This window comes from Corynebacterium mustelae (assembly GCF_001020985.1).
Taxonomy (GTDB): domain Bacteria; phylum Actinomycetota; class Actinomycetes; order Mycobacteriales; family Mycobacteriaceae; genus Corynebacterium; species Corynebacterium mustelae.
Map to the genome: position 1 here is coordinate 2,940,259 of NZ_CP011542.1, position 230,686 is coordinate 3,170,944.

The window sequence follows — 230,686 nt, forward strand, 5'->3', positions numbered from 1 at the left end:
CGCTGGGAGCGCGACCGTCATGATGGTTTCGTTAAGAATCATGACGGCCGTTGCAGCAACAAGAACAGCAATTAGTAGTGTAGTTTCCCGGGTCATTTTCTCCATGTGGCGATTATGCCCGCACCCGGCGCGGTTTCCTAACCCGCAAGCCCCAGCGCCTTGGCTAGTTCGATCTGTAATTGTGCCAAGCGGTCCGTTGCCACCGCTCGTTCCGTGGTAACAACCTCAAGGTAGCATTTCAGTTTCGGTTCGGTTCCGGATGGCCGAACCACGATGCGGTCGTTAGCTTGAGTTTTTAACCAAAGCCCGGTGGTTGGTGGCAGCCCGGCAAAGCCCGCTGCTAGGTCTACGCATTCGCACACGGCTGCTCCGGCAAGCTGAGAAGGTGGTTGTGAGCTGAGTCTTTCTAGCGCTTGGGTTATGGCTTCAGGGGTGTCCATTCTGAAGGTGAGTGGGCTGGTTGCGTACACGCCGTAGGTGTCGTCGATCTCGGCAAGGAAGTCAGATAAGCTGCGTGCTTTTCGACGCAACCCCGCCGCGATCAGCGCTATTTTTACGCTCGCGGTGATCCCGTCTTTATCGCGGACTGCTGCCGGGTCGCAGCAATACCCCAGGGCTTCTTCGTAGCCGAAGAGCAGGTTGGGGGTGCGGGCAATCCATTTGAATCCGGTGAGGGTTGCCGCGTATTCAAGACCGTGGCGCTTGGCTATTTCTGACAGTAACCGGGACGAAACTATGGAGCAAGCAAGTGTTTGACCACTGCCTGTGTTTTCTCTAGCGATGCTCTCCCCTAGGATGGCGCCGACCTCATCTCCAGTTAATTGGCGCCATCCCCCCGTTTCTTTAATAGCGACAGAGCAACGATCCGCATCTGGGTCCAACGCCAGAATTAGTTCTGCGTCGTGACTATCGGCGGTTAGGTAGGCAAGCTCCATCGCGCCTTTTTCCTCCGGGTTAGGAAAGTCCACGGTGGGAAAATCGGGGTCGGGGTGGATCTGCTGGGCTACGGGAATGATGGTGGAAAACCCTGCCTTATTAAGGGCCTGGGTAACAACTGCACCCCCGACGCCGTGCATGGCGGTAATCACGATAGGCATGTCCGCATCGGTACCAGTTTGCGGGGGCAGATGACCGATCGTCTGTTGAAGATACTTCGTCACGATGTCATCATCTACCCATGTGATCCCTTCTGCGCTGCGAGGAATCTGGTTGGCGTCAGGTGTCGTGTTGATGCATGTGGTGATGTCGTGATCGGCGGGGCTGATCAACTGCACCCCGGTGGCAGCGTCGTCACTAACGAGTCGGCCGCCGAGATAGACTTTGTAGCCGTTATCCTGAGGCGGGTTATGGGATGCGGTGATCATCACCCCTGCATCGGCATTGAAGTGACGGGTGGCGAATGCGGTGATGGGGGTTGGCAATTGCGGTGGTAATGCAATTACGTCGCAGCCTGCCGCTGCGAGTGTCTCGCAGGTTGCCGCGTGGAATTGGGCACTTCCGTGGCGGGCGTCGCAGCCGACGACGACTTTGGGGGTCGTCACCCGTTGGTTTAAGTATTTTGCTAATCCGGCGCTGGTGCGGGTGACGGTGGCTTGATTCATCCGGCTTTCGCCGGCTTCCACCTTGCCGCGCAGCCCGGCGGTGCCAAACGCCAGGGGTCCGGTGAACCGCCGGGCCAACTCGGCGTGGTCGCCTGCACTGATGAGATCCCGCAGCTCCTGTTGGGTTGCAGGGTCTGGGTCGCCAGCGATCCAGGCTTTGGCGGTAGCGATCAGATCGGACATGACTTAGTCCATTCCGTTAAGGATTGCTGTGGTGGCGGAACAGCCGAGTCGGGTTGCGCCAGCTTCAATCATGGCCAAAGCTGTGGCGGTATCTCGGATTCCGCCGGATGCTTTAACCCCCAGCCTGCCGCCCACTGTTTGCGCCATGAGGGTTACTGCATGGACGCTTGCACCGCCCGCAGGATGGAAACCAGTGGAGGTTTTCACGTAATCAGCACCTGCTGATTCGGCGGCTTTACAGCAGGCGATAATTTCTTCGTCGGTAAGTGCTGCGGATTCGATGATGACTTTCAGGAGTGCGCCGGGAATGGCCTCGCGTACGGTGCGGATATCTGTTTCTACAGCTTGGAAGTTTCCGCTTTTCGCTTCGGCAATATTGATAACCATGTCGACTTCATCGGCCCCGTGGGCCACCGCCAGTGCGGCTTCGTGGGCTTTGACACTGGGGTGGTGACTACCGGATGGGAAACCACACACGGTGGCGACTTTAACCGGCTCGGGCACTGATATGGGCAGATGGGATGGTGAGATGCAGATGGAGTAGGTACCCAGGGCGGCTGCTTCGTCGATAAGCGTGCGGATATCCTCACTGGTGGTTTCAGGTTTCAACACAGTGTGATCGATGTAGCGGGCTAGTTCAGCGGGTGTCATTGAAGGTTCCTTTCGGGTTATAGGATTTTATCGAGAATGATGTCGCGTGGGGCGGTGGGGGCGTCCCCGATAACGATGCCCGGCAGGATGGACTCTAGTGCCCGCTCGAACCGGTCGGGGGTTTCGGTGTGGAGGGTAAGCAGCTTTTGCCCTTTGGTGACTTTCTGGCCCAGGTCGGCGTGAACTTCGATTCCAGCGGTTAATTGCACGGGGTCTTCCTTACGCGCCCTACCTGCACCGAGCCGCCAGCTTCCGACCCCTAGTGCGAGAGCATCGAGTTCGGTGAGATAGCCGTCAGCGTCGGCAAGCACTTCGTGGGTGTGCGGTGCCCGGGCAAGCGGCGCGTCGGGGTCGCCGCCTTGGGCACGAATCATTTTGCGCCAGGAATCCATGGCCCGACCGTCTTTGAGGGCTTCTTCGACATCAGCGTCGGGGATGCCACACATATCGAGCATATTGCGGGCGAGTTCGCAGGTGATGTCGATGAGGTCTTGTGGTCCGCCGCCTGCTAGTACTTCGACGGATTCTTCGACTTCAAGCCCGTTACCGATCTTTCGACCTAGCGGTGTGGACATGTCTGTTAACAGCGCCCGGGTATCTACACCTGCGTCTTTGCCTAGGTCGACCATGGTTTGGGCGAGCTGGCGAGCTGTGTCGATGTCTTTCATGAACGCCCCAGAGCCGACTTTGACATCAAGGACCAAAGATGCGGTGCCTTCGGCGATTTTCTTGCTCATGATCGACGATGCAATCAGCGGTATGCAATCGACGGTGGCGGTGATGTCGCGCAACGCATAGATCTTTTTGTCAGCTGGGGCAAGCCCAGCGCCTGCTGCCGCAACCACGGCACCGGAGTCTTTCAGGATTTCCATCATGCGGTCATTGGACATATCGGCTTTCCAGCCTGGGATTGCCTCTAGTTTGTCGAGGGTTCCGCCGGTGTGCCCTAAGCCGCGTCCGGAAAGTTGCGGAACGGCCACCCCGTAGGAGGAGACTAGTGGGCCCAACGGCAGGGTGACCTTGTCCCCCACCCCACCGGTGGAGTGTTTATCCGTGGTGGGTTTGCCAAGTCCCGTGAAGTTCATTCTTTCGCCGGAATTGATCATTGCGTTGGTCCAGTCGACGATTTCTCGGCGGCCCATGTCGCGGATGAAGATTGCCATGTTTAAGGCAGCCATCTGTTCATCGCCTACTACCCCACGGGTGTAAGCGTCGATTACCCAGTTGATTTGGTCGGTGCTTAGTTCTCCGCCATCGCGTTTGGTGCGGATGACATCAACAACGTCGAATTGCTCAGCCATGACTTTCCCCTTTCTGTGACCTACCCCATAGGGGCACATGTGGAGTTGAGTGCGTCTCTTGCTTTTGATCCTACCCACGATTATCATCACGACCAGAACAATTGTCAATCTCTAATATTTACAAAAGTGCCAATAGGGTGAATAGCGCCCCTGATTGCCAGCGCCCCAGCTACACAGGCACCATTGAAGGTGTAAGCAGTGCACTATTGCTTCGCACGCAGAAAGGACGGCTTTGGTCAATGACAACCGACATGGAACTTTTAAAACTAGCCCGCACCGCCGCATCACACGCCTACGCTCCCTACTCGAAATTTTCCGTAGGTTCCGCAATCCGCATGTCCGACGGAACCATTTACAGCGGTTGCAACGTCGAAAATGCAAGTTACGGACTCACCATTTGCGCCGAGCGCAACGGCATCACCACGATGATCGCCAAAACTGATGCCCCGGAACAGCGGGTCATTGACACCGTCGCCATCGTCAGCCCTAACGCTACCCGTTGCTGGCCTTGCGGCGCGTGCCTACAGGTACTCCGCGAATTCCACTGCCGCAGGGTTATCGTCGAGGACCCTGCCGGACAGCCCACCACGGTGCTTTTCGACGACCTCTTGCCGTACTCGTTCGGACCGGAACACATCGCTTAAGGACAAAACACCATGGATCGTTTTCAAGGCATCATCGGCATCATCGCTATCTTTGCTATCCTCATCATTTTCTCTTCCGCCCGCTCTCAGATTAAATGGCGCACCCTCGGCGTAGGTCTAGCATTACAAATCTGTTTCGCACTACTGGTTTTAAAATGGGACGTTGGTTTCCGCGCCTTAAAATCAGTCTCCGCCGGGTTAGAAAAACTCATTGATTTCACCAACGAGGGAACCTCCTTCGTCTTCGGCCCCCTATTCGGCGAAAAAGTTGGATTCATCTTCGCCCTCAACGTCCTACCCGTCATCATCTTCCTCGGCGCCATTATCGGCGCCTTATACTACCTGCGGGTATTGCAATGGTTCGTGGAGATAGTCGGCACCGCCCTCAATAAAATTATGGGCACCTCCAAAGTGGAATCGGTGTGGGCCTCCACGGTTATCTTCCTCGGCCAGTCCGAAGCCCCACTGGTGATCAAACCGTGGCTGCCTAAACTCACCCGCTCTGAATTGTTCGCCTGCATGTCCGGTGGCTTCGCCTCCGTCGCAGGCTCTACCCTGGTTGGTTACTCCTTACTTGGCGCGCCACTACCTTACCTTTTGGCAGCCTCGATCATGAACGCGCCCGCTTCATTGATGGTTGCCAAAGCCCTCATGCCGGAAACCGAAGAATCCCAGGTCAACGCCAATGTGCGCAATATGCGTGATGAGAAATCAAAAAACATCATTGACGCCATCGGCGCTGGTGCCATCTCCGGCGGACACATCGCCGTCACCGTCGCGTGTCTACTGATTGCCTTCATCGCAACCATCACGATGATTTCTGCGATTCTCGGCGGCATAGGCAGCTGGTTCGGCCAAGACAACTGGTCACTTGAAGGGCTCTTTGGCGTGATTTTCGCGCCACTCGCTTGGGCAATCGGCGTACCGTGGGAAGAAGCTGGTCTGGTCGGAAATTTCATCGGTCAGAAAACCATCATCAATGAATTCGTCGGCTATACCTCTTTCTCCCAGCATGTGGAAACTCTCTCCGACAAATCCATCATGCTCACCTCCTTCGCCCTGGCAGGTTTCGCGAATATCTCCTCCATCGCCATCCAAATCGGATCCTTCGGCGCCCTGGTTCCGGAGCGGCGTTCCGAGGTGGCATCGCTTGGGCTCAAGGCCCTCTTCGCTGGTTTCTGCACCAATATGCTCAACGCCGCAATCGTGGGCGTTATCGCCTTCTAGACATTAAGGGCGTCGAAAAGCAAAAACACTGCTTTTCGACGCCTACCTGTGTGCTGCGAAACCTCAAAATCCGGCCCGCGACACGCCGAGGGGATTGCACAAACGCAGCACACAGCAAGGCGCACAAATGCTTGCGGATTAGGTAACGGGCAACGCATCAAGATTGCCGGTGACTCGACAAAATTCTGCCATGCCATCAAGCGCAGCCGACACCATGTGCGGTGCTTCTTCTCGAACGCATTTGATAAGGTACTCCCAGTCAGCCAATGTGGTTGCCTCAGCAATCAAGTCGTGTACCCATTGATTTTCGTCTACCACAACACCCGAGCCGACTTTTTTCGCACCCTCCATGATGGAGAAAACCGCCCCTGGGATTAGTTCAGAGTAATCCACCGGGTACATCGGATGCGTCTCAGTCAAAAATTCTTGATCGAACTGCGGGCATCCTCCGTCGCTGAATTCAACTCCGAGGTATTCGGTTCCCACCACCAAGTGAGGTCGGTAGTTCCAAAACTCGGGTGGGGTTTTGCGGACACCAGAATGAAAAACCACCTTCACCCACACCGAGCTCACCAACTATTTTTGTTCTGGCTTCACCATTGGGAAAAGAACGGTTTCGCGGATACCCAACCCGGTCAAGGCCATCAGCAACCGGTCGATGCCCATGCCGCAGCCTGCGGTAGGTGGCATGCCCTGTTCCATGGCTGCGAGGAAATCTTCATCCAAAACCATCGCCTCATCGTCGCCGCCGGCGGCCAGCCGTGCTTGGTCCTCAAAGCGCTCCCGCTGGATCACCGGGTCAATGAGTTCCGAGTAGCCGGTTGCCAGCTCGAAACCGCGCACATAGAGGTCCCATTTTTCAGTCACGCCCGGTTCGCTGCGGTGCTGGCGGGTCAACGGGGAGGTTTCCACCGGGAAGTTACGCACGAAGATAGGGCCATGTAGTTGGTCTTCGCACAGTGTTTCCCAGATTTCTTCGACCAGCTTTCCATGCCCCCAGCCGCCCTTGGCGGGAACTGCAAGCCCAATAACCTCGGCTATTGCCTTGAGTTCTTCCACCGTGGAATGGATGGTCACTTCCGGCTGGCCAGGGAATTTCCGTTGCAACGCTTCGTTGAGAGACGGATACATTTCGATACTCTGCCACTCGCCACCCAGGTCGTACTCGGTGCCGTCGGCAAGCGTGACGGTGGTGGAACCAAACACTTCCATTGCAACGGACTGCACCAGATTCTTCATCAGCTCAGCGCCGTCGTCGTACGTTCCCCACGCCTGGTAGGTTTCCAGCATGGCGAACTCCGGCGAGTGGGAGGAATCGACACCCTCGTTTCGGAAATTGCGGTTGACCTCGAAAACACGCTCCATGCCGCCCACGACGCAGCGCTTGAGGTACAGCTCCGGCGCGATACGCAGATACAAGTCAATGTCGAGCGCATTGGAGTGAGTCATAAACGGCCGCGCAGCCGCGCCGCCGTGCAAGGTTTGCAGCATAGGGGTTTCCACTTCCAAAAACCCTTGGGATTCCAGGTAGTTACGCAGCGCCCGCATGACTTTGATGCGGGTCAACGCATTTTCGCGGGCCTTTTCCCGCATAATTAGATCCGTGTAGCGGTGCCGCACCCGGGTATCTTCGCTCATATCGGCAAACGCAACCGGCAACGGCCGGATCGCCTTGGCCGCCATGTGCCAAGTGCTGACCAAAATGGACAACTCGCCCCGTTTAGACGCAATAACCTTGCCGCGTACCGACACAATATCGCCTAAGTCGACATCCGCTTTCCAGGAAGTCAGTAATTCTTCACCAACAACTGCCAGCGACAACATTGCCTGAATCTGGGTGCCGTTTCCTTCTTGAATAGCAGCAAAGCACAGCTTTCCGGTGTTACGCATAAAGAGGACCCGACCTGCGATCGCAACCTCGACTGATGTTTCGTCACCGGCCCGCAGGTACGTAACGCCAGGTTCGCTACCCGGCTGTTCGCCTTCAGCAATAACCTGGAATTTCTGACGCAAATCAGCGATAGAAGTGGTGCGGTCCACAGTCACTGGGTATGCTTCGCGCCCGGAGTTTAGCAGCTTATCGCGCTTTTCGCGGCGAATCCGTAGCTGTTCGGGTACGTCTGGGGTTTTGGTTTGCTTTGCGTCAGTCACGCCATTAGACATTAGTGCACCACGCCTGGATAGTCGAAACTTTTTATCGGTTACGGCTTGGAAACCACCAAAGCTAACTAAACTTGTAAATATGATTACAGTCTGCGGAGAAGGTTTGGTTGATTTAGTCCCCATGTCGGAAGGCGCAGGCAGCACCGACTGCAGATTGTCCCCACTAAGCCCCGCGCTCGGCGGCGGCCCTTTCAACGTTGCTATCGCTGCCGCCCGCCAGGACGCACCTACCCAGCTGCTCTCCAGATTGTCCCGCGATAATTTCGGCGCGACCCTGGTAGACGCGTTGCAAGCCGAGGGGGTTGGCACCTCCCTCATTCAACGTGGCGACGAGCCCACCACATTGGCCGTCACGTCACGCAATCTAGACGGCAGCGCGGAGTATACCTTCTATTTGGAAGGAACAGCCGACCGCTTCGTCGATCCGCCAGCTGAAATTGCAACTGATATCGCGTGCTTTGGTACGGTTTCCCTTGCACTTGAGCCCGGTGCGTCTCGCCTCGCGTCGTTGTTGCATACGCTCTCCGCGAACGGAACTTTCATCGCACTTGACCCTAATATTCGTCCGTTTTACGCCACCGACGCCCACCGGGATTTCATATACTCGCTTCTTCACGATGTTGATTTGCTCAAGCTTTCCGATGAAGAGGACGAATTTTTACACAGCCCTTCCGCGCCCATCAAAATGATTACTCGGGGCGGGGCTGGAATTGAAGTAATTGTTGGTGGAGAAACTGTAATGGCATCAACACCCGCCATCACTGTTGCTGACACCATCGGAGCTGGCGACACGGTCATGGGGTGTGTGATAGCCGAGATCCACCGACTCTGTGGCGGTAAAAATGTGCGTGAACAAGCTGCGCGTTTCACCCTAGCCCAGTGGCATGACATTGCTGCCTATGCGGCAAAAGCTGCAGCCATCAACTGTACCCGGTATGGTGCAAACCCACCACGGCGTAACGAATTAATCTAACCAGTCACCTTTCGCTTTTCGACGCCCCACGCAGCGCAACCCCACGCCCATACCCGTGTGCTGCGTTCCCACCTTTTCAACCGGCGTGCCACAACCTACACCACCACACAACGCAGCACACACCACGCAGCGCAACCCCACACCTTACCGTGTGCTGCGTTCCCACTTTTCAACCGGCGTGCCACAACCTACACCACCACGCAACGCAGCACACAGGTTCTTATGCCTCAAGGTTTTTGAAGCCGATTCCCAGTGGTAGTCCGACACTGTCATGAAATTGCTGCCCATTGATGGTCACTGCGGCGAAAAGGCGGGCGTCGCCAGTTTCGGGTGCGGGGGCTAGTGTCGGAGCGAATAATTCAATGTAATCAGCTGTCAAATTTGCGGCAGATAGAACAGAGCGGACGGCCGCTAATACTGCACCTGTGCCGTGTTCGCTTGCGTGCGCACCTGCGGTCAACGCTGCCGATAGCGCGAGCAATTGTTCCTGCGAGGATGCAGGAATATCCAGATTCTTAGCGGATACTGCAACACCGCCAGGCATGCGTACCGTTGGTACGGAGTGAACGGTTGTCGGAAAATGTAGGTCTGTGATCGCATGCTGCACGGTAACGAGCAATTCGTAGTTGTTTTCGCCAAGAATCACGTCGCTACACCCCACTGCATTAATAAGCGCAAGGATCCGGGTTGCATCGGCAGATAAATGGGCAGGTGGGAGCATACCCCGATCAGCCACTGCGATCGTGGTGCGTTTACCATTGGGCCACAGTGTTTCGTCGGTGTAGCGGAACACGGCGTCAATGTGGGCGTCGACAAGCATGCGGCGATCAATGCTGGGGTGCGCCGCCACGATGGTGACTGCACCAGGTATGCGGCGAGCGGCACGTAGTAATGCGGCGTGCCCCGCGTGGAAGTGGGTTTGCAGCGGCACCAAAACTACTGGTCGGCCTTTGCCACGGAAAACCCGCGCGATCATTGCGATCCTAGCGGCGTCAGTCACTTCAAGTGCCTGGCCAAATTCAAAACTCACTTAGTTCTCTTTCGGGTGGGGATTGTGCGCAACATTGACCATAGCAGCTAAAACCGCCGATAAATCAGAATCCGCTAAGGTACCGAGGCTACGTGCGACAACCTGCTCATCAAGCAGAAACGCAGGAATTGGTTCGGGCATCGGGGCAGACTCAGATTGCAATCTCACCGCATGAGCCGCCACGTATTGTGACAGATGTTTTAGGAGTACTCCCGCAACATACGTGGCTTGTTGCGCTGCTGGTATGGAACGAAATCCCACGTGCAGTTCGGAGGCTAACAATTCCAAAACAACGGCCATAATCTCATCGTCGCTGATCACTGCCCAGTTTTTGTCCCCATTCCACAATGCTAGTGCCGTCATGCAGCCTGCTGCGTTCAGGGCAGCCAGACTGGCTAGGTCGTGCGAAAGGCTGACTACAACGACCATTAACCCAGGTCGAGCGTGGTTGAGAACCCTGTCAAGATAGGTGGTTACTTCGGTGGCGACAGCCGAATCAATGACCACCATATCAGCCGAGTCGATTGCTTTTATGGTGCACATCTGGTGCCGCGAAGCCCGCAATTGGGTGACAAAATCGCCGGACCCAAGCGCGACGATATTAAGTGTGGGAGGTGATTCGTTCATAACTGTTAGTGCTGCCGCTTCAGCAGATCCGCAACGCTTACCGACGCGGAGTTCTCATCACGACGCCGCCGCCTACGCGGGCTTTCTGCCTCATCAGACTGCGGGGTTTCCGGTTTTCGATGCGAACCGTGCGATTCGAAGCCCTGGCTTGGGGCTGGTTCTTCCGCAGGGTTGCGTCGACGCCCAGCAGGTTCTGTGGACGTGGTGCCCATTGAACCGTACAGATCCCGAAATTGAGGGACTGAAAATTCCAAATCTTGGGTTCCGCTAGACGGTTCTGGCTTCGGCTCAACCGTGGATTCAAACCGTGGCGGCAGAGGCGGAGCGATAATGGGCTCCGGTTGCGGACTAGGAATTGGCTCCGGTTCAGGCTCCGGTTCAGGTGGGGTGATTCGCGCGCCTACCGGAAATTCACTGTAATGCTTCACCGGTGTAGGTTCCGGCACGTAGCCGACTGCTGGCCCAACAATTGGCATTTCACCAGTGCTAGAAACCGACGTTGCGGTCATCGGGGTTTCTTTAAAATCAGTTGCGAACCGGGATGGCTGGGGATTGATAGTGGTCTCGATTTCACGGATGCGTCGGGCCTCCGCGCGAATCATCGTCGGTTCTTCTAGTGAATATCCCCGCAGATCTTCTAATTGAGCACGTAACTGCTCCAACTGTTGTTTGATCTCGGCTAAGGTTGCGGCGGATTCGGCTGATGCGGCGGCCGTCCGCTCGGTAATTCGTTGTTCCATTTCCAGTTCACGAGCGGACTGTTCAGCATCAAATTCCAATTGGACTTGATACAATTCCGCCTCATGCATTTCGCGCTGTTTGCCCAGTTCATTTCGGTAGCGGTATGTTAAAACGGCACCAATCGCGGCCGCCCATAGGGCCGCTAACATGCCGAGTTTTAATACGCTAACGTTCCCGGTTACCATGGTGGTGATGCTGGCACCGATCGCGAGCACGACAAGCACAATGAGGAGCACCTGCCCCCTGTCGCGGGATGCGGCATTACCGTCGTTAGTTTCTGGTGGAAGCACACTCATGCATACCAAATTACCCGACAGCTTCTCCATCTTGGGGAGGCGGAGCGGTGCAACTGCGTTCTAACCACAATCCGGCTGCCGACAACGCAACGCCGCCTAAACCTGCGGCAATGACGCGGGGACCATCCTCACCAGCCGATAGCAGAAATGACATCCGGGGAATCACATAGACAGCCATACCCGTATAGATGCCCGCAAAAATGGCGCCAGTCCACGCTGAGGTTTTGCCGATAACCAGAAAGTAAGCAACTTTGGTCGGCTCAAGTTGCGACCGATCAAAACCGATTCGATTGTCCGAAATTTTGCCACGAACTGTCCAGGCCAACAACACGCATAATCCGGCCATTGCCCACAATGTAATAGCCACAGAGGCGGGAACCGCAGTCATCAAGGAATAAAACTGCTGGACAATGATCAGCGTGGCGGCTGCGAACAAACCCCACGTGCCGACCAATGCAGTCACAGATGTAGGTTTCATACGGCAACCACCGCCTCCACATCAGATCGATCAAGCTTTTCGACGATCCTAGCAACCGGCGTCCCCAAAAGCTGCGCATCCGGGTCGGCAGCCAACCACGGAACCAAAACAAATGCCCGGTGATGGGCCCACGGGTGTGGCAACAGCAACATCGGGTCGTCGCAAAGCACCTCATGACCAGACTCATCAATAACTTGCACAACATCGACATCAAGCGTCCGCGGACCCCACCGTTTGATTCGCACTCGCTCAGCAGCTTCTTCAAGCCGCTGTCCACGCCGTAGCAATTCCATCGGGCTTTGATCAACTTCAACAATCACCACGGCGTTGAGAAACTCATCCTGATCTGTCACGCCCCACGGCGGTGTGGAAAAAACTGGTGACCGTGCAACAATTTCACCTGCAAATTCGTCAAAAACTGTTTGCAGAAGCTCGTAGCGATCGTCCATATTCGAACCGATCGATAATACTGCCCGAATCATGACCTCCCCCTAGACCTGCGCGCAACCACTGCAACATCCGAAAACTCCATCGGAATCGGCGCGTGTGGTTTGTGCACCGTCACTTCGACCGCAAAAAGTTGGTCAAACGTCGCCATAATCTCATCAGCAATAAGCCCGGCCACACGTTCAATCAAATCACAGCTAGGCCCGGTAACCACGTCATGCGCAATCTGCGCCAATTCCGCGTAATTGATCGTGGTTGCCAAATCATCTGTCTCGGCAGCCAACGAAAAATCAAGCCAACAGGTCACATCCACCTGAAACTCTTGACCGACTCGTTTCTCTTCGGGGAAAACCCCATGATACCCATAGGCCTTCAACCCAGAAAGCTCAATGCGATCCGCCATAGTACCGATTACTCCCCTCGTCTAATTCGCGCTGCGACGTCAACTGCCGAGCGTGAACTAACCACATCGTGCACTCGAACCCCCCACACCCCTTGAGCCGCCACGATTGCCGTTACTGCTGCTGTAGCTATGTCCACCTGAGGGCCCAATTCAGCCAAGAATCGCTTTCGCGACGCCCCAACCAGCAGCGGAAAACCAATATCGGCCAACCTATCTAAACCATGCAGCAGCGCCCAGTTATTAGCAGCAGTCTTGGCAAAACCTAAGCCCGGATCAAGACAGATTTGGCTGGGGTTCACCCCAGCCTCCAGCGCAGAATCAATAAGAGAATGCAGCTTCGCTGTCACCTCTTCCACCACGTGCACACCATGGTGGGCACCAGCGGCGTCACCAAACCGATCCGTCTGCCAGTGCATAAGGCACACCGGAATCTGAGATTCCGCCATCACCTTAAGCATGCGCGGGTCCGCGGCACCGCCAGAAACATCGTTGATCATCGACACGCCTGCCGCCACGCATGCCTCAGCCACCGACGCACGCATCGTATCAACTGACGTGGTGATTCCCTCGTTAGCCAGTTCGGAAATCACCGGCAGCACCCGACGCTTTTCAATCTCCTCCGGTACCCGTACCGCACCTGGTCGAGTAGATTCCCCACCAACATCGATAATGTCCGCACCATGGTCAATCAAGCTGTGGGCATGACTGATCGCGGCGTCAAAATCTATGAATTTCCCACCATCGGAAAACGAATCAGAAGTGACGTTGACGATGCCCATCACTTGAGTACGACCATGAGTGTCAAACATGTGCTATCCCCAGATAAGACTCAGGGCTTCAGCCCGGGAAGCCGCATCCCGTTTGAAACCGCCGCGCACGGCCGACGTTGTGGTCGACGCCCCCGGTTTCCTGATTCCCCGCATGGCCATACACAAATGCTCGCATTCGATAACCACGATTACCGAGTGGGCCTCTAATTTGTCCACCAATGCATCAGCCACCTGTGAGGTCAGCCGCTCTTGCACCTGCGGACGTTTAGCAAACAAATCAACCAACCGGGCCAATTTACTTAGTCCAGTCACCTTTCCGGAGGCACCAGGAATATACCCGATATGTGCCTTACCGAAGAATGGCACCAAGTGGTGTTCGCAAGTGGAATAGATCGGGATGTCCTTAACCAGTACCAATTCCCGGTGATCCTCGTTGAAGGTTTTATTCAAAACCTCAGTCGGGTCGGAGTGTAAACCAGCAAATATTTCCGCATACGCACGCGCAACCCGTGCAGGAGTCTCCCGCAACCCCTCACGATCCGGGTCCTCTCCCACAGCTAATAACAATTCCCGAACAGCCGCCTCCGCGCGGGCCTGGTCGAAAGAACCCATTAGTTCTTCTCCTCGTCTTTCGACTGTTCATCATTCCACGGGTTTTCCGTGCGCTCATTCTCCGGCAACCGGAACCCGATTTCTTCCGTCGGAGCTACCGGCTGCGGTTGTGGTTGCGGTGTGGTTTGGCTTGCATAAGGATTTGTTGCTTTATCGCCTGGCACAGTCCACCCAGCCGGCGGAGGGGTGCCAGCATAGCGGGTTTGTTCCTGATCGGGATCGCTTGGAACCACCGGCACCATTTCCGTTGGATAGGCCTTCGGATTAGGGCCCACTGCACCTGGTGCAGCCTGGGAGGCGTCCTGCGGGCCAGATTGCGGTGCCGATTGAGCTGCAGTTGGTGGGGTCGGCTGTGGCACAGCCATCTGACCTGCCGCTAGTTCCTCAGCACGCTTTGCCCGAGCAGCTTTCGACGCCTCCAATAGCGAAAATGGTTTTGGTGGTTCTTCGCCGCGCTCAATTGCAAGTTCAGTTGGGGTTTTCACCGGCTCCCGGCCAGCCTGACGTGGGAACCGTACGTCCTCATCGGGGAAGACTTCCCCAACCTCACGCGGCGTAATTCCGTCGAAAAGCGCCTCTAAATCTGGTCGCCGCAGAGTCTCTTTTTCCAAAAGTTTCTCCGCCAACAAATCTAAATAATCGCGATACTCGGCAAGAATGTTGTACGCCTCAGTGTGCGCCTTATCCATCAAGTATTTCATCTCGCGATCGATCTGCGCCGCCGTTTCTGGCGAATATTCCAACGACCCTTGACCAGGCCGACCGGAGAAAGGATCACCCTGTTCATCGCCATATTTCACCATGCCTAGCGATGGGCTCATCCCGTATTCCACCAACATTGCTTTCGCGATCTTGGTAGCCATCTCAATATCCGCCGATGCGCCAGTAGTCGGTTCACCAAAAACCAATTCCTCGGCTGCACGACCACCCATGGCGAAGACCAACCGGGCAAACAACTCATCCCGGTTGTACATCCCTTTGTCGTCTTCTTGCGCTGTCATCGCATGGCCACCGGTTTTACCGCGCGCCAAAATGGTCACCTTATATACTCGCTCTATGTTCTTTAGCGCCCACGCGGCCAACGTATGACCGCCCTCATGGTAAGCGGTGACCTTCTTTTCCTTCTCGGAAATAACCTTACTGGAACGTCGCGGTCCTCCAATGACGCGATCGGTTGCCTCTTCTAAAGCATCAGCGGTGATGACGTTGCCACCGATACGCGCAGTCAGCAATGCTGCCTCATTGAGCACATTGGCTAAATCTGCGCCAGACATTCCCGCAGTACGACGCGCCAAGGCCTTCAGGTCTGCGTCTTTGGCGAATGGCTTCCCCTTTGCATGCACTTCAAGAATTTGTTCACGCCCTTTCAAATCCGGGTTTGTAACCGGAATCTGCCGGTCGAACCGGCCAGGCCGCAACAACGCTTGGTCAAGAATATCGGGGCGGTTAGTGGCAGCCATAAGGATCACGCCTTCTCGATCACCAAAACCATCCATCTCAACCAGCAATTGGTTTAGGGTCTGTTCACGTTCATCATGGCCGCCGCCCATGCCGGACCCGCGCTGGCGCCCCACCGCATCGATTTCATCGACAAAGATAATGCAAGGAGAGTTTTCCCGCGCTTGCTTAAACAGGTCGCGCACCCGCGACGCGCCTACACCGACAAACATTTCCACAAAATCCGAGCCGGATATGGAATAAAACGGAACGCCTGCTTCGCCCGCAACCGCGCGAGCCAAAAGAGTCTTACCCGTACCTGGGGGTCCGTATAAAAGAACACCACGCGGAATCTTCGCCCCCAACGCTTCGTAGCGCGTCGGGTCTTGCAGAAAGTCTTTAATCTCCTGTAGTTCGTCGACAGCTTCGTCGGCACCAGCAACATCTGCAAAGGTGTTGGTAGGCATATCCTTGGTTAGTTCTTTGGCCTTTGAACCTGCAAAACCAAAGACCCCCATGCCGCCGCCTTGCATTCGGCTGAACATCCACATGATCAAACCAAACACAATCAACATCGGCAGGATATAACCCAACATCTGCATCAAGAAATTATCTTGCGTGACATTGGTTGTGAACTTATCGGTTTTCGACTCAGAAACCTTGGCAAAAATCTCCGGCGAAGTTCGCGCCGGATACTGTGCCATGATTTCTTTTACGTCTTTTTTGCCCTCATGCTCAATTCCGGATTTGAGCTTCAGACGCAATCGTTGCTCGCGATCGTCAATATTGGCTTCCGCAACGTTGTTCTTCTCTAACTGGGTAATTGCCACAGATGTTTCTACCTTGACAAAGCCCCGGGTTGAGGAGCCAAACAACGAAATCAGGTAGAGGGAAATCAAGACGATCGCTGTAATCGCCGCAATTTGAATGATCTTATTATTCTTCACGTTCACACACCTTGGGGCCCAGTACAACCCCGTGGCCTCATACTAGTCACTAATGAAATCAACACTTAACTAACGACAAAACCCCGCGCCGAGGTTCCCACGCATAAAACATGACCTCAAAGCAAACGGGGACATCGGAACGGAATTAAAGCTACGCGTCTGAATATACATTAGGGTGTAGCGTTCCAACATATGGCAAATCCCGATACCGCTCCGCGTAATCAAGCCCATAGCCGATCACAAACTCATTAGGAATATCAAAACCAATATCCAGCAAATCAACCTTTGCGGTGACAGCTTCCGGCTTACGCAACAAGGTAACAACCTCAAGTGATTTAGGCTTCCGGTTCTTCAAATTCCGCACCAACCAGCTAAGTGTCAAGCCAGAATCAATGATGTCTTCGACAATCAATACATCACGACCCTCAATATCGCGGTCCAAATCTTTAAGAATCCGCACCACACCAGATGAAGTCGTTGCATTGCCGTAAGAAGAAACCGCCATAAATTCGACTTGCGACGGAATGCTCAACGCACGAGCAAAATCGGTAATGAAGAACACCGCACCCTTCAATACACAAACCAGAATGAGGTCATCCGCTGCGTCTTGGTAGCGTTGAGATATCTTGTCTGCCATTTCCTGGATACGAGAACGAAGCAGGTCCTCCCCAATCAAAACCGCTTCGACGTCGTCGCCATATCGATGAGGCGGAACATTAAAATCTTTAGCTGAATGCATCTCGGTCACGATCGAAAGCGTCCTCTCGGAGAAGTTTGATAACCAGCGAAACTAATTGGTGTTGATCTTTAAGAAAAACAACAGCGCAAAACGCACGCAATACCCAAAAGTCTGCCATGTTTATCAAAGCTTTACCAACCTTCAGTAAAGCTCCTACTCAAAACTATCGATATTCTTGATCGAAACCCGCTGCCTGCCACCGCGCACGAACAAAAGCTTACGCAGCTAACTTTTCCGATATCGGAACCACATGTTTTCCTGGCGACTTTCGGTTCGGGTTCAACTGCAGAAGGCGAGAGACCATCGGAATTAAGCCATCTGCCAGTTCACGTGGCGATAAGCGCAAGGGGTGATACCCCTGGTTTGCGATTTGAATCTGCCTAAGCCGCTCATCCTGAAGTACGTCCACCAGACCACGCCCCTGCGCTTGCAAATGCTCCGGGTCGTATTTCATATCTCCATCAATTTCCACCTGAAGCCAACCGTCAATGAGTAGATCAATTCGTCGTTTCTGCAACTCGCCATATTCTGAACGGGTATAGACCACAGCTTGGACATCAATCCGCCGAATCCCCAATTCCCGAGCCGACTGCACCAGAATCCATCGTGCGAATGTTTCCCACACGCTCTCTGCAGAGTCTACGGCTAGAGCAAGCAATTTCAGCGCCCTACCAACTCCCGGACGCCCTCGGCGGGCAAGCAAATATCGCTTCAAAGCAGCCGCTGTGGCATTGCCGGGCCCAAGCACTCGACGCACCAATGCGCTTTCGATAAACGCCAAGGCTTCCAATTCGCCATGCCACAGCAAAATATCAACAAAGGTTCGGGGCACACTCGTCACACGCAATCCGTGCACAGTTTCGATTTCATCCTGCGGCAGCAGTCGATCCCTATATCGGATATTTTTTCGCCATTTTCTCCGACTCGGTGGCCTCCGAGCTTCCGGCAAGCACAGGTCAATTGTGGCAATCCGTCCTAAATTAAGTGTGGGCAAACCGTGCACTTCAGCCGCCGCCAAACCACATAGAACCGCTGTCCGCAACCCGTAACCAACTGCAAACACCTGCGCTTTTCGACGCTCCCACCACCGCAATCCACTAAAAACATCTCGCCGAGTGAAAATCCGCGGTGTCAATCGCACATATTCCTTGGCCCAAGCCAAATCAGCTAGTGCATCATTTCTTGCTTTTCCCGAGTCCGGCAATCTCAATAGTTGCACTTTCCTATCACCAGGTACCACCCAGCATTGACCGCTCATTCCAACCCCTATTGGCTCATTTGTTCTAATAAAATCCATCTTCCACAAAACAGCCTTACTACACAATGGGAAAACTAAAATTCATGGGTAAATTAACCCCATTCGGGGCAGCTCACTTTCAGATACTTCCCTGCCCTGTCTTGCGTGTGCTGCATTCGCAACAAAATCAGGCGGCCAGCGCGCGTCGAAAAGCACGGATCGCAGCACAGAGCAAATTGGCGAAACTACTAGCAACCAAACGCTAAGTGAGTGCTGCGTTTCATGCCTGAATGGCCGTTCACCTGGCATCGAAAAGCACAAAACGCAGCACAGAACCTGCGGGGACTGTGCTGCGTTTCCGCGCACAACGGCACCCGACACGCCACACCACCCCGCCCCACCGCAGCACACAGCATTCAGTGCAACACAACCACAGCCGGGCTAGCTGGATCCCGTGCGGACCTCAAGTTTGCCCGCAGCCCGCAACACTTGCCCCCCTTCAACCGCCACGGCCCCTTGCCCGTGCCAGTTGGTAACCAACGCGTCGATGGCTTGCAATTGCTTAAACCCCGCATCGCAGCCTGCCGATCGTAGCATCGCCATATAACTGCGTCGCCGAAGCGCAATGGGCATCGCGACCAGCTCGGCACAGGTTATGCTTCCGGGCATAGCATCTAACACCGCAGCATCATCTCGGGCAAGTGCTGCGGCTGCGGCTAGCGCGGGCACCGGGTCACCACCGTGGATATCGGCAAGAAGTGGCAATAATTCATGGCGTATGCGAACCCGCTTGAAGCTGGGGTCAGTATTCATGGGGTCATCCCACGGGTGTAGCCCCAGCTCTACACAGGCAGTACGGGTGTCTGCTCGCCGCACCCCAAGCAACGGCCGCACCACGTGGCTATGCTCTGCCATGCCGATCGCCCGGCCACGCAAACTACCGAGTATGTAGGTTTCCGCCTGGTCGTCCATGGTGTGCGCGACCCATAGCGGACGGGTCCCCGCTTCGGCGAGCAGGGCATCGTAGCGCACCTGCCGCGCCTGCGCCTCAACGTTTCCCGGCGGAACTGTAACCGCAATGCTTTTCGACGCCGCCCCCATCGCTTGGGCTTGCTGTGCTGCCTTCGCAGCAATGTCTGCGGATTCGGATTGCAACCCATGGTCAATGCAGATAGCTAGGACGTCACGCCCTTCAGCGCATGCGGCTGCGACCAGTGCCAATGAGTCCGCCCCGCCCGATAGTCCGATGGCTGGGTCTCCTGGAAATTCGCGGATGGCCTGCCGGATTTTTAAGAAGGCGGGGCTTCGGTCAGGCCAAAACGGTTTTCGTTTCATGGGGCTGTTCGGATTGCGCTGGTTAATTCGTCCATGGCGGCGCGTGCTGGTAGGACTGGACTGTCATTGCAGATAATGGCGAAGCTGTAGGTGTGCCCAGACTCCGCAGCGATGGTTCCGGCGAGCGCTGCTGTGTCAGTGAGGGTTCCAGTTTTTGCCCGTACATATCCCCTACCTGCTTTATCCAGATAGCGATCAATGAGGGTGCCGGAGCCGCCTGCCACAGGCAAGGTTGTAAACAGCGGCGCTAGTTTATTGTCTGTGCCAGCTGCGGTGATGACGGAATTGAGCAGTCCGGCCGAAATCCGGTTGTCTGTCGAAAGTCCAGAGTTATCTTTGACCACGATATCTTCAGCTACCGTGAAGCGTTCTGCCAGGATACGCATGGTTTCCCCCGCAGGATCGGAACCTGATAATTCCCGCCCGATCGCTTCGGCCATAACGTTATCTGACTCCTCCATCATTGCTTCCAGCCGATCCCTAAGCGGCGGGGATTGCACAGTTGCGAGGGTGGGGGCAGTTTCCTTATCTCCTGAAAAAGTGGTGTAACCATAGGTGGGCACGCCCAGTTCTCCAGCGACAGCTTTAGCCACATCGAGTGCTGGGGCATGCGATCTAGGTAAGTCCCCAGAATCACCACCTAGCCTACCGCCATGGATCATCGCAGGCTCCAATGGGGCAACGAAACCGCCATCGATGTCTCGCCGGTCCCATGTTTCCAGGAAACTGGGGGCAGTCCAGATGGAGGTATCAATGAGAATGTTTTTGACGTTAGGCAGCTTCGCGGAAATCTGCTGTGCCAGATCACTGATGGTTTTCTCCGTCATCCAAACATCGCCAGCAGCAATGATAACGGCGGTGTCTTCCCCTTGCTGTTTCACTTCTGTAATGATGCGGTCGGCGGGATCCAGTGTAAGCAACGCGGCCGCCGCGGTAAGAGTTTTGGTTGTTGAAGCAGGCAACAGTGCCGCGTTAGGGTCCCGAGAAAGCACAACTTCTCCGGTGGCGAGGTCACGGATGTCGATGCTGGCGCGGCCAAGCCGGGCGTCGTCAAGCATAGGTTGAAGGGCAGCGAGCGAAACGTCCCTGGCTGGGGTGAGTGGGGTGAACGGTTGGGGGGCGTCGATAAGCGGTGGCGCCGGATCGTAATACAGCTGATTAACCTGCGTAACCACAATCCCAGCTGTAACTGTAGCCACAACCGTAACGGTTGCGGCGGCCGTTGCTACCCACCATTTCGCATTCTTCACCCCACTACCCTAACCCAGCCACTAAACAAGGTAGAATAACCCGAGTTAGAAACCCCCGCACAACTTTCAAGGAGAAAGAATGGAAGTCACCATTGAGATCCCTAAGGGCTCACGCAACAAGTACGAAGTCGACCACGAAACCGGCAAAGTTTACCTCGACCGCTACCTGTTCACCCCTATGGCATACCCATTGGACTACGGCTTCATCGACCACACCCTCGGCGAAGACGGCGACCCGCTGGACGCCCTTGTGATCCTGCCGGAACCAGTGTTCCCCGGCGTCATCGTGAAGGCACGCCCTCTTGGTGTATTCAAGATGACTGACGAAGCTGGCGGCGACGACAAACTCCTGTGCGTAGTCGACGACCCACGCTGGGCACACCTGCAAGACCTCACAGACGTTTCCGAACAACTCCGTGACGAAATCGAGCACTTCTTCGTCCACTACAAAGACTTAGAGCCAAACAAGGAAGTAATCGGCTCCGGTTGGGCAGACAAAGCCGAGGCAGAAAAGATTTTCGCCGAAGCAATCGAGCGCCACAACACATAAATCTTTCCACCTCCAGCACACACCGCTGGAGGTTTTTCTATACTCAACACCATGCGCGAAGTACAAGTAACCGAAGTCCCCGCAGACGCCCAACTCATTGATGTCCGTGAAACGGACGAATTTGCAGCCAGGCATGCCGCAGGGGCCGTCAATATCCCCATGAGCACCATCGCAGAACGCGTTTCCGAACTAGACGGAGACCGTGACATATACCTCATCTGTCAGGCAGGTGGGCGCAGCATGCGGGTAGCCGAGTATCTGGCAGAAACTGGCCTGCCCGTCATCAATGTTGCAGGTGGTACCGGAGCTTGGATCGCAGCAGGGCTCCCCACCGAGTAATCCTTCAGCCACCTTGAGGGGATCGCGCGCCCACCTGTGTGCTGCGATCCTTGCTTTTCGACGCCCCTACAGCACCCACCCACGCCACAAACGCAGCACACAGGACCTGAGCCACACAGCCCCCTGGAGAAATCTGGTTTCGCATAGCACCCAAACCCCCATGCTCTAAAGGCTTGTGCAAAATCACAAACCAAAAACCTAGCCAGCTTCACCACACAGTCTCGCGCCTGGATTGCATAATTATTCAGATCTACTGAATAAAACCAGAATATATGCTCGTTTTTAAAGGCGCTGCCGCAATTTATTAACCTCGGTTTGCCCAGCCATTCCACTCGCACACCAAATGTGGATTTATGTGGTTTTCTTTGGTTGCATTTTTGTTTTCTAAGGAGCATAGTGGGTCACGGCTCCGGAGCAGCTTCACTGCCCCTCTGTAATGTCGAGCGGTGACTGGCGCCGGATGCTTTCCTGATCACACGATATTTTAGGAGCATTCCTCTCATGCATTTTGGCATTGCCCGCAATCCGTTTGGTTTCTTGTCTACATTGTTCGGCCAGTCCACCAATGATAGCCAAGGCGACGGCCCGGTAACCTGTGCTCAGGCGACCGCTGCGGTTTCTGCTGCATCCATGCAGACGATCATTTGATTTACTGTCTAAAATTTCAGTTTCTGCCTCGGAAAACAACTCAGTTTTCCGAGGTTTTTGCAATTCAAGGCTGGTTTCAACATGTTTTACCCGACGTAGCCCTTACCCTGACCCGAAACCTACACCCCATCAAAGCGTTCCCATTTGGGTTAGGTGGTGGCCTAAGATGGTGTGCATGTCGGTGTTTGAGATTCCAACTGAGTTACTTGAGTCCCCTTCTTTTCAGTTGGAGCGGTTGCGTCGTCGTACTCGAGACGCAGTAGAGGCACAATTGGCCCCGTTGAAGGTTTCCTTGCGCGAGTACTGGGTCTTGAGTTGTTTGATGAATACTGACGCAACCAGCCAGTCGGCACTGTGCGAATTGTTGGCCATTGATGCCTCTGACATGGTGCGTTTTATCGATGCTCTTGAGAAAAAGGGGTGGGTGAAACGGGAACGAGACCCTAAGGATAGGCGTCGGCAGATTGTGCGGGCATCGAAAAAAGGGCGAAAAATGCAGGCGGAGTTGAGTGAGTTGGTGAGCGAAGCCGAGGATTCTGCTTTATACGAATCTACCCATAAACAGTTGAAGCATTTGCGCAAGCTTGCACAGGCAATCATTGAGGCTGAGGTTTCGGACTCCGTTTAACATTATGGGTAGGGTTCCTGCGCAGTTTTTATTATCAGGGGAAGCGCCGCCGAAGTGCACGCTTATCGACGTGCTTCGCAGCACCGTCGATAAGTTTCCGCAGGCCGCAGCGATTGATGATGGGGAAATAGTCACCTATTCCGAATTATGGGAGCTCGTTTGTTCCCGGGCAGCAGCACTACATGCGGCAGGTATCAAACGGGGCGATCGCATTGGCATTCGGATGAGTTCTGGCCAAAAGGATTTGTATGTTGCAATCTTGGCGGTTTTAAAGGCAGGCGCAGCCTATGTTCCGGTTGATGCAGATGACCCAGAAGAACGTGCGGACGTTGTGTTTGGCGAGGCTAAAATCAATGCAGTTTTTACCGACGCGGGCCTTGAGGTTGTGAACAAAACCCCTGGCGGGGATACCCGTGAACCATTACCCACTAACGACGCGTGGATTATCTTCACCTCCGGTTCGACCGGAACCCCAAAGGGGGTTGCTGTGACCCATCGTGGTGCCGCCGCATTTGTCGATGCCGAGTCGCAGTTGTTTTGCCAAAGTTCACCGCTTGGCCCAGACGATAGGGTTCTAGCAGGACTTTCGGTTGCTTTTGATGCTTCTTGTGAAGAAATGTGGTTAGCCTGGGCCCATGGAGCGTGCTTGGTTCCCGCGCCCCGCAGTCTCGTTCGGTCAGGAATGGACTTGGGGCCGTGGTTAATCCGGCGGTCGATTTCGGTGGTTTCCACTGTTCCGACATTAGCTAGCTTATGGCCAGCGGAAGCATTAGATAACGTTCGGCTGCTCATTTTCGGCGGTGAGGCGTGCCCACCAGAGTTGGTTGCGCGTGTGGCCACACCGGATCGGGAGGTGTGGAATACCTACGGGCCAACCGAGGCAACTGTGGTGGCCTGCGCGGCGCGAGTTTTTCCCAACGAACCGGTCGCCATTGGCATGCCGTTGGCTGGTTGGGATCTGGCGGTTGTTGATTCGGATGGCCAACCCGTAGGTTTCGGGGAAGTGGGTGAGCTCATCATTGGTGGGGTGGGGTTGGCGCGATATTTGGACCAAGCGAAGGATAAGGAAAAATTCGCGCCGTTGCGTTCAATTGGTTGGGCTCGCGCCTACCGCTCTGGCGATCAGGTTCGACTGGAAAAAGACGGGTTGTATTTCGTTGGTCGCGCCGATGATCAGGTAAAAATCGGTGGCAGACGCATCGAATTGGGTGAGGTGGAGGCTCATGTTTCCGCGCTTAAAAATGTGCATAGTTGTTCAGTGGTGGCGCAGAATTCCACGAGTGGGCACAAACAACTTGTTGCCTATGTTTCGCTGACTGATTCGGCTAACGGCGTTGATGCGGCTGAATTGGTTGAGGCGTTACCGGCCGCCTTGATACCTCAGCTGCACATAATGCCGGAACTTCCGGTAACGACGTCTGGAAAAGTTGATAAAAAGGCCTTACCGTGGCCGCTTCCCAGTAGCATCACCGCCACGGATCTTTCCGACACGGAACAGTGGCTGGCGCAACTGTGGGTGGATACGCTCGGGGTTTCAGTTGCGGATCGCGACGCAGATTTCTTCTCGCTGGGTGGCACATCGTTGGCAGCTGCAATGCTGGTAGGTGAGATGCGTTCCCGCTTTTCGACGGTCTCAGTGCGCGATTTATACGATCACCCTCGATTAGCAGCATTGGCCGAATTCCTTGATGGTTTAAACCCCGCATCAACCATTATCCCACGGCAGGTCCAGCCAGTACCTTGGCCCACCCGGGTAGCGCAAACGCTTATCCAACTACCAATGCTGTGTATTCAAGCCACCCCGTGGCTGTGTCTGTTACACCCACAATTATGGTGGTTGTTTATTATTTTGATTCTGCCACCGGTACGGCTGGCGATTGGCGGTCTAGGCGCTCGCCTGATTACCAGAAAAATTACGCCCGGCTCCTACCCGCGCGGCGGGTCAACTCACCTTCGGATTTGGGCAGCTCAACGGCTTGTCGACGTCACCAGATCCCATTCCATCTCAGGTGCCACTTGGGTACAGTTCTATGCCAAATGCTTGGGGGTAAAAATTGGAACGGGAGTTGATTTACATTCATTACCGCCGGTGACGGGAATGTTGTCCTTAGGCGACTATTGCTCAGTGGAGCCAGAAGTCGACCTATCTGGTTGCTGGTTAGACGGCGATATATTTCATGTCGGCAGGATTACCATCGGAGAATCCGCCCGAATTGGTGCTCGAAGCACATTGCTTCCGGGCACCACGGTAGGCGCACACGCCCATATTGAACCGGGTTCCACAGTTCTAGGAGAATCCACAGTAAAACCACACTCCCGGTGGGCAGGGTCACCTGCGAAAAAAGTCGGCAGATCCAAGCACCGATTCCCCACCGAACCACCGCCACGTCATGGCTATTGGGTACCCATATACGGGTTGACTTCACTAATGTTAGGGTTGCTGCCGTGGGCCGCCCTCGCCGCTGGCGCTGCCGTTATGTTGTGGCTCCAAACCGGATGGTGGTTATTAGCCGTCGCCCCGCTGGGCGCAATCACCGCTTTTATCAGCTATATGTTTGCGGTGTGGGTGATAGTGCGGCTTTGCAGTATTCGGCTCCGGGTGGGCGTCGAAAAGCGAAACGGCATAACCCCGGTACGTTCTAGTCTTGGCTGGCGTATCTGGGTTATCGAACGACTCATGGAAGATGCACGAACTTATCTGTTTCCGCTGTACGCCGCTCAACTAACCCCACTGTGGCTACGTAGCCTTGGCGCACGAATCGGCGTCGGCACCGAAATCTCCACCGCCGTCATGGTGCCAGCCCTGGTTACCGTACGCGACGGCGCCTTTCTTGCCGATGACACCCGCATCGGCGGCTACGAACTTGGCGGTGGCTGGCTTCTGAGCGGTGAAACCCGGATCGGAAAACGCAGCTTCGTCGGAAATTCCGGAATAGCAGGCCCTGCACGCAAACTCGCCAAAAACTCACTCGTCGCGGTACTCTCCTCCGCACCTAAGAAATCCAAGGCCGGATCCAACTGGTGGGGTTCACCACCAGAACGCATGCGGCGAGTCACACTAACAACAGATTTCGCCACCACTTTTCAACCCCTATGGCGACACCGGATAGGGCGCGGAGTATTCGAAACCCTCCGCCTCCTCGCACCAATAACCTCAGCCGTTTTAGCCACATTATGTGCACTTACCTTGCTCAACCTGCTGCAAAAAGTCGGCCCCTGGCTAACATGGCTACTCAGTGGCTTTGTCCTCATGGGAGTAGGACTTCTAGCTATGGCGCTAACAATCTGTATGAAATGGCTATGTGTGGGCAGACACAAACCCAGCGAACACCCCCTGTGGAGCCCATTCGTATGGCGCAACGAGCTTCAAGACACCTTCATCGAAGTCGTCGCCGCCCCCTGGTTCCTAAACCCCAACCTTGGCACCGGAGCCCTAAACAGCGCGTTAAAACTACTTGGCGCCCGCATCGGTGCAGGCACATGGATAGAAAGCTACTGGCTCCCAGAAACCGACCTTTGCACCATAGGGCCAGGTGCCACAGTAGGCCCCGGCACAGTGGTCCAAACGCACCTCTTCCACGACCGCGTGATGAGCCTCGACACAGTCACCATTGAGCATAGTGCCAGCCTAGCCGCGCACTCCGTGGTTCTACCTGGCGCCACAATAGGAACCGGGGCCCGTATCGGCCCCGGCTCGTTAGTCATGCGCGGCGACCAAGTGCCACCACAAACCGCATGGCAAGGAAACCCCGTGGAGCCAACCAGCTAATCACCAATTTGATCCCGACCCCGCATCACAATATTCGGGTCAGGCTCACCCACCACCTCATGGTCCTTATTGGTGTACTCAAACTTGCTCAAAATATAACGCATCGCATTCAACCGCGCCCGTTTCTTATCATTCGACCGAATGGTGATCCACGGCGACTCATCAGTATCCGTGTACCGGAACTGTTCTTCCTTCGCCCGGGTGTAATCATCCCAACGATCCAACGACGCCAAATCCATCGGCGACAGCTTCCACTGGCGCACTGGATCCACCTGGCGAATAGCAAACCGAGTACGTTGCTCCTTCTGCGACACCGAGAACCAGAACTTCGTCAGCGAAATCCCCGACCCCAAAATCATGTTCTCCAGCATCGGAACCTCACGCAGAAACTCCGCATGCTGCGATTCCGTACAAAAACCCATAACCCGCTCAACACCAGAACGGTTGTACCATGAGCGGTCAAAAAACACGATCTCACCAGCACACGGGAAATGCTGGATATACCGTTGGAAATACCACGAAGTAGATTCTCGCGGCGATGGCTTCTCCAACGCCACTATCCGCGCACCACGAGGATTCAAATGTTCATTAAACCGCTTAATGGTGCCACCCTTACCGGCAGCATCGCGGCCCTCAAATAAGATGATGTGGCGTTGCCCGGTATCCTTCGTCCAGTTCTGCCATTTCAAAAGTTCAATCTGCAATGCCCGCTTCGTATGCTCATACTCTTCACGAGTAAGACGATGATCATACGGATAGTTTTCCCGCCAAGTATCAATCGGAGTGCCATCAGGTGCCAACAGGACCGGATCATCCTCGTCCGTGTCGTCGACGATGTACCCCTCGGTTGCGGCGAGGTCAATCACGGGAAGGTCGTTGTTGGAGTCTGCCATAAGACGATAGTACCGCGTAAACCTCCATGTTTTCACCAAAGAGGGTGGGATTTTTCTGCGAGAAATCCCACCCCACATAATACGAAAAACCTCGTGCACCCAATCAACATTGAGTGAACGAGGTCTTGCGAAAAACCGATATGGTTTTGAAAATTACTTGACCAATTCAGCCAGGTCAGCAGTGTGGCCAGCGAGCTTAGCGAGACCCTTGAGGAACTCAAAGATGCCGCCGAAGATGCCGTCGTTGGAAAGTGCAACCCACTTGCCCATTACTTCGAGGAAGTTTGCCATTTTAGACTCCTATATATAAAGAGGTTAAGAATTTCGTGTGGATAGGGCAGGAATTCGCCCTCATGAAACGGAAGTAACCCGTATCAGCTTTTATTATTTAAGAAGAGCTGGAGGAGCCAGCGCTCTTTGGGTTCTCCAAACCTGGGGTTGGCTTACCATCGAAAGCGTCAGGCTGGGTGGCACCCATATTCTTGGTGTCCTTCCAGAAGTCGCTGCTGTTAGCGAAGAATTCGCCGGAGTCACGGATGAACTTAGGGAGGAACTCGAAGATTCCGGTGAAAGCTTCCACGAACTTCTTGAAGTTCTTCAGGGAATCAATGATCAGGGAAAGATCCATGAAAATGTCTCCTTAGAGAGGGGGTCAGCTTTGCTGACTTTTGGTTTTCCAGTTTGCCGACACCCCTTAGGGCGTCATGCAACTTATTGTGCCACACCAAAGCTATAGGTCAAGCGGAAACGCCAACTAAATATCTCAAACCCAACGCAACTTTTTCAACAGTTTTCAATTTGTATAAAAGCCAGTTGAGCTGCAAATTCAAGACATATCGATTGACTTGGTCATTTTTAGATAACAAAAAGATGTAACACCGTTATTTGTGGTCACGATTAAGACGCGAACAGCGCGAAGAGATCTTAAAAAATTTCAGAATCCCCCTATTACGGGGGTGAGAACAGCTCGAAAAATGCATCGGCCGATAATCAATCCTTTCACTTTCGCCCTGCTTAACTGCAATTATTCATGCGCAATACAAACCTGGAAAATATTCCCACCCCGCTTTCGCCACCTATGCACCTGTGTGCTGCGAACCTGGGGCGGTGGGGCGTCGATTAGCACCGCACTAGCCCACCAACGCAGCACACACCTTAAAAGCACACGCATATCTCTTTCCTGTGTGCTGCGATCTTGTCCCGCACCCGCCGAAAAGCACGACCGAAACCCGGAAACGCAGCACACGCCCTAAAAAACGCATACCCAAGACACGGAAAAACCCGAATCCCAGCGGTGGGGATTCGGGTTGGAGGGAGCGTGGCTTAGAAGCCCATGCCACCCATCTCGTCAGCGCCAGGCATTGCTGGTGCGACTGGCTCCGGCTTGTCGGCAACAACAGCTTCAGTGGTCAGGAACAGCGCTGCAATCGATGCTGCGTTCTGCAGCGCAGAGCGGGTGACCTTAACTGGATCGTTGATGCCAGCTGCCATGAGGTCAACATACTCACCAGTGGCGGCGTTCAGCCCCTCACCAGCAGGCAAGTGGGACACCTTGTCCGCAACAACACCCGGCTCGAAACCAGCGTTGAGGGCAATCTGCTTCAGTGGTGCAGAAAGCGCCTCACGGACGATCTTCACACCGGTGGCCTCGTCACCGTTTAGCCCAAGATCAGATTCCAGGACGTGGGCGGCCTGCAGCAGTGCCACGCCGCCACCTGCGACGATACCTTCTTCAACCGCAGCCTTAGCGTTGCGCACGGCATCCTCAATGCGGTGCTTGCGCTCCTTGAGTTCAACCTCGGTAGCTGCACCAACCTTGATTACGGCAACGCCACCCGCGAGCTTTGCTAGGCGCTCTTGAAGCTTTTCACGGTCGTATTCAGAGTCGGAGTTTTCGATTTCAGCGCGGATCTGGTTCACGCGGCCTTGGATCTGGTCTGCATCGCCAGCACCTTCAACGATGGTGGTGTCATCTTTGGTCACAACAACCTTGCGAGCACGACCCAAAAGTGGCAAGTCGGCCGATTCCAGGCTGAGTCCAACTTCCTCAGCAATAACCTGGCCGCCGGTCAGGATAGCGATGTCCTGCAGTTGTGCTTTACGACGATCACCGAAGCCTGGCGCCTTAACAGCTACCGACTTAAAGGTACCGCGGATCTTGTTCACCACCAGGGTGGACAGGGCTTCGCCTTCAACATCTTCAGCAATGATTAGCAGTGGCTTGCCGGTCTGCATGACTTTTTCCAAAAGCGGCAGCAGATCCTTGATGTTGGAAATCTTGGAGGAAACCAGAAGAATGTATGGGTCTTCCAGGACAGCTTCTAGCCGCTCCATGTCGGTTGCGAAGTATCCGGAGATGTAGCCCTTATCGAAGCGCATACCCTCGGTTACTTCAAGTTCCACACCAAAGGTGTTGGACTCTTCGACGGTAATGACGGATTCTTTGTTTAGCTTGCCGCCGCCAACTGCGTACATTGCCTTGGCGATCTGGGCACCAATAGCTGGGTCGGCTGCGGAGATGCCAGCGGTTGCGGCGATCTCTTCCTCAGTTTCGACTTCCTTGGCGCCGTCGAGAAGCTTCTCGGTGACAGCGACAACCGCCTTTTCAATGCCCCGCTTAATTCCCATTGGGTTAGAACCAGCGGCAACGTTACGCAGACCTTCACGAACCAGCGCCTGTGCCAGAACAGTCGCGGTGGTGGTGCCGTCACCTGCAACATCGTCGGTTTTCTTTGCTACTTCTTTAACGAGTTCAGCGCCGATTTTTTCATAAGGATCTTCCAGCTCGATTTCCCGAGCAATGGAAACACCGTCGTTGGTGATGGTTGGAGCTCCCCAGCTCTTTTCCAAAACCACGTTGCGCCCCTTTGGCCCGAGGGTAACCTTGACGGCATCAGCTAGGGTGTTCAAGCCGCGCTCAAGGCCGCGACGTGCTTCCTCATCAAAGGCAATGATCTTTGCCATAGATTTTGCTCCTTATATATACGGAAAATTTTGTATCTTTTATCAAAAGTTAGCACTGCACGCTTTCAAGTGCTAAGTCCGTTTTTAGCAGCCCCGCCACCCCAGTGCAAGGCAGTACGCTACTGGCGAACGCCGCTTACACAACTGGCCATCAGACCGCTTCAAGCAACTGGCGTACTAAGCTAATTTTCATGACAATCGACTCGACTATCACTGCACTTCGACCCATCGTTGATGCACAACGTGATCAGATTTTTGCCGATCTACAGGCCATCACCTCATTTAATTCTGTCCATTCTGTCCCCGAACTTGCCGCCGACCATTCTGGCGCTGCACAGTGGGTTAAGACCGCTTTCGAAAACGTCGGGCTCAGCGTCACCGCCTACCAGGAAGAATCCGGCTCCCCGGTTTTTATTGGCACCAAACCAGCAGTCGGCGACGCCCCCACCATCCTGCTGTATTGCCATTACGACGTGGTGCCAGCGGGCGATCCAGAAAAGTGGCTGTCAGATCCGTTTACGTTAACTGAGCGCGACGGACGTTGGTACGCGCGCGGGGCCGCTGATTGTAAAGGCAATCTCGTGATGCACCTTGCCGCATTACGCGCGGTCACGGAGCTTGGCGGCACGGATCTAGGAATCAAGGTCCTGATCGAAGGTTCTGAGGAGCAAGGCGGTGCCGAGCTTTCGGCGTTGATCCAGCAATCGCCCGAGCTTTTCGACGCCGACGTGATCCTCATCGCCGATTCCGGCAACGTCGCCGTGGGCGAGCCCACCTTAACCACCACGCTACGCGGCGGCGCGCAGATCGATATCCAGGTGGATACCCTGGAAACCCCGGTTCACTCCGGCTCTTTCGGCGGCGCCGCACCCGACGCCACCGCAGCCTTAATCCGCCTGATCGATTCCTTCCGTGATGAGAGCGGCCGCACCATCATCGATGGGGTCGATTGCACCGGGCGTTGGGAAGGTGCAAGCTACGACCCTGAAACCTTCCGGTCGGATGCCGGAATCTTAGACGGTGTTTCCATCATGGGCGATGCCACCGATAACCCGGCGGACATGGTGTGGGCGCGGCCCGCAATTTCAGTAACCGGATTCAGCTCCACTCCGGTAGCAGAGGCGGTCAATGCGGTTCCGGCAACCGCGAGCGCCCGGCTTAACCTGCGGGTCCCACCTGGAATGGACGCAGCTGACGTTGCGGAGAAGGTCATCGCGCATGCACTCGCCCATGCGCCATGGAATGTGAAGGTTTCCGCCAAAGCTCACGATATTAATGACCCATTCTCGGGTGCCATCGACGGTCCGGCCGTCGGGGTTTTCGCTGAGTGCCTGAAGGGAGCATACGGCAATAAGGAGCTAACAATCGTTGGTTCTGGCGGTTCGATCCCACTATGTTCGGAGCTCATGGAGGTTGCCCCACAAGCAGAATTGACCCTGTTTGGCGTAGAAGATCCCAAGGCGACAATCCACTCCCCTAACGAGTCTGTCGATCCACTCGAGATCCGGGATATTGCCATCACCGAGGCGGCGTTCCTACTAAATTACGGCAAGTAACCCCCACCCCCACCGCCACCCCCAGGTGCCCCCGTCGCATAGCCACAAGAAGTGCAAACCGGTGCAGTTTTCACATAAATCCGCTTCGCAAGCATTGCTTCGCAACCGTAACACACCCCCGAAAGTGGGAAACCGCGCCAACACGTGAAGCGTCGATAAGCAGCGGGAATGTGCGCGGGGGTAGACATTTTCACCCCCACCTTAAGGTTTTCGCAGCGCAGCTTTTGCGCCCGGCTGTGATCACCATTACCATTCACCAGTGTGACCTAGACCATCCCAACCCGTTGGATGTGAGTCACTGTGGAAAATTGTCGGTCCACCTCACACCGAAACCGTTTCCCAACCCCACCACCGGTGGGATGCAAGAACAGAAGAAAGATGACACAAGGACCGCCATGATAACCGCAACCACTACCAAAAAACGCTCAACTTTTACCGAGTATCACCGCAGCCCAACCATTCGGCCAGCCACCACCCGGGTTTTCGCCGATGATCCTTTCTTAGCTCGGTTCGGCCACAAACTTCCGGCAGGACTACGGCAAGAAGCACGCGGAATGCAGTGGCGTACATTCACCGCAACGTATGCACCCACCGCTGACCTGCGGTTACAGTTCACATCTATTACCCGGTTGCCTGGCAGCCACCAGCGCTACACCGCAACCTTGACCCACACCACCACCTCGGGTCGCACGGTAACCGAAACCGAGATCATCGCCTCTGGCCCGATTTCCGCAGCAACGCACCTGCTCGCCGACGCCGGACGCCGAGTCGAGATCCTTTCCTTCCACCAATTCGACATCTTCGAATCCACCGTCACCTTCATCTACGCGGGCGACAACAACCGCAAGCACTGGGTGATGGGATTTGGTGGATCCCGGGAGCAATCGGCCGCCGCAGCTCTAAGCAACGCCGCGTACCTGCTACACGGCTAGGGTACGAGCCCCGGATATTAATCTCACCTTCGGGTTCTCCGTAGGTGAGATTTTTTCATGCCCACCTACAGCTGTGTGCTGCGTTTGCGGAATTTTGGTGGTGGTATGAGGCCTGAAAACCATAGGATCGCAGCACACATGTTGAGGGGGCCAATCGGATTGAAGGGCCTGGAATTCCTGCTGCCGCACCACTGATGCAGTGTGCTGCGAAACCTGCCGTGGGGGCGTCGAAAAGCACCCCGGAAACCAGGAAAAGCAGCACACACCACACAGCCAAGTTCACCCACCCCAAACCCGTGTGCTGCGAAACCTACCCACACCACTAACCAATAAACCCGCATTCCACGCAAACGCAGCACACAGGGATCCACACCAACCGGCGCACAACTGATAAATAGCTAATTTTTCATTCACCACACCTAGCAGCATCCCAACTCTAGAGAATGTGCTCAGTAGTCTTTTAAGGTATGCGTCGACTACAGCTTGCCACCAGCATCCCGCTCGCCCTGTGTGCGCTGTGGGTCATCATCTCGGAATTTCGACTACCGCCGGAAAGCCAGATTTTTCGGGTACCGCCAGTTGACCTTCTTGTTTATAAGCTCGCGGCCATTTCCCTTAATAGCGAGGGAAACCTCTACGATGGCGATTTCGTTCCGGGGCTACCCTTCACCTACCCGCCGTTCGCGGGCGTAGTGTTCCGCCCGCTACCGCTATTTGCCGATCTGCCGCTGACAATTGCGTGGCAGCTCCTCAATTTCGCCGCAATGTTCCTCGTGGTCTGGTTGATTTACCGGGCGAGCCTTCCGGCGTTTTTGCTATCCATCGCGGCGATCGGCTTAGATGCCGTCCACGGCGGATTCTATTTCGGCCAGATCAATCTGCTGCTCATGCTGCTGGTTGCGCTGGATTTCTTGCCCAAGAATCGCCGCTTCGCTGGTATTGGGGTTGGGTTGGCTGCGGGGCTGAAGCTAACGCCCGCGTTTTTCGTCCTCATTTTCATCATCGAACGGCGGTGGCGCGCGGCGGTGGCGAGCGCCGTGACGTTCATCGCAACGGTGGTTATCGGTTGGCTGTTCGTTCCAGACGCCACCCGGTTCTGGACTTCCGCGATCACCGATTCCTCCCGGGTGGGCGTGCACGACAATCCCGGCGCGCAATCGCTGCGCTCAGTCATGGAGCGGGTCCTTAATATGGAGCAGTGGTGGCTTGTCGCGGTGGTAGTCACGCTGCTGTTGGTGGTGCTTGGGATTATGGTGGCGGTGCGCAGTAACGACATGGCTTGGGCGATGGTGATCGCCGGTATCGGAGCGTGCTTGGTGTCGCCGTTTACTTGGTTCCATCACTGGGTGTGGATGGTGCCCTTGGCGGCGGTGCTGATGCGCGGTTTCCATAGGCGTCCGCTCACCCAGGTGGCCTGCGTTATCGGCACGGTGGTGTTACTTTTGCCGCATCTTTCGGCGGCGGTAAGCCCGTACACGGTGAGTTCCCTGTCTGCGGAGGACGTGTGGTTCATCACCGTGGGTTATGTCGCAATCGTGGGTTACATCATTATCGCGGGAACTAGGCGGCTTCGCACAAGCTAGCTGTGTGCTGCGTTCGCTGGTTTTCTGGGTGCTTTTCGACGCCCCCAGAGGTGGTTTCGCAGCACACAGGTGTGGTGGGGAGGCTGGGGCATCGGCAAGCAAAAGGTTACAGCAGCCGCAGGAGTGCTTGTTCGTCGGGAATCTCGGTGACCGCTACGTCCGTCGGAATCAGAGACTTTTCCCGAAACAACAGACGCGGTAGCTTTGCCAGCCGATGCGGATAGCCTATTGCTAGGATCGCTTCGATGCGGTTGGGGTGTTTTTCTTTTAGAGCTTGGGCGACGAACGCCCCCGTGCCTCGGGTGATAAACACCACGTCGCTGCGCAGTTCATGTTTGTCTAGGAATTTCTCGCAGTCGATAATTTGTTGCGCTAAGTTCCCAGACACCGGGCATATTTTCGCCCCAGGCAGCCGCTGAATGAGTTCAGTAAACACGTCCGGCAGTTCGCTTGTCGACGGCACCAGCACGTAGGTCATTGGTGCATCTCCGCGATGACGGCGTCGACGGCCGGGTACCAAGAACCGTGCTTATTAAACAGTTCCCGTTGCCGGTTGTAGCTCGCCCCGGTTTCGATGATCTCCAACACGTAATTGAGTTCAGTTAGGCATTCCAGCTCTTCCGCGATGGGGCGTAGGGTTTCCACCAGGTCTTTCAGGTCGTCGGTGACGAGGCGTTCATCGGTATCGCGGGAGGTGATGATGATGGCATCCAACCCGTATCGCGCGGCCCGCCACTTATTTTCGGCGACATGCCAATCCTGCAGGCTGGGTAATTCCTCACCGTTGTCAATCATGCGGTCGTAATACACCACCAGGCAGTGGGTTAGCGCCACCACCGCAGCTAGCTCTTTTAAGTTTGATGTGGAATCACAAATACGCACCTCAATGGTGCCCCATTTGCCGGCAGGACGGATATCAAAGTGCATCGAACCGGTGTGGTTAATCACCCCGGAGATGTCTTGGTCTTTCATGTAGCGTTCCCACTGTTCCCAGTTTTGAAACTGGTACGGTAAGCCAGCGGTGGGCAATTGCTGGTACAGCATGGTGCGGTTAGATGCATAGCCGGTATCAATGCCGTCCCAGCCGGGCGAGGACGCCGTCAGGGCTAATAGGTGCGGGTATTTGGTGAGCAGTGCGTTGATGATGGGCCACACTCGTTCTTTGTGCGAGATTCCCACATGCGTGTGGATGCCCCAGATGAGCATTTGATTGCCCCAGTATTGAGTGCGTGCGATGATTTCCGCGTAGCTACCTTTGCTGCTGGTGGGTTGGTTTCTAAAGTCGCTAAACGGGTGGGAACCAGCACCCCACAATTTCAGGCCGAAGGTGTCGGCAGCTTCTTTAACAGCGGTGACTGCCTTGTCTAATTCTGCGATAGCTTCGGGAACTGTGTGACACACTGGGGTTACTAATTCCACCGTGTTGGCAAGGAATTCGCGCTCCAATTGTATGTCTGGGTGGCTTGCCGCCACCAACGCCACCACATCACCGGCACGGGGCACGAGGTCACGGGTCACCGGATCAATGAGGGCTAGTTCCCATTCCACACCAATGGTGGGTTTGTCGGAAGCGGAAAACTGTTGTTTCACGAACACACCTTTTAAAAATCGGTTGCTAATACCACAACGAGCGAGCTGGGCCCTTGGGTTTCGGCAGGCAGGTTTGCTGGCCGAGGTACGGCGACACCGCCAATTTCAGCTGCTAATTCCCGTGCTTGGGCTTCATTATCAGAGAAATACACGGTGTTTTGCGGCACTACCGTATCGGAGTAATTACCAACATGGCCGATAGTGTAGCCAGCGTTATCCAGCCGGTCGCCCGCACGGGCGGCTAGCCCTTGGACGGTCGAGTTATTCAGAACGTGGACGGTAATCGGCTGGTTGCCCGCAGGTTGTTGCGGCTGCTGTGGCTGTTGCTGCGGCGTATCTTGTGGAGCCGCCGACGGGGTGTCCTGTGGCGTTTCCTGCGGCATCGGCTGCTCCGGCTGCGTCTTTGGCTGCTGTTTTTGGGCAGCGGGGGCTGTGCTTTTCGACGTCGCCGCGGCAGGCGCTGCTTGTTGCTCGGAATCGCCACCTAATCCACTGACCGCAGTGTAGATTCCCCATCCGGCTAACAACACTGCCACTGCTATCAAAATCATGGCGACGCCACGCAGCGGCAATGGTTGTTGTGCAGGTTTATTGTTGTCAGTCACGATAGTCATCCTATCTAGGTCTGGTTACGTTCGGTGGCTCGTTGGTCTCGGATTCGCCGCAACCGTGCGGTTAACTGGGGATATTTCTCCATCATCTCGGGCATATCAATAACGATATTCAATCGCTGATAATACCGTACTGGACTAATCCCCAGTTGCATTCGGATAGCTTCTTCCTTAGCGCCGATGGTTTTGGGGGCGGATTCTTCGAAGCTGAGAATGTCACTGGGCTCTAGCATGTTTACACTGTATGACATGACTGTACGACCCATCGTTATCTACGGCACCCCTGTGTTGCATAATCCGACAAAACCAGTGACCGAGCCCATAGCTGATCTGGCCGAATTGATAGCCGACATGTACGAGACTATGGCCGCGGCGCATGGTGTGGGGCTCGCCGCTAATCAGATCGGGGTGGACAAGCGCATCTTCGTCTACGACTGCCCGGACGATGAAGGCAACTTCCATAAGGGATGCTTTATCAATCCGGTTTTGGAAACCTCAGAAATTCCCCTCGGCATGCCCGCCACCGACGGCTCCGATGAAGAAGGCTGCCTGTCGCTGCCCGGATTGGGCTTCCCCACCGGCCGGGCCGACTGGGCGAAAGTCACTGGCTTTAATGAGCACGGCGAAGAAGTCACCGTGGAGGCAACCGGCTTTTTGGCCCGCTGTTTCCAACACGAGGTGGGCCACCTGGATGGTTTCGTCTACGCCGATGTCTTGCAAGGCCGGTGGAAGCGGGCGGCGAAAAAAGCTATCAAACGGGAAGGCTGGACCGAAGCTGGGTTGACCTGGCTGCCCGGAGTCGATCCGGACCCCTTCGGCCACGACGACGAATAAACCATGTCCCGGATTTTCAGAAGCGACGCCATCGCCCCCGGCGACCGGGTGGTGCTCAGGCGGGTCATTGACGGCAACCATTCCGACATCATCGGCCATGTGGTGGAAGTGACCGACGAGTACACCCGAATCCGGCCGCAGCTGGCCGGTGGGTTTCCCTCCCAGAAGCCGGAGATTCGGGTGGCGGCGGATGAGATCGCGATCGTTAAGAAGCTCAGCCCCCGGCGGGTGCGTAATTCCGATATCCGCACCATCGAAACCGCCTACGCCAAAGCCTTTCCCGGTATTGACCATATGTGGGTGGATGGTTGGTTGCTGCGGGCCGGCGATGGGATCACCGAACGCTCCAATTCGGCAGCTCCGCTGGGACCGTCCGCACCGTTTAACCCGGTCCCTATTAAAGAAATTAAGGAGTTTTACGCCCGCCACAACCTGCCGCCGCAGGTGCTTATTCCGGAACGCATTGGTCGCGGCGTCGAAAAGCATGTGGCTGAGTTGGGGCCGGAAATCATCGTCATGACCACCCCGTTGGACACCGTCCCCGACGTACCGGTTAGCTGCGAGTTTCGTGTCGACGACCAGCCTGACGACGATTGGCTGTCGCTCTACCATTTTCGGGGCAAGCCGCTACCTAACCACGCGTTGGAGCAATTACGCCGCACCATCGACGGAACCATGGGGTTTGGGCGGCTTACTATCGACGGCGTCACCGTCGCGATCACGCGCGGCACCATAACCGACAATCACTTGGGATACTCTGCGGTTGAAGTCGCCCCGGAGTATCGGCGCAAGGGGTTAGGAACCCAACTCGGTGCCCGAATGATGGCATGGGGTCGTGACAATGGCGCCCACACCTCCTATCTACAAGTCATCGCTAGCAACACTGCTGGGATCGCCTTGTACCGCAAACTTGGTTTCGTCGAACACCACCGTCATTGCTACGGCCTATTAAAAGCTTAGGTATGGTTAAAGTCATGCGTATTGCCAACTGGAACGTCAATTCTGCACGCACCCGAGTCACCCGCATGACGGATTTCCTCCACCGCCATGACATTGATGTCTGCCTCGTTCAAGAAACCAAATGCACCGACGCCCAGTTTCCATACGACGCCTTTCCCGACTACGAGATCGCACACCTAGGTTTCAATCAATGGAATGGTGTGGCGATTTTGTCCCGAATAGGCTTAACCGATGTAGAAACCGCATTCCCTGGCCAGCCAGGCTTCCACAAAGACCCCACAAAACCCCAGGAAATTGAAGCACGCGCCATCTCCGCACTCTGCAATGGCGTCCGGGTCTGGTCACTATATGTACCCAACGGCCGCGAAATCGCCGACCCACACTACGACTACAAGCTGCGCTGGCTTCACGCACTCGCCAACCACGTCTCACATACAACCGGCCCACTGGTACTTGGCGGCGATTTCAACATCGCACCACTAGATGCCCACGTGTGGTCACCGGCAGCGTTTGTGGGGCTCACTCACGTCACTGAGCCCGAACGCCAAGCCTTTGACAGGTTATTAGAAGCCGGGCTTACCGTAACTTCCCCGTTCACAGGGTTTTCATACTGGGACTACAAAGGTGCACGATTCGACCGAGGGGAAGGAATGCTCATCGACTTCCAGCTGGCGCGGGATATTACAGCCACAAATTCGCTTATCGACGTTAAAGAGCGTGCCGGCAAAGGCGCATCCGACCATGCCCCAGTGATCGTGGATTACGCCCTATGATCACACTCGGCAATTTTGATCTCTCCAGCTGGCAAACCATTGGCCTTATCATTGACTACTCCATCAAGATAATCGCCATTGGCTTCGTACCCGAAGGCCGACGTCCCTCCTCCTCCACCGCTTGGCTCCTGGCCATTTTGGCTCTGCCATACATCGGATTGCCGCTGTTTTTGCTCATGGGCTCGCCCTACATCAACCGCAGGCGGCACCGAATCCAGCAAGCCGCTACTCGACGCATCACCAACGTCCAAGCCAAAGTGCCAAACCACCCATTAGAGGAAATCAGCCGGGAACTCGACTCGGTGATCGCCCTCAACCGGACACTGACAGCCATGCCCGCAGTCACCGGCACCAACCACGGTGTTCACAGCGACTACAACGACATCATCAAACGCATGGCCGAAGCCGTCGATAATGCCCGCGATTACGTGCACGTCGAAATCTATATCATGGCCTGGGACGACACCACCGATGTGTTCTTTCAGGCACTTGCCCGTGCTACCCGGCGCGGTGTCAAAGTTCGGCTACTACTCGACCACGTCGGGTCATGGAAATACCCCGGATTCTATAAATTAGGTCGCAGGCTAAGCGCCATTGGGGTGGAATGGCACCTCATGCTACCGCTACAACCTTGGCGATGGCGCTTCCGCCGACCGGACCTGCGCAATCACCGAAAAATGTTGATTATCGACGGGGAACGAGGATTCCTCGGTTCCCTTAATATGATCGACTCTTCCTACCTTTTGCCCGCCAATATTAAAGACGGCCGCCACTGGATCGATATCATGGTGGAACTGTCTGGGCCGGTAGTTGCCAGCATGAACACGGTCTTCGCCGTGGACTGGTATCTCGAATCCGACGAACTATTAGAGGTTGTCGATCAAGCACCCCCCAACCTCGAACGAGAAGACGTCAATCTTGTCCAATTAGTGCCATCGGGCCCTGGCTACACCACTGAACCGAACCTGAGGATGTTCAATTCCATCATCCACCACGCCAAAGACCGGCTAGTGATGTGCTCACCATATTTCATTCCCGATGAATCCATGCTTGAGGCCGTCACTTCAGCCTGCTACCGAGGAGTTCGAGTGGAATTGCTTGTAAGCGAACAGGCCGACCAATTCATGGTCGGCCACGCCCAATCCTCCTACTACCAAGCATTACTAGAAGCCGGGGTACGGATTTTCCAATACCGCGCCCCGTATGTTCTGCACTCAAAATACGTTCTCGCCGACCCGGAATCCCCCGATGCGGTTGGAGTGGTGGGGTCATCCAACATGGACATGCGTAGCTTCGGTCTTAACTACGAAGTATCGCTGATGATGACCCGCGGGGACATCATTACCCAATTAAACGAGCTGACCACCGAGTATCAGGCAAACTCCACCGAGCTAACCCTGAGCGAATGGAATAAACGAGGATTAGCCCGCAGATACATCGACAATATTATGCGTCTGACATCCGCACTGCAGTGACCTTGGTGCGTCGAAAAGCAACGATCACGCGTCCCGCGACTTTAATACGCCAACGCCAATGAGGAAAACGACAATAGCCCAGCACGCAAAATAAATACCGGAACCGTACACCCCCCACGGCCCATCAACAATTGGCTCCTTCAAAAGAAACGCCGTCATATTGCTCATTGGCCCATACTGTTTAACGTACTCACCTATGTGCGGCAGCAAACTAAGAATGCCTTCCAACGCGAGTATCCACAGGCTCATCAACGCCACCGCACCGGCAGTCTGCCGCAACAACCACGCAACCCCCTGACTAAAGGTAACCAATAGCACCAACGTCAACGGATACGTCCACATGATGCGGCGAGCATTATCATCCCGCCACACCTCAAGCGTTGCCGAAGCTGCCTCCGTGGCGGTGGTCTTTGCCATGTAAAAACACAAAATCACCGTGATGAAAGTGACAATCGCAACGATAATCGAATACAGCAACCACTTCGCCAACGCCACCACAATCCGATTAGGGGTAGCCATGAACGTCACCGACTGGTAATTGTGCCGATACTCCGCCGTCACCACCATGATCGCCTGAACACTAACCACAAATGTACCCAGCGCAGCAATCGCCGTGACAACCTTATCCGCATACAAAATCGGGATATTAAAGACCAACGGATCCGGCTCTACCTGGCTACCGGCTAAAGCCGCGAAACCAACAGCCATGAAAATAAACAACGCCGTGGTCCAATAAATAGCGTTGGTGGTTGTTAATTTAGTCCACTCAGAAATAAAGGTCTTCATGGTTAGTTCGACTCCCTCTCGGTGGCCTGGTACTGGACAGCATGATTTGTCATTTCCATGAAGGCATCCTCCAAGGAAGCCTGCCGCTCAGATAGCTGATACAACGCAATCTGGTGCTGGAACGCAACCGCACCCACCTGATCGGTCTGGAAGTTATCAATAAGCAATAACGGCCGACCTTCCTCATCTACTTCGGTACGCACAACAATTCCCTGCTGTTCCAAACCCAACCGCAACCGCTCATTATCAGAACTGCGCACGATCACCGTCGACTTCGAATTTTCTTTAATAAAGGAATAGGTTGAACAATCAGCAACCAGTTTGCCTTTACCAATGACCACCAGGTGATCCGCAGTCTGCGACATTTCGCTTAACAAGTGCGACGACACCAGAATCGTTCGCCCTTCGCTAGCCAACCCCCGCAGAAACTCGCGCACCCACCGGATGCCCTCCGGGTCAAGACCATTGACCGGCTCATCCAGAATCAAAATCTCTGGATCCCCCAAAAGCGCCGTAGCCAAGCCAAGCCGCTGTCCCATACCAAGCGAGAAACCACCAGCCTTTTTCTTTGCCACCCCAGTCAAGCCAACCAGATGCAACACCTCCCCAACCCGAGATTTCTTAATCCCATTCGACTGGGCCACCCAGGTCAAGTGATCGATCGCTCGGCGATTTGGATGCACAGCTTTAGCATCTAGCAACGTCCCCACCTTAAACAGCGGATCTTTCATGGATCGGTACGCAACACCGTCGATAAGCGCCGTACCTGATGTCGGCGCATCTAAGCCCAATATCATCCGCATCGTCGTCGATTTTCCCGCACCATTAGGGCCCAAAAACCCAGTAACGATGCCCGGACGTACATCAAAAGACAAATCATCCACCGCACGAACATCGCCGTACTGCTTGGATAAACCTCGCACTTCAATCATGCAAGCAATTCTGTCACAAAAAAGCCACGCTGTGGCCAAGCTGCATCAAAAACCGAAAATCCACTATCCTTTAACACAAAATAGTATCCCCGCGAGAAGGCAGAAACATTGGAAGCCAACACCAGCCCCATCGCCCAGCTTGTGCCAGATGACACCCAAGATCGGTGGCTCGACAAAACCGCCCGCCGCCGCAGCGTCATCCGCCGACTCTGGCACGGATACATCAACTATCCCCGCCGCTGGACGAAAAAATTTCTCCGCTTCCTCAACACAACACCCGGCAAAATGACCGCCATGGTGCTCCTACTAAGCATCTTCACATTCTCAGCCGGAATCTCCATGTCCAATATCGCAGCTGACCGCCGCTTAGACTTCGACCGGCTCATCAATAACACCGAACCCGTCAGCTACATGGCCCACAACCTCTACACGTCACTATCCTCCGCCAACACCGCCGCGTCCTCCGGCTTCGTGCTCGCGGGAACTGACTCCGAGACCGCTCGGGCAGAATACTTCACCGCATTCCAAGAAGCAGGACACGCCATCGCCCAAACCGCTGGTGGCATAACCATCGACGACACCCAAGAACTCGAACTAATCACAGAACTATCCCAAAAACTCCCCATCTACACCGGAATAGTAGAAACCGCCTGGGCCAATAATCGCCAAGGCAACCCAGTTGGTGTGGCCTACATGTCCGAAGCCTCCACCCTCATGCGAGAAGAACTCCTACCACTAGCCGCACGCCTCTACACGCTGACCAGTGAAAACGTCGAAAAGCAACAACTATCACTCACCGAACCCCTATGGCTTCCCATCTCCGGGCTCGCCGCCGCACTCATCGCACTCATACTCGCCCAAATCTGGATGTCCGCCACCACCAACCGCCGCTTTAATAAGGGAATGCTACTAGCCTTCGCACTCATGGCAATCGCAACCACCTGGGTAGTCACCGCAAACGCCATCACATGGCAAGCAGGCTCCAAAGCCTACGAAAAAGCCTCCGCACCCCTAGAAAACCTCACCGACGCCCGCATTCTCGCCCAACAAGCCCGCACCCAAGAAATGCTGGCACTGGTATGGCGGCAATCGCTAGAAAGCTCCGGCACTACCTTCGCCACGGCCACCTCCTCTATTAAAGAAACTCTAGCCACCTTCAACCACCCCACCGCACGCGAAGCTGAAACCGCACTAAGCACCTGGGCCAACTCCCACAACGACATCCTCACCGCGCTCAACGTCGGCGACTACGAAACCGCCCAAGCCCTGGCACTCAAATCCGAAACTGCTCAAGCATACGAAGACCTCGACACAGCGCTCGCCATGCTTATCGACGAAAACCGCACCATCATGCGCGCCTACCTCGACCAAGGCGTAACCGCATCCACCCTCGTATCCACCATGGTCCTGCTGATCAGCATCATTTCCGTATTAAGCCTATGGATCGGAATCCGACCCCGACTGCAGGAGTACCTCTAATGCACCTATCACGCATCATCGCCACACTAGGCTGCACCCTCATCATCAGCGCCTGCGCACAACCAACCCCACTACCAGCCCCCACCCCTGCCCCAAGCCTCCCTTACACCCCCCTGCCACAAGGCGCTGTCATCGAAAAAGCTGGCACAAAAGCGCCCCGAACAATCGTCGACACAGAATTACTCGGCAGCCTCGCCCCCGACGACAAAACACCAGAAGAACGAGTACCCCACATCATCGAACGCGGCCGACTCATCGTAGGAGTGGACCAATCCCAAAACCTCCTTTCCTTCCGAGACACCGCCGCTGGTGAACTTCAAGGTTTCGAAATAGACCTCGCCAAGGAAATAGCCCGCGACATTTTCGGAGACCCCAACCACATCGAATTCCGCTTCGTCGATTCCGCCAACTGGGTCGCATCACTGGAATCCAAAACAATCGACATAGCGATACGCACCATCTCCATCACCCGCCACCGACAAGACCAAGTGTCCTTCTCAACCCCATACCTGGCAGGAAATACGCGAATACTCACAGACAAATCCTCCCTTATTAAAGAAATCGGCGATCTTCATGGACGCACCATTTGTGTTACAAACAAGTCAACAGGCGCGGACATAGCGCGTCGACAAGCACCAACCTCAGATTTACTCGTCGTGCGCAACAGCGCAGACTGCCTCATCGCACTCCAACAAAACCAAGCAAACGCAGTCATCACCGACGACACCATACTCTCCGGAATCGCCGCCCAAGACCCATTCACCACAATCATCGGCAAATCCCTTAATACAGACAACTACGGAATAGCCATCGCGAAACCCGGCCACCGGCACCACACCGACGGCCTCATACGACAAGTAAACGCCACCCTCGAACGCACCTACACCGACGGAACCTGGCAAAAAACCTACAACCACTGGTTCGGCAACTACCTCCCCAACCAAACCCCACCAGCCACCAAGTACCGAACAGAACCAAAATAACATGGACAATCAACCCCACACTGAAGCCGTCCCTTACAACCCCTTCGAAGACGACACCCCAACCAGCCCAACCACAGCGGCCATCCCCTACAACCCCTTCGAAGACGAATGGGAAGACGAAGACTACCAATCCTTATTAAAACCGCCGCCGCCAGAAGACCCCTCCACCCGATCACGCAAACAAGCCCTCACAACCTTCAGAGAACGCAGAGGAGCCGCACGTGGTGACCGGGCAGTAGCCAATGGGATGGTGCGATTGCCCTTCGTCCCTATTAAAGAATTTGGGCTCATTGATCCGGAAGATGAAAAGGTAGTCGGTGCGGGCGTCGAAAAGCCAGTCCTTAATAAGGGGGACGTTGTCGCCGGACAGTACGAAGTGCTCGGGGTCATTGCACACGGCGGCATGGGCTGGATCTACCTGGCACAAGACCGCAATGTATCGGGCAGAGTCGTCGTATTAAAGGGGCTTATTAGCAAAGACAACCCCCGCGATTACCAAGCAGCTGTCGCTGAACGAGAATTCCTCGCCGACATCACCCACCCGGTGATCGTTAAATCCTACAACTTCATCGACGACGCCCGCGTCGATGGCGGATTCATCGTCATGGAATACGCACCCGGCCCGTCGCTAGGCACCCGACAAAAAGAACAACCTGATGGAGTATTCCCCATCGACATCGCCATCGGCTACATCCTCGAAACCCTCCCAGCGCTTGAATACCTCCACGCCCGCGGCGTCGTCTACAACGACCTAAAACCCGAAAACATCATCGCAACCGAAGACCAAGTAAAACTCATCGACCTAGGCGCAGTAACTGGAATCGGCGCTTTCGGCTTTATCTTCGGAACAAAAGGATACCAAGCCCCCGAAGTAGCAACTCACGGACCAACCGTCGCAAGCGACATTTACACGATCGGGCGCACACTTGCAGCGCTTACCATCAAACTCCCCACCGAAAACGGCGTATATGTTCCAGAACTTCCCGGCCCAGACGACGAGCCATTGTTTGCCCAATACTTGTCGTTTTACCGCCTATTAAAGCGGGCAACGGAACCAGATCCGGAAAAACGCTTCTCCACCATTAGAGAACTTGAAACCCAGTTGTACGGTGTGCTGCGTGAATACCTCGCTATCCACGACGAAAAACAATTCCCCGCGCAGCATTCATTGTTCTCCCCACAACGATCAACATTCGGAACCAAACATATAGTTTTCAAAACTGACCAACTAATCGACGGCATCGAACGCAGTATCCGCATCACTCCGCCAGAAGTAGTAGCTGCTTTGCACGCACCGCTGCTTGATCGGGCAGATCCGGGGGCAGCGATGATCGCAGGGTCGAGTTACACCGAACCTTCCGAAGCATTAGAGACAATGCGAGAAGCAATAGCACAGGAGGAGTTTTCACAAAGTAAAGAAATCCCGCTAGGTATTGTTCGTTCCCTATTAGACCTTGGGTTTACCAGTGAGGCACAAAATTGGCTTAATACATTAGGGCCTTCAATGGGAACCGACTGGCGCTACCAGTGGTACGCAGGCATTACAAGCTTGTTGCTTGATGATTACTCCGAGTCTCAAATAGCTTTCAATAACGTATTCAGTATCCTTCCTGGAGAAGCTGCCCCGAAACTTGCGCGCGCGGCAGTAAGTGAGATCATTTTGCAGTCGCAGGGATTTGCCAATACGCCGTTATTAAAGCCAGAGACTGCTATTGAAGCTGCATCATTAAAGGGCGAGATTGTTAATGAGATGGCAGGCCTTTGGTCGAAGCTCACTCAGGATCCTGCAGTATTGCGCTATAAGGCAATTTACATGTATGCCCTGGTGTGGGCGACAAATCCGACGACGGTTAGTTCGGGTTTCGGGTTAGCTCGGCAGTTGATGGCTGAGCAGCAGGTGGATATGGCGGTTCAGGCACTAGATAAGGTTCCTGCAGCTTCAATGCATCATAGGATGGCACAGCTGACTAGCATTTTGTATCTCACGTCCCAATCCCCTAATGAGCAGAGGATTCGGCGAGCTGCTCGCCGACTAGAGGAAATTCCCACTAACGAGCCGAGGTTTTTACAGGTTCAAATTGCGGTGCTCAATGCGGCATTGCAGTGGTTGCGTTCTGAGAATCTTGAAGCTTCCGCTAGCAAAAATGATTTGTTCGATTATCCGTTTACCCAGATGGGGTTGCGTGAGGGGTTGGAGCGTGCGTTGCGGTTGCAGGCGCGTAGTGCCCCGTCGGCTGCGCATCGGTATCAACTGGTGGATACCGCTAATAAGGTTCGGCCACGCACGTGGTTTTAATACAGCACTGCTAGGCCGCTAACCATTGTGGTTGCGGCCGTTGGCGGGTGTGTTTTAGGCTTCGGGTGGTGGTTTATCGATAGCACTCATTCGCGCTGCGTAGGCGGCAAGTCCTCGTTTATTTGCGCGGTGTCGGTTTCTTCTAATAGTGCCGTCGGGCATTTGGTAATAGGTTAGTCCGGTGGCAGGGTCGGTGATGACTCTGCCGTTTTTAATGGTGGGGCCGTCGTCGTTTTTGAGGTTGTGTTTTCGGCACAGTGGGCATAGGTTTTCGGGGCTGGTTTTCCCGCCTGTCGCGAAGGATTGGATGTGGTGGGTTTCGCAGCGGATTGCGTTGATGGTGCAGTCGGGGTGTTGGCACACGAGGTGGCTGAGGATGCTGAGGAATCGGTCGTTGGCGTCGGCAAGGCGTTTGATTTCGAGTACGTTTTGCGGTCGCATGACGCCGGTGTGGTCTTTGTAGATTGTGACGGCGAATCCGTATTTTTCGAGTCGCCGGTTTGCTATGTCATTGATGTTTACGACTACTCCGTTGGTGTCGACGACGGTGCCATCAATGTTTTTCGTTAGTTCCCAGTCGGGGATGATGATGCATGGGCGTTGCCGTAGGTCTCGCGGGTTTTCGGGGTTTTCCCAGGCTTCGGCGTATTCGATTTCTTTAATAGGGGTGGCAATCCGGCGGTAGAGGGCTTTGGCGTGGCCCTCTGCTTCGTCGACAGCGTTGTGGGAGTGGACGAGGGCTCGGGCTTCGGGGGTAAGTGAGCTGCGCAAGTGTTCGGCTTGTTCTGTGGGGAGTTTAGCAATGATGTAGCTCATTCCGTCAGCATCTGGGGTTGCGGAGTAGCGTAGGTGCCATTTGCGGTTGCGGGTGTATCCGCCGTTGAGCTTTTCGACGACGGCGGTGACGTGTTGTTTGTTTTCGTCTACGGTGCGGCTGCGGGCGTCGTCGAAAAGCTGCGCTCGCAGTGCTTGCCTGTCGACGTCGGGGTTTGTCAGTTTGCGTGAGGTGATCGCAATATCGCGGAGGATTTCGAAGCAGATTCCGTCGGCCTGAGCTAGTTCTTCGGATTCGTAGACTTTCGCAGTAGCGATCATTCGGCTCGCGGTGGCTTGCGAGATCCCCAGTGCTGTAGAAAGTTCAATTTTATCCATGCCTGTTTCTTTAATGGCGAGGAGAAGTTCCGCCCCTCGCTGCGCTAGCTGCGCGTATGCGATAAAGATTTCTGGCATGTCCATGATCTAAGGGTATTGAACACACGTGCGCCTTAGCAATGGGTTTAGGAAGTTTCTATGCGTGGTTGTGCCTGCTTATATGCCAGATAAGAATTTCGGGGTTTCGGGAACCGTTCCGGGGTTTCGGTGAGTCTTATTAAAGAATGGGCACTTTTCGATTCGGGGGCACCCACCTGAGATTCTTTAAGCAAAAACCGGGCTGATAATGTATCAGCCCGGTTTTCTTTAATAAGGTTAGCTGGCGAGTTTTTTCGCATACCTGGCGATTGCCAGCTCTTCATTGGTCGGCACGACCCACACTTTGATGCGAGAGTCGTCGGTAGAGATGAGCCGCGGCCCGGTGTTGGGTTGGTTGTTGCGCTCTTCGTCTATTTTGATGCCGTACATTTCCAGTCCGGCTAATGCATCGGCTCTCACGAAGGTGGCGTTTTCGCCGACACCTGCGGTAAAGGTGATGGCGTCGACGTTTCCAAGTGTGATCATGTAGGAGCCGATGTAGCGGCGCAGTTGGTGGATGTAGACGTTATAGGCAAGCCAAGCGTCTTGGTCTCCGTCATCAATTTTGGCACGTAGTTCTCGGAAGTCATTGACTCCGGAGATTCCTTTGACACCGGACTGTTTGTTTAATAGGGAGTCGATCTCATCGATGCTCATGCCTGCGGTGCGGTGGAGGTGGAACACGATACCGGGATCGATGTCGCCGGAGCGGGTGCCCATGACCAATCCGGCTAGCGGGGTCATGCCCATGGAGGTGTCGATGGGCTGTCCGGCTTTAATGGCTGCGCAGGAGGCACCGTTGCCGAGGTGGAGGGTGATCTGGTTGATGTGGTCGGATTCCATGAGTTCGTGCACTTTGTGTGACACGTATTCGTGGCTGGTGCCGTGGAATCCGTAGCGGCGCACTCCGTTTTCGGCGGCGACTTCGGCGTTGATGGCATAAAGCGCGGCGGCTGGCGGCATGGCGTGGAAAAACCCGGTGTCGAATACTCCAATGTGCGGAATGTCTGGCAGTAGTTCCCGTGCCACTTCCACGCCTTGAATGTTTGCTGGATTGTGCAGCGGCGCTAGTGGGATTAGGTCGCGTACCATCTCAAGGATTTCATCGGTGATGATTTCCGGTTTGCTAAATAGGATTCCGCCGTGAACGAGCCGGTGTCCGACGGCGACAAGGTCTACGTCGAGCGGGCCGCAGCCGTGTTCGCCCATGAGTTTGAAAGAAAGGTCCAATCCGGTTGCGTGGTCAGGGATTGGTGCTTTAATGGTGTGTTTTTCACCTGCGTGTTTCAGGGTGATGGTCCCCTCGGTTTCTCCGATTTGTTCGACGAGACCGGAGGCGAAGGGCTCGTCAGTTGCGTGTTGGTCGGGGTCGACAAGTTGGAATTTGATGGAGGAGGAACCGGAGTTGAGCACGAGGACGAGGGACATTAAGCTTTGCCTCCTGTTGCCTGGATCGCGGTGATTGCCACGGTGTTAACGATGTCGGGGACGGTCGCGCCGCGGGATAGGTCATTGACTGGCTTATTAAGGCCTTGGAGGATGGGACCAACGGCGAGGGCATGGCCGGTGCGTTGCGCGGTTTTGTATCCGATGTTTCCAGCTTCAAGGTCCGGGAAGATAAACACATTTGCTTGGCCAGCTACCTTGGAGTCGGGTAGCTTTTTGGCTGCTACACCGGGATCCATGGCTGCGTCGAATTGCAGGGGGCCGTCGACAAGCAAAGCGGGGTCTTTTTCTTGGGCGATCCGGACGGCCTCTGTCGCACGGTCTACGTCTGGGCCGGTGCCGGAGGTGCCGGTGGAGTAGCTGAGGATCGCTACTTTAGGATCAATACCGAATTGGGCTGCGGTGCGAGCCGAGATGACCGCAATTTCCGCAAGTTGTTCTGCGGTGGGGTTGGGGTTGACTGCGCAGTCACCGAATGCCCACAGTTTTCCGCGCATGACCATAATGAATATGGAGGATACGACTGAGGCGCCGGGGACGGTTTTAATGATCTGGAAGGAGGGTTTGATGGTGTGTGCGGTAGTGTGCGCAGCACCGGATACCATGCCATCGGCCAGGCCCTTATGGATCATCATGGTTGCATAGTAGGAGATGTCCTTCATGGTTTCTTTGGCTTCTTCGAGGGTCATCCCTTTGTGTTTGCGAAGCTCATAGAATTCTTGGGCAAATTCCTCAGCGCGGGCGTCGTTAAGCGGGTCCGCAATATTTGCATTTGATAGATCTAAGCCTAGTTCCACGCCACGGGCCAAGACGGTTGCCGGGTCGCCCAATATGGTTAGCTGGCAAATGCGTTCCCGTAGAAGCTGGTCAGCTGCGGTTAAGATTCGGTCATCGTCGCCTTCTGGCAAGACGATGTGTGCTTGATTTTGCTTAGCCCGGTTTAATAGCCAGTGTTCGAAAACATCAGCATTCATAACCTGTTGCGCTTCAGTGGTGCGTGCCGCTTCCGTTGCTGTGGTCAACGATTGTTCGCCGACGACAATGGCCGCAATTTTTGCTCCAAGCTCTGCCGCCTCGATCCGAGCGAGTTCGGTTATGGTAGCTTCTTCAGCTGCTTGGATAACCATGGCCACGCCCAGTGCTGCCGCGGATCGAGCGTCAAAGTTTAAATTTCCGGTGCCGGTATAGACCACGGGGTCATCCGATGCGTGTTTCAGGACATCGGCGATTTCCGGTGTTTCATGGACCAGTGGACGTATGTTGACGCCTAATGCGTTAGCAAATTCGGCAACTTCCGCTGGGTTAAGACGGCGGCCGATGGCGGTGAGCAACACGGAGCGAGTAGTTTGGGTCACCAGAAATCCCTTCTCTTTATTACAGCGAGTGTGAGACAGGCGTCAAAAACCTGCCGCCTGTGAATCAACCCATAAGTTTACAAGGTTTAGTTCCCCTATGGGCGCTTCGTATTAGCAAAAATACTTATCTCATGAAAAGTTTTTACCGCATGCCCCGTAGCAATTACTTTCTTTAATAAAGCGGATAACTATTGCCCAGCGACTATTGGGCGTAAAGTGCTAAGGGGCGTGTAAGTATCCACGCTGTGAAATGTATGTGTTGTTTTAGTGTTCTAAGGATTTCGAAGCGACTATGAGCTCAACCTCGTTAGATTCTTCCCGCCCATTACGCGTAGCGGTGGTCGGCGCGGGCCCGGCCGGTATTTATGCTTCTGATTTGTTGATGAAGTCTGGTACCGATGTCGAGATTGATTTGTTTGAGCGGATGCCGGCTCCGTTTGGGCTGATCCGTTATGGTGTTGCCCCGGATCATCCCCGTATTAAAGCGATTGTTAATTCCTTGCACGCGATTATGGAGAAACCGCAGCTGCGATTCTTGGGCAACGTTGCGGTGGGAACTGACGTAACGGTTGAGCAATTGCGCCAGTTCTATGATGCCATCGTGTTTTCTACCGGCGCAGTAGCGGACCGGGATTTGGATATTCCTGGGCAGGATTTGGCTGGTTCGCATGGTGCGGCGGAGTTTGTCGGTTTCTATGACGGCAATCCGGATTTTAAGCGGGATTGGGATTTGTCTGCTGAAAAGGTCGCGGTTATCGGGGTGGGGAACGTGGCGTTGGATGTGGCGCGCATTCTGGCCAAGACGGGTGATGAGTTATTGGTGACTGAGATTCCGGACAATGTGTATGCGTCGCTGAAGAATAATAAGGCCACCGAGGTGCACGTGTTTGGCCGCCGGGGCCCGGCCCAGGCGAAGTTCACGCCGTTGGAGCTGAAGGAATTGGATCACTCCCCTACCATTGAGGTGATCGTCGATCCGGAAGATATTGATTACGATGCTGCCAGCGAACAGGCACGGCGGGATTCAAAATCGCAGGATTTGGTGTGCCAGACGTTGGAGCAATATGCAATGCGGGATCCGCAGGGCGCGCCGCATAAGCTTTTCATTCATTTCTTCGAATCCCCAGTGGAAATTCTTGGCGAAAACGGCAAGGTTGTGGGGTTAAAAACCGAGCGTATGCAGTTGGACGGTTCCGGCGGCGTTACTGGTACCGGCACATTCACGACATGGCCGGTGCAGTCTGTGTATCGCGCGGTGGGTTACCGTTCGGACGCGGTGACAGGCGTGCCGTTTGATGCTGAGTCCGCGGTCATCCCGAACGATGGTGGACATGTGCTGGATCCGGATTCTAGGCAGCCGGTTCCTGGGTTATACGCAACGGGCTGGATTAAGCGCGGCCCGGTTGGGTTGATCGGCAATACCAAGTCGGATGCGAAGGAAACCACGGAGATGCTGTTGGCTGATTACGCTGCGGGTAAGCTCCAGGCTCCGGCGCAGCCGTCTAAGGATGCCGTGTTGGAATTCCTGAATGCGCAAGGTATCACGTTTACCACCTGGGATGGGTGGCATCGGCTGGATAATGCGGAACGCGCATTGGGCGCACCGGAAGGCCGGGAACGGAAGAAGATCGTGGAGTGGGATGAGATGGTTTCCCACGCTCGCCACGACGCCTAGGCCCCTAGCTTTTCGACGCCCCCACTATTAAAGAAAATCTTTGTAGCTGGGGGCGTCACCGTTGTCTCCCCCTAGATTCAGAAACCTGTGTGCTGCGAACCTTGTGGGGGCTGGCCGCTAGAACCGTATCGGATTGACGCTAACGCAGCACACGAAAAACCGGACAATACTAAGAAGCACCTGCGTGCTTCACTGTAGATTTTTAGCCTTTCATTAGGTTTGATTTTAAGTCACTAGCATGTATTGTCGTGAACTTGCACACATCAATATTCCTGCGAATCGCCGGTGAACTGCGTGAACGTGGTTCACCTGGGATGTTGGGTTCCCCGGTGTGCAGCTAGAAAGTGTAAGTTGGGGCGTCATGAACGTTTTCTTCGCAGTAGACCAACTTTCGCGCTTGTCTGCGCTTGAAGTGCATAAGATTTATAAATTACGGGTCGATGTATTTGTTCATGAACAAAAGAGCCCGTATCAGGAAATTGATGAGGTCGATGCGCTCGACACCACGTTCCACGTTCAAGCATGGAAGCATGCTGACCTAGTGGAGCGGGATCTCATTGCATGTGCTCGGTTATATCCAGAGGTTGCGCCGTCTGGTGCTAACCGGTTCCATTTGGGTCGGGTGTGTGTCGCCCAACCGTACCGGGATCAGGGTTTAGGTACTGAAATCATGAAGCAAACGCTGCGGTTGGCGGCCGAGCAGAATCCGGAATGGGATGTATATATCGAGTCGCAAACCACCAGCGTACCGTTTTATGAGGCGTTGGGCTTTACCTCATCCGGTGAAGAATTCGACTGGGATGGCGTTCCACACATGCCGATGGTGTTGCCTGCAGCCAAGGTAGCAACCTATACCACCTTGGACTAGTTTGCTACTACCTGGATACTGCCCGCTGCCGCTTTGGCGCGGGCTTTTGCCGTTGTAACATCGTCGGCGGTCGACAGTGCCACGCCCATGCGTCGATAAGCAAAGGATTCGGGTTTGCCAAATAATCGGATGTCGGTTTCGGGGATAGCGAGTGCATCGGCAAGTCCGGTGTAGCCTACAGCGGTTGCATCTACCCCACCGTAAATCACAGCTGACGCACCAGGGCTGGTACACGTGACGTCGATAGGCAAGCCGAGGATGGCGCGGGCATGCAGGGCAAATTGGTCGAAGCGTTGGGTTGCCAAGGTGACCATGCCGGTGTCGTGTGGCCGGGGCGAGACTTCGGAAAAATACACCTCGTCCCCCGCGATGAATAGTTCAACGCCAAAAACACCGCGCCCACCGAGCGCATTAGTGATCCGGGCCGCGATGGAGCGGGCGGCATCAAGCGCGGTGGGGCTTAACGGCATCGGTTGCCACGATTCCACATAATCGCCGCTTAATTGCCGGTGCCCAATGGGTTCACAAAACCAGGTGGCCAATTCGCCGCTTTGTGGGTCGATCGAGCGAATTGTCAGCAGAGTGATCTCGAAGTCAAAATTGACGAACCGTTCCACCATCACCGTCTTGCTGGGGTTTCGACCGTCATGCTGGGCAGTATTCCATGCTTTGGGAATATCTTCCGGGCCTTGTAATACGCTTTGACCTTTGCCGCTGGAGCTCATGCTAGGTTTAGCCACACACGGAAACCCAGCGTGAGCAACCGCCTCGTGGAATTCCGCTTCGGTGCTGGCAAACCAGTAAGCGGAGGTAGGAATGCCAAGTTTTTCCGAAGCTAACCGCCTAATGCCCTCCCGGTTCATGGTTAATTGGGTAGCTTTGGCCGTGGGGACGACAGTCCGCCCTTCTTCTTCCAAGTGAGCCAACGTGTTGGTATTGAGGGCTTCTAGTTCCGGCACGATAAAGTGCGGGTCAACAAAGTCCACAAGTTCTTTGATAGCAGCACCGTCTGTCATATCGACCGTATAACCAAAGTGGGAGACTTGGTGGGCGGGAGCGTTTTCGTAACGGTCGACCGCGTGCACCTCCACGCCGAGGCGTTGGAAGGCGATGGCGATCTCCTTGCCTAGTTCGCCGGAACCTAGCAACATGACCCGGATAGCGTTCGGGCTGAGCGGGGTTCCGACGGTTTTCGGTTTATACATGAGCTAACTCTTCACTTTAGTTTCAGGCTGTTAGTTGGCCATCACGTCATGAATTACTATGGTCTGATCGCGGCCTGGCCCTACACCAATGTAGGAGATTCGACAGCCGGAAAGTTCCTCCAACCGGCGCACGTAGGCTTGGGCTTTATCCGGAAGCTCTTCAAAGCTAGTGCAGCCGGTGATGTCTTCCTCCCACGCTGGCATGGTTTCATAAATGGGAACCGCATGGTGAAATTCTGATTGGGTCAGTGGCATTTCGTCATAACGCACGCCATCAACATCGTAGGCGACGCAAATAGGGATTTCCCCAATACCAGTGAGCACGTCCAGCTTGGTTAAGAATAGGTCCGTGAAGCCGTTGACGCGGCTTGCGTAGCGGGCAATCACGGAATCGTACCAACCGCACCGCCGTTTCCGGCCGGTATTCACACCGACTTCACCGCCGGTAACCTGGAGAAATTCGCCCCATTTGTCGAAAAGTTCAGTTGGGAATGGACCCGCCCCCACCCGGGTGGTATATGCCTTGATAATCCCCAAAGAACTCGTAATCCGGGTTGGACCAATGCCGGAGCCGACACAGGCGCCACCCGCAGTGGGGTTGGATGAGGTGACAAATGGGTAGGTGCCGTGGTCGACGTCCAGCATTGTAGCTTGGCCGCCTTCCATGAGGACGTGCTTGCCAGCATCAAGAGCCTTATTAAGTTCCAGCTCAGCGTCGATCATCATGGGTTTTAAGCGGTCGGCGTAGGAGAGGAAGTAGTCAACGATCTCGTCGGCGACTATCGCTTGCCGGTTATACATCTTCACCAAGATTTGGTTTTTTATGTCAAGTGCGGATTCGATCTTCTGGCGCAGGATCGACTCGTCGAATACGTCCTGTACCCGAATGCCTACTCGCGAAACCTTATCCGCATAGGTTGGGCCGATACCGCGACCAGTGGTGCCGATGGCGCGTTTTCCTAAAAACCGCTCCTGTACTCGGTCAAGTATTTGATGGTATGGCGCAACAAGGTGTGCGTTTGCGGAGATCCGGAGCCGGGACGCATCCGCACCGCGTGATTCGAGACCATCTATTTCGTCGAAAAGCGCCTCAAGGTTAATCACCACGCCATTACCAAGAATGGGGGTGGCATTTTCAGAGAGCACACCGGCCGGCAGGAGTTTCAATTCGTATTTTTCGCCGCCGACAACAACGGTATGGCCGGCGTTGTTACCACCGTTGGGTTTGACCACATAGTCAACCACACCGCCGAGGATGTCGGTGGCTTTTCCTTTGCCTTCGTCGCCCCATTGGGCACCGACAATCACTATTGCTGCCATGAATTACACGTCCTTGACTTTGATTTTTTAAACTTCCTAACCAAAACAGAAAGTTCACAGACGTTTGATTATTGTACAGTGAACCACCCTGGTTCCTGGAACTAATGCTGGTTTTCTCAACTGTTGCACGATAAATCTTGCGGATTGCGCTTGTTTTTCTTGCAGTCTTTGCGCACTTGTACTCCCAGCCCATACTAAAATTGCAACTGCTACAGACACGACACGAAAGATAACCTGATGTCATATTCTGGCCCCTCGCCTTCCGGCATGGATGATAAAAACAACCTACACAACGCTTTTCAGGGGGCTCAATTACCCCCTCCTGTGGCGCCAACACCACAACCAATCACCAAAAGCTCCCGCTCGCTGACTGCCATTTTGGTTGTCATCGCCATCGCATTAGTAGTTGTTGGCGTTCTGTTAGGGATACAGGTTCTTAAAAGCTCAACCTCGGAATCTGTGCCAGTTGCTGCGCCTGAGACTGTGACAAAGAAAGTAGAGGTGGTCACTGAGGTCGTTACCACAACCACGGTGGCAACGCAGCAACAGCAACCCCAAGAGCCTGCTTCCAATACCCAAGCTGCAAGTCAGGTGGGGCTGAAAGCTACCGGGTTTTCCGCGCTCTCGTGCGTAGGCAACGATACCTGGGTGTTTGCTGCGGTAAGCACCGATGGCAAACACGTGCTGATCTGCCAATTCGGCACCACCGGTGGGTACTACTACACCCACGACTATTTGGCGGATGTTTACCGCAAGGATGTCGACGAGGCCAATCTGGCGGCGGGCACCTTCCGGGTGGTTAATTCCGACGCCACGATCAGCATCGCCCCATCCGGTTTATTCGTCGACGCCGTCCAAGGTTCAGATTTCAGCAGTTCGTTTAGTACGTCGTTCACCTCAAACCCCTGGCGCTAGCATTCGGCAAGCAGCCGCTCCACCTGTTCCGTGGCGCATCGGGTATCGGTTTCACCAGTAGTATCAGCCCCGTGCGCGGCCGCCCACAGGGATAGCAGTTCGCCGACCGTCATGCGGGCACTCAAGGATTCTAATTCCGCCCGCACCATGTCGACAGCGCCGGTTCCGCCGGTGTGAAGCCTGCCGCGTTTGACGCCTAACGACGTATCCAGCCAGATCAATTCCTCATTTTTGAGGTCAATGACAAACGGGATCGCAGAGGTGCCATCGTTCACCAGCCGCATCGCGGTTTCCACCGTGCGCGGTTCAAAAACTTCACCCGACATTAATCCGCGGCGCGTCATCACCCCGGTGTAGTTGTCGATCAGCCGAAACGGCAGGCCACTATAACTAATCAACACCGGAATGGCGTAGCGGACTCCGGGAATCGTGTCGAAAACAGTAGCCGCCCCGGCGCGACCGGCTTCGGAACGCAGGCGGATATTAATAAATTCTGCTGCACCGTCCGGCTTCGGCGCGTACACGATGTCCCCGGAATGGGTGACCACGTGCCGCAATCTATTGTCGGCCAGATTGGTGTAATCGACGTAAGCCAATTGTTGCGTAAGCGTGTCATCGGCGAAGATCACCCCGAGGTCAACATCAAAGCCGAACCAGTGCATGAATAGCCGGAGCGAGCAATCATCAGCGGCAAAGTCGAGCGGAATGTGCTCGCCACGTGCGAGCGGCCGGATAGTGTCGGAGACATCGCGCCGCACCAATTCCACCGGATCCGGGCAGCCGCAGGCGACCGGCTCGCGTGGTGGGGTGGTGGCTGCCAATCGGTTTCGTATGGCCGATTCCAACGCGGTTTTTACCTGGGTTACTGTTTCAGTTTCTACCCCGTCGGGGATTCGGCGCAGTAATTTGGGGCCTACTCCAAGTATTCGGATCACCACTAGTTCCGCGTTTCGGTTGCGCAGGGCGTTATATGCGGAGATTAAGGTGCTCAGCCGTGACTGTGCACCGATTTCAGCAATTGCAGCGCATAGCCGCGCCATGGCGGCCGGATCGGTGTGGCTTAGCCGCATGAGATGTTGGGCACGGCGAATGAGCATGCCTGGGCTGGTTTCCATAAGTTCAAGGGCGCGCTGCGTGTCCCCCTTGGCCAAGGCGGTTTCCACCTGGCTATTAAAGCTCCGGTAGGTGATGTTGTCATGGATGATATCCAGTTGGAATCTCACTTGGTCGTGTCCGGAAATGGAGTACGGTCGGATGGAGCGCATGACTTTTTGCCACAGGGGTTTCCGGCGCACCAGGAGGTTGAGGTTGGTGGGGTCGTCGAAAAGCGCGAGGGCTTTAAGCACTTGCCGTCGGATTTTTCGCGGCATCGTCGCCACCGCGATACCTGGGTATTTCAGGTCGGCAAAACTGAATCCAGAATTTGGCACTTTGGTGTAGAGCACCAACGCGGCGCGTAGGACGTCGTCAAGATTGCGCGCTTTGCCCAACGCCGACGCCATGATGCGGTCACGGTCAAACCCGGCGCGCCGCAGCCCGTGCAATGCCGCCCCGAAGTTTTCACTGTTTCTGATTGTGGTGGTTTCCATCAGCGCGATCGGGTCGAAGCCGGTGCGGTTTATGGTGTTAGCCCGCACCAGCTGCCGGAACCGCCCGAACAGCGGGTTTTTCATGGGTAGTTCGGAAATTTGGGTGCCGCGTAGCGCGTTAATCAGATCGATGCTGTGCATAACGTCGGCGGCGGACATACTCACTGGCTTGGCCCATAGCTGCGTTAACGTGGAATCGTCGAGGTGGCGGAGCATAAGTTCCCGGAAATTCTGGGTCCAATCGATGGCTTTGAGCGCTTCCCGCTGATATCTGCGGCTAGTTGTTGGCAACCACTCGCCGAATTCGTAGTAATGCATAATCGCGTTGCATACGAGTGTGATGTCGTCTGCGTCCATGACTTCCTGCGGAAAGCCCGGATACATCACCTTAAAGGTACGGTTGACACCGGCGACGGTGCGGGCGTTTTCTAGCAACACGACGAGTTCGGTGTCGGTTAAGGTCGCCAGTTCCTCCCATTTGGAAACGAAACCGAGCCGTAATAGTTGATACGCGGCGGTGACTGTTTGCGCTTGAGTGGCAGATGGTTGGGTTGCGGACGCGACGAAATACCCACGCCGCAGCATGCTTGCGGTGGTAAACACTTTTCCCCCAAAGTTTTTATCTAAAACGGCGAGGAAAGCAACATCCGAGTCCGAATATAAGAATTGAAGTATCGTCTGTCTAGGGCCTCGCCACCTAAGAATCTACACCCGCCCCCACCTACCGTCAACGGGTGTGGGGAATATCCCCCTGTGCGGTTGCCCGGTTTCTAATACAATTGATCGGAAGATGAACGACACGAAACTATAGGAAAGATCACCACATAATGAGCGAATTGACCGAGCCGTTCACCATCGACCGGGTAGCGGATTACTTACGGGCGCAAGATTATAATTTCACTACAGACCAGGACGGCGATATTTTTACCGGGTTCGACGAAAACAACTTTGTTTTGGTGGCTACCGGAAAAATGCGGGAAATTTACGTGGTTCGTGCAACGTGGAAAGTAACAGCACCTATTGATGCACGGGGGAAATTAGTAGAGATCTGCAACGACTGGAATCGGGAGAAGTTGTGGCCCAAAGCCTATGTCACCGTCGATGACGAAGGCATGGTGCGGGTGCACGCCGAAACAAATACCGATCTAGAGCACGGGGTGGGTGACCGGCAGTTAGCTCAGTTTACTGACTGTGGTATCGCCACAGCGTTGCAGCTGTTTAACCGGCTCGATGAGGAATTCCCGGACACCCGGTTCTCCTAATGCGTCTTGTTATTCTTCGGTGCGGGACCGACCTCAAGCTTAGTTTTCCGCCCACCGCCGAGCTTTTCGACGTCTCCGCAGTGCCGGGTCGGCGCGAGTTGAATCCGCTTAACGTCATTACCGCCGAAATTTTGCCGGTTGACCCAACCCCTAGTCTCACGGATATTGCGCAGCAGCCCGACGTGTCCCACCTCGGCACACCCACGTTTGCTCCGCAGCCTATCGACGAGCCCCTAAGGGTTGTCGTCATCGGATCCGATGCGGCGCTATCGGCCGTTTTGACCAGACTGATGCGCGCCGACACCATGTGGGCAGAAATCGGTTTTGTGCCCACCGATTCGCATTCCAATGCCGCACAGCACTGGGGCTTGAGTGAGCTTTCTGCCCAGGAGCAATTGGATTTCGCCGCCACCGGCCGGGTCCACCCGCTGCCGGTGATTCGGGACGATTCCGCCACGGTTGTTGCTGGCACTGCGACTGTTACTGATTGGGACAATAAGGAAATCACGGCGGAAATAATCGTCGATGATGATGTTCTACTACGGCACCAATCCGGTCGACGTATTCCCCGTTATGGGATTTTCGGCGCCAAATTGGTGCCTATGTTTGACGCGCCTGGAATAGCAGCAGCGGTTTTAGATTCTCCGCTTTCGCGCTCGGCGAAAAAATGGTGGCAGCGCTCGCCACTTCCGACGGCTACCACCGACCCGGACACGGTTCACACCGGCCGGGCGTTGCAAGCTGGCGGTGAAACTTTGCGAGTCACCATCGATGGGGTTTCCCGTAAACGCGCGGTGGAACGAGTGACCTTCTACCGACATCTACGCGACCTCCAAGCGGTTCGGAAAATCTAGTCCGCCACGCTCCCGTCATGATCCCACAGCTCTGGCGGTTGGCATGGATGCTCTGACGTTGGCCGGAGAATTGCCACCGCACTGCGTCTAGACAAGCCACATATCTGAAGCAAGTCCACAATGATGGACCTGGATTGCCCCAAGATCATTTGCGCAGACAGCACCTTGCCCTCCGCCACTTCCAGCCGAGCCTGGTTACCCAATACCCGCAACCGCTTGATAAGTTCCGGCATTTCTTTGTGTGCATCTTCCCCACCGCTGAATAATTCCTGTAGCCGCAGGGAAACGTCGGCAAGCTCCGCTATAATCGCGACCTGCTCGGTCGATACTGTGTCTTTATCCTCGGATAGCACCAATGCCCGGCGCGCCAAGACTCGGGTATTGCGGATCGCGTTATCCACTGGGTTGAGAATACGCATCAAGGAACGAATTTTCGGGCGTTGCCGCCACAGCAGTGGGCTGACTGTGAGGTTTTCCGCACCTGCTTTAGCCGCCGCGATCATGTTGTTAATGCCACCCTGGGTACCGCGCGCCTCCTGCAGCGCAGTACGAATCGCCTCGGTGTCGCCGGTTTTAAGTGCGAAGGCCACTTGGTCTAAGACCTGGGATGTTACCCCCATAAGCATGGATATTTCCTTGCGCCCTTGTTTTAACGGCGACTCTGGAAACACAGCGATAACTGCAAGCCCCACCAGACCGCCAATGAAGGCATCCAGCATCCGGTCCGTTCCACCGCTTGTTCCAGGTGGCAGGATTGTGGCAATCAGCACCGAGGCAAAGGCGGCTTGATTTGCCACCAGCACTCCTTTGTCTAGGAACCTGCCAAATGCGATGGCCACGGCGACCGCGACTGCTATCTGCCAAACCCCTGACCCAATGAAGGCTATCATCAGGTCGCCAATTCCTACCCCGAGGCTTACCCCGACAACTAATTCCAGCGCGCGGCGGAATCGTTCACCACCAGTGGTGGAAAGCACGATGATGGTAGCCATGGGGGCGAAGAACGGGTCTGGGTTTCCCACCAGGTGTGCTGCTACCCAATAGGATAAGCCTGCGGCAACAGCGGCTTGGATGATATACAGCCACCCTTCATTCAGGCGGTGCCAGCCTTCCTCAATTCGGGTTTTAATACGGGTGGCTGTGTTCTTTGTGGCTTTCGGCATGGTTGTAGTGTTCCGTCTCCAATTCCACCACGGAGTTCGACTTTGTTTCTTTTAGATTCAACGTAGCCAGCTCCCATTGTGTTCCCGAATGTTTTAAGGCTATATACCTCTAGATGTGTGCTGCGAAACCTGGCGCGCAGGCGTCGAAAAGTATCCCGAAAACCACGCAACGCAGCACACAGCTAACTGACCCAAACCACCCCGAACCTGTGTGCTGCGAAACCGCATTCAGAGAGGCACGAAATCCCCTAGTTTCCACGCAAACGCAGCACACACCACACCTAGGATAAAGCACAAAAACACCCGCACCTTGATGCGGGTGCGGGTGGAAGATAAGGGAAGAGATTACTTGCTTAAGGTGGTGCCTACAGAGTGCAGGTCCTGGCATGCTTCGACGATGCGCTCAGCCATGCCCTGCTCAGCCAGCTTCAGGTAAGAGCGTGGGTCGTAGGTCTTCTTGTTTCCAACTTCGCCGTCGATCTTCAAAACGCCGTCGTAGTTGGTGAACATGTGGCCTGCGATTGGGCGGGTAAATGCGTACTGGGTGTCGGTGTCGACGTTCATCTTGATAACACCGTATCGCAGTGCTTCTTCGATCTTTTCCTTCTCGGAGCCGGAGCCACCGTGGAAGACGAAGTCGAATGGGAGGGCATCATCGCCCAGGCCAAGCTTCTCACGTGCGACCTTCTGGCCTTCCAACAAGACCTCAGGGCGAAGCTTCACGTTGCCTGGCTTATATACCCCGTGGACGTTGCCGAAAGTAGCGGCTAGCAGGTAGCGGCCGTTTTCACCGGTTCCGATCGCATCAATGGTCTTGGCGAAGTCTTCCGGGGAGGTGTACAGGTTAGCGCCTGCCTTTGCTTCAACGCCGTCCTCTTCGCCACCAACAACACCAATTTCAACCTCAAGAATGATGTTAGCTTTGCGGGCTTTCTCAAGAAGTTCCTGAGCGATGACAAGGTTTTCATCGATTGGGATTGCAGAACCATCCCACATGTGGGACTGGAACAGCGGCAGTTCGCCCCGGTCTACGCGCTCCTGGGAGATGGCGATCAGCGGCCGGACGTACTCGTCAAGCACTTCCTTCTGGCAGTGGTCGGTATGCAGTGCCACGTTGATGTTGTAGTGCTTTGCGGCTTCGTGCGCGAATGCGGCAAGGGCACAGGCACCTGCCACCTTATTCTTGACGGACAAGCCGGAACCGAACTCTGCACCACCGGTAGAGAACTGGATGATACCGTCGGATTCTGCCTCCGCGAAACCACGAAGCGCTGCGTTAATGGTTTCAGAAGAAGTGCAGTTAATCGCCGGGAAGGCAAAGCCGCCTGCCTTGGCGCGATCGAGCATCTCGTTGTAAACCTCAGGAGTTGCGATTGGCATGTGTCATCCTCCAAGAATGCCTGTAGTAATGATTGTTTCGGGAGCCGCAAAACTTAAAAGCAACCCGCCTTTACAATTATGCCAGGATCACCGCGCAGATGTGCGGTTCTAGGTGGGTGAAAAACCACACATTCGGGCATAGGAAATGCCCACTTGCCGACAAAAATCATAAACGAACCTTAGAATGAGAAACCATGCGAAACATTCGACCCTATCCAGCGTTAATTTCCGATGACAATGATGTCGATTTGTTTGTGCAAAATTTTTCTCGTGCTGCTGTTCAACCGTTCCCAGCCCCGATTGTGGGTTTCGTTCCGTTGCTTTTCGTAGACCCCTACCGGTTGCCGCCCGAAGTCGTCGAAAAGCTAGAAATAAACCTGGGCAAGCTGTATTCGCTTTTCGACGACCCCACGCAGCATGCCACCGTCGAACGCATCATTAATACCTGCGTACCAGTGGCGGCAAGCGCCGCTGACCTACGGTATTGGGCTGGGGTTTATCACACAATGTTAGGGGTTGTGCAGGGTTCGACAGAAGCGGTTTTTAACGGTTACACCCAACAGGCCCGGGGCCTTGAGCAGGCGGGGGAAAGTGACTTGGCGGCGGCACTGCAAGCACATGCCGGGGTTGATTTGACACCAGAAACCTCCCGCATTGACGATATTTTCGCAGGAAAAGCCGATTCCACGGTTAGCGATTCCGGGGTCATGGTGTCGGATTTCATCACGGAATTTGCCCACACCACCCCCGCTAAGGTGGCGGAGTGGATGGCTATGATCGTGCCGGTCATGGAGAATGAACTGAAAGCTAACCGCTCCGCCAATATTAGTTTCGTGACGCAATTTGATAGAGAACTGAGTAACCAATTATTCGGTTCCGGGCAGGCGGATCCCGCATTCGATGAGGCGCTTGCTGGCTGGTATAAGCTTTTTTCCGAACAACCAATCCCAATCTTTGAGCATCTGTCCGCCCGGACTACTTATTTCGCGCTACTGCCGTTTGCCCGGGCAGACTACGATAACCAGCGCCCCCTTCACGACGTATTAAATCGACTTGATGTTCTCCAAAGTGTGGCATATAGCCTCGCTGACTATAAAACCTCCCTGGCGGCAGCAAATAACCAGATCCGGTGGGCGCAAACCGCAGGTGATTTCTACCAAGCAAAGAAAGCCTCCGAAGCCGCCTGGGAATACGCTAGCCGACTATTAAAAAATGGGGTTTCCAACATCCACACCGAGGCACTGTGGGCAACCAGAAGCTTCGCCCAGTTGATGTCGCTGGACAATAACAAACATCGCGCTGCGGAACTATTACTCAGCGTGCGGCAAAACTTTACTTTTAGTTCACTGGAATTCAGCGCCCAACTAAACTACATTCTCGCAGTTATTGAGCTTGCCGACCTCTTCGGGCAGGCGCATCAAGATGCTAATCGTCGTCGGCTGCTGACGGAAGCTGCCCAACTTTACGACGACATTGGGCTTAATACCGAGGCGATAAAGCTGCGGCAACTTCACAACCTTCGGTAGAGTACCGCGCACAAGTGGTAAAAACTTGGTGAAAAACATATAAAGTAATCTCAGTTTCGCGCCCCTTACCCTAAGAAAAAGGTATAGTGCTATCAGGCTAACCCTAAGAGGGGTCTGCCCTTCATTGACCTATCGACGTTTGACCCCCGAACAAAAACCGAGCTACATGTCAAATACACCAGCGCATCGCCCCGGCACTGACCCTTTCGAGACCACCAGTTTCCCACCAGTCACCGAGCAATTAGGCAACCCATTTAACACCCATCAGCACCCCCAGAATCCGCAGCAAGCGTTCCACCCCCAACAGCCGCCAATCCAGTATCAACAACCTAAATCCAGTGCTGGCAAAATCATCGCAGTCATCCTCATCATTGTCTTAGCACCGCTAGCCTTGCTGGCCGGATGCATGCTATTCGCCGGATACACCATTGTCGATACGGTGAACAGTGAACTGAAAAGCGCTGGTTTTAGCTACAACGACACCGAAGGTGCAGTAGAAACCGTCACGGTGTTGGAAACTCCAGGTGCCAACAACCGACCAACGGAGGAGAACTTCCCCATCGCGGTCACACCGGTCAATAGCGCCGCCATCAATGATGAACCTGCCGGAAAATTCACTAAATACTTCAAATCTGGCGCCACCAGCGACCCCTTTGCGACCGCCGTCGGAGACCAATTCCGCATCAATCACAACGCGACGGGAAAAACTAGCGACGAACTGCAGGTATTCTCACCTGTAACCAACCAAACCTACACCATGCAGTGCATTGACCAACATTCGTATGTCCACTGCACCGGCGGCAATAATGCCCATGTATATATCTCCTAGATCCCTGTCCAGCGTGTCACTAATCACCTTGGTGAGCCTTAGTGCCTGCACGATTCCGGTTGACCGTAAGGCCTCGATAAGCACACCAGCATCCACAACCACCGTGACCCTAACCGCACCGGCACCCCACCAACAATTGGACGGCACCGACCTTGCAGCAATCGTTGCTAGTGTCGAAGCCGAGACAGGTACGCGCGTCGGCATAGCCGTTGATGGAGTGGTCGCGGGCAGCATTCTTAGCGGCCCGGCCTGGTCAACAGCGAAAGTTCCGATTTCCATCGCAGCCCTGCGCCAATCTACCGGGCACTACGAGGCCATGCGCAGCGCCATAACCACCTCGGATAACGGTAGTGCTCAACAACTCTGGGAGTCCTTGGGAAGCGGCGAACTCGCAGCAGAAGCAACCAACGCCATCCTACGGGAAGGCGGCGATTTAACCACTCGAATCCAACCATTTGTCCAACGCGACGGCTTTTCCGCATTTGGGCAAACCCAATGGGCATTGATCGACCAATCCACCTTCGCCCAACACTTAACGACGATCCCCCACGCCGAGTCAGTATTCGCCGCAATGGCAGAGATAGCGCCAGACCAACGTTACGGCTTGGGGCTAATACCCGGCGCGCAGTTCAAAGGCGGCTGGGGGCCAGAACCTGACCACGGCTACCTCGTGAGACAATTCGGGGTGATTCCCACCCTATCTGGCCCAGTCGCCGTCGCGATCATCGCCAAAGCTGACGATTATGCTACCGGGCAAACCGCATTAACCGCGCTGGCAGTCAAGCTGCACTCGCGTATGAAATAGACGGCTGGCTGTGTGGCTGCGAAACCTCAACCTGGTGGCGTCGACAAGCGCTTGTGAAACCGCGCAACGCAGCACCCACCTCGTACCTCCAACGTCAACCCGGTGTGTTTTATTACAACCTGTGTGCTGCGAAACCATGCCGCAATCCTCTCCAGCGCTGCCCCATATCTCACAATCGCAGCACACACCAGAGCTAACCATTATGAGGCTGCAAGCCACCTTCCACCGTGTGCTGCGAAACTCCGTGTAGATTGCAGCAATGCACCCCGTACAACCACACAACGCAGCACACACAAAAGCCCAAGAAGTTTTATGGGGGTTAAGCTTCTTGGGCTGTAGTAGCGAAAAATTACTGACCAAACCACGCGTTATTGCGTGGTAACCACACCATGCCACCAGCCACGGCCCCGATAAGGCTAAGCGGCCACAGGCTAGTCACAATGTAGAAAAAACCAATGATGCTGGTAGCTGACACCAACCAGCGAGACCAGAACCTAGCCTTAAGCAAACCCACAGCACCGATGGTATTGACGATGCCAATAACTACGGCGATAAAAACAACCAGGTCGCGGGCATTGGATCGAGTGGTGAACTCGTTGAAAAGCAGCCAGAGCATAACGCAAGCAACAAGGAGATACACCGCGGCTGCCAACTTCACGATGAACGGAGCATCCCACATGCGTACGGCGGCGAATGGTGGGTGTTGACGGCTAACAGTGGAGCTACCAACCACTTGGTAAGCGTAATCAGCGCCGGTGTGTAATTCCTGCTGTTTAGGTGGGTCGGCGAACGGGTCACGAAAACTCATCTAGTCCTCATTCCTTACATCAATACCCTGCGTTCTGAGAGGAACCATCGAAGCGGATCCAAGACCCGGTACGGGGCGATTCCTTTTCGATCCAAATTCTCACCACGAGGTGACTCCCCCAAAGCGGAAACCGCAAAGTAGGAAAGCCGCTCGGGAACAGCACGATACGCATGGGCCATCATGTTTAACAGTCGATCAGCTTCCAACTTGATCAGTAACGATTGGATCTCTAAGTGCAATACCCATTGACTGTGGTAAACGTAATTGAAGCCCGTATCGCGCCGAAAGCCAGCACCCAGATTCCCCATGATGCTTTTCCACTCCTGCTTATCTTGCAGACGCTCTAACTCCTGCAAGGTGTCAAACTTGGAGACCGCCACCGCCAACTTCGGCCGAGAATCACCTAAAAGACGCACAATATTGCGAAAAACATCTTCCGGATTTCCACCCAATTGGCGTGGAGTGGGGATAAGCCCCTGCAAATACGTGGCGATGCTGGGGACTTTCAGCGGATCGAAAAGGAAAATTACCAGGTCACAGTTTTTGAAAAACCGCATGGATAAAGGATCAACATTCGGGTTTTCCAAATCCTCACCAGCAACGTCGCGGATAACCAAGTAGTGGTGACGTGATACACCCTCCGGATCTGGCCAGTACCCGAGACTAAAAATAAACGGATCCCGCTGATAGGCGTCCTCATTCACGCTCGTGGGTGTAGGCGGCATGTGCTTGAGCTCTTGATACAGCGGCTTTTCATATTTTTCCTGGTACCGGATCCGCGTCGATTCATCAGCCGGTTCAATGGTGATGTGCGGGAATCGCTGTTGAGCAAGAAGTTCCAATTGCTTGATCACAACCGCAAGATACAGGCTCTTCCCGGAAGCGCGGGCACCAGCCATAGCCACACAAAAGGTCACGGATTCCGCCCAATCCGGCAACAGCGGATTACCAGCATAGGATATTGTTTGACCAGGCTCTAACAATTCATAGGTGTCGGGGCAACACGCATACATGATTTAGACACCCCCATCAGCAAACGGATTAGTGATAACAGCGACAGTCGGCTGCTTCAACGCGGCGGCAATGATCCGAGCATTATCCGCTATCAGACTATGATTCCCCTCGTTAAGCGCACTAATCTGCGCATCATCCCACGGCACAAGTCTAAGCGGATATTCCGAGCCGTAGAGCTGATGGTAGTTACGCACTTCCGCCTGGGCATGCGTGCCGACAACCATGACGATGGGGTCCGGACGTAGAGTGGCCAACACCGGCCGAGGCGAATCCGTAATAATGATCACGGATTGCTCAGAATCAGTAACTACCTCCACATTAGGTCGCCCCACCCGGACTGGCGCATGGGTCTTATAATCAGCAAGCTGGTTATCCATATCATCAGCGACAGTGATGTCGAAGTGATCCGCTATTCCCAACACCGCATGCCATATAGCGCGCAGGGCAGAAACGGAAACCTGCGTGCACATGGCGGCGGAGGCATCAACACGCACCTGGAGTGAGGAAACAAAACATTCTGTAGCCTCAAGTGCCCGCAGAGCAGACACCATCGTCATCGCTTCACGCGGTAAATCAACCGCCACATTCGACCCAATCGCACTGATCGAAACAAAACCTGGCTGCTCGGGCAGAGGCTGGATTTCCCCAATGAGACGCTCACTTGCCCCATCGACACGAACGATAGGAAACTCCAGCCGTATGTGCTCACCAGCGGTCGGCTGCTCCGCCACCACGCTGACCGAATGCTCCGGCGGGAATTGTCCCCCACCAACAGGGCGCACCACGATGCCCACCCGGCTATCACAATCAGTTAAATACACCTGGGTCGGATCCGGGCGATTAAATTTAGCTGCGCCAGGGGTAACCAATTCCACATCGACGGCCGCGCCATGGACAAGCCACGCCCGAAGCCGAAGAAAACTACCAATGGTCAAAACATGCGACTCACCATCACCAAGCGTGATCGTTTTCGGCGCCATCCGCATTCACTCCAATCCAGGGTTTAGTTCATCGGGGGAATCGATTGTGATTGTTGGTTGATAAACCGCTGTCGCACAGCATCAATCGTCGGAGATGCTGGTTTTTCCGCCCGCAGCCGCTGCCGCAATTCACCCAAAACAGCCGCGATGCCAGGATGGGTTGGCAACGGCGACGTTTCATTAAGCGCATGCGCAATTGCGGTAGATTCAGCCGGATCGGTTGTAAGCTCTCCGAACAACCGCAACGCGTGCTCAAAAACCTCTTCACGCTGCGCCGCATCCACTGCCACCACACTATCAGCACCATAAAAATGCGCTGGCAGACCATGAAGTAACACCAACACCAAAAACCCAGCCCGGATGGGAAGATGTTCTGTCAACGACAACAGCTCGTGTGCCCTAACCATCTGCGCAAAAGACTCAGGCCCTGGGTTTTGCTGCAACCTGCCATAGAGCTCCCGCGCTTGAAGCAATTCGGGGGTGGGCAATTCGTCAGGTTGTAACGGCGTCACCCACGCATTCGGCTGAGCCATGCTCGCAGGTGGTGGCGTTGGTGGCAACTGCTGCGATTGTGCAGACGGCAATGTGAGCGAAACTGCATCGTCTTCCGCAAAAAACGGATTCGCCAAGTGCTCGACACTAGGAGCCGTCAAATGCTGCAAAGCCATCGTTTGTGGCAATGATGCAGGTTGACTCATTGCCTCCCGATACCGGTACAGTTCATCCGGGATGGGCTCATCTGTACGAACCAACAATGCCCCCGTGTGTGCCACCACAGGCGCAACCGCCGCGGCAGATTCCAACGGAACAATCGACAGCTTGCAACCAACATGAATGATTGACTGAATACGCTCAGGGGTTTCGTACGTCGAAAAGCTAAAATCCTCCGGCAACCCTAATTCACAGGCAACCGCAGCCACCCACAAGGCTGCTTCTGGCAGCGGACAAGCCAAAACCACGCACCGCCTGGACACCGAGATCGTGGCGGCAATACATTGCACAAATTCTCGCCGGTATTTCGGTTCCACCTGCGAAAAATGAACCCCCAGTGGATTATCCCCCACCCAACCATCAGCGAACGCATCCACCACTTTTTGGTCAATCGGCCCTGGAACCGTCAACTCAGCAGGAATTTCCGCATTATCCACCTGAGTTTTACCAAACGGAGTGGGAATTTCCGGCGAATACATAAACTCCGCCGGGTGATAATCCCCCATGGAGACTTCGCCACAAACCTGGGCGAAAGTAAAAACATTACCTGGTCGACCCGTAGAATCCTGACCAGCTTGAGCAGACGCATAGAAAACGAATCCCGGCTGCGGGCCCAAATCCTGTTCCGCCCGAGGCAGCCACGCGAACCGACGTGGCAGACGGGCAATCACCTCAGCCGATGGATAGTTTCCTGGATTCTCCCCACCAACAATGGAGGAAGGTATCCATTTCCTGAGGTTATTAGCCAGATTTTCATCGACCACACCAGTGCGTTGGCCAACACCCCAACCTCCGGTGCGGTCATCGCGCCGGGAAAACGAAGCGTAACTAAAAGTACCGTTTAACATTTGCCATCACTTTTTATACGAAATCATAAACACAAACCGGACACTGCATCATCGTCAACAACGATGCGTTCACCGAGAACATCTTCTTCCCGGCCATCATCTTGGATAAACAACCGTAAGAAACCACCAGAAAAGCTCCGACAGTCGATCACCCAATGTCGGGCGCTTTCCTCAGCTGCCGTAACCGACCCCATGAGTGTATCCGGCACCAGCAATGAGCCGGGCTCACTGTATCCCGATTCGGTACTCGCGGCGCATTTTACGGGGGTACCGTCGCCGGGGAATAGGGGAAGTCGGAGCGGATTATGCACCAGAATAAACCGTGGTGGTTGTCGATCTTCAACACCATCGCGCCATAGCCACAATCGTGGATAGCGTAAATCGCCCACGATATATGGGTTCTTGTGATCGATGACGTACCGGTAGATCTTCAAACCGGCATACGTGATAATCGCAGGTTTCGCCTTTGTAGTCTGCCCCGCATATATGCTTTTTGGGGTTAAGGTTACCTCATCACCGAAACTGTTAAGATGCAGGCGGATGCCTCCCTGCCGATGATAATTCGCGGCCGTAAGCTCAACCGATTCACCTTGCTTCTGAGTCACCTCTACAAGATCAGCACCGAATGGCCAGTCAAACGTAATCAATTGACTGTCAACGCGTTGAATCAAAGTGGGCTCGTGAATCTCACCAACCCGGTGCAATACTTTAAATTCGCCTACTAAAGATTGATCACCGACCACATTCACCGGCACGCAATACACCTGCGGCCAATCACTGGGCCACATGAGCTCAATAAAAACTGTTTCGCCTGGCTCTGACTCCGTAGTATTTATCCACTCTGTGGCGCCAAGCGCATCGTCGTCCGCCAGATAGCGACTATCGACGGCTTGGTTGATTAGGTCAGGGGCAGGTTCGGAATTGGTGAGATAAATCTTCACCTCACCGGTTGGTGGTGCCACCCATTCCAGGGCAATTCTGTCGTTGTCGTCCTTGGGGACATACACGGCGCTTAAAAGCTCAACCGCCTGAATGTCCGCGCTGATACGCCGAGTGAAAACGGCACTCCCGTCACCCCGAATTGTCTTACCCCGAAAAACAATTTCCGGAAAGATTTGAAATTCATAGGTCCCACCCCGAACTGGCACGCTGCAAACAAAGCTGCGGGAATCTACCCCGTCGCGTAATTGATGCGCCGGGAAATCAATCGGGTTATCAGCGTAGGCTTGACGCATGAACACCGCCATTGAGCTATGTCCCCGAAGCGGGGTCCACGTGCCATTAACGATCCCATTCGATTCCACAATCGTGATGTCGTGTGGCGCAATCGCAATGCCTTGTTCACCGACGAAAATTGGCTGTACTTCCAGCAAACCATCCACAGTTGGCGCGGAATACGCCCACACCATGTAGTGCCGCATTCCGGCACCCGCAGCTATCTCATCCCGATACGCAGTTCCTTGGGTCAGCACCAATTGGGTTCCGGACTCGGGACTTAGCGGTTGCTCACTGTCTGCACCAATAACCAGGTAGACGAGGGAATGTCCTGGTGGGATGGGGATAGGGTTCCAATGAATCAAGGCATGCACGGCACGATGCTTATCGACGTCGCCCGGTGCGGTTTGATCATCTGAGCGTTCAATCTCCACCTGAATCCCAGGAACAACGCTATCGGATGCACCCCACTGATAGGGGACGAATTCATCCCGGCTTATCCCCAAAATGAAATCTGCCGGATTCACAACCCGGTGTCTGGCTTTCTTGCGTTCCGCCGCAGCCTGTAATTTTGCGGCAAGTCCGTCCAACGCTGGAGCAGTTTGAGTTGCCTCCACTACCTCCGCCTCGATACTTTCCGATTCCACCGGCTTTACCGGGCTGTGGTCCGGTTGCGGTAGCTCTTGTTGCAGTACCGCGGATTGGTCATGTACTTCATCCGCTACCTCAGGTCCTGTTTCATTATCAGCTACCGAATCGGCACCAGTATTAAGATGTTGCGCTAAATAGTGTTCGTAGGCGGTTTTATCACCTTGAAGGATCGCCGAGATTGCTTGAGCAATCGTATCGACCTCTGTGTGTCGAATCGCAGCCACGGCTTCTGGGGTTGGGTTGGTTAGTGCGGCAGCCTGAAGCAACTCCTCGGTGGGAATATCCCGCAATTGTTTTCGTAGCACCATGTTGCGCCCTCTATACCAATCCATCGAAATCAGGGAAGACATTTTTGCCTTCGGTTAACAACGAATCTGGTCGTGTCTGCGCGGTTGCCTGCTCAGCATCGAAGACCACGGTGGTGGGATCCAAACCAGCCTGTGACTCCCCTACCAAATAAACCAGTGGCACCGAAGGGCTGAATTGCGTTACCGTCACGCTTTGGTTCAGATTATTGCTGGCTGTTCCGCTCACATCAACGGTAGACAAATTAGTGTCAATGCTGGTGGCATTCCTGCTTACTCCCGCCGCGTTGACGCACGCGTTGGAAAACCGCGATTGGACGGGGTCAAAATCGTGCAGTGGGCTTAAGAAGTCGTCGCGGCTGCTGGTTTTGACGGTGTTGTTTTCATAAAACTCCACGGTATTCACCGCCTGTTCAATACGCTGGGTGACCGACCGATTGTTAATGGTTTCCAACCACTTGTCTGCTATACGGTTACGGTCTTCTAACCGCTCGCTTACCGCGTAGTTGGCTACTTGATCCAAGATCGAGTTCGTGCCAGACCCAGGTTGGCCAAAAAGCTCAGCCATTCGGGTTGGGTTGGTTCCCTCGGCACGCTTCATTTCTGTGAAGGTATCGTCCACAAATGATTGCAACGCAGCCCCTGCCCAACCGGGGCCAAAGAATTCTGACCGAACCTCATTGACCAATTCTGTCATATCAGAATCGCCAGCCACCGCCCGACCCAGTTGAGTAGACCTGGGCAAGCCAGCCGTTGGAATACTCAGTGCCTTACTGGATTCGTCGGGTTTTCCAAACGGCCGTTCAAGCACACGCCCGATGATGGTATTCCAGCTTAGAAATTGCAGGTACGCGCCCGTGAGCCGGGTGACGTCTTGGATCGCGTCACAATAGTTCTGAGAACAAATCTGGTGGTTTTCCAGTAGCAATCGTTTTCGTTCGATCCCATCAATGATTCCGCGACGCGCCGACATGAACACCGCCATTTGGGTGCCCAGAATCACCCCGGTGATAATCAGCAACAACAGCACGTACCAGCGCCAATCAATTCCTGGCCAGCTTGCGAGAAAGAAGCGCCAATCCGGCTTGTAGTAGCGGATCACGAAGTAGGTTAGAACAAGAAACAGCGGTAGCCAGATGAAACTCAGCATGCGCAGTTTCATTGCCAATGCGCGGTTTTCCTTTTCGTAGTCGCGTTCATGGAGCGTGGCTACGTCGGCTTGAATAGCCTGCAACCTGCTCCAGGATTCCCCTACTCGGGAGCGAGCGGTATCTAAACGTTCCAGCAGATGGTTGCCCATCGCCCAGGCGAAACTAGAGGAATGGCGTTGCCGCCACTGCGCGAAATCCTCACGGATCCGTATGATGGAAGAATCGGTGGATTGGGTCGCCACATAAGTGAGTTCGTTTTCAAAGACTCGGGCTCGATACACATCGAATGGCAGAATATGGGCATCGGACTCATTCATACCCACTAGATCTTTTAGGATCGGGTGATACCCATTGAAGGCTTGTGACGTGTCCGGAACCACATCGCCCGGTCGACGGGCGATCATGGGGTTACTGTTGTTGTCGCGTGGTCCGGCTAATTCGCCGTCTAGCCGCTCAGCCCCGTCGACAAGCGTAACCGCCGCTTCTGTATAGTCTTGCCACAGCATGGATAAACTAGGTTCGGGCTCGACTGTAAAACCATTCCGTTGCACCTGTTGCTGAATGCTGTGGGATTGTTCGCGTAACTGCGTCATCGACGCAGGCCGACCGGAGCTGGAGCCCACAACGACCTCCACAACGGATTTTTCACCATACAATCCACGTTGGATAGCCGAGGCTGCATTGTCAGTGACTGTACCTTTGATCGAATCCGCCCACCGGCGCGGGGTTCCGAAGACCGCGAGGGAAAACTCCCGGATGAAGGATTTCACCGCGGCAAATCCGTCTTGCCTGATACTGGCTACATGTTTTTCTGCCTGTGGCACAGTGGTTAAGTTTGCCTCGTGCTTGGCAATAATCCCGGTGGTATAGCGGCGTGCTACTTCGGCGGGATCATTGATGAAAACAGTGTAGCGGCCGTCCCTAAAAGCCGTGAGGGGCAATTGCTCCGAAATATCAACCACTCGGCGTACCAATTGATCTTCCAGCTGGCTGGCATCTATGGTGCGATGGTATGCCCGGGCCAGCCGAAATGCGGATTTAGGGCCGGTGGATATTGCGTGGCCCGTGTCGTCTAACACGGGGATCGTCGTTGAACTGCGCCACAGTCCGCATAGGCTACTGAGCGCTGGTGCGAACACTTCAGCTGCGCCGCTAGGATCAGATGCGCGGTAAAGCGGGCTTAACGACGACACCGGGCTGTCGGAATCCTCCGGAGCCAGCGCTATGGTGGACCAGCCTTCACGCTCTATGGGTGGATGCGTCGGGTGCGGCAATCGAGGCAGAAGCATACGAATCCGAGAAACACGGCCCGCAACTCGATTTTCAACTTCGGCCAGCCACCGATCTATCTGCGAAAAACTGGTTTCAGCCGGATCATTGGTTATTTCTTCCAACGCAACCACTAAAACGGTGCCGCGTACTTCCCGCAGCGCGGCATCAATGGTGAGCAACGGTTCGGCCGAGTAACTTCCTATCATCCGCACGGCGGGAGAAAACACGTCGCTTACGGTGTCAATCCACATAAACTGCTTCAACCGACCAAGGGTGGCCATGTCGGATAACGTATGTCGCATTTCGTCAACCACGAGGCCGTGGCCTAGAACCACCACTTGCGTGTCATCTTTGTTGCTCATACCAAACCACCAAATTCACCGAAATCAGCAGAGCCACTGGACCTTTCGTCGTTTAGATTTCCAGCATCAAATACTGGTGCCGAATCAGCTGGGGGTCGGGCAGCTACAATCTTCGCCTGATCTAACATGGCCTTTAGTTGGCGGATTACCGCCAACACATCCGGTGCAAAATCCCGATAAAACGGCATATTCGACGCATGTTCCCTGCTTGGCGGGTTTGCCCAGACTTTTTCTGCAGTTGTGGCACCAGGGAAACCATTGCTGGGGGTGAGCACGAATTTATCGGCTACTGCTCCCGCTCTTGTCAGCGCCTCGGTTATCATCTCGGCGCGGTCTTCAATACCATCACCTACCACTTTATTGTCCCCAGCCGGGAACACTCCGTCGCGGAGGAATTGCGCAATATATCCCACTGCGGGATGCTGAATACCGCCCTGGCTATTCGTTGGGTGTTGAGCGGAGTCATCATAGATTCCACGCAGTGCCCAGTATGGGCGCAGCGATTGCGCTAGCTTTCCGGTTGCATCCTTGTTATGCGATTCAGCATAGGCCAACAGAATCGACTCTATGACAGCGGGCATCCAGTCGACTGAATTTCGCATGTGCGACGGTGGCGTCAGCATCGGCTGTGGGAATGGTAACCATTCATTGCCGTCAAAGACCCAGGCACGTGCGTCTTTTTGCCCTTGATTGTGTACGTATACTCGCCCGGTGGCTAGGCCCAGAATCCAGCCTGCCACCAACGCCCGGCGTTCGTCATCGGATAGCGGCAGCGCTGCAGGCAGTGGCCTGGCCCGGCGTAGCATCCATGCGTTTTCTTTGTCCATTCGGGCGGACCAATCATGGGAAATCGCGGGCAATAGTGAACTGAACACAATTGGTGAATAGTTCGGGTAAGAGCCGAAAACATCGATGCGCTGCACCTTTTTCGCGTCGGAAAGCGACTCAACGAATACTGTCTTGGTTTGATCATGCAGGTGCGGGACGGCATTGAGGACGTCGGAAAGCGTATCGGCGGCGGTAAGGTGCTGGAATGGAATCTCCGAGAAACTGTACCTGTAGGTTACATCCGAGCCGTGCACCAGGCTCACCATCGCCGCATTGACTCCGGCAAGCGGCCGGGCCTGGCTTAATGCGGTGGAAAACGCCGAGCGGAGCCGGTTGAGCCGCTGTTGGTATTCCACATCGTTGACCGACTCATCCTGGGTCATGTAGGAACGCAGATCCATCGAGATAAACCGCTCGAAATGATAACCCGTGCGGTTAATCCACAACCGAGCTCGGCCAAGCAGATCCGCCGGGCGAATCTTCGCCGCAAATACCGCCGGGCTGGATTCCCGGATCTCACCACCTCCGGGCGGGCTTTGGAGATGTTTAGAAACCCAACCTGCCCGGTTACCGGACACTTCCGCGCGAATCGATGGTGCTAGTGTGTCCTCCAGCGCTTTAACCGCATCAGTGCTTTCCCACTTACCAACAATCACGGAGCGAGCCGCCAATCGAACCGCTTGGCTTAAATCAAAAACCGAAGGGTCGGAGACCTTGACCGTTTCTATCAACTGATTGGCGTAGTCGATTGGGAACGAGTCCACCTCGGTAATCAAAATCTCATTGGCAGAACCCCGGAACCGGTCGCTGATCCGTTCATCAGTATCAGTAGGCCACGCCACCGGGTCCGTTGTGGACACGTCTGCCAGGTGTGACACGGTGTCTTTCTTTCGGGCAGCTTCGGAAAGGTCAACGTGGGCGGTTTCCAACTCCCGCATTAACCGTTGCAACGCAGTGACCCGAAAGTCCTCTAACACCGGGTGTACCACACGCGCCAACGCCACCAGCATGTAGGTGCGCAATTGCGGCCGGTATGCAGCTGCAACCGCGTCGAGGATTTCCCCGCCACCGTGCACTCGTTTATTGCCGCTTAACGGATGCAACAACGTGTCAATATCCGCAGGCTTGGCTGCCGGGTTCATACCAACAGCATTCCTCACGGCGTTGTTGAGTGCCACCGAAATCCCCTGCTGAATGATGTCATTAATCTCACCCAATGCTGCCTCAACAAACGGGACCCCCACAACGGATAGTTCCCGCTCTGCCGCCGCGACGACGCTGTCAAGTAACCAATCGGCGTATTCGTATACGGCTGCATAGGCCGCGTTATTAAGATTTGTCGCTAGGGTATGTGAAATATTCTGGTGACCAAGACGCTGCTCAATTTCACGGGCCCAATCCCTACTTTGTTGTCCATCGCTTGGTTGTGGCAGCGCTTGGCGCAGCCAATACACTGATGCCGAAACTGCGTTTGTTATTTCCGTTTCGAAATTAGCTTCCAACCAACCAGATATCATGGAGCCGGTAGGCTGTGTACTTCTGAATTCCGGGTTAATGCGCAATTCCTGAAGAATATATGGCATCCGTTCCGACAATTTCGCCTTTAGCTGTTCTTCGCCAGTTGCGTGGTTTGTTGGATCGATATGCCCGGTTAGCAATCGGTCGAATGCGCTTCGTGCCAACCGTTGTGCGGAATATTCCGCATATTTATCTCGCCCCATACTTAATTGCGCATATCCCATGGAACCCCATGGGATACCATCCCATTTCAGCTGTGCCGGATCAGCCCATCCCAAGTAATCTCGGTTAGCTCCTGGCGATCCGGTATTTGCTAGCGAATACTGAACGAAGCTATCACTTGCCTGGTCAGAATACATCAACGCGCTCAGAGCCCGACCTAAGCCTCGGTACACCCCAGTGGAGCTGCCGTCACCGAATTTCGCGCCTTCCTCCCCCATCCGGTTACCGATCGGAAACATGCGACCGAAAGTAATAGGCCGGTTGGCGCCATTAATCCCCAACGCTTCGTATAACTGTGCGTCAGAAGCTGCTGCGGCTCCGGTTTGGCTGGCGATCGCTTCACCAAACATCGCGAGCGAATTAGGCCACGTGCCCACCATCATTTCCGGCGGAATTTCGGAAAAAACCTCCGGGGTAAGCATGAAAACCCCAGTATGTTCTGGTTTGGCATTGGGAAGGGTGGATAGGATGCGGCACACATCCAAAAACATTGAAGCGCCCGCACCGCCTGCCATAGAGGAGATGATGAGAATCACTGGTGATGTGTTGTGTGAATGCGAATTCTTGCCAGAAATCGCGAAGTTGAGTTCGTCTAGTTCAATGTGCGCCTGCGTGGTGTTGAGCGCATCCAGTGCACGGTTTAACCCATCTTGGATTTTCTTTATCGCAGGAATGGTAAGCATCCGCCCCAGCGCCCGATACTGGCCTGCACCTTCGGATACGGGGGTAGTAATCGCGCCAGGCACTCGTGGTGCCCAAGTTGCTACTTCTTTCAACCCGCCGTTGTGGATTAATTCGCTGGTGGTGCCGGTGTCAAAGGTGGAATACCGTTGTCTGCTGCCAATGCCAATGTACTTACCGCCGCTTTGTTGCACATTGGGCAGATTATCTGGCCCGGCTTCTGGCGCTATGGGAACGTCAATGGTAACGAATTGCCAGCACTCCGGCAGTCGTGTGCGATCCGGTTGGATCGTGCGAAGCAACGCCTTGAGCTGGTCGATCATATAGGCTTGTGTTTTTGCGCCAGAGCCGCCACAACCAACTACCAAAAATTTACGCATTAATTCTCCTCAAAGGATATTTCGTTCTAAGCCACGACCGGCTCCTTCATATTTCACGGTTGTGTGTGGCACAACCGTCCAAAGTAAAAGGGCCCGACATCGATGCGATTGTTAATCTGCGAAGGGGTCTCGCGCACCACCTAGTGGCGGGTCTTGGGGTTTTATGACCGGATTACTAGTATCGGGAATCTCCGACTGTGGGCGTTGGGTGCCTAATCCGTGCGAACCACCGTACGGCCCGTTGCGGTCACCGGCTGTATCCATGCTGCCACCTGTGCCGGTATGGTGCGTTACGACGCCACCAGACCGGATGGTTCCGCTATCCCCGAATGGGTCAGCCTGTGCCAGATTCTGTTCATCAGTCGCATCCAAGACCACGGATGGAACTGCTGGTCTTAGTTTTTCGAGGAAATCTGGAACTTTCTCGGTTATGTCTTGGGATATGCGCTGTAATTCTTCATCGCTGATATTGTGGTCGACAATAACTAGGATATGCCCTCGGTTTTCGTCATGCGCATTGCCGAACAACACCCAATTTCCGCGCAGCGCCAGCGGCAACCGGGCAGCTTCTCCGATCTGTTTACCGCTACTTGCAATCGCCGGGCTATCGACGGTCACTGCATAAGCTGCGGTAAACGGATTTAGGTCCCGGCCTACGGTTATCTCTTTGCCTGCCAATACCACCCGGCGCGGCTGTGGCGTTACACCAGTTGTATTCAAAACTACGGATTGATAATCGAGCTGAACTCGGCCACCAGTGTCTTCGCGCACCACCGCCCCATCGGGTGTGCGTGTTATGGGGAAGCTGTATCCATGCAATTTGGTACCTGCCAAAACCCCGGTGACGTGTTTAATGATGTACAAAATCGCTAATGGAATCAGAATTCCCAACAAGATGGCGATGATAAGCACCGCAACGAACACTGGGGGGTTCACCGGCGCGCGCATGCTGCCGCGCATATCCACTGACACTTCGCCGCTAGCGTTGTCTTCCAATGCCATCATTTTCACCAACGCATCGAAAGCAAGCGGACCGTCCCGCAACGAATCCACGGTTATGGTGATGGGCAATTCACCACGATCGCCTTCCTTTAGTAATAGCGCTGAATCAGCACTATCGTGTTTTGCGGCTACGTTAACTGCGCCAACATTATCCGGGACAGTCATATTCTCTTTGATCCCTGCCGGATCGACCCAAAGCCTTCCTGGACCTTCGACGGGGATTGTGATGGTGGTTTCTTTCTCCTCAACCGCAAAATTAACTGTGCGAGGGGCTTTTGGTAGATATGCGGGGGAAATAACTATTGGATATCGTGCCACCACCGGCGATAATTCGGTGCCGGGAGTCTCTTTGATCCCTTGAGTGGTAATGGTTGTACTCAGAACAATCTCACCCGTGGTGGGTTCAGCTACCTCAGCCAGGGCAAATTCCACCGACTCGCCGTTTATTATCGACTGCGGTTGTCCCATAGCCACCGGCGCACCAGCGGCTGGTACGAACTGTGCAGAGATTGAAGCTTCCCCGTCCAATGCGCGGGGTTGACCATGCCTATCGACCAAGGTGGCGTGAATCGTATCATTGGTGGACAACCCAACGGTCTTGGTGTTGCTTAATTCCTTGACGACAGTGTTAAGGCCAGGGAATATCTGCATTTTCGCACTGTAATAGGTGTTCTTTTCACCCGTGGTCTTGTAACCAAATGCCCACTGGCCAGCCCAATCGTCGGTCTTGGTTTTTTCCATAGCAATATCGACCATCCCGGGGACACTAGCGCCGAGTTCTGTTTCGATTGTGGCGCCATTGACAGTGTGCTTCGGAGTTGTTAATTCCAGGGTTTGACCACCTGGAGTAATCAAAATCGGAATTAACGTTCCATCGGCGACTACCTCTTCTGGTTGGGAGGAAATACGCACCTCAGTGATGGAATTATCGAGTACAAATGTCAGCTGACTTTGCGTATCGCCTCGGTGTTCCACGGAGGCGGAATCTGGAAGAAGCGAACGAAACGCCGCGAATAATCCCGCCGGGTTGGATTCTGCATTGAAAAACGCGCCGTTGGGTTCCTGCCCTGCCGCACAGTCGCTTCCTTCGGCCATTGACCTCAGTAATTGTTCTGGTGAATCTTCCCCTTCGGGAATCAACCCGACAGTGAATAGGTGAACACCCGCGTCACGGGCCTTGGACACCACTCCATCACCGCTGCATACAGCTTCTCGGGCGGCGATGTCCGCTTGGCTGTCACCAGGAACGGTAAGCAAGCCATCGGTGAAAAAGAGGATGCTGCGACAGGAATCCGGGTCTGGTTGCGCAGCAATATCCGCCAGCGCACCGGATAATGCGACCCCGTAGTTGGTGTAGAGATCGTTATTGCGGTTTTCAAAACCAGAGATTGCGGTATCCAGCGCGGCGGGATTTTGCGACACGTTGGTCCATTCCCCGTAGGTTTCGGGGTTGGAACGATACCCCTCGCCGAAGCCTGCGAGTTTGACGTTAATGTCCGCGTCGATGTCGGCTGCGGATTTCCCGAGTTGAGCTACCAAATCCTCAACCGCAGCCACCCTAATGTTTTTCGGGTCCGATGCAGGTCCACCGTTATGTCCCCGCAGAGAGGCCGACTCGTCGATGACAAAAATGATGTCCGCCTTTTTCTTGGTGGCGATACATGAATTCAATCGTTCCAGATTGCGGACACCAGTTTCGGAAACGTTGTTCTGCTGCGCGAATGCGGCTGGGGCCGCGACCAGCCCGGTTAAGACCGCGGCGGCTATAACTCCTATGGTTTTTTGAACGGTGTTGGCAAAGTGTTTCACAGCGATGTCCTGACGTTAGTTTCCGATGGTCTTTGACAGCCAGAGGGCGATCTCAACGGCCGTTATGACGACCGCGATGGAACCAAGCGCAAGCGTTGCCCGCACCAAAAGGGTCTGCGTTGGGTTTTCGATATACAGTCCCGCCGCTTTTCGACGATTATCCGCGCCGATGTGTAAGCCCAATAAAATAAACCCTGCGATTCCTGCTAAAAACCACCCGATGATCGCCATGATCCGGAAAGCATCGTCTGTCGCACTGCCTCCGATGATTGGGGCCAATACCCCAAGCACCACGGCAATTCCCACACTTAGTACCGCAGCTAGTAGAAACGGCCACGGGCCAGTCACCGGTGTCGGTAACCTCCGGGGTGATGCAGACATGTCCCCAAAGTCGCCGGGGACCTCGGTGCCGAAACCTGGTGCACCTGATTGGCCAGGTTGATTGGAAGCAAAAGGGTCAAAAGCGGCCGGGCTAGAGCCAAAATTTGTGGACATCGTGAAGTCCTCCTTGCGACGGAACCCCTCATTCTGCGGGGTTTCCTGTGGTTTTTCTTAACTGACCGTGACGCGACTATCGCCTAAAAGAATATCGGAACCGTCCACCATCGGTGATCATTTGAACCGCATCAATCAACCACCACACGAATCCCACAAAAAGCATCGGTAATCCGATAATGCTTAAGAAAATGGTGCCGGTGAGGACAGTCCCAAAGAAGAACAAACAAATCTGCGTAATGGCAATGGCGTTAAACCCGGTGTAGAGATTGTGGGCGCTGATAAAACCGAAGAAAAACCACAACAGAACCGCGATGGTTTTATCTTTAGTTGGTTCCATGACACCAGGCGCGAAGCCATATTGGGGTATTAATCCTGGTTGCGCGTATGTTTGCTCGACTGGAACCGAGCCGTAGTTCGGATCATGCATTCCTGGGGTGGTGCTGTAATTAATTGGGGTCTGATAGGACGTCGGCTGCGAGCTATATCCATCGGTGTTATACGGTTGCCCATCACCATAAAAAGCATCGCTCGAACCTGTAGGGGTTGGAAAAGGATTAGACAGCGGGTCTGGGGAATTATGGGCGTTCGTCATCGAAAACGTTCCTTCGGTCATTAAAGTTGTGCCGTTTCTACACCAGGCAATCTTAAATCTTACCTACAACATCGCGACCCAAATGGGGTTAGCGATGCCGTTTTCCTCACCCCCACTGGGTGAAACACGACGTCAAGAAGGAAACTGATTGCCCGATTTACTCCCCCAACCTCCCCCGGTTTTTCACTTTTGGTAGCACAAAACTAACAACCGGAAGTAGGAAACGATCTACCGGTTGCTGTGTTCAAATCCTAGCCACGACGCTCCTGCTTAGCGTCGAAAAGCAAAACTGCCGACGATCAGTTTACGCTTCAGCTGTTGCTTCGGCACTAGAAATACGGGCAGCAGCCTCTAACAACATCCAGCCAGAAAGCTGAACTGACAGATCGCGTTCATCAATACGCACAAGCCGAACATAATCGGTAATGGTAGAAGTAGCAGCTAACCCGAAGTTGTGTGGCAATTTCGCATCACTGAGCCAGTCTGAGGAAAACACCGGCAACCCATCAACTTCAAGCCGATGATTCCACACGCTTTCGGCGCTGGCCATGACCATCTTTTTGGCCAGTTTCTTCGTTGCGATATTCGCCTCAGTATCGTCCGGCAGGCGCACCGCAATATCAGCCAAGTACCGCACCAAGATACCTTTAAACAAACCGCCATCACCGTCACCAGTACGCCAATTGATAACGCCGTTAGCATTAGCCATTTCTTTGAACACTGCGGCTACCACGGAACGAATATGAGTAAGGTAGATTACGGCGTCCTCAGCGGTTTCAGGCGATTTACGCAGATGAAGTGCCAGCTCCAGGCATGCCCCGATCATCACCCCCTGGCAATAGGGGTGAGTAGGTTTGACCATTTCTGGGCCATTCATGGACATGCGAATGCCATCCATGACCAACCCGTTGTCGTCGATAAGTTCATCAAAAACCCAATCCACCAAGAACCGCGCCTTGGCAATCCGGCCGGTGCGTGCCATCATGATCGCCGCAGGCCCATTGGTGGGCACATTGAAGAATGTCTCCCCCACTCGCCACGGCAAAACTGCCGTAACTGGATCGATTCCATCCAGAATATTTTCTTCCAGCACCTTAAGATATTTGCGCTTGGTTTTCCCTGGATACAAAATCTCCGATGCGCGGTTGAGTGCAAGGGCAAGCCACAGCTTATCGTCGTAGTAGTTATTGCGGGTAAATTGCCCGAAATTGCGCAATCGAATGCCCCGAATGGTTTCCTTGATCCGAATCTTGCGGATTTTTGAGGGACGCCGATGCGCGGCGTCAATCAGACAATCTAAATAGTGTGCCTGCCACCAGTAATGCCAGCGGTAGAAGAGTTTTTCCTTGGTGTGCGGCGGCCATGCGGCTACCGCGAGATTGGTTCGGGGTAGCCCCCATAACTTGCTGGCATGACGCTCATTAATCGCGGATTCTGCCAGGTCAGCCCGGTGCAGCCACATCTCGTTCACTTAAGGTTCACTCCGCTTCGCGTCATGGATTTTACTAGCTTTTGAAGATTATAACGTACAGATAACAACGTTTATTACATCCATGCCTGCGAAAGATCGGCATGTTGCCTAATCCACGCATGCATCGCAATGCCAGCTGCCACCCCAGCATTAATGGAACGCGTGGAGCCAAACTGGGCAATAGAGCAGGTCATACTGGCATTTTCTTGCGCCTGTTGCGTAACACCAGGCCCCTCCTGCCCAAACAACAGAAGGCATTTTTCCGGCAATGTGGCAGTTTCCAACGGGACGCTGCCCGGCGTGTTATCAATGGCAACAATGGTCAACCCCTGTTCCGCCGCCCACGCTACCACCGAATCAGTATCCGGATGGTGCATGAGGTGCTGATACCGATCCGTCACCATTGCGCCGCGCCGATTCCACCGTTTCTTCCCCACAATGTGCACGGTATCCACCGCAAACGCATTGGCGGTACGCACCACGGTGCCGATATTGGCGTCATTTTCAAAATTTTCAATCGCAATGTGCAACGCGTGCCGTCGGGTGTCAATATCCGCTACGATCGCTTCTCGACGCCAATAGCGGTAGGCATCCACCACATTGCGTCGATCCCCGTGTTCCAGCAGCTCCGGATCATAGTGTGGGTCGGTAGAGATAGGCTGATCCGGGTGTTCTTCCCGCCACGGACCCACTCCGTGGCGACCAGCGCCCCATTCGGTGGGGCCAGCTACCTCGTGATCGTTTTCTGCCATTACAGTCCGAGATCCTCAAGCCCGATGAGGTACCGGTATTCCAAGCCCTCAGCGGCAATAACTTCGTCCGCCCCGGTTGCCCGATCCACAACGGTGGCAATTCCGACAACCTCGGCACCGATTTCACGCAGCGCTGCGACTGCGGTCAGCGGGGAATTTCCGGTGGTGGTGGTGTCCTCTACTACCAGCACCTTTTTCCCTGCCACGTCCGGACCCTCCACGCGGCGTTGCATTCCGTGCTTTTTCGCTTCTTTGCGCACCACAAACGCGTCGATATCGCGACCATCGGCGTGCATGATAGCCGTTGCCACCGGGTCAGCCCCCAGCGTCAACCCGCCCACAGCCACGTATTCCCAATCTGCCGTTAGTTCCCGCAATAATTCCCCAATTAACCGGGATGCTTCGTGATGCAAGGTAGCCCGCCGCAGGTCAACATAGTAATCGGCTTCCATGCCTGACGATAAGGTGACTTTGCCGTGGACTACCGCCAAGTCTTTAATCAATTCGGCGAGTTGGGCTTTTTTGGACTGGTTCAGCATCTTTTCGTTCTTTCCGATGGTTGGGGTTGAGTAACACCTTGTTCGGCGCAGGATTACTTCCGGGTAGTTTAGTCGGTTTCCGGGGTGTCGTTAAATATGTGTGCAGGTTGGGTCGGGTCACGCAAGATTCTGGTTCCGTGGTAGTTCGATTGCCGTTTCTCCAGATCATCCGCGATGGGAGCCACATCATCTGCCCCGATCTCGTGGGGAATCACCACCCCTCTCATATCGCCACGCACCCGGGTAGGCAAAACAACATGCTCTTCCTTGGGTTTTATGGTGGGGATTAGCTTCAATGGTGTGGGTTCGATAGGTTCATCCTCACCAAACGTCGCTGTGGGCATCACCCGGGTTGGATCCGCATCTGAGTAGTCGAGAAGCTCCGCAGGCCTATCTGGCGGTAAAACGCATGCGGAATCTGCCAGTAGCACCAGTGGTTCAAGCATGTCCTCCCACTCGCTGGCGCTGCTATTTTTCTCCGTTTGCGCCAATACCCAATTTGCCTCTGCCCACACCGCAACCACGGTTTCCGGCAATGCGCCCAGCGCGGCAGTAACCCGACTATCGATAAAACGCTGACCAACGCCCGGTTCGGTGGCATAAATCTCAAAATCAGCTACCGACTGGATTTTCACAAGATCGTTGGTTGGGTGTGCGGTTATGCCACTACGCTGCGCCACGATTACCTCGTTGCTGATTGCTTTTCGACGAATCGCCATCACCGGATTGCCATGCACATCCGCTAAATGAACCTCATAACCATCAACCATGCCGCTGACAACATCTTTAGCTACCGCACCGGCCGCGGTGATCCCACGGGACCACTCATCAGTGAGAAAATCATCTGATTTGCTGTAATCAAAATTGCGGTGATGCGCCCACAGTCGCCGCCGCTTCCGATTTTGTCCTAGTAACCCCGCCAGACTGTTACGCTTTGCAGTCCTATGCTCAGGTTCTATCGATATTTGCTCCGCAGAATCCTCGGCTACACCGGTGGTTTTTGGTTCCGCAACTACCCGATCAGTGTCGTTTGGCTCTTCCTCTGGTCGGGCTTCGGGTGCCTCGCTATCCGCCTGAACGTCTTCGTGTTCTTCGCTGCGCGGCTCTGCGATGCAGCCGTTGCTCTTGGTAGTAGAGGCAGCTGTTACCTGGGCATCCGCAGTGCTTTTTTTGGGGGTGCGGCGCGGTTCCATTAGCAATAATGCCACCCCCAAACCTGCGCATATCGCAGCGATTAGGAAGATCATGCTCTTAGTCTAAGTCAGCGGTCTAACATGGCACCAACAGATTTATCTGAAATTGGGCACCTTTAAAGTTCCCTAGTAGTTTTAAAAGCCTCGTTCTACTGGATTGCGCGGGTTAGCACACCACTGAGACCAGCCACCAATGTAGTGCCGTGGAGTTCCAATCCCGGCTAGATTCATAGCGGCAATAAGTTGCGCCGAATGGTTTCCGGATCCCGAATACACGATTGCATCCGTTACAGTGTGTTCGGTTATGCCGTGCCTCATGAAGATCTCACGCAGTTCATCGGGGGTTTTAAAGGTGTAATCGGGATTCATTACTTCCCGGGTTGGGATATTGATAGCTCCTGGAATGTGCCCGGCTTTTAGGTCCAAGTATTCTTTACGCCCTGCAAACCGATTAGGTTCCCGAGCGTCGACAAGCACCCCTGCATACGCCTTGACGTCTTCAATCGTCGCTATTGGCATTCCGCCCAACACTGGTGAGTTCCCCTCAACCACCCGGGGGTTGCCGGGGCCACCGATGGTACTAAAACCGGCGGTTTCCCACGCTTTTTGCCCTCCATCGAGGATACTTACCTTCGCCACCCCCGCCCATTTCAGGACCCACCAGGCACGCGCGGCAAACAATCCCCGGTGATTGTCGTAGACCACTACATCTCGATCTCTGGATAACCCCCACCGCTTGAACCACAGTTCTAAGGTGGATTGGGTGGGCAGTGGGTTTCGACCAGTAGTGGAGCTCGGGACCGAGGCTAGTGCTTGGGCAGTGTCACAAAATCGGGCTGTCGGAATATGCTCAGAATTGTATTGTGCGTAGCCGCCGCCTTCGTGCGCCGACCATAAACTTGCAAGAATAAGTGGCTGGCGACCAGAATTAATCCGTTGTGAAAGTTCGCTAGCAGAAATGGTGACTGTCATGGTTGTTGATTGTAAATCCCAACTGGTCGTTTGAGTAGTTGGCTAGGACATAGCCCGCCTGACCAGTTTTAATTCTCTTCCGGCCCCAGCAAAAGATACTGCGCTAACCCGTACGTTGCGATCACTGCGAAATCTAAGCCCGGATGCGGGTGCTGGTGATTTACATCTATCAACGCATCAGAAACCATAAATAACGGCCCGCCAAGTGAATGCGACACACTGCTATATGTCGCCAACAACGCACCATAAGCCAATAGTCGCTTGTCATGCACCATCGGTGCCGCCACCGCTACTGCCGCAAGATGTGGAATAACAAAACCAGGCCGATAGCCCGCCCGCAGACGTCGCGCAATAAACGCCACGTGGCCTAACCCGAAACACAGTGCACCACGGCGAAGATTCGCATCGTTGCGCAATAATACGATATCGCCTAAAAGGTGCGCCACAGCCCCGGCAACAAACAACGGATCGCGCAATCGCCGTGGTTGCGCCGCCATGAGGGCGGAGACTATCAGTGGTTTCGCTAGCTTTTCCGCTGGTGTTTTAGCGCCGCACAGCTTTGCGACGCTTGTAGTTGCGGTAGCTGCCAACGATAAGGCGTTATAGAACTTCACACCTTTATGCTAATCGACTCGTTTCAGTTGTCACGTCCAACGAGCCTGATTCATTCTTGGCGACCCGAACCGTATCACCATCCCAAATTTCACCAGCAAGCAGTTTCTTAGCCAATTGATCACCGATCTCTTTTTGAATCAAGCGACGTAATGGGCGAGCACCGTAGGCAGGATCGTATCCGTGTTCTGCCAACCACTTCTTGGCATCCTCGCTGACATCAAGCTCCAGCCGACGATGTGACAGCCGCTTGCGCAAATCAGCCAGCTGAATATCGACAATGCTGGTCAATTGTTCCTCGCTTAATGGGTCGAAGATAACGACATCATCGAGACGATTGACGAATTCCGGTTTGAAGGCCTGCTTGACCGCATCCATCATCTGCTCACGAGTACCGCCAGCGCCGAGATTCGAGGTGAGGATCAACACCGTATTCCTAAAGTCAACAGTTCGACCCTGCCCATCAGTGAGCCGCCCCTCATCCAGCACCTGCAGCAAGATATCGAAAACATCGGGGTGCGCCTTCTCAACTTCGTCGAAAAGCACGACGGTATATGGCCGCCTACGCACAGCTTCGGTCAGCTGACCACCTTGATCGTAGCCAACATACCCTGGAGGAGCACCGACGAGGCGAGCAACGGAGTGCTTTTCACCGAATTCGGACATATCGATGCGCACCATCGCCCGATCATCATCGAACATAAATTCTGCCAATGCCTTAGCAAGCTCCGTCTTACCAACGCCCGTCGGCCCTAGGAACAAGAAGGAACCAGTTGGGCGGTTCGGATCAGCAACCCCAGCGCGGGACCGACGAACCGCATCGGATACCGCTTCCACAGCCTCGGTCTGCCCGACTACTCGCTTGCCAAGCTCGCCCTCCATGTTGAGCAGCTTCTCAGTTTCGCCAGCGAGCATCTTCCCAGCGGGAATTCCGGTCCACGCTGAAACCACTTCCGCAATCGTGTCTGGGGTCACCTCTTCTGTCAGCATGGTCGGAGCTGTCGAGGTGGCTTCTGCGTCCGCAAGTTGCTTTTCCAATTCAGGAATACGCCCATACCGCAATTCCGCTACCTTGCCATAGTCGCCATCACGTTCTGCGATCTCCGACTCCTGGCGCAATTGCTCCAGCTCTTCTTTGGCTTCCCGCACCTTGTCAATGGCGGCTTTCTCGTTGTGCCACCGGGCTTTTAGTTCTCCCAATCGTTCCCGCTCGTCGGCCAACTCTTGCTGCAGTTTCTCCAACCGATCTTTAGAAGCCGCATCGGTTTCTTTGGTTAACGCGACTTCCTCAATTTCTAGCCGACGCACGATCCGCTCAAGTTCATCAATTTCCTGCGGTGAGGAATCGATCTCCATACGCAACCGAGAAGCGGCCTCATCAACTAAGTCGATAGCTTTGTCCGGCAGGAACCGCGAGGTGATATACCGATCGGACAGGGTTGCAGCTGCCACCAGTGCCGAGTCCTGAATGCGAACTCCGTGATGCACTTCGTAGCGTTCTTTCAAACCGCGCAAAATTCCTATGGCGTCCTCAACTGAGGGCTCACCTACAAATACTTGCTGGAACCGCCGTTCCAAGGCGGCATCTTTCTCAATATATTTGCGGTATTCATCAAGAGTCGTGGCACCGACTAATCGCAGCTCCCCTCGGGCGAGCAACGGCTTAATCATATTGCCAGCATCCATCGCGGATTCGCCCGTAGCACCAGCACCCACTATGGTGTGGAGTTCGTCGATGAAAGTAATAATTTCGCCTTCTGCTTCTTTAATTTCATCGAGCACAGCCTTGAGTCGTTCTTCAAACTCGCCGCGGTACTTTGCACCAGCGACCATGGATCCAAGATCCAGGCTAATCAGCGTCTTTCCACGCAAGGATTCCGGAACGTCGCCCGCTACGATACGACGTGCCAGCCCTTCAACGATCGCGGTTTTACCAACACCAGGTTCACCGATCAATACTGGATTATTCTTTGTTCGGCGCGACAACACCTGGACAACGCGGCGAATTTCCGCATCGCGACCGATTACGGGGTCAATCTTGCCTTCCCTAGCACGGGCGGTGAGATCTGTTGAATACTTTTCTAATGCCTGGAAGCTCCCTTCCGGGTCCTGGTCGGTAACCTTTTTAGTCCCCCGCACTGTCGGGAACACACCTTTAATAGCGTCGTAAGTTGCGCCGCGTTTGGTCAACAACTCGGCGGCATCGGATTTTCCGCGAGCTATACCGGCTAGTAACACTTCAGTAGAGACATACTCATCACCTAATTCACCCGCTAGCTCCTGAGCCGCGGTTAGCGCATTCAATGCATCACGGTTAAAGGTGGGATTTGCCATCCCCGAGCCTTCAGCTCGCGGATAGCCGTTAACTAAAGTCACGGCTTCTTGCCGCACAACTTCTGGATCAACACCGGTAGCCCGAAGCACTGGGATAGCAATGCTGTCTTCCTGACCTAAAATCGCTGCTAGCAAATGCGCAGGGCGAATATCTGGATTACCCAGAGCCGAGGCCTGCTGCAAGGCCATTTGCAATGCTTCCTGCGTTTTTGTTGTTGGGTTAAAAGCGTTCATTTTTCTCCTTTTGGTTTCAACTTCCCTAAATTGAGTAAGATACACTCAACTTTGGTACCAGCATACACTAAAATTCAAAAAATGTTTAGCCCCCCAGGCTCAAGTTTTAAAATTTGACGGAATTCACATGCCCAATTTTAAACAAACCCCTCCCACTAAACCCGCTCCCCCCTATAATTTTTTGACCACATTTGCAAAAAATTGCGGCCAGACCAATCAAGATCCGACCGCAATTCATTTAACTTAATTACAATTAAGCAACTTCACACTCATCCCAATGTCCATCGTGCTCACGATGCCGATGTCCATCGTGGATATAATCCACATGATCACCATGCTGGACGGCTTCATGTCCACAGCCCTCGCCGTGGATATGCTCATGATTCTCATGAATCTTGCAGCTCATTTTCATTAACCTTTCTGGGTGCCGTTGTCTTTCATGTCTCAATCTACCCGATTTCTGCACGTTGTAAAGATTTTGGCGCAAACTTTTTCAAATGAAAGCATTTTCAATAACGACGCGCCGATAGTGGGAAATTTCAATAAAGAAAGCTTAATGAAAATAGTGCCACTAAACTGGAAATATTAAAATTAACGATCCGATTTATATGTTTTTCTAAGGAAGGTTACCCCCTGTATAGACTAACCACATTCGGGGTTACCTGTTCGACCCAGAAACAGGGTTAAAATAGACACCGTGACTGTAGAAACCCCGTTGAATCAAACCGTTGAGAAGCTACGTGCACTCAGCGAGGAATTCTCACGGGACGTTTTCCACTCGTTTTTCCGAAGTCACCCCCACGAGCGCCTCGTGATTAGCCCCGAGTTTCCCGTTGCCGCCGCAGTTAGCTTTATCTGCCACGGCGCAGACGCAAACGGCACGTTGTATCCTGAGACGGAAAATCGGCTCCGGGAATTAGCTGAGATCATCACCGCCCATGGATTCCGATCCATCCTGCCGTTCGCCGATGCAATCACCAAATCGATTCGACACTACTGCATGCGCGATGACTTTTTTGGCACTATTGCCGCAGAACGAGCAGTAGAACAGGCTGCGGAAATTCTCAATCACCAAGCCCTGTCGTCGATAAGCCACCCAGTCATGGCGGAAGTCGTGGAGGTAGAAAAACGGTGCCGCAATATTTCAGTGGTACGAGTTCTCACCGACTACCAGATCGACTACCGCTCCGGGCAGTTTCTCACAGTTAATTCGGACTACACCGGGGGGCGTTGGCGTGATCTTTGCCCAAGCATCCCATCCAACGAAGCCCGACAAGTCGAATTCCACGTCTACGCTGGTGACGAAGCCACCTCCATCCTGGGTGCATCCCGTGCTGGTGACCGGCTCCGTATCGGGGCTGCCGGTGGTGGGTTCACTATCGACTATGAAGAAGACCTCCTTCTTCTCGCACACGGCACGGGACTAGCTGCGGCTCGCGCCATCATCATTGACCTGCTAATGCGATCCAACCAACCCCGCACCCATCTTTTCGTCAGCGCAGACTATCCCGGTGAACTCTACGAGCTTCAAGGGCTCTGGCAACTTGCCAGCGCCGCCCCGTGGTTATTTATCAAACCTATCGTCCGCAATAAAACCGATGCCTGGTGGGTCGGCGCCACCGAACACAGCACTGCTCCGCGGGGTCTGCACTTGATGGAGGTCGGTAAACTTGGCGAAGTTGTTTCCAGCTACGGAACCTGGGAAGGACACCAAATCCTCATCACTGGCCCGACCGATATTGTCACCGAAACTCGGCTCGCACTGCTTCGTGGCGGCACTCCAGACTCGATAATCCAAACTCAAGGTTCCAGCCGCGATTATTTCTGGGACTAGCAGACTAGCACCGCCTGATATAAGCATTCTCCCCTACCCACGACTTCTCATAGATCCATCAAGTCGGAGATTCAGGTTCTGGAGGCGTCGAAAAGCACACGTCGATTGCCACTAAAACTATAAATCTCCGACTTCACCCCACGTGTAAAACCACACAGCCGCCAACAGCTTTCCGAGCGAAAAGGAATTGGCGGCTAGTTAGGCTACTTATGTGAATAATCTTGCGGATAATCCACAACGGGAAGCTTTTCACGTACCCGTGCCACATCAGCGATATCGATGTCAAAGAGCAATAGCTCCTCCTCAGCTCCCGCTTCAGCCGCGATCCGACCATCGGGGGTCGTGATCGTAGAGCACCCTACACCGCGTGGTGCAGTGCCGGAAGGCTGCGTTTCAGCCTGATCTGCCGCTATTACCCAGGATGTGGAATCGAGAGCACGAGCTTGGCTGAGCAGGTGTTTTTGCCGGAGTTTATCCGCGCCACCTGCCCAAGAAATAGGTACCACGATAACCTGCGCGCCGCGTGCTGCTAGCTGCCGGAAAAGCTCCGGAAACCTCAAGTCGTAGCAGATAGCTAGGCCGATTTTTGTATCGGCGTAGTCGAAAACCACGAGCTTTTCGCCTGGTTTCACGGTGTCCGATTCACGGTAGCCAAATGCATCGTACGTGTGGATTTTATCGTAGTGGTGAACCTCGCCGGTGGGCAGAGCGGCAATCGCGGTGTTTGTTATTCGATTGATCGTTTTATCACCGCGATGTATCGAATCAGCGGGGCGAAAAATGCCAGCAATTATGGCGATGTTTTCTAATTGTGCGCAATCAGCAATGGCGGTGACAAAATCACCTTCAAGGGGTTCGGCAGCTTTATCGAGACGCCCGGTGCCAAACGCCTGCATCGTTGCTTCAGGAAAGACAATCAGCCGGGCGCCTTGCTTGGCGGCAGTGGCAGCAAGGGCACAAACCCGAGCGAGATTGTCGGGTTTATCCACAGATGAGCGAATTTGACCGATTGCAACTTTCATGGCTCCCAGCATAATGCCTGTTCGCATCCGAAGTTATCCACAGGCGAAAATTATTTTTTAAAGTTTTGCCACTTTTGGTTGCACTGTTGTTGCAATGGAGCTATGAGTACTTTCACATCTTTTGATCGAAACGTTGAGTTTCCCTTCTCTCCGCCACCGCAGCTACCCGTTAGCCACGACGTTGGGGCAGCTAACAGCACAAACGCCGCACTGGCGCAGTTTCACTCAGTCACCCTTGACGCATTGTCATCTAAAGAGGCTGCGTTGGCGGACCATATTTCCGCTTTACGACGATTCACTGCCGCCCAAATTCAGATTGATTCCTCCTTCGCTACCAATCTGGAGGAAAAATAATGCTGCCACTAGATTCCACTTTGCTGAAACAAGCTGCAGCTTCCCATCGGCAATTTGTCGCTGCTACAGAACAATTCCTGACCGAACTTAAGCCACAATGGGCTAAGGCTTTCAACGTTGCTACCGGCATGGCATACGACGCAGGCAAAGACACCTTGGGGGAAATCGTTGAATCGATGGTCGCTGAATGGACGAAATCCCACAAACTAGCGACATACTTGGAGCTTACTGCCGATACACAACGGGACTTGGAGCGAAAACTCCATCTCGTTTCTTCAATGGCCCGCGCTTTAGGTCTAGCAGTGGAAGGCCCAGTTGTAGTTCCAGTAACACCTGCCGCAATTAACCTAGTCGCCATATTTCAGCAGATAGTTAGTACTATCTACGCTTGGGGGAAGATGCTTGATACCGCATGTGCATGGCAGGTCATGGAGCTGTCGGGGTGCTCGCTGACGCCTGATCCGAAGGCGAAGCTGCTGGCGGAGTTGGAAATGTCTGAGTTACCTGAAAACCGGTTGTCCAAACAACATAGCGAGGCCATGACACAAGCACCCCCTGAAATCACCCAGCTATTGGCCGATAATCCGGAAGCTCAATTACTTCAGGTATCGAAAAATAATTTCGCAGTTGTTTTAGGGGATCCCTATACCGCAGATGTAGTCAGTACCGTATATGGTGGGGTTGGCTCAGCTGAACCCAACCAGTGGGCTGGAGATCTTGGCCGCTTGAAGGAATTCCATGGAACGGTTGCAGGTGCAGTGGCACCGGAAAAGATCAGTACGGCAACGGTAATGTTTGTGAATTTGGATTCTCCATCAAGCTTGCCCGCTGGGGCTAGCCCGATACCGCCGATCAAGGGAGCAGAGCAGGTTCAAGTGTTCCAACAGTCGTTAGCAGCAGCTAATCCCCAAGCCAAACAGCTAGCACTGGGGCACAGTCTAGGTTCAGTCACACTAGCATTAGCTGGCCAACGTCCGGGCGGATTAGCAGCGGATACCATGATTAATGTTGGTAGTCCAGGAAACCGTGCCCCATCAGCCCATGCTATTGAGCTGAAAGGAGAAAACCCCCGGATCATTTCTGCGATCAATGATGCAGACCCGATCCGGATGGTTCCTGATATTCATGGGCCAGCCCCTCATTCACCAGAATATGGTGCCGAGGTGTGGAATTTGCACGGCGATCATTCCTCCTATTTCCGTGACTCCGCATTCCAACACCTCGTAGCCAAGGAGGTTCGCAGGCTTGCGCAATCAGACTAGTTGTTAGTCGTAGCGGATTGCCATGCGGCCATCAATCGCACCGTTGCGCATGTCTTCAAATACCGAGTTCACGTCACCGAGTTTGCATTCGGTGACGGTGGGCTTGATTAGACCCCGTGCATAGAAGTCCAGTGCTTCTTCCAGATCTTGGCGGGTTCCCACCAAAGAGCCGCGAATTGTCAAAGCCTTGAACACAATGTCGAAGATTGGTGCTGGGAAATCTCCTGGCGGTAGACCATTGAATACGATCGTTCCGCCCTTGCGGGTCATGTCGATCGCCTGACCAAAAGCCTTAGGGTGAACCGCAGTAACCAGCACACCGTGGGCGCCACCCTTGGTGTATTCGTTGATGGCAGCAGCAGGATCCGTTTCCGCCGCATTGACTGTGAATTCTGCACCGTGTTTCTTAGCCAGCTCCAGTTTTTCCGGCGCAATATCCACCGCAATGACGCGTAGTCCCATCGCAACGGCGTACTGCACCGCGATGTGGCCTAGACCGCCAACACCGGAAATAACCACAAATTGCCCTGGCCGGGTGTCGGTTACTTTGAGTCCTTTGTACACTGTGACACCAGCGCACAGGATTGGTGCGACTTCTACGGGGTCGGCTCCCTCGGGGATGCGAGCACAGTAGCGAGTGTCAACCAACATGTACTCACCGAAGGAACCATCGACGGTGTATCCGCCATACTCAGCTGAATTGCATAGCGTTTCCCAGCCGGTACGACAGTGTTCGCAGGTTCCACATGCGGACCATAGCCACACATTGCCCACCATGTCGCCCACTTGCACGTCATGGTCACCGGGGCCTAATTTCACTACCTCGCCCACGCCTTCATGCCCTGGCACAAATGGGGGTTCTGGTTTGACTGGCCAATCGCCTTCCGCGGCATGGAGATCTGTGTGGCAGACACCGGAGGCGAGGTTTTTCACCAGCGCTTGATGCGGCCCTGGTTCTGGCAGGTCCAGGGTGCCAATTGTTAGTTCTGGACCGAATTCTTCAACGATTGCGGCATTAAATTGATCGGACATAGGGGGATACCTTTCTCCCAAAACCGGTAATAACAACAGTTTTCAATAACTGCTCAAAATGCCGAGAGACCGGGAATACCCGGTCTCTCGCTCGCCTATTCGTTAGGATTTTTTGTTTTAGTTACTTCCTAGAACAGACCCGTTGGATTCTCATCGTATGAAACCAGCATACACTTGGTTTCTTGGTAGTGATCCATCATCATCGCGTGATTTTCACGTCCAATACCGGACTGCTTGTAACCACCAAAAGCGGCGTGTGCTGGATAGTTGTGATAATTATTGACCCAGATACGCCCCGCCTCAATAGCACGGGCAGCACGGTAAGCATTATTTTGATCGCGACTCCACACTCCGGCCCCCAAACCGTAGATGGTGTCGTTGGCAATCTCCATGGCCTCTTCGAATGTCTTAAAGGTAGTGACAGCCAAAACCGGTCCGAAGATTTCTTCCCGGAAGCAATTCATTGAGTTATCGCCCTTCATGATGGTCGGCTCAATATAGTAGCCACCCTCCAGGCCTTCAAACTGGGCAACTTTGCCACCGGTAAGCACCTCGGCGCCTTCTGCAGGGCCAGATTCTAAGTATCCGGTGATCTTTTCCATCTGTTCCTGCGAGGCCTGAGCGCCCATCATGGTATCCGTGTCCAACGGGTTTCCGGTCTTGATTTCTTTTACCTTTTGCACTGCAAGCGCAAGGAATTCCTCAGCTATGTCCTCATGAACCAATGCGCGGGAAGGGCAGGTGCAGACTTCACCTTGGTTGAGGGCAAACATAGCAAGACCTTCAATACACTTGGCCCGGAAAGCATCATCTTTATCCATGACGTCTGGGAAGAAAATCGACGGGGATTTTCCGCCCAGCTCCAACGTGATAGGGATGATCTTGTCCGAGACTGCCTTGTGAATAATCTGGCCAACTGCAGTGGAACCAGTGAAGGCAATCTTGCCAATCCGGTTCGATGCGGTGAGCGCAGCGCCTGCTTCTTCACCAAAACCGTTGACTACATTGAGTACGCCAGTTGGCAGGAGATCTTCAATGAGCTCAATAAGCACCAAGAGGCTAGCTGGGGTCTGCTCAGCTGGCTTTAAAACGATGCAGTTTCCAGCGGCTAGCGCAGGTGCGATCTTCCAGGCGGCCATGAGGATAGGGAAGTTCCATGGGATGATCTGCCCCACTACCCCAATGGGTTCCTTGAAATGATAAGCGACAGTGTTCTCGTCGATTTGCGAGATTCTCCCTTCTTGGGTGCGTGCCACACCGGCGAAATAGCGGAAGTGGTCGATAGCAAGCGGAATGTCTGCCGCCAATGTCTCCCGGATAGCCTTGCCATTTTCCCAGGTTTCAGCAACGGCGAGCTTTTCGAGGTTTTCTTCCAACCTATCCGCGATCTTATTCAGGATTAACGCCCGCTCAGCCGCCGACACTTTTGACCACTCCGCCTTGGCGGCGTGCGCCGCATCCAAAGCCAATTCGATATCTTCGGCGGTTGAGCGCGGAACCCGGGTAAAGACCTCGCCGGTAACTGGGGTAATGTTGTCGAAATATTCCCCTGCAACTGGCGGCACCCATGCACCCCCGATGAAGTTTTCGTATTGCTCTTTGTAATCAAAAATGGCGCCTGGGGTTCCAGGATTGGCGTAAACAGTCATGAAGATTCCTTTCGGTAGGAATTAAATCTTTTGGGGCATTACCCCGCCGTCACGCATGCGTTACCGCCACTATAACCGTGACCTGAGTCACTGTAAAGGAAAAGAGTGACAGCAGCTATATGCAAAGAGTCGAATGCATATCGACCATGCAGGCTGTCACCCTTTTTGCTAATTTGGCTATATCCCCCGTTTGCTGCTCCAGGATCAGCGTTTCCGACTCCGGCGCGGTTCCCACATCACTACCGCCGTGGATCTAGGAACGTGGACGATTTCACCCCGGGGGCGCCCTCGTTTCAGATCCTCGTTTTCTTGTCTAACTTCCGCTAATTCCGCATGTAGTTTTTCGTTTTCCTTTTTCAATTCGATAATTGCTTTAATGCCCGCCAAATTAACGCCATCTTCTTGGCTGAGACGTTGCACGGTGCGCAACAGTTCGACGTCGGCACGCGAGTAGCGGCGCCCACCGCCGGTGGTGCGCTGCGGGGTCACCAATCCCATGCGGTCGTAGGTGCGTAGCGTTTGCGCATGCATTCCGGATAGTTCCGCCGCCACGGAGATCACGAATACTTCTTCTACTCGGTTTTCTTTCTGTGACACTTCCAACACCTCCTTTAAGCGTTAGTTATTTCCGACCCAGCCAGCACGAGGATCGAATCCGGATTCTTTTTCGGTTTCAATGTAGTGCTTAAGTGCACTAGTTGCAGCCGCCGACAGGTTTTTGGGGACTTGAACCTTCACCCGAACATGCAGGTCACCAGATTGACCGTCTCGTTTTGGAATGCCTCGTCCACGGACTCGCAGCACCCGCCCATCCGGAGTTCCAGCAGGTATTTTCACCCGCACTGGCGAATCAAGCGTCGGCACGGTGATCGTATCACCGAGGGCTAATTCCCCGAACGATACCGGCACTTCAACTTCTAGGTCGTCGCCTTTACGGCTGAAAACTTTGTCGTCACGCACATGCACTATGACAAAAAGATCCCCAGCTGGTGTGCCATGCGGCCCGGCTTCACCTTGTCCGGCTAGCCGCACCTTTTGCCCATCAACGACACCGACGGGAATACGAACGGTGATGGAGCGAGAACGACGCACGGTACCGGTTCCCCGGCAATCGAGACAGGGATCCGGGATGATTTTTCCGGTTCCTTCACAATCGCTACAGGGCGCTGAGAAACCAAACGCCCCGCGGTTTTCCGAGCGATAACCAGATCCATTACAACTTGGGCAATTGACCGCTGCGCCGGATTGCGAGCCTGAACCGTGACAGGCAGCGCAGGGGGCATCACCGGTGATTTGCAGCGGGATTGTGGTCCCTCTTGCCGCTTCCCGGAAATCTAAGGTTATTTCCGTTTCGACGTCCGCGCCCCGCGTCGGCCGAGCTGTCCGGCGAGGACTGCTCCAAGCACTACCGAAGATGTCGCTAAAACCGCTGGCAGCACCACCTCCTCCAAAAATGTCAGAGAAGTCTTGAAACTGTGAGTTTCCACGAAACCCACCTCTTAAACCACCCCCTGCCCGCAACATGGCTTTAAATTCGTCATATTCTTTACGTTTGGCGGTATCCCCTAATACATCGTAGGCTTCCGCTACCGCTTTAAAGCGCTCTTCGCGTTTAGTATCCCCAGGGTGGGAATCGGGATGGTTTTCCCGCGCTAATTTTCGGTATGCTTTTTTAATCTCGGCATCTGTTGCACTTGATGCCACACCGAGATCTGCATAGTAATCTTTGTCTGCCCATTCGTTTTTCGCAGCCATTGCATTCCTCCAGTTTTATAGTTGAGTCTATCTCACTAAAGTTTAGCGCGTTTTCCCTTTGCAGACACTATCGGTTCACCCACAGCGAACTAGTTAGCACACTGTTGATGCAACCAGTCACGCGCGTCTACTTCCGGCTGCTCGGAAAGCACATCGGGATCGATGGGTTCCTCTGCAAATTCTTCTCCAGTTCGGGCTACATCTTTGGCGGTGGTGATCATTATTGCCGCACCATCGGGCATATCAAACACGACATTTGCACTAGCATAACCGGCCGACGGCTGACCGAAAGTTCGCACATTGTCTAGACCACGGAAACTTAGCACCGTAGCCTCACCGGAGCTGCCCGTATGCTCGTCGAAAAGCACGGCGATGGGGCCATTAAATTTGCTTTGCGACGCCACAGTGATCGGTGAACCACCACCCTCAACGGAACCGCCGGATATCGTAACATCGCTGCTATACCGCCCTTTGAAAGTAAGTACCACCCCATCCGGCAATAGTGAACTCACCCCGGCCAGCATCGGCCCCATATCGCCACCAGTGTTCCCCCGCAGGTCGACGATCACCCCGCAGGCTCCCGCAACATTGTCTTTTAGCCCCTGCGCCAAACTGTCAGCATATTGCTGCGCAACCGGCCCTCGCGCGACATGTGGAACCGTTGCAATCACAATATCGCCATCCCTAGACACATTCGGCAGGGTTGTATCCTGGACTGTTCCTGGCTTATTGCGTTCTGGCGGGATAACCCCCGAATGCTTACCACCAGCGGCTTTGAGGACCCGTTCGATAATCGGATGGGTTTGTGCGACCGAATCCACATCTTTTACTTCCTCCTTAGCCTGGGCGAGGACCTTGGCAAATTCCGGCGAATCCGCGTACAGTCCCTGCATTTGCGCCACATCAAAGGCGAAATTCGCGTATCGCTGCGGGGTCGCGACTACAAATATAGGGCGCCCGATCAGCCCCGCCCCCAAGACCGGACCAAAGAACCACGTGACAATACCAGCTAGAACCAGTACCACCACGGCAATAATTCCCAGAATCTTTCTCATATTCACTACTCCTTCACGCTGAATAGGTCACCCGGCTGGCATTCGAGTGCCGCACACAACGCAGCCAGCGTTGTAAACCGCACAGCCTTTGCCCGGTTATTTTTCAGAACCGATAAGTTCACCACGGTGACCCCCACTTCGTCCGCAAGGGCGGCGAGGGTCATATCCCGACTCTCAAGCAAGCTGTCAAGATGACATACCACTTCGGCCATCTACACCAGCCCCTCTTGATCCTCTTGCATTTGAATACCTTTCCTTGTCACCAGCCTAAAGAAAAACAATGTGACAAATACCCCGTACACAATGGCGACCTCCTGGCCACCGAGTCGAAATTCCCACCAATCCGCAATTTCAAACTGGGCAGCCACGTAATTGGCACCCATGTTTTGAACGAAGATTCCACATAGATACATCACAAATGCAGAAATCGTGACCGTGAAATATGTGCTGTTCTTCGCAGTAAAGAACTGCCCACGCAGCGCTTGCCCTATCACCAATGCCAATGCCGTAAAGCCACCAATGATGGCGAGCCATTTGATCACAACACCAGCCACCAGAAACCCTGCGGCAGCTGGCTCCACGCGTGAAAGAAGAATCATTCCAGCATTACCCGCGTCCCCAATCGCATATGCGAGCTTGTGAGCAACTTGACCGCGCCACAAAAGATCAACGAAATCACCAATGGTAAAAACCACCGCCAGCCCATATGCCACCAGCAGGAACTTTAAATCTCGTTGTTCTTTTCGCAGTTCATTACCTGCATTTACCATGAGGATCACCTTTCAACAACTCAAAACATATCGACTTTCGATATATCGTTAATCGTTATGCTATATCGAAAAACGATATGCCGCAAGGGGGAAATGCAATCCCACCCCTTGCGCCAAGTCGGAGATTGCGCTTTTGGGCCGTCGAAAAGCGGGATCAAGACATCCAAGATGCACCAATCCCCGACTTCACAACCCGCAAGCGGCCACCCATCCCCCACCCCACGAACCAAGCACCACACCCCACAGGCCCGCCCGATCCCCAAGGTCGGAGATTGCGACCACAGATCACAAAAAGCCCAGACCGCCCAAGCCGCAATACTTAAATCCCCGACTTGACATACGCTCACCCCACACCAGAAAGCACCCCCGAAGCTTATGGAAAAATCCATAAAACTTACCCCCAAATAAACCTAGAATAAGAAAAAACACAATCAATTGACAGTAAACGTGTCATATTATTTTCATGCGTAAGACAATTTCATCCTTAATCTTCGCCACGGCAGTTGCGCTTAGCGCGCAGCCTGCACTGGCTCAGACCTCCGAAATCCCGGCGACTCCTTCCATTACCGAAACTCAGCCGAGCCCCAGCCAACCAGGTACCAATCCTGAAAATCCTGAACAAGAGCCTCAGCAAGAAGGACTCTCGCCCGGCCAGATCGCTGGCATCACCGCCGGTGTCGTTGCCGTCGTCGGCCTGGCTGGCGCAGGCGTTCATTGGGCAATGCAAGAAGGTTTGATCCCCAACCCGTTCCAGCCACCAGCTCCACCTGCGCCGCCCGCACCTCCGGCACCACCAGCACCTCCGGCACCACCAGCACCTCCGGCTCCGGCTCCTGCTCCAGCACCGCGTCCAGCTCCGGCCCCAGCACCCCGCCCTGCTCCTCGGCCAGCCCCAGCTCCAGCGCCCGCACCACAGGCATTCCGTTATGAGAATTGCCGCGCCGTGTGGCGGGACCTCGGTCGGCCAATCCGCAGCAACGATCGTGGCTACCACCGCGGCTTAGACCGCGACGGTGACGGCGTCGGTTGTGAGCGTCGACCACGGTAACTGTTACAGGGCTCGCCTCTCCCTTAGGGCGAGCCCTTCATATTGCCCCCAATACATTTTTCTCGATTACACCACAGCAATGAAGTCGGAGATTGCAATCCCAAGGCCGCGTTTCCCAAGGCCAAATCTTCATTTTCAGGCGGTGAAAACACAATCTCCGACTTCATACAATCTTCTAGAATCCACAGCCTCCACATAATGAATTCCCACACATTACGCTCATCCAAAACACGCCTAAGCTGCCTAATTACAAGCTCACTAGTAACTGTCGCCGCCTGGCAATCACCAGCAATAGCACAGCCGCACCCCTCAGACTCCCCTGCAGCAACAGCTGAGCAGCAGACACAGCTTGTACACCAATCAGAAGTCCCCGAGACTGACGGTTCCGGTTCTAGCATGTCAACGATTTTTGATGGACGTGGCCCAGGCGAAATCGCAGCCATCGCCACCACCGGTGTCGTGGTGGTTGGTTTTATCGGCACCGCTGTGGGGTGGGCGATTTCAGAAGGACTTATCCCTAATCCCTTACCAGGTGTCATTCACATCGGGCAAAGCCCCAACCGTTCCCAGCCAGGGCAGCAAAAAGTGCAACAACAGCCGCCGCGGTTTAAGAATTGCACTGAAGCACGTGCTTATTTTCAGGACGACGGCAAATATCGGCCTGGGCATCTTGGATACCAACTGCATTTGGATGACGATAATGATGGCATCGCTTGCGAGTAGCTAAACGCTCGTTAACCCTCCAGCAATTGCTTTAATTGCTTGGGATAGTCCGTGATCAACCCGTCGACACCTAGCGAGATGAGTCGTTGCATGTCGGCCAGATCATTGACTGTCCACGGCACCACCCGTAATCCGGCGTCGTGTGCTCGATGGATCAGGTCGGCGTCAACAAGGTTGTAGTCTGGTGATAACACCGCGATATTATGGTCTTTAGCTGCCGAAATAATATCGGCGTTGTACGGGCCCCATGTGGTGGTTTCGTGCCAGGTTGTCTCGTCCCAAAGGGCAACCAGCGCAATATTGGGATCGATATCATGCACCAGGGGGAAGGTACGCCAGTCGAATGATTGGATCATGACTTTGTTGCGTACTCCTGCCGCATCAATCGCAGCAAAGATGGCGGTGACGAATTGCTCGGGGGTGGCGCAGATCTCGGGTTTTTCCGCCTCAATCTTGGTTTCGATATTGAACCACACGTCGTGTCCTGCGGCGATCTCGAATACCTCGGGCAGGGAAATGATGTGGTTATTGGGTATTACTTCAGCGTTAGGGAAATCCGGCAATTGTTTGGAGCATTCGATTTGGCTGAGCTGTGTAAAAGTTAAGTCGTGGACAGTTTCACCAATACGGCTGGAGCATTTTTCTTCTAGAATAATCGGGTCGTGCCAAACCGCTGGTACTAGGTCCTTGGTCAGCACAATGTCGAGTTCGAGGGTTGTTACCCCTAGCTGGAGGGCATTTTTAAATGCGGTTGCGGATTCTTCGGTCCAGTGTCCGCGCCCGCCGCGGTGGGCTTGAACATCAAATGTTGGTAGTGGATACACGGTTAAATCTTAGCTTTTCGACGCCGCCTCCGGCCGCTATCAACCGTCGTGTGCTTTTTGCGCGACGCGTGCCACCGGCACCATGGAGGCCACACACACCACGGATCCGAATAGTAGGCAGAAGATAAAACCCATTTCTTCCCCAACCTTGAATATCTGTGCCACGAGAGGTGCCGCATAGGATAAGACGAATGGTACAAAGAACCCGATGTATGTCAGCGCGTAGAATATGCCGATCAAGGCACCTAGATTGGAATTTCCAGCGATGTTTTCTACCTCTTTTAAACCACTAACCATCATGATGCCGTAACTGGAACCGAGCAGAATTGCACTGGGGAAAACCAGCCACATGTTTGCGGTATAGACAGTGAGAGCCGAGAAGAGTAAACCGACGCAAGCAGTCGCTAATCCTGTGATGGCCAGGGGTCGTGTGGTGCGAAGTCTTGCTGCAAACGGCTGGATACCAACACCGGATAACAGAGCAGTCGCAGCAGCTATGCCAATAAAAGCTGTGGGGTGCGCAGTGGTTGCATACGGCGGCAAACTAGCGAAAGCAACAGTGACTGTGCCGAAAACCCACGGTGCCCAAGCGGCTACCGCCCAGAAAAATCGGGTGGTTTTCGCTTGCGGCGGAATCCATACGTGGTTCGGTTTGTGGCCTGTGGCTCGAGACTGGGTTTCGGTTACTGTCCATATCAAGGGCACAATTATCGCCACTAAACCAATATGTATCAGATACGGCAGCACCTCGGGATATGGCAAAAACTCAGCTATGAGACCCGCGCATAATGGGCCTATGCCGAACCCGGCTGAAACCGCCACGGTTGCTCGTCGTGGCCCGGCGGCTGGGTTGTCGGTGGAGAGTTGCTTGATCCATGCCGCACCAGATGCCATAGCCATTCCGACGGCTAGCCCGGCGATGAATCGCCCTAGGAAAAGGATTACTTCCGTACCTACTGCCCACGCCAATATCGCTGAGCCTAAGGCAGAAAGGAATAGAGCAGGGCGAAGCACCGCTTTCCGGCCTATATGATCGGAAAGCGGGCCGAAATACAGCAGTGCTGGCACTAGCCCTAGTGCATAAATCCCCAGCATGGCGGTAACTGAGGAATGGCTCAACCCAGAATGGGTGCGATACACCTGGAGCATCGGCGCAAATAGATTCGCGCCAAAGCCAATTGCGAACATCGCGCAACCGACACGTATCCATTGAGTGGCAGGCATGGTCTTAGCTTACGGTAGGTTTAAGTCGAAACGTAGGGCGTCGAAAAGCTCAAAAGCCGACTCGAAGCCAGCATCAATCCATTCCTGCAACTGTTCGTCGCTAGCACCATTGCGGATAGGGAATGCACAGTCGCGTCGCACGAAAACTCCACTATCTGCATCACTACCAACGACCGTTTTACCAAACATACTCATGCGATTGCTAAAACCTGACCACGCTTCTAACTCGGGGAATCGCTCCGCTGCAATGGGCACGTTTTCCCGAATGACCGCCATGCGCATTACCTGCGGGGCCTGAATTTGCATGAGCAGAAATAAGCCGTCTAGTTCTGCGGCAAGATAATCACCATCAATCTCCGGAACCACACCGTACCCTGCCAAGATATGGGTTAACCGCTCGGGTGTTACTAACGGAAACTCAGTGGACATTAGCGCTCCTCCATAACAATGAGCTCGGGGAATTCCTCCTCCAACGCAGCGATTGCGCTGCGGATAAAATCGATGGATTGGCTCATGAAATCCGCAAGTTGCACATCACTGAGCCCACTTGCACACGCCAATGCACATCGCCCACCGACGATGAGGGCATGTGTTTCTTCAAATTCAAAAATGAGATCCGGCTCAAGATAGTTACGGTTATAGTCGTGGACAGCCGCTATGACTTCATTTTGAATAGGACCACGAATTAACGGTCGCCAAATACCGTGAATATCCAGCACCTGCTGTTCTTCAAAGTATTGGCATTCAATAACTACCGTATCGAACCATATCCGGGTTACCGCCTCGTCATGGGAAATGTTGCCGCCCAGAGCATAGGCGACATCACGCAGCCGCTGCGCAGTAATGGTTGCTAGCCCCATCGTGCTCCTTATGTGTAATTAATGTCAGCGTCATAATGCTACGCCACAACTGGTGTGGCTTTCCTACCCTTTTCAACTTCCGACACATGGTTATGCCGAATCAAAGCGGTAAATCGCAGGTGTTGTGTGCTCGACCGCCATAAAACCAGCACGGCTAAGAATCGGACGCGAGTACGCTGAACATTCGCTCATAACCACGGTTGCCCCTACATCGAGGGCTCGTTTCGCCCTCGCCGATAATAAAGCGCGGTAGATACCCCGACCTCGGTACTGTGGTAGCACCGCTCCCGAAAACAACCCAACGATACCCGCACCCGATAATTCCTCCATCCGGCCAAGCCCAACAATGTGACTATCAGCAACTGCGGCGAATAACCCCGCCCCTTCAATATCATGCCGGGTGCGCTCGACGAATTGCCGGGTTCGGGTCTGGTTAAGTCCGAAGATTTCGCTACGCACGTTACTTGCTGCCTCAAGATCTGATTCGGTAAGTACTTGGTGGACCCGCACCCCATCCGGATTGGGCCACTGCGCAAGAACCTGGGGATCACCCATCATCACTGTTTCTTCCGGCTCGAAACTGAAACCAAAATTATCAAGCGGCAAGCTCGGGTCACTTCGCCAGGTCTTCCACTCAACCGACCGGATACTCCCGCTGCTGGCCAAAAAATCGATCACATCTTGAATATGCGACGCACGTATTTCCCTAGCTTGTTCCGGTGAATAACTCACCAATGCCCAGCCACGGTTGCTGCTCTCCGCTACCCACACTGGCCCCATCCTATGCACCTGCATGTCCGACATTCCGCGCACGTCAGCTTCACCACGCATGGCAGATTCATACATCAAGCGATACTGGGAGACCTGATCCATAGTCATAATTGGTAACTACCTTCCTGCCATAATCAAAACCCCTTAACCTCGTTGTTACAAGGTTAAGGGGTTCGAATCACTAGCGGTTATTTCTTAGGCGTCCTCGGCTGGGGTTTCCGCAACCTTCGGGTCTGCAATCAGAACCATAGCGGTACGCAGCAGGCGACCATTTAATTGATAGCCCTTACGCAAAACGGTACCGATTGCTTTTTCATCACCAGTGGAAAGGTCCTGAACCGCCTCATGGCGTTCCGCATCAAACGGATCACCTTCAGCACCGAACGCTTCCACCTTCATCGACTCCAATACGGTGTGGAACTTATCATGGAATGCCTTTAAGGGGCCTTCCGCTAAGTCGCCGTGCTGAGCTGCCAATTCGAGGTCATCCAAGATAGGAAGCAATTTGGCCACAACCTGGCCTTTGGTGTGTTCGACCACCGCTTCTCGTTCTTGAGCTGTTCGACGCCGGTAGTTGGCATATTCAGCGTTGAGTCGTTGTAAGTCCTCAGTGCGCTCGGCTAATTCCGCCTCCAGGGGGGTAACTTCACCGTCGCCGTCAACGTCGGGTTCAACGTCAGCGGTCTCCTCGGTGATTACCTCCTCGACCTGCTCGACCTCTGGCTCAACGTTGTTTTCTGATGTCACTTCTTGTCTCCATCTTCTTCAACTACCTCAGCGTCAACAACATTGTCGTCAGCTGGGGTACCGGACTCCGCATCTGCCTGTGCCTTAGCCGCCTCCGCTTCGTAGATGGCCTTACCCATCTCCTGAGCCTCAGTGTTCAGCTTCTCGGCAGCAGCACGGATAGCCTCCAGGTCATCGCCCTTGAGAGCTTCGTCTACAGCGTCACAAGCCTCAGTTACCTTGGTCTTGATCTCCTCACTGACCTTGTCGGAGTTCTCATCCAAGAACTTCCGAGTCTGGTAGGCGGTGGACTCCGCAGCGTTACGGGTCTCCTGCTCCTCACGACGCTTCTTGTCTTCCTCAGCGTGAGCTTCGGCGTCCTTGATCATGCGATCGATTTCTTCCTGGCTCAGGCCGGAACCATCCTGAATCTTGATGGTGTTTTCCTTGCCTGTTCCCTTATCCTTCGCGGTAACGTGCACGATACCGTTAGCATCAATATCGAAGGTCACCTCGATCTGTGGAACACCACGTGGTGCAGGGGCAATGCCACCAAGTTCGAAGGAGCCGAGTAGCTTGTTGTGCTGCGCAATTTCCCGCTCGCCCTGGAACACCTGAATCTGAACCGAAGGCTGGTTATCCTCAGCGGTGGTAAAGGTCTCGGAACGCTTGGTTGGGATCGTGGTGTTACGTTCGATCAGCTTGGTCATCACGCCGCCCTTGGTTTCGATACCAAGCGACAGTGGGGTGACGTCGAGAAGCAAAACGTCCTTGACTTCGCCGCGCAAAACGCCAGCCTGCAACGCAGCGCCGACAGCAACAACCTCATCTGGGTTGACGCCCTTGTTAGGCTCGCGGCCACCGGTTAATTCTTTAACCAGATCGGAAACGGCAGGCATACGGGTGGAGCCACCAACCAAAACAACATGATCAATGCCGGAAACAGAGATACCAGCATCAGCAATCACCTGGTTAAACGGAGCCTTGGTGCGATCCAACAGATCCTGGGTGATGCGCTGGAATTCAGTGCGTGACAACGTCTCATCCAAGAACAGTGGGTTCTTGTCCGCATCAACGGTGATGTATGGCAGGTTAATGTTTGCAGACTGGGAGGACGACAGCTCGATCTTTGCCTTCTCGGCAGCCTCACGCAGCCGCTGCATCGCCATCTTGTCCTTAGACAAATCCACACCAGTGGAGGTCTTGAACTTTTCTACCAACCAGTCAACGATACGCTGATCCCAGTCATCACCACCGAGCTTGTTATCACCAGCGGTTGCGCGAACCTCAACGACACCATCGCCAATCTCCAACAGGGAGACGTCGAAAGTACCACCACCGAGGTCGAACACAAGAATGGTCTGCTCCTTTTCACCCTTCTCTAGGCCGTATGCCAAAGCAGCAGCGGTTGGCTCGTTCACGATACGTAGAACGTTCAAACCTGCAATCTGACCAGCTTCCTTCGTTGCCTGACGCTGCGAGTCGGAGAAGTAAGCAGGAACGGTAATAACAGCATCAGTAACTTCGTCACCAAGGTATGCCTCAGCGTCGCGCTTGAGCTTCATCAAGGTACGAGCCGAAATTTCCTGTGGCGTGTACTTCTTGCCATCAATGTCGATGCTCCAGTCAGTACCGATGTGGCGCTTAACGGAGCGGATGGTGCGGTCAACGTTGGTAACAGCCTGGTTCTTAGCGGACTGACCAACAATCACCTCACCATTTTTTGTAAAAGCAACCACAGATGGCGTGGTGCGCGAACCCTCAGAGTTAGCGATAACCTGTGGCTCACCACCTTCCAAAACCGCTACGCATGAGTTTGTGGTACCTAAGTCAATACCAACAGCGCGTCCCATATCCAATTCCTCCTTGAAGTTTTTATGCTTATGTACTGCGATTTTTAATGAAGTTGATCGGAAAACACTCAACTTCTTACAGATAACCTACCAGAGCCCGCGTCGAAAAGCTAGTACCTTGAGCGAAACTCGCTCAACTTTTTTCTGAACTGCCGTTAAGCTCCGGTTTATGGCAAAGTAGACTCCATGAATGAACACGATGATGACATTCAATCTGTATTAGACAACACCGATCTTGACCTCCATGTGGTGGAATCTGACACCGAACCCAACGTCGCCCACACCGACCGCGCCGTCATTTTAGGCAGGGACGGGCGCTGGGCCGCCGGTTGGGCGCTGCGCTTTATCATCATGGTTGTCGCAGGTTACCTCCTATGGCGCGGATTCGGCGCCATTTGGACCGCACTGCTTCCGGTGCTCCTCGCCCTGCTCGTTTCCACCGTCATGTGGCCGCCAGTGCGCTGGTTACGCAACCGCGGTGTGCCAGCCGCACTCGCGGTAATACTCGTTATCGTCGGGTTCTTCGCCATCCTCGCCGGAATCATTTCCGCCATGGCGCCACGCGTGGCCGGGCAATCCAAAGACCTGGTGCAAAAAGCAACGGAAGGTATTGAGAAACTCCAGGAATGGGTGCAAGGCCCGCCGCTTAACTTGGACCTGGATCAATTCGACAACGTCATCAAGGAAATCCAAGGTTTCGTACAGAACCGCTCCAGCGATATCGCATCGGGCGTCTTTACCGGACTTTCCACCGCAACATCAATAGTGGTGACTCTGGTCCTAATGCTGATCCTTACCTTCTTCTTCTTAAAAGACGGAACCCGCTTTCTCCCGATGATCCGCAAAGCAACCGGCCCCAACGTCGGCTGGCATCTTACGGAACTGCTCACCCGCGTGTGGAACACCCTTGCTGGATTCATCCGCGCCCAAGCCATCGTTTCGCTTGTCGACGCAATCTTCATCGGCATCGGCCTCATCATATTAAATGTCCCGCTGGCCCTCGTGCTGGCTGTCATCACCTTCTTCGCGGGATTCATCCCCATCGTCGGTGCCTTCACCGCCGGTGCCCTGGCAGTGGTTATCGCCCTGGTTTCCAACGGACCCACCAACGCGTTACTGGTCGTCGGCCTCATCATTCTCGTGCAACAGCTCGAAGGAAATGTCCTGCAGCCAATGCTGCAATCGCGCGCCATGAACCTCCACGCCGCAATCGTGCTGCTGTCCGTGACCTTAGGCTCCACTATTTTCGGTGTTGTTGGCGCCTTCCTGGCTGTTCCCGTCGCAGCAACACTGGCGGTACTCGTGCGCTACCATCAAGAACTCGTGGCGCTACGCGCGGGCGAAATCACCATCGACGACATAGAGATGGCCACCACCTTGGAAAACACCACATCCGTTACCGCCAACGACGCGTTCAAAATTTTCACCGACCGGTTGGCGAAACTCGGCTTTAAACAAGGCATCGGAAAAGTAACCAATAGCGGGAAGAAAACCACCTCCAAAACCAAAACAACAGAAGCAGCCACCGAGGATGCTCAAGAGGAAACCAATACCAACTAATCACTCGTAGCCCGCTTACACCCGGACACCGCCGGGGAGGAAATGCTCAATTGCTGCCCTCCCCGGCTTCTGCTTTTTCTGCCCAACAATACCATTCAGCTGTGCTGGTTCTCGGTTTTTATCAAGTCGGAGATTCCTTATTCCTTGCCTTTCTGCGCCCAATTTTCCTGGAGATTTTCGCGCCCCGATTTCAAATCCCCGACTTCATAAAAACCTCAAGTCCCGATCCAGATTGCAGACTCGCCTTCGTGTCTCACGACTCACAGGGAAACACCATCGGTCTAAAACAAAATCAGCTTGCTATCCGCCACACACCACCCGACCACCCCAGCAGCCGACACCCGCTTATTTTTATGACATATGAAGTCGGAGATTCCACATTTTTACCCCGCTTACCCCACCGCTATCCTGCGGTTTTCTACCCACAGATTGCCAATCTCCGACTTCATATAACCACCAGGCATCGTCTACCTCAGCCTCTCATCTCCACGATCTAGCCTGCTGTGGCACCCGCCAAACGCTCCTTGCCCATTCTGGGCAGCCTTGACGTACATTGAGCATATGGAAAGTTGCCATCGCACAGATTTGTTCCCACAGGAAACCCACGACTTGGTTTCAGAGCTTTTCAGTGCACTGGGAGAGCCGGAACGCGTGTCGCTAGCGGGTGATTTCGAGCCCGAAAAGAACCTCAAAGGTATTGATTCAGTTTTGATTTTGAACGATTTTGGCGTTCATTTTGTGTTTGGGCTCCTGGTTCACTACCGGGGAAACGATCAAGGGGATGCCAACGTTTTCGGATTCGGGAATCGAGGTGATTTGCTTATGGTTCCGGGGTTTACTGAGGATGGTGACATTCTGGCGATGTGTTTGTGGTTTAGTAAGGGAGATTCGTTGGCGTCGCTGCTCAAATGGCCACCGCCTGCGGAGGAAACGACAAAAGCCGACCACAGTCGGCTTTTCGCACTCCTTAAAAGTCACGAGACTAGGTGACCAGATCCACACCTATCCCCAGATTGCGTTGAGCGCCAGCACGGCGACTGAAGCCACGCTGGCGGCGGCGGGCAGGGTGATGATCCAGGCCAGGGCGATCGGTTTCATCAGTGACCAGTTCGCTGCTTTATTCACAACCCCCACGCCTAATACCGCACCAATGAGAATGTGGGTCGAGGACACCGGAAGGCCTAAAAGCGATGCCGCCATGACCACACCGGCGGCCGCCATTTCTGCAGCAAACCCGGAGGCTGGGTGCATTTCGGTGAGCCCAGAGCCGACGGTTTGGATAACGTAGCGCCCAATGAACCATAGTCCGGCAATCAATGCCACACCACAGGTGATCATGGCGGCGGTTGGCACGGCGGCTTTTTCATTGATGGCGTTGGTTTTCAACACATCCAGGACTGCGGAGAACGGGCCGATGGCGTTTGCGATATCATTGGAGCCGTGGCTAAAGGCGAAAGCCGAGGCTGTGAATACCTGCATCCAGGAAAAGAGGATGAAGGTCGCCCGGGAGAGTTCTTGGCGTTTGAGGGTGCGGGAGAAGATGAAGACTGCCATCCAAACTACCGCCGCGATCATGGCGATGATGAGGATGTTTCCTAAGTTGGAGAGCTCGAACTTGAGGTTTTTAAGCCCCTTGAAGATCATCATTGCACCGATGACTGCGGCACCTGCCGCCGCGAGAAGCGGAACCCAGTTTTCCAGAGCACGGTGGGTGTTGAGCATGTCACGGCGTTCGTTAAGGCGGTGTAGGTCACGGTAGTAGTCGGATTCGAGTTCGTTCGGGTCGAAGTCGCGTTCCGCGATCAGTGCGGCGTCGCGGGTCATGGCGTTGGTGTATGCCAGCTGTTGGACCTCCGAAAGGCGCTCAAAGGAGGATTTGAAGTCTCGATGGAGTTTTATCCGTTCTTCCTTGATCGAGCGCAGCTCTTCGTCTGCTTTGTCGTTGAAAACTAGGATGTGGCGTTTAATGGCGCCGAAGAGGAGGTAGGCGGTTATTCCACCAAGCACTGGGGAGAGCACCCACGATAGTGCGATGCTTCCTATCTGGTCCCATTGCACCATATCGGTTCCTCCGATATCGAGGAAGAATCCGAGGGTAAGCGAGGAGCCGACAATTCCGCCGATGATGGAGTGGGTGGTTGATACTGGCCAACCCATCCGGGTGGCGACTAGCAACCAGATCGCTGCACCTAACAGTGCGGACATCATGATGAAGGCGAAGTGTAGTGGGTCAAGGTCGATGGCGTCGAGGTCGACGATTCCGGATTTCACGGTATCGGTTACCTCACCACCAGCCAGAACCGCACCAGAGACTTCGAAGATGGCGGCTACCACCAGCGCTTGTTTCATTGATAGAGTGCCGGCGCCAACTGATGTTCCAAACGAGTTGGCAACGTCGTTGCCACCAATGTTAAAAGCCATGAATACACCGAAGGCGATGGTGGTAATCAAGATGAGCTTGTTGGCTTCGGGACCTACGTAGTCAAAGGACCAGAGTAAGAACACAATGATCGTGACGCTCAGCAGCCCGCCGAAGCTGATGTGCCACCATTTATCGTTGTTTGGTGGGCCTGGTGGAGCGACCGTCATGGTGGAGTTTGTCATGCGTGGTTCTTTCTTTTAAAAGATTGATGCAGAAAAAAGCTTGCAATCTAAAAGTGAACACTAGGTTAACCCTACCCCCGCTGGGGGTGGCTACAGCGCTTTGACCTCGGCGTATTGATTTTCGATACGTGGTTGGGTGCTGACAATAATGTGGGTGCGGCGCGAGCGTTTAATGCCACGTCGGGTCAATATAATCCCAGCGACCACTGCCACTGGCCAAAGCACCGGCAGGTTCAGCGCAATAAGTGCTGTCCCAACGAAACCACCCAGGATAATCGGGTTGACCTTGGTTACCAGCCATGCTGCCACTGGTGCTGCAATAACTCCACCGAGCATGAGCTGACCAATCGCAAAAAGGTGGGTGTCTAGTTGATCCCAGAGCCCAATGACAAATCCGATGGTTGCCGCGGTGGCGACCAGGAATTCTGCGGTGTTTACGGTTCCGATCACCCGACGTGGTTCGTCCTTTCCTAGTGCAAGTAGCGTCGAGGTTGTCATCGGCCCCCAGCCGCCGCCTCCGGTGGCGTCGACAAGCCCACCGACGGTGCCTAGCGCAACAATCATCGGGGTGGAATATTGCCTAGAGCTGGGTTTTCGGATGCGTCCGCGTGAGAACCGCCACAGCAAATTCGCACCCACTAATGCAAGAATGATGGCGGTTATTGGTTGGGCTGCGTTGGCGGAGATATGGGATAGCACGGTAGCACCGACACCTGCACCGACGGCGCCAGGAAGTCCGAGTCGGAAAACGATACGCCAGTTAACGTTGCCGAACCGCCAGTGCGCAAGACCGGAGGCTAGCGTTGTTCCCACTTCGGCTGCGTGCACTACTGCGGAAGCGTGGGCGGGGGTCATGCTCAGAAGGAGGATTGTTGTGGAGGTGACGCCGAATCCCATGCCCAGGCCGCCGTCGACAAGTTGGGCGATCGCGCCGGCTATCACTATGAGCATTGCATCCGCCTCCTTATTACCTCGGTCAGTTCTGTGATAAGCGGCGGCGAATAACTTATATCTGCACTCGGCGGGTGATTTTTCACCAACGCATCCAGCAATAAGCCGTGCGTGACAAACAATGGCACAACGTGCACCCGCCCGCTCGGTAACCGCCCGCCACGCCGGGTTGCAAACACTGCGGTGCCGCCAATGGTTGCAGCAAGCTTTTCGACGCTCACATTCGCCGCTTCATCGCTAGATCCCACTGCATAAACCACTGGTTGGGCTCCGGCCGGGACCCGGCGCGCCAACAATTCCGCGATTTCTGGACCGGTTCCTAAATGTGGCCGTAGGGAAATCGGTAGATCGCAGGAGGAAATTATTTCTGGGACGTCAACCCGATGGTGGTAGGCATCGGTGAATAGCAACGGAACAACCTGCGCCGAGTCGTATCCAGCTCGCGCGATCTTTCGGCAGATGACAGGCAATGTGTCTTCATGAAAATCCAGGTAAGAGGCGTATATCGGCGCTTTAGTGCGTCGGCTTACAGCTTGGGTGAGTTGCTGTATTCCCTCTACTGCTTTGGGGTGGCGGGAGCCGTGCACCAGCAACACGGTGGCAGTCATGTCACTAATCCCGCCGCTAACGTGTCACCCGTTACAGGGTGGATCACTAGAAAAGCTCCGACTGCACCACGCCCAGCATATGGTTCCACTGGCAGCGCTGCTTGTAAGGCGACTGTGGTGGGCACGATTGCGTTGTGGGCGATGTCATCCGCAAAACGGGCTTTGACCGTTGCTGTGCCATAGCGAAGTTCCACCACCTGTCCGGCTGCTATTCCGGTTGCTGAGAGCCCCACGATTGTTGCCGATAGTTGGTTAGTAGGCTGCGGTGGGTTGATTGCCACCAGGTCCCCTCGGGAAAGGTCGAGTTCGTCTGCAAGGCGGAGGGTAACGGCGTCGCCGCGACTTGCGCTATTGACCGGCCCGTCGCTGGTGTCAATGCTGGTGATTGTAGTGGTTCCTGATGGGGTGGCTACTTCTTGCCCCACCTGAATGCTTCCGCTGGCGATGCTTCCTGCATATCCACGATAGTCGGTGCTGCGGATGACGTATTGGATGGGGAACCGGAAATCTGATTCTTCGGCTTTTACATCAATGGTTTCTAATAGTTCTAAAATCGTCGGGCCGGTGTACCACGGGAGGTTAGGTGACGTTTCCACCACGTTGTCGCCGTTTAATGCTGAGATCGGTACCGCATAGGGATAGGTAATACCTAGTTGCGTTGCAATGGAACGGAAGTCTGCGTCGATGGTGTCGAAAATCGCTTGGTTGTAGTCCACCAAGTCGATTTTGTTGACCGCCAGAATCACCGTTTGTACTCCAAGTAGCGCGGCGACCGAGAGGTGGGTGCGGGTCTGTTCGATGACGCCTTTGCGGGCGTCGACAAGCAAAACCACTACATCTGAGGTGGAGACCCCGGTGACGGTATTGCGGGTATATTGCACGTGGCCTGGGGTATCGGCGAGTATGAAGTTTCGGTGCGCCGTTGCGAAATAGCGGTAGGCGACATCAATGGTGATCCCTTGCTCTCGTTCGGCACGGAGGCCGTCAACAAGCAACGAAAGATCCAGGCCGTCGAATCCTCGGGTGGCGGAACTGCGTTGAATAGAATCGAGCTGGTCCGTCAGTATGGATTTCGTGTCGTGCAGAAGGCGCCCCACGAAGGTGGATTTGCCGTCGTCGACGGAACCGGCGGTGCAGAATCTTAGGGTATGCATCAGAAATAACCTTCCTTTTTGCGATCCTCCATTGCGGAATCGGATAGTCTGTCGTCGGCGCGGGTCGCTCCCCGTTCGGTGTGAGTCGCGGTCAGAATCTCCGCTATCACCTCGTCCACCGTGGCGGCAGACGACTCCACCGCGCCGGTGCAGCTCATATCCCCAATGGTGCGGTACCGCACCGTTTTGGTTTCCACTGTCTCGTCGCCGCGCGGCCCACCCCAGTCACCGGCGCTTAGCCACATGCCGTCGCGGTTGAATACATCGCGGCGGTGGGCGTAGTACAAGCTAGGCAACTCAATATCGCGGGCTTTGATGTAGCGCCAAATATCTGCCTCTGTCCAATTAGAAATCGGGAAAACCCGGATGTTTTCCCCCGGCTGGTGCCTACCGTTATATAAGTTCCATAGCTCGGGGCGTTGACGGCGTGGATCCCACGCGCCAAAGCTATCCCGGACGGAAAACACACGCTCTTTCGCCCGCGCCCGCTCTTCGTCCCGGCGCGCCCCACCGATAACTGCCGTGTAGCGGTGCTCAGCGATGGTTTCGTTTAGCGGTACCGTCTGTAACGGATTACGGGTGCCGTCGGGGCGTTCTGCCAGTTCGCCCCGGTCGATCCAGTCTTGGACTCGTGCTACCCGAAGGCGCGCACCGTGTTTTTCGACGATCGCGTCCCGAAACTCAATCACCTCGGGGAAGTTATGACCGGTATCAATGTGCAGCAATTCAAATGGCATTGGGGCAGGATGAAACGCACGCCGGGCTAATTCGAAGACCACGACGGAATCCTTACCGCCGGAAAATAACAGGGCTACCTGGTCAAATTGTCCCGCTACCTCGCGGAGGATGTGGATGGATTCGTTTTCTAGGTCTTTGAGGTGTTCGGACAGGATCGTGGTGGTTGGGCTGGTCATGTGTGCTCCTTAACGGTTAGGTGTGTAGGCCGCATTCGGTTTTGGTGGATCCTTGCCACCGGCCGGACCGGGGGTCGTCGCCGGGTTCTACGGGGAATGTGCAGGTGGCGCATCCAATTGAGGGGTAGCCCTGCGTGGTCAGCGGGTGGGTGATTAGCTGGTTGTCTTCGATGAATTTCTCGGTGTCGGCAAGGCTCCAGGTGACAAGTGGTGAGACTTTTAGTCGCCCAGTCGCATCGAGGCTGAGCGCCGGTGCGGTCGTCCTCGTTGGCCCATCAGCCCGGCGCAGACCCGTGACCCAGGCAGCGTAGTTGCTTAACGACGCCGCCAGTGGTTCCACCTTCCGCATTCGGCAACACGCTGTCGGGTTGGAAAGATACAGGCTCGGGCCATATTCCTCGTTTTGTTCGGCGATACTCAAGATCGGGGTTGCGGTGAGCACATGCTGCGGGTACCTCGCCGCAACCTGGTTTTTCACGCTAAGCGTTTCCGGGAAGTGGTAGCCGGTGTCTAAAAACAACAAGTCGGCTTCTGGCAGGTGCCGGTGAGCTAATTCCGCCAAGACAGTGTTTTCCATCGACATGGTCACTGCCACCGGTCCGGGTGCGTGTTCGTTGAGCCAGGTGAGGATTTCAGCGGCGGGGGCGTCGAAAAGCGAATCCGCGTATCGGTTGACCAGGTCGGCGTTTACTGCCGCCACCTCAGGAGCAAGTGGAGTGGTGTGGCGGGTGCCAGCCGGGGAAATTGCTGGGTCTTTTTTCGTAATATTGAGCAGGTTCATAGTAAATGTCCACGGGTCGAAAGGGAACGATGGAGCGCCTGGCTTGCCGATAACGCCGGGGCGGGTGAGTGCTGTGCATCGTTGGTGCCGAAAAACTTCACCTCAAACACTCGGCTGCAATCTATGCAATGCCAGGAAAACTCGGAGTCTTCTGCTGGGAACAACACCTCGGCCGCACAATAGGGGCAATGCAGCGGATGGTTACGATTCGGATTGGGTTTTCTTCGCATTCTCATTGCAGATCCTCCTCCGCTGCCCGTACCACCCAGTCCCGAAACTGCTCACCGTCGCTGCGTTGCGCCTGAAACTTTTCGACCACACGCACCACATAGTCACCCAGTTCAGCACTGGTTACCTTGTGTCCGCGCAGCTTGCGGCCAAAATTCGGATCCAAACCCAGGGCCCCACCCAAATGCACTTGGAATCCCTCCACCCGGTTGCCCGCATCGTCGGTCACCGTTTGTCCTTTCAAACCAATGTCCGCCACCTGGGACCGCGCGCACGCATTCGGGCACCCATTGAGCGAAATCTTCAACGGGACATCCAGCTGACCCAGCCGGTCTTCAAGCTCATCCACCAATTCGATGGCCCTCGCCTTGGTGGTCACATGCGCAAGCTTGCAAAACTCCAAACCAGTGCAAGAAATAATGCCGCGCCTAAATTCCGATGGATTCGAATACAGTCCCGTCGCATCCAACGCCGCCGCCAGCGCGGACAACTGTGACTGATCAATGTCTAGGAACAACAATTCCTTATCGGTAGTAGTACGCAACCGACTGACACCAAATTCCTCGGCCACCTCAGCGATAGCGATCAGCTGCTCACCAGTAGCGTGCCCAACCGTGGGTTTTACCCCTAGATAAAAGCGGCCATCTTTCTGCGGATGGATGCCGAGATGATCCCTGTTACCTGGGTTAATTGCTGCAGCTGGGCCGTCGACAAGCGAATAGCCCAAATACTCTTCTTCCAGCACTTGCCGAAACTTCTCAATCCCCCACTGCGCAACCAAAAACTTCAACCGGGCGCGATTACGCAACCGCCGAAAACCGTAATCTCGGAACACCCGGGCAACCCCGGCCCACACCTCAGGCACCTTAGCCAGCGGAATCCACGCACCTAAACTTTGGGCCAGCATCGGATTCGTGGACAACCCACCACCTACAAAACACTCAAAGCCGGGGCCGAACTCGGGGTGAACGCTACCGATAAACGACACATCCTGAATTTCATGCGTCACATCCTGGCGCGCATGGCCGCTAATCGCCGACTTAAATTTACGCGGCAGATTCCGAAATTCCTCCCGCGGCAAATACTCCTGAATGATTGCGTCGATTGCGGGGCTAGCATCAATAATCTCATCCGCAGCAATCCCAGCCACCGGCGACCCCAAAATCACCCGTGGCACATCACCGCACCCAAGCATCGTAGATAACCCATGCGCCTCCAATTTCTCCCAAATAGCAGGCACATCTTCGATCCGAATCCAATGCAATTGAATATTCTGGCGATCAGTAAAATCCGCTGTCGACCGGGCATAATCCCGCGAAATCTCCCCCACAACCTTTAGCTGCTGTGGACTTAACCGGCCGCCGTCAAAACGAATCCGCAGCATAAAGAATTCGTCCTGCAATTCCGTATTGCTTAACTGGCCGGTGTGCTCACCACCTAAATCCTGACGACGCTGAGTGTAAAGCCCAAGCCACTTAAACCGGGGCGCAAGATCCTCCGCCGAGATCGACGAGAACCCCTGCTTGGAATAGACCTCAATAATTCGTTCTCGCGCGGCTAGCACGTCTTCTTCTTGCTTAATCCGTTCATCGTCATTGAGAGGGGTGGCACCGTCAATCTTCCACTGCCCTTCAGGCTTTGCTTTTCGACGAGTTTTGGTCGGCGTTTTGGTTGGTGCAGTCATATCCACTCCTAAAAAATCGAATTATCTGAACGCTAACCGCACCAAGTAGTCTATTTCAAGCATACTATTTAGTTTTTTATTTATACGCTGCTAAATAGCATATTTTTCCGTGAATCAAATTATCTAGCTCCATTGCTTGGAGGCAATTAAATGTCATAACAGACCAAGCTGTCTACAATATCCCATCGACGCTTCCCTAATTTCAGCTAAACCTCCCACTCAACAACACACGCCACCCGCACATCCAAGCATCCCAGTCACCGCAACCTTGAGAAGGGAAAACCACGCCGACAACAACGCACATCGCCCCGCGTCGACAAGCGACACCGCCAACCCATTACGACAGACACGACCACCACGATCCTTCAAGTCGGAGATTCCTTCCCCAACGCCCAGAATCCCCAGCGACACTTACCTAAAAACCCCCAATCCCCGACCAAAAACAACACGCAGGGAAAACCACGCCGACAACAACGCACATCGCCCCGCGTCGACAAGTGACACCACCAACCCATTACGACAGACACGACCACCACGATCCTTCAAGTCGGAGATTCTCCTCGCGACCACACAAACCCCAGCGGCCGCATCCCCAAAACCCCCAATCTCCGACCGCAAGCCTGACCGCGACCACAACCTCCAACCCAATGCACCATAGCCACCCCCGCGCCGCAGCTTTTATGCCCACGTAGAGGAGGCAATGACGCGATGCGCTACACCCGTTTCGGAAGCTGTGTCGGCGTCAGGTGCGATACTTTTTGCATGTTCACAGATGCACAGAAAGATTTCATTTATCTACGTTCACTATCTCGTAATTTAATGCAAGCCAAGGAATTGGCGGGCCGGTCGCATAGCATTGTCACGCTTAGCTCAACCGTGGCGATGCCAATGAGATCGTTCGCGAATTTGAAGAGATGGCAGCAGTTTGAGACGCGAGTGCTAGCAGTGGCACACTCGACAAAACGAGCGGTGTTATGCGGAGTTGCGGCTGCGGCGGTGTGGGGAATTCCATATCTAATGCCGAGCAAGAATTTCAACATGGTGGAATTGTGCCTACCGGGCAATACCTCCCCAAAGGCAAAAAGTCGATGGCAGCCTGGGACTTTGTACCGTTACGGAACATTGCCCGCCGAGCATATCACCACAGTCAATGGCATGCGCGTGACAACCATTGAGCACACTTTCATTGACCTCTTACGACATTTCGGCGAGCTCAACGCATTGGCGTTCATTGAGGCGGCGATGTATAAGTTCAGATTGTCGAAGGCGAAGATAGTGCGCAATTTGTTGTCCATGCGCAATATTGACGGCCGGTCTCGAGCAATCGTACTCATGAAATCCGCCCGGGAAGGAATACAAAGTATATACGAGACGGTTGCACGGTTTTCCCTTGAAAAAGCTAACCTACCAGGCATTTCCTCGATTATTCCGCAGGCAGTTTTGCCGGAGCCGGGCCAGATTTACATCCCAGACCTACTGATAGATGGTTGGCTAATCATCGAGATTGATGGCGCCACAAAGTACCAGCAGAACCCCACCGTCACCGTCATGGCAGAGCGGGAGCGAGAACGATTATTACTGCGCCGGGGTTACACAATTCTGCGCTTTAGTCCCCGGGAGGTTTGGCATGAACTGGTACCGACAGTTCAAAACCTCCTGGAAAATCGGAAGAGAAAGGAGCTGCTGGCCGCTTAAATCAAAACCAAACAGACAGATCTGTCTACAATTAAATTCATGCTAAAAATAAAGCATAATGCGATAATTGGAGAATTCTACACACTGAGTACATTTACTTATCAGACTAAGCGGTCTATAGTTTTGAGCATATCTACCAAAGCTCATTACCACCGAAAGGGTTGGATCGATGTCTCCACTTCGCATCGCAGCCGTTAGCGCCAATGCTGCTGGCCTTTATGTCGCTGACTTACTGATGCGTTGTGCCATGCCGATCACGGTAGACATCTTCGACCAGGCCCCCGCCCCGGTGGGGTTGCGCCCTAACGCGGCGCAGGCAAATACCAAGCAAACAAGCCGAAGCTCGGTGCGCGTCATTGGCAATGTCACCATTGGCGCCGATGGCGACCTGTCGATTGAAAGCCTCAAGCCTTTCTACGACGCGGTAATTGTCGCCGACTTCGCTTCGGAGGCGCAGGCTCACGGCGCGGTAGCGGCTGCGGTTGGTATCGCAAAGTCCAAGGCCAAGCAGGCCCTTAGCGACATTACGCACGCGCTTGACGCTCACGGGGTGGCGTTTACCGAGTGGCGCGATGCGCTGTCGCTGCCGACCGATCGGACTTTGGCACAGTGGCAGGAAGTGGTGCGGGTGGCACGCGGCGTGCCGGTTTGCGTGTAGTTGGACAGGTGATTGGTTTAGCCGCTGGTCGTATTAGAGTATGACTCGGACATATTCTTTATCAGTTGAAAAGGTTTGCTCATGCCGTTTACCGCCAGCGTATCCACGATCCTTGGGGTAGTGGGTATCGTATTGTCGATTCCTGCGTGGTTATATTTCGCGCGGGCGGTGTACCGGATTTTTCGCCTCATTTCCGCAGGCCAACCTTCACCGAATCGCACAAATCGCCCGCTTACTCGGCTCAAGACAACAGTTGTGGAAATCTTGTTCCACACCGAATTGCTGCGTAAACCTGCTGTGGCGGTGGCGCATTGGTTCGTGATGATGGGATTCGTACTCGGCGCCGTGGTGTGGTTTGAGGCATACATCCAGACCTTTAATCCTGCTGGCGGCTGGCCAGTACTTTCTCATCTGCGGGTTTATCATTTTGTCGAAGAAGTCCTGGCGGTTGGTACCATCCTTGGCATTTGTTTCCTTTTCGCCGTTCGCTTTTCGACGCACTATCGCCGCAAGTTGTCCCGGTTTTACGGCTCCAACATGCGGGCGGCGCTCTTTGTAGAGTCGGTTATCTTGCTAGAGGGCCTTGGAATGCTCGCGGTTAAAGCGGGCAAGATTGCAACCTACGGTGATGGGTCACGGTGGGCAGATTTCCTCAGCATTCACCTGGCGAAGCTCCTACCTGCTTCACCTACTTTGATTAGTGTGTTTGCGCTCATCAAACTACTCATCGGTATGGTGTGGCTTATTGTTGTCGCCCGCAATCTCAACTGGGGAGTAGCCTGGCATCGTTTTTTGGCGTTTTTCAATATCTTCTTCCGCCGCGAGCCCGATGGCGAAAAAGCCTTGGGTAAACTTCCACCGCTAATCTCTCATGGGGAAGCTGTCACCCTGGAAAGCCTGGAAGAATCCGACGAAGAACCACAGTTGGGCGTTGGAACGGTTACCGATGCGTCGTGGAAAATGCTCCTCGACGTCACAAGCTGCACCGAATGCGGCCGCTGCCAGGAACAATGCCCCGCGTGGCACACGGATAAGCCGCTATCGCCGAAACTCCTTGTGCAAGGACTACGCGATGCCGCCGTCGAAAAGCCAGCATATTTAGCCGACGTTGATGTCCTCAAACTCGTCGGCGCTGGCCTGACCGTCGAACCTGATGTGTTGTGGAGCTGCACGAACTGCGGTGCCTGCGTCGAACAGTGTCCAGTGGATATCGAACACATTGACCACATAGCAAACCTGAGACGCTATCAAGTGCTGGCCGAATCCGAATTTCCGTCCGAGCTGACCAGCCTGTTTAAAAACCTTGAAGTCAAAGGCAATCCCTGGGGACGAGGTAGAGCAGAACGCCGCAGCTGGGTCGACGAAGCCCGCCGCGATGGCATCGAAGTCCCCATCCTCGGCACCGATGTCACCGATTTCGAATACCTATTCTGGGTGGGCTGTGCCGGGGCTTTCGACGACGCCGCCAAACGCACCACCCGCGCCGTCGTCGAACTACTACACACCGCTGGCGTTAACTTCGCTGTGCTGGCCCACAACGAAACCTGCACCGGCGATCCGGCCCGTCGCGCTGGCAACGAATTCCTCTTCCAACAACTTGCCCTGGAAAACATCGCTACGCTTAACGACGCCTTCGACGGCTACCCCAAAGGACAGCGCAAAATCATCACCACCTGCCCGCACTGCCTCAACACACTGCGCAACGAATACCCCGACTTCGACGGTCACTACGACGTATTCCACCACACTCAACTACTCAACCGACTCGTTCAGGAAAAACTACTCACCCCAATCCCACGCAGTCCCGAAAACCGCAAACCGATCACCTATCACGACCCGTGCTTCCTAGGTCGCCACAATAAAGTCTTCGACCCGCCACGCGAACTCATCGAGGCAACCGGTGCCAACCTTACCGAAATGCCACGCAATAAAAACGAAGGATTCTGCTGCGGCGCAGGCGGGGCACGGATGTTCATGGAAGAAAAACTCGGCACCCGAATCAACGAAAACCGCGCCGCCGAAGCCACCGCCACCGGTGCCGCCGAAGTTGCGGTCGGCTGCCCGTTCTGCAACACCATGCTCACCTCCGGGCTCAAAACCGTCTCCGACACCGCCCCCCAGGTCAAAGACGTCGCCCAAATGCTACGCGACTCCATACTTATCGACGGCAACCTGCCCACCCCACAACCCAAAAAACCAGTCAGTATCACCAGGCCACCGAAGAAACCCAATCCCCCACAATCGGCAGAAAATATACGCACAGCTTCCGCCGCCAAACCTGCAGCTAGCGGCGTCAGCGCACCAAAACCACCAGCGATTCCGATGCCCGGCCCGGCGGCTGTCCCCCCACCAGGCGTTGCGACGCCGGGCGGTGCGCAACCACCAGCGGCGACGCCACCTGCCGTGGTGCCACCTGTAGCGACCCCTCCTACTGCGGCACCACCAGCGGTCGCCCCACCGACTGCACCGGTCGCTTTCCCACCAGTTCCTGCGCCGCCCGCGGTTGCACCCCCTACCGCTAGTCCGCCAACAGCGACTCCGCCAACAGCGGCACCACCCGCGGCTGCGCCGCCCGTCGCCGGTCCACCAGCAGCGACGCCACCAGTTCCTGCGCCGCCCGCAGCTTCACCGCCCGCTGCCACCCCGCCGTCCCCAACGCCGCCCGCGGTTGCACCCCCTACCGCTAGTCCACCAACAGCGGCACCACCAGTGGCTACACCACCAACCCCGACCCCGCCCGGCCAAAGCCCGGAAGAATCTGACTAACCACAGTCATCCGAGAAAGTAGGATCATGTACCGCGTCAAGCTGAGCCCTATGCTGCGTTCATACCTTGAGCAGGCAGGTTACGAGGGCGATTACTTAGTGGATGTGGTTGGTAACCCTACCGTGGCAGAGTATCTTTCGTGGGGGTTTAAACTGTCGCAGGAGTTAAAAGACGTGTTGTTGGTCTGTGCGGGTTGGCGGATCACGGTTCCGCAATCCGCTTCCGGCCAGGCAGCGTTTGATATGGAGTTTCTCGATTCTGCGCGCCTTAATGATTTGTTTTCACCAGAGATCATCCAGGATTATGAGCAAGAGTTTGGGCTAGTTGGGCTTGTTCCGTTTGCGGTGTCGCATGGCGGTGTCATCGAATTGTTTAAAGATCATATGCAGCGGGTTGTCGCAATCGCATATCGCTCTGAGGTGATCACTTATGGTGGTCGCTCGTTTAAGGCTAGTGTGGACGCATGGTTGTCCCATGAGCAAAACTCCACATAAATCAGGGCAAACCCTGAGGGACAGCTAGTACCCGGATGGGCTATTGTTATGGGTATGAGTCACCCGTTTAATCCCGATTATCGTATTAGTGACACGGAGCGGCAGCAGGCCATGGAAGACCTCGGGGCGCATTTCGCGGCTGGGCGGCTGACCATGGAGGAATACGATGAGCGGCTAACCCAGATTGCACAATCCGTTATGAAGTCGGATTTGTATCCGGTGTTTGATGACCTCCCGACATCGATTAGCCCGATTGGTGGCACTGCGGTGGAAGCTAGCTATTCCGTACGCGAGATTGATGAGCTCCGGAGCCGAGGCCGCAACGTTCGGTTGGGAATTTTGGGGTTGGCGGCGGTTCTTGGTTTCACATTGGAGGCGCTTGTTATGCCAGCTACTCCGATTTTTCTGTTCACGATTGTGCCAGTGACGTTCATTGTCTTGTATGTGTTAAAGCTTGGGCCGAAGGAATGGCATACACCAAGTTCAGCGAAGTTGGAGCGGGCGCGACTGCGGGAATTGAAATTGAGTCAATCGAAAAGACTTATGGAATTGGAAATCGCGAACGCGCAGATGCGTGCGGAGCAGAAAGCAATTCGACAGCAGCGGCAGGCGGAGTTGACAAATAATGCGATGGACTTGGCTAATCAAGCTATAAGGAAGTGGCGGCAACGTAAATAAGAACAACTTGTGTGCGTGATTGGCTAAAACGTGGCAAAATTTAGCGGGTGAATAAGAAAGCTGCACCTAAACGCTCCCGGCGGGTATTTGACCAGTCGGAGAAGATGAAGAATGTTCTGTATGAAATCCGTGGCCCGGTCGCGGAAGAAGCGGAGCGGCTAGAGCTGGACGGGCACCGGATTTTAAAGCTTAATACTGGTAATCCGGCTATTTTTGGCTTTGAGGCGCCCGATGTGATTATGCGCGACATGATTGCGTCGTTGCCTACCTCGCAGGGGTATTCCACGTCGAAGGGTATTATTCCGGCCCGGCGCGCTATCGTGACCCGCTATGAGGTGATTCCCGGTTTTCCTTATTTCGACGTCGATGACGTGTATTTGGGTAATGGGGTTTCCGAATTAATTACGATGACTACCCAGGCGCTGCTTAACGACGGCGACGAGGTCCTTATCCCTGCACCGGATTATCCGCTGTGGACTGCTGCTACATCTTTGGCGGGTGGCAAGCCAGTGCATTATTTGTGCGATGAGGAGGATAATTGGAATCCTTCGATAGAAGACATTCGGTCGAAGGTTACTGAGCGCACGAAGGCAATCGTTGTCATTAATCCCAATAATCCGACGGGTGCGGTGTATCCGGTTAGTGTACTGAAGCAGATTGTTGAGATTGCCAGGGAACACGATTTGCTGATTCTGGCGGACGAAATCTACGACCGCATACTTTACGATGGCGCCGAGCACACCTCAATTGCCACTTTGTGCCCCGATCTGTTGTGTATCACTTACAACGGCTTGTCCAAAGCATATCGGGTGGCTGGCTACCGGGCTGGCTGGATGGTGGTCACCGGGCCCAAGGCCCACGCTAAGGGTTTTATTGAGGGCTTGGATTTGCTGGCGGGAACCCGGCTGTGTCCTAATGTTCCAGCTCAGCATGCTATTCAGGTGGCGTTAGGTGGGCGGCAGTCCATTTACGATTTCACCTCTGAAAGCGGCAGGTTAACCAAGCAGCGCAATGTTGCGTGGGAGAAGCTCAATGAGATTCCTGGGGTCAGTTGCGTTAAGCCTATGGGTGCACTGTATGCGTTTCCGAAGCTGGATTTGGAGTATTACGACATTCATGACGATGCCCAGTTGATGCTGGATCTGCTTCGTGCCGAAAAGATCCTCCTTGTGCATGGCACTGGTTTCAATTGGCCAAAGCCGGATCATTTCCGGGTTGTGACCTTGCCGTGGGCGAGCGAACTTGGTGAAGCTATCGATCGGTTGGGCAATTTCTTGTCCAGTTACAAGCAGTAGGGGCTGGTATGGGTAGACATTCAAATAGGCCAACCGTACGGGCAGTCGCCGCCCCTCCTCCGTCGAAAAGCAAAGAAACAACCATGACGCTCTGGCGCTGGTTATTGGTTGGCTTTCTGGCGTTGTGGGTCTTAGGTACCGGTGTTGGCTTGGCGAAAATGTGGCCCGGTGATCAAAAACCAAACATTGCGCCGGAGTTTTACACCAGCTTCAATTTGGGCCACAAGCAAGTTGGCGGCACGGTGCTTTTCGTGCAACCCGGTGCCTGTTCGGCGGCGGAAACGGGGACGCTTTTTGATACCGCACCTCGGGTGGTGCTTGGCGCGCCGGAGGAATGCGAATGGTACATCATTGAAATCAGCGAAGGTGCCGGGGCTGGCATGCGAACCCTGATTATCAATTCAAATCAGCCTGGCGAACCCACCTTGGAACAAGGCGACAAGATTCTTCTTTTAGAATCCGAGGGGGAAAACGGGGCACCGCTTTATGCTTTCAGTGACTTGGAGCGCACTATGCCGCTGTTGTCGTGGGGCATTCTCATCGCGCTGGTTATCATCGCCTGCGCGTTGCTGCGCGGTGTGCGTGCACTTATCGGTTTGCTGATTACGATGCTAGTCGTCGTTTTTTTCACGCTCCCGGTGTTGCTGCTAGGTGCCCCGCCTATCAGCACGGCAGTCGTAAGTGGCGCAACAATCCTGCTGGCTGTCGTGGTGCTTGTTCATGGGTTTAACTGGAAGTCGGCCTCCGCGCTGGGCGGCACACTGATCGCACTGGGGATCGCTGCGTGGCTGGCCAGCGTGGCTATAGACAATAACCACCTTAGAGGGTTGGGCGACGAAGATAATCTTTCGATCATTCTTTACTTACCCGATGTGTCGGTTCGTGGTCTTATGCTGTGTGGTTTTATCATCGGCGCGCTTGGTGTTCTCAACGATGTCGCCATCTCCCAGTCCTCGACTGTCAACGAGCTAGCTGAGCTTGATCCCGAGGCGGGCCCCATGCGCATCTTCGTTGGTGCAATGAAGGTCGGTCGCGATCATATTTCGTCAATGGTTTACACCTTGGTCCTTACCTATACTGGTGCTTCTCTGCCGTTGTTGCTGTTATTGACGATCTCCGAACGGCCCCTGTTGCAAACCCTCACCAGCGATACCGTTGCCACCGAAATTCTGCGTTCCGGGATCGGTGCCTTGGCTCTTACGCTCGCAGTACCTATCACAACACTGATCGCAGCGTTTACGGTGCCAGAATCCAGTCGGCGATAACGATCTGTTCACCGCTGCTCGCCTACCGGCCCAAGAAGCTGGTAGGCATTTTGTGTTCTAGGGTCGTGGGTTTTCCTGAAGTCGGAGATTGTCTCCCCCGCGCGGGGATTCTTTTGGCACCACGGGTAAAAATCCGACCTGAGCTTTTCGACGCCCCACGCCACCGATCCCATTACCAACGACACGCAGGTTTCCGTTCAGTAGCTTATGAAGTCGGAGATTTCCAAGCGGCGTTACTAAAGCCCCATGTGAATGTCGCCCATCGATAAGCGGAATCCGGAATCTCCGACTTTGACTGGTCACGTTCCAATCAGCTATTCAGCGGTCACAAAAGCTATATTGTGCAGGTGCTAGATAGGCCAGAAGCCTGCCACTTTCCACGGCGGCAGGCTTCTTTATTTGCTCGTTTCTTCTTGTCGGGAATCTGTCGTGCCCGACGTCGGAGTTGCAGATGGGCTTCCAGTCGTTCTGGATTCATTTTCCACATCCGCCGGTCGGCTTTCTTCGCCATGGTTGCACCCCCTTCTTGTGTAATTGGTGCGGGTTTTATCTTAGCTGTCCACGTCGCCGATTGCACAGGGAACTTTTCGACGCCCCAGAACGCAGGATCACCTATGTTTCTAGCAATTATTGGTTAAAGGTGCACTAACAAAACCAAAAACACAAAGTTAAATTTAAGTTTTCTTAGTTTATTCCAAGATATGGTAGCATGTTGTTTACATTTCAACATTTCTCACTTGCCAAGGGAAACTCATGAAAAATCTGCCATTTAACCCCCAAGCGCTCACAGCAATCGCCACCGTGCTTGGACTCATTATCAGTGTCCTCAGCCTTTTGTCCATAGGGTTAAGCCTCGGGTTCGCCGGATCCTCGCACCTACAGCAGTACGAACCCAACCTCAAACCACAAGGCAATGTCAAAGTCACTCCCCTTAAACCAGGTGAAACGATCAACGTCGCCCAAGGCGATACAGTTTTTACCGCCAGCACCAATAAATTTGGCATCTGCACACTTGGTTACGTCAACCCAGCCACCCGCACCGGACTATACCCAGCACATTGCACCACCCAATTTCCCGTCGGTTCACCGGTATACCTCAACCCCAAAGGCACCACTAACGCCATCGAAATAGGAACTTTTACGGGCACAAACACCAACTACAGTCCACTCGGGGGCCAAACAGCAGCCAATAATGCGAACAATCTCGCATATATCACCTTCAACGATTCAGTCACGTTCACTGCAAACCCTAATCGACATTCAGGTGATTTAATTCAAACTCATGCCCCCGATGAGGGAACTCGCGCCTGTGCACTATTGACCGGCACCGATACCCCTAAGTGCGGAACAATCATCTACACCACATACGGAGATTACCCGGTAATAGCGCTTGACGACGCACCCGCAGGCGAAGCTGGTGGGCCAGTATGGATCGAGACGGGCGGAATGATTGGCCTGGCCACCCTACCTATAGCCGGAAATCGGTTCACCCCCGAAAACACCATCGAACCATTTTCTGGCTACCTAGTAACCACCCTGAGCCACGCCTACGATAGAGACCGCGCTAGCCTGCCGTTTCACTAACGGAAATTCAAATACGCCCGAGAAGGAGTCGGCCCCCGCTGCCCCTGATACTTTGACCCCAGCGTTCCAGAACCATAGGGAACTTGGGCTGGGCTAGTCATACGGAATAGCGCCAGCTGCCCCACCTTCATTCCAGGCCACAAGGTGATCGGCAAATTTGCCACATTCGACAATTCCAAGGTGATATATCCGGAGAAACCGGGGTCGATAAAACCAGCTGTCGAGTGGGTTAACAGCCCCAACCGACCTAAAGAGGACTTGCCCTCCAGGCGGCCAGCCATGTGCGGTGGCAGCGTAAACTTCTCCAACGTTGATCCCAACACGAATTCCCCTGGATGCAGAACAAAAGGCTCATCTTCGGGCACTTCCACAAGACTCGTTAAATCATCTTGTTGCAGCTTGGGGTCAATATGGGTGTACTTGGAATTGTTAAATACCCGGAAGAATCGATCCATGCGTACATCTACACTCGACGGTTGAATCAACGCAGGATCGAACGGTTCAATGGTCAGGTCGCCAGCTTCGATCGCTGCACGAATATCTTGGTCTGAGTAAAGCACGCCCTCAAGTGTAACGCCCAAACCTAGTAGTATGCACGACAACATACAGGCTATTTGCACCCACAACGCAGGACAGTGCTAATATGTTTTTCGTTGCCCCAAAACAACCACTGCCGATGTAGTTCAATGGTAGAATTTCTGCTTCCCAAGCAGACGGCGCGGGTTCGATTCCCGTCATCGGCTCCAAAACACCTCCTTGACCATATAGTCAGGAGGTTTTTCTCATCAATAACCATGCCTAATCTATCAATCGGCGAATACGCCTTCCCCGGACCACTTCGCGATCAATTGGTTGCGGCGATAGTCGCGGGCGAAAAAACGTCGACAAGCAGTTTGGTGGCGGAATACGTAGATTCACCACTCCCAAAGATCGGCGACAGAGAAATCGTCGTCGACTCAAACAACCAGCATGTTTGCATAACATGCGTCACCAACGTCTCCGTAGTCCAGTTTGCCAACGTGCCACTGTCGCACGCCCTAGCGGAAGGGGAAGGTTTTCGCACCGTTGCAGACTGGGCCGCCGAACATCGCGACTTCTGGCAATCACGTGAATTTCAAGAATCCCTACCGCAGCCCATCAGTATCACTGATCACACAGAAGTGGTCTGCGTGAGCTTTGTCGTAAGCCATATTTTTTAGCGCCACCACCACGCCACGCCGATATTTTTGAAAAATTTTTTTCAGCAAAAAGCCACTTCAAAGCTTATTTTGTGTCGCGAATCCCGGGAAACAAACAATCATTGGTTTGCACCAAGGGTTTAAGCGTGTAAGGTAGACGAAACTACATCAATTTTAGTGTGGCTACTTTGCCACCCTCTCACCTTGAAAAGAAAGGAGCATGCTGGACATGACACTCACTATGAAAAAGACCACCAAGCTCTCGACTCGGTGGGGGCAGTTATTCAGCAACTTCCTTCTGTCCCCCGAGGAACAGAAGACCACGCACGAACCTGCCGGAAAAATCGTTGAGACTGACACTCCGCAGTCGCTGCATGCTTTCATGAAGCAAACCCTGCGGGAGAACCGCTCCGCCAAACCCGCCGAAGGGGCCCCAACTTGCAGCATCCTCTTCGTTTCCGAAGATAACGCGGCCCGTACCCAGATCGCATCTGCCTACGCTCGCTTCCTAGGCGGCGAGCAGGTATTCGTGCGTTCCGTAGGTACCACCCCGGCGTACCAAGTGGATCCGGCGGTCATTGAAGTACTGAAAGAGCGTGGCATCCCCACCGAAGACCTCAAGCCGAAGACTTTCAACCCCCACTCTGTTAACAGTGTGGATGAAATCATCATTTTCGGTGAAGGCACTAATATTGGCGACGCTGCCCAGACATGGGACATCACCAAGCATACTGATGACAAAACACACATTCATGCCATGTGTGACGCGGTTGAGGCACATGTGCGAGAGCTTCTGATTAAGTTCAACATCAAGCCCACCCCTCACGACACCGTGATTCCGGAGTTCCTCGCCGCATAGCAGCTTGCAGGCTCCGAAGCCCACCGCCTACCTCCTTGACACTAGAGAAGGTAGGCGGTTTTTACTTTACGACGCCCCCACCGCCTCGGAACGTCGTTGTGAAGTCGGAGATTAATCTATGCCGTGCGGAAGATTCCTGGAGTTTTAGCGCCAGCAACACGAAATCCCCGACTTCAAAGGGCGTCTATGGCAAAGCTACAGCTATGCATGTATGAAAAGGATTGAGCTGATACAAAAACGCCAGTGGTGTCGCATCTACAGACGCACCACCACTGGCGTTAACAAGAGCAATTAGCCAAGACGCTTAATTGCTTTGTTTGATAGCCGCTCCACAACGAATGCAATGTTCGGAAGATACGGCGCCAGGAAGGCCGCCACAGTACCAACCAATGCAAGGAGGGATACACCTAAACCAGCTACCAAACCATAGAACTGCTTCTGGTGTTTAGCACTGTCTTGCTTATTCTTTTCTTCCAGTTCCTTCGCCTTACGCTCGGCATTCTCTTTCGCAGCAATGGCGGCTGCTTTATCCTTTTCAGCTTGGGATTGCGCAAGCTCTGCTGCAGCTAACGCATCTTGTGCACGCTTTGCTTCAGCGGTTTTCTGATCCAATTTCCGCTGAGCGTCATCGGCCTTTTCCTTAGCTTGCTTGGCAGCTTCGCGGGCTACTTGAGCCTCTGCTTTCGCTTTGTTCGCTTCAGCCTCAGCTGCCTGGAGCTTGGATTCCAAGTCGTTGACTTTTGTTTCAGAATCTTTCTGCGCCTTTTCGGCTGCAATGAGCTTGGTATTGGCTGCTGCTAGCTTTGCTTTAGTTTCCTTGAGTTCCGCATTAACTCGTGCCTTGGCTTCTTCAGCATCTTTCCGCAACCGTTCCGCCTCAGCTAGCCGTGTTGCCAGATCATTTTGCCCGTTTTGGTTTTTGCGCTTGAGTTGATCAAGCTCATTGGTTAGACGCTCAATAGTCTGCTGTAGGCGTGCATTCTGCTGTTCAAGCGCAGTTTTTGCTTCGCGGACTTTCCCAAGTTCTTCGTTAAGCGATTTAGCTTGTTCACTCAGGTTGCCGTTTTCAACTTTTAGGGAATCTAGTTGTTTTTGCAGTTCAGCTTGGTTTTGTTCGGCAGTTTGCTTATCGCGTTCAAGTGCCTGCTTGTCCAGGTTCAGTTGTTCAACTTGTTTTTGTAGCGAGTCGCGTTGTTGAGTCAGAGTTTCATTCTGCTCATTAGCCTGAGCTAGTTCGGCTTCTTTTTCCTTCAAATCCTTGTTTGCGAGTGCCAAGAGGTTGTTCACAGTGTCCAGATTTTCTTGAATGCCATTAGCCCTGTTGGTCTCAGCAGTTAACTTCTTTTGAAGTTCTTCCTTTTCAGCGGTTAGCTGGGCGATGGTGGCATCTTTGGTTTTTGCATCCTCTAAGGCACGGGCAAGCTCGGCTTCTTTGTTAACCAGCGATTGCTGGGCTTGATTCATGTCAATCTTAGAATCAGCCAGTTCCTGCGTCAGTCGCGCCACATCAGCCTTGGCCTGGGTCAATTCGGCCCCGTCTTTGACGGTCAGCGTGGTTAGGACATTTTTATAAGGATCGAAGGTGCAGGTGATCTGAGAGATTCGAACTGGGTTAGCTTTGGTTTCCGCTTTTTGGGCATACAGGTCAGCGGTAAGTGTATCAAGGGTAACTGGAAGCTCACCGACGGTTTGTGGCACTACCTGTAGGTTCCATGCACCGCCGAAGGAGACGGTGAATTTACTTTGGTCGCCGCGTTGCTTTGCAGCGCCTAATTCGACATCACGTGGTTGCTTTAATTCCGATAAAAAGCCCTGTGAATTTGAGTTTAATTTAAGGTTTTTAAGGCTAAAATAAGGTAAGCCGGTTTTAGGGTCCAAACCAAGCGCCCTGTTTGCCTGAAAGGCGGATTTTTCCACACCAACGGAAGGCAGGGTGGCGGTAATGGAAACAGGCTTACCCACCTCCACAGCATCGGGGACGGTAACAGTTACCGGCAAATCAAAGGACCCCTGCAGGTTCGTATTGCCACCAGTTGCAGCTACATTCTGCACACACTGAGAAACTTTAAGGCTTCCAGCCTCTTCTTTTGCGTGAGCAGACGGCACTTGAAAGCCACCAAGTGCAACCGCAGCCAAGGTGACTGCACTAAAACCAGTACGAAACTTTTTCGCCATGAGGTTATTAACTCCTGTGCTTAGGGTGAGCAATTTTCACTAAAAAAAGTTACCTAAATCAGGAAAAGCTGAAAGTCGCATAGATGCTTTTTTAGCTTTTTAAATGGAAACCCAAGGTCGCATTAATTCCGATTAGCCGAATTTAGGGGTAAAAAGAAACTGGTTTTAATCATCAAAGTAATCAAAACCAGTTAATAGCAAAATAACTACATTTAAATTAGCTAATTAGCTACATTTAACAATTGGTGACGGATCGTACACCGTGGTTGTAGTTTTTCGCGAAATCTCATTTCCACTTAGATCACGCACAATCCGAGTATCTGAGGTGGTGAATCCTGGGGCACCGCCAGACGGACTGCAATTAGGGCCTGGCACACTAACCGTATGCGGTTGGGTGGTTGCCCATCGACCACCGCTGATGGATTCCACCTGCACCGTCTTGACACCCATTAGTTTGACCGTAACATTGCCGCCACCAGCGGAGGTGACGATCCGCACTGGGTGCGGTGAAGTGTTTTTGAAGATCAGGTCGATTTGCCCTTCAAATACGGTCGCTTCCCGCCCCGCCGGATACCGGGAAATGTAATAGCTGTGCGGTGTGTGCGCCACATCCTCCATACCAGCGAAATAAGCGGCGTTATATAGGGTGGTTGCAAATTGAGAGATGCCACCACCAACTGCTTTATCCGCACGCCCGTTGAGAATGATCCCAGATTCAACGAAACCTTGGGCTGCACCACGCGGACCGGTAAAGCCGTTAAGACTAAAGGTGTCACCAGGTGCAACAATCGCGCCGTTAACCATTTGTGCCACCCTGGCGATGTTCACACCAGATGCTTCGGAGTAGCCGCCAGTGGTGAATTCGCCGACCACCTGGTCGAAGGTGGCAACTTCAGCCATTTCAGTGGTGAAGGTCGCAGGTTCATCGATGTAGATCGCTTCAAAGTCCCGAGGTTGATCCCCAATGATCCGGTCATTGATGTTTTCAAAGGTTTTCTCCCAATCAATACGCACGCCATCCACGTGGGGGGTTACCGTACGGGAGGAGCCGGAGAAGCTTATGTCTGCGTTTCGTTTGGGCCGCTCAGTTTCATGCAGTCTTTCTAGGAGGATATTGCGGGCGTTGTCGTGATTGACATCCACTCGAAACTCACCGTTTTCGGGGATGAAGGTCACCACCTCTCCCATCCGTGCGGTTGGGATTTCACCGGCGATATCGTTGCGTCCATGCAGAATCACGGGGCCAGCAACTGCTTGTTTGGCAGCCCCCTCAAGTATCGGTTTTACCTGCTTTTCCCCGTATTCTGGCGGAAATATTTCTGCATCAACCTTCGGCCCTTTGGGGTCTAACCATTCCTCGATAATGGCAGCCGATAGTTCAGCACGTTCTACTTTTTGTCCATTGGTAGGTTGCGGTTCCACAACGGGATTGCCGTCGATAAGCACAATGCCAGCATTTACTGGTTCGGGGTTGAGCTCAGGGGTTATTCGATCGAGCACTGCGTCTAGTTTTGCCTGGTCAACGTCTGTAGCGATGGGAACTTCTCTGTCGCGGAAGAAACTAGCCAGCCGGGTGAATGGGTTTAGTGGTTGCTCGCCGGAACTATCAAGAGCGGCTTCCCAGTTGATGCTTAAGCCCGCTTCTTCTGCCCCAAACGTGGCGGTGCGTTCGCCTGCGGTCAGGGTGACCTGCTTGGTTACGTCGTCGGCAAGCTCGGTCTGGAGTTTTTCTAACGCTGCGGTGCGTTCCAAACCGCCAATTTTCACCCCGCTGATGGTGCTGCCGCGAGGAATGCTGCCTTGGCTGAGAAAATAATCAATGCCGTATGCGCCACCACCGAGAACGAGGATTCCGAGCGCAAGCCCACCAAAAAACCGGGCGGTCTTGGTGCGCTTTGTTTGCGAAGTATCGAGCTGTTTCACTCTAACCAGAGTAGTAGAGCAACCCGTCTCCTTCTAACCGTTTAGCGTTGCAGTTGCGCAACACGATCCGCTTTTATTGCAACATCCTCGGCTTTTAACCGCCCTTCTGTGATATATCCCAAGGTCGTATCGATAGCTAAGCCAAGGTCATCCGTGGTTAACCACAATGCTTGATCGGCACCGGCGGCGATGGCCAAGGCCGCAGCTTCGTGCGCAGGAAGCGTATCGCTGATTGCTTTCATACCGGATAGATCATCGGTGAAAATCACACCATTAAACCACTGCCCACCCGGATAATCGCCGGTTCGTAGAAGCTCATAGGCATCGTGATTAAGGGAGGTGGGTGTGTCACCAAGCCCTGGCACAGTCATATGCCCCATCATCACGGCCGCCGTTGGCACTGCTGGTAACGCCCCGGCATATGGCACTAAGTCGAAGTTTTTTAATTCTTCCAATGGTGGTGTGGTTACAGTGTTGTGGTGAGAGTCACCGCTGGCACGGCCGTGTCCGGGGAAGTGTTTAAACACCGGGGTGATCCCACCCTCAACCATTCCTTCAGCGAATGCCACCGCGTAGCGGGATGCCTGCTGCGGTTCAGTGGAAAACGCCCGGTCGCCAACGACGTCAAGCCCTGCGGCATCAATGTCTAAAACTGGGGCAAAGTTGACGGTAATGCCATGGTTCGCCAGCGAGGTTGCCATATCGCGGGCAAGAGCGCGAACCTCTAATTCGGTTTTAGTTTCCGCCATCACACGTGGTGCTGGGAACGTTCCTAAGATTCCCGCGTGCCGCAACACCCGTCCTCCCTCAAAGTCGATGCTGACGGAAAAAGGTCGGCCGATCCGTTCTCGTAATGCGTGCAAGTCACGTCCGGGCTCGGTAAGTAACTTCGGGTCGGTATCGGATCCAATAAAAATACCGCCTGCCCCTAATTCCAATGCTCGCATGGCATCATCAAAGTCTCGTACCCCCACCATCATGAGCTGGGCAACGGCAGCGCGCAGCTTGGCGTCTTCAGGCGGTAACTCAGTGGTTGATGTCACTGGTTCTTCGCTTGTCGACGTCGCCTGGCTGCTAAGCACCATAGGTTCTGGTGCCGATCCTGGTGTGTCGGTGCAACCGCTAACCACTGACGCTAAACAGGTTAAAAAAATTATCGGCACATAACGGGTAGTGTGGGTGAGTCCTTTCACATGAGTCATAGCTTCCACCCTATGGCAATTTGATCGCGTGGCATTCACATCCGCGCCGATCCCTGCTATCTTTGCTGGTATGGCCTACGAATCCGATACGCTTAATCGCCGCACCCTGGGACCTGCTATTGCCAGCGGTGTTGTTGGTATCGCGTTAGGGGTGGTGGCAGTTGTAGGTGTGTCGGTTTTTAGTTCCGCCAATTCGCTGCCGGATTCTGAGGCAAAAGACGTCGAGGCTGCCGTACTGGGGGATCCGGAGTACGGTTCTAGAAACTAGTTAGCCATGGCGGTACATGTCATTGGCTGGTTGGTTTTGGCCTGCCTGAGTTTCGCCCAACCTTTTGTCAAAGTTTCGGCTGATACTAAACATGACCTGCTAGCCAATCCGAGCGGATTTTTAGCCCAGGCCACTCATGCGTGGACAGATGTGTTTACCTTCGGGCAGCTACAAAACCAAGCGTATGGCTACTTATTTCCCCATGGCACATTCTTTTGGGCCCTGCAATCTGTCCCCGACTGGATAACACAGCGGCTGTGGTGGTGGCTGGTTTTATCGGTGGGGTATTCCGGAATGGTGGCAGTACTACGTCGCTGCGGATTATCGGGGATTTCGATTCCGATGGCGGCTATCCTGTACTGCCTTTCGCCACGCGTGTTAACGACTTTAACTACAATTTCGTCCGAAACCTGGCCCATGATGGTTGCCCCTTGGGCACTATTGCCGCTTCTTGGTTCCCCGCTCAGTGGTCGGGCTGTGTGTAGGTCAGTAGTGGCGGTGGCCATGATGGGGGCTGTCAATGCCACCGCCACCATAGCTGCTTGTGTACCAGCGGGCGTGGCGTTGATATGGCAGGCTGCATTCTATGCCCAGCCTGCTTATCGACGCCGCCAGGTTGGCCTCGGTCTATGTTGGCTGTTGGGTTGCGGGTTGGTCAGTATGTGGTGGATCGTTCCACTCTTGGTATTGGGGGCATATGCCAGCCCGTTTACGGATTACATTGAAAACGCCACGGTTGTGACCAATTGGCTAAGTATCGCCGAGGTGTTACGGGGTACCACCAGTTGGTCACCATTTGTCGAAGCAGAACGCCAAGCCGGGCATCTTCTGGTCACCGATCCGTATATCGTCATCGGCACCGTGGTCATGGCGGGGATCGGGATATACGGACTCAGCCAAAGGTGTACCTACCGGGGCTTGTGGTGGGTATTGCTTGCCTTGGGCATTATCATCCTGTGCGGGTCGACGTATATCACCGGGTTTTTAGACTCATCTGGTGTTGCATTTCGTAATGTCCATAAATTCGACCTGTTGGTTCGACTGCCGCTTACGATAGGTATAGCTCAGGTGCTGAGCAGGTTGGCTCTGCCGAAGCCACGCGCGGTCGCGGCGGCACTTTTGATAGGTTTGGTCGCTGCTGCCGCAACAGCTCCAGCATGGTCGTTACGGTTGCTTCCGCTGGGGGCTTATGAAAAAGTGCCGGATTATTGGGCTGATGCAGCCGCGTATCTCAACACCCATGCCAAAGGCACTCGCACGTTGATCTTGCCTGCTAGTTCCTTTGCCCGACAAGACTGGGGGTGGACTCGAGATGAACCTGCCCAAGCACTTCTCACTGTCCCGTGGGCGGTGCGGGATGCGATTCCCTTGGTTAATCCCGAAACCATTCGGGGATTAGACGGCATGTCCATGTATCCCACCGAGGAGAACTTAACTAGGCATGGCATTGGAGCGGTAATTATTCGCCACGATCTGGCCCAAAAACACCGATTGTTTTCCGCCAAGCGGAATTTCCCAAATTCCACATCCAAGCAGTTTGGTCAGGTAGAAGTGGTCATTTTCAATGGTGAACACGACATGTACACCGTCGATAGTGGGGACATTCCGAGCGTGGCTGGTGGTGGGGAATCCCTAGCATTATTAGGCTCTGGTGCGTTTCGATTAGCCAGCGACAACGCCGACATTGTCACCGATTCGCCATTACTTTTGGCTAGAAACTTTGGCGGGCAGGAGGCGGTATCCGCCCCGCTGAGCTCGCGTGCGGAGAATACCGATGTATTTAATCGAGTAATTGATTACCCAAGCATTGGGCCACTAACGGCAGTAGTCGAGGAAGGCGGAACGGTAGCGGTTTCCTCCTCAGCCGCCGATCCGTCCAGTTTTACCGGCACAAACCCAGCGCGATCGCAGACAGCCGCTGTTGACGGAGACCTATCCACAGCTTGGTACCCACGACCAGGTATGCAAAAAGGCGAATGGATTGAATTGCGTGCCCGGAGCACAAAACCCGTCATTGAGGTGACATTAACTGCAACCAAGGCGGTGCGGATGGAAGTCACTGTCACCTCCGGAAATTCCCACAGCACGATGGTGCTAACCCCAGGCAAAACCACCCGAATTCCGGTACCGGGAGGCGCCACGGATGCAGTTCGGCTTACCCTCGGGGCTGCTGCTGTTCCGGTGGGGGTTGCCGAGATTTCGTTGACGGATGCCCCCATTACCCGCACCGTTACTGTGCCAGATACCTCACCTGATGCCCACAGTTTCGTATTTAGTAGGGTGTTTTCCAATACTCAGGTGCTTGAACGGGCGTTTACGCTTAACAGCCAACGGGACTTTAAGGTCAAGCTATCGGCGTGTAATCACAGCGTAACCATTGACGAGGATTCCTATCGGTGCGGCGACACGGTTACACTTTCCCCCGGAAAGCACAGCCTGAAAACCACCGCGCGGGTGGTGACATTGATTGATCCGAAGCGAAGTCTGGAAGGCGCGACACCGCAGTGGTTATCACAGCGGATGGTGCCTAAGGCAGATACCGAACGCATCTTAGTGACCAATCGGGCGTTTAATACCGGCCTGGTCGGCACTCTTGATGGCGTTATATTGGAGCCAACCATTATCAATGCTGGTATTCAAGCATTCATCGTTCCGGCCGGTGCCAGCGGCACGTTTGAATTGTCGTTCCCAGCTGATCGCACATTCCGGCTGGGGCTAGGTGTCGGTGCCGCAATCGCGTTCATTACGGTGATAGTGGCGATGGTGGTTGGGTGGCGTCGTAACGCAGATGTCGCACTAGCTGAAACTAATAAAGATGAAATCCCCGCAACCCTGGCAGTTATAACCGCCACCATTGTTGCGGTTGGTTGGCCTGCGCTCATTGCCATCCCGTTGGTGTGGGGGGTGCTGCGCTACACATTATTTAATCGGGGCCTACTTATCGCTGCCGCATTTGGCATGGCGGCCATGTGGCTTGGACGCGCCCCCTGGCCAAGCCCGCACTATGCAGGCGATGTGCTTTTGCTGGGACTCGCCTGCATAGTGGGTATCCTTGCCATGTGTGTCCCCATTAGTCGAGGCCGACAACCCTAATATCACCAGCTGCCTGCACAGACACCGCCACCGGTGACTCGTCGACCCACACCTCCAACACCCCAGCCACAGGTGCGGTGCGGATAATCAATTCAGTTCCAGGCGCGATGTTATGCTGCGCCAGATATCTGAGAAAATCTGGGTCACCATCATGGATTTGTTCCACCACCACAGGTTGTCCAGGCAACACCGTGCTGAGCGCTTGACGTGAGAGGGTTTCAATATTGCCTTGAGCATCCGGTATCGGATCACCGTGGGGATCTCTGGTGGGGTGCCCCAGCATTCGATCAATGCGATCTAAAAATGTGTCTGATACTGCGTGTTCCAGTCGGTCTGCTTCTTCGTGAACTTCATCCCAGGAATAACCCAACACCTGCACTAAGAACATCTCTACCAGTCGATGCCTACGCACCATTGCCAAGGCAACAGCCTTGCCTTTTTCTGTCAAAAGCACCCCAGCATATTTTTCGTGATGTACTAAGCCGCGAGCCACCAGCCGCTTAACCGCCTCGCTGGCGGTGGGGGTCTTTTGCCCCAGGGAAACAGCGATGGTTCCCAAGGCCGCTGGTTCGCCTGTTCGTTCTACTATGTCCCAAATGCATTTGAGGTAATCTTGGGTCTTTTCCGGAAATTCCATGACATGCACGTCCCCCATCCTATAAAACGACAAGCCACATAAAACACACCAGCCACAACTGCAATCGTTCCACCTGCAGAAAGGCTGAAATGCACTGCTATATAAAGCCCAATCAACCCAATCATTACCCCCGCAATCGCCGCCAGCAGAATCAGGCTACGCATCGTGCGCACAAACCCCATGACACCAGCGGCAGGTGCTACAAGCAAGGCGATAGATAAAATACTGCCTACGGCCGGAATTGCCACCACCATTGCGGCACACAGCAGGCCTAAAGTGGCTGCCTCCGCGAGTGTCGTCGACAAGCCAGCAACCCGAAACGCCACTGGGTCGAAATAATAAACAACGAGCTTACGGCCCCACACCACGATAACCACCACTGCTGCCAACAACACCACGACGGCGGCAATCACATCCGATTCCGATACCGCTAGAAGCGAACCGGTTAAGAACCCCTCCACTTTGACAGGAAGCGGCTGAAACCAGCGCAGCAGAAACACACCCAAGGCAAAGCCCAAGGTTAAAACGATCCCGGCGGCTGCCGTGGCGGAAATCCCCGGTAGCCCGCTCAAAAATCGCATCAGCCAAGCTAATGGGATACACAATAAACCAGCCCCGATAAACAACCAGGTACTAATATCACCACCTAACCACTGCCCCACCACGACGCCTAAAACCGCCCCGGGAAATGTGGCGTGGGATAGAGATTCGGCGAAAAACACTCGTCGACCCGCAATCGCCAAGGCTCCTACACCGCCCATCGCAGCACCAAGTACCACGATTTCTATGATCGGAAGCAATAAGATACCTAACACGCCCGCCTCCTGTAGAAAGAAACGGCAAACGCCGCCATAAAGACAACGATGAGCGACAAACTTACTGCGGCTTGCGGCGAAATCTGGCGACCAAGATCAACATTCATTGCAATCACTCCAATGATCGCAGCTATGATTCCAGAGCCAACCGCAATAACCACCATCTGCGAGGTGTTTGTTGCTAATAGCCGGGCTGCCGCGCCGGGGATAATGAGATATCCGATGACAAGCAAAACGCCTACCGCAGAGCTAGCTGCCACCACGACGGCCGCAATCGCAGCATTGAGCACCGCGTCAATTATTAGAACTTTTACCCGGAGCGACCGCGCGTAGCTGCGATCAAAGGCGCACAGGACTTGCTGCCGCCAGGTGAGGACCAACAACGTCAGCGCTATGACGCTGCACGCTACGGTTTGGTAGAGCCGGATCTCGGTGATGTCTAACAAACGCCCGAACATCAGCGCGTCTAGTTGACCTGAGTAATCCCCAATGGACAGTGACAATACGACACCAAGGCCGTAGAAGCTGGTTAGTACTACAGCGGTGCCCGCCTCGCTGGTGGCTTTCTTGGTCACGACCGTGAGTGTTGCTGCTGCGACCGCCGCTACCGCTGCGGCACCAGGCACAATGCCGTTGATACCGTAGATTGCTAGGCCCACCACCATGCCGGGGAAGATGGAGTGTACGAGTGCTTCAACGCTAAATTCCATGGCGCGTAGGTTTACTAGCACTCCGACGCTGCCGCCGACGATGCCTAGGATCATCAGCACAATGAGCGCTCGTTGCAGATAGGCAATGGTGAAAATATCGGTGAAGATTTCACTGCCCATAGTCTGCCAGCGCTTCCTTGGTGTCTAGCACTGTAATGGTCCCATCTGCCACAATCGCGCATCGTTGGCAGGTGTCATGTGCCAGGCTGTAGTCGTGGGTTGCGATTATCAGCGAAGTTCCGCCTGCGATGAGGTTTCGGATGGTTAGCACCAGTTCAGTGCGACTTTGAGGGTCGAGACCGTTGAAGGGTTCATCAAGTAAAAGGACGTGTGGTTTTGTCACCAATGCGCGCGCTATCAAGATGCGTTGCCGTTGGCCGCCGGATAGGTCACCGAATCGAGTGTGTTGGATTTCTCGCAATCCTACTGCGTCGATGGCTGCAGTCACCGGTTCCTTGGGTATTCGACGCCACCAGGGGGTATTGGGGTAGAGGCCCATTTCCACGACGCCACGGGCGGTGGCGGGAAAACTGGGGTCAATGTCTTGGTGTTGTGGTACGTATCCCACGGTTCCGGTGATAGTTAGCTGCCCGCGTACTTCAGACAGCCCGGTTATGCCTTTAAGCAGGGTGGATTTTCCGGAGCCATTGGCGCCGATCAGAGCGAGCGCTTCACTAGGGTGTAGGTCGAAGGTGACATCGCGGATGATCGGTGGGCCGCCGTAGCCGACGGCTATGTTGTGTGCTGCGATTACTGGTTGAGCCATGGGATACCTGCAAGGTTATTTCAGTGAAGTGGGCAATTCGGCCGGTTTACCGCCCCACGCTTCAACCAAGGTTGTCACATTGTGAACAATTGAGCCAATGTAGGTTTCGCCGGGGCTTCCAGCAGGGCCGAGTGAGTCACCGTAAAGCGCGTCCGCGTCGGTGATTGCGGTAACCCCTGCGGCACGAGCGATAGCGGAAATGGATTTATCATTATTGGAGTTTTCGGCGAATAGCACCGTGGCACCAGATTTCTTTACTTCGTCGGCCGCTGCTTGGATGTGCTCGGCGGTGGCATCTTGCTGGTGGTTGAAGTCGCTAAGTGCTGCACCAATAAAAGTGATGTCGTAGGCGGCTGCGAGGTAGCCGAACGCATCGTGGGAGGTAAACAGGGTTCGCTTTTCGACGGGAACCGTATCCAGGCTTTTCTTCGCCCAGGCATCAAGGTCGGCTAGTTTTTGGGTGTAGGCGTCAACCGCTTTGGTGAAAGTGTCAGCTTTGTCTGGCGCTGCTTTGGCTAGGGCGTGGCCGATATTTTTCACCTGGATGGCAGCCAGTGGTGGTGCAGTCCAGACGTGTGGATCGTGGCTAAATTCTGCTTCCTCGCCTTCTTCAACAAAGGGCCAGGGTCGCACGTCGATGGCTTCAGTTCCCTTGTCGATGGTAAAGGCATCGCCCGGAATTTCACCGACGCCAGAAGTCACGGATACTTCTCCGTCGAAGCCAGAGGTAGTTACTGCGGAATCGAGGAAGTGCTCTAAATCGACACCGTTGATGAACAGAATGTCGGCCGCCCCGAGTGCTTTCATTTGTTGCGGAGTCATTTCATGTTCGTGGGCTGAGGCATTGGGGGCTAGCAGGCAGGTGAGGTCCATTTCTACCGCACCGTCACCGATGGTGTTGTGTTTTCCTTGGGCATCGGTTTTGTCCACCGTGATACCGGCCTGGGCGATTTGGGTGAGGTAGTCGCAGATTTGGGTGGTGGAAGCCACCACTTTCAGGGTGTCGGAGGTGGTTTCGGTTGTTGGGGTGGTGGCACAACCGACCAATGCAAATGGAAGAGCGGCAGCACATACAGCTGCGAGTTTTTGGGTATAACGCATGTGAGGCAACCTATTTTCTTATTGGCGACATTTCCCCTTTATCTAAACACCCAGAAGTAAAAAGTTCAATTAGATGAACTCTTTAACGTCTGAAGGAGCGCCATCGGTTTACGCAACGGCGCCTCAACAAAGACATAGGAACAAAAGCCAACCACAATCGACACCACCACGGTCAAGCCACACACCAGAACAAAATTTCCCGTAAACGGGCGAACCCCTGCCAGCGGCAACACCACCGTTAAGACCGGCACATGCCACAAAAACACCGAATAACTAATCTTGCCCAAAAACTGCATCGGTGAAGATTCCAACACAAACGAAGCTGGGCCAAACACATACGGCGCAACTATGCACCACGCACACACCCCACCAGCTATAACCCGCAACATAAATTCCACCGCAGACGGGTGTACCAACCCCACCGGACCAAACGACTGCTGCCCAGCCAGCCACATCGCCGCCAACGCAAGCGACCACCACATAAAACGCCACCGGCACACAAGGCGCAAAATTCGCAGCCGCGTGGGGTCGTCGAAAAGCATGCCCTCTAATTCCGCGATCACAAGCCCCACCGCAAACCACAAGAAAAACCCCGGCAAAAATATCTGCATATTCGCGCGGGTATCGCTCGGAGAATCCTGCACCACCGGCAGATATGCCCAGCCCAAACTCACCAATGCCACACCAAATATCACCATAAGGCGCACCCGGCGCGAAGCCTTCAGCAATACCAACCCCACTACTGGAAGCACCACATAAAACGCCACTTCCACACACAGTGACCACAAGTGCGTCAACCCACCAAGAAAACTATGCGGAAAATACAATTGGGTAAAAGTGAAAGTCTGGATAACGGTAGCCGCACTTGCCCCAAAGGTTTCCGGCACAAACGCCACACACACAGCAACGCACACAAAGTACGCCGGGTAAATCCGCCAAAACCGACGCCAGTAATACATCCGCACCATATCGGTTCTAAAATCCATACCGCGCCACAACAGAAACGCTGACAGACTAAAAAACACCGCCACAAAAAAATCAAACCGTGACACTATCGCACCGATATGCGTTTTCGGATCCATTCCGGTCTGAAACCATACATGGGTCAGCAATACCCCCAACGCGGCTACGCCCCGCAACCCCTCCAGGCTTCGGTTAAATCGGCGTCGATTCGCTTTAACCGGCTGATCTAGATGGGCTACTGCTTCAGGTTTGGGTTTTGATGGGTACGATAGAGACACTATTTGCCTTAAGTTTTTTGACCTCGACCCTCAGACGCCACTGTGGCAGAATCTGAACGGCCAATCGATTTGGGGCACTCCCCCATGCTTACAAACATCACAACAGAAAGGCAATACAGTGCGCGCAGTGACCGCTATGCCCAAAGCATCCACCATCTGCATCATTGCCGCAATATTGCTGTTTATCGTTGCTGAAAACGTGCCGAAACTGATCATCACCAATCTCAAACCACTCCCCGTCAACACCAGCCGAACCATCCACACCACCCCAGCACCAGCCGTCTTCTACGACCCCACCATCACCTGCCCCCCATCCGCCAGCAACGACTGCCATTCCGCCAAAACCACCGTCCAATGGCGCACTACACTGCACACCACGAAAGCTGACCTTACGGACGACAAAGGCAAAAAAATGAAAGACGTCGCTGAATTATCCGTCACGGAGGATCTGGTTCGCACCGATTCCAATTACCGACTGGTCAGCATCAAGGACCTGCTACACCTGCAGCGCGGCTCTGCCCACCCCATCTTGGACGACACCTCCCATATGACGGTAACCGCCAACGGCTTCGGGCTTGATTTCAAAACTGGGTCCTTCGCCCGGGACGGGTTGCAATACTTCTTGCCTTTTAATACCGAGCGCCGATCCTATTCCTATTTCGATGTGTTCGCCCAAGCCGCCTATCCGTTGGATTACGTTCGCACTGAAGCTAAAGGGGAAAACCCCTACATCACTTCCAGCGACGTTTACGTGTTCCACCAAGAAATCCCCGTAATCAACCTTGCCCGCTCTGCTACCAGGTCTTTTACCCATTCCGACGAAATCACAGATGAGCCAGTCACCCCCACCAACGAATCAGATTTACCTGCCGCACAACAAGACCAGATCGCCAAAATGCGACTCGAAGGCCCCCGGTCGCGGTTCTACCCTGACACCACCGCCGAAGATGACCCCACCATCGAACTCACCCCCTACTACACCGCCACCCGCACCCTGTGGGTAGAGCCAACCAGTGGCGTCATACTCAACCAGGAAGAAGAAATCCACCTATTCTTCGCCACCGATGCCACCGACGCACGAACCACCGCCCAATCCGGGGTAAATAAATACCGAACACTCCTGCATACTTCATCCTCATGGAATGAAGCCACCATCACCGCAGCCAAAGAAACCGCCACCCCCACAGTACGAGCCATGTACTTCCTCCGACTCGGAGCATTCCTATGCAAATACCTCGCAGGGGCACTACTGATCTATGGAATTTGGCGTTTTAGCCGCCGCAACCGGACCCAACCAACCCCAACCACCACATAACCACCATGACCACGACCCACAGCAGGCACCACTGGTATCTGTGCGGCTACACCTGCTTCCTCATCGTGGTCCTACTCGGTAATCTGCTGCAACCTGGAGTACTGCTTACCCGCGACATGGTGGTGCTCGACCACCCGACGCTTAACCTATCCGCACTCGGTTTTGGTGACTTGCCTGCCCGAAACGCTCCCCAAGACGGATTTCTCGCGCTCGCAGGCCTGGTTCTACCCGCCTCATGGTTAGTACGAGGGCTCCTTTTTGCCACCGCAAGTATCGGAGCGTGGGCAGCCTACCAACTTGCTCAGCAACGTGGCCCAAGCAAAATTACCGCGACCGCGGCGATCACCATCACCCTATGGAACCCGTTTATCATTGAACGTCTGCTCCAAGGCCACTGGTCAGTAGCACTAGCTGCCTGGCTCATCCCCGCACTCCTATATTTCTGCGACCGGCCTAGATCCCAAACATTGGTGCTTTGGATCATAAGCCTCACCCCCACCGGCACTGTTCTAGGCACCATCATCGCTGTTATTTCCAACCGACAACATCGACTACGCATGGCACTAACCGGAGCATTGTTGTCACTACCGTGGCTTATCCCCAGCCTCATCAGTCCCCCGACAGCCAGCGCCCACAAGCTCTTCATAGGCCGCAGCGAAGCATTCCTCGATCCACTCACCACCTTTATCACCCTCGGCGGAATCTGGAATAACAATGCCGTCCCCGACTCCCGACACCACGGATGGGTACTCGCCGGACTTGCACTATTTGCCATCCTGATATGGCATATGCCCCGCAGGTGGGCGATCACCGGCGGGGTAGCCATCGCCCTGTATTGCGCACTGTGGCTCGGCCCCGCAGAATGGGTTTTCGCCCACCTACCCGGCGCGGCTTTATTTCGCGACTCCCACAAACTCGCCTTCCTATTAATTCCCGGCTACATCACCGCCGCCACCCGGATAAGCAACCAGTGGTTAGCAGGACTAGCCACCGGATTAGCCCTACTACAAATCCCTGACGCCCCCATCGCCCTTAACACTCTTAGTCCCCTACCCGCTCAACACCAATGGCACACCCCAGACCGCACCCCAGGTGACCTCCTTAACCTCGATTCCCACGGACTGATTACCTACCACGGTCGCGTACTGGTAGACCCGCTCAATAAAGCCGAATCCGTGGTGGAATCGGGACAATTGATCGTCGATACGCACATAGCCGACCCCGCATCCGCCCGGTACCAACTCGCCGTTGCCGCATGGCATAACCGTGACACCACTACACTAGCCCACCTGGGCATTTCCCAAGTGCTTGTCGACGGCTCCCGCATCACCATCCCACACGCTGCATCGTCGCGCCAGGGATTTTACTTCTTAGGGTTATTCTTCTTATCTTTGTGGTGTGCGGTTCCCATTGCCACAGTATGGTTGAGCTTTTCTAAAAACCGCCGACCAGTTTCATCCCAGGAGTAGCCCTGCGCCTTCATTGCCGCTGCTGCCCCCAACCGACGCCGCAGTTCGGCGTCGTCAAGCAAAAGCCGCAACTGACGCCGCAACTCGGCAGAATGTGACACCAACACCCCTGTGACACCATCCTCGATAGAATCCTGCAACCCGCCTGAACTGTGATATCCGATCGTCGGAACCTCATGTTGCGCAGCTTCCAAAACCGCAAGACCCCATCCTTCTTTACGCGAGGGCATCACATGAACCGCCGCACGCGAAAGTAGCGCGTGTTTATAATCCTCCGTCACCTGCCCGTGAAACACCACCTGGCGCGCCCCTTTTGCTTGCGCGTATTCTCGTAGCCGATCACCCCACCAGCCAGAACCGATCACGTCTAACACCACATCTTCTAAGTCAGTCACCGCATCTATCGCATGTTCAATCTGCTTGTGCGGCACCAACCGTGACAGCGTAACCACATGTATTTTCCCATCAGCACCCAACTGCGGAATCACATCGGGAACCGGGTCTACCCCATTACGGATAATCTCAATGCCGCTCGCCGGAAACCCCAACCCCACCAGTTCCTGCGCACTCGGTGCCGAAACAGTCACCACCGGTGTGTTCTGATGTACAAGCGGCGAAATCTTTGACTCGATAAACCACCCGACCCGCGCCAACACCTTGCCCGCGACTGGCCACTGCTCCCGGTGGCAATGATGGGTTAATAGCACCGTTGGACGTCCCGAAAACAGTCGTGCAAAAAATGGGATTCCATTCTGGGTATCCACCACCACATCAATCCCCCGCAGTGGCCCAAGCCCCATTCGACCGAGCATCATCAATATCGCTGCCTGCGGATACACCCCCAGTTTTCCGCCGCCTCGGGAAAACTTCACCCCATCACGGATAGTCCACCGCGGGCTATCGGTCGGCTTCGACGTGCGAAACACCACCTCATGGCCTTGCTCAACCAGATACCTGGCTACGTGCTCTAAGTAGCGTTCACTCCCGCCCCCCTGCGGATGATCGGTGTCTCGCCAGCACAGTAATAAAACTTTCATAACAGCTATCTACCCTAGCCCATGCCCAACCTCAGCCGAATTACTAGAATATAAACCCTCATGTCTATCTCACATCTGCCGCGCACCGCCCGCCGCGCGACTCTTCGCCGCTCTTTCGGCTTGCTCAACCAATTCCGTTTCGAGCAAACCCAACCCGACCTGTTTTATTCCCACCTCGCCCGCGACACCCGAGAACTCATTGAAGCTCTCCACAAGGACATTAACCACGCCCCACTTCATGGACTACGCATACTCGACGTCGGCGGTGGGCCCGGCTACAGCGCCACAGAATTCGAAAACGCAGGCGCAACATACATCAGCCTCGAACCCGACGTTGGGGAAATGGCTGCCGCTGGCATAACCATCGCCAACGCGGTGCGCGGCGACGGCATGGACCTGCCGTTTCGCACTGATAGTTTCAACGTGGTTTACTCCTCTAACGTGGCCGAACACGTACCCCACCCCTGGGACATGGGGGATGAAATGTTGCGGGTATGTGCCCCCGGTGGGCTCGTGATCCTCAGCTACACTATTTGGCTCGGCCCGTTCGGCGGGCACGAAACCGGGCTATGGTCTCACTATGTTGGCGGCAATTACGCCCGCGACCGTTACACCCGTATCCACGGCCACCCGCCCAAAAACAGCTTCGGCACTTCGCTTTTCAGTCTCTCCTGTCGCGCGGGGCTCAACTGGGCCAACACACGTGACGCCGAAGTTAAAGCGCTCATCCCTAGGTATCATCCGCGCTGGGCTTGGTGGTTGGTACGCATCCCACTGGTGCGCGAATTTCTGGTGAGCAACCTCATCATCGTCCTACGTAAACCCACTTAGCCCCCAACTAGCACTGATGCAGCAGGTGCATGTCTTGACTGCTGTGTCATGTTGAAGTCGGGGATTGCATAACCACCACTTGAAAACCGCAGTAAACCTAGCCGCTTCCTACCCGTGCAATCACAATCCCCGACCTTCAACACACCACGCCAACCCCGCACACCTCGGCCGTCGCAAAGTCGGGGATTTTCGTCTCTCACCGCGCCCAAGCCCGTATTTCCCCACGAAAAACGTCGCACCGATTGGCAATCTCCGACTTCGTACCAGCCTGTGCCCGCCCCGCACGCAACCCAACGGACACAATGTTGAAGTCGGGGATTTCGTCTCTCACCAGGCAAACCCCAAAAAATCACATCCCCGCAACCACAATCCCCGACTTCATCAGCTTATCGCACCCCTTTTTTTGACCCCAGAACGAAACCCCGCGCTTCGATCCTTAGTGGAGCGTGCACAGGGCTTAGCTTTCGTCTGGTTACCGCCGGTTTGGCGGTAGGTGGGAACCTACCACACTAGAACAGCAGTGGTGCCGGGTAGTGGGCAAGTTGGATTAAGGTTTTTTGCCCATTGCGTCCCACCCACTGAGCGCGGCCTGGCGGCAGGTTCTGAAGGTAGACGTTAGGCCAGATTTGTCCTTCATTATGGTCGCCGGAAAGCAGGATCCCGGTTGCGCCAGCATCTTTAAGCCCTTGGATGACGGCTTCATAATTAGCGCGTCCCATTCCAGAGGAGTTACGGGCAATAATGACGTGTAGTCCAATCCGATTAGCGTGGGCAAAATACGGGATGAGTGGCCGCAGCGGGTTGTCGGAGCCTTCGATGAGTTCGTAGTCATCCACCACGATGTAGATGTCTGCACCTTCCCAATTCTCACCGGTTGATGCCACCCGCAGTCGGTGATCCAGTTCTTTTTGCAAGAATTCCACCGCGATGTTGGCGGTCTTGATAGTGCCAACGTATTTGGAAATGTAATCCTTTGGTACAAAGCCAAGGAGGGTGCGGCGGATATCGAAGATAGCGAAAGTTGCTTGCTCCGGGAAGTGTTGGGCGAGCAGTTCACTGATGATAGTGCGCAGGGTGGAGGTGCGACCAGTTTTGGTATCCCCAATGATCATCAATAGCTGTTGCTCACCGTCGAGATCCAAAACCGCCGGGCTGAGGTTGTTCTCGGTTACGCCGACCAGCGCTTCGGGCGCGCCTGGGTGTTCGGCGCGTAACTCCTCGTAAAGGATGTTAGTTGGAAGCATTTTGCCCACCGGGGCGGTCTCGGTGGTGGTACCGTTCCACCCGCCCGCAATCGCTGCGACGAGCTCCGCTGCGGTTTGGGCGTGAACGACTCCTGGCTGGTTGAAGGTTGGCAGCGCGATCTGGCAGTAGTTCTTATCCATGCTGATTGCGCGGCCAAGTGGCGCATTTTCCATTTCCATCATGAGTCCACGCCCGTTAACAGAGGCAAGTGGGTTATCCATGCGCAATTCGATGCGGGAGCCGATGGCCTCCTGTACGTCCCTGCGGAAGTCGGACCATTGTCTGGTAGTGAAAATCACGTGAATGCCGTATTGCAGTCCGCGTTGTGCGAGGTTCTGCACGATTTCTGCCAGTACGTCGAAGCGTTGTTTGAATTCTTCCCAGCCGTCGATGACGAGGAAAAGATCTGAGGCGGCTATTTCCGGTAGCGCGCCACGTAATTGCATGTTTCGCATGTCGGTGGCATCGGTAAGGCCATGTTTGGTGAAGAGTTTTTCTCGCCGCGACATCGCGATTTGCAGTTGCGCAATCATCCGATTGAGGCGTTCTTCGTCGCTGCCGGTGGCCACTGCTGTGACATGCGGCAAATCGGCAAGGTGGCCGAGTAAACCGTCGGACATGTCGACGATCGTGAAGTTCACCTCGGTCGGGGTGTGAGACAAAGCAGCAGATAGCACGAGAGTGCTGATGGCGGTAGTTTTGCCGGAGTGTTCGCTGCCAATGATGGCCAGGTTGCCGTGTTCGCCAGTGAGGTTGACCGTAAGCGGGCCGCGCCATTGTTCCCTGGGGTTATCTTTGACGCCAAGGGTGAAGTCAAGATATTTTTCCTGCGGCACGGCAAGCCCCCGGTTGGAGGTGAGTTGCGCTTCATCGAGCACCTCTTCAAGTCCAATTTCTTCAGCAAGCGGTGGCAACCAAATTTGGTTGGTACGCAGTTCCGATGGCCTAAGCCGGTCGAGCACAACCTGGATGGTAGAACGATCGTCGGTGCCGGGGGTGGTTGCGGCAGCATCGGTTGCTTTTCGACGCTCCAACCACGCACTTGTCGTGTTCCGCAGTTCCAACGGCATGCCAATGGCAGGCATGCTACCTGGGTGGTGCTTCTCACTTGGCAGATATGGATCGGAAACTATCGCTGCCCGGAACCTGCTGTAAGTACCGCTGTCGGTCTTAAGATAACCGAAGCCTGGGTGCTCTGGTAGCTCCAACGCATCGGTGGTTCCCAATGTGAAACCAGAATCGCTAGCCGAGTCGGTGCGTAGCGTCAAGTGGTAATTCAGATATGGCGCTAACCCATTGATGGTTTCATCTTCTAGGTGTTCGGTTGCCAAAATCAGGTGTAATCCAACTTTATGGCCGATCCGGCCGATCTGAACAAGCAGATCGATAAAGTCTGGCTTAGCCGCGAGCAGCTCCTGGTATTCGTCGATGACGATAAACAGGTGCGGCATGGGTTCTTGGATTTGGCCTCGCTCACGCAGCCGGTTGTAGTCATGGATGGTGGCAACGTTTCCAGCGCTTTGCATCATCCGCTGCCGCCGCTGGATTTCACCAAGAATTGCGTCGTGCAGTCGGGTGATGAGGCCAGCGGAATCTTTCAAGTTCTGCACGATTGCGGCAGTGTGCGGCAAACCACAGAAGCCGGTGAAGGTACCGCCCGCTTTAGCGTCGACAAGCACGATGGCAAAGTTCTCGGGCGAATGGCGCACCACATTGCCTAAGACGATGGTCTGCAGAAGTTCCGATTTTCCGGAACCAGGGCCGCCAACGCAGATGCCGTGTGGCCCCATGCCTTCAAAGTCAGATTCTTTAATATCAAGACCCACTGGCTCGCCGTGAGTGTCGATACCAAATGGGGCGGTGAGGAAATCGTCCAGGTGACGTGGGGCCCAGAGCTCTTCAATGTTGTAATCGTTGAAATTCCCAACCCCCAGCAAAGTATCCAAGGTGATTGGGTGTTGTAGTGGATCGTCGTCTTCTGGCGCGTCGTCAGCTCGCAGAGGCGCTAGTTCACGCGCTATAGCATCTGCCAACTGCGGCGACAGGCTGTCAAGGGTGCCTGCGGTACCACCGTATAACAACCGCGCATCATATCCTGCTGCACCGGCTTGTGGCGAAAACCGACCAAGGTCGACCGTAAAATGCGGAGTGGGTGAACCGAAAAGGGAAATTCGAATATCTGCCGCAACGGAAGCATTGTTGCGGGATGTCACGATCACGCTTATACCGGCGACGGAGACATCTGGGATCGTTGCAATATGGGAAAGCACGGACATTCCATGCTCCGAATCCGCATCGACAACGATGAGCAGGTGTGGGGTATGTGACCCAGGTTCGTCTCGACGCCGTTCAATCTCTGCGATGAGGTTAGCTGCGGACTCTGCATCATCGCTGACATTTCGGGTACCCACCGGACCGTCCAGGGTGTGATCGTCGCTAAGATGCGGCAGCCAGAGCGCCCACGAACCGGTATCAGCAGCCCCCGATAACGGCAAAGCAAAATGAATTTTTAGATCAGTTGGGGAATGCATGACAGCGGCTTGCAACACAAGCGCACGAACTGCGTTTGCGGTGGCGTTCGGCGCGCCGGTAATCATCACCACGCCGCGCAGCGGAACAGCGATGGGCAAATCATTAATCCGCTCAACCCGGCGTAACATGCGTGCAACATGGGCGTAAGCGGTACGATCAGGTGCCACATCAATGGCGGGGACTTCGATTCCGCAAGCCAGATCGCCAGGGCCTTGCCCGAGCCGAACCACAAGGAAATCTGAGTCATCAGGCCGACGCTCCCACAGCCGTTCCGGCTGGCGAATTACGTTACGCAGCGCACTTGGGGCTGGGTTATGCCGTAGCGAGTAGTCGCGTTGGGTTTCGGCTTGATTCCGAAGTGCAGCTTCACAGTTTTCCAATTCTGCAATGTATAAGGCCCGTTGCGTCTTCGCTTTTCGACGCGCACCAGTGTTGCCGACCACCCACATCAATGCCCCCAGCACGATGGCCACCAGGAGCATTCCGCCACCAACGGCCAACCATACGGGGTCTTGTAAGAACCAGATGACCAGTCCCATACCAACAGCACCGATCAACAGCAACAACACCTTAAGCAGGCCTGAAGCCTTGCTTAAGACACCTGCGGTGGGCGGCAAGGCACCGAGCCGCACTGGACTCTCAGGCTTAATATCGTGCTGCACACGGTCAGGACGATGAACTAAACGAGTACTCATGAATTCCCTTCGGAAAACGATTATCCGACGCGTTTAATTATCCACGTTTTCGGCGTTTCAGTCTAAAGCTTTCTTTTAAGCATTAAACCGTGAAATCATCATTATTATGGCAACTGTGTTTATTCGCCTTAGCGTTTTTTACAATGATCGACAATTAGACGTGAGCGTGCCTGCTCACCGGCCAATCGTCGACGTCATCGATGACATCACCAACCTGCTTGGTGTCCCCTCCGTCGCTCCTGGAAGCGACGATGACCCTAAAGCAGACACTCAGCCGTGGGCATTGTCCTCCCCCACAAAGGGGTTACTGGATTCGGAATTAACCCTCGACGATTACTCCATCGTCGACGGCCAACGTCTCTACCTAACCCCACAACTTGCTGCTGCTCACTCCCCCTTTGTCGATCACGCAGTTCCTGAACTTCGCAGCGCTGTGGCGGCAACCACCTGGCGTTGGGCGGATTCCACTCGCGCTACCGGTTACTTCATTGTCGCCACGGTTCTTGCGCTGCTGGTGTATTTCCCAACGCTTGGTGCAGTGTATTCCGCCCCAAACGACTTCTCCGCCTGGTCCCTTCCCACGATCGTCCCGGCAGCCATATGTCTAGCAATCACCCTCATATTCCTGATAGCAGCATTCCTCCAACCAGTTAAACCTATGCGCTGGTTAGGCCTAATTACGCCACTCACTGCGATAGCTGCCACCAGTCCTTTCCTCACTCCACTTCCCGCTGGTCGCGAATGGTCGGGGTTGGTATCAGTCGCCTGCATAGCTGCAATTCCCGCAGCGCTGGCGGCTGGCCGCAAAACCGAACGTACCGGGCGAGGCGGCGCACTAGCGCTCTTGCTGGTCGCGCTCGCAGGTGTTGCGTTATACACCGCCAATTACTTTGGCATCAGTGCGTTGGCGTTTAGCGCCTGGGGCGCCTGGGTTCCGATCGTTGCGCTTATCATCGCACCGAGTTTCGCCGTGAAGTCGGCAGGGCTGACCGCACTGCTTCGGGAAAATGACAATGGCGCTGCGGTATCGCGCACGGATATTCGTCGAAAAGCAATTAAAGCCGCAACCATATGTGACGGCCTGGTGTGGTTCGCCACGGCTACTGCATTCTTTATCATTGTCACCTTGGCATCTAGCCCGTACTGGCAGCAGGGAATCCTGGCGGCAGTCTTGTCTATCATCATGCTGCTGCGTACCGCTAGCTTCAGCGATGCTCGACGCATCACCCCACTAATCCTTAGCGGAACCGTTGGATTAGCACTCTGCGCTGCTGCCTGTGTCCCTTGGGCAAAGACTTTCAACGATAGTGAAAAACCACACAACCCGTGGTGGCTTTCAGCCGCATCCGACCAATGGTTGACTGGCGCAGTTTTCGCTGGCACTTGTTTGTTACTCGTTCTGGCGATCATCCTCATCGCAAAACGCAAACCGGCTACAACGCCTACCAATTCCTCCAGTACGATCGGCACACTCGATACCATTTTCACGGTTGCTGCAATTCCAGTGATCCTGGTGGCACAAGGTGTCTTTAGCTACTTCTGGGCTCTGTCCTAGCACCCGATTACTTCACATTTGCCGCCCACTCCCCGCTTAAGGTGCATTCGCATCAATCGGCGGGGTTTTATAATTCCCAGGTTTCCTCAACCAAGCACACGGCTAGTAGCGGTGCCAAGTCTCATGACTATAAAGTCGGAGATTCGTACCTGGATATCTAAAACATCCCGGTTTTTCCGAGGTCAGCGCGCACCATTTCTCTAGCGTTTGGCATATCTCCGACTTCAGGTCGAACACCATCCCCAACTTTAAAACGCACCTGTAGATCTCAGTACTAAAGTCGGAGATTTCAACCATGCTCGCCTGTGAAGCGGTCTTGTTACTGGTGTTTTGATTAGCGGCTAGAGCAAAAATCCGACTTCAATTCCGACCGGATTTTTTGCGTATCCAACCTATTTCGACGGTTATAACGTCGCGTATTTACTGCCCGGCGCGTGATAAAACAAAAAAGCCCAGTAAAACGAACGCTGTACTCGTTTTACTGGGCGTAATCTAAAAATGGTTAGATCATTTGCATAATTTTCGCAGTCGCGATTAAAACAGCAAGTAAAATGACTGCCACGGTAGCGGAGACGATCATGATATTCAACGTCAACGGTTTGGTCCTAGGGACCGAGTTTTCAAAGCATAAGGCCTGAGTGGCCAGCTGCATCCGCAAGCGTTCTGCTTCCCGCGTAGTAGGCATTGGAATGAGCGTGCTGGTTTCCAGCTGTGTAGCTGGTGGCACCACAACCGCAACAGCCACCTCATTTTGTGTCTCATCCTGTAGTTGGGGCTGAGCCTCGTAATTCGGTTCAGACTGTAATTCAGTTTGCGGTTCGGTAGCGGTGAGCGCATCAGTGACGGCCGGTGTATTAGCTTCTGGTTGTGGTGCGGCTTCGGCCACTGGCACTGGTGTGGCTTCCGGTTGTGGTGCAGCTTCAACCAATGCGGAACTAGGCTTACCCTGAGTGGCGCTCACTGCGGCAGCAACACCGGTGATCGCAACTGCACCCGTTGCGATCACGCCCCCTGGTGAGGCCGATTCCATCACGGGATCGGCCGTTGCCCCAGCCACCGGCTCGGCCGCCGGTTCAACTGGTGGTTGAACCAGATCCGCTACAGCAGGAGGCGCCGGTTCGACATCTGCAACTTCCGTTGGAACCGCATCAGCTACGTTAAAGTCCGGTTCGGAAGCTGGCCAGGTATCCGTGACTGGCGCCACAGTAATGTCCGTTTCCGCTGGGTTGACTACCGCACCTGGTGGTTGGACGTGATCCACAGTTTCGACTACCCCAACGGGTTCGGCGACCACCGTTGGTTCTTGGGTCTCTATCGGGGTTTCTACTATGACGTATTGTTCCGCAACGGCATCTGGATGCGGAACAAATACGGATCCTCCTTGCGGCTCGGCAAGAATTTCCCGCTGTGGCTGCGCAACAACCTCTGGCTGCTGGGTCACAGTGACAACCGTGTCATAGGAAGGCTCGATTTCTTCCGCTGAATACGTGGCGTCGTAGGTAAGCTCAGGCTGCGCTTCAACTTCGGAAGAATCCACTGGTTGTGGGTAAGGATCTGCAACATACTGCGGTTCAGTAACCTCTTCAAGTTCTGGTTGGCTGTAACTACCGTGGAACCCGCGCATATCTGGGTAATCAGCTACGTGAAATTCAGGCGCTGGTGGCTGTGCATCCACAACTGGATTCTCCGGCTGCGGTTGGTAGTATTCGGCAGTTTGCTGTGGCACCGGTTCTTCGGCTACGTCCTCGGAAATGGGAATCACGTCAGCCAATTCGGTCGGTGTTACCGCATCATAGCCATAATTTTCGTAAGCAACTGGCTGATTGTCTGTGCCGTACTGCTGTCCCTCGTAGTTTTCGATCACCGCTGCGTCAGAATCCCCCTGATAGTGCAATTGCTGTTCATGCTGCGGCTCGGCGTTTACTTCAGGGGAAATATCCTCTAACGGAAGGTCGGTATCGTAAGCGGAGATGTTATAGTCGGCCGCCATTTGTTGTTCTGGCGGTAGTTCCGCCAGAACTGGTTCTTGTGCTTCGCTCAGTTCTGCCAGTTGCGGCTCAGCGGCGGATTGCTCAGGTTGAATCTGTTGCGGCGCGGCAGACACCGCAGCGGCAGGCTTAATGGATGCAAGTGGCGCGCCCACTGCTGCTGCGGTGGGTGCGTACAACCCACCGCGCGCCACCGCTGCAGCCGGATCAAACGGCGGTTTGAAAACCGGCTGCACCGTTGGCTCAATTATTAAGCTGTCGATGTCTAGTCGTGCCTTCATTTTTTGGTTCTTTCTTGTTTTCCTATGAGATTCCTATGATATTGCCTTAACAGAAAATATGTAAGCCGCTTTTTATTTTGTGTCGGTTTCATGCCAGCTCCCCCCCTGGCCCCGTGGTGATTTTTGGTCACCACAGCTACCCAGACCGCTTTCTTAATCGGCTAAGTTTCTGTTTGTCCCAGCTAGAAAGGTATAGGGATTTCTGGTAGCGGAAGCCCTGGAATCCCCGGAAGCCCTGGGATTCCAGGAATGAACGGTTCCGGAGCAGGAGGCGGTTCCGGAGCAGGCAGTGGCGCTGGCTCCACGGGAGCTTGCGGCCGGACTGGATTCGGCTCTGGGTTTCGATTCTGCGGCACCTGAATCTCCGGTTCCGGGATCTCCGAACTTGAAGTCGATGACGTCGTCGAAGGCGCGGTATAGGAAGCAGGTAGTCCGGGCAGTTGAGCGGCGGGCGGGGTGCGCTGTTCGAAATCTTGCATCTTTGCCCAGCCTGGTTCTTTACAGGCAGCAATCGACAGCACCAAACAAATTCCGGCGGTGGCAGTCAACACCCGGCGAATGGCCGTAGAGATCAAGGGAGTATCGTGCATGTTATCCATCGTGTGCTTAACCTGCGCTTTGTGAGTATTCGTGAGCTTTGGCGTGTACCGCTTTAATGAAGTCGGGATTGGGGTTAATTAGCTTTATCCCATTATCCCAGGCGGTTGGGGTGTTCAGTGAGCCTTTGGCGCATAATTGGCGCGCAATGGCCAAGCTGGCGTCGTCGATGTTATCCGGTGACGCAACAGCGTCAGGTTGGACGCTTTCACCAAACTTGTTCCACGCCGTGGCTTTGATTTGCATCGGCCCCATTCCAACATCCCGGTTGGGGTCGTCGTCAAGCGAACCGCCGTCGGTATCAGCTACAGGATCATTGCCAATAACCTTCAAGTCGCGCAATTTTCTACTGGTGGTACCGTCATTTTCGACTGTAGCGCCAGCGATAAACCCGTGGTTACTTGTCACGGAACCTATCGCGGCTAGGGTTTGCCAGCCAATATCGCACCCCGATTCACTCATGGTGACCGAAGCGTAGGCATACGCCTGCAGTGAGCGCGGCGGAATAGAACGAATGGCCCCTTCCTGTGCCGACCATTCCGCCAGCTGAAAGGTATTGGAATTATTTTCCGGTGTGGGGGGCTCTAAACGGTCAGCGCAACCGCTCAGCACTGTTGCAGAAACTATTGTCACTACAGTCAGCGCAAGGGGCGTGGTCTTGGCAACCACAGTCGGGGTGCGACGCATTTTCCTTCAATCACCTCTTAGTTGGCGTGTCGGTGCCAGTTGGGAAAGTCCTGAGCCACCAGGCCAGCAAGCTCAAGAAAAGCCAGATATGTTCTCTTGTCCAACCGCTCCAGGTCAATGATGGTTCCTTCGGCAAGATGCCGGTCGAACGGGATCACCTGCACCGCGCGGGTGCGTGACTTGAAGTGCTCGGAAAGCTGCTGAATATCAATTCGCGGGTTTCCAGGCGTGGATTCGGAAACAACAACAATGGCGTTTGTTGCGAGTTTTTCATATCCGTGGTGATTCAACCAATCGAGGGTAGCTGAGGCTGATTGCGCCCCGTCCAACGCGGATGATGTCACCAGGATAAGTGTATTCGCTAAGTCCAAAACTCCCGCCATCGCCGAGTGCATTAGCCCCGTACCGCAGTCCGTCAAAATGACGTTATAGTGGTGCTGCAAAATATCGATAGCGTGACGGTAATCCATTTCGCTAAACGCCTCGGACACCTCCGGGTCACGGTCAGATCCGATCACTTCCAACCGGCTTTCAGCCTGGGTTGTATAGTAACGGATCTGGGAATAGCGCTGGAGATGTTCAGCATTGAGCAGGTCACGAATGGTAGGACTACCTGGAAGAGCTGCCCGCTGCGCCAGGGTGCCAAAGTCAGGGTTAGCGTCGATAGCTATCACTCGGTCTCCGCGCAAGCTTGCAAAAATCCCGCCCAGCATAACGGTTGTTGTGGTTTTACCCACCCCACCCTTTAACGACATGACTGCGATGCGATGGTCACCGCGTAGTGGGGTGCCAGCTAGCCTAATGAGCTGTTCATAGCGCAACGCCCTCTGTGAATCCCCTAGGTTGAGGTAGCCACGCGTTACGTTGTAAACAAACCGGCGCCACCCGTTTTTGGGGGCAGCTTTAATCGGGTTCACAAGAATTGACTGGTCGAGGGCTGGCGGCGGTGCCAGGTATTCGGCGCCACTCGTGTCGATCGTTGCCAACCCATCAAGCTTTTCGACGTCCCCAGCGATGGTTTTTTCCACACCGCTGTCAGCCCGCGCAGCCGACGCCGGGGGCAAATCTGCAGTACTGAAGCTAAACGTCTTGCTCGCGGTCGCAGTATGTGGCTTCGGTTTATCTGTCTTGGCTGCGCGTTTTGCGACGGACTCTTCTTCTGATGCTTGGTCTTTACTCGTTTCGCTGCGGTTGTGGTCGGCAGGTTCGTCGGCAGGAAGGCTTTGGGCGAAATACTCACGAATGAATGTGGTGTCTTCCGGAATAGAATCCACTTGGAGCGTTCTGGGCTCTGCCAATGATCCTGGCGTTGACGATTCCTGGTGTTTTGCCTCAGCGGAATCAGCTGGCGGTGGCACTTCCACCGGTTCCGTGGGAATGCCATCGCCAGTGAAGTCGACTCGGTTTATCGCACTAGCGGTTGGCGTGGTGGAACTGCCACTTCGGCGTGGCCGGTCGGCTGCATCGGTGCTTAGATTCCATGAATTTGGAGTTTTCCGTTCCACTGACGGTGTAGATGAAAGATTATTAATGGAAACCCGATCGGAAACTACACCCGAATGTGTGAGTTTCTCCCCAATAGTGGGGGGAGTCGCTGGGCCTTGCGCTGCCCCCACCGGATAACTTGAAGGTTCTTCCGTATCCGCTGGTTTGGCATGCCGCGCACGCCGCGGCGAGTCCTCTGCTCGCCGACGTCCCGGTCGAACGTCAGCAAAGGCCCGGTTTGCGGAACCAGTATCTGCCCGATCACCACCAGGTACAGCTGCTTCGGATGCTGAATTTGCTAATTCGGTCTTTTGCAACCACGGTGGCACATTCTGGGGATTATCTATTCCTGTCACCATTTGCTCCTTCACGAATCTATTCAGCTTGCCGCCCACTAAAATCATTTAACATAGTCACCATACCGCGTTACCAACAATCCATTTTTAGGTAATGGACAGTTTTTTGTTTAAGGAAACCCGAAACGTGCCATTTAAAATTTTACCCATTTTAAATTCTTTGCAATGGACAAATAGATTCGCACATTCACAGCGTCGGGCGCCAATTAGTACTGAAAATGCAAAGATTATCGCGGTTGCGGCAATGGATAATCGGCTTTTAACAAGCCCAATTACTGCATTAATTGCCCAGGTGGTTAATGCTGAATCCAAATTACCTGTCGTTACGGTGGATGCCGATGGTGAAAATCAGCCGTTAAGGATTCACCTTCAAGCTAGCGATAATGCCGATTTGCTTGAATTAATAAATTACAAACATGACATTTTAGATCAAGACATAATTACCAAATGCGTCGATCAATCCGGCGATATTCCGATGCTTTCATGCAAACAAGAAACCCCGTGCACTTTGACTCCGCACATGCTGGGGCGCGCGGTACGCCGGGTGCAACACCGCTGGCCGACAATTATCCTCAATCTGCCTCACACATGCGCATCAAACACCATCGCCGCCGGAGTCAACATGGCTGACCATGTATTGCTCCTCACCGACCGTGCCCACAAAAGCCATCAATGGCTGTACCAACCGGGCCACCAGTTGAGTCTTTTAGCTGCCGATGATCGGGTAACTGTTCTCACCGTTGGTGGCTCCGCGGCAACGGAGGTGTCACCAGACACCATCCACCTCCCTCGCACCGGCCAGCAACTGGATTCCCACGCGATTTTTGTGCCCACCGACACTGAGTCATTAACAGTGTTTTACGAGATTCTGCGGCGCATTTACAGCGATTAGGCACACGCGTTAACGCAACAGTCTTCCCAAGCTAAAAGCAGAACTACAACCACGTTTCCGGCTTCCAGCTCCCCGACGCACTTGTCAACGCCTCCCCCACCCAGGTTCACAACGCCCCACCCAACCTTGAAGTCTAAGATCTGGTTTCGGCAGGCTCCAATCCTGTCATTTCACGTACGTATGCTTGGGTTTCGCTGGAGCAAGGGAGAGGGATAAAACGAATCTCCGACCTTATGGGGTCGCCAGCCCAGCCAGATGCGATTATCCTTAGTCGGCTAGACATTGCGCCAATTTAACAAATATCGGTAGTACAGGCCTCGTCGTATATGGGCGCCGGGAAGAATGTTTAACGCAGTTTGTTTAATCTCACCCAAGCTCATTCGTGGTGCCACAATAGGGGCTGGTGGAACGTCAATTTCCCGGTGCACTACTGAGCTTAACCTCACGATCGGTAGCCATATCCCATCCCAAAGATAATCTAGCAACGTGTTGTTCCGCGCCAATCCAATCACAGCGATTGTTCCGCCCGGATTGAGAAGCGAGCGTGCTTTTCGGAGTGCAGCTTCAAAGTTCATGTGGTGAATACTGGCGCTGAAAACGATGACATCAAAGGTTGAGTCGAAAGTAGTGGTGAGAAAATCCCCGACATAAAACTCCACGTGCTGCATATCCGCGCAGCGAACGCGGGCTGTATCAACGCTAGACGAGTCGACATCAACCCCTACGGCACGCTCGAGTCGTGGCGCAACGGCGGCAAGCAGGTAACCATCACCGCACCCAACATCCAGTACAGAATCTGCCCGAGTTTTCACTATGATCCGGCGTAACCACGGGTGGTATGCGGCGTTGTGATTCCAGTAATTGCGTTCCATATGTTTTAAACCTAAAAATGCTCCCCCAAACACCATGTGGATGTTTGGGGGAGCATAAGGATAGGAAAGACTACTTCAGTGCGTCTTCAACGCGCTTACGTAGGGCTGCAAACTCCTCATGAACTTCTGCTGGAACATGCTCGCCGAGGAATTTCAGGTATTCCTCGTTGTCGTCGAGATCTTTCGCCCATGATTCGGCCGGAGCGGAAAGAGCCTCTCGAACATCGTCGATGGTGTAGCCTTCCAGGCCCTCCATGTCGATATCTTCGGCGCGAGCAGTATGACCAACCACGGTTTCGTCCGCACCAACACGACCTTCAATGCGGTCAATGATCCACTTGAGCACACGGCTGTTGTCGCCGAATCCTGGCCAGAGGAAGCGACCATCGTCACCACGACGGAACCAGTTGACGAGGAAGATCTTTGGCATCTTCTCGCCGCCCTTCTTTCCCATCTCAATCCAGTGCTGCAAGTATTCACCAGCGTTGTAACCGATGAATGGCAACATAGCCATTGGATCGTGGCGCAACGCACCGACTTCGCCTTCAGCGGCAGCAGTTTGGCCGGAGGCCAGAAGCGAACCAATCATGGTGCCGTGGTTCCAGCTGTGCGATTGGGTGACCAATGGCACAGTGTCTGGGCGGCGGCCACCGAAGAGGATGGCGTCGATCTTGACACCCTTAGGATCATTGAATTCTGGTGCAGCGATTGGGCACTGGGCGATAGGAACCGCGTAGCGGGAGTTTGGATGTGCTGCGTCCACTCCGGAGTCAGGGGTCCAGTCGTTGCCATGCCAGTCAATAAGGTGAGCTGGTGGCTCCTTGGTCATGCCTTCCCACCAGATGTCGCCGTCGTCGGTGAGTGCAACGTTGGTAAACAGTGTGTTGCCTGGCTCCATGGTCTTCATTGCCATTGGGTTGGAGCTGTAATTGGTGCCTGGTGCAACACCGAAGAAACCGTTTTCTGGGTTGAAGGCGTAGAGGTGTCCGTCCTCGCCGAAACGCAACCACGCGATGTCGTCGCCAACAACCTCAGCTTTCCAGCCAGGAATGGTTGGGGTAATGAGGGCGAGGTTGGTCTTTCCGCAGGCAGATGGGAATGCTGCGGCGATGTTGTAGACCTTGCCTTCTGGATTGGTGAGCTTGAGAATGAGCATGTGCTCGGCCATCCAGCCCTCTTCTTCCGCCATCACTGATGCGATGCGCAGGGCGAAGCACTTCTTAGCGAGGATCGCATTACCACCGTAGCCAGAGCCATAGGACCAAATTTCCTTAGTCTCTGGGAAGTGGGTGATGTACTTCTCGTCATTGCATGGCCATGGCACGTCTGCTTCTCCCGGCTCCAGTGGCGCGCCTACGGAGTGAAGACATGGCACAAATTCGCCATCGCCCAACCTGTCCAGAACATCTTGGCCCATGCGGGTCATCACTTTGACCGACAGCACCACGTACGGAGAGTCTGTTAATTGCACACCGATCTTCGGGTCGTCCGCGTCAAGTGGCCCCATTGCAAAGGGAACTACATACATGGTGCGGCCGCGCATAGCGCCGGTGTAGCGCTCGGTCATTTCCGCTTTCATCTTTTTAGGGTCGTACCAGTTATTGGTAGGGCCTGCGCCTTCTTCGGTTTCGGAGCAAATGAAGGTTCGGGATTCAACACGAGCAACATCGCTTGGATTGGAACGTGCCAAGAAGGAATTGGGGCGTTTTTCCGGGTTGAGTCGAATCAAAGTACCTGCGTCGACAAGTTCCTGAGTGATGCGATCCCATTCCTCCTGTGAGCCGTCAGCAAAGACGACACGATCAGGTTGGAGCATTTCGACGTTTTCGGCGATCCACTTCAACAGCGCTTCGTTTTTGGTGGGGGCTTCACCCACCAGCCCGTTGATAACCACGTTGGACATTACATTCTCCTGACGTATATGCACGTGCCAATAGACAGTCTTTCCAATTCACCACGATAGCGACTAGGGTCCGTAGCTCGTACGCCCCCTTCATGAGACCAATCTCACAAAAATTTGACCACCAAAACCAACCCGGTCGGCTTTTCCCATTAGCCTGCGAAAATTTTGGTCACATCACATCACAAGCTCCCCCTTGAAGGGGTGATGTCGGACGTATCCCACATATAAAATCACCCAATTTTAGGGGTACCTTCGCCGCAAAAGCTCACATTTACCCGTTCGCTACCCAAGCGAATTTTCGCTTTTCGACGATATTTTCCGGGCATTTCAACAGTATTCAAGAAAAAATTTTTCCCAAGCCACATAACGCACCTACCGAAGCGGCATCCGACAGAAAACCAAACATCAAGAAAAACGGTTATACCCAATCCCCAGCGCACCCATATTGTCATACCCAGTACCGACAATGGTCATACCCACCATGACCCATATCAGTCCAAAATAGTAAATCCACTACAGCATCTTGGGCATCGGGACGTGAAACCAAATCCACTGGCTAAAGCCCTAAAAGCACTTCCGCCTATCGTCGTTGTGTCATATTGCTTTACCCAGCACCAACCGGCAGAATATAGGGGATGGATAATTCTGATAATTCTCAAAACACACATGGCGATTTGCCGCACGGCCGACCCCCACAAACCGATTTCAATGCTGCTTTTGATAACGAGCTAGACTATCCCCGCCTGGGCACCGTCAGCTTCCGCCGTGGCACATTAACCCCTAATCAAGAGGCGTTATGGGACACTCATTGGCCCCGCCTAGGCAAAGTTCTCTCAGACGAGAAGATTGATATTGACCAGTGGTTTGGTAGGTCCGGCGCTAAAACTATCGTGGAAATTGGCTCCGGCACCGGCACTTCCACAGCGGCAATGGCACCGTTGGAAACTGAAACCAATATCATCGCAGTGGAGTTGTATAAGCCCGGACTCGCCAAACTTCTAGGGGCGGTTGTGCGCGATGATATTAACAATATCCGCATGATTCGGGGCGATGGTGTGGAAATCCTCACTCGAATGTTTGCGGAGAATTCCCTAGATGGGGTGCGTATTTTCTTTCCGGACCCGTGGCCCAAAGCCCGACATCATAAACGCCGCATCATCCAATCCGGTGTGCTTAATTTGATCGCTACCCGACTCAAGCCCGGCGGGGTGCTTCATGTGGCCACCGACCATGCCGACTACGCCGAATGGATTACGGAACTGGTTGATGTTGAGCCAGAGCTGGAATTCATGGGCTGGCCGTGGCCGGAGTGCCCGCAACTTGTTGACCGGCAGGTTATCACGAAATTCGAGGGTAAAGGGTTGAAGAAAGACCACACCATCACGGAGTTCTTGTGGAGGCGGAAATGACCGAGGTTTCTGAGCAGGCACTAGCCAATTTTGAATTCGAGGACTCGTCGCAAAGCTTCGCCCCCGGCGCGCCGAGCGTCGCAAGCAAGGATACCTTGTTGTTAGTCTGGGACGCCCCCAACATTGACATGGGGTTAGGCGCAATCTTAGGGGGTCGCCCCAATGCTGCGCACCGCCCAAGGTTCGATGCTATAGGTCGCTGGCTGCTAGCAAAGGCTGGCGAGCTTGCGCACCGCACTAAACTTCAGATTGAGGCGGAGGCCACCGTTTTTACCAACGTGACCCCAGGTGGAGCTGACGTTGTTCGGCCTTGGGTAGAAGCCCTGCGTAACGTTGGTTTTGCGGTCTTTGCTAAGCCCAAACTGACCGAGGAATCTGATGTCGATCCAGACATGCTAGAGCATATCCGGCGTCGTCATTCTGAGGGTGTTTTGCGCGGCATCGTTGTCGCCTCGGCAGATGGTCAAAATTTCCGGGATCTCTTGGAGGAATTAGCCGCTGACGGAGTGCATGTCACCGTTTTGGGGTTCCATGAGCACGCGTCGTGGGCAGTAACATCGGATTCGCTTCATTTCGTGGATTTAGAGGAAATTCCAAATGTATTCCGCGAACCGCTGCCTCGTATTAGTCTCGATTCGCTGCCCGATGCTGGTGCGTGGTTGCAACCTTTCCGTCCGTTGTCAGCGTTATTATCTGCCCGCGCGTAACGCGCTAGGAGGAGACTGACATGTTCTCTCGGTGGGGCGATTTTGCGTATCGTCATCGCAGGGTTGTTCCGGTGGTTATAATCACCGCTATCATGGCCCTTTACGTGCTGTTTGGCATGCGCCTTGGCGATCGCATGAGCCAAGAAGGTTGGGATGACCCCGGTTCGTCCTCAACTGCGGCAGCCGCCATTGAGGAAGCGACGTTTGGGCGAGATAATTCCGGCGATGTCATCGTGCTGTTCACCGACGACGGTGGGATTGAGCGTTCGGCGCAGTTTGCCGCCATCAAAGAACATCTTGCGGCTTTGGCGGAAAAACACCCGGATCAGATTGAATCGATCACGAGTTTTTTTGATAAACGCAACCCCAATTTGGTCAGTGAGGACGGCACCACCGCCTTTGCTGCGATTGCGCTCAAGGGCGATCATGAACAGACGCTCAAAGATTTCCGCACGATCCAACCGGATTTGCAACCCGATTTCCCCGGCATAACGGTGCAGGTTGCTGGTGCCACAGCGGTAGCTGATGCATTGGATGCAGGAATGGCCGGCGATATTAAACGCGCTGAGATTTATGCTTTGCCAGCTGTGGCGTTACTGCTTTTATTGGTTTTCGGTTCAGTAGTGGCGGCATTCATGCCACTTATCGTCGGTGGGCTGTCTATCCTCGGCTCGTTGGGGGCGTTGTCAGTTTTAGCTGGTTTCACTCAGGTGAATGTGTTCGCCCAGTCGGTGGTGACTTTGCTGGGCTTGGGTCTTGCCATCGATTACGGCCTATTCATGGTGTCGCGGTTTCGGGAGGAGATGGACAATGGCCGCCCGGTTCCAGACGCGGTTCGAATAACGACTAATACTGCGGGTAAGACGGTGGTGTTTTCCGCAGCGATGGTGGCTGTAGCACTGTCTGGGCTGTTGATCTTCCCCCAGGCATTTTTGAAATCAGTCGCCTATGGCGCGATCAGCGCCGTTGGGTTAGCTGCATTGCTCTCCGTCACGGTGTTGCCTTCTATTTTCGGTATGTTGGGCCGTAATATTGATAAATTTGCGTTACGACGCACCAGCCGCCGGGCCCGCAGATTAGAAGACACGTGGTGGTACCGGTTGCCGGGTTGGGCGATGCGTCGCGCTCGCCTGGTTACCGTCGCAGGTGTTGTTGGTCTCATTGGTTTGACGTTACCGCTACTCGGTGTGAAATTTGGTGGCATTAATGAAACCTATCTGCCGCCAAATCACCAGGTTCGGGAAGCGCAGACCTTGTTTGACCAAGAGTTTCCGCAGTACCGCACGGAGCCAATCAAGTTGGTTGTTACCAATGCCTCGAATGAGCAATTGGTGGAAATTTTCCAACAGGCAAGCCAGGTTCAAGGCCTCACTAGTCGGTTCGCACCGTCGTCTGCCACGGTGGATGGCACAACAGTGTTATCCGCTGGTATTGCCGACCGCGCTAATAACGATTTTGTGGTTCAGCAGTTGCGGGAAATCACGCCGCCAGATGGGGTGGAGTTATTTATTGGGGGCACCCCGGCGCTGGAGATCGAGTCCATTGAGGCCCTATTTGCCAAATTGCCGTGGATGGCGGTTTATGTCGTTGTGGCGACGTTTTTGCTGATGGCCTTGGTTTTCGGATCCATTATTCTGCCCGCCAAAGCAGTAATCATGACAATTTTGGGCATGGGAGCCACTCTTGGCATTCTGACCGCGATGTTTGTGGACGGGGTCGGCGCTTCCGTTTTTAATTTCACACCGGGCCCGCTGATGAGCCCTGTTTTGGTTCTCATCATGGCCATTGTGTATGGCTTGAGTACCGACTACGAGGTATTTTTGGTTTCCCGCATGGTGGAGGCCCGCGAAAAAGGCGAATCGACTAACGAGGCTATTAAATACGGTACTGCCCATACTGGTGGGATTATTACAGCTGCCGCACTTATCATGATCGTGGTCTGCGGGGCGTTTGGGTTCTCCGAGATCGTCATGATGAAATACATTGCCTTCGGAATGATCTTTGCTTTGCTTTTCGACGCGACCGTGATCCGCATGATGCTTGTACCTGCGGTGATGCATTTGCTTCGTGAAGATAACTGGTGGGCTCCGGCGTGGGTCAAAAAAGCTTCCGGTGCTTTAGGGCACAATTCATCGGAAGAAGTAATTGACCATTCGGCGGCGCATACGCATCATAGGCGCCCCCGACGACATGCAGTGAGGAATGGCTCTGAAAGCGTTATGAATTCTCAGTACACTGAAACAGATATTGCCAACACCGAGATTTATGGCCCAGACACGGCCGGCCGTAGTGGTCGGGTGGCGGCAGGAGATAATGAATTGGTTCCGTTTTCTGAGTTGATGAAGCGGTTGAAAAACGAGAGGTAATCAGCGTTCTGCTTAAAAATAATTGGGTTCGGTTTTTAAGCCCACTGATTGTCGTCGTTGTCGCCGCAATTTTACTGCGCGATAAGATGCCGTTTTTGGCCAGTGGTTACCAAGAGGTACTTGCAGCACACCCGTCCGGGCTCATTGGTTCGTTTCTGGCGGTCATTGCCTCCATGATTGTCATGGCAGAGGTAATGCGGCTTTTGTTAAATGCTGGCAATAACCATATCCGGCTGCGGCAAACCACGCTGTTGACTTTCGTGGCCAATTCCTGGTCCTCCACGTTTCCCGGTGGCGCCGCAATTTCTACGGTGTACCAGTTTCATACAATGCGCTCGTGGGGCGTGAATGTACTGGTCAGTTCGTGGTTCATTATGGTTTCCGCAGCATTGTCCACGGTGTGGTTGGTTGCATTAGGCATCGTATCGGTACTGCTGTTGGGTGCGTCGATAAGCCTTATGCCGCTTGTTATTTCGTCGGCCATCTTGCTTGGTCTGGCGGCGTTGGTGTGGTGGGCTACAAATAATCCTGAACCTACCAAACGCTTCGTGGTGGCGATCATTCGGCGCGGTGGCAAGTTGATTCGCCGCCCTACCGATTCTCTTATCACCTCGGTTGAGGAGCATTTCGACCAGCTCCATACGGTGGAACTATCTCCTTTGCGGTTTAGTTGGATTGCGTTTTTATCGCTAATGAACTGGGTCTTCGATATCATCGCCCTGTGGTTGTGCGTCTGGGCAGTCACTGGGGTACTGCCAGGTATTGAGGCACAGGAAAATAACACAACGATCGTTGGTGTGGCTTTGGCGTTTGTCACGGCTAAGGTGGTTGGCACGGCACAGGTGACGCCAGCAGGAATCGGCCCGGTCGAAGCAGCCATGACCGGTAGTTTGGTTGCGGTGGGAATGACCGCTTCTTCGGCTTTCGGTGTGGTGTTTGTGTACCGGATTTTATCCTTTGCCGTCATCACCCTTTTAGGATGGTTAATGTATTTCATTTCCACTGCGCGGGGCGGGTTGAAGGCTCGTCACTTGGAATCACCATTTAGACCGAAGGAAGGTTAACCAATGTTTAAGCCGGTTGTTTTTGATGTCATCGCTATTGCAGTTTTCGCAGTATTAGCTAGGTTGGCACATGGCGGCGTTTCGGTTGCAGCAATCATGGATACTTTTTGGCCCTTCGCGGTGGGGGTTGCAGTGGGTGCGGTAGTTATCGCAGCAATCAAATTACCTGCTGCTTCTTTACCTGCGGGTATCGCGATGTGGCTTGCCGTGGCAGCAACTGGCCTTATCATTTGGGGTATTCGGCACGCAGCTGTGCCCCATATTTCCTTCATTCTGGTGGCCTCGATCATGTCCGGGATTTTGCTTCTCGGGTGGCGTGGGCTTGCGCGTATCGTTTCCTCCCGGGCGGTTTAACGAGTTGTGGTTGGTACGCCTACTCTTAGGTGGTGTCTAATTCCAATCTCACTCTTCACGATGCTCGTTCTCGTTCCAAGTCGTTAACAATTGCGCATTACGAACTGCATATTGATGTCAGCGATGCCACTTCGTCAGCAACGTTTCCGGTACACACCACCGCGAGGTTAACCTCCACACAGCCAGAGGTATTTTTCGACTATCTCGGCGAATCCGTGCAATCAGTTACGGTCGACGGTTCCGAGGTGCCGTCGCTTTTCGACGGCACCCGCATTGTTTTTGCAATACCGGTAGATAAGGAAGTTACTGTCGGGTTTAAAACCGTAAGCCGGTACTCCCGAACAGGTCAAGGGCTCCACCGGTTTGTCGATCCAGCGGACGGTAATACATATTTGTATTCCCATCTGGAACCGTCCGATGCACGTCGCATTTATCCTTGCTGCGACCAACCTGATCTCAAAGCACCATTTGACGTCACCATCACCGCACCAGACGGATGGGTTGCGTTGTCCAATCAACCAGAAATTTCGGTCGCTAATCGCAGCCATCGGTTCGCTACTACACCGGCGCTGTCGACGTATCTCACCGCTTTCGCCGCTGGACCTTATGTTGGCGTGCACGAAAGGTGGCAATCAAATACTAACCCAGATTTCACGATCGATCTGGGAGTATGGGTGCGTGCATCTATGTCGCAGCACGTAGATTCCGAAATCATGGCAGTAACAAAACAAGGGCTTGATTATTTCGATACCCACTATGGATTCCCTTATCCGTGGGGCAAATACGATTCCATTTTCGTACCTGAATACAATCTTGGTGCGATGGAAAATCCCGGATTAGTTACCTTCACCGAGGCTTATATCTTCCGCTCCCCAGCCACCGACGCACAACACGCGGCACGCGCTAATACGATCCTGCACGAAATGAGCCACATGTGGTTCGGTGATTTGGTCACACCACATTGGTGGGACGATTTGTGGTTGAAAGAATCCTTCGCGGAGTTCATGGGGGCGGATGCCTCAGTCGCCGCAACCCGCTTTAGCCAAGCGTGGGTTAACTTCGCGGGAAACCGCAAGAACTGGGCCTATATGCAGGATCAATTGCCCACTACGCATCCGATCAAAGCTGAAATTAACGACGTCGATGCCGCACGACAGAATTTCGACGGCATCACCTATGCCAAAGGCGCTGCGGTGCTCAAGCAATTGGTGCATTTCGTTGGGCGCGATGCATTCTACGCTGCCTCCCGCGAATACTTCCAAGCCTTTGCTTTTTCCACCGCGACATTCAACGATTTGCTGTCCATCCTGCAGAAGCATACCGATCGGAATTTAACCGATTGGGCCAACCGTTGGTTACTAAGCAGCGGTGTCGACCGCCTTTCGCCGAAAATTACGATCACAGATGGCATCATTTCCGACTTCCGTATTGAGCAAACCTCTAAAACCAGTACTAGACCGCATCGAATTATCGTTTCCTTCTGGAAAAAAGAATCCGATGAAGTAAACCGGTACGCAAGTTTCGATGTGGATGTTTTAGGCGACGGTGGAAGCATCGAAAAGGCGGTAGGCCTCACCGCTCCCGATCTTGTTGTGCTTAACGACGGCGACCACAGTTACGCACTTATCGATTTCGATGAGCGTTCCATAGCAACCATTGCGAGCTCATTATCAAAGATCTCTGATCCTCTTACCCGAGCCGTGATTTGGACCGCGTTATGGAATCTGACCCGCGACGCGAAGTTCCCAGCCCGCGACTTTATATCCATTGCACTCGACCATGTCGCTTACGAATCGAATCCCACCATTAGCACCCAGATTCTGGCACATGCACAATTTGCAGCCCGCCATTTTGTCCCGGACAAAGACCGTTCTGCGCTGTTCACACATCTCGCCGACTCGTTGCACGATCTACTTCTACAAGCAACCCCCAACAGCGATATTCAATTGGTGTTCGCCCGCGCATTCATCACAGCGGCACCTTTCGCCGGAGCAGCCTACAGTGAACGTCTTCTTGAAATACACAGAGGCGATATCCGCGGTCTAACGATTTCACCAGATATACGATGGCATGCGGTTATTGCACTAAGTACGCTCGGGAAGCTTTCCACACACGATCTAAAGCAAGAGCTAGACCGCGACAACACTCTCACCGGTAAAGTTGCACATCTTGAGGCTACATATTCAGCACCGGTTAAACAGCTCAAAGAGCGGGCCTACAATCAATTGCTTCAACCGGGCAAGTTTTCTAACGATGAGGTTGACGCGATAATCTCCGCATTCAACGCCCCATGTGAAGATGAGACGTTTGATCATGCTGAGCAGTTTTTCACTGATTTGGACCACATGTGGTCAGATCATCCTATTGAAATCGCCAACCGGCTCGTGCGTGGTTTATTCCCGCAGACTCCATCAGCTCTTGCCGAAGGACAAAAGCTGATTGATGGCGGTCTCCCCACAGCGCTCCATCGTGTTTTGTCCGAATCGGTCGACCATCTCGCCCGCAAATTGTCCGCGCAAAAATTCAATTTTTAGCGCAAAAACTCTGCTACCTCCCCCTCCTACCCCCTAAACGTTGTTCAATAACGGGGGTAGGGCACTACCCCCCACAATTCCCTTAGGACAAAAATAGGTAGCACTTCCGAAAGCCTATCTAACTGCCACAGCATCCTTATTTAGCAAAATTTATATTTTCCAAAATGGAAAATTATCAGAGATTTTACAAGCTAGAAACATATAGAAAATCAGCTCAATGATCACAGTTCTAAAACAACGTTTGCACAGGTAGCAATATCCGTACATTAATTTTTTTTAAGCGTAATGGGGAGTTTTTAAGCTTGCAATAACTGTCGCAATAGCTTTTTGACATGACTCAATTCATGAAACTATCCTTTGGTGGCTGGGGCAACCCGCCGCCCCACTACCAGCATGTGGGAAAATTAACAAAAAAATTCAAAAGAATATACTTTTGTCTACTCTTAGGCCAAACTTGGCCTTTTAATGAAAGCTTAGAGTTCCCCACATATTACAATGGTGCCTAGAAGTTAGTTACCCACCAAACAAAGGAGGCATGTCAGGCATCACCGGCCAGTTGCTTGCACAACACTAGACCGTGACAACAATCGTTTGGCAGAACAAAGTTGGCACAATAACCTTGGCACATAAACCCGCAAGCACGAAGAGCCAAAGAATCAGATACTCACTACATTCCATTTCAATATCACTTAAAGACGTTGGCTTCGTCTTTAGCAAAATGCTGGTAACAAAGATATTCTTTGTTACCAGCATTTTTAATACATAGCACCCTAGCAAAAACAACCTTCGTACTATCACGTTTGCAATGAACTTCAATACTCTACTTAGTTACCGTGACCGGACACGTCTTACCGACAGAATTATTCTGAGCGGAGGATTGGCACTCTTTCTGTTTGTCCTCATTGATCCAGAAGACGCCTTCAATCTGCCTATCGCAGCAACATTTATAACTACGGTAGTACTTACAGTGCTATTGCAGCGCTTCCCTCGTGGTGCGACAACAGCATACGTCTGCCTAGTCGGATTAATTACTTGGCAACCAAGCTTCCAAACCGAAGTCACCGCTTTGTGGCCAATTGTCTTCGTGGGAGTTCTGGCCACAGGAGGACATAAACGGCTTGCTTGGATAACGTCTGCAATTACCTGGTATTTGGTAAGCACTTCTCCATCAACCATGGAATTTTTACCTATCGATCTTGTCAGCTCCCTGATACTTGCATTTTTACTGGCAGCATCAGTACTTGTTGGTTCTACCATTGAGCGAGTAAAAACCCAACAGCGAAATCTTAAAGCTGAGGTTGAAAAGCGACGTGATTTAATGACCCGTGCACTTCACGATTCTGTGGCAACAAAACTAACATCAATTATTCTGAGATCAGAAACCCTGGCACTTCATCCCCACCTGGATCCACAAACCCATGAATCACTAAGTTACATTGCTGATGAAGCACGCGCCGCTATTGGTGATGTGAGAAGCCTTCTGGAGACTATGAAATCTGAAAGCATGATTTCCCTCCCAACCTCTCAAGAAACCCTTGAACAACAAATCATCGCAACAATCAAACTTTTCAAGAGCCACAAACTAAAGGTTCGATTCCACAATTCCCTGCCCCGGCCAGTCCGGCGTGCCAAACTCCCTAACGGAATGCAAAATGTTTTCGCGGAATTAGCTTCAAACATTCTAAAATACTCCGACCCTGCCTCTGCGATTGACCTATCTGCCGAATGGAGCGGGGACTCGCTGTTAATCCGATTTTCAAATGTAGTAGCCGCAAAGCAATCACCTTCTTACTTAACTACCGGCCTCGGCTTAAAGGGAATTGAGGATTTAATCAGGAATTTTGGGGGTACCTGTACGCGCAAACTAAATAACAATCTTTGGATAACTGAAATAGAAATTTCTAAGAAGTCGCTGGTCATGCCCCAAAGTGGGTGAACGCAATCGTATCACCGCATATCACATGTACCCGATTTTTCCTAATAAATTCCCATAATAGATACATAGGTTCACACCCGTTAGATAGCCCCGACACAGGAAGGATCAACATAAATGTTTGGATCCCGTAATTTTAGCAAGCCACTCGCCGCAGCCGTCGTATCGATCGCGCTGATTGCAAATCCGATTGCACCAGCACCAGCGCAGGCCTTGGATCTTTTCAAAATGAGTTCTTCCTGGAATGACAAAGGAAACGGTGGATTCTTCAGCTTCACCACATCGATGGCTTCAATGGTCTTCTCCTGCAAAGTTAACCCGCGGCGTGTATGGTGCCCAAAGAGGTGATACACTACAAGCGCTATGACTGAGAATCTCATTAAAGTGCTGCTGGTGGACGACGATCCGCTCGTCCTTTCGTCAATTGAACAATATTTCTCTATAACCAGCAGGATTGAAGTCGCCGCTACCACTAACAGTGGCGCGGAAGCCTTAGAGTTTCTCAACAACCATGCGGTTGATGTAGTACTCGCAGATATCCACATGCCGTTGATGGATGGTGTGACATTACTCTCTGAGGTGATGGATCGCCCGAATCCACCTATCTTCATCGCAATTACAGCTTTGGATCGTGATGATGTCATGTTGAAGATTCTGCAATCTGGTGGCTCTGGTTATGTTCTTAAAAGTCAACGCCCACAGGAAATTATCAAAGCGGTGTTTGACGCAGTAGAAGGGGGGACTATTGTCGCCCCTCACGCTCTGAACCGGTTGGTCCAGTATCTTCCACAGACTGGGTCAGCCGGTTCTGCGAACTCTGGGTCTTTGAACTCTGGTTCGTTCTGGGTGCCTGGTTTCGAGAAGATCACCAAAACTGAGCGTGACATACTTGAGTTGTTGTGCCGCGGAATGTCCAATGTCCAAATCGCTAACGAGCTTCACTACGCTCAGTCCACGGTGAAAAAACACATTTCAAATATCATGTTGGTATTTGACGCAAAAACGCGTTTGGAACTTGTGACAAAAGTACTTAATCCGGAACACACAGTTTAAAAAAACTTTTTCAATTCCATTTCCCTCACCCCGAAATTCGACTACAGTCGTAATCTTCGATGCTCATCGGGGAGGCCGCATAAGTGGCTTAATTTCGCATCATTTTTTGAGGGAAACATTATGAAGTTGGCCGAAGCGCTGTACGAACGCGCCGACCTGCAACGACGCCTTTCCATGCTGTCCGTACGAATCAAGGAATTAGCACAAGTTCAAGAAGGCGATACGCCGCCGGAAGACCCGGAAAAGCTGCTATTAGAGTACGGGAAATTAAATCGCAGGCTGGAAGCACTGGTTGCGAAGATTAACAAGGTTAACGCCACGTCGCTTTTCGACAAATCCCGCACCATCACCGATATCCTTGCACTTCGGGATAGACTCAAACGCGATTTTGATCTTTACAACGAACTTGCCGACGCCGCAGCCCGCCAAACGGTGCGCTGGACCCGCAGCGAGGTGAAACTAGAGGCGACGGTTAGCGTCGAAAAGCTGCGCGAAAAGGCAAACGAAATCGCCAAAGAATTACGTGCCGTCGACGTTCGCGTTCAGGAGCTAAACTGGCAAATCGAATGTGACTGACGTTGAGTTGGTAGTTGATCATCAGTGAGTACAACGATCTCGAGTTGCATTAAACTCCTAGATCTCCGAGGGCAGGAATCGCATAACACTTTACATTTATGGCCCGGCACTTGGAACTCCTAACAACCAGGATAAATAATAAATTACTACCGCGTACTGGGATGATTAACGAGGGTTGGGGCAGGGGACCTCAACGTCACACCGATTGCCTTAAAACTGGCAATAATGCATCTGAAAGCAGTGGGCCAATATTCGACGGGAGCGCCTTTTCCGCATCCAACCACTGCGCTTCGGCTATCTCACCCGCCAACTTCCAATCCGCGACGAACGGATGCTCAAACACGTAGGCACGCACGCCCCAACCAGGTTCGTTCGTCGCATCGGTGAGAAATTCACCCACAAATCGAAGTTTCTGCTGGTCAAGCGTCACGCTGATCTCCTCAGCGGCCTCCCGCACCACCGTTTCGGCAGGCGTCTCCCCCGGCTCGATCTTCCCGCCCGGCAGCATAAACTTGCTTGTGCCTTCTTTACGAACAATGAGGATCGCCCCAGCAGCATCTCGCATAATTAATGCACTCACAACGACAACATGCTCGTATTGCTCCATAGAAAATCCTCACAGCACACTCGTTTGCTTTTCGACGCCCAACCGACGCGGATCCACTATACCCCAGCCAAGGAACCAGTTGATCTCGCACCGACTGGCCCCATTAGCTATTCGCGTACCCAGCTTCCGATGACGCCTGGGATTACTTTGGGTTGGTCACCCAGTAGTGCTTTGAGGTTGGTGTCTCGTTCAACGCTTGTGGTAATACCCCGTATCGGCTTTTTGCGTTTCCGTTGATTGTCATTATTAGTGTTTTGCCCACCGATCGGTGCTCCTATCATCGGGGTACCAGCACGCCCGCCACTGTTGGTCGTTCCGGTGGTTGGCTTCACACCACCTGTACTGGTTCCGTTTCCCATACCACCACCGCTGCCGGTTCCATGTGGGGTTTTCGGTGCCGTACCAACCCCACTACCAGCACCGAAGCCACGGCCACCACTGCCACCAGCGCCGAATCCACGACCACCAGCACCACCGGTTCCGCCTCGCATGCCAGCCGAACCAACCCCACCGGCCATACCGTAACCACCCATCCCACTCATACCAGCACCCATACTGGTACCAGTGGTACTACGACCACCACCCACACCAGCACCTGTCCCTGATCCGGGTCGGAGTCCACCAGACGCAGGAATACTCCCACCACCGCTTAACCCGGAACGATTATTCCCACCCATGCCGGGGGTAAGTCCACTAAACACCGGCGCATGTGCTGACACACCGGAACCACCCGGTCCTGCACCTGTGGGTAGCCCCGTGACCGGTGGCATACCCGATACCGGTGCTGCCTGTGCACCCACCCCACCACCAGTAACAGGCAGTGTTGCAGTTGATGAGGCCTGTGTGCCCATACCCGCCGGACTAAGCGTACTCGTCGCAGGTGACGGCGGTGCACCAGTAGAATCCGACCCAATCGCAGCACTACCACCACCAACACCATGACTATTATCCATCATCAAATTTCTAATTACCGGCACAGCCTGAGATAACGCACCGCTATATATCCCATGAAACGCCGTCAGATACGCCTTCTCTGCGGCTTCTTTTTCCGCAGGGTTCGCAATAGTCTGCAACGCAGATAATGCTTGGGATGCTTGGGTGTGGAAATGCGGCGCAATCGTTGACAAAATCCCCACCGACCTCGCCATCTCTGTGGCGTTCGCGGCGAAATACGATGCTTTCGCCGCAGTAGCTTTCATCCCAGCAGTCGCCCGCAACACCGCAACCCCCTGATTCTGCGCTGATAACTGGGACGCAATACCTTCTAACTGTGTCGCGATACTTGTTGCTTGCGTCGCCATCGATTGCCAATCCGCCGCAGCTTGGGCAGCCTGACCAGACTGTGTCGCACCCAACTGCGCCACCAATGTTTCCAACGACACCGACGGAACCGGCGCAGGCGGGAGGAACGGGAAATCCGCAAACGACGCCGCCGGTTTCGACGCGAACTCCGCAATATCCTGCTCAAACGTCCCACCACTATCAGCGGTATCCAACCCGCGTGATAACGCGAGATCATGACCCGTAAACGCCACATGATTCAACCGCAGATTCATCCCCAACCACTCAACCAAATCCCGGAAACTCGCCAACACATCACGGGCACTACCCGCCCCACCCTGAATCACCTGCGCATGATTCACACCCAACTCACGCAAACCCGACAACGACGAAAACGTACCACTCAACGTGTTTCGACCCGCAATTTCCCCAACATGCCTCGCCACACTTAGTACCGAAGAAACTTCTGAGAAAGCATTTTCAAATGACGGCGAATTGATCAACATAGACATGATTAACCTTTCAGATCAAGGAATTCTTGAAACTTGTCCACTGCTTGCTGGCAAACCATTTGTCTTGAATTACCGCTCCTGATTCGGCTTCCAATTCCCGATATGCTCAATCGGCCACGATTCGTCGAAACTGCAACCGTACACTCAGCCTCATCAAATTCCCCTGGGTAAGTATGAACATACATGCCCTCAGGGAGGACAAGACCTGGCTCATTACGAAGCAAACCCGAAGATTCCAAAAACTCATACGTTGTTGTATCTGTCCCAATCGTGAAAGTAACGGAATAAATACTAGGTTTAATATCAAAAAGCCCACACGCAGTTAGACTTTCGCGAGAAACAACCGAAAGCTCATTTATTTTAAAACCGAGCTTTTCGTATTGTTCTTCGGAGATTTCCGTGCATGGATTAAACAACGTGAAATTAGGGTCGTTTGGGTCAAACGTCCCAGTACCCGCTTCCAACACCTCACCAAGCGTTTCCGGTTCAGCCACCTGCGATGACGCTGGTAGTTGGTGGGATTGCGGCTGGTTTTTAACAGCCAAGTACTGAGCCAAAGGCGTAGATAACCCGCAGCCAGAAAGCAGAAAGACACAACACACCACAGTTGCTATTAAGACGCGGTGTGTCGAACAAGCTGTCATCTGATTAGGCATAGTCCTGGCACGCATTGACATTTTCTTGACCATTTTTCTAAAACCGCCTTTCAACGCCACTGACAACCAGTGTAAAACCATATAGACAACGTGCTCTATAGAGTTAGACTCACTCACCACCCCAACCGGTTCCATAAAAAATACACACACCCCCAAACGGGTAACCCACCGCCACCCCATCAAGTCGGAGATTCCACCCACCCAGCACCAAAACCGCAGGAAAGAACCAGGCGTTAAACACAATCCCCGACTTCCAAAAGCTGGCACAATAACCCCAACCCACACGCCACGCTGGCAGCGTCGACAAGCAGCCACGCACTTCTACAAGTCGGAGATTTACGCAAAACCTAGGGTCAATACCGACCAAAGCTGTTCGGATTTCGGAAATCTCCGACTTTCGCACCCACCACCCCTATCAAGTCGGAGATTCCACCCACCCAGACCCAAAACCCCAAGAGTGAACCAACCGCAACCCCACAATCCCCGACTTCCAAAAACTGGCACAACAACCCCAACCCACACGCCACGCTGACGGCGTCGACAAGCACCCACACACTTCTACAAGTCGGAGATTTACGCAAAACCCAGCATCAACCCCAGCTAAAACTGGCCAAACCGCCACAATCCCCGACTTCCGGCCCTGGGGCGGACAAACGAAACCGGGTGGACAGCGTCGCTTCTGTCCACCCGGTGAGAGGTTTGCTACATCGGTGAAATCGTGTGTTTCTTTGGCAGGTCTTGTTCTCGTTTTGTCTCAAGTTGCCGTAAAGCTTGGCGCAGCGCGATGCGGGATTGGTTCGGTTCGATCATCGCATCGATATAGCCACGTTCGGCGGCGACGTAGGGGCTAGTCATGTTTTCGTCGTAGAAATCCATGAAAATCTTCTTGAGGTAGTCGCGCTGTTCTGGTGGGGCCGCGTCGAGCTGTTTTCCTTGGATCATCACAACGGCGGCGGCGGAGCCCATGACGGCGATCTGGGCGGTGGGCCACGCCAGGTTGATGTCGCCGGTGAGGTTCTTAGAGCCCATCACTGCATAGGCACCACCGTAGGCTTTGCGCACGATGAGAGATACTTTCGGAACGGTTGCTTCAACGAGTGCGAAGGCGAGCTTCGCGCCCCGGTGGATCAGGCCGACTTCTTCTTGTTGGACGCCGGGCAGGTAGCCGGGGGTGTCCACGATGAATACCAACGGAATGTTATAGGCATCGCAGATCCGGATGAAGCGGGCGGCTTTATCGGCGGCGTCGGCGTCGATGCAGCCGGCGGACTCGATGGGTTGGCTGGCGACGACACCTACTGATTTGCCGTCAACCCGGGCAAAAGCGGTGATGATGTTGGGGGCATAACCGGGCTGGATTTCTTGGATGTCGGAGTCGTCGAAAAGTTGCACGAGTAGGTCGTGCATGTCGTAACCAGCGTTGGTGTCGTCCGGCATGAAGGTATCGAGGGCGGTTGCGTCTGCGACCTCTTCGTCGGAGGGGGCGGCGTATTCCGGCCCGGGATCGTGGCAGGTCAGCGGGAGGCGTGCGAGTAAGTCGTGGACATAGTTAAAGGCGTCTTCCTCATCGGTTGCCACATAGGAGACGTTGCCGTTTTTCTCCTGTTGCCGGGCACCGCCGAGGTCAGCTGAGGTGATTACTTCGCCCGTAACCTCTTTGATTACAGCGGGTCCGGTAACGTACATTTCCGCTTCACCGTCGACGGCAATAACAAAGTCGGTGGTGACCGGCGCATACACGGCACCACCGGCGGATTTACCCATCATGATGGAAATCTGGGGGCTGCGCCCAGAAAGCGGCAATTGGCGGCGGGCGATCTCCGAATACATGGCCAGGGATGTGACGGCATCTTGGATGCGGGCACCGCCGGAATCTTGAATGCCGATCACTGGACATCCGATTTTGATTGCCATGTCCATTACTTCGCATACTTTGCGGCCGAAAGTCACACCGACGGAACCGCCGTAGACGGTTTTGTCATGGGCGTAAACGGCAACTGGACGCCCATCTATGCGCCCGTAACCTGTGACAACACCGTCGGAATAGGGGGCATCGGGTTCGTCGGGGGTGCGGCCAAGCGCACCGATTTCCACGAAGGAGCCGGGGTCTAAAAGCCGGTTGATACGTTGGCGTGGGGTTGTGCGGCCTGCCTCGTCGCGCTTGGCGCGGGCCCGCTCACTGCCGGGATCTTGTGCCTTTTCTAGGCGGGCACGGAGATCCGCAAGCTTGCCAGCGGTGGTATCAAGACTCATGGAAGTTTTACACCTCGTAGGGATTAAAGTTTGCCTTGTAGTTGGGAGATTCGTTTGGCTAGCGCCACGCCAACCTTGCCGATTTCTGGTTCGTCGACTACTGCCAGGTGGTCGCCCGCCAGTTGAACAATTTCCAAATCATTAACGATAGCCGACCACCCACCGTCGTAAGCAATTTCGGCATAGGCAGGCTCCAGCTCAATGGCACCATCGTGCATGCGTTCCGCGCGGAAAAGCATTACGGGCACTTCGACATCCGCCCACCGGTGCATGTCGATCTTATCGAGAATGCGGTTGTCCACGAACGATGCTCGCTGGTGTTCTAAGACGCCAGCGGACAAACCATGCTCGGAGGCATCGGTTTCGCTTAAGAATTCCGCCATCATTGCCAGTAGTGCGTCTTCGCCTGCGGTTTCGAGCAGTTCGAATGGCACTGGGAAGTCGAGGCCATAGGTCTTTTTCGCGAAATCGGAGTAGCGCTGCCACCGGTTCTTGGTTTCTTCCATCGTGTCTGGCGCGGGGTGTGCTGGTTGCACAGTATCGAGCAGTGCGATGGTTGCCACGTCGATGTCACGGTCGCGTAATTGATAGGCAACTTCGTAGGCAAGAACGCCACCGAAGCTCCAGCCACCGAGCACGATTGGATACCCATCGGCGTATTGGGTGATTTCGTCAAGGTAGGCGGCAGCGCGATCTTCCAACGAGCCTTCGAGCCGTTCCACGCCGTAGACCGGAACGTCGGCAGGCAATCTGCGCATTAATGGTTGGTAAACAACGGATGACCCGCCTGCCGGGTGGAACATGAATACCGCGGGCGCGGTGGAGCCTTCGGGGCGAGGCCGCAGCACGCGAATATTGCCTTCAACCTCGGATTCCAGTCCCTCACGCACTAAGTTAGCGAGTGGTTCTAACGTTTCGGCTTGTTTCACCTGATCCGCCGTGATCTCAGCACCGGAACGCTCAGTAAGACGCGCAGCGATCGCGGAGGCGTGTTCGTCGCTAAGCTTTGGCAATTCGCTGGTCACGCCGTTAGCAGCCGCACCGGTGATACCGGCCCAGGTTGCAAATACCAACCGCTCGGAAGCGTCCCGGGGCGCCACGCCAACACCTTGTGGTTTCGTCCCAACTGGCTTTTCGACGTCCACAGCTGGGCTTTCTGCCGCAGGTTGTGGCTTCTGTTCCACGCTGCCGCGCCCTGCGACGAGTTCTTCGACCAAAGCCACAGCATCGGCCACGGAGGCGTCCCGCAGTGCCTGTACTTGTAGCGACGGAATATCAAAGTCGTGTTCGATGCGGTTTTTGATCCGCATTCCCATAAGCGAATCAAGCCCAAGATCAATGAGTGGTAATTCCCGCGGCAGGTCTTCAACGTCGTAGCCCATCGCTTCGGAGACAATCGCCCGCATCCGCTGTTCTACGGTTTCGCCGCTGTTCGGATCCCATTTCAAACCAGGGTCTTCTACTTCTGTTGTGGGAACAGGGGCGCTGGCTTCCACTGCGGGGCTACCCAAAATTGGCTGCGTGGCGTCAGCTGCGATAGTAGACGCGAAGCCGTCTGCGATTGCAACGGTTATATCTCCCATAACCGAATGGACCGCGATGGCAACACCGCCAAGGTTGCGGCGCGCCACGATGGTCAGCTCACCCGATGGTGGCAGCGTGCCATGCTCTTCCACAGCGGTCAGTTGCGCCTGCGGGGCAAGGTCAGCAATGACCGCCTCCATCAGTGCAATGGGTGATGGTACCGCGTCTGCCATGGTGCCGTAGGCGATCGACCCATCTGGCAGCGTGATTTTATGCCCCAAAACCGATCCAGAATTACTTGACGACGGCCGGGCGGCAGTCCAATACCGTTGTTTCTTCCACGGCACCGTCGGTGCGGCGATGATGGAGCCGGACCCATACAGCGCCCCAAAATCGATCGGCGCGCCCGCAACGTAGAGCTTGGCCAGAAGTTCCGGAATGGACTCTGCCGGGTCTACCTTTCGCTTCAATGCATATAAAAGCTGCGCATCTGGTTTGCCCACGAAGAACGCGGTATTCATCATGCCCATCATGGCGACCGGGTTCGGAGAGATCTCCACCAAAGTGGTGTGCCCTGCGGCAAAAGCTTGCTCGGTGGCGTCTTGGAACCACACCGCGTAGCGAGTACAGCGGGTGAAATACTCCACATCATGCACCACTTCACCTGGCTGATATACTCGCGCCCGATCCACGGAGCTAAACAGCGGGATCCGAAGCGGCTGCGGATCAATGCCTGCGATTTCGGCCGCGAGCTCGCCTAACAACGGTTCGACCGCGCTGGTATGGCCCGCGCCTTTAACGTTAAGCAGCCGGGCGAATTTCTCTTCCGCCTCCAATTTTTCCACCAAGGCAACGACAGCCTCGCGCGGGCCGCCAACGGTGGACATGCCGGGACCTGCGTAAACGGCTGGTTCTACTCCGGCGAAGTCTGGGTTTTCCGCGATAAATTGATCCAATTGTTCAACGCTGAATTCCACCACAGCCATGGCACCTAATTGGTCCTCTGGCAGCGATTTTTCCCCTTCGCCCATCAGACGAGACCTGTGGCATGCGATCTGCATGGCGTCGGCATCGCTTAAGCCACCAGCAGCGTATGCTGCGGCAATCTCACCCATCGACATGCCCATGACGGCCGCAGGTTTCGCACCGAGCATAGCCAAGTAATCGGTAAGTGCGATCTGGATGGCGGTGATGGCAACCTGTGCAGTTTCTGTGTCGTAGGTTTGTTCGTCGTCTGCGACGATGTCAAGAATGGACCACCCGGATTCAAATTCGACGATCTCATCCAGTTGCTCCAGCCGCTTTTTAAAGAACGGTGCTTGGGCGACCAAGTCCTTGACCATCTTCCGATGCTGAGAACCGAAACCAGAATACACAAAGACTGGCCCCACCATCGCAGGCGAATCCGCCACCGCGACCCCTTGAGTCAGCTTGCCGTCCGAAACCATCCGTAGCCGTTTGACAGCTTCTTGAGTTGTGGAGGCGATCACCGCCGCGCGGGACCTGCCGTGGTTTCGGCCCGACAACGAGCGCGCAAGTGGTACCAGGGCGGCGTCGTCAAGCTTTTCGACGAAATCTGCCACCGATGCTGCCGCTTGTCGACGCCGCGACGGCAATAGTCCACTTACCGGCAACACAACCGCAGCACCTTCCAACTGGGCAGGCTGCTGTTGCGGTTCCACGCCATAATCAGCTGAATCGAATGAGCTTAGAACAACGTGGGCGTTTGTCCCGCCAAAACCGAAACCGGAAACACCAGCCAGCTTGCGACCCGAATACTCCGGCCATTCGCGTGGATCCTCAATGACTTCAATGTGTTCTGCGTCGAAATCTACGTAACGATTCGGCTCCGTGTAGTTCAACGAAGGCGGCAACGTGTCATGCACCATAGCCAATACCGTTTTAATCACACCAGCGGCACCAGCCGCCGATTCGGTATGCCCGAAATTCGTCTTCGCTGAACCCAACAAGGTAGGCTTCGCCGCCTCCCGGCCACTACCCAATACCGCACCGATTGCGGTCGCTTCAATAGGGTCGCCCAAAATCGTGCCGGTGCCGTGCGCCTCAACGTAATCAACCTGGGTTGGATCAACACCCGCATCTGCATACGCCCGCTGCAATACATCAACCTGAGCTTCCGGATTAGGCGCAGTTAAGCCGTTGGAATGCCCATCCGAATTCACGGCGGAACCTTTAATAACCGCCAAAATCTCATCATTATCCGCCAGCGCATCTTTCACGCGCTTGAGCACCACAACACCCGCACCATCAGAACGGACAAAACCGTCTGCATCATCAGAAAACGCGTGAATCTTCCCGGTTGGACTGAAAACCCCCAACTCGCCAAAAGCCGTGGAGACAAATGGGGCGGCAAGAATATTCACGCCACCTGCGATCGCCACATCGGCAGCACCGGTACGCAAATCTTGGACCGCGTGATGAATCGATACAAGCGAGGACGAGCAAGCCGTATCCACATTGATCGACGGACCCCGAAAATCGAAAACATAGGACACCCGGTTAGCGATCACCGAACTTGCCGTACCCGTCAATGCATACGGATGCGCCTCCGCCGGGTCGGCAGTAATCAACATGCCGTAGTCATTATTCGACGAGCCCATGTACACTCCGACTGCTTCGCCTTTCAGCGAATTAGCCGGAATATGCGCATTCTCCAGGGCCTGCCAGGTTAATTCCAAAATAATGCGCTGCTGCGGATCAGTATTAACAGCCTCAAGCGGGGAAAGCCCAAAAAACTCCGCGTCAAACGAAGAAATATCGTCCAGATACCCGCCGGTAAGGTCAAGCTCCGCCATTCGCTTCGCCATGACCTCGTCTGCGGCATATTCCGACCACCGACCAATCGGCAACGGCCCAATCCCATCCCGGCCCGCGACCAGCATGTCCCACATCTGCTCAACATTATCCGCACCCGGATAGCGCGCCGCCATACCAACAATTGCGATATCCCGTTCCGCTGGATCACTCTGGTCAGTGGAAAACACCTTGCGTATCGTGTGGGCAGCCCGCTTAGCAGAATCGCCATGAATAATCCGCTGCGCTAAGCCCGCAATGGTTGGATGCTCATACGCAATAGTCGCATCCAATTGAGTGTTTAACAGGTTTTCTAATTCACCAGACAGAATGACAACATCACGCGACGACAACCCAAACGACTGCATCGGCTTATCATCAGTAATCTCATCGGCTGGCAACCCTGTGGTTTTCATCACCCAGTCACGCAGCCAGCTACGCAATTGCTCCACAGTCATCGCCACTACCGACTGCTCGCGTGCGTCATTCTGATCCATCAAACTCAAACCTTCACTTTTCCATTACAGGAGCGCTCACAACATAAAAGCCCGCCACCTTAGCCAAGTGCGGGCCCAACGCCGGTCACACAATTCGTCCTATTTTATAACGACGAACCCAATCAAAACGTTTCACCCACACACCCACATGGGGCGACAAGGACACAAACCTTCAAGACTGCCACAGAATAGTTTTGAGGGCAAACGAATATTCCCGTTTTCTTTTACACCTATAGGCATTCCCAAACCATGCTGTAGCAAATAATATGTAAATCATGACGGCGAAACCGGAACCGCATAATCGACCAAACCGATTAAGCGAACCCCCAATCCATGGCGAGCGTAATCGGGGATCTCTTAGTAGCTAACTTCGCGTTGATTGGGGTATCGGCGCTGGCACTGACGTTTCTGGTCGGGCACTTACGGGCCATTGCCCCACTACCCGGCGGCGACGGTGTTGATTTAGGTACCACACTGACGGTGTTAATCGCCTTAGGAGGTGTTGTCGTCTGGTCCACAAAGTCCTCAAAAGGTGCGGATACCGGACCGCTCACCAATAGAATCCGCGCCTACACTATCGCAAAAATTGCTGGCTTGTCCGTCATATGCATCTCAATAGGTTCGTTGCTGCTTAGACAAAGCCAGGCGGCAATTAGCCTCTCCAGGCAGCAACCCATGGTGTGGGACACCATCGCGAGCTTTTATTCCGAGATCTACCATTCAGTTACCGCAGGAACATGGTTCGAGCTCATCACATTGATCGCAATATTCAATGTCTGCTACTTCTTCATCGATATGGTTCCCCAACCCGTGCTCGGCGTGGCCGAACTTCAATCCGAAATCCAATCCGCCAGGAATCGGCTATCAGCCCATGCCTCCCAATTAAAAAATCCCAACCCCCCAACCCGAAAATGGGCGTCGCTGTTATTTCCCATCTTTGAACTTCCGGTAACTCTCTACTTATTTTCTGCTTCGCATACGGAAACTCTCCCTACAGTTTTGGTTATTGCGTGGTTCACAGCGTTGAAATTTGTCTGCTTTGCCCTGTTCTATGACGGGTATCAGCAATTATCCATGCGTTCCCAATGGTCGACACTAAGCCTGCTTACAGTGCCAGGGAACCTAATTATCGTTTTTATCGGACTTCAGACAATTGCTCTTTTCGATACAGCACAGCAATGGGGCATACACCCATTCCTTACATTCCTCATCGGAAGTACTCCAATATTTCTGCACGTCGCCATAATGAGAACTGCAATCATGTGGAACAAACAAATAGTTAAAACACTACGAAAGCTTCCACATAACGCCATAACAATGGCGATTATTGTTCTATTAACAGTCGCTTTATGCGCATTCGTCTATCAGCCAGATCTTCCGCGGGGTTATTCCTTACTTCTATCCATATCGGTGATCTTATTTCTAGCCTTAGCCTGGTGCTATTTGCCCGACAATCGGGTTGAACGAGAAATATTGGCTTACCATAAAACCACCGTCACGAGTTTAGAAAAACGGCTTCAAAACATAATGAAAACCACAGTTCATAACCTCAATACCTCCTTCGATTTCTATCCCCTATCCAACCGGACAGTAGCGACTCCCCCCGCCACCAACGGGGAGCGAAAAGATCCACCGGCGCTAACCCTTACGACGTATTCGGTCGGGACTCTCGTAGTGGAAGGCACTGAGATTACAGTGTCCGATCCCGCCCACCGAAGCGATAGTGCGATTAAACTACCCGCCAAAGCTGGGGAATACGACGTTCTAGTAACCCTTGCTGGCGATGAGAAAGCCCCCGAAGGAATGCCCGGGCAGCCAGCATATCTGAGCATCTTATTTTCCGAAGCGCCAATTACCCGGTTCGGAATCGTCGATTTCAACACAGGCGAAACAACTAACCATACTCCCAACAAAATAAACACCACGTCTGGCATTGTCGGTTTTGCAACCCACCCCCCGAAAAACACAGTGGCAGCAGCAAGCTTAGATGCACACGGCATGATCGGAGACACCGCCGCGTATTGCCGCGTCGAACCAGGAAGCAATTACTACGTGTGGGCAAGCCTCGATAGCTCCGGTGAAATCACGGGCTACCACATCGATTGCGCCGTTTTGAATATGCGTAGCGAACAGGCGATTCACCTCAATCCCGAAACATCAGCGCTTGTGACACTCCCCGATAATATCGATCCGCACTTCCACCGCGCGTTGGTGCAGGCCGGTTGGCACTGGGACCGACACTCTGCGGCACCTGAATGCAAGAAAGCACCAGAAACCATCCGTTGGTTTGTCAAGAAGCTATGGGGCTTAACCATCGTCAATGAAATTTTAGGGATCGATTCCTCACACCACCCAGTTACGCTATACAGCCGTTTTCAATTCGGGCCAACACCGGAAAAGTCCGAAAAGTTCGTTCTCGGAACCACGAATTCCGCCACAGTGCTTATCGACGACGGCGGGCGTTTCTACCTGCGTAACGTTGGCGGTTCCGAGCACAGTATCCCCGGCGAGTTTTACGAGGGCCTATACAACCTCATCCGAAATCCGGGCGCAACAGATACGGCTAATCAGTAAAACCCAGTCGCTACGCCCTTTTACCATTCCGATGACGTGTACTTTTGTGTGCACCTAGCTCATAAAACCCCCACCAGCAGGAACGCCGCCCATATTGCTGACCAGGACATCGATGAAAAACTGAACCCACTATCATCCAAAGACCGAAACACAGCAGCTACACGCAATTCCCGCCCCACGTTATCCGCGCAAAACCCCATAATAATCAGCCTAAAGAGACCTCAGCACGAGGATCAGCACGACTATCGTGACCGGTATTGCAAAGAACAATGTCGCGCAGCCCTTAAATAGCCAGGTGGAATTCGCTTTCCCCACCGGGAATGCCTCATCCGAATCTGGATATGGATTCTTCCCCATAATCTCACGCATAAAAGGCCGAAAATCGCGCAAACGGGTTTTGTAGCGATACCCACATAACCTGATCCACATGGAAAACATAATAAAGAAGTACATCAAAACAAAAAGGAGAAAATAAAATGTAAATCTTCGATTCAGTGACATGTGGTCAGCAAAGAAAAAAGCATTTATTAGTAAGGCCGGGAAAAGCCCACATAAAGTAAAGAAGGAACTTTCAAAAATGAAATACCATCCACCAAATCGATTAACTAACAATTGTTCTTTCTTGCGCCGGGAAAAAGAAAGAGAATAAACGAGGATGGGTAAAATCCCTAGAAAAAATACAATGTTCCCGTAATACTGTTCATTCATTTTAGTTTTCATTTTCTACAACTTATTCGAGCAAGAACCCCATAACAATCAGCCTAAAGGGACCTCAGCACGAGGATCAGCACGACTATCGTGACCGGCATTGCAAAGAACAATGCCGCACAGCCTTTAAATAGCCACGTGAAATTCGCTTTCCTCGCATTCAAGGCTTCAGCAGAATCCGGGTAAGGGTTTTTACCCATAATTTCACGCATAAACGGCCGAAAATCGCACAAACGGGTTTTATGGTCATATCTCGATAATAATCTGAACCATATGGAAGACATGATCGACAAATAGGTTAAAACGAACACTATTAAGTAGAATATAAATCTTCGAGACGGGGACATATGCCCAGAGAAGAAAAGTGCGTTTATTAGTAACGCGGGAAAAAGTCCAACTATGAGGTAAAAAGAACATTCAAAGAAAAAGTACCACTTACCAAAATGATTGGATTTTAAATACTCTTGCCTCCTGCTCGAAAACACGAAGATATAAATAAGTATAGGCAAGGCACCTAGGAAAATTATGACATTGCCATAATCAAGTTCGTGCACTTTCAACACCCCACGGATAAAAGTCGCCGATATTTTAGTTCATTGAATAATGTCCTCGCTGACTTTATAGGAAGTGTTCACCTACTTGTGTTTCTTTCAGATGGTTCTCCGTTTTCTGATCCTGCGATGCCACCGATTGCGTCATCAATAATGATTCCGACTGCCCCTGTGACAATCGAACCAACCGGGGATCCACCAGCCATTCCGCCTAGTGTTCCTCCACTTGTAGCCCGGCAAGTTCTACAAACAGGGTGACGTCGCCTTTCCTGTCACATTTACATTTTCTACAACTATGCCTTACTAAATCAACTGATGCTTCTACGAGCCCGAGTGGTTTGATGAGGCACCTGACTTCGTCGTCGCCTTCGACTACGGCAATGCAACTAAGTTGAGATGCGTAGATTTTTAGTTTTGGAAACTAAACCCAATAACACCCAAGATCAAAAACAGAAGCTTCACGCAACGCCCACCTCAAATCATCTACCCGAGAACTCCTGTCGAGGAGAGAAACCAATAAGCCTAAAGAAACCTCAGCACGAAAATTAGCACGACTATCGTGACCGGTATTGCAATGAACAATGTCGCGCAGCCCTTAAATAGCCACGTGGAATTCACTTTCCCCACCGGGAATGCCTCATCCGAATCTGGATATGGATTCTTCCCCATAATCTCACGCATAAAAGGCCGAAAATCCCGCAAACGGGTTTTGTAATGAAATCCGGATAATCGAATCCATGTAGATAAGGTAAAAGACAGATAAATTATCGCAAATGCGGATAATGAAAATGTGAGTCTCCTCGACGGAGACATGGAGTCAGAGAAGAAAAACGCATCCACCAACAAAGCTGGAAAAAGACCAAAGATAAAGTATAAAGAAAACTCGAAGAGGAAATACCATCCACCAAAACGATTAGATTTTAATTGCAGCCGTTTCTGATCGGAAAACGTAAAAATATAGACAAATGCAGGCAAAAATCCCAGAAAAAATATTAAGGCAGTGTAGCTAAAAGTACCCATTTTTAATTCCCATTTTCCCGAATCAAAGTAGGCGCATTGAGTTAAATCCTAGCTTCATCTTTCATGAATCTTGAAAGGAAACTTTGATTTGCAAATTCCCCAATAGCTGTATCCGCAATTGCATCTCCAGCTTCTTGTTTGTGTTTTGCCCGGTTCTGCGGCGTAATACTACCGATAGTGCCAGCGCCCCTTCTAGAACTAAGCCGCTTACTGCATCACACTCTCCCGCTAATCCAGTAGATCTTACGATAGCGCGAAACGTCAGCGCTCAAAAGAAGTTACAGCTACCAAAGATGCTTCGTAACACATAACATCAGGGTTGGATTTTCGGACTAAAGAAGCTTTAGCACATAAACCAGCGCGATCACGGAAAAGAACACTGCAGCTAGCAACGTGATGCAGCCTTTGAAAATCCATGTTGGCTGATGTTTTCCTTCCGCTGGTTTTTCGTTGGATTCTGAGGGCGGATTTTTTTCCCATGATTTCGCAGAGAAAGGGCAGAAAATCACGAAGCCGGGTTGTGTATTTATATCCCGATAGCCTGAGCCAAGTAGCAAACAGGCAAGAAACTGTGACGATGATTGCCGAAATAAGGAGTATTGGGATTTTCTGGCGATCAATTGGCGAGTTTAAAGAAGAAAAAATTAAAATAAAGATAGCAGGAAAAACCCTACCGCAAAGAAAAAGATAAGCTCAAAAATGAATCTCCACCCACCGAATTGCTGATTTTTTAACAGTGTTTCTTTCTCTTTTGAGAAAGAAACACTGTAAGCAAAAATGGGCAAGAATCCCCAAAAAATAATCAATAATACATAGGTAGAATTATTTAGCATGCAATCCAGTCCATTTTTGTTGAAATTAGTGCACTTCTTCACTGAAAAAGTATATAACTCCCTATATATGTGTTATTCGTAAGTTACCCAACAACCGTGATCTCACCACCATGCACACGAAGTCAATCTTGGCCACCGCATTACGCGCATTTGGAATTCGAAAATCTCGACGCCCTCTCATAGACAATTCTGGTCACTTGCGCGATGTCCACGACTGATTCTACGAAGTGCTCTTTGACATCGCCTAGCAGTGGTCCAAAACGGAGACCAGCTCTTTCGCGATAGTAAAACAACTGGAGAAAGCTTATTTTAACGGGGCCACAGAACCAGGATAGCCACGATTAAAACGGATACGGCCGCAATAAGAAATGTCGCGCAGCCCTTAAATAGCCACGTGGAATTCACTTTCCCCACCGGGAATGCCTCATCCGAATCTAGATATGGATTCTTCCCCATAATCTCACGAATAAAAGGCCGAAAATCCCGCAAACGGGTTTTGTAATTATCGCCAGACATCCTAAGCCAAGTAGTGAATAGAAATGCGGGAAAGATGGTGATTGAGGCACAAAAGATAACAAACACCCTAAGCCGATAATGCGGTAAATCTGCATACGAAAGTGTAAAAAATACAATTGCTGGCAAAAATCCCACTATGAAATAAAACAAGAGTTCAAAGATGAAATACCATCCACCGAATTGGTGTTTCCGATATAGATCATCTTTTTCTTTGGGGAAGAACAAGATGTAGGAAAAGAAAGGCAGCAAACCCAAGAGCATAATTGCTACCCCATAGTGAGAATCAATCAAGTCATTCCCCAATTTGGTTAATCTTCAAAATTTGAATAATTACGCATTTCATTTAGTTTTGAGCTTTCTTTAAATAGCCAGTAAGTTTTTGTTTGAGGTCTACTTTACCTCGTTTTGCACCACCGAACCCGAATCACCTTATTGAAAGATTCCCAGCAACGATCGTTACGCGGTTACCCACAACCATAAATAGATTAAATGGGTTACAAATATGATGACAATTGATAGACCACAACCGGTAAATTGCCATTTGGGTTTAGCGTTTTTGGTTTCATGATCATCGGAATCTGGATAGGGATTTTTGCCTCTTATTTCACGGATAAACGGCTTTAAATCGCGCAGTCTTGTTCGGTAACAAAATATCCATTCCTTGAGCCAGACTGTAAAAAGAAAGCCGAAATAAACCATGACAGAAAGGCACATCCCGAAAAATATTCGGACACGAATCGGGCGTGATTCGTCATAAAACAGCACAATGAGCAAGTTGGCCGGAACAAAAGCGACGATAAAACGAATGGAAAATTCACAAAGAAAGTACCATATGCCAAAGGGGGTGTTTTCTTAAGTGTTTGTCTCTTATGTCGAAAAACACATGATACGCAGAAACAGGAAATAAGCCCAGGAAAGTAGCAACAGAAAGAAAAGTTGATTGACTCATGTTTTTCGTCACCCCATCAGAAAAGCTCCATTAGGTCTACCAACGCCGAAACCCCACCACCAGCGGAGGTAAGCTGCTGATGGTGGGGCGTCGAAAAGCGAAGGGGGATTAGGCTTTGTAGTTCTTCTTGTTTACACGGCGAGCGATCTTGCCGGAGGACGAGCGGGCGATCGCGTCAGGGGCAACGATCCGAATGTCGGCGGGGACAACACCGTGCGCATCGGAAACGGCGGCACGGATAGCTTCAATAGCGGCGGCATCGCCGTCCTCCGACTTATCCAGGTCGCGTTCAACGAGAATAACCAGCTTCTCCACGTCGTCGCCTTCAACGGCGAAAGCTGCCACCGCAGCAGGGCGGATATGGTCGGAAGCGTGTTCCACGGTGTACTCAATATCCTGTGGGTAGTGGTTACGGCCCGCGATGATAATCAGGTCCTTCAAGCGGCCAGTAATGTACACCTCGTTGTCGACGATAACCGCGAGGTCGCCGGTAGCCATCCACTTATCGTCGTTCGGCGCGCCTTCAGCCCGAGAATCCTGCGCAAGGCGCTCCCCGAGGGTGTTACGGAAGGTCTCCATCGTATCCTCGGGGCGATCCAGGTAACCCGCCGCCATGTTGTCGCCATGGCACCACAACTCGCCTACCTGGCCGTCAGGCAGCTCAGCCTTGGTCTCTGGGTCAACAATAACCAGGAACTGCGGGCGGCACACCTGGCCGCAGGAGGCAAAGGCAACGGAGTTTTCGTTCTTATCGACGATAGTGGCGTGGCCTTCGGCTAGTTTTTCCCGATCAAAGTGCGTGATTACTGGTCGGTTTGGAGTTTGTGGCGTGGTAACCAGGAGCGATGCTTCCGCCAAACCGTAGGATGGGCGAATAACGGACTTTTCCAGGCCGTACGGGGTGAATGCCTCAACGAAGGCGTTAACGGCTTTCTCCGTCACCGGTTCGGAGCCCACGATGAGGCCGTCGACAGCGGAGAGGTCAAGTTCTTCACCTTCAGAGGGCAAACCGTAGCGAACCGCCAATTCGAGAGCGAAATTGGGAACAACGGTATACACATTCGCAATGTCATCCTGCTTATGCAGCTGCTTTGTCCAGCGGGAAGGTTGCTGAATGAAGTCGCGAGGTGCCATTAGTTCCATGTCGAGACCAAGGATAGTCACGAAAGTAGCCAGGATAATGCCCATATCATGGTGCAATGGCAACCAGGTCACCAAACGGATCGGAGTCTTCAACCGCGCTGCGGTGAAAATTTGTAGAACATTGGTCAGAATCGAGCGGTTGGTGAGCATGACGCCGGCAGGCACCCGGGTAGAACCGGAGGTGTACTGCAAGAAAGCAGGAAGATCAATCGGTGCCTTCTGGCTTGCAGCCAGGAACATCCGGGCGGCTTCACTAGTCAGCGGGTTTTGGAAGCTTTCGGCCAAAGAATCCGGCAATGAATCCACCGCGAGAATCCGAGGCCGTTCCTTGCCTGGTACTTCAGCAAAGAACGCACGAACAGCACCAGCGGAACGGCTATTGGTCAAAACTGCCTTCGGATGGGAATCACCGATAACCGCCTTGAGGTGGTCGGCGTGGCCTGGCTCGTTCGGGTCATACAATGGGATCGGAACCATGCCAGCATACATGGCACCCAGCATGGAGAAAATGTATTCTGGCGAGTTATTGGCCAGAATAACCACGCGGTCACCGATCGTTCCGGTTTGCTGGAGACGTGCAGCGACAGCTTTGATCCGGGTATTGATCTGGTCCCGACTGAAATCAACCGCTACCCCCTCGCGGGACTCCGAAAAGTCCCAGAACCGCAAACAATTACGGCTGGTGGTGCCTGCCATCTTCTCAGTCTGGTAGATCACCTCACACATGCCCGCAAGGGTGATTTCCGGCTGGAGGGTGATCTCGCCCTTCTCATTGAAGAACTGACCAATGACCGCATTCAGATCCATTTTTCTCCTCGAATTACTTTTGACCTGTGAAGTATTTCTTCTTGTTCCTTCATCGTAGATTTTCCTCAGTCTATTACTAGATGGGGAAAAATAAATATTTTTCACCGCAAAAGTGCCCCATCCGGTTCGGAAGTTCGACCGCTCGCGGCGCAGCCGACGTGGACAAGCACTACCGCTGTGACGGGAAATCTAGAAGTCGGAGATTACGCGTCGGCGGCATAAACTACCAGGGACATTGCTGCCGCTTGTCGACGCCCACACAAGCATCCCCAACTTCACCGAAACTGCAACTGAAATGGGGCGATGTTCACTTGGGGCGGTGGGGCGTCGACAAGCGTAGTCGGCAGGACGGCAGGTTCCGGAAAGCACAAACCCCAGACCGTATCGCGCCCAAGAAGCGCGGGCCTGGGACGCGTGGGGATGACTATCGGTTAATTAAGCCGTGTGCCCAATCAACAACCCATTGATTGGCTGTCGTCTCTGGGATCACATTGGGGTTGGTGGCGTACATGGCGTGCACGCCGTTTGCTTCAACCAAGCCTCGGGCGCGCCCGAGAGCGTTGCCGACATCAATGGGGGCGTCGCAGATGGAGTCATCGGGGGCGCAGATTTCATAAACCCGGTCCTGCAACGTGCCGAATCCGCCGACACGCGGACCACGCATTGTTGCGCCGGGAACGATAGGTTGAACAAGCAAGTTAATGCTTTGTAGCGCCACTTCTGCACCCACACCGCTGACCGGATTTCCTACGTGCTGGCCCACACCAGCTTCGCGACGTCCGTCAGCGATGAGTGCAATTCCTCTGATACGTTCTGCGGGGATCACGCCCCCATCAACACCGATTTTATTGGCGATATCGCCAAGAATGACCGCACCTTGAGAGAATCCACTGAAAATAAAGTCAGTCAGTGGACACTCCTTGTGCATCGTGATGAGCTCGTGTTCCAAGGTGCTAATGCCTTCTTCACGAGACTCGTCGTAGCTCATTTCATGCTGGGCATTGATGTTTTTAAACTGCGCGGTGTACGGCAGCGTCCACACTTTCACTTCATGCGCAGGGTAGCGTTCCTGGAGCGGCCGGGTAATGCTCAGCATGAAGGAATTGGGGTTGGCGGTGGGGTTGAACGGATCATCCCCGGGTGCCGATTCCCAGGTACCGGGAGCCGCGACGAATTCCACCGCCGGGCAGTGGTCGGGTTGCACGGGTGCTGCGGTGGTGGTTTCCTCCGGTGCAGGCAGGCCGCCGTGATCGGTGGTTGTCATCCATTGACTAACACCGAAGACGATGACGGCGATGACCACTACCGCGGCAACTGCGGTTAGGAACTTTTTCATGGTGTCCTAGCTCTTGAAATTGTTAGTGGGGAACCATCAACAATAGGACTTGCGGGCGGAATTTTCGATAAGCGGTACTACTTCTTCCGCAGTTAAATCGGTGCGGTTTTGTTCCACCAGCTGTCCAGCAACCGCGTGGACGGCGGCGGGAAATTGATCGCCACAAACAACTTCAGCCGCGCCAATCATTTGGTTCTCCACGCCATCTACCTTGATTCCCCCGTCTTTCAGGAGGTCAAGGTAGTTTTTATCCGCGTCACTTAGTTGAATCGCTGGGTCCGGAATCTCCGAGACTTCCTCCGCCGCGCCGTCAACTGGAAGATCCTTCTTTTTCTCCGGCTGTGCAGCTGTCTTGCTGCTTGTAGCTGTCGCCTCTCCGCTTGTCGACGGCTTAGCCGCGCGGGTCAGCGGCGCAATGGAAGACTCGCTGGCGGAATCAGTTGCGGTGGAGCCACCGCAAGCAACAAGGCTAACGCTCGTTACGGCGGCAAGCATTGCAACAACAAGGCGGTTCATTAGTTGCGCTCCTCTTTAATGCTGCCGTTGATCTGGCTGATCTTTCCACCCTGGAAGGTCACAACCTCACCACCGGCTGGGATCATGGTGTGATCCTCGGTAGGGAAGCCAAATTCACCCTGCTCATAGCGTTTGTCACCCCAGGCGTCGAAAATATCACCGTAGTAGATTACGTGCGCACCAGTCGCTGGGGACCAGTAGATATTGCCATGCTCAAACTGCTGGAAAGCACCGCCCTTAATCAGCATTTCATCAGAAACCGGGTAACCCAACTTGGACTTTGCGGCTTCCATCTGGCCATATTTACCGGCGATTGCGCCGCGTACCCAATGATTCTTGCCCTCTGGACTGCGAGTAACAAATCCGCCTTGGAATTGCTGAACCAGGCCACCGTTGATTCCGACAGCTTCGGAGGTTGGGTAACCAAGGTCACCGTTTTCCCACTTCAGTTCTCCCCACTTGGCAATCATATCGCTAGGCACTGCTACCGCACCTGTCTGAGTGGTCCAATAGATATTGCCGTGCTCAAAGGTGACAAACCGACCACCATTAGCCAGTGCCCGCTCAGTAGAGGTTGGGAATCCCAACCACGATTCAGGGCCGCCCATTTCGGTATAGCGAACATTAATCCGCCCGTAAAGCGCGTGGGCACCAGTATTTGGCGACCAGAAGGCGCGGCCTGCGGTGAAGTCCTCACCCTTACCGCCAGCAATGTCGTATTCATTGTTGACGCAGTTGCCGATAACCCCGTTCTTAGTCACGTCAGCGATGGCACCGATTGGGGTACAGTCAGCACCTCGATCGGATTGCGAAAGCCCGAGAGCGCTTGCCATGTGCGGCCACGCCTGGCTGAGTTCAAACTGCCAGTATGGCCAGTCATGCACACCAGATGGACGGAATACTGCGGTGACTTCGACGCCCTCGCGCTTCGCATAATCCACGAAGGTTTGGGTGGTCATCCGGGAAATAACCTCCAGGCCAACACCCGCGGTATTAGCAGGGTTCTTCGCAACAGACCCTGGTTGGCCGAAGTCATCACGGCCAGAGCCTGCGGAAACATAAACCTTCTTACCGCGTAGCGCATCGATGCCGAGCTTCGGGTCATGGTCGATCCACTGCTGTGAACCTTCCGGTCCCCACATGGCAGTGGTGTCGAATCCGCCAGCATCCTGTTGCGCGGTACGAATCGCCTGTGGCATACCGATGCTCGTAGTATCCAGGTAGCCAGAGAAAGAGCCAACAAACTTGAACAGATCTGGATTGCGTTCGGCTAGGTTTACCGCAGCAGTACCACCCATGGAAAGACCGAATACTGCGCGGTCGCCGTTGGAACGATATCCATTTTTCAAAATAGGAACCAATTCCTTGGTAAGGAAAGACTCCCACATATAGTGCTTGCCGTTATTTTCTTCCAGCCAGTCGGCATAGAACGACGACTCGCCGCCGATAGGAAGAATAACGTTGACGTTTTTATCAGCAAATAGCTGTTCAATGTTGGTCTCGCTGGTCCAACCGGATTCGATATCAGTGGCGCGCAAACCATCAAGAGCCCATACTTCAGGGAACTGGCGGCCCGGGCTGGAGTGCCAGTCGCGCGCCAAAAGAATTTGAACCTTGACCAATTCTCGTGGCATGACGGCGGATTTGATCTGCAGTTCAATCCGCCGGTCAGTGATCCATTCGACGCGTTCCACAGAAACGCCCTGCGGCAAGCCGGAAATATTCGGCCGCTCATCTACCCGAATTGGGGTGCGTTCAACAGCATCGGTGTTGAGGTAGTCGGTAAGTCCGGAAAGAACACTGGAAGAGTTAGAGGACTGGGCCAGTGCGGTCGCAGGGACTAGGGCAGGCACAGTTACACCAATTGCCATTGGGATTGCCAGCATCCAGAGGGAACGACGCTTAAAACGATATGCGGTGTCGCGCATGAACTTCGGTCCTTTTTATATATAAGAGCACAACAGGACGCCATTCCGGTGAACTTCAAGCCTCCGAAGGTTCCCCTCCTCCGGAAAGCACCACGAGTGGAATGGGCGAAAGTTATGCTGTTTTCACATGTTCAAATATTAGTACCGTGTAATTAACGACTGTATGTGGGTACAGCGAATTTCACAAGACTTGGTTTAAGTTTAAGTTTAAGTTTAGAGTTTTGGAAATGACACTCCGCCGTTTCGGCAAAAATGCATAAAGCGCCGCCACGAACTGCTGACGACGCTTTAGTTAACTTTAAGAAATTACCAAGCATTCATAACATCGAGAACACGAGGCTTCGTGCGCTCAAGCTGGTACCGCCACTGGTGCCAGTTGTGAATGCCTGCTGGCGGGTAATCCACGGTCACCTTCACACCTTGGGTACGGGCCTTCAACTCCCAGAGAGTTGAGGTGTACAAGCTGAATGCCTCCAATACGGAGCCGGTGATCCGTTGGTTCAATGGGTAGTGCGCGATGTCGTCAGCACTCCAGAAACCGCTAGCTGCCGAGATGTAAACATCTTTACCTTGCAAACCAGTAAGGTTCCACATCGGGTCATTCTCAAAACGTTGTGGGTTGAAGAATGCGCCATACATAGCGTTGATATTCAACCGTCCCACGTCCCACATAGCTAGACGCAGCATCATTTCCATACCAGGAAGGGTCATAGCCAGGTAACCAGACCAAGACATTGCCTGACGGAACTGTGCTGGATTACGGGCAGCGAGATTCAATGCGGCAGTACCGCCCATGGACAAACCAGCGATGGAGTTATTGGTGCGACTCACGCCGAAGTGCGCCTCAAGGTATGCCGGAAGTTCCTGCGTAAGGAAGGTTTCCCACTTAAAATGAGGACCAGAGTTGTCGTAGCTCGCAGGTGCCAACCAGTCAGCATAGAACGAACCAGCACCACCAACCGGCATGACCAGAGTGATGTTGTGGTTAACATAGCTAGCTGGCGCGTTGGCATCAACGGTCCATGCGTTAGCAACTTCGGTTGCACGAGCGCCATCAAGCAGGTAGAAACCCGCGTTTCCACCGCGCTGTGCAGGCTGAATTTGGACCTGGATATTGCGGTTCATTGCGGGAGAAAAAACATCGCAACGCTGAACCCAGAATCCTACGGCATCCCAATCACAGTGCCCAGTGGCGTCTGGGCGCAGCCAGTCTCGCGGACCGGCCTGCGCGACGCCTTGACCTGCAACCATGACGGTCGCGGCAGTGGCGATTGCGGTGAGCGTGGCAGCCACCTTCTTCATCGCGCGTGTCACGAATTTCATGCTTCTCCTATGGTATGAGTCTGCGGCATGCAGCCTTAATTGCCCCACTAGATGGAGCCTAGAAAACGTTTAAACTTTATAACAGGCATATAAACTTGTCCACCGGTTTTGTTACTCCAAAGACATGTTTTCCTCACAATTTTCCAGCCGCAGATTTCATATAGATAGAGTTTTTCCAGCTAGAAAGGTACCGCAAAATTGATATTTTGTTTTGGGTCACAACTTCAGATTATCTAAGGAAAGTTACCCCCGCGGTGGGTCTAACGCTATCTCACGGGGCCAATTAATCGGTTGTGGATTAGTCACCGGAAGCGCCTGATCATAGGCGTATGGGTCTTCGGTGAACTGTAAGCTTCGCCCCTCAGTGAAACTATAAACAATATTTTTGAAGAAACGCTCAGCGGTCATCGGCCCACGATAGGACTCAAACAGTCGCTGATATTCCGGGGTATAGAGAATCTGGCGGGCGCGTTCTACATAATCCGCATCGACCCACTCCGGCAAATCCTCAATGGCGACCGCAGAATCAGCCAATTGCCATTCCAACGGCAGGTTCTTATCGTGTCCGACTCGGGCATCGGGCATACGTGGTTGCCTTCCGGCAAGCGGGTTTGCCAGCCCCATATTGTCGAGAACCCGCACGTCCAATGGGGCATTCATACTGGTCATACCGAGGTTAATCATGGTCAACGACATCGGCATTGTAGACAGGTCGCCGGTTTCGGCGCTACGTGGCACTGGTTCCCATGACAATACGAGGGGCTCTTTATTCAACCGGATTTGTAATAGCTGGCCTGCGTTCATCTCGCGCCCGACTGCTACTTTTTCTACAAAATGATTCATATTTCGCGCGGTTTGAAAGTCCTCAGCGAAGTATGTTGGTGTGTCACGGTAGCTCGCCAATTGCCAAAATGTTCGTTCGTCGACGATGTCTAGCTCTTGGCCTTCTTCTGGCAATTGATACGGGTGTCCGCCAATCACGGCTGCCGTCGCCCAGCCCATGCCGCATACCACCAGGATTCCGGTTACAACCGAAACCATAAAGTTCCGGTTAATAGCAACGACTCCGAGTGGAAGTAAAAGTGTAAAAAGCGGTAGCAATAACATGCGGCCGTGCATAAAATCGCCACCTACCCGCATGATGTATAGAAAATGAATAGTGGCACAGGCGATCACCAAGGCGATAATGACACGGTGTTTTTTCGTAGTCACAAGCGGTGGGATCGTGAATACAGCAAGCACAATTACGATAATCGCTGCGATCCACATGGCGTACGGCTGGCTGAAATCAGCCAGGTACTTCCATCCGTTCGCCCATTGCGATCCTGATGCTGACTTTGCGACGGCGGTATGTGGCACCAACAGTCCGTAGTAGCCCATGCGAAAGATTTGGTAACTCAGCGGAACAGGGATCGCTACGAGGAGAATTTTCCACCAGCTTTTCCGCTCAAAGGCTAGGAGAATAATCCCGGCCAGACCACCGTAAAGCGCAAGTTCGGGGCGCACCAACCAACTCATTCCAGACCAAAACGCAAGCAAATAAACCCAGCGCAGTTTGTCGGAGCGCGCCCACATCACCAAAAGCAACCATTGAACCGCGATCCATAGAATGGACAGTCCCCATTCCAAACCAGAGGTGGCGAAATCACGGGCCGGCGGCAGCGCGATATATATAATCCCGCCGAACGGAATGAGCGCCACTGCAGAAGATCCGCGATGTAGTTGCGCGGTAGCGTAGGTTGCAATAAATAGCGCGAGAGTGGTGAAAATCAGGGCGGCCCACATGGCAATGGTTTCCAGCCGGGCGTCGCTCACCAACGCGCCGAGGTAAATGATGTATTGCCACAGGGTGGAGGTATTCGCCTCAACTCGTTCGCCGGCGTTGAAAACTGGCCCATTTCCAGCCAGAAGATTACGCACTGTCCGCAACACTATAAGCCCGTCATCACTTATCCATTTACGCTGCCACCCGCCATAGAAGGCCAGGGCAGCAACCATGATTGCGGAGAGCAATCCTGTGACGGACGTGAGCGAACGGGCGTTTGTCATAGCTAGCCATATTAGCAAGCCATTAGGTTTAGTTAATACCGCCTATGCCGTAACGATCGGCACTACGTAAACCGCGATTGTGATACAGGCAAGCCACGCAAGGGCTAGGACTTGAAGAGTTCGATCGGTTAGCGCGAGTTCGTCTGGTGCGCCACCTGCACCCCGATCAACATCGGCCGCATATCGCAGAATCGCCACGGTAAATGGCACCATCGACACCTGGTACCAGACGGCAGTGGTGCTGTCAGATACCCGAGCCATCTCAAAGCCCCATAGGGCATAGGAAATTACGACGGCAGTCGCTGCCAAGGTCCAGACGAAACGCAAATAGGTTGGGGTATACCCTTCCAGCGACTTACGAATCTTTGCACCGGAACTTTGCGCCAACAGAATCTCGGCGTAGCGTTTGCCGGAAGCCATAAACAACGAGCCGAATGCTGCGACCAGTAAGAACCATTGTGAAAGGCCGATTCCAGCGGCAACACCGCCAGCCATGGCGCGCAGCATAAAACCGGAACTGACCAGAGCAATATCTATTACTGGCTGATGTTTCCAGCCGAAGCAGTAACCCAGCTGTAACGCAATATAAACTGCCATAACAATCGCCAGACCATGCCCCGACGATGCCACGTAGCTAACCCCTATTGAGGCGACGATGAGCAGCACCGCCATGACATAAGCCAATGTCACGGGCAACACGCCAGCAGCGATTGGACGGAATCGTTTAGTGGGGTGAGCGCGATCTGCTTCCACATCGCGGGCGTCGTTAATCAGGTAGATTGACGACGCCGCCATGCAGAACACTGCAAAAGCAATCGCGATGTCGATCAACGTTTGGGCGTCGAAAAGCGCCTCGGCGCCAGCTGCAAGCGGGGCAGCTAGCACCAAAACATTCTTGACCCACTGCTTTGGCCGTAGCGCCTTGATTATCCCGTCAAAGAGATTCTTCGGGGGCTTTTTGCCGCTGGCCTCGTGTTGTTGTTCTTCAACAATGCCTTCGGTGTGCGGCTCGGAACCGATGATGCTAGATGAGTCAGTCACTACTTTCCTTTCCTCCACCGTGCGGGTAGCTTATTCGAAGCATTAGCGACAGCCTCCGCCGTCGCGGCACCCACGAGTGCACCAGCAAGCACGTCCGTGGGATAGTGAACACCTAGCACCATACGGGAAAGCATCATCACTGGCACACCAATCAGGGGCAACGGGTTACGCGTAATCTTTGCAAGGCTCACCAGCGCCGCCGTGGTTGATGTTGCATGTGAGCTCGGGAAACTCAGCTTGCTCGGTGTGCCTACTCCTACCGCAATGCGCGGATCGTGGGGGCGTTTACGCCGCACGATTCGCTTGACGACGACACTGATCGCGTGACTTAAAAGCGCAGCGACAATCAATTTCAGCCACTGGCACCGCCGGTTTTTATCTATCAATGCCCCCAGTGCACCAAGCCCAATCCAGCCCAGTGCATGCTCACCAAAGTGACTAAGAGCTCGGGCACCGCTAAGAATCCCTGGTTGTGCAAGTTTTCGTTGCACGGCAACAAGAATGTCTGATTCAGTCATGCCAAGTTACGCCTTTTCACCCAATTCTGGTTCGAAAATTTCGGCCCATGCTTCTCTACTCACCAAACGTGGATGGGCAGCGCGATAATCTTCCCGCAGCTGATCGAAGCGCTCCGTCAGCTGCTTGTGCAGCGCGCGAGTTTGTCGGAACAAATCCTTAGCTTTCTCCAGATCCCGCTTCCGATACACAACTCCCCGACCGTCTGCGGTGGTTACCGTAGCACCGTCGACCCGTGAAAGTGAGAACCAGCGTGCTTCAATGGGGGCAAAGTTCGCTTGTGGCACTTCATAGTGTGCGGGATCAGCTGGGCGCAGGGAATGCTTAATGCCCTTCGCCAACCACACTGCTTTTTTAATCGGCGCCAACCTGCCGCCGATGTCCTTGGTTGGCACGCCCGGCGCCCCAGAGGGGCGCGGCAAATCCGCAGCAGACGGCAAGATAACTGCATCAGGATAGGTCTTGCGGATGGCGGCGATACGCGGCAGCGAGCTTTCCAGAATGTCAAACAGTTGATCTGGACCAGCAAGGAAATCTTTGATCGCCTCAATCTGAATTGCCACCGTCGAGTATTCCAAGCACATCAAGTGCTTGATCGTGGCCTTGAGCATACTGCGCACAATGCCATCGATTGGCCCTTCGTGCTGCATAGCTGCGACGATCAACCGGTTCCGCAGATGGAAATACGCCTGCCAGTCGATGGCATCATCCTTATCCGACCAAGCCATATGCCAAATCGCGATACCCGGCCAGGTTGCGGTTGGGAAGCCGTGTTGTCCTGCCCGAAGCCCATATTCCGCGTCGTCCCATTTGATAAACAGCGGTAGTGGCTGGCCAATTTTCTCCGCCACCAACCGGGGGATCATGCACATCCACCAGCCGTTATAGTCCACGTCGATTCGGCGGTGCAGGTCCCGTGAATTAGGCGCATCTGGCCTGTCGCCAAACTTGCCGCGATCAGACAGTGGGTGGGCGGCAAAATCGTGGTCGTAATGTACGTGTGGCGCGGACGTCCACATGAAGTCATGCCGACCGACGACCTCACCCATCGAATGCAGGTGGCTACGTTCCTGCAGATTCAGCATTTGCCCACCTATAAGCATCGGGGTTTTTGCGTAGCGGGCGGCAGCTAATGCCCGCAAAATGGAATCTGGTTCAATGGCGATGTCGTCATCCATGTACAAAATGTAGGGCGATTTCGCCGCCCCTGCATCGCCATCGCCCAGGGCCTCATACATTATGCGAGAGTAACCGCCTGAGCCGCCGAGGTTGCCCTGACGAAACTCGAAGAACCTACCCGCGAAATGCTTGGTTGCTTGGACATAACCCGGCTCGTCAGCTGGGTGCTTATTACCTTGATCCGGCATGATGATGGCATCGATCACGGCATCAACTTCTGGGTCTGATGCCAATGCCTCAAGTGCTGCAACCGCGTCTGATGGTCGGTTAAAAGTGGGGATACCCACGGTGACACGCGGCTCAAACGGCCCCACTTCGACACCGTCCGGCATAATCTGCGGCTTAGGAGCGTGCGGCGCAAACCATCCAGCAGCCGTTATTGTCACATCGGATTCTGCGGTGAGATCCCACCACATCCAGCCACCATCTTCAAAAGGAGCGAGTGATAGTTCAAATTCCGCCACCCCATCGGTAACAACCTCGCCAGCAACAGCAATGCGTGCACCATCGATCTTCGAGCGGAACACGTCAACCCGAGCTGTTCCACTGACTTCTACTTTCAGAATGACCGAGTCCAATTGCGACCAACGGCGCCAGTAGCTTGCAGGAAAGGCATTGAAATAAGTAAGGAAACTAAGCTCATTGCCTGCCGGTACCGTAATTGATGTGCGATCCGACCACGTTGCACGGCCGGTGTTGTATTCCGACTCGATTAAATACAACATGCGTACGTCATGGGGCTCGCCAAGACGCGGCAGGAGGAATCGCTGAAGCTGATTCTCTTTCATGTAACTTTTGAGCCTTTCCACAAATGATCTTTAAAGATTGTGGTTCTAAGCGTAGTGGGTTGTACCTAGCTGCGCCCAAAACAACGCGGTTTTTTCGATATTGAGAGTTTTGAGCCCGGCACTCCGGAGTATCAATAGAGAATATCTAAGAATTTTCATTAAAAAACACTTTTAACCAATAACGTACTCCCGATCCCGCCAACGATAACCATGCAGACCCAATTATTCTTTTTCAACGCATGCATTAAAGCATCACTGGCCACAGGTGGTTTTATCGTGAAAATTTTTCCACCCCGAGCTTTACATGGGGGTAATTTTCCCCAATGCAACATTTAGAAACCCAATAATTAATCATAAACTTTATGCAAAATTAAACTTAACTAAAACTTAACTTGTTATTAATTCTTAGAAATGTTTACACATACCACCCCTTGATGTCAGCAAGTTTTAGCGATAGTGCTTCGGGGTGAAAATTACCGTTTGCTTACCTGTTACACACAGACATCAGACCCCCAGCCGACAGCACTACTTAACTGATTCAACCTCGCATTTATCGTGCAACACATAACTGAAAACGCATATATTTGACACCAATCACCCACAACAACCATGCCCGACCAGATCCCCACCGACGCCAAATCATACTGGGATTTTTTCATTCACTAACAAATTTTCCGGTCGCTTCGCATACTAGCTACAGCCCTACTTAGCGACGGGGTTAGACCGCTTTTTCTCCAACGCGCTGTACTAAAGTCAACAACCGAAACGGATAGACGCAATTAACTAACTCCGGTTAGCTTTCCTAAGTTACGTAGCCGTTCATTCTTATCGAAATGGTTTAACGGGGGCTTTTATAAGCTCCCTCTGTAGAAAATGTTGGGTTATATGTTTCTTCGACTCAATCGCACAACAACCAGGTTCGCATTCTTTGTGAGCCTCTTTATGGCCGTGATTCTGGCACTCGGATTCGCCACCGCAGTGCGACCAGCCTACGCACAAGACAACTCCACCTCAAGCATCGAAATTGGCAAGAAGGTGAAGATCAAGAAGCAAGCCACATGGGGCCGAGTCATTGTTCGTGAAAATGGCAGCCGCATCAAAGCACGGTTATTCCACACAGATCTAGGACTTCGCGCCTACTGCATCGAGTACGACGTTGACGTATTCGAAGAAAACGACGCTACAGTTACGTCCAAATGGATAGGGTTCCCTGGTAACAACAATTTCAAGAACAACCCAGAAGCCGCACAAAAGATCAACTGGATTGCAGCTAATAGCTTCCCAGCTATTTCAAAGGAAGAACTATTAGCCAACGCTGGTATTACCGCCCCAATGGATGATGAAACGGTCATTTCCGTCACCCAGGGCGCAATCTGGGATATAGCTTCCGATGACTTTAAGTACGAAGCCCTTGAGGGTTCCAGCCCGGAGCAACACGAGCAAGAGCAAAAACTCTTTAACTACCTCAAAGACAACCCCGGCCGGGTCGAATCCACCGGTATGGAGGAGGCAAAGATCAAGCCGGTCATTGATAGCTCCAAAGCTATCCGCAAGGACAATGGCGTCTTTGGTCCCTTCGTTGTAACCACTGGTGCTCGCGAACTTCAGGTTTCCGTTGAGCCTAAGGGCATCATCGTCGACGCTGAAGGCAATCCGATCGAAGCATCTTCCATAAGTAAAGATCAAGAATTCTATTTCAAGGTCGACGAAGAAAAAGGTAGTGCAACACTTAGCGCACGGGCTAGCGATAGCCTCATTGACGGCGCATTGATTATCACCGTCATCGCCACCGTGCACGGCCAGACTCTTATCGTGACTCACGATAAGAAGCGTGCTGCTTCAGCTGAACAAGCAATTAGCTGGGAAGGCACAGATCTTAAACTGGGTACCACCGCAACCGATAAGCACGACAGTGACAAGAAGCTCTCCCATAAGGGCGGTACTGTGGTTGACGTGGTTGCTTACGAAGGTTTGATCGTCGGCAAGCAGTACACCATCAAGGGCGAATTGATGGAACGGCTTCCAGACGGCACAGCTCAACCAACCAACATCACCCAGGAAGTCACGTTCACCCCGGATACCCCTAACGGCGAAGTCAAGGTCGAGTTCACGGTTCCGGAAGGCTTTGCTGGTAAGACCCTGGTTGTCTTTGAACGAGCATTCGATGCAAACGGAAAACTGATCGCTGAGCACACCGACATCAACGATGCTAAACAGACCGTTCAGGTTGCTGAATCCTTCTTGGGCGGCTCCATGGATTACGAAACCGGTGTTGCGACGACTGCCATCGTCGCCGGCGGTTTGGTCCTCACCGCAGTCGGCCTGGTCGTTGCAACCCGCACCAAGACCCGCGAAGTCCCACCACTTGGCGAAAGCCCAGCCGCTCCTGCTGCACCTGTCAAGGGAATGCAAAAGTCAGAAACCCCTGCCCCACCTGCCAAGGGCGTGGCAAAGATCGAAGCTGCGAACTCCCCTGCGGCAAAACCAGCCCTAGCTAACACCGGTGTCAGCAGCATCATCCCGCTTCTGCTCATCGCATTAGCTGGTGTCACAATCGGTGGTGTTCTCATCAGCCGCAACCGGCGTCGCGGCTAACCCACCAGAACCCAACGTCTCTCACTGCCTCCGCAACCGCTGCGGAGGCAGTTTTGGATTTGCACTCAAAGCTGCGTCGAAAAGCAAAGGTACCCAAACCTGACATGCAATACCCCCTGACTTCGTGCGATAACCTTACTGACAGCAAGACTGCGAAATGAACCTTGAACGCACGGGAGGAGGTGACGAATGGGAGAAAAATTATCAGTCGGGAAAAACCGCCTATTAAAACCACGTGAGCTGTATCAGTACACCTGGCCAGCATTGTTATCGTCTGTTGGAAGTATCTTCATCGGAATAACTGACTCGTTGCTTATCTCTCACTATTCCACCGCAGCTCTAGCCGGGGTGGCATTGGGTGCGGCACTCTGTGAGCTTGTCATCAACATGCTGCAAGGTGGGTTAATGGCATATCGCATACTCGCGCCTAGGGCAGGAGGTCACGACGCACCTAACCGTGAAACTGCCGGATTGGCAATCGTGCTTAAAAGTTTGCTGCCGATCGCTGGGCTACTTGCAGCTGTCACCATCGCTTCCTCCATATATGGGTACTACTATTTCGACAACGAAACATGGTCACACGCGTTTTCCTACAGTGCAGCACGCGCACCCAGCTTTGTAGCAATAGTCGCAAGCTCAGCCATGTCCATTACACTGATCACATGGGGCTTAACGCGCATCCCGTTACTTATGTTCCTTATCTCTGCGCCGACAAACCTTGTCATAGATTATGTGCTCATTTACGGAGCCGGCCCGGCACCAGAATTAGGTGCGTTGGGTGCCGGAATTGGAAGCACCATCAGCACAATGCTGCCGCTTCCTGTGCTAATCGCATTAATCATGAAGAACCGTTCGCTAGTAGCCGACTCTACGGTGGCCGAACACTATAAAGGTTGGCAGAAGATGACGCGACCAGCGGTCTGGTCCGCCCTCGTGGATTATGGCGGGAATATAGCGTTCACAATGATTATCGCGGTTTCCGGCGCGGCGGCTGTCGCTGGGATGCGCTTCGGCGCGCAGCTTCATTTGCTAGCGTTCATCGTAATTTCGAGTGTCTCGTCGGCAGCGCTTTACATTTTGGGGAAAGAGTTTTCTACACACCGCAACACCATTAAAAAAGGCACCCCTGAGCTGCGCCGCACATTCTTCACGATCGGTTTTATCTCCGGCGGGGTTATTCTGCTGATAAGCCTGGCTGTTTCCCCGGTCATATCCCCCGATCCGGATGTGAACAGCGCGTTTAGGGTATCGGCGGTTATCGTTGCGGCACTGTGCCCGCTGGCCGGTGTGACATATGCGAATGTGACACTCTTACACTTATTTGGGCTAACCAATCACGAGTTCATAAGCAATGCAGTTGGTGTGTGGTGCGCTCAAATCCCTATAGCATTAGCGTTCTGCCTGCTAAGTGATGGCATATTGCCGTTTATTGGCATCGGTGCGTATTGGCTGTTTCGATGCGTGTTAAGCCATTGGCAAGTTACCCGATATGTCCAACTGACGAACGAAAAGTAGCAAGTTTTACATATCTAAACTGCGTAACGTTTTAGTTGCACCCTTAAGGCGTCGAAAAGTAAAAAGCTACTATGAAACCATGTCTCGATTCTTCGCGCTTGTATCAGCCTTACTCTTTTCGGTGCTCACGCTCGGCGTTTTCGGCGGCAGTTACGCCTACGCACAAGTAGCGACCAGCGTCGAGATCATCGATCCCGACGACATCCTCAGCGAAGCAGAAGAACAGGACCTAACCACATATACCGAACAAGCACCGTTACCTGAACCGATCACTACCGTGACCTTCATCGTGTTACGCCATGGTGACGAACCTTTCAACGACTTCGTTGTTAACTATCTGAAATCCAACCGCCCCGATCTGCTCAACCCCACCCAGGATAAATTCGCGGACGGTTCCGTCACCTTTGCGCTAGCCACTGAAAGCCGCCTCGTCGGCACGTATGTAGGGGACGACGTCGACAATGTCATTCAGCTGCGCAGCAACCCGGATCGGTTCGTTGACGAAATGAAGCCTGCGCTTGGCGACGGCAACTGGGTGGCCGGGCTCAAAACCGGTGTCGATACCGTCGCTGCAGGCCCGGAGGAACCCGGTTCGAATATCATTCCGATCATCCTTTTCTCCGGATTAGGAATAAGCACGCTCGGAGGGCTTTTCGCCGCAATCGCTGCCACCAGGAAGAAAACCCGCGCCACCGCCCGCGAACAATACGACTTCATTTCCCAAAACTACGGCCGACTCGCCCAGGAACTCACCCGTATCGACGTACAAGCAAACAACCTCAATAACCCGCTTGTCGACGCCGAACTGCGCTCACAGTGGGAAGACATCCGCGACGGTTTCTTAGCCGTCCACGAGGACATGATGAGCCTGCCTGAATTCAGCGGCCCCGAGGACAAAACCCTGTACAAACACGCCAAGAAAATCGCAACGATCCACGAAAAAGTGGAACAAGTCGTCGCCGCCGAGAAAAACCTTGAGACCTTGCACAAGCTGGAAACCGGCGACATCGCCACCCGACGCAACCAACTAGAAGACATCCGCAGTGACATCTTAAGTGGAAGCCTCAAAACCGAAAAGCCCGCTCACCGCGAAGCCATCACAGCCTTGCAAAATCGATGTGACGCACTTTTCAACCAGCTGGGGTCACCGCAGTTCATCTCCGACTACGCGCGGCTAATCAAGGATTACCAGACGATTCTCACCCATGTCCGCGAAGAGCAATTCACACACGTTCCTGAAACCACTCACGCCCCAACGCTCGGCTCCTCCGATTGGCGTCCGGGTTATGGATACAACGGTTACGTGCCGTACATGATCATGCACACGATGGACCAAGAAGCCCAAGCCGCCACCTCAAGCAGTAGCAGCTCAAACAGCACCTCGTTCTCTGGTGGATTCAGCGGCGCGGGTGTCAGCGGCCGGTTCTAACCTCGTCATTCGATACGTCACCCACCACACCACGAGTGCGGTGGCGCACCCTAAAACCGCACCCACGACAACGTCGCTGAACCAATGCACCCCAAGATACAGCCGCGCCGCCGCGACCAGCACCGCAAGTAACCACACGGACCATAATCGCCGCCCACCAAAAACCACCGTCAGACTGGTAGCGGCGGCGAAAATAACCATCGTGTGCCCCGACGGCATCGCGGAACTTGTCTCTACCACCGCCCGCACCGAAATAGGTGGCCGCGGGCGTTCCACAAATTCTTTAATCACGGTGTTGAAAATCCCAGCCAGAATCACCGAGGTTGCCATACCCCAGGCAGCTGGCTTCTTGCGCCACGCGGCGATACTACTAATCACAACCGCGTAGATGCACAGATACCTCGGGCGGGTCAGTTCACTGAGCACCGCCAAAAACTCAGTGAGCATTCCCACCCGATGTTCTACGAAGAATTCCAACACCACTTGATCCACCCAACGAAGTGTAATCGGCACTACCGCCACACGGCACCTGGCCGCGCCACAACATCAAGTCGGAGATTCCACAGATCACGTCCCGAAACCGCAGGAGCGTAACCCCGCTGACTCCAAATCTCCGACTTCATAAATCCATCGGATAGCTGGTTGTAGTCCTGGTCAATGTAGCGTCCATCTTCTTCCGTCAAGTCGGAGATTGCCCACTGGGAGGCGTCGACAAGCGATAACTCGCCGCAAAACCGCAGGTAAAAATGCGAACACACGACCGAAGTTTTGGAATCTCCGACTTCATACCAAACCACGCTGCCGAGACTGCTCCCGTTGAAAGCAAGCACCCGCGCTGCAACCACTCACGCCCACGACGTGAAGTCGGGGATTGCCTGAAGCGAAGCACCGCAACGTCACTGGCACCGATAAAAGCCCAGTTCACGGTCGGGGACAACGAAGAAAGCCGGAGTTGCTTTCCGCAATCTCCGACTTCACAATCTTTCGGCCAGCTCACTCGCCGAATTGTTTAGTCTTGTTCGGCTTCCTGTTCTTCCCGGAGCCGGGTACGCACTTCCATCAGGATGGATCCTAACCGGTTAAGCCCGCTGCCGTCCCCGCCGTCGCCCCAGTAGAAATCCTTACCGGTATGTTCAACTAGCGTGGCGTCGCCGGTGGCAAGAAGTTCCGCCGCAATGTCCGGGTTCTGGCTAAACTTCGCCCATACCGCGTCATACATGATGGAATCCTTGACCGATTCCCAGTCGGAACGTAGTGGTTTCTTCCGATCCCGCCCGGCGCGCGCTGCCGCTGATGGCGACTGGCATAGCCGGATCTCACGTTGGATTTTGGGGTCGTGGAATTTCATGGCCTGGAAGTAATGTTCCGAGGTGGCCCACCGTAATCCGTCGATGTAGAACTGGTATCTGGCGAAGTTTGAAAGGAAGCCGTAGGGGTCGTTGTTGCTGTAAAAGTAGATCGTTGACATTATTTATCCCAATTTCGTAGCGCGGTTAAAATGATCGGGTCGGGGGAATCGAGCTCGGCAAGCGAGTGGTAAAGCCGGTCCCCGACTTCAATGGCGTAGGTATCCGAGCAGGTGCGCAGCACGGTGATGGTGTTGTGGGTGACTCGGTAGTCTTCATCACTGAAGGGTTCTAAGTATAGGTCACGATAGGTGCCGCGAAGGGTGATTTCGCCTGCCCAGATGTAGGAATTTCCGGCAATTACACCGGTGCCGGTTATTTCAGAAAAGGCGATGGTGCTGTTTCCGGCGATCGTGATGTCGCCGTTGATGGTGGATTGGGTGACGGTGGCGTCGTCGCAAAGCGTGACGTGCGGGCCAAGCCACGCGCCGTCAGCAAGGCGCGGCCGCCCGGCGCGGGTGTGCGTCCCGGGGACCCAGCCGCCGCGCGCGCCGGTTTCGCTGTGTTGGATTTGGTAGACAACGGTGCCGTCGGGAAGCGTGCGAGTGGTGTCGGTGAGCACGTAATGCTGCTTTTCGACGTCCCCCGGCTGCGGCCGATCATACGATGCCATGTAGAACTGCTCGCGGCTGCGAATGGCGGCGGTTCCGGTGACCAAGCAATAGCTGATGTCGGGCAGCCCTGTAATGGTGGCATGATCGCGCACTGTAGTTGCGTAAATGTCGGCGAAACCGCCTACCGTGGCATTGCCGTAGATCGTTGCGGATTCGACGGTGCACTGCTCATGCACGCGCGCATTCCCCATGACGCCAGAGTAGCCAGTCACCCGAGCGTGACCGGCGATGGTTGCGTGCCCGCTGACCTGCGACTGGCCGTACACCCGGGCCTGTTCCGTCACGTGCGCATTGCCGAATACTTCGGCGGCACCATACACCCTCGCATTGCCTGTGACCTGCGCGGAACCGTAAACACGACAATTGCCATACACCCGGGCGGAACCTGTGATCCGGGCGTTTCCATACACTTCGGCGTCGTCGGCAATCCACGCATTATCTGCGATTCGTGGCTTGCCGGAATCGGTGTGAGTTGAGCTAACCCAGCCCCCGACATCCCCTTTGGAAACAAAGCGGGCGGGAATATCACGGGTGGCACGGATGCGAAACAACTGGACGCCGTGTGCGTTGGTTTTTGTTTCGTCAAACAGCTCAAAGTTCACGCTTTGTAATTTAATATAAACGCATGTACGAAATCTCCAGTTTAGAGCCGTTTTTCACTCCATTCCCCGAACCAAGCGACGTGTTTGCCGGAAACGATGCAGACATCGCCCGCGCCGCAGAACACCTGTTGCCACTGCTGACCATTGATCTGGAAGCCTACGACCCAGAATTTGCCGGGCTGAAAGTCCACATGCTCAGCCCAATCGAACCTTACGAGGGGCTGGTCGGGGAAAACACCGAGGACTATCACAACTACTATTTGCGGGAAAACTGGTTTGGTTTCCGGCTCACCGAGGACAATAAATACGAATTCCTCGGCGACTGGCGCTACTTCGAAGCCGAAAACCCCGAGTCCGCGCTCATGACCGGCACTATGCGGGATGACTTCATTAAACACCGCGACGAACTACGGGAATCTTATGCAGCCCGGAAACAGTACTTTGAAAAGTACAACCAGCTCGTATGGGTTGACACAATCGAAGGTATCGAAAAAGCACACGCCGAGCCCAACGTGCTTGAATACCTTGAGTCTTGGAAAGAACCAGCAGTGGAAGATAACTGGGTCGGCCTCGCTACCATCCCGTTAAAAGAAGAACCATGCGTTGTCACCGTTGAAGAAGAGGAAATGGAAGATACTGCCTACTATCCAATTTCCGAGGCAGGCAACCAGTTCTATCTGATAGCAGAAACCGCTGGCTACAACTACGCTGCCCACGGCGCAGACAGCATCCTGCTGTTCTTCGAACCGAAAGAACGCCTCGTGCTATTCACCTTCGATTGGTCGTAAAAACATGCCACAAATCACCAACCTCGAACCATTTCTCACCCCGTTCCCCGAACCAAGCGACGTCTTTGCCGGAAGCGAAGCAGACATCACCCGCGCTGCAGAACACCTGCTGCCGCTACTGACCATTGATCTGGAAGCCTACGACCCAGAATTTGCCGGGCTGAAAGTCCACATGCTTGGCCCAATCGAACCAGATGAAGGTTTCGTTGGCCAGAATTCCGAGGAGTTTTACAACTACTACCTACGCGAAAACTGGTTTGGTTTCCGGCTCACCGAGGACAATAAATACGAATTCCTCGGCGACTGGCGCTACTTCGAAGCTGAAAACCCTGAGTCTGGACTTCTAGAAAACGAATTTTTCCTTGAGTTTCGCGACAGAATTCGGACATCCTATGCAGCCCAGAAACAATACTTTAAAAGGTACAACCAGCTTGTATCGGTTGAGGCAGTCGAGGATATCGAAAAAGCACACGCCAAGCCCAACGCACAGAACTATCTCTCCACTTGGAAGGAACCAGCGTCTTATTTAAATGGAACGTCTCTTGCCAATATGCAGATCATTGAGGAACCAGGAATTGATGGCGATCTTGTCTACTATCCTGTTTCCGAGGCAGGTAACCGGTTCTACTTGATAGCAGAAACCCCGGCGTATTCGTACACAGCAGATGGCGCAGACAGCATCCTACTGTTCTTCGAACCGAAAGAACGCCTCGTGCTATTCACCTTCGATTGGTCGTAACTGCAGCACGGCGGTTTGGGCTTCGCGGAGAAGATCGCGGTCGGATTCCGGCATGGATTCTAAAAATTCGGGTCGCGATAGTACTGCCTGCCCGGTTGTGGTCCGATACACCGCCACCCGATCACCGGAGGAGAAAACTAGCGTGTGATAGTGGTGCGGTTGCCGAATGTCGGCGTTGTCCAGGCACCCGACTACCGTGATCGATGTAGTAATCACGGAATGCCCGGTGATGGTTCCGGCACCGTCAATATCGCAGCTTTCGATCGTGGTGGTTCCGGCCACCACAACATTCCCCGATACCCGGGACGAGCCGGTGACTGTGGCGTCGTCAGTAATTCGCGCACTGCCACTAATCCGCGCGGCACCAGAGACTTCCGCGCAGCAATCCACGACGGCGGTGCCAGCAACTATCGCCGAATCCTGGACGGAGGCCATGTCATAGACTTCGGCTTCGTCCGCGATCCACGCTGCTGGCGCAATGCACTCAGGAAATGCCACGTGCCCGCACCAACCGCCTAATTCACCCGCAGTTATCCCGTGTTCCGGGATGTCCCGGGTGGCGCGAATGCGATACACCCATTCGCAATCCGCAGTGAGTTTCTTCGTGTCAGTTAATTCAACATGGGAGGTCATGGCCGGTTCAGCTTTCGGCAAGATGGAGAAAGAAAATTTTCCTCCCCTATAGTGCCATACGCTGCGCAATTGCGAACTATCATTGGGTGACGGTGTCGGAAGTTCTTAGTAAAAAGGATGGAAAACAGTGATTGACGTAGCTAATTTGGAACCATTTCTCACCCCTTTTCCTCAACCAAGCAACGTGTTCGCCGGAACGAAAGACGAAATCGATCGCGCCGCGCGCCTCCTCTTGCCGCTGGTTTCTATCGATTTAGCGGCTTTCGACCCCACGTATTCCGGCACGATCCATATCATCTGCCCAGTCGAGCCTTATGAGTGCGTCCTTGGGGAGGGCACCGATGAGTTTCATTCCCGCTACGCATGCGATGATTGGATCGGGTTTCAGCTTAACGACGACAACACGTACTCGTTCCTCGGCGATTGGCAGTATTTCCAGGCCGAACACCCCACCCATGCATTGAAAACAACGGAGGAATTCCGCCAGTTTTACGCCGATGTCCATGCCGCTTACCAGTTGCGAAAGACATGTTTTGCCGAAACCGGAACTTTGAAATATGTACGTGAAGAAAGCGACAGCCATGCCGAACCCCCTGCCAGTGGCGAGCCACGGTTTATCTCGCAGTGGGCAGGGCTACCACCTAACAGAAATTGGGAAGGCAACAATGCCTATCCGTTAGTTGAAGTAGAGACTGATTCCGAGACGGGTGTTTCTTATTACCCGCTTACTGAGGATGGCCGCATGTTCCAGTTCATCGCTTCGGTGGATTCTTTCAGCTATGTAGATTTTTCCTGGCAGGAAATCCTCACGTTTTTCGACCCAAAAGATCGGATCGTTTTATTTACGTTCGAACGCTAGTGCTGGGTTAGTTAGTGTTTGGCTGTTGTTTACCATCTTCATTGCCTAACTGAATTACCGCCTGTGCATGAGTTTCTTGAACAATTTGCAGTAAATCTTGGAGCAGCGGCAAGAAAGCCGAATTTCCAATATCGTTAACCAGCTTTAATGCAACTTTTTTATCGATGCTTTCAATGACAAGAACTCCAAATGGTTCACCATCGCGATTAGTCAATCGAATGAACACCATTCGCTGGGATTGCATGCGGATCTGTTTTGCTTCGTCATAAGGGAAGTCATAGCGATTCACTACTTCTTTTACCCATGCATCTTCTTCAAAGCCATCACATCGAACGCAACATGCCCCCATTTGCCAGCATTGTTTCAAACCTCCCCAATTTGCTGGATAACGTCTTTTCGCAGTGACTTCCAAGCGGGATTTCCAGATATCCTGCTCACGGCAATGAAATAATCTCCATCATTCGGAGCTTTGCAATAAACAGAGCAACGGACTTCAGGTTTGCATTCGTTCCTTTTGTTGAGTTTGCACTCTTTGACCAATTGGAAAAGAAGTTTTTCCAATAAGGCTTCAACGTCGCTTATATACCGTTTGCTAAGTTTTTGGAATCGTTCCCTTTCTTGGAGGAGCTGACGAAGAGAAACTTTGCGACGCCATTGGCCAAAACCACCGACCACAGTACAAATTACAGCGAGAAAAGCAAAAATGTACCGCAAATAAACGACGTATCCAAACAATGCCCAAGACTGGTCGGGAAAAGCTGAAGCACAAATGGCAAAGATTGATGCTATACCCATCAAAATAGAAGGCCAAGCTTCCCAACACTCAATGAGAAACTTGACCAGTTTTTCTATTTTGAGGGACACTTATCAAAGCCCATCATGCATAAGCCAACATATCACTACCACGAGAAACCTCGCGGCGCGGGGTAATGTCCGCAACCTCATTAAAAAGATTTCGAATAATGCTATCTGCCGCTTTTTCCGCCGCATCGGCGTCTTGGGCAAAAAAAACAAATTCGACAGACAATTGCCCAGGACGTTTTGTTCGTTTGATTGTGGGAGACAGTTCCGCAAAAAAAGTTTGACTCAAAACTTGGCGAAAATCCAAAAGCGCTCGGTCGATATTTTCTGCCGAATCAATATACATAAAAGCTTGCAACTTGAATTGTTCCATCGTCAACCTTGCTCCTTTCTGGATCAACCAATCAATGTCCGTATATGAATACATTACACAAAAATGTGTTTTCAACTGGCGATTCACACCAATTTGGGGCACGACACAGAACTAAAACATCACATGCGTTAACCGCCTACGCCAGTTCGTCGACAAGCTTGTTGTCGAACATGCTTAACGCAGATGCGATCGCCATATGCATGTCCAGGTACTGGTAGGTGCCGAGGCGACCACCGAAGTACACCTTGCTGTTTGCGGTTTCGGCTTCGGCAAGCTCGCGGTATTTCAGCAGCATTTCGCGATCGGCGGGGGTGTTGATCGGATAATACGGCTCGTCCCCTTCGTCGGCAAAGCGGGAATACTCCTTCATAATTACCGTCTTGTCCTTGGGGTGACGGTCCTCCCGCTCGGGGTGGAAGTGCCGGAACTCGTGGATGCGGGTGTAGGGGAACTCGGCATCGTTGTAGTTCATCACCGGGGTGCCCTGGAAGTCGCCGGTGGGCAGCACTTCGGTTTCGAAGTCGAGGGTGCGCCACCCCAGTTTGCCTTCCGAGTAGTCAAAGTAGCGATCCAGCGGTCCGGTGTACACAACCGGGGCATCCGGGTTTGCGGCGCGTAGTTCATCACGAACCTCGAACCAGTCGGTGTTAAGGCGGACTTCGATATTGTCATGAGCTGCCATGTTTTCCAGCCAGGCAGCATACCCGTCGACAGGCAAACCCTCATAGGTGTCGTTGAAGTAGCGGTTATCGAAGTTGTAGCGCACTGGGAGCCGTGTGATGTTGCCAGCTGGTAATTCTTTGGGGTCGGTCTGCCATTGCTTGGCGGTGTAGTCCCGGATGAATGCCTCGTAGAGGGGGCGACCGATAAGCGAGATTGCCTTCTCCTCCAGGTTGGTGGCGTCTTCGGAATTGATTTCGGAGGCTTGTTCGGCGATGAGTGCGCGTGCCTCGTCCGGGCTGTAATACTTACCGAAGAATTGGCAAATGAGCCCCAGCCCCATCGGGAATTGGTAGGCAACGCCGTTGTGCATGGCGAAAACACGGTGCTGGTAGCCGGTGAAGTCTGTGAATTGATTGACGTAGTCCCATACCCGCTTATTAGAGGTATGGAATAGGTGGGCGCCGTACTTGTGAATCTCAATACCAGTTTCGGGTTCTGCTTCCGAGTAGGCATTGCCACCAAGGTGGTTGCGGCGTTCAACGATGAGCACCTTTTTTCCTAGTTGGGAAGCAGTACGCTCAGCAACGGTGAGGCCGAAAAGACCGGAGCCAACAACAATCAAGTCAAAGTCACTCATGCTTATCAAGGGTAATGGTCAACTGGGAGCAACAGCAATCGCCACACCCGCATTAAGTCTGCTACTTGTGGCGAACATCTAGTGGAGTTTTTTAGGGATTCGACACGCCGTTTTAAAAAATATTTTTAACAACAAATATGCAGCTAGGCCACAACTTTCACGCAATTCACATAAGTAACATACCCATCAGATGCTTCATTTATCCCAGTTATGTTCTATTGTTATCTCAGATAACTAACCCTAAACTAGAACTTTAAAGTCAGGTTTTCCTTGGTTTAAAAGTTCACAGTTCAAGGAACACAATTCACATTAAGGGAGATAAAAGTGAAGCAACGACGTCGTCTCATCGCTGCCCAAAACCGTCGCCCAGTCACCGCATCCATTGTTGCGGCAGCACTGGTCGCGAGTGCAGCGGTGGGCATTGGCACAACATCAATATTGCAAACCCAAAGCGACGGGATTGACCCCATCGACCCAACGATGACCACCGCAAGCCTCGCCGACGGCGAAAACATCGTTGTTGACGATCCAGCTATCGCAGCTCAAGGCGAAGGTGACGCGGCACGAACCGTCAAGCAATTTAACCGCGATGAAGAATTCTCGCAGTTTGCCATCACATGGGAAGGCGATAAAGACCTCGCAGCCTTTGTTCGCGGCCAACGTCCAGACGGAACATGGAGCGAATGGTTTGACACCGAGCCGCTCGACTACGGTTCCTCCGACCCCAACGCCCGCCAAGGCACCGACCTTATCTTCGTGGAACCTACCACTGCTGTTCAGGTATCCCTCTCAGGTGTTGACCTTGTAGAAGGCACCGAAGCTAAAGAACTCGATGTGGTGTTCATTGATGGCGGTGAATCTGAGGTTGCTGCTAACGGAATCAACCTGACCAGCGACTCCGATGGCTTACCTAAAGTCATTTCCCGCAAGGGTTGGGGTGCAGATGAAAGCATTCGCTGCTCCAATCCCAGTTTCAGTGATGGGACCGCAGGTATCACCATTCACCACACCGCTGGCTCCAACAACTACACCCGGGAACAAGCACCAGGCATTATGCGCGGCATTTACAAGTACCACGCCCAAAACCTGGGCTGGTGCGACATCGGATACCACGCACTTGCTGATAAATTCGGCAACCTCTATGAGGGGCGCTACGGCGGCCTAAATAAGGACATCATCGGCGCTCATGCAGGTGGCTTCAACGAAAACACCTGGGCGATTTCTATGATCGGCAACTATCAAACCGCGCAACCTTCTTCCGAAATGATCCAGGCTGTTGGCGAACTTGCTGGTTGGCGCGCCAAGGTAGCTGGCATTGACCCAACAGGCAAGGGTGCCCACTACTCTGAGGGAACTAAGTACACCCCTTACCCACAAGGCACCCGAGTTGAGTTGCCTAATATCTTCGCGCACCGTGACGTCGGCCTCACCGAATGCCCCGGCGACCATGCGTATGCACAAATGGGTACCATTCGCAATACAGCCAAGGCCAAGTACGATTCGATTGGTGGCGTATCTAATTCCAATCCGATTGTCACCCCAGACTCTGGTAACTCAGATTCCAACACAGACAATGCGGGCACTCCCCCATCTCGCCAGAACTCCAATCGGGCATCCAATGCCGCAACCAATGCGCTTGATCTACTCAAGCAACTGCAAAACATCGGTGACACCAAGGACCCCAAGGTGATGGCAACCGCAGCAGTATCTCTCATTTCGGTGGTTATTGGCATAGCTTCCGCATTGGGCGTCCTGCCTGGTAGCCTTTCCAAGCTGGGTGACGTCAAGATTATCAATGGCCTTACCTTATCTTCCATCCCGCCGATGGTAGACAAGATCGCCGGTTTGTCTTCTGACTCCCCAATCTCGAAGTTATGGAAGACGCTATCGCCAATCCTGGGCTCGGCACGCACGGGTGAAATCCAGTACACCAATGGCTATGGACAAGACATCACCTACGCACTGTTTGACAACGGAATCATCATTGGTTCCCCTGAGACTGGATCTCAAGCGCTGTGGGGTGTAATCGGCGACACCTGGGCTGCACAGGGGCTTGATATGGGACCACTCGGCCTGCCACTCAACCAGGAGTACCAGGACGGCGACTTGCTCCGTGTGGATTTTGAAGGCGGCTATATTACCTTCGATCCGGCAACCGGTGCCGTCGATGTAAAGACCAACGTCAACGCTGAAGAAGCGATGGCGGAATAATAAAACTTCCCTGACCGGAAGACCTTGTTATCTCCCTAAAGAACACGTAACCCCGCAGTATTCTCCCTTATACTGCGGGGTTACGTTATGCGTTTTTCGCTTTTCGACGACCTCAACCCCCTAAAGTTGGCACAACCGCGAACAACCTATTCTCCCGATATTGACCAGCACCACAGTAAAGCACAGTCTATACAGCAAACAATAAATCTCGAACAAATGATCTATGTTAGAGTCTAATGTTAGACACCTCGAATATAATGATGGCAATCATAGATATTGATCTAGGATAAAATCCACAAAACTCCACTCAACATAAATCTCTGAAAGAAGTACTACCGTGGAAAACGGTTCTTCACCTAATCATTTACAATCAATCGAAATTTGCGCAGGAGCTGGCGGACAGGCACTCGGACTTGAACGAGCAGGATTCACCCATGCTGCCGTGATCGAAATTGACAGGTGGGCTTCAGAGACTTTGCGGCTGAATCGGTCGCATGATGGCTTACACGGCCCGTGGCCAGTTTTCGAACTAGACATTCATGATTTCGACGGTACGCCTTATCGAAATGCGATTGACCTGTTCGCTGGCGGAGTTCCATGCCCGCCATTCTCCATCGCCGGAAAGCAACTAGGCGCAGCTGATGAGCGTGATTTGTTCCCCCGTGCAATTGAGCTAATTCGAGAGATTAATCCACGGGCGGTTTTGCTCGAAAACGTCAAAGGGCTGGCTCAGAAACGCTTTGATACTTATCGGCAACAAATAATTGATGAACTTAGTGTGCTAGGCTACACGGTTTTCTGGAAATTGCTATTCGCCTCAGATTTCGGCGTACCCCAACTACGGCCGCGTTTTATCCTTGTAGCGTTAAAAAATGAGTATGCTGCATTTTTCCAATGGCCAGACAAGCACATTGAACCACCAACAGTTGGGGAAGCGCTAGAAGATTTGATGTCGGCAAACGGATGGTTAGGAGCGAAACACTGGGCGGCTCAAGCTAATTCTATTGCACCTACCATTGTCGGCGGATCAAAAAAACATGGCGGCGCAGACGTTGGCCCGTCACGGGCACGTGAGGCCTGGCGAAAGCTGGGAGTCAAAGGAAGCTCAATTGCCGAAGAGGCGCCTGGGAGGGATTTTCCTGTAGGGGATTCTGAAAACTTACCGAGGTTAACAGTCCCCATGGGTGGTGTCATTCAAGGTTTTCCACCCGAGTGGCAGTGGGCGGGCGGAAAAACCGCTCAATGGCGTCAAGTAGGCAATGCTTTTCCACCACCAGTTGCAGAAGCAATCGGCCGTGCAATCCATAACGCATTAACAAAAACAAGGATCACAACCACTGCTAACATCAATAACCAAATTCCAATATCCGTTCCAGTCTGAGGAAGATTTTGCATTCTGTTCATCCGCTCACACCCGATAATGTGAGTATCAACTTTGCACAGCATTTAAGAAATTTTGACCCTGATGGCGAAAAGTGTCGCAAAGCTTTACGAAAGGCTTTAGACCATATTTATGATGGTCAACGCACTGGTCGCTTCAGTATTGACCAAGTTTCGAAAACAGAGGCAACCCACCTGGGCACCATGGTGGAGATTTACCTCAGACGCACACTTGATGGGTTCGTCAGCGACGGCGAAAGAATGGATTTTTCCATAGACGGTATCGATGTGGATTGCAAATTTTCCAAAACCCGTTTTGGTTGGATGATTCCGACCGAAACTGTAGGGAACTACGCTATGGTAACCCACGCAAATGATTATGAGCGCTACTGGCATCTCGGTTTCGTCTACGTAACTGAGGAAATTTTGACTAAAGGCGGTAATCGCGATCGTAAACGGAGTATTTCTAAACAAGGACGGCAGGCGATCGCGTGGTGTTGGCAGGAGCATACGCTTCCAGAGAACACCCTACTAACCCTCCCCAAAGAAACCGTCTCGCTGATTACATCTCATAGACATGGAACTCAACGTATAAACGAATTGTTCCGTGTTGCGCAGCAGCGAATAATCACCCGAAATGTCATCGCCACTGTTGCACAACAAGCGGACTATATGAAGCGAGTCCGTGCCAATGGTGGTGCGCGAACTACACTGGCCCCCGAGGGCATAATTATTCTCGGGGGAGACTACCTAGAGCAGAGAAAGATCGCCCAAGTTCTTGGGATCACGGTCCCGAACAAAGGCGAAATGATATCAGTTAGGGTTAGTTCCAATTGTGACTCACAAACCCCAAATACAGTTTCTCTTGCTGCAAAACTGTGGCGGGTCGCAACTGATGCCGACCCCATAGAGCATGCTCCAACACTGCCCACCACCTAAGTATTGTGGTATTGGCAGTGAATAAAACCAATAATCAGCTTGATAACGACTTAACTTTCACTGTGACAACGAAATCCTCAAGTTTTGCGGTGACCACATCGGTGGAACGTTGGAAAACTTCGCGTGTAGCGTTTTGAATATCGCTGACAATTTCTTTCACCGGGCGGGAATCATCAATTCCCACCTCGATGGTTACGGTCTTAGAGTCGTCGTCAAGAATAATTCCGTAGCGGGTTGCACCATCATTTTCACCGCTGACGCGCGCACCCCAGACCCGAAGTGCGCTGGTAATACCGGGCTCAAGACCTCGAACGCCTGAAATGCCCGTAACTACTTTCACCAGTTCGGTGGCTAGAGCGTTAGAAGTCGTCATCATGAAGATCCTCTATGTGAATATCGACATCAGGGGCGAATTTAAGGTTATCTTGGCACGATGTGCGTACTGCATCGCGTACCCGCGCGGTAAGTTCAGCGTAGTTCTTAGCGGTCACGTGCACGCTAATGCGACACCGAACCCGGGTTGGTTGACCGTAGCCGCGTTGGTTTTCTGGCGCTTCGGAGTACTCAAAGGATGAACATAGTGCACTGACCAAGGGGACAGATTCCACTGCTTGTCGCACAAGGGTACGTAGCGATAGCTCGGTCATTGTGTATGGTCCATGCTCGGTTGCGGGCATGTGAACCTCAGCACCGTGACGAGCGTTAGCGCGTACCGCTTCCATAACTGAGTCGAAGACTCGGCTGGAGGGACGTACTGATTCGTCGTTGTCCGCGTCCATCAGATCCCATTCGTCGTGCAGGGATTTGATCAGTTGGAGGTAACGTCCGGTGGCTTCGTCGCTCATTTCCACTCCTCCATCCGTTGCATAATGAGCGTTCGGGCGCGGGCTATCCGGCCGCGAGCCGTAGACTCGGTGATGTTTAGGGTGTGCGCGATCTCCTTATAGGACATGCTTTCAACCTCTCGAAGCGCCCAGCATGCGCGTAGCTCGGGGCTCACGGTGGATAGGACATCAGCGAGCGCCATAATCTGCGCATTGACTTCGCTGGTACGGGCGGGGTCGGTCTCACTGCTGGCGGAGCTTCCGGCATGCACGCTACTACCTTTTTGACCCGCTAATTCTTCAAAATTTGTCGGGTCGTGCGGGTCTGTTCCATGCGAGCTTAAGCGCCGGACGGTACTTGTGACTTTATTCGTGCAAATTTTCAGCAACCAGCCGCGAAACGCGGCGGGTTCGCGAAGCAAATGCAATCGTCGCCACGCCTGGATGAGGGTTTCCTGCACAACATCTTCAGAGTCTTGGCGGTTACCTAAAACCATGTATGCCGTGCGGAAAAGGCGACCTTGGTAGCGTTGGATCAATTGCTCAAAGGCAGCCACATCGCCATCTTGTGCTTTGAGTACTAAGTGTGTGTCGTTTTGTTGGCTCACGCTAACGCTTTCCGACGATGGTCAGCAACCCCTGCGACCGCCTCGGAAGCGGTACCGCTACTAGGTTTGATTATCACATCTACTTGTTGCGGTGCTGTGCCTAAGGAAGCAGTGATGTCATCGGCGAGTCGGCGTCGTAACGCGGCGACCGCCCACGAAACCTGAGCTTCCTGGCTGATCTTCGCGCTTGCTTGCAACCAGATGTTGCGTGAGGAACCAGCCACCCAGACTGAGCAACCAGACACCCCAGGTACTTCTTCAGCCCGCTCGGACAAAGCACGTGCTAGTACGTCTGGGGAAACCGTGGCCATGAGGGTGCCGTCAGTGTCGACCAACCGTAGGGGCGCAGTACGTGCTTTACGCGGAATTTGGGAAATGAGCATCACGATACCCACGATCAACGCGATCAAGGCAATCGCAATGGCTGCGGGAAAGAGCCAATTGCTGTTCGCACTCAGCAAAGCGCCGATGTGCGTGTGTGGATTTGGCAAAAGTGGTTGCAGTTGTGGCCACGAAACACCCAGGTTTAGCAGGGTTGCCGCCAACCAAGCTGCCGCAAGGGTAATTAGTAGTCCGATAATGGCAAGCACAACCCGGTTTTTGATACCAGAAATGGAACGCATAATCTGTATCCTCCTTTAGTTATGTGCGGCGAAGCCGCACCCGAGGTCGAATGCCTGTAGCGGGTTTTAGCTGCAACAGTGCATCTTCGGCGGCCGCCTGTACTGCGGAATGCAACGGTTCAGAGTTTCCAAGAACGCTGCCCACCTGAAGGTCAGCCCGACGTCGACTAGCGTTAACCTTCACCGAGTCCACTCCATCGACTTGTTCCACGCGGTGTTGAACCAATGTGGCCAGATCCCGACGGGTCATTACGGTCTCGCCGGGAATGTCGTCGGCGAGTACTGCAACCCGGCGCGGCTGGCCGGGCCACAGAGCAAGTAGAAGTAATAGCACTCCGATAACCGCGAGAACGCAGGCGGCGACTATAACTGCGGTGGAAGCGAGCTGGGTTGACGCTATCGTTTCCATCGTGTTTTGTGCTTGATGGGGCCACTGGCCAGTCACGACATGCGTTCCAAGTAGCCATAGCCCTACGGCACCTAGAGCTACCAGCACGATTGCCAACACTGTGGCTGGTATCGTCCGGGTCGGCCGCCGGGTGAGACTTCGGGGGTCGTTGTTCATCGCAGTGCTCCTCTTATTGTGCTGCTGGGATCGAGCCAGGAAATCTCGATGTCAATGCGCCCTACTTCTAGTCCAGTGAGGTTTTCAACTCGAGTGCGCATGCGTTCACGTAGTTCTTGAACGCTGGAATGTAGTGGCAGGGGGAACACCATGCCGATGTCCATGCGTAGTACCGCCATGTTTCCGTAGAGATCACATTCGACGGTAGGGCGGGAGGAAAAGTCCCGGCGCGCTCCGACTCCCATGACTCCACCCGCTGCGGAGCCGACAAAGCGCACTTCAGAGGCTGCTTGTTCGGCGATGCGGGCGACAACACGTGCTGGTATGGTTGTGGTGCCGCGTTGTGGGGCGGTTCCCTTCATGTTTTCTGCAATTTCGTCGCTAATGGTCACGGGCGTCATTGCCTCCAGCGGTCCAGGAGCTCGCGGGCATCAAGTCGGCCTTCTAAGGCAAGGACCCGCGGCTCCCCCGAAGAGGCCGCATAGTGCCACCAGGACGAAAGCAGTGAAGGATCCGAAAGCTAGAAC

The 230,686-nt window shown here is 53.6% G+C and carries 203 protein-coding genes and 1 tRNA gene (1 of these 204 cut by a window edge); 72 read left to right on the forward strand and 132 right to left on the reverse strand.

Features of this window, described 5'->3' with window-relative positions:
• The 4 genes in view from CMUST_RS13110 to CMUST_RS13125 are tightly spaced (at most 32 nt apart) and all read right to left on the reverse strand, a layout consistent with a single transcriptional unit that may run on beyond the window.
• Window positions 1-105 carry the beginning of a DHA2 family efflux MFS transporter permease subunit gene (locus CMUST_RS13110; RefSeq protein WP_047262887.1) on the reverse strand. Its footprint begins 1,236 nt before the window's first position, so only the first 105 of its 1,341 coding nucleotides appear in the window; the start codon lies at window positions 103-105; its stop codon lies off the left edge, out of view.
• A 32-nt stretch (window positions 106-137) separates the two neighbouring features.
• Window positions 138-1,784: a phospho-sugar mutase gene (locus CMUST_RS13115; protein ID WP_047262888.1), complete on the reverse strand. Its 1,647-nt coding sequence runs from the start codon at window positions 1,782-1,784 to the stop codon at window positions 138-140.
• A gap of 3 nt (window positions 1,785-1,787) precedes the next feature.
• Window positions 1,788-2,435: a deoxyribose-phosphate aldolase gene (deoC, locus tag CMUST_RS13120; RefSeq protein WP_047262889.1), complete on the reverse strand. Its 648-nt coding sequence runs from the start codon at window positions 2,433-2,435 to the stop codon at window positions 1,788-1,790.
• Between the two features lie 17 nt (window positions 2,436-2,452).
• Window positions 2,453-3,736: a thymidine phosphorylase gene (locus CMUST_RS13125; RefSeq protein WP_047262890.1), complete on the reverse strand. Its 1,284-nt coding sequence runs from the start codon at window positions 3,734-3,736 to the stop codon at window positions 2,453-2,455.
• Between the two features lie 239 nt (window positions 3,737-3,975).
• Here CMUST_RS13125 and cdd point away from each other — a divergent pair, with 239 nt between their 5' ends.
• Together cdd and CMUST_RS13135 are read left to right on the forward strand one after the other, a co-directional pair.
• Window positions 3,976-4,380, forward strand: a complete 405-nt coding sequence (gene cdd, locus CMUST_RS13130; protein ID WP_047263653.1) for a cytidine deaminase — start codon at window positions 3,976-3,978, stop codon at window positions 4,378-4,380.
• Window positions 4,381-4,392: 12 nt separating this feature from the next.
• The gene (locus CMUST_RS13135) at window positions 4,393-5,607 is read left to right on the forward strand and encodes a NupC/NupG family nucleoside CNT transporter (RefSeq protein ID WP_047262891.1); all 1,215 of its coding nucleotides are present in this window, start codon (window positions 4,393-4,395) and stop codon (window positions 5,605-5,607) included.
• A 138-nt stretch (window positions 5,608-5,745) separates the two neighbouring features.
• Here CMUST_RS13135 and CMUST_RS16975 read toward each other — a convergent pair whose 3' ends face one another.
• The gene (locus CMUST_RS16975) at window positions 5,746-6,180 is read right to left on the reverse strand and encodes a hypothetical protein (RefSeq protein ID WP_201779206.1); all 435 of its coding nucleotides are present in this window, start codon (window positions 6,178-6,180) and stop codon (window positions 5,746-5,748) included.
• Window positions 6,181-6,183: 3 nt separating this feature from the next.
• Window positions 6,184-7,758 carry a lysine--tRNA ligase gene (lysS, locus tag CMUST_RS13145; protein ID WP_047263655.1) on the reverse strand — a complete coding sequence of 525 codons (1,575 nt, stop codon included), beginning with the start codon at window positions 7,756-7,758 and terminating at the stop codon, window positions 6,184-6,186.
• 91 nt (window positions 7,759-7,849) lie between these two features.
• On the opposite strand from lysS, the gene CMUST_RS13150 reads away from it, so the two are divergent.
• Window positions 7,850-8,743, forward strand: a complete 894-nt coding sequence (locus tag CMUST_RS13150) for a carbohydrate kinase family protein (protein ID WP_047262892.1) — start codon at window positions 7,850-7,852, stop codon at window positions 8,741-8,743.
• 220 nt (window positions 8,744-8,963) lie between these two features.
• Here CMUST_RS13150 and CMUST_RS13155 read toward each other — a convergent pair whose 3' ends face one another.
• From CMUST_RS13155 to dacB, 13 genes are all read right to left on the reverse strand, one after another.
• Window positions 8,964-9,773 carry a pantoate--beta-alanine ligase gene (locus CMUST_RS13155; RefSeq protein ID WP_236690123.1) on the reverse strand — a complete coding sequence of 270 codons (810 nt, stop codon included), beginning with the start codon at window positions 9,771-9,773 and terminating at the stop codon, window positions 8,964-8,966.
• The gene (locus tag CMUST_RS13160) at window positions 9,774-10,400 is read right to left on the reverse strand and encodes a hypothetical protein (RefSeq protein ID WP_047262893.1); all 627 of its coding nucleotides are present in this window, start codon (window positions 10,398-10,400) and stop codon (window positions 9,774-9,776) included.
• A gap of 5 nt (window positions 10,401-10,405) precedes the next feature.
• Window positions 10,406-11,437, reverse strand: coding sequence for a DUF6779 domain-containing protein (locus CMUST_RS13165; protein WP_047262894.1), 1,032 nt, complete (start codon window positions 11,435-11,437; stop codon window positions 10,406-10,408).
• Window positions 11,438-11,447: 10 nt separating this feature from the next.
• Complete coding sequence (locus CMUST_RS13170; RefSeq protein WP_047262895.1) at window positions 11,448-11,915, reverse strand: DUF3180 domain-containing protein; 468 nt, start codon at window positions 11,913-11,915, stop codon at window positions 11,448-11,450.
• Window positions 11,912-12,394, reverse strand: a complete 483-nt coding sequence (gene folK, locus CMUST_RS13175) for a 2-amino-4-hydroxy-6-hydroxymethyldihydropteridine diphosphokinase (protein ID WP_047263657.1) — start codon at window positions 12,392-12,394, stop codon at window positions 11,912-11,914. Before folK ends, CMUST_RS13170 begins: the two co-directional genes overlap by 4 nt.
• On the reverse strand, window positions 12,394-12,765 hold the full coding sequence (gene folB / locus CMUST_RS13180; protein ID WP_047262896.1) for a dihydroneopterin aldolase: 372 nt from the start codon (window positions 12,763-12,765) through the stop codon (window positions 12,394-12,396). The genes folK and folB overlap by 1 nt, the downstream gene beginning before the upstream one ends.
• A gap of 8 nt (window positions 12,766-12,773) precedes the next feature.
• A complete protein-coding gene (gene folP, locus CMUST_RS13185; protein WP_047262897.1) occupies window positions 12,774-13,574 on the reverse strand; it encodes a dihydropteroate synthase in 801 nt (266 codons plus the stop codon).
• Between the two features lie 3 nt (window positions 13,575-13,577).
• Complete coding sequence (folE, locus tag CMUST_RS13190) at window positions 13,578-14,147, reverse strand: GTP cyclohydrolase I FolE (RefSeq protein ID WP_047262898.1); 570 nt, start codon at window positions 14,145-14,147, stop codon at window positions 13,578-13,580.
• Complete coding sequence (gene ftsH, locus CMUST_RS13195; RefSeq protein ID WP_083987586.1) at window positions 14,147-16,531, reverse strand: ATP-dependent zinc metalloprotease FtsH; 2,385 nt, start codon at window positions 16,529-16,531, stop codon at window positions 14,147-14,149. The genes folE and ftsH overlap by 1 nt, the downstream gene beginning before the upstream one ends.
• 151 nt (window positions 16,532-16,682) lie before the next feature.
• Entirely contained in the window at window positions 16,683-17,270 is a 588-nt protein-coding gene (gene hpt, locus CMUST_RS13200) for a hypoxanthine phosphoribosyltransferase (RefSeq protein ID WP_201779249.1), read from the reverse strand.
• 217 nt (window positions 17,271-17,487) lie between these two features.
• Entirely contained in the window at window positions 17,488-18,528 is a 1,041-nt protein-coding gene (locus CMUST_RS13205; RefSeq protein WP_052844778.1) for a hypothetical protein, read from the reverse strand.
• Window positions 18,529-18,948: 420 nt separating this feature from the next.
• A complete protein-coding gene (gene tilS / locus CMUST_RS13215) occupies window positions 18,949-19,842 on the reverse strand; it encodes a tRNA lysidine(34) synthetase TilS (protein WP_047262901.1) in 894 nt (297 codons plus the stop codon).
• A complete protein-coding gene (gene dacB, locus CMUST_RS13220; protein WP_047262902.1) occupies window positions 19,839-21,092 on the reverse strand; it encodes a D-alanyl-D-alanine carboxypeptidase/D-alanyl-D-alanine endopeptidase in 1,254 nt (417 codons plus the stop codon). The genes tilS and dacB overlap by 4 nt, the downstream gene beginning before the upstream one ends.
• A 79-nt stretch (window positions 21,093-21,171) precedes the next feature.
• Here dacB and CMUST_RS13225 point away from each other — a divergent pair, with 79 nt between their 5' ends.
• The 5 genes from CMUST_RS13225 to CMUST_RS13245 all read left to right on the forward strand — a co-directional run bounded on the left by CMUST_RS13225 (window position 21,172) and on the right by CMUST_RS13245 (window position 27,026).
• Window positions 21,172-21,642, forward strand: coding sequence for an inorganic diphosphatase (locus tag CMUST_RS13225; RefSeq protein WP_047262903.1), 471 nt, complete (start codon window positions 21,172-21,174; stop codon window positions 21,640-21,642).
• A gap of 51 nt (window positions 21,643-21,693) precedes the next feature.
• Entirely contained in the window at window positions 21,694-21,981 is a 288-nt protein-coding gene (locus tag CMUST_RS13230; RefSeq protein ID WP_047262904.1) for a rhodanese-like domain-containing protein, read from the forward strand.
• Window positions 21,982-22,482: 501 nt separating this feature from the next.
• A complete protein-coding gene (locus CMUST_RS16840; protein ID WP_158408235.1) occupies window positions 22,483-22,629 on the forward strand; it encodes a hypothetical protein in 147 nt (48 codons plus the stop codon).
• A 175-nt stretch (window positions 22,630-22,804) separates the two neighbouring features.
• Window positions 22,805-23,257, forward strand: coding sequence for a MarR family winged helix-turn-helix transcriptional regulator (locus CMUST_RS13240; protein ID WP_083987761.1), 453 nt, complete (start codon window positions 22,805-22,807; stop codon window positions 23,255-23,257).
• Between the two features lie 4 nt (window positions 23,258-23,261).
• Window positions 23,262-27,026, forward strand: coding sequence for a Pls/PosA family non-ribosomal peptide synthetase (locus tag CMUST_RS13245; protein WP_047262907.1), 3,765 nt, complete (start codon window positions 23,262-23,264; stop codon window positions 27,024-27,026).
• Here the strand turns inward: CMUST_RS13245 and ppk2 are convergent.
• The 4 genes from ppk2 to groL form a co-directional block, all read right to left on the reverse strand.
• On the reverse strand, window positions 27,023-27,919 hold the full coding sequence (gene ppk2 / locus CMUST_RS13250; RefSeq protein WP_047262908.1) for a polyphosphate kinase 2: 897 nt from the start codon (window positions 27,917-27,919) through the stop codon (window positions 27,023-27,025). The genes CMUST_RS13245 and ppk2 overlap by 4 nt on opposite strands.
• Before the next feature lie 153 nt (window positions 27,920-28,072).
• Window positions 28,073-28,210: a hypothetical protein gene (locus tag CMUST_RS16905; RefSeq protein WP_169748509.1), complete on the reverse strand. Its 138-nt coding sequence runs from the start codon at window positions 28,208-28,210 to the stop codon at window positions 28,073-28,075.
• 97 nt (window positions 28,211-28,307) lie between these two features.
• Window positions 28,308-28,547, reverse strand: coding sequence for a hypothetical protein (locus CMUST_RS13255; protein ID WP_047262909.1), 240 nt, complete (start codon window positions 28,545-28,547; stop codon window positions 28,308-28,310).
• Between the two features lie 695 nt (window positions 28,548-29,242).
• Window positions 29,243-30,883 carry a chaperonin GroEL gene (groL, locus tag CMUST_RS13260; protein ID WP_047262910.1) on the reverse strand — a complete coding sequence of 547 codons (1,641 nt, stop codon included), beginning with the start codon at window positions 30,881-30,883 and terminating at the stop codon, window positions 29,243-29,245.
• Window positions 30,884-31,074: 191 nt separating this feature from the next.
• Here groL and CMUST_RS13265 point away from each other — a divergent pair, with 191 nt between their 5' ends.
• The 3 genes from CMUST_RS13265 (at window position 31,075) to CMUST_RS13280 (ending at window position 34,954) form a co-directional block, all read left to right on the forward strand.
• Window positions 31,075-32,439 carry a dipeptidase gene (locus CMUST_RS13265; protein WP_047262911.1) on the forward strand — a complete coding sequence of 455 codons (1,365 nt, stop codon included), beginning with the start codon at window positions 31,075-31,077 and terminating at the stop codon, window positions 32,437-32,439.
• A gap of 395 nt (window positions 32,440-32,834) precedes the next feature.
• The gene (locus CMUST_RS13270) at window positions 32,835-33,371 is read left to right on the forward strand and encodes an acetyl-CoA acetyltransferase (RefSeq protein WP_236690124.1); all 537 of its coding nucleotides are present in this window, start codon (window positions 32,835-32,837) and stop codon (window positions 33,369-33,371) included.
• Between the two features lie 467 nt (window positions 33,372-33,838).
• Window positions 33,839-34,954 (forward strand): glycosyltransferase 87 family protein, encoded by a 1,116-nt coding sequence (locus CMUST_RS13280; protein ID WP_052844779.1) that lies wholly within the window; start codon window positions 33,839-33,841, stop codon window positions 34,952-34,954.
• A gap of 106 nt (window positions 34,955-35,060) precedes the next feature.
• On the opposite strand, the gene CMUST_RS16145 is transcribed toward CMUST_RS13280, so the two are convergent.
• The 4 genes from CMUST_RS16145 to CMUST_RS13300 are packed head-to-tail and all read right to left on the reverse strand — an operon-like array spanning window position 35,061 to window position 37,406.
• Window positions 35,061-35,432: a hypothetical protein gene (locus CMUST_RS16145; RefSeq protein WP_052844780.1), complete on the reverse strand. Its 372-nt coding sequence runs from the start codon at window positions 35,430-35,432 to the stop codon at window positions 35,061-35,063.
• On the reverse strand, window positions 35,429-36,544 hold the full coding sequence (locus CMUST_RS13290) for a glutamate--cysteine ligase (protein ID WP_047262913.1): 1,116 nt from the start codon (window positions 36,542-36,544) through the stop codon (window positions 35,429-35,431). The genes CMUST_RS16145 and CMUST_RS13290 overlap by 4 nt, the downstream gene beginning before the upstream one ends.
• 11 nt (window positions 36,545-36,555) lie before the next feature.
• Complete coding sequence (locus CMUST_RS13295; RefSeq protein WP_052844781.1) at window positions 36,556-37,149, reverse strand: LytR C-terminal domain-containing protein; 594 nt, start codon at window positions 37,147-37,149, stop codon at window positions 36,556-36,558.
• A gap of 14 nt (window positions 37,150-37,163) precedes the next feature.
• Window positions 37,164-37,406 (reverse strand): DUF3263 domain-containing protein, encoded by a 243-nt coding sequence (locus tag CMUST_RS13300; RefSeq protein ID WP_201779207.1) that lies wholly within the window; start codon window positions 37,404-37,406, stop codon window positions 37,164-37,166.
• On the opposite strand from CMUST_RS13300, the gene CMUST_RS13305 reads away from it, so the two are divergent.
• The 4 genes from CMUST_RS13305 to cls are packed head-to-tail and all read left to right on the forward strand — an operon-like array spanning window position 37,405 to window position 41,197.
• Complete coding sequence (locus CMUST_RS13305; protein WP_047262914.1) at window positions 37,405-37,989, forward strand: peptide deformylase; 585 nt, start codon at window positions 37,405-37,407, stop codon at window positions 37,987-37,989. The two genes, CMUST_RS13300 and CMUST_RS13305, sit on opposite strands and share 2 nt — an antisense overlap.
• Window positions 37,990-37,992: 3 nt before the next feature.
• On the forward strand, window positions 37,993-38,949 hold the full coding sequence (locus CMUST_RS13310; protein ID WP_047262915.1) for an N-acetylglutamate synthase, CG3035 family: 957 nt from the start codon (window positions 37,993-37,995) through the stop codon (window positions 38,947-38,949).
• 14 nt (window positions 38,950-38,963) lie between these two features.
• Complete coding sequence (locus CMUST_RS13315; RefSeq protein ID WP_047263665.1) at window positions 38,964-39,722, forward strand: exodeoxyribonuclease III; 759 nt, start codon at window positions 38,964-38,966, stop codon at window positions 39,720-39,722.
• Window positions 39,719-41,197 (forward strand): cardiolipin synthase, encoded by a 1,479-nt coding sequence (gene cls, locus CMUST_RS13320; protein WP_047262916.1) that lies wholly within the window; start codon window positions 39,719-39,721, stop codon window positions 41,195-41,197. Before CMUST_RS13315 ends, cls begins: the two co-directional genes overlap by 4 nt.
• A gap of 24 nt (window positions 41,198-41,221) precedes the next feature.
• On the opposite strand, the gene CMUST_RS13325 is transcribed toward cls, so the two are convergent.
• Both CMUST_RS13325 and CMUST_RS13330 read right to left on the reverse strand, forming a co-directional pair.
• Window positions 41,222-41,983 carry a multidrug ABC transporter permease gene (locus tag CMUST_RS13325; RefSeq protein ID WP_047262917.1) on the reverse strand — a complete coding sequence of 254 codons (762 nt, stop codon included), beginning with the start codon at window positions 41,981-41,983 and terminating at the stop codon, window positions 41,222-41,224.
• A gap of 2 nt (window positions 41,984-41,985) precedes the next feature.
• Window positions 41,986-42,915: an ABC transporter ATP-binding protein gene (locus CMUST_RS13330; protein WP_047262918.1), complete on the reverse strand. Its 930-nt coding sequence runs from the start codon at window positions 42,913-42,915 to the stop codon at window positions 41,986-41,988.
• Between the two features lie 108 nt (window positions 42,916-43,023).
• On the opposite strand from CMUST_RS13330, the gene CMUST_RS13335 reads away from it, so the two are divergent.
• The 3 genes from CMUST_RS13335 to CMUST_RS13345 are packed head-to-tail and all read left to right on the forward strand — an operon-like array spanning window position 43,024 to window position 47,673.
• Window positions 43,024-44,394 carry a hypothetical protein gene (locus tag CMUST_RS13335; protein WP_047262919.1) on the forward strand — a complete coding sequence of 457 codons (1,371 nt, stop codon included), beginning with the start codon at window positions 43,024-43,026 and terminating at the stop codon, window positions 44,392-44,394.
• Window positions 44,394-45,377, forward strand: coding sequence for a glutamate ABC transporter substrate-binding protein (locus CMUST_RS13340; protein WP_047262920.1), 984 nt, complete (start codon window positions 44,394-44,396; stop codon window positions 45,375-45,377). Before CMUST_RS13335 ends, CMUST_RS13340 begins: the two co-directional genes overlap by 1 nt.
• Window position 45,378: 1 nt before the next feature.
• On the forward strand, window positions 45,379-47,673 hold the full coding sequence (locus CMUST_RS13345) for a serine/threonine protein kinase (RefSeq protein ID WP_047262921.1): 2,295 nt from the start codon (window positions 45,379-45,381) through the stop codon (window positions 47,671-47,673).
• Window positions 47,674-47,727: 54 nt separating this feature from the next.
• On the opposite strand, the gene CMUST_RS13350 is transcribed toward CMUST_RS13345, so the two are convergent.
• The 3 genes from CMUST_RS13350 to pta form a co-directional block, all read right to left on the reverse strand.
• Window positions 47,728-48,909: an HNH endonuclease signature motif containing protein gene (locus CMUST_RS13350; protein ID WP_052844782.1), complete on the reverse strand. Its 1,182-nt coding sequence runs from the start codon at window positions 48,907-48,909 to the stop codon at window positions 47,728-47,730.
• 231 nt (window positions 48,910-49,140) lie between these two features.
• The gene (locus CMUST_RS13360) at window positions 49,141-50,331 is read right to left on the reverse strand and encodes an acetate kinase (RefSeq protein ID WP_047262923.1); all 1,191 of its coding nucleotides are present in this window, start codon (window positions 50,329-50,331) and stop codon (window positions 49,141-49,143) included.
• Window positions 50,331-51,704, reverse strand: a complete 1,374-nt coding sequence (gene pta / locus CMUST_RS13365) for a phosphate acetyltransferase (RefSeq protein WP_047262924.1) — start codon at window positions 51,702-51,704, stop codon at window positions 50,331-50,333. The genes CMUST_RS13360 and pta overlap by 1 nt, the downstream gene beginning before the upstream one ends.
• Window positions 51,705-51,996: 292 nt before the next feature.
• Between pta and CMUST_RS13370 the strand changes: the two genes are divergently transcribed.
• Complete coding sequence (locus CMUST_RS13370; RefSeq protein WP_047262925.1) at window positions 51,997-53,379, forward strand: FAD-dependent oxidoreductase; 1,383 nt, start codon at window positions 51,997-51,999, stop codon at window positions 53,377-53,379.
• Between the two features lie 361 nt (window positions 53,380-53,740).
• The gene (locus CMUST_RS13375; protein WP_047262926.1) at window positions 53,741-54,247 is read left to right on the forward strand and encodes a GNAT family N-acetyltransferase; all 507 of its coding nucleotides are present in this window, start codon (window positions 53,741-53,743) and stop codon (window positions 54,245-54,247) included.
• Here CMUST_RS13375 and purT read toward each other — a convergent pair.
• Both purT and CMUST_RS13385 read right to left on the reverse strand, forming a co-directional pair.
• The gene (gene purT, locus CMUST_RS13380; RefSeq protein WP_047262927.1) at window positions 54,244-55,452 is read right to left on the reverse strand and encodes a formate-dependent phosphoribosylglycinamide formyltransferase; all 1,209 of its coding nucleotides are present in this window, start codon (window positions 55,450-55,452) and stop codon (window positions 54,244-54,246) included. The two genes, CMUST_RS13375 and purT, sit on opposite strands and share 4 nt — an antisense overlap.
• Before the next feature lie 30 nt (window positions 55,453-55,482).
• Complete coding sequence (locus tag CMUST_RS13385; RefSeq protein ID WP_047262928.1) at window positions 55,483-56,772, reverse strand: adenylosuccinate synthase; 1,290 nt, start codon at window positions 56,770-56,772, stop codon at window positions 55,483-55,485.
• 237 nt (window positions 56,773-57,009) lie between these two features.
• Between CMUST_RS13385 and CMUST_RS13390 the strand changes: the two genes are divergently transcribed.
• The gene (locus tag CMUST_RS13390) at window positions 57,010-57,687 is read left to right on the forward strand and encodes a hypothetical protein (protein WP_052844783.1); all 678 of its coding nucleotides are present in this window, start codon (window positions 57,010-57,012) and stop codon (window positions 57,685-57,687) included.
• Here CMUST_RS13390 and CMUST_RS13395 read toward each other — a convergent pair.
• Complete coding sequence (locus tag CMUST_RS13395; RefSeq protein WP_052844784.1) at window positions 57,684-59,879, reverse strand: hypothetical protein; 2,196 nt, start codon at window positions 59,877-59,879, stop codon at window positions 57,684-57,686. The genes CMUST_RS13390 and CMUST_RS13395 overlap by 4 nt on opposite strands.
• A 224-nt stretch (window positions 59,880-60,103) precedes the next feature.
• On the opposite strand from CMUST_RS13395, the gene CMUST_RS13400 reads away from it, so the two are divergent.
• Both CMUST_RS13400 and CMUST_RS13405 read left to right on the forward strand, forming a co-directional pair.
• Window positions 60,104-60,538: a type III secretion system chaperone family protein gene (locus CMUST_RS13400; protein ID WP_047262929.1), complete on the forward strand. Its 435-nt coding sequence runs from the start codon at window positions 60,104-60,106 to the stop codon at window positions 60,536-60,538.
• Window positions 60,538-61,392: a hypothetical protein gene (locus tag CMUST_RS13405; RefSeq protein ID WP_047262930.1), complete on the forward strand. Its 855-nt coding sequence runs from the start codon at window positions 60,538-60,540 to the stop codon at window positions 61,390-61,392. Before CMUST_RS13400 ends, CMUST_RS13405 begins: the two co-directional genes overlap by 1 nt.
• Here the strand turns inward: CMUST_RS13405 and CMUST_RS13410 are convergent.
• Window positions 61,389-62,555, reverse strand: a complete 1,167-nt coding sequence (locus CMUST_RS13410; RefSeq protein ID WP_047262931.1) for an FUSC family protein — start codon at window positions 62,553-62,555, stop codon at window positions 61,389-61,391. The genes CMUST_RS13405 and CMUST_RS13410 overlap by 4 nt on opposite strands.
• Window positions 62,556-62,900: 345 nt before the next feature.
• Window positions 62,901-63,935 (reverse strand): class II fructose-bisphosphate aldolase, encoded by a 1,035-nt coding sequence (gene fbaA / locus CMUST_RS13415; RefSeq protein ID WP_047262932.1) that lies wholly within the window; start codon window positions 63,933-63,935, stop codon window positions 62,901-62,903.
• A gap of 194 nt (window positions 63,936-64,129) precedes the next feature.
• Here fbaA and CMUST_RS13420 point away from each other — a divergent pair, with 194 nt between their 5' ends.
• From CMUST_RS13420 to CMUST_RS13430, 3 genes are all read left to right on the forward strand, one after another.
• Window positions 64,130-65,461, forward strand: coding sequence for a hypothetical protein (locus CMUST_RS13420; RefSeq protein ID WP_047262933.1), 1,332 nt, complete (start codon window positions 64,130-64,132; stop codon window positions 65,459-65,461).
• A gap of 166 nt (window positions 65,462-65,627) precedes the next feature.
• On the forward strand, window positions 65,628-66,290 hold the full coding sequence (locus CMUST_RS16150; RefSeq protein ID WP_052844785.1) for a hypothetical protein: 663 nt from the start codon (window positions 65,628-65,630) through the stop codon (window positions 66,288-66,290).
• A gap of 13 nt (window positions 66,291-66,303) precedes the next feature.
• A complete protein-coding gene (locus CMUST_RS13430; protein WP_236690125.1) occupies window positions 66,304-67,095 on the forward strand; it encodes a serine hydrolase in 792 nt (263 codons plus the stop codon).
• 349 nt (window positions 67,096-67,444) lie between these two features.
• Here the strand turns inward: CMUST_RS13430 and CMUST_RS13435 are convergent, their stop codons facing one another.
• The 17 genes from CMUST_RS13435 to clpB all read right to left on the reverse strand — a co-directional run bounded on the left by CMUST_RS13435 (window position 67,445) and on the right by clpB (window position 92,049).
• On the reverse strand, window positions 67,445-67,903 hold the full coding sequence (locus CMUST_RS13435; protein WP_047262935.1) for a hypothetical protein: 459 nt from the start codon (window positions 67,901-67,903) through the stop codon (window positions 67,445-67,447).
• Between the two features lie 14 nt (window positions 67,904-67,917).
• Window positions 67,918-68,916: a hypothetical protein gene (locus tag CMUST_RS13440; RefSeq protein ID WP_047262936.1), complete on the reverse strand. Its 999-nt coding sequence runs from the start codon at window positions 68,914-68,916 to the stop codon at window positions 67,918-67,920.
• A 3-nt stretch (window positions 68,917-68,919) separates the two neighbouring features.
• A complete protein-coding gene (locus CMUST_RS13445) occupies window positions 68,920-69,897 on the reverse strand; it encodes a hypothetical protein (protein WP_047262937.1) in 978 nt (325 codons plus the stop codon).
• Between the two features lie 23 nt (window positions 69,898-69,920).
• Window positions 69,921-71,456 (reverse strand): GAP1-N2 domain-containing protein, encoded by a 1,536-nt coding sequence (locus CMUST_RS13450; protein WP_052844786.1) that lies wholly within the window; start codon window positions 71,454-71,456, stop codon window positions 69,921-69,923.
• A 23-nt stretch (window positions 71,457-71,479) separates the two neighbouring features.
• Window positions 71,480-73,672: a hypothetical protein gene (locus CMUST_RS13455; protein WP_144414223.1), complete on the reverse strand. Its 2,193-nt coding sequence runs from the start codon at window positions 73,670-73,672 to the stop codon at window positions 71,480-71,482.
• On the reverse strand, window positions 73,641-76,412 hold the full coding sequence (locus tag CMUST_RS13460; RefSeq protein WP_052844788.1) for a hypothetical protein: 2,772 nt from the start codon (window positions 76,410-76,412) through the stop codon (window positions 73,641-73,643). The genes CMUST_RS13455 and CMUST_RS13460 overlap by 32 nt, the downstream gene beginning before the upstream one ends.
• Window positions 76,409-80,041 (reverse strand): tubulin-like doman-containing protein, encoded by a 3,633-nt coding sequence (locus CMUST_RS13465; protein WP_047262938.1) that lies wholly within the window; start codon window positions 80,039-80,041, stop codon window positions 76,409-76,411. Before CMUST_RS13465 ends, CMUST_RS13460 begins: the two co-directional genes overlap by 4 nt.
• A 111-nt stretch (window positions 80,042-80,152) precedes the next feature.
• Window positions 80,153-82,852 carry a vWA domain-containing protein gene (locus tag CMUST_RS13470; RefSeq protein ID WP_052844789.1) on the reverse strand — a complete coding sequence of 900 codons (2,700 nt, stop codon included), beginning with the start codon at window positions 82,850-82,852 and terminating at the stop codon, window positions 80,153-80,155.
• A 15-nt stretch (window positions 82,853-82,867) separates the two neighbouring features.
• Window positions 82,868-83,347, reverse strand: a complete 480-nt coding sequence (locus CMUST_RS13475) for a hypothetical protein (protein ID WP_047262939.1) — start codon at window positions 83,345-83,347, stop codon at window positions 82,868-82,870.
• 76 nt (window positions 83,348-83,423) lie between these two features.
• Window positions 83,424-83,942 carry a TM2 domain-containing protein gene (locus tag CMUST_RS13480; RefSeq protein ID WP_047262940.1) on the reverse strand — a complete coding sequence of 173 codons (519 nt, stop codon included), beginning with the start codon at window positions 83,940-83,942 and terminating at the stop codon, window positions 83,424-83,426.
• Window positions 83,943-84,246: 304 nt separating this feature from the next.
• Window positions 84,247-85,404, reverse strand: coding sequence for a glycoside hydrolase family 76 protein (locus CMUST_RS13485; protein ID WP_201779251.1), 1,158 nt, complete (start codon window positions 85,402-85,404; stop codon window positions 84,247-84,249).
• Window positions 85,405-85,487: 83 nt separating this feature from the next.
• Window positions 85,488-86,165, reverse strand: a complete 678-nt coding sequence (locus CMUST_RS13490; RefSeq protein WP_047262942.1) for a TrmH family RNA methyltransferase — start codon at window positions 86,163-86,165, stop codon at window positions 85,488-85,490.
• A complete protein-coding gene (gene pyrE / locus CMUST_RS13495) occupies window positions 86,165-86,704 on the reverse strand; it encodes an orotate phosphoribosyltransferase (protein ID WP_047262943.1) in 540 nt (179 codons plus the stop codon). The genes CMUST_RS13490 and pyrE overlap by 1 nt, the downstream gene beginning before the upstream one ends.
• A 68-nt stretch (window positions 86,705-86,772) precedes the next feature.
• Complete coding sequence (locus tag CMUST_RS13500; protein WP_052844790.1) at window positions 86,773-87,951, reverse strand: type III secretion system chaperone family protein; 1,179 nt, start codon at window positions 87,949-87,951, stop codon at window positions 86,773-86,775.
• Window positions 87,952-88,032: 81 nt separating this feature from the next.
• Window positions 88,033-88,869, reverse strand: a complete 837-nt coding sequence (locus CMUST_RS13505; protein WP_047262944.1) for a sulfurtransferase — start codon at window positions 88,867-88,869, stop codon at window positions 88,033-88,035.
• 68 nt (window positions 88,870-88,937) lie between these two features.
• The gene (locus tag CMUST_RS13510) at window positions 88,938-89,483 is read right to left on the reverse strand and encodes a lysoplasmalogenase family protein (RefSeq protein ID WP_047262945.1); all 546 of its coding nucleotides are present in this window, start codon (window positions 89,481-89,483) and stop codon (window positions 88,938-88,940) included.
• A 4-nt stretch (window positions 89,484-89,487) separates the two neighbouring features.
• Window positions 89,488-92,049: an ATP-dependent chaperone ClpB gene (gene clpB, locus CMUST_RS13515; protein WP_047262946.1), complete on the reverse strand. Its 2,562-nt coding sequence runs from the start codon at window positions 92,047-92,049 to the stop codon at window positions 89,488-89,490.
• Window positions 92,050-92,326: 277 nt separating this feature from the next.
• On the opposite strand from clpB, the gene CMUST_RS16895 reads away from it, so the two are divergent.
• Together CMUST_RS16895 and CMUST_RS13520 are read left to right on the forward strand one after the other, a co-directional pair.
• Window positions 92,327-92,464 carry a hypothetical protein gene (locus CMUST_RS16895; protein WP_162488703.1) on the forward strand — a complete coding sequence of 46 codons (138 nt, stop codon included), beginning with the start codon at window positions 92,327-92,329 and terminating at the stop codon, window positions 92,462-92,464.
• A gap of 282 nt (window positions 92,465-92,746) precedes the next feature.
• On the forward strand, window positions 92,747-93,883 hold the full coding sequence (locus tag CMUST_RS13520) for a ferredoxin reductase domain-containing protein (protein WP_052844791.1): 1,137 nt from the start codon (window positions 92,747-92,749) through the stop codon (window positions 93,881-93,883).
• A gap of 203 nt (window positions 93,884-94,086) precedes the next feature.
• Here the strand turns inward: CMUST_RS13520 and CMUST_RS13525 are convergent, their stop codons facing one another.
• A complete protein-coding gene (locus CMUST_RS13525) occupies window positions 94,087-94,905 on the reverse strand; it encodes a carbon-nitrogen hydrolase family protein (RefSeq protein WP_047263676.1) in 819 nt (272 codons plus the stop codon).
• A 102-nt stretch (window positions 94,906-95,007) separates the two neighbouring features.
• On the opposite strand from CMUST_RS13525, the gene CMUST_RS13530 reads away from it, so the two are divergent.
• Both CMUST_RS13530 and CMUST_RS13535 read left to right on the forward strand, forming a co-directional pair.
• Window positions 95,008-95,259, forward strand: coding sequence for a hypothetical protein (locus tag CMUST_RS13530; protein ID WP_047262947.1), 252 nt, complete (start codon window positions 95,008-95,010; stop codon window positions 95,257-95,259).
• Window positions 95,259-96,521 carry an alpha/beta hydrolase gene (locus CMUST_RS13535; protein WP_047262948.1) on the forward strand — a complete coding sequence of 421 codons (1,263 nt, stop codon included), beginning with the start codon at window positions 95,259-95,261 and terminating at the stop codon, window positions 96,519-96,521. Before CMUST_RS13530 ends, CMUST_RS13535 begins: the two co-directional genes overlap by 1 nt.
• Before the next feature lie 3 nt (window positions 96,522-96,524).
• Here CMUST_RS13535 and CMUST_RS13540 read toward each other — a convergent pair whose 3' ends face one another.
• From CMUST_RS13540 to CMUST_RS13570, 7 genes are all read right to left on the reverse strand, one after another.
• Complete coding sequence (locus tag CMUST_RS13540) at window positions 96,525-97,553, reverse strand: zinc-dependent alcohol dehydrogenase (protein ID WP_047262949.1); 1,029 nt, start codon at window positions 97,551-97,553, stop codon at window positions 96,525-96,527.
• A gap of 128 nt (window positions 97,554-97,681) precedes the next feature.
• Entirely contained in the window at window positions 97,682-99,202 is a 1,521-nt protein-coding gene (gene exaC / locus CMUST_RS13545) for an acetaldehyde dehydrogenase ExaC (RefSeq protein WP_047262950.1), read from the reverse strand.
• Window positions 99,203-99,406: 204 nt separating this feature from the next.
• A complete protein-coding gene (locus CMUST_RS13550; protein WP_047262951.1) occupies window positions 99,407-99,799 on the reverse strand; it encodes a heat shock protein transcriptional repressor HspR in 393 nt (130 codons plus the stop codon).
• Between the two features lie 21 nt (window positions 99,800-99,820).
• On the reverse strand, window positions 99,821-100,957 hold the full coding sequence (gene dnaJ, locus CMUST_RS13555; RefSeq protein ID WP_047262952.1) for a molecular chaperone DnaJ: 1,137 nt from the start codon (window positions 100,955-100,957) through the stop codon (window positions 99,821-99,823).
• An 89-nt stretch (window positions 100,958-101,046) separates the two neighbouring features.
• Window positions 101,047-102,012, reverse strand: a complete 966-nt coding sequence (locus CMUST_RS13560; RefSeq protein WP_047262953.1) for a S41 family peptidase — start codon at window positions 102,010-102,012, stop codon at window positions 101,047-101,049.
• A gap of 5 nt (window positions 102,013-102,017) precedes the next feature.
• Window positions 102,018-102,224 carry a helix-turn-helix domain-containing protein gene (locus tag CMUST_RS13565; protein WP_047262954.1) on the reverse strand — a complete coding sequence of 69 codons (207 nt, stop codon included), beginning with the start codon at window positions 102,222-102,224 and terminating at the stop codon, window positions 102,018-102,020.
• Window positions 102,225-102,782, reverse strand: coding sequence for a hypothetical protein (locus CMUST_RS13570; RefSeq protein WP_047262955.1), 558 nt, complete (start codon window positions 102,780-102,782; stop codon window positions 102,225-102,227).
• Window positions 102,783-103,245: 463 nt separating this feature from the next.
• On the opposite strand from CMUST_RS13570, the gene CMUST_RS16420 reads away from it, so the two are divergent.
• Complete coding sequence (locus CMUST_RS16420; RefSeq protein ID WP_047262956.1) at window positions 103,246-103,830, forward strand: excalibur calcium-binding domain-containing protein; 585 nt, start codon at window positions 103,246-103,248, stop codon at window positions 103,828-103,830.
• Window positions 103,831-104,028: 198 nt separating this feature from the next.
• Window positions 104,029-104,553, forward strand: coding sequence for an excalibur calcium-binding domain-containing protein (locus tag CMUST_RS16425; RefSeq protein ID WP_083987590.1), 525 nt, complete (start codon window positions 104,029-104,031; stop codon window positions 104,551-104,553).
• 11 nt (window positions 104,554-104,564) lie between these two features.
• On the opposite strand, the gene CMUST_RS13585 is transcribed toward CMUST_RS16425, so the two are convergent.
• From CMUST_RS13585 to dnaK, 7 genes are all read right to left on the reverse strand, one after another.
• The gene (locus tag CMUST_RS13585; RefSeq protein ID WP_047262958.1) at window positions 104,565-105,377 is read right to left on the reverse strand and encodes a glycerophosphodiester phosphodiesterase family protein; all 813 of its coding nucleotides are present in this window, start codon (window positions 105,375-105,377) and stop codon (window positions 104,565-104,567) included.
• A 39-nt stretch (window positions 105,378-105,416) separates the two neighbouring features.
• Window positions 105,417-106,601, reverse strand: coding sequence for an MFS transporter (locus tag CMUST_RS13590; protein ID WP_047262959.1), 1,185 nt, complete (start codon window positions 106,599-106,601; stop codon window positions 105,417-105,419).
• Window positions 106,602-106,610: 9 nt separating this feature from the next.
• Window positions 106,611-107,030 (reverse strand): YbjN domain-containing protein, encoded by a 420-nt coding sequence (locus tag CMUST_RS13595; protein ID WP_047262960.1) that lies wholly within the window; start codon window positions 107,028-107,030, stop codon window positions 106,611-106,613.
• Window positions 107,030-107,461 carry a hypothetical protein gene (locus CMUST_RS13600; protein WP_047262961.1) on the reverse strand — a complete coding sequence of 144 codons (432 nt, stop codon included), beginning with the start codon at window positions 107,459-107,461 and terminating at the stop codon, window positions 107,030-107,032. Before CMUST_RS13600 ends, CMUST_RS13595 begins: the two co-directional genes overlap by 1 nt.
• 90 nt (window positions 107,462-107,551) lie before the next feature.
• A complete protein-coding gene (locus CMUST_RS16160) occupies window positions 107,552-108,340 on the reverse strand; it encodes a GNAT family N-acetyltransferase (RefSeq protein ID WP_052844794.1) in 789 nt (262 codons plus the stop codon).
• A gap of 87 nt (window positions 108,341-108,427) precedes the next feature.
• Entirely contained in the window at window positions 108,428-108,979 is a 552-nt protein-coding gene (gene grpE, locus CMUST_RS13610) for a nucleotide exchange factor GrpE (RefSeq protein WP_047262962.1), read from the reverse strand.
• A complete protein-coding gene (dnaK, locus tag CMUST_RS13615; protein ID WP_047262963.1) occupies window positions 108,976-110,811 on the reverse strand; it encodes a molecular chaperone DnaK in 1,836 nt (611 codons plus the stop codon). Before dnaK ends, grpE begins: the two co-directional genes overlap by 4 nt.
• Window positions 110,812-110,997: 186 nt before the next feature.
• Here dnaK and CMUST_RS13620 point away from each other — a divergent pair, with 186 nt between their 5' ends.
• Window positions 110,998-112,371 (forward strand): AI-2E family transporter, encoded by a 1,374-nt coding sequence (locus CMUST_RS13620; RefSeq protein WP_047262964.1) that lies wholly within the window; start codon window positions 110,998-111,000, stop codon window positions 112,369-112,371.
• A 561-nt stretch (window positions 112,372-112,932) separates the two neighbouring features.
• On the forward strand, window positions 112,933-113,361 hold the full coding sequence (locus tag CMUST_RS13625; RefSeq protein ID WP_047262965.1) for a hypothetical protein: 429 nt from the start codon (window positions 112,933-112,935) through the stop codon (window positions 113,359-113,361).
• 12 nt (window positions 113,362-113,373) lie between these two features.
• Here the strand turns inward: CMUST_RS13625 and CMUST_RS13630 are convergent, their stop codons facing one another.
• From CMUST_RS13630 to CMUST_RS16845, 9 genes are all read right to left on the reverse strand, one after another.
• Entirely contained in the window at window positions 113,374-114,975 is a 1,602-nt protein-coding gene (locus CMUST_RS13630) for an inorganic phosphate transporter (RefSeq protein WP_047262966.1), read from the reverse strand.
• A gap of 90 nt (window positions 114,976-115,065) precedes the next feature.
• The gene (locus tag CMUST_RS13635) at window positions 115,066-115,926 is read right to left on the reverse strand and encodes a sulfite exporter TauE/SafE family protein (RefSeq protein ID WP_047262967.1); all 861 of its coding nucleotides are present in this window, start codon (window positions 115,924-115,926) and stop codon (window positions 115,066-115,068) included.
• Window positions 115,917-116,534, reverse strand: a complete 618-nt coding sequence (locus CMUST_RS13640; protein ID WP_083987592.1) for a sirohydrochlorin chelatase — start codon at window positions 116,532-116,534, stop codon at window positions 115,917-115,919. Before CMUST_RS13640 ends, CMUST_RS13635 begins: the two co-directional genes overlap by 10 nt.
• Complete coding sequence (locus CMUST_RS13645; RefSeq protein WP_047262969.1) at window positions 116,531-117,688, reverse strand: sulfate adenylyltransferase subunit 1; 1,158 nt, start codon at window positions 117,686-117,688, stop codon at window positions 116,531-116,533. The genes CMUST_RS13640 and CMUST_RS13645 overlap by 4 nt, the downstream gene beginning before the upstream one ends.
• Window positions 117,688-118,602: a sulfate adenylyltransferase subunit CysD gene (cysD, locus tag CMUST_RS13650; RefSeq protein WP_047262970.1), complete on the reverse strand. Its 915-nt coding sequence runs from the start codon at window positions 118,600-118,602 to the stop codon at window positions 117,688-117,690. The genes CMUST_RS13645 and cysD overlap by 1 nt, the downstream gene beginning before the upstream one ends.
• 16 nt (window positions 118,603-118,618) lie before the next feature.
• Window positions 118,619-119,383, reverse strand: coding sequence for a phosphoadenylyl-sulfate reductase (locus tag CMUST_RS13655; protein WP_047262971.1), 765 nt, complete (start codon window positions 119,381-119,383; stop codon window positions 118,619-118,621).
• Window positions 119,380-119,619: a hypothetical protein gene (locus CMUST_RS16430; protein ID WP_083987594.1), complete on the reverse strand. Its 240-nt coding sequence runs from the start codon at window positions 119,617-119,619 to the stop codon at window positions 119,380-119,382. The genes CMUST_RS13655 and CMUST_RS16430 overlap by 4 nt, the downstream gene beginning before the upstream one ends.
• Complete coding sequence (locus CMUST_RS13660; RefSeq protein ID WP_047262972.1) at window positions 119,616-121,295, reverse strand: nitrite/sulfite reductase; 1,680 nt, start codon at window positions 121,293-121,295, stop codon at window positions 119,616-119,618. The genes CMUST_RS16430 and CMUST_RS13660 overlap by 4 nt, the downstream gene beginning before the upstream one ends.
• Before the next feature lie 219 nt (window positions 121,296-121,514).
• Window positions 121,515-121,664 (reverse strand): hypothetical protein, encoded by a 150-nt coding sequence (locus tag CMUST_RS16845; protein ID WP_158408236.1) that lies wholly within the window; start codon window positions 121,662-121,664, stop codon window positions 121,515-121,517.
• A gap of 393 nt (window positions 121,665-122,057) precedes the next feature.
• On the opposite strand from CMUST_RS16845, the gene CMUST_RS13665 reads away from it, so the two are divergent.
• The 7 genes from CMUST_RS13665 to CMUST_RS13695 all read left to right on the forward strand — a co-directional run bounded on the left by CMUST_RS13665 (window position 122,058) and on the right by CMUST_RS13695 (window position 130,146).
• Window positions 122,058-122,990 carry a DUF559 domain-containing protein gene (locus tag CMUST_RS13665; RefSeq protein WP_158408237.1) on the forward strand — a complete coding sequence of 311 codons (933 nt, stop codon included), beginning with the start codon at window positions 122,058-122,060 and terminating at the stop codon, window positions 122,988-122,990.
• A gap of 169 nt (window positions 122,991-123,159) precedes the next feature.
• Complete coding sequence (locus CMUST_RS13670; protein WP_047262974.1) at window positions 123,160-123,648, forward strand: hypothetical protein; 489 nt, start codon at window positions 123,160-123,162, stop codon at window positions 123,646-123,648.
• Between the two features lie 81 nt (window positions 123,649-123,729).
• On the forward strand, window positions 123,730-126,414 hold the full coding sequence (locus CMUST_RS13675) for a (Fe-S)-binding protein (protein ID WP_047262975.1): 2,685 nt from the start codon (window positions 123,730-123,732) through the stop codon (window positions 126,412-126,414).
• Window positions 126,415-126,440: 26 nt separating this feature from the next.
• Complete coding sequence (locus CMUST_RS13680; protein ID WP_047262976.1) at window positions 126,441-126,908, forward strand: SMI1/KNR4 family protein; 468 nt, start codon at window positions 126,441-126,443, stop codon at window positions 126,906-126,908.
• A gap of 54 nt (window positions 126,909-126,962) precedes the next feature.
• Window positions 126,963-127,586 (forward strand): DUF1707 SHOCT-like domain-containing protein, encoded by a 624-nt coding sequence (locus CMUST_RS13685; protein ID WP_047262977.1) that lies wholly within the window; start codon window positions 126,963-126,965, stop codon window positions 127,584-127,586.
• Between the two features lie 104 nt (window positions 127,587-127,690).
• On the forward strand, window positions 127,691-128,881 hold the full coding sequence (locus CMUST_RS13690; protein WP_083987767.1) for a pyridoxal phosphate-dependent aminotransferase: 1,191 nt from the start codon (window positions 127,691-127,693) through the stop codon (window positions 128,879-128,881).
• Window positions 128,882-128,889: 8 nt separating this feature from the next.
• The gene (locus CMUST_RS13695) at window positions 128,890-130,146 is read left to right on the forward strand and encodes a YibE/F family protein (RefSeq protein WP_047262979.1); all 1,257 of its coding nucleotides are present in this window, start codon (window positions 128,890-128,892) and stop codon (window positions 130,144-130,146) included.
• A 57-nt stretch (window positions 130,147-130,203) separates the two neighbouring features.
• On the opposite strand, the gene CMUST_RS17085 is transcribed toward CMUST_RS13695, so the two are convergent.
• The gene (locus CMUST_RS17085) at window positions 130,204-130,449 is read right to left on the reverse strand and encodes a hypothetical protein (protein WP_144414228.1); all 246 of its coding nucleotides are present in this window, start codon (window positions 130,447-130,449) and stop codon (window positions 130,204-130,206) included.
• Window positions 130,450-130,480: 31 nt separating this feature from the next.
• Window positions 130,481-130,657, reverse strand: a complete 177-nt coding sequence (locus CMUST_RS16910) for a hypothetical protein (RefSeq protein WP_169748510.1) — start codon at window positions 130,655-130,657, stop codon at window positions 130,481-130,483.
• 242 nt (window positions 130,658-130,899) lie between these two features.
• Between CMUST_RS16910 and CMUST_RS13700 the strand changes: the two genes are divergently transcribed.
• Window positions 130,900-131,730 carry a hypothetical protein gene (locus CMUST_RS13700; protein ID WP_047262980.1) on the forward strand — a complete coding sequence of 277 codons (831 nt, stop codon included), beginning with the start codon at window positions 130,900-130,902 and terminating at the stop codon, window positions 131,728-131,730.
• Here the strand turns inward: CMUST_RS13700 and dcd are convergent.
• On the reverse strand, window positions 131,727-132,290 hold the full coding sequence (gene dcd / locus CMUST_RS13705) for a dCTP deaminase (protein WP_047263678.1): 564 nt from the start codon (window positions 132,288-132,290) through the stop codon (window positions 131,727-131,729). The two genes, CMUST_RS13700 and dcd, sit on opposite strands and share 4 nt — an antisense overlap.
• Before the next feature lie 112 nt (window positions 132,291-132,402).
• Between dcd and CMUST_RS13710 the strand changes: the two genes are divergently transcribed.
• From CMUST_RS13710 to CMUST_RS13720, 3 genes are all read left to right on the forward strand, one after another.
• A tRNA-Gly gene (locus tag CMUST_RS13710) sits at window positions 132,403-132,476 on the forward strand.
• A 48-nt stretch (window positions 132,477-132,524) separates the two neighbouring features.
• The gene (locus CMUST_RS13715; protein ID WP_047262981.1) at window positions 132,525-132,929 is read left to right on the forward strand and encodes an ASCH domain-containing protein; all 405 of its coding nucleotides are present in this window, start codon (window positions 132,525-132,527) and stop codon (window positions 132,927-132,929) included.
• 208 nt (window positions 132,930-133,137) lie between these two features.
• Complete coding sequence (locus CMUST_RS13720; RefSeq protein ID WP_047262982.1) at window positions 133,138-133,767, forward strand: arsenate reductase/protein-tyrosine-phosphatase family protein; 630 nt, start codon at window positions 133,138-133,140, stop codon at window positions 133,765-133,767.
• 291 nt (window positions 133,768-134,058) lie between these two features.
• On the opposite strand, the gene CMUST_RS13725 is transcribed toward CMUST_RS13720, so the two are convergent.
• From CMUST_RS13725 to CMUST_RS13735, 3 genes are all read right to left on the reverse strand, one after another.
• Window positions 134,059-135,942, reverse strand: coding sequence for a coiled-coil domain-containing protein (locus CMUST_RS13725; RefSeq protein ID WP_047262983.1), 1,884 nt, complete (start codon window positions 135,940-135,942; stop codon window positions 134,059-134,061).
• A 225-nt stretch (window positions 135,943-136,167) separates the two neighbouring features.
• Window positions 136,168-137,865 (reverse strand): VanW family protein, encoded by a 1,698-nt coding sequence (locus CMUST_RS13730; protein WP_047262984.1) that lies wholly within the window; start codon window positions 137,863-137,865, stop codon window positions 136,168-136,170.
• Between the two features lie 41 nt (window positions 137,866-137,906).
• Complete coding sequence (locus CMUST_RS13735) at window positions 137,907-139,067, reverse strand: glycoside hydrolase family 3 N-terminal domain-containing protein (RefSeq protein WP_047262985.1); 1,161 nt, start codon at window positions 139,065-139,067, stop codon at window positions 137,907-137,909.
• A gap of 70 nt (window positions 139,068-139,137) precedes the next feature.
• Here CMUST_RS13735 and CMUST_RS13740 point away from each other — a divergent pair, with 70 nt between their 5' ends.
• Together CMUST_RS13740 and CMUST_RS13745 are read left to right on the forward strand one after the other, a co-directional pair.
• Window positions 139,138-139,335 carry a DUF2613 domain-containing protein gene (locus tag CMUST_RS13740; RefSeq protein ID WP_047263679.1) on the forward strand — a complete coding sequence of 66 codons (198 nt, stop codon included), beginning with the start codon at window positions 139,138-139,140 and terminating at the stop codon, window positions 139,333-139,335.
• A 6-nt stretch (window positions 139,336-139,341) separates the two neighbouring features.
• Entirely contained in the window at window positions 139,342-142,428 is a 3,087-nt protein-coding gene (locus CMUST_RS13745; RefSeq protein ID WP_047262986.1) for an alpha-(1->3)-arabinofuranosyltransferase domain-containing protein, read from the forward strand.
• Here the strand turns inward: CMUST_RS13745 and CMUST_RS13750 are convergent.
• The 6 genes from CMUST_RS13750 to CMUST_RS13775 form a co-directional block, all read right to left on the reverse strand.
• Window positions 142,406-143,083: a metal-dependent transcriptional regulator gene (locus tag CMUST_RS13750; protein ID WP_083987598.1), complete on the reverse strand. Its 678-nt coding sequence runs from the start codon at window positions 143,081-143,083 to the stop codon at window positions 142,406-142,408. The two genes, CMUST_RS13745 and CMUST_RS13750, sit on opposite strands and share 23 nt — an antisense overlap.
• Complete coding sequence (locus tag CMUST_RS13755) at window positions 143,014-143,880, reverse strand: metal ABC transporter permease (RefSeq protein WP_047262988.1); 867 nt, start codon at window positions 143,878-143,880, stop codon at window positions 143,014-143,016. The genes CMUST_RS13750 and CMUST_RS13755 overlap by 70 nt, the downstream gene beginning before the upstream one ends.
• A complete protein-coding gene (locus tag CMUST_RS13760; RefSeq protein ID WP_047262989.1) occupies window positions 143,874-144,710 on the reverse strand; it encodes a metal ABC transporter permease in 837 nt (278 codons plus the stop codon). Before CMUST_RS13760 ends, CMUST_RS13755 begins: the two co-directional genes overlap by 7 nt.
• Window positions 144,700-145,356 (reverse strand): metal ABC transporter ATP-binding protein, encoded by a 657-nt coding sequence (locus CMUST_RS13765; RefSeq protein WP_047262990.1) that lies wholly within the window; start codon window positions 145,354-145,356, stop codon window positions 144,700-144,702. The genes CMUST_RS13760 and CMUST_RS13765 overlap by 11 nt, the downstream gene beginning before the upstream one ends.
• Before the next feature lie 15 nt (window positions 145,357-145,371).
• A complete protein-coding gene (locus CMUST_RS13770) occupies window positions 145,372-146,457 on the reverse strand; it encodes a metal ABC transporter substrate-binding protein (RefSeq protein WP_047262991.1) in 1,086 nt (361 codons plus the stop codon).
• Between the two features lie 65 nt (window positions 146,458-146,522).
• Window positions 146,523-147,698, reverse strand: a complete 1,176-nt coding sequence (locus CMUST_RS13775) for an acyltransferase family protein (RefSeq protein WP_083987600.1) — start codon at window positions 147,696-147,698, stop codon at window positions 146,523-146,525.
• A gap of 136 nt (window positions 147,699-147,834) precedes the next feature.
• Between CMUST_RS13775 and CMUST_RS13780 the strand changes: the two genes are divergently transcribed.
• Together CMUST_RS13780 and CMUST_RS13785 are read left to right on the forward strand one after the other, a co-directional pair.
• Window positions 147,835-149,013, forward strand: a complete 1,179-nt coding sequence (locus CMUST_RS13780) for a DUF3068 domain-containing protein (protein WP_144414283.1) — start codon at window positions 147,835-147,837, stop codon at window positions 149,011-149,013.
• A 5-nt stretch (window positions 149,014-149,018) separates the two neighbouring features.
• Entirely contained in the window at window positions 149,019-150,482 is a 1,464-nt protein-coding gene (locus tag CMUST_RS13785) for a hypothetical protein (protein ID WP_083987602.1), read from the forward strand.
• On the opposite strand, the gene CMUST_RS13790 is transcribed toward CMUST_RS13785, so the two are convergent.
• Window positions 150,377-151,519 carry a glycosyltransferase family 4 protein gene (locus tag CMUST_RS13790; protein WP_047262993.1) on the reverse strand — a complete coding sequence of 381 codons (1,143 nt, stop codon included), beginning with the start codon at window positions 151,517-151,519 and terminating at the stop codon, window positions 150,377-150,379. The genes CMUST_RS13785 and CMUST_RS13790 overlap by 106 nt on opposite strands.
• Window positions 151,520-151,579: 60 nt before the next feature.
• Between CMUST_RS13790 and CMUST_RS13795 the strand changes: the two genes are divergently transcribed.
• A complete protein-coding gene (locus CMUST_RS13795; protein WP_047262994.1) occupies window positions 151,580-152,350 on the forward strand; it encodes a class I SAM-dependent methyltransferase in 771 nt (256 codons plus the stop codon).
• A 509-nt stretch (window positions 152,351-152,859) separates the two neighbouring features.
• Here CMUST_RS13795 and eccCa read toward each other — a convergent pair.
• Window positions 152,860-156,822 (reverse strand): type VII secretion protein EccCa, encoded by a 3,963-nt coding sequence (eccCa, locus tag CMUST_RS13800; protein WP_047262995.1) that lies wholly within the window; start codon window positions 156,820-156,822, stop codon window positions 152,860-152,862.
• Between the two features lie 106 nt (window positions 156,823-156,928).
• On the opposite strand from eccCa, the gene CMUST_RS13805 reads away from it, so the two are divergent.
• Window positions 156,929-158,377 carry an EsaB/YukD family protein gene (locus tag CMUST_RS13805; protein WP_047262996.1) on the forward strand — a complete coding sequence of 483 codons (1,449 nt, stop codon included), beginning with the start codon at window positions 156,929-156,931 and terminating at the stop codon, window positions 158,375-158,377.
• Window positions 158,378-158,879: 502 nt separating this feature from the next.
• On the opposite strand, the gene CMUST_RS13810 is transcribed toward CMUST_RS13805, so the two are convergent.
• The 4 genes from CMUST_RS13810 to CMUST_RS17170 form a co-directional block, all read right to left on the reverse strand.
• The gene (locus CMUST_RS13810; protein WP_047262997.1) at window positions 158,880-160,646 is read right to left on the reverse strand and encodes a hypothetical protein; all 1,767 of its coding nucleotides are present in this window, start codon (window positions 160,644-160,646) and stop codon (window positions 158,880-158,882) included.
• 182 nt (window positions 160,647-160,828) lie between these two features.
• A complete protein-coding gene (locus CMUST_RS13815) occupies window positions 160,829-161,236 on the reverse strand; it encodes a hypothetical protein (protein ID WP_144414229.1) in 408 nt (135 codons plus the stop codon).
• A 16-nt stretch (window positions 161,237-161,252) separates the two neighbouring features.
• Window positions 161,253-161,930, reverse strand: coding sequence for a lysozyme family protein (locus CMUST_RS13820; protein ID WP_052844796.1), 678 nt, complete (start codon window positions 161,928-161,930; stop codon window positions 161,253-161,255).
• A gap of 17 nt (window positions 161,931-161,947) precedes the next feature.
• Window positions 161,948-163,774, reverse strand: a complete 1,827-nt coding sequence (locus CMUST_RS17170) for a nucleotide-binding protein (RefSeq protein WP_330218036.1) — start codon at window positions 163,772-163,774, stop codon at window positions 161,948-161,950.
• Between the two features lie 124 nt (window positions 163,775-163,898).
• Here CMUST_RS17170 and CMUST_RS13830 point away from each other — a divergent pair, with 124 nt between their 5' ends.
• Entirely contained in the window at window positions 163,899-164,663 is a 765-nt protein-coding gene (locus tag CMUST_RS13830) for a hypothetical protein (protein WP_144414230.1), read from the forward strand.
• A 275-nt stretch (window positions 164,664-164,938) separates the two neighbouring features.
• Here the strand turns inward: CMUST_RS13830 and CMUST_RS13835 are convergent, their stop codons facing one another.
• The gene (locus tag CMUST_RS13835) at window positions 164,939-165,535 is read right to left on the reverse strand and encodes a class I SAM-dependent methyltransferase (protein ID WP_047263000.1); all 597 of its coding nucleotides are present in this window, start codon (window positions 165,533-165,535) and stop codon (window positions 164,939-164,941) included.
• Between the two features lie 70 nt (window positions 165,536-165,605).
• A complete protein-coding gene (locus CMUST_RS13840; protein WP_047263001.1) occupies window positions 165,606-167,438 on the reverse strand; it encodes a phosphoenolpyruvate carboxykinase (GTP) in 1,833 nt (610 codons plus the stop codon).
• 635 nt (window positions 167,439-168,073) lie between these two features.
• Here CMUST_RS13840 and trmB point away from each other — a divergent pair.
• From trmB to CMUST_RS13880, 7 genes are all read left to right on the forward strand, one after another.
• A complete protein-coding gene (gene trmB / locus CMUST_RS13845; protein WP_047263002.1) occupies window positions 168,074-168,847 on the forward strand; it encodes a tRNA (guanosine(46)-N7)-methyltransferase TrmB in 774 nt (257 codons plus the stop codon).
• Complete coding sequence (locus CMUST_RS13850; RefSeq protein ID WP_083987604.1) at window positions 168,844-169,554, forward strand: NYN domain-containing protein; 711 nt, start codon at window positions 168,844-168,846, stop codon at window positions 169,552-169,554. Before trmB ends, CMUST_RS13850 begins: the two co-directional genes overlap by 4 nt.
• Before the next feature lie 20 nt (window positions 169,555-169,574).
• Window positions 169,575-171,920 carry an MMPL family transporter gene (locus CMUST_RS13855; RefSeq protein ID WP_047263003.1) on the forward strand — a complete coding sequence of 782 codons (2,346 nt, stop codon included), beginning with the start codon at window positions 169,575-169,577 and terminating at the stop codon, window positions 171,918-171,920.
• Window positions 171,921-172,006: 86 nt separating this feature from the next.
• A complete protein-coding gene (locus tag CMUST_RS13860; protein WP_236690126.1) occupies window positions 172,007-172,984 on the forward strand; it encodes a lysylphosphatidylglycerol synthase transmembrane domain-containing protein in 978 nt (325 codons plus the stop codon).
• Between the two features lie 3 nt (window positions 172,985-172,987).
• Window positions 172,988-173,338 (forward strand): DUF3054 domain-containing protein, encoded by a 351-nt coding sequence (locus CMUST_RS13865; RefSeq protein ID WP_047263005.1) that lies wholly within the window; start codon window positions 172,988-172,990, stop codon window positions 173,336-173,338.
• Window positions 173,339-173,370: 32 nt separating this feature from the next.
• Window positions 173,371-175,872, forward strand: coding sequence for an aminopeptidase N (gene pepN / locus CMUST_RS13870; protein WP_047263006.1), 2,502 nt, complete (start codon window positions 173,371-173,373; stop codon window positions 175,870-175,872).
• An 805-nt stretch (window positions 175,873-176,677) separates the two neighbouring features.
• Window positions 176,678-177,808 (forward strand): sensor histidine kinase, encoded by a 1,131-nt coding sequence (locus tag CMUST_RS13880; RefSeq protein ID WP_047263008.1) that lies wholly within the window; start codon window positions 176,678-176,680, stop codon window positions 177,806-177,808.
• Between the two features lie 80 nt (window positions 177,809-177,888).
• Here CMUST_RS13880 and CMUST_RS13885 read toward each other — a convergent pair whose 3' ends face one another.
• The gene (locus tag CMUST_RS13885) at window positions 177,889-178,116 is read right to left on the reverse strand and encodes a hypothetical protein (RefSeq protein ID WP_158408238.1); all 228 of its coding nucleotides are present in this window, start codon (window positions 178,114-178,116) and stop codon (window positions 177,889-177,891) included.
• Window positions 178,117-178,168: 52 nt separating this feature from the next.
• Here CMUST_RS13885 and CMUST_RS13890 point away from each other — a divergent pair, with 52 nt between their 5' ends.
• Together CMUST_RS13890 and CMUST_RS13895 are read left to right on the forward strand one after the other, a co-directional pair.
• On the forward strand, window positions 178,169-178,858 hold the full coding sequence (locus tag CMUST_RS13890) for a response regulator transcription factor (protein WP_047263010.1): 690 nt from the start codon (window positions 178,169-178,171) through the stop codon (window positions 178,856-178,858).
• Between the two features lie 120 nt (window positions 178,859-178,978).
• The gene (locus CMUST_RS13895) at window positions 178,979-179,434 is read left to right on the forward strand and encodes a DIP1984 family protein (RefSeq protein WP_047263011.1); all 456 of its coding nucleotides are present in this window, start codon (window positions 178,979-178,981) and stop codon (window positions 179,432-179,434) included.
• A gap of 196 nt (window positions 179,435-179,630) precedes the next feature.
• On the opposite strand, the gene CMUST_RS13900 is transcribed toward CMUST_RS13895, so the two are convergent.
• From CMUST_RS13900 to pks13, 6 genes are all read right to left on the reverse strand, one after another.
• On the reverse strand, window positions 179,631-180,041 hold the full coding sequence (locus CMUST_RS13900; RefSeq protein ID WP_047263012.1) for an NUDIX hydrolase: 411 nt from the start codon (window positions 180,039-180,041) through the stop codon (window positions 179,631-179,633).
• 107 nt (window positions 180,042-180,148) lie between these two features.
• Complete coding sequence (locus CMUST_RS13905) at window positions 180,149-181,834, reverse strand: hypothetical protein (RefSeq protein WP_047263013.1); 1,686 nt, start codon at window positions 181,832-181,834, stop codon at window positions 180,149-180,151.
• A 2-nt stretch (window positions 181,835-181,836) separates the two neighbouring features.
• Window positions 181,837-182,670: a DUF3558 family protein gene (locus CMUST_RS13910; RefSeq protein WP_083987606.1), complete on the reverse strand. Its 834-nt coding sequence runs from the start codon at window positions 182,668-182,670 to the stop codon at window positions 181,837-181,839.
• Complete coding sequence (locus tag CMUST_RS16850; protein ID WP_158408240.1) at window positions 182,600-182,893, reverse strand: hypothetical protein; 294 nt, start codon at window positions 182,891-182,893, stop codon at window positions 182,600-182,602. The genes CMUST_RS13910 and CMUST_RS16850 overlap by 71 nt, the downstream gene beginning before the upstream one ends.
• Before the next feature lie 299 nt (window positions 182,894-183,192).
• Complete coding sequence (locus CMUST_RS13920) at window positions 183,193-184,743, reverse strand: acyl-CoA carboxylase subunit beta (protein ID WP_047263016.1); 1,551 nt, start codon at window positions 184,741-184,743, stop codon at window positions 183,193-183,195.
• Window positions 184,744-184,766: 23 nt separating this feature from the next.
• Window positions 184,767-189,578 (reverse strand): polyketide synthase Pks13, encoded by a 4,812-nt coding sequence (gene pks13 / locus CMUST_RS13925; protein WP_047263017.1) that lies wholly within the window; start codon window positions 189,576-189,578, stop codon window positions 184,767-184,769.
• Between the two features lie 333 nt (window positions 189,579-189,911).
• Between pks13 and CMUST_RS13930 the strand changes: the two genes are divergently transcribed.
• The gene (locus CMUST_RS13930) at window positions 189,912-192,152 is read left to right on the forward strand and encodes a hypothetical protein (protein ID WP_047263018.1); all 2,241 of its coding nucleotides are present in this window, start codon (window positions 189,912-189,914) and stop codon (window positions 192,150-192,152) included.
• Window positions 192,153-192,362: 210 nt separating this feature from the next.
• Here CMUST_RS13930 and CMUST_RS13935 read toward each other — a convergent pair whose 3' ends face one another.
• Window positions 192,363-192,872 carry a hypothetical protein gene (locus CMUST_RS13935; protein WP_047263019.1) on the reverse strand — a complete coding sequence of 170 codons (510 nt, stop codon included), beginning with the start codon at window positions 192,870-192,872 and terminating at the stop codon, window positions 192,363-192,365.
• A 619-nt stretch (window positions 192,873-193,491) separates the two neighbouring features.
• Window positions 193,492-193,617 carry a hypothetical protein gene (locus tag CMUST_RS17140; protein WP_269082582.1) on the reverse strand — a complete coding sequence of 42 codons (126 nt, stop codon included), beginning with the start codon at window positions 193,615-193,617 and terminating at the stop codon, window positions 193,492-193,494.
• A 1,229-nt stretch (window positions 193,618-194,846) separates the two neighbouring features.
• Between CMUST_RS17140 and CMUST_RS16855 the strand changes: the two genes are divergently transcribed.
• Window positions 194,847-195,122: a hypothetical protein gene (locus CMUST_RS16855; RefSeq protein WP_158408241.1), complete on the forward strand. Its 276-nt coding sequence runs from the start codon at window positions 194,847-194,849 to the stop codon at window positions 195,120-195,122.
• 451 nt (window positions 195,123-195,573) lie between these two features.
• On the opposite strand, the gene CMUST_RS16625 is transcribed toward CMUST_RS16855, so the two are convergent.
• The 11 genes from CMUST_RS16625 to CMUST_RS14000 form a co-directional block, all read right to left on the reverse strand.
• The gene (locus CMUST_RS16625) at window positions 195,574-195,780 is read right to left on the reverse strand and encodes a hypothetical protein (RefSeq protein WP_144414232.1); all 207 of its coding nucleotides are present in this window, start codon (window positions 195,778-195,780) and stop codon (window positions 195,574-195,576) included.
• 1,057 nt (window positions 195,781-196,837) lie between these two features.
• Window positions 196,838-198,679, reverse strand: coding sequence for a FadD32-like long-chain-fatty-acid--AMP ligase (locus CMUST_RS13960; RefSeq protein WP_047263024.1), 1,842 nt, complete (start codon window positions 198,677-198,679; stop codon window positions 196,838-196,840).
• Window positions 198,680-198,868: 189 nt separating this feature from the next.
• Window positions 198,869-199,048, reverse strand: a complete 180-nt coding sequence (locus tag CMUST_RS16860; protein WP_158408242.1) for a hypothetical protein — start codon at window positions 199,046-199,048, stop codon at window positions 198,869-198,871.
• A 55-nt stretch (window positions 199,049-199,103) separates the two neighbouring features.
• A complete protein-coding gene (locus CMUST_RS13965) occupies window positions 199,104-200,015 on the reverse strand; it encodes a cutinase family protein (protein ID WP_047263025.1) in 912 nt (303 codons plus the stop codon).
• Window positions 200,016-200,051: 36 nt separating this feature from the next.
• Window positions 200,052-200,531, reverse strand: coding sequence for a DUF732 domain-containing protein (locus tag CMUST_RS13970; RefSeq protein ID WP_047263026.1), 480 nt, complete (start codon window positions 200,529-200,531; stop codon window positions 200,052-200,054).
• Window positions 200,531-202,459 carry an alpha/beta hydrolase-fold protein gene (locus CMUST_RS13975; RefSeq protein WP_047263027.1) on the reverse strand — a complete coding sequence of 643 codons (1,929 nt, stop codon included), beginning with the start codon at window positions 202,457-202,459 and terminating at the stop codon, window positions 200,531-200,533. Before CMUST_RS13975 ends, CMUST_RS13970 begins: the two co-directional genes overlap by 1 nt.
• 306 nt (window positions 202,460-202,765) lie before the next feature.
• Entirely contained in the window at window positions 202,766-203,782 is a 1,017-nt protein-coding gene (locus CMUST_RS13980; protein WP_047263028.1) for an alpha/beta hydrolase, read from the reverse strand.
• Window positions 203,783-204,025: 243 nt separating this feature from the next.
• Window positions 204,026-205,831 carry a flagellar motor control protein ZomB gene (gene zomB, locus CMUST_RS13985; protein ID WP_047263029.1) on the reverse strand — a complete coding sequence of 602 codons (1,806 nt, stop codon included), beginning with the start codon at window positions 205,829-205,831 and terminating at the stop codon, window positions 204,026-204,028.
• Between the two features lie 42 nt (window positions 205,832-205,873).
• Window positions 205,874-206,872, reverse strand: coding sequence for a decaprenyl-phosphate phosphoribosyltransferase (locus CMUST_RS13990; protein WP_047263030.1), 999 nt, complete (start codon window positions 206,870-206,872; stop codon window positions 205,874-205,876).
• Entirely contained in the window at window positions 206,872-207,390 is a 519-nt protein-coding gene (locus tag CMUST_RS13995; protein WP_047263031.1) for a phosphatase PAP2 family protein, read from the reverse strand. Before CMUST_RS13995 ends, CMUST_RS13990 begins: the two co-directional genes overlap by 1 nt.
• Before the next feature lie 6 nt (window positions 207,391-207,396).
• Complete coding sequence (locus tag CMUST_RS14000; protein ID WP_047263032.1) at window positions 207,397-209,355, reverse strand: glycosyltransferase; 1,959 nt, start codon at window positions 209,353-209,355, stop codon at window positions 207,397-207,399.
• 930 nt (window positions 209,356-210,285) lie between these two features.
• Here CMUST_RS14000 and CMUST_RS14005 point away from each other — a divergent pair.
• The 3 genes from CMUST_RS14005 (at window position 210,286) to CMUST_RS14015 (ending at window position 214,894) form a co-directional block, all read left to right on the forward strand.
• Window positions 210,286-211,950, forward strand: coding sequence for a VaFE repeat-containing surface-anchored protein (locus CMUST_RS14005; protein WP_144414233.1), 1,665 nt, complete (start codon window positions 210,286-210,288; stop codon window positions 211,948-211,950).
• Between the two features lie 189 nt (window positions 211,951-212,139).
• Complete coding sequence (locus CMUST_RS14010; protein ID WP_047263033.1) at window positions 212,140-213,465, forward strand: MATE family efflux transporter; 1,326 nt, start codon at window positions 212,140-212,142, stop codon at window positions 213,463-213,465.
• Window positions 213,466-213,544: 79 nt separating this feature from the next.
• Entirely contained in the window at window positions 213,545-214,894 is a 1,350-nt protein-coding gene (locus CMUST_RS14015; RefSeq protein WP_047263034.1) for a DUF5129 domain-containing protein, read from the forward strand.
• Here the strand turns inward: CMUST_RS14015 and CMUST_RS16435 are convergent.
• The 4 genes from CMUST_RS16435 to CMUST_RS16165 form a co-directional block, all read right to left on the reverse strand.
• Window positions 214,835-215,386: a phosphatase PAP2 family protein gene (locus CMUST_RS16435; RefSeq protein ID WP_158408243.1), complete on the reverse strand. Its 552-nt coding sequence runs from the start codon at window positions 215,384-215,386 to the stop codon at window positions 214,835-214,837. The genes CMUST_RS14015 and CMUST_RS16435 overlap by 60 nt on opposite strands.
• A 20-nt stretch (window positions 215,387-215,406) precedes the next feature.
• The gene (locus tag CMUST_RS14025; RefSeq protein WP_144414235.1) at window positions 215,407-215,652 is read right to left on the reverse strand and encodes a hypothetical protein; all 246 of its coding nucleotides are present in this window, start codon (window positions 215,650-215,652) and stop codon (window positions 215,407-215,409) included.
• 251 nt (window positions 215,653-215,903) lie between these two features.
• Window positions 215,904-216,362, reverse strand: a complete 459-nt coding sequence (locus CMUST_RS14030; protein WP_047263037.1) for an NADAR family protein — start codon at window positions 216,360-216,362, stop codon at window positions 215,904-215,906.
• Complete coding sequence (locus CMUST_RS16165; RefSeq protein ID WP_052844798.1) at window positions 216,362-217,516, reverse strand: hypothetical protein; 1,155 nt, start codon at window positions 217,514-217,516, stop codon at window positions 216,362-216,364. Before CMUST_RS16165 ends, CMUST_RS14030 begins: the two co-directional genes overlap by 1 nt.
• Before the next feature lie 23 nt (window positions 217,517-217,539).
• Between CMUST_RS16165 and CMUST_RS14040 the strand changes: the two genes are divergently transcribed.
• Together CMUST_RS14040 and CMUST_RS14045 are read left to right on the forward strand one after the other, a co-directional pair.
• Window positions 217,540-218,304, forward strand: a complete 765-nt coding sequence (locus tag CMUST_RS14040) for a hypothetical protein (protein ID WP_052844799.1) — start codon at window positions 217,540-217,542, stop codon at window positions 218,302-218,304.
• Window positions 218,305-218,308: 4 nt separating this feature from the next.
• Entirely contained in the window at window positions 218,309-219,043 is a 735-nt protein-coding gene (locus CMUST_RS14045) for a hypothetical protein (RefSeq protein ID WP_047263038.1), read from the forward strand.
• Here CMUST_RS14045 and CMUST_RS16170 read toward each other — a convergent pair.
• The gene (locus tag CMUST_RS16170; protein WP_052844800.1) at window positions 219,020-219,676 is read right to left on the reverse strand and encodes a hypothetical protein; all 657 of its coding nucleotides are present in this window, start codon (window positions 219,674-219,676) and stop codon (window positions 219,020-219,022) included. The two genes, CMUST_RS14045 and CMUST_RS16170, sit on opposite strands and share 24 nt — an antisense overlap.
• Window positions 219,677-219,803: 127 nt before the next feature.
• On the opposite strand from CMUST_RS16170, the gene CMUST_RS14055 reads away from it, so the two are divergent.
• Window positions 219,804-220,535 carry a hypothetical protein gene (locus tag CMUST_RS14055; protein ID WP_047263039.1) on the forward strand — a complete coding sequence of 244 codons (732 nt, stop codon included), beginning with the start codon at window positions 219,804-219,806 and terminating at the stop codon, window positions 220,533-220,535.
• Window positions 220,536-220,542: 7 nt separating this feature from the next.
• Here the strand turns inward: CMUST_RS14055 and CMUST_RS14060 are convergent, their stop codons facing one another.
• The 3 genes from CMUST_RS14060 to glf all read right to left on the reverse strand — a co-directional run bounded on the left by CMUST_RS14060 (window position 220,543) and on the right by glf (window position 223,009).
• Window positions 220,543-220,947 (reverse strand): hypothetical protein, encoded by a 405-nt coding sequence (locus tag CMUST_RS14060; protein ID WP_144414236.1) that lies wholly within the window; start codon window positions 220,945-220,947, stop codon window positions 220,543-220,545.
• Between the two features lie 465 nt (window positions 220,948-221,412).
• Window positions 221,413-221,709, reverse strand: a complete 297-nt coding sequence (locus CMUST_RS14070) for a hypothetical protein (RefSeq protein ID WP_047263042.1) — start codon at window positions 221,707-221,709, stop codon at window positions 221,413-221,415.
• Between the two features lie 136 nt (window positions 221,710-221,845).
• On the reverse strand, window positions 221,846-223,009 hold the full coding sequence (gene glf, locus CMUST_RS14075; RefSeq protein ID WP_047263043.1) for a UDP-galactopyranose mutase: 1,164 nt from the start codon (window positions 223,007-223,009) through the stop codon (window positions 221,846-221,848).
• A 324-nt stretch (window positions 223,010-223,333) separates the two neighbouring features.
• Here glf and CMUST_RS14080 point away from each other — a divergent pair, with 324 nt between their 5' ends.
• From CMUST_RS14080 to CMUST_RS14090, 3 genes are all read left to right on the forward strand, one after another.
• Window positions 223,334-225,220, forward strand: a complete 1,887-nt coding sequence (locus CMUST_RS14080) for an N-acetylmuramoyl-L-alanine amidase (RefSeq protein ID WP_047263044.1) — start codon at window positions 223,334-223,336, stop codon at window positions 225,218-225,220.
• 337 nt (window positions 225,221-225,557) lie between these two features.
• A complete protein-coding gene (locus CMUST_RS14085; RefSeq protein WP_047263045.1) occupies window positions 225,558-226,601 on the forward strand; it encodes a DNA cytosine methyltransferase in 1,044 nt (347 codons plus the stop codon).
• An 8-nt stretch (window positions 226,602-226,609) separates the two neighbouring features.
• Window positions 226,610-227,539 carry a NaeI family type II restriction endonuclease gene (locus CMUST_RS14090; RefSeq protein WP_052844801.1) on the forward strand — a complete coding sequence of 310 codons (930 nt, stop codon included), beginning with the start codon at window positions 226,610-226,612 and terminating at the stop codon, window positions 227,537-227,539.
• Between the two features lie 34 nt (window positions 227,540-227,573).
• On the opposite strand, the gene CMUST_RS14095 is transcribed toward CMUST_RS14090, so the two are convergent.
• The 6 genes from CMUST_RS14095 to CMUST_RS14120 are packed head-to-tail and all read right to left on the reverse strand — an operon-like array spanning window position 227,574 to window position 230,560.
• A complete protein-coding gene (locus CMUST_RS14095) occupies window positions 227,574-227,915 on the reverse strand; it encodes a transcriptional regulator (RefSeq protein ID WP_144414238.1) in 342 nt (113 codons plus the stop codon).
• Window positions 227,899-228,384 carry a hypothetical protein gene (locus tag CMUST_RS14100; protein ID WP_052844802.1) on the reverse strand — a complete coding sequence of 162 codons (486 nt, stop codon included), beginning with the start codon at window positions 228,382-228,384 and terminating at the stop codon, window positions 227,899-227,901. The genes CMUST_RS14095 and CMUST_RS14100 overlap by 17 nt, the downstream gene beginning before the upstream one ends.
• Complete coding sequence (locus CMUST_RS14105) at window positions 228,381-228,971, reverse strand: RNA polymerase sigma factor (RefSeq protein ID WP_052844803.1); 591 nt, start codon at window positions 228,969-228,971, stop codon at window positions 228,381-228,383. Before CMUST_RS14105 ends, CMUST_RS14100 begins: the two co-directional genes overlap by 4 nt.
• Window positions 228,968-229,594 carry an Asp23/Gls24 family envelope stress response protein gene (locus CMUST_RS14110; RefSeq protein ID WP_047263049.1) on the reverse strand — a complete coding sequence of 209 codons (627 nt, stop codon included), beginning with the start codon at window positions 229,592-229,594 and terminating at the stop codon, window positions 228,968-228,970. Before CMUST_RS14110 ends, CMUST_RS14105 begins: the two co-directional genes overlap by 4 nt.
• A gap of 19 nt (window positions 229,595-229,613) precedes the next feature.
• Window positions 229,614-230,159 (reverse strand): DUF6286 domain-containing protein, encoded by a 546-nt coding sequence (locus tag CMUST_RS14115; RefSeq protein WP_047263050.1) that lies wholly within the window; start codon window positions 230,157-230,159, stop codon window positions 229,614-229,616.
• Window positions 230,156-230,560: an Asp23/Gls24 family envelope stress response protein gene (locus tag CMUST_RS14120; protein WP_047263051.1), complete on the reverse strand. Its 405-nt coding sequence runs from the start codon at window positions 230,558-230,560 to the stop codon at window positions 230,156-230,158. The genes CMUST_RS14115 and CMUST_RS14120 overlap by 4 nt, the downstream gene beginning before the upstream one ends.
• Window positions 230,561-230,686: the final 126 nt, after the last annotated feature.

Coding starts and splice junctions, on each gene's coding strand:
- CMUST_RS13115 (WP_047262888.1), bottom strand. CDS start 1,784: ATGTCCGATCTGATCGCTACCGCCAAAGCCTGGATCGCTGGCGACCCA.
- deoC (WP_047262889.1), bottom strand. CDS start 2,435: ATGACACCCGCTGAACTAGCCCGCTACATCGATCACACTGTGTTGAAA.
- CMUST_RS13125 (WP_047262890.1), bottom strand. CDS start 3,736: ATGGCTGAGCAATTCGACGTTGTTGATGTCATCCGCACCAAACGCGAT.
- cdd (WP_047263653.1), top strand. CDS start 3,976: ATGACAACCGACATGGAACTTTTAAAACTAGCCCGCACCGCCGCATCA.
- CMUST_RS13135 (WP_047262891.1), top strand. CDS start 4,393: ATGGATCGTTTTCAAGGCATCATCGGCATCATCGCTATCTTTGCTATC.
- CMUST_RS13150 (WP_047262892.1), top strand. CDS start 7,850: ATGATTACAGTCTGCGGAGAAGGTTTGGTTGATTTAGTCCCCATGTCG.
- CMUST_RS13160 (WP_047262893.1), bottom strand. CDS start 10,400: ATGAACGAATCACCTCCCACACTTAATATCGTCGCGCTTGGGTCCGGC.
- CMUST_RS13165 (WP_047262894.1), bottom strand. CDS start 11,437: ATGAGTGTGCTTCCACCAGAAACTAACGACGGTAATGCCGCATCCCGC.
- CMUST_RS13170 (WP_047262895.1), bottom strand. CDS start 11,915: ATGAAACCTACATCTGTGACTGCATTGGTCGGCACGTGGGGTTTGTTC.
- folB (WP_047262896.1), bottom strand. CDS start 12,765: ATGGCGGATCGCATTGAGCTTTCTGGGTTGAAGGCCTATGGGTATCAT.
- folP (WP_047262897.1), bottom strand. CDS start 13,574: ATGTTTGACACTCATGGTCGTACTCAAGTGATGGGCATCGTCAACGTC.
- folE (WP_047262898.1), bottom strand. CDS start 14,147: ATGGGTTCTTTCGACCAGGCCCGCGCGGAGGCGGCTGTTCGGGAATTG.
- hpt (WP_201779249.1), bottom strand. CDS start 17,270: ATGCATTCAGCTAAAGATTTTAATGTTCCGCCTCATCGATATGGCGAC.
- CMUST_RS13205 (WP_052844778.1), bottom strand. CDS start 18,528: ATGAGCGGTCAATGCTGGGTGGTACCTGGTGATAGGAAAGTGCAACTA.
- tilS (WP_047262901.1), bottom strand. CDS start 19,842: ATGAAACGAAAACCGTTTTGGCCTGACCGAAGCCCCGCCTTCTTAAAA.
- CMUST_RS13225 (WP_047262903.1), top strand. CDS start 21,172: ATGGAAGTCACCATTGAGATCCCTAAGGGCTCACGCAACAAGTACGAA.
- CMUST_RS13230 (WP_047262904.1), top strand. CDS start 21,694: ATGCGCGAAGTACAAGTAACCGAAGTCCCCGCAGACGCCCAACTCATT.
- CMUST_RS16840 (WP_158408235.1), top strand. CDS start 22,483: ATGCATTTTGGCATTGCCCGCAATCCGTTTGGTTTCTTGTCTACATTG.
- CMUST_RS13240 (WP_083987761.1), top strand. CDS start 22,805: ATGTCGGTGTTTGAGATTCCAACTGAGTTACTTGAGTCCCCTTCTTTT.
- CMUST_RS13245 (WP_047262907.1), top strand. CDS start 23,262: ATGGGTAGGGTTCCTGCGCAGTTTTTATTATCAGGGGAAGCGCCGCCG.
- ppk2 (WP_047262908.1), bottom strand. CDS start 27,919: ATGGCAGACTCCAACAACGACCTTCCCGTGATTGACCTCGCCGCAACC.
- CMUST_RS16905 (WP_169748509.1), bottom strand. CDS start 28,210: ATGGCAAACTTCCTCGAAGTAATGGGCAAGTGGGTTGCACTTTCCAAC.
- CMUST_RS13255 (WP_047262909.1), bottom strand. CDS start 28,547: ATGGATCTTTCCCTGATCATTGATTCCCTGAAGAACTTCAAGAAGTTC.
- groL (WP_047262910.1), bottom strand. CDS start 30,883: ATGGCAAAGATCATTGCCTTTGATGAGGAAGCACGTCGCGGCCTTGAG.
- CMUST_RS13265 (WP_047262911.1), top strand. CDS start 31,075: ATGACAATCGACTCGACTATCACTGCACTTCGACCCATCGTTGATGCA.
- CMUST_RS13270 (WP_236690124.1), top strand. CDS start 32,835: ATGATAACCGCAACCACTACCAAAAAACGCTCAACTTTTACCGAGTAT.
- CMUST_RS13280 (WP_052844779.1), top strand. CDS start 33,839: ATGCGTCGACTACAGCTTGCCACCAGCATCCCGCTCGCCCTGTGTGCG.
- CMUST_RS16145 (WP_052844780.1), bottom strand. CDS start 35,432: ATGACCTACGTGCTGGTGCCGTCGACAAGCGAACTGCCGGACGTGTTT.
- CMUST_RS13305 (WP_047262914.1), top strand. CDS start 37,405: ATGACTGTACGACCCATCGTTATCTACGGCACCCCTGTGTTGCATAAT.
- CMUST_RS13300 (WP_201779207.1), bottom strand. CDS start 37,406: ATGTCATACAGTGTAAACATGCTAGAGCCCAGTGACATTCTCAGCTTC.
- CMUST_RS13310 (WP_047262915.1), top strand. CDS start 37,993: ATGTCCCGGATTTTCAGAAGCGACGCCATCGCCCCCGGCGACCGGGTG.
- CMUST_RS13315 (WP_047263665.1), top strand. CDS start 38,964: ATGCGTATTGCCAACTGGAACGTCAATTCTGCACGCACCCGAGTCACC.
- cls (WP_047262916.1), top strand. CDS start 39,719: ATGATCACACTCGGCAATTTTGATCTCTCCAGCTGGCAAACCATTGGC.
- CMUST_RS13325 (WP_047262917.1), bottom strand. CDS start 41,983: ATGAAGACCTTTATTTCTGAGTGGACTAAATTAACAACCACCAACGCT.
- CMUST_RS13330 (WP_047262918.1), bottom strand. CDS start 42,915: ATGATTGAAGTGCGAGGTTTATCCAAGCAGTACGGCGATGTTCGTGCG.
- CMUST_RS13340 (WP_047262920.1), top strand. CDS start 44,394: ATGCACCTATCACGCATCATCGCCACACTAGGCTGCACCCTCATCATC.
- CMUST_RS13345 (WP_047262921.1), top strand. CDS start 45,379: ATGGACAATCAACCCCACACTGAAGCCGTCCCTTACAACCCCTTCGAA.
- CMUST_RS13350 (WP_052844782.1), bottom strand. CDS start 48,909: ATGGACATGCCAGAAATCTTTATCGCATACGCGCAGCTAGCGCAGCGA.
- CMUST_RS13360 (WP_047262923.1), bottom strand. CDS start 50,331: ATGTCCCTCGTCCTCGTGCTCAACTCCGGTTCCTCCTCCATCAAATTC.
- CMUST_RS13370 (WP_047262925.1), top strand. CDS start 51,997: ATGAGCTCAACCTCGTTAGATTCTTCCCGCCCATTACGCGTAGCGGTG.
- CMUST_RS13375 (WP_047262926.1), top strand. CDS start 53,741: ATGAACGTTTTCTTCGCAGTAGACCAACTTTCGCGCTTGTCTGCGCTT.
- purT (WP_047262927.1), bottom strand. CDS start 55,452: ATGTATAAACCGAAAACCGTCGGAACCCCGCTCAGCCCGAACGCTATC.
- CMUST_RS13385 (WP_047262928.1), bottom strand. CDS start 56,772: ATGGCAGCAATAGTGATTGTCGGTGCCCAATGGGGCGACGAAGGCAAA.
- CMUST_RS13390 (WP_052844783.1), top strand. CDS start 57,010: ATGTCATATTCTGGCCCCTCGCCTTCCGGCATGGATGATAAAAACAAC.
- CMUST_RS13400 (WP_047262929.1), top strand. CDS start 60,104: ATGAGCGAATTGACCGAGCCGTTCACCATCGACCGGGTAGCGGATTAC.
- CMUST_RS13405 (WP_047262930.1), top strand. CDS start 60,538: ATGCGTCTTGTTATTCTTCGGTGCGGGACCGACCTCAAGCTTAGTTTT.
- CMUST_RS13410 (WP_047262931.1), bottom strand. CDS start 62,555: ATGCCGAAAGCCACAAAGAACACAGCCACCCGTATTAAAACCCGAATT.
- fbaA (WP_047262932.1), bottom strand. CDS start 63,935: ATGCCAATCGCAACTCCTGAGGTTTACAACGAGATGCTCGATCGCGCC.
- CMUST_RS13420 (WP_047262933.1), top strand. CDS start 64,130: ATGCGAAACATTCGACCCTATCCAGCGTTAATTTCCGATGACAATGAT.
- CMUST_RS16150 (WP_052844785.1), top strand. CDS start 65,628: ATGTCAAATACACCAGCGCATCGCCCCGGCACTGACCCTTTCGAGACC.
- CMUST_RS13435 (WP_047262935.1), bottom strand. CDS start 67,903: ATGAGTTTTCGTGACCCGTTCGCCGACCCACCTAAACAGCAGGAATTA.
- CMUST_RS13440 (WP_047262936.1), bottom strand. CDS start 68,916: ATGTATGCGTGTTGCCCCGACACCTATGAATTGTTAGAGCCTGGTCAA.
- CMUST_RS13445 (WP_047262937.1), bottom strand. CDS start 69,897: ATGGCGCCGAAAACGATCACGCTTGGTGATGGTGAGTCGCATGTTTTG.
- CMUST_RS13450 (WP_052844786.1), bottom strand. CDS start 71,456: ATGTTAAACGGTACTTTTAGTTACGCTTCGTTTTCCCGGCGCGATGAC.
- CMUST_RS13455 (WP_144414223.1), bottom strand. CDS start 73,672: ATGTCTTCCCTGATTTCGATGGATTGGTATAGAGGGCGCAACATGGTG.
- CMUST_RS13460 (WP_052844788.1), bottom strand. CDS start 76,412: ATGAGCAACAAAGATGACACGCAAGTGGTGGTTCTAGGCCACGGCCTC.
- CMUST_RS13465 (WP_047262938.1), bottom strand. CDS start 80,041: ATGCGTAAATTTTTGGTAGTTGGTTGTGGCGGCTCTGGCGCAAAAACA.
- CMUST_RS13475 (WP_047262939.1), bottom strand. CDS start 83,347: ATGTCCACAAATTTTGGCTCTAGCCCGGCCGCTTTTGACCCTTTTGCT.
- CMUST_RS13480 (WP_047262940.1), bottom strand. CDS start 83,942: ATGACGAACGCCCATAATTCCCCAGACCCGCTGTCTAATCCTTTTCCA.
- CMUST_RS13485 (WP_201779251.1), bottom strand. CDS start 85,404: ATGTGGCTGCACCGGGCTGACCTGGCAGAATCCGCGATTAATGAGCGT.
- CMUST_RS13490 (WP_047262942.1), bottom strand. CDS start 86,165: ATGGCAGAAAACGATCACGAGGTAGCTGGCCCCACCGAATGGGGCGCT.
- pyrE (WP_047262943.1), bottom strand. CDS start 86,704: ATGCTGAACCAGTCCAAAAAAGCCCAACTCGCCGAATTGATTAAAGAC.
- CMUST_RS13500 (WP_052844790.1), bottom strand. CDS start 87,951: ATGATCTTCCTAATCGCTGCGATATGCGCAGGTTTGGGGGTGGCATTA.
- CMUST_RS13505 (WP_047262944.1), bottom strand. CDS start 88,869: ATGACAGTCACCATTTCTGCTAGCGAACTTTCACAACGGATTAATTCT.
- clpB (WP_047262946.1), bottom strand. CDS start 92,049: ATGAACGCTTTTAACCCAACAACAAAAACGCAGGAAGCATTGCAAATG.
- CMUST_RS16895 (WP_162488703.1), top strand. CDS start 92,327: ATGTCCATCGTGCTCACGATGCCGATGTCCATCGTGGATATAATCCAC.
- CMUST_RS13525 (WP_047263676.1), bottom strand. CDS start 94,905: ATGAAAGTTGCAATCGGTCAAATTCGCTCATCTGTGGATAAACCCGAC.
- CMUST_RS13530 (WP_047262947.1), top strand. CDS start 95,008: ATGAGTACTTTCACATCTTTTGATCGAAACGTTGAGTTTCCCTTCTCT.
- CMUST_RS13535 (WP_047262948.1), top strand. CDS start 95,259: ATGCTGCCACTAGATTCCACTTTGCTGAAACAAGCTGCAGCTTCCCAT.
- CMUST_RS13540 (WP_047262949.1), bottom strand. CDS start 97,553: ATGTCCGATCAATTTAATGCCGCAATCGTTGAAGAATTCGGTCCAGAA.
- exaC (WP_047262950.1), bottom strand. CDS start 99,202: ATGACTGTTTACGCCAATCCTGGAACCCCAGGCGCCATTTTTGATTAC.
- dnaJ (WP_047262952.1), bottom strand. CDS start 100,957: ATGGCTGCGAAAAACGAATGGGCAGACAAAGATTACTATGCAGATCTC.
- CMUST_RS13560 (WP_047262953.1), bottom strand. CDS start 102,012: ATGAGAAAGATTCTGGGAATTATTGCCGTGGTGGTACTGGTTCTAGCT.
- CMUST_RS13565 (WP_047262954.1), bottom strand. CDS start 102,224: ATGGCCGAAGTGGTATGTCATCTTGACAGCTTGCTTGAGAGTCGGGAT.
- CMUST_RS13570 (WP_047262955.1), bottom strand. CDS start 102,782: ATGGTAAATGCAGGTAATGAACTGCGAAAAGAACAACGAGATTTAAAG.
- CMUST_RS16420 (WP_047262956.1), top strand. CDS start 103,246: ATGCGTAAGACAATTTCATCCTTAATCTTCGCCACGGCAGTTGCGCTT.
- CMUST_RS16425 (WP_083987590.1), top strand. CDS start 104,029: ATGAATTCCCACACATTACGCTCATCCAAAACACGCCTAAGCTGCCTA.
- CMUST_RS13590 (WP_047262959.1), bottom strand. CDS start 106,601: ATGCCTGCCACTCAATGGATACGTGTCGGTTGCGCGATGTTCGCAATT.
- CMUST_RS13595 (WP_047262960.1), bottom strand. CDS start 107,030: ATGTCCACTGAGTTTCCGTTAGTAACACCCGAGCGGTTAACCCATATC.
- CMUST_RS13600 (WP_047262961.1), bottom strand. CDS start 107,461: ATGGGGCTAGCAACCATTACTGCGCAGCGGCTGCGTGATGTCGCCTAT.
- CMUST_RS16160 (WP_052844794.1), bottom strand. CDS start 108,340: ATGACTATGGATCAGGTCTCCCAGTATCGCTTGATGTATGAATCTGCC.
- dnaK (WP_047262963.1), bottom strand. CDS start 110,811: ATGGGACGCGCTGTTGGTATTGACTTAGGTACCACAAACTCATGCGTA.
- CMUST_RS13620 (WP_047262964.1), top strand. CDS start 110,998: ATGAATGAACACGATGATGACATTCAATCTGTATTAGACAACACCGAT.
- CMUST_RS13625 (WP_047262965.1), top strand. CDS start 112,933: ATGGAAAGTTGCCATCGCACAGATTTGTTCCCACAGGAAACCCACGAC.
- CMUST_RS13630 (WP_047262966.1), bottom strand. CDS start 114,975: ATGACAAACTCCACCATGACGGTCGCTCCACCAGGCCCACCAAACAAC.
- CMUST_RS13635 (WP_047262967.1), bottom strand. CDS start 115,926: ATGCTCATAGTGATAGCCGGCGCGATCGCCCAACTTGTCGACGGCGGC.
- CMUST_RS13640 (WP_083987592.1), bottom strand. CDS start 116,534: ATGACTGCCACCGTGTTGCTGGTGCACGGCTCCCGCCACCCCAAAGCA.
- CMUST_RS13645 (WP_047262969.1), bottom strand. CDS start 117,688: ATGCATACCCTAAGATTCTGCACCGCCGGTTCCGTCGACGACGGCAAA.
- cysD (WP_047262970.1), bottom strand. CDS start 118,602: ATGACCAGCCCAACCACCACGATCCTGTCCGAACACCTCAAAGACCTA.
- CMUST_RS13655 (WP_047262971.1), bottom strand. CDS start 119,383: ATGAACCTGCTCAATATTACGAAAAAAGACCCAGCAATTTCCCCGGCT.
- CMUST_RS16430 (WP_083987594.1), bottom strand. CDS start 119,619: ATGAGAATGCGAAGAAAACCCAATCCGAATCGTAACCATCCGCTGCAT.
- CMUST_RS13660 (WP_047262972.1), bottom strand. CDS start 121,295: ATGACTGCACCAACCAAAACGCCGACCAAAACTCGTCGAAAAGCAAAG.
- CMUST_RS13665 (WP_158408237.1), top strand. CDS start 122,058: ATGTTCACAGATGCACAGAAAGATTTCATTTATCTACGTTCACTATCT.
- CMUST_RS13670 (WP_047262974.1), top strand. CDS start 123,160: ATGTCTCCACTTCGCATCGCAGCCGTTAGCGCCAATGCTGCTGGCCTT.
- CMUST_RS13675 (WP_047262975.1), top strand. CDS start 123,730: ATGCCGTTTACCGCCAGCGTATCCACGATCCTTGGGGTAGTGGGTATC.
- CMUST_RS13680 (WP_047262976.1), top strand. CDS start 126,441: ATGTACCGCGTCAAGCTGAGCCCTATGCTGCGTTCATACCTTGAGCAG.
- CMUST_RS13685 (WP_047262977.1), top strand. CDS start 126,963: ATGAGTCACCCGTTTAATCCCGATTATCGTATTAGTGACACGGAGCGG.
- CMUST_RS13690 (WP_083987767.1), top strand. CDS start 127,691: ATGAAGAATGTTCTGTATGAAATCCGTGGCCCGGTCGCGGAAGAAGCG.
- CMUST_RS13695 (WP_047262979.1), top strand. CDS start 128,890: ATGGGTAGACATTCAAATAGGCCAACCGTACGGGCAGTCGCCGCCCCT.
- CMUST_RS16910 (WP_169748510.1), bottom strand. CDS start 130,657: ATGGCGAAGAAAGCCGACCGGCGGATGTGGAAAATGAATCCAGAACGA.
- CMUST_RS13700 (WP_047262980.1), top strand. CDS start 130,900: ATGAAAAATCTGCCATTTAACCCCCAAGCGCTCACAGCAATCGCCACC.
- CMUST_RS13715 (WP_047262981.1), top strand. CDS start 132,525: ATGCCTAATCTATCAATCGGCGAATACGCCTTCCCCGGACCACTTCGC.
- CMUST_RS13720 (WP_047262982.1), top strand. CDS start 133,138: ATGACACTCACTATGAAAAAGACCACCAAGCTCTCGACTCGGTGGGGG.
- CMUST_RS13725 (WP_047262983.1), bottom strand. CDS start 135,942: ATGGCGAAAAAGTTTCGTACTGGTTTTAGTGCAGTCACCTTGGCTGCG.
- CMUST_RS13735 (WP_047262985.1), bottom strand. CDS start 139,067: ATGACTCATGTGAAAGGACTCACCCACACTACCCGTTATGTGCCGATA.
- CMUST_RS13740 (WP_047263679.1), top strand. CDS start 139,138: ATGGCCTACGAATCCGATACGCTTAATCGCCGCACCCTGGGACCTGCT.
- CMUST_RS13745 (WP_047262986.1), top strand. CDS start 139,342: ATGGCGGTACATGTCATTGGCTGGTTGGTTTTGGCCTGCCTGAGTTTC.
- CMUST_RS13750 (WP_083987598.1), bottom strand. CDS start 143,083: ATGGGGGACGTGCATGTCATGGAATTTCCGGAAAAGACCCAAGATTAC.
- CMUST_RS13760 (WP_047262989.1), bottom strand. CDS start 144,710: ATGGGCAGTGAAATCTTCACCGATATTTTCACCATTGCCTATCTGCAA.
- CMUST_RS13765 (WP_047262990.1), bottom strand. CDS start 145,356: ATGGCTCAACCAGTAATCGCAGCACACAACATAGCCGTCGGCTACGGC.
- CMUST_RS13770 (WP_047262991.1), bottom strand. CDS start 146,457: ATGCGTTATACCCAAAAACTCGCAGCTGTATGTGCTGCCGCTCTTCCA.
- CMUST_RS13780 (WP_144414283.1), top strand. CDS start 147,835: ATGCCCAAAGCATCCACCATCTGCATCATTGCCGCAATATTGCTGTTT.
- CMUST_RS13785 (WP_083987602.1), top strand. CDS start 149,019: ATGACCACGACCCACAGCAGGCACCACTGGTATCTGTGCGGCTACACC.
- CMUST_RS13790 (WP_047262993.1), bottom strand. CDS start 151,519: ATGAAAGTTTTATTACTGTGCTGGCGAGACACCGATCATCCGCAGGGG.
- CMUST_RS13795 (WP_047262994.1), top strand. CDS start 151,580: ATGTCTATCTCACATCTGCCGCGCACCGCCCGCCGCGCGACTCTTCGC.
- eccCa (WP_047262995.1), bottom strand. CDS start 156,822: ATGAGTACTCGTTTAGTTCATCGTCCTGACCGTGTGCAGCACGATATT.
- CMUST_RS13805 (WP_047262996.1), top strand. CDS start 156,929: ATGGCAACTGTGTTTATTCGCCTTAGCGTTTTTTACAATGATCGACAA.
- CMUST_RS13810 (WP_047262997.1), bottom strand. CDS start 160,646: ATGAAGGCACGACTAGACATCGACAGCTTAATAATTGAGCCAACGGTG.
- CMUST_RS13815 (WP_144414229.1), bottom strand. CDS start 161,236: ATGCACGATACTCCCTTGATCTCTACGGCCATTCGCCGGGTGTTGACT.
- CMUST_RS13820 (WP_052844796.1), bottom strand. CDS start 161,930: ATGCGTCGCACCCCGACTGTGGTTGCCAAGACCACGCCCCTTGCGCTG.
- CMUST_RS17170 (WP_330218036.1), bottom strand. CDS start 163,774: ATGGTGACAGGAATAGATAATCCCCAGAATGTGCCACCGTGGTTGCAA.
- CMUST_RS13835 (WP_047263000.1), bottom strand. CDS start 165,535: ATGGAACGCAATTACTGGAATCACAACGCCGCATACCACCCGTGGTTA.
- CMUST_RS13840 (WP_047263001.1), bottom strand. CDS start 167,438: ATGTCCAACGTGGTTATCAACGGGCTGGTGGGTGAAGCCCCCACCAAA.
- trmB (WP_047263002.1), top strand. CDS start 168,074: ATGGATAATTCTGATAATTCTCAAAACACACATGGCGATTTGCCGCAC.
- CMUST_RS13850 (WP_083987604.1), top strand. CDS start 168,844: ATGACCGAGGTTTCTGAGCAGGCACTAGCCAATTTTGAATTCGAGGAC.
- CMUST_RS13855 (WP_047263003.1), top strand. CDS start 169,575: ATGTTCTCTCGGTGGGGCGATTTTGCGTATCGTCATCGCAGGGTTGTT.
- CMUST_RS13860 (WP_236690126.1), top strand. CDS start 172,007: ATGCCGTTTTTGGCCAGTGGTTACCAAGAGGTACTTGCAGCACACCCG.
- CMUST_RS13865 (WP_047263005.1), top strand. CDS start 172,988: ATGTTTAAGCCGGTTGTTTTTGATGTCATCGCTATTGCAGTTTTCGCA.
- CMUST_RS13880 (WP_047263008.1), top strand. CDS start 176,678: ATGAACTTCAATACTCTACTTAGTTACCGTGACCGGACACGTCTTACC.
- CMUST_RS13890 (WP_047263010.1), top strand. CDS start 178,169: ATGACTGAGAATCTCATTAAAGTGCTGCTGGTGGACGACGATCCGCTC.
- CMUST_RS13895 (WP_047263011.1), top strand. CDS start 178,979: ATGAAGTTGGCCGAAGCGCTGTACGAACGCGCCGACCTGCAACGACGC.
- CMUST_RS13900 (WP_047263012.1), bottom strand. CDS start 180,041: ATGGAGCAATACGAGCATGTTGTCGTTGTGAGTGCATTAATTATGCGA.
- CMUST_RS13905 (WP_047263013.1), bottom strand. CDS start 181,834: ATGTCTATGTTGATCAATTCGCCGTCATTTGAAAATGCTTTCTCAGAA.
- CMUST_RS13910 (WP_083987606.1), bottom strand. CDS start 182,670: ATGGGGTGGCGGTGGGTTACCCGTTTGGGGGTGTGTGTATTTTTTATG.
- CMUST_RS13920 (WP_047263016.1), bottom strand. CDS start 184,743: ATGAGTCTTGATACCACCGCTGGCAAGCTTGCGGATCTCCGTGCCCGC.
- pks13 (WP_047263017.1), bottom strand. CDS start 189,578: ATGGATCAGAATGACGCACGCGAGCAGTCGGTAGTGGCGATGACTGTG.
- CMUST_RS13930 (WP_047263018.1), top strand. CDS start 189,912: ATGGCGAGCGTAATCGGGGATCTCTTAGTAGCTAACTTCGCGTTGATT.
- CMUST_RS13935 (WP_047263019.1), bottom strand. CDS start 192,872: ATGAAAACTAAAATGAATGAACAGTATTACGGGAACATTGTATTTTTT.
- CMUST_RS17140 (WP_269082582.1), bottom strand. CDS start 193,617: ATGGCTGGTGGATCCCCGGTTGGTTCGATTGTCACAGGGGCAGTCGGA.
- CMUST_RS16855 (WP_158408241.1), top strand. CDS start 194,847: ATGTTGGCTGATGTTTTCCTTCCGCTGGTTTTTCGTTGGATTCTGAGG.
- CMUST_RS16625 (WP_144414232.1), bottom strand. CDS start 195,780: ATGTCTGGCGATAATTACAAAACCCGTTTGCGGGATTTTCGGCCTTTT.
- CMUST_RS13960 (WP_047263024.1), bottom strand. CDS start 198,679: ATGGATCTGAATGCGGTCATTGGTCAGTTCTTCAATGAGAAGGGCGAG.
- CMUST_RS13965 (WP_047263025.1), bottom strand. CDS start 200,015: ATGAAAAAGTTCCTAACCGCAGTTGCCGCGGTAGTGGTCATCGCCGTC.
- CMUST_RS13970 (WP_047263026.1), bottom strand. CDS start 200,531: ATGAACCGCCTTGTTGTTGCAATGCTTGCCGCCGTAACGAGCGTTAGC.
- CMUST_RS13975 (WP_047263027.1), bottom strand. CDS start 202,459: ATGCGCGACACCGCATATCGTTTTAAGCGTCGTTCCCTCTGGATGCTG.
- CMUST_RS13980 (WP_047263028.1), bottom strand. CDS start 203,782: ATGAAATTCGTGACACGCGCGATGAAGAAGGTGGCTGCCACGCTCACC.
- zomB (WP_047263029.1), bottom strand. CDS start 205,831: ATGACAAACGCCCGTTCGCTCACGTCCGTCACAGGATTGCTCTCCGCA.
- CMUST_RS13995 (WP_047263031.1), bottom strand. CDS start 207,390: ATGACTGAATCAGACATTCTTGTTGCCGTGCAACGAAAACTTGCACAA.
- CMUST_RS14000 (WP_047263032.1), bottom strand. CDS start 209,355: ATGAAAGAGAATCAGCTTCAGCGATTCCTCCTGCCGCGTCTTGGCGAG.
- CMUST_RS14010 (WP_047263033.1), top strand. CDS start 212,140: ATGGGAGAAAAATTATCAGTCGGGAAAAACCGCCTATTAAAACCACGT.
- CMUST_RS14015 (WP_047263034.1), top strand. CDS start 213,545: ATGTCTCGATTCTTCGCGCTTGTATCAGCCTTACTCTTTTCGGTGCTC.
- CMUST_RS14030 (WP_047263037.1), bottom strand. CDS start 216,362: ATGTCAACGATCTACTTTTACAGCAACAACGACCCCTACGGCTTCCTT.
- CMUST_RS14040 (WP_052844799.1), top strand. CDS start 217,540: ATGTACGAAATCTCCAGTTTAGAGCCGTTTTTCACTCCATTCCCCGAA.
- CMUST_RS14045 (WP_047263038.1), top strand. CDS start 218,309: ATGCCACAAATCACCAACCTCGAACCATTTCTCACCCCGTTCCCCGAA.
- CMUST_RS16170 (WP_052844800.1), bottom strand. CDS start 219,676: ATGACCTCCCATGTTGAATTAACTGACACGAAGAAACTCACTGCGGAT.
- CMUST_RS14070 (WP_047263042.1), bottom strand. CDS start 221,709: ATGGAACAATTCAAGTTGCAAGCTTTTATGTATATTGATTCGGCAGAA.
- glf (WP_047263043.1), bottom strand. CDS start 223,009: ATGAGTGACTTTGACTTGATTGTTGTTGGCTCCGGTCTTTTCGGCCTC.
- CMUST_RS14095 (WP_144414238.1), bottom strand. CDS start 227,915: ATGATGACGACTTCTAACGCTCTAGCCACCGAACTGGTGAAAGTAGTT.
- CMUST_RS14100 (WP_052844802.1), bottom strand. CDS start 228,384: ATGAGCGACGAAGCCACCGGACGTTACCTCCAACTGATCAAATCCCTG.
- CMUST_RS14110 (WP_047263049.1), bottom strand. CDS start 229,594: ATGCGTTCCATTTCTGGTATCAAAAACCGGGTTGTGCTTGCCATTATC.
- CMUST_RS14115 (WP_047263050.1), bottom strand. CDS start 230,159: ATGAACAACGACCCCCGAAGTCTCACCCGGCGGCCGACCCGGACGATA.
- CMUST_RS14120 (WP_047263051.1), bottom strand. CDS start 230,560: ATGACGCCCGTGACCATTAGCGACGAAATTGCAGAAAACATGAAGGGA.